We start from the raw sequence: 215,027 nt of genomic DNA, 5'->3' as shown, positions 1-215,027 counted from the left end.
GTGCAGTGGCGAGGGTGTCCAGATCGACGTGCACGTGGCCTCCATGGTCTCGTTGCTCAGCAACGTCGATCATGGAGACCCTCGTCTACTTTCACCGCCCCGGTATCCCTTGGAATAGACCGTCTAGGCCGCGGTCATGGTCGACGACTAAGGCCGCGGGAAGGCGCCGGCCGGAGGGCTAGACCGGCATGTGCCAGAGCGCACGGATGGTCTCGGTCACGCAGCGTTCGCGGGGGTGACCACACGTGCACCGGTGCTCATCCGGTGGCTCGCAGCGACGGTGTGTGACCTTTTCCGCAGCGTGCTTGGCGACCGCCGCGGAGAGCTCACGCGCCGGCTCGACAAGCGCGGTGTTCTGTGACATTTCACCCACCCCCCGATTCAGGGTGAGCGCTCCGGTGACACTTTTCACGACACTTTCGAACCTACTCTTGAGTAACGTACGAGAGGCGAACCTGTTCGCGACCAGGATGAGCCGTAACGTGGGGCGCAAGTCGGCCGCGATGGCGCGGTGACTGTCAAGCAGGAGGACCTCGGACCACGATGAAGATCGTCGTACTCGTCAAGCAGGTGCCGGACTCCGGCGCGGACCGCAACCTGCGCAGTGACGACAACACCGTCGACCGCGCGTCGGCCAGCAACGTGATCAACGAGATGGACGAATACGCCATCGAGGAGGCGCTGAGGCTCCAGGAGGCGCACGGCGGCGAGGTGGTCGTCCTGACCGTCGGCCCCGACCGTGCCACGGAGTCGATCCGCAAGGCCCTGTCGATGGGCCCGGACTCCGCCGTCCACGTCGTCGACGACGCGCTGCACGGCTCGTGTGCCGTCGCCACCTCGAAGGTGCTCGCCGCCGCCATCGCGCAGCAGCAGGCCGACCTGGTCATCTGCGGCGCCGAGTCGACCGACGGCCGCGTGCAGGTCATGCCGCACATGATCGCCGAGCGGCTCGGGATCGCGGCCTTGACCGGTGCCCGCAAGCTCACCGTCGAGAAGTCCTCGGTCACCATCGAGCGGCAGACCGACGAGGGCTACGAGGTCGTCACCGCTTCCACCCCCGCCCTGGTCAGCGTGTGGGACACGATCAACGACCCGCGCTACCCGTCGTTCAAGGGCATCATGGCGGCCAAGAAGAAGCCGCTGCAGACCCTGTCGCTGGGCGACCTGGGCATCGCCGCGGGCGAGGTCGGCTTCGAGGGCGCGACCAGCGCCGTCGTCGAGCACAGCAAGCGCCCGCCCCGCCAGGCCGGCAACAAGATCGACGCGGGTGACGACGGCGGCAGCAAGCTCGTCGAGTACCTGGCCTCCGAGAAGTTCGTCTAAGGGAGTTCGGAACCATGGCTGAAGTACTGGTCGTCGTCGAGGCCTCCCAGGGCGCCGTCAAGAAGGTCACCCTCGAGATGCTGACCCTGGCCCGGACCCTCGGCGACGTGTCCGCCGTCGTCCTCGGCGGCTCCGCCTCGGCGGTCGCCGACAAGCTCGGCGAGTTCGGCGCCTCGAAGATCTACGCCGCCGAGAGCGAGGACCTCGACGGTTACCTCGTGGCCGGCAAGGCCACCGTCCTCGCGTCGCTGATCCAGCGCGTGTCGCCCGCCGCGGTGCTCGTCGCCTCCAGCCAGGAGGGCAAGGAGATCGCCGGACGGGTCGCCGTCAAGCTCGACAACGGGCTGCTCACCGACGCCGTCGCCCTCGACGCCGAGGGTGTCGCCACGCAGGTCGTCTTCGCCGGCTCGACGATCGTGAAGTCGAAGGTCAGCAAGGGCCTGCCGATCGTCACGGTCCGGCCCAACTCGCTCACCCCCACCCCCTCGCCGGCCACCCCGTCGGTCGAGCAGGTCGAGGTCGCGCTGACCGACAAGGACAAGCTGGCGCAGGTCGTCGAGCGCAAGGTCGAGGCGAAGGGCGCCCGCCCGGAGCTCGCCGAGGCCTCGATCGTCGTCTCCGGCGGCCGCGGCGTCGGCAGCGCCGACAACTTCAAGCTCGTCGAGGAGTTGGCCGACCTGCTCGGCGCCGCCGTCGGCGCCTCCCGGGCGGCGGTCGACTCGGGTTTCTACCCGCACCAGTTCCAGGTCGGCCAGACCGGCAAGACGGTGTCGCCGCAGCTGTACGTGGCGCTCGGCATCTCCGGCGCGATCCAGCACCGGGCCGGCATGCAGACGTCGAAGACGATCGTCGCGGTCAACAAGGACCCCGAGGCGCCGATCTTCGAACTGGCCGACTTCGGCGTGGTCGGCGACCTGTTCAAGGTCGTCCCGCAGGCCGCCGAGGAGATCCGCAAGCGCAAGTAACCCCGCGCCGACGAATGCGCCGCCCGCCGTCTCCGGCGGGCGGCGCTTTTCGTGCTCCGGAGTACTGGAGCTACGGGAGCGTGCCGCGGAGCAGGCTCTTGCCGGAGTGGGTGGCGTCGCCGTCGTGCGGCTCGGCGGAGATGTCGACGATGTTGAACTTGCGCAGGTCGAGCGTGCCGGGCACGGTCAGCTGCTGGTCGGGCTTCGCGCCCATCACGCCGAGGGCCTGCATGCGCAGCGCGGGGGCGTCCAGGCTGGTCGAGTCGAGCAGCCAGGCCTCGTAGTCGCCGTCCGGCTGGTCCGGCATCCCCTCGGCGTGCACGAACAGCTTCCGTTCCCCGTCGACGCTGACCAGGCAGGCGTAGCCGCCCGCCCCGGCCGGCGCGCCCGGCAGCGCCTCCAGCGACACCCGGGGCGAGCCGGCCGGGCAGGAGGCGACGGCGGGGGCCGCGGGCCCGTCCCGCAGCACCAGCGCGGTCCCGGCCGCGGCGGCGGTCGCGGCCACGACGGCCGCCGCCGCCGCGACAGCGGCGGTGACCCGCCAGCCGTGCCGACGACGGACGGTGACGTCAGCAGGCAGTACCGCAGCCGCTGAAGCGACACGAGCACGTGTGGCGGTCGGGGGTGGGTCGGTGTGCAGCGTCACGGCGGGTGGGGGCGTGGCCCGGTCGGTCGCCGCCAGCTCCGCCCGGATCCGCTGCCAGACGTGCTCCGGCGGGGGCGGCAGGTCGCGCAGCCGCTGCGTCTGACGGCCGAGGCCGGCGACGTCGCGCAGCTCGTCCACCTCGGTGCGGCACCGCCCGCAGGTGTCGAGGTGGCCGGTCTCGTGCTGGTCGAGGGTCTCCTCACCGAGCGCCAGAAGCACCAGCCGCTCGGGCTCCAAATGTGACACCGTCCACCTCCCATCGACTGCGAAGTCTCGCCATCCCGCGCCGCAGGTGGCTCTTCACCGTGCCCAGCGGCAGGCCCGTCACCGCCGCGATCTGCGGGTGGGTCAGGTCGTCGTAGAACGCCAGCTCCAGCACCCGCCGCTGCTCGCCGGGCAGCTGGGCCATCTCGTCGGCGACGACCAGCCGGTCGACGACCCGGTCCGGCGGCGCCTCGACCTCGACGGCGGGCGCGAGCCGGCGGACCGAGTCGGCGATCCGGTCGTCGCGGGCCGCCGCCCGGATCTGGTCGACGACCTTGCGCCGGGCGATCCCGAGCAGCCAGCCGAGCATCGACCCGCGGGCGGGGTCGAAGCTCTCCCGGCCCAGCCACGCCGCCACGAACGTGGCCTGCGTGACGTCCTCGGCGTCCGTCGTGCTCGCCAGCCCACGGGCGGCGAGGTGGAACACGGCCGGCCCGAACCGCTCGTACGCCTGCCGCAGCGCGCGCTCGTCACCGGCGCGGAACAGCTCGGCGAAGCCGTCCTCGCCGTCCGCCGGGTGCCCGGCACTCACCGGGCTCGCCGTGGTTGTCGCCGTCGCACAGGCACGTCCTGAAGTTATCGCATCTCACAGGGGACTTCCGTCTACGTGTTCGGCGCGGGAGGGGGTGTTGGATGCAGTGCAGGGGCAAGAGCGCGTTTTTTCATACTGCGCGAATTGGCTCCGCGCGACCCGCTGACCGTCACCGGCAGTGACGGGACGCGACGGGTGCACGCCGTCGAGACCGCCGTCCCGCTGGAGCGATGCCCCGCGCGGGGCGGCGGCTCCTGATCACGTGCGGTGGCCCGGTCCGACGCGAAGACGCCACCGCCGGGACCCCGTGGTGATCACCGCGCAACCGGCGGCGCGGTAAGGAGCGGACGGCCGTTAGGCTTGGGTCCGATGTCGTACCTCGACCATGCCGCCACTACGCCGATGCTCCCGGAGGCGCTCGACGCCTTCGTCGTCGCGGCGCGTGCAGTCGGCAACGCCTCGTCGCTGCACGCTTCCGGCCGCCAGGCCCGCCGCCGGGTGGAGGAGTCGCGCGAGCAGATCGCCGCCGCGCTCGCCGCCAGGCCGTCCGAGGTGATCTTCACCGGGGGCGGCACCGAGAGCGACAACCTCGCCACCAAGGGCATCTTCTGGGCCCGGCGGGCCGCGGACCCGCGGCGCAACCGGATCGTGGCCAGCTCCGTCGAGCACCACGCGGTGCTCGACGCGGTCGCCTGGCTGGAGCGGCACGAGGGCGCGGCGGTCACGTGGCTGCCGGTCTCCTCGTCGGGCCGGGTCTCGGTCGACGACTTCGCGCAGGCCGTGTCCGGCGACGACGTGGCGGTCGCCACCGTGATGTGGGCCAACAACGAGGTCGGCACGATCCAGCCGGTCGCCGAGCTGGCGGCCCTCGCGGCCTCCGCGGGGGTGCCGTTCCACACCGACGCGGTGCAGGCCGTCGGGCAGGTCCCCGTCGACTTCGCCGCCAGCGGCGCCGCCGCGCTCACGGTCAGCGGGCACAAGCTCGGCGGCCCGATCGGCGTCGGCGCGCTCCTGCTCGGCCGCGAGGTCGCCTGCACGCCGCTGCTGCACGGCGGCGGCCAGGAGCGCGACGTGCGCTCCGGCACCCTGGACGTGCCCGGGATCGTCGCGCTCGCCGTCGCGGTCGAGCTGTCGGTCAAGACCCAGCGCGAGACCGCGGAGCGGATCGGGCGCCTGCGCGACGACCTCGTCGCCCGGGTCCGCGACGCCGTGCCCGGCGCGATCCTCAACGGCGACCCCGCGGACCGGCTGCCGGGCAACGCGCACTTCTCGTTCCCGGGCTGCGAGGGCGACGCGCTGCTGCTCCTGCTCGACGCGCAGGGCATCGCGTGCTCGACCGGCTCGGCCTGCTCCGCCGGTGTGGCGCAGCCGTCGCATGTACTGATCGCGATGGGCGCCGGTGACGCCGAGGCCCGCTCGTCGCTGCGGTTCACCCTCGGGCACACGTCGACCGAGGCCGACGTCGACGCGCTCGTCGCCGCGCTGCCCGCCGTCGTGGAGCGGGCGCGCCGGGCCGGCGCGGTCAAGTCGCGCCTCTAGGTAGGCTTTCGTTGTGAGAGTGCTCGCGGCGATGTCAGGTGGGGTCGACTCGGCGGTCGCGGCCGCGCGGGCGGCCGAGGCCGGTCACGACGTGACCGGGGTCCACCTCGCCCTGGCGCGCAACCCGCAGACGTATCGCAGCGGCGCCCGCGGCTGCTGCACCCTGGAGGACGCCCGCGACGCGCGGCGCGCCGCCGACGTGATCGGGATCCCGTTCTACGTGTGGGACATGGCCGAGCAGTTCCACGACTCGGTCGTGGACGACTTCGTCGCCGAGTACGCGGCCGGGCGGACGCCGAACCCGTGCCTGCGGTGCAACGAGAAGATCAAGTTCGAGGCGGTGCTGGACCGGGCCGTGGCGCTGGGGTTCGACGCGGTCGTCACCGGTCACCACGCGCGGCTCGGCGCCGACGGGCTGCTGCGGCGCAGCGTCGACTACGCGAAGGACCAGTCCTACGTGCTGGCGGTGCTGACGGCCGCGCAGCTGTCCCGGGCGATGTTCCCGCTGGGCGACTCCACGAAGGCCGCCGTCCGCGAGGAGGCCGCCGCGCGCGGCCTGGCCGTGGCGGACAAGCCGGACAGCCACGACATCTGCTTCATCGCCGACGGTGACACGCGGAAGTTCCTCGCCGACCGGCTGGGGTCGCAGCCCGGCGACATCGTGGAGGCCACCACCGGGGCGGTCGTCGGGCGGCACGAGGGGGCGTTCGCGTACACCGTGGGCCAGCGCCGCGGGCTCGACCTGCGGGTCTCGGCGCCCGACCGCAACCCTCGCTACGTGCTCTCGATCACGCCCGCCACCAACACGGTGACGGTGGGGCCGGCGTCCGCGCTCGAGGTGTCCACCGTGGTGGGTGCGCGGCCGGTGTGGCACGGATCGGCGTCGGCCCTGGACTGCTCCGTGCAGCTCCGGGCGCACGGGTCCGTGTTCCCCGCCTCGGTGGTGCTCGACGGTTCGTCCCTGACGGCCGCACTGCATTCGCCCGCCCGTGGCGTTGCCGCCGGGCAGGCGATCGTCTGCTACCAGCCATCTGACGAAGGCGACATCGTGCTCGGTTCGGCGACTATTTCGGAAACCTCATGACATTTCCCTGGCCGGTGGGGTCCGCCACCGGGATCGGCTCCATGCCGGGCACCGACATCGCCGAGGCGCAGAGGATCGTGCTCGGCGAGCTGCCGGACCTGCCCCACCTGCCGGAGCTGCCCGGCCGCGGCCCCGGCGCCGACATGATCGGCAGGGGCGGGGCGCTGCTGACGGAGCTGCCGATCGAGCTGTACGCGGGGCGCTGGCGCGTGGCCTCCCGGCCCGGCCACGACCTGCGGGTGGCCCTGGACTTCCTCGAGCGCGATCTCGACACGATGACCGAGCAGGCGTCCTCGTTCGCCGGCACGTTCAAGGTCCAGGTGCCCGGCCCGTGGACGCTCGCGGCGTCGCTGCAGCTGCCGATCGGCGGGGCGGTCCTGCGCGACCACGGTGCCGCGCGCGACCTCGCCGGGTCCCTCGCGGACGGCGTGGCCGCGCATGTCGCGTCGGTGCGGGCCCGGCTGCCGCACGCCACGATCCTGCTGCAGGTCGACGAGCCGTCCCTGCCCGCGGTGCTGGCCGGCCGGGTGCCCTCGGAGAGCGGGTACGGCACGCTGCGCGCCGTGGACGTCTCCGTCGCGCGGTCCGCGCTGTCGTCGGTGGTCTCGGCGGCCGGCGTGCCGGTGGTCGTGCACTGCTGCGCCCCCGGTGTCCCCTTCGCGCTCCTGCGCGAGGCCGGGGCGGTGGCGGTCGCCGTGGACCTGTCGCTGGTCGCCGACCTGGACGCGCTCGGCGAGCTCCTCGACGGCGGCGCGGGGCTCTTCGCCGGCGTGTCCGGGCCGTCGCCCGCTTCGACCGTGACGGATCTGTGGCGCAAGCTGGGCTTCCCGCTCAGCTCGCTGCCGGCGCAGGTCGTCGTCACGCCACCGTGCGGGATCTCGGCGCCGCCGGTGAAGGTGCTGCGGGCGCTGCGCGACGCCGGCCGGCGGCTCACGGATCATCTGTAGCCATTTTTTGTCGTACCCGGGCGGTAAGTTCGTGGCATGAACGACGCAGGGACCGAGCCCACCCTCGAAGCGCGCGAGCGGCACACCGAGCTGTCCCGCGAGCTGGACGAGCATCAGTATCGGTATTACATCCTGCAGTCGCCGGCCGTCGACGACTCGGTCTATGACACGCTGATGCGGGAGCTGGAGGCGATCGAGGCCGAGTTCCCGGCGCTCGTCACGCCCGACTCGCCCAGCCAGCGGGTCGGCGGCACCTTCTCCACCGACTTCGCGGCCGTGCAGCACGCCGAGCGCATGCTCAGCCTCGACAACGCGCTCAACGACGAGGCGCTCGCCGCCTGGGTCCAGCGCATCGAGCGCGACGCCGGCAGCGCTCCCCGCTACCTGTGCGAGCTGAAGATCGACGGCCTCGCCGTCAACCTCACGTATGAGCGCGGGCGCCTGGTGCGCGCCGCCACCCGCGGCGACGGCCGCACCGGCGAGGACATCACGCTCAACGTGCGGACCATCGCGGGCATCCCGGAGCACCTCACCGGCACCGACCTGCCCGACCTGCTGGAGGTCCGCGGCGAGGTGTTCTTCACCCTGGCCGGCTTCGAGGAGGTCAATGCGGCCCAGGTCGCCGCCGGTGAGCCGCCGTTCGCCAACCCGCGCAACGCGGCCAGCGGCAGCCTCCGCCAGAAGGATCCACGGATCACCGCGTCCCGCCCGATGCAGATGCTGGTCCACGGCTTCGGCGCCCGCGAGGGGTTCAATCCGGCCACCCAGTCCGAGGCCTATGAGCTGATGCACGCCTGGGGGCTGCCGACCTCACCCCGGTGGAAGGTCCTCGACGACCTCGACGGCGTCCGCGCCTATATCGCCGACTACGGCAAGCGCCGCCACACCATCGAGCACGAGATCGACGGTGTGGTCGTCAAGGTCGACCAGATGTCCATCCAGCGCCGCCTCGGCTCCACCAGCAAGGCGCCCCGCTGGGCGATCGCCTTCAAGTATCCGCCCGAGGAGGCGATGACCAAGCTGCTCGGCATCGAGGTCAACGTCGGGCGCACGGGGCGCGTCACCCCGTTCGCCGTGATGGAGCCCGTCGCCGTGGGCGGTGTCAAGGTCGCGCAGGCGACGTTGCACAACGCGCAGGAGGTCGTCCGCAAGGGCATCCTCATCGGCGACACCGTCGTCATCCGCCGCGCCGGCGACGTCATCCCCGAGGTCCTCGGCCCGGTCGCCGACCGCCGCGACGGATCCGAGGTCGCCTTCGTCATGCCGACGCACTGCCCGTCGTGCGGCACGGCCCTCGCTCCCGAGAAGGAGAGCGACAAGGACATCCGCTGCCCCAACTCGCGGGTCTGCCCGGGCCAGCTCCGCGAGCGCCTCTTCGCCCTCGCCAGCCGCAACGCCCTGGACATCGAGGCCCTCGGCTGGAAGTCCGCCGCCGCCCTCCTCGAGTCCGTCCTCACCAACGAGGCCGAGCTCTTCGACATCGACGCCGACATGCTCGCCAAGTCCCCGTTCTTCGTCAACAAGGACGGCTCGCTCAGCAGCACCGCCCAGCTGCTGCTGGTCAACCTCCAGGAGGTCAAGGAGCGCCCCCTCTGGCGCATCCTGGTCGCCCTCTCCATCCGCCACGTCGGCCCCACCGCCGCGCAGGCCCTGGCCAACTCCATCGGCTCCATGGAGACCATCGCCACCGCCACCCCGGTGGAGCTCGCCGCGGTCGAGGGCGTCGGCCCCACCATCGCCCGCGCCGTCCACGACTGGTTCGCCGTCGACTGGCACCGCGAGATCGTCGACCGCTGGGCCGCCGCCGGCGTCCGCATGGTCGAGGAGCAGGTGGCCTCCGGCCCCCGCCCCCTCGACGGCATCACGGTCGTCGTCACCGGCTCCCTCGACCGCTACTCCCGCGACCAGGCCGCCGAGGCCATCACCTCCCGCGGCGGCAAGGTCTCCGGCTCCGTCTCCAAGAAGACGCACTTCGTCGTCGTCGGCGAGTCGCCGGGCTCCAAGGCCGAGAAGGCCGCGACCCTGAAGGTCCCGATCCTCGACGAGGCCGCCTTCGAGGTCCTGCTCACCGAAGGCCCCGACGCCGCGCGGGCCCTTGCCCAGCTCGCGGACCCCGCTGCCGAGGACGCGGCTCCCGCGGTCGGCTGATGAGGGACGGCCCCGGCCGTCCCTCGCCTGAGTGGCTCACGGAACGTTCGGGTATCGCTACGCAGTAGTGATATTCGATGGGACGTGATCGCCCGGTCGGTGGAATGGCGGGGGTTTTGTGCATCGATTCAGCATCCTTTCCGGTTTGGGTGGCGGTTGAGGGTGCACGCTCGCAGGGCGTCTCGACGGAGTGGTCGATGGCACCCGAGCGGGGGAGTGGATGGAGCAGAGCGCGCTGCGTAACGTCGCGCCGCCCAGGCATGCTCATCGGTTCTTCGCCTACGTCGCGGTGGTGGTGGGGGCCGGCGCGATGCTGCTGGTGGGCAGCCTGCCCGGCGGGTTCCCGGCGAGTCTTCCGGCGGCGTTCTGGGTGCTGGCGGGGTGTGCGGTCGTCGCTGACACCAAGCCGTTCGTGCAGGTGGGCCGCGACGACGCGATGATGGCCTTCCCGTCGGTGTGCTTCACGTTCGCGATCATGCTGGCGTTCGGGTTCGCGCCGGCGGTGCTGGTGCAGCTGGCGGCGGTGGCGATCACGGCGGGATGGTTGCGGCACACGGTGTGGCGGGCGGCGTTCAACGCGGCCCAGTACTTCGTGTCGTTCGCGGTGGCGGATCTGATCCTGCGCGGGTCGCATCACGTCGGGTGGATCGTGGTGGCGGCGGTCGCGTGGTTCGTGGTCAACAACCTGCTGGTCTCGACGGCGGTGTGGTTGCGGTTCGGGCAGGGGTGGCGGGCGCGGTTCGCGCGGGCGGTCAAGACCGACGCGCTGGCGACCGGGGCCCTGCTGCTGTCGGCGCCGGGGCTGGTGGCGGCCGCCGGGGTGGACGTGCTGCTGATCCCGTTGGCGCTGGTCACGCTGTATGCGGTGCGCCGGATGACCTCCCTGTCGGCGCAGCGGGCGCTCGAGGCGCGGCGCGATCCACTGACCGGGCTGGCGAACCGGAAGGGGCTGGAGCGGGCGGTCGAGCAGCGGCTGGAGGAGCACGCGGAGCGGGCCGCGACCCGGCAGACGGCGCGGCGGCTGGCGCTGCTGCTGCTGGACCTGGACGGGTTCAAGCAGGTCAACGACTCGCTGGGGCACCGGGTAGGGGACCGGCTGCTGATCGAGGTGTCGCGGCGGCTGAGCGAGCGGGCCGACGCGGAGGTGGCGCGGCTCGGCGGCGACGAGTTCGCGATCGTGGTGCCGCACCTGAGCGACGTCGCCGAGGCCAGGGTGCACGCGGAGAAGATCATGGACGCGTTGCGGGAGCCGGTGCTGCTGGACGGGTTGCCGATCGACGTGGGCGGGTCGGTGGGGGTGGCGGTGTACCCGGAGCACGGCACGGGCTTCGAGGAGCTGATGCAGCACGCGGACGTGGCGATGTACGACGCGAAGGGACGCGGCGACAACCTCGCCGTCTACGCGCCGGAGGCCGACCACAACTCGCCGGAGCGGCTGAGCCTGCTCGCCGACCTGCGCAGGGCGCTGGAGACCCCCGGTGACCGGGGGATCGCGCTGTATTACCAGCCGCAGGTCGAGCTGGCGACCGGCGACGTGGTGGGGCTGGAGGCGCTGCTGCGGTGGCACCACCCGCAGCGGGGGCTCGTCGACCCGGAGGAGCTCATCAAGGTCGCGGAGCACAGCTCGGTGATGCGGCTGCTGACGTTCCGGCTGATCGACAACGCGATCGACCAGCTCGCGGCGTGGGGCGACCGGGCCGGGCGGGTACGGGTCGCGGTGAACGTGAGCGTCCGGGACCTGCACACCGGCGAGATCGCGGACCGGATCGAGGCGAAGCTGCGGCAGACGGGGATCGAGCCGGAGCGGCTGGAGCTGGAGATCACGGAGAGCGCGCTGATGGCCGACCCGCGGCGGGTCCTGGCGACGCTCGCCAGGCTGGAGCGGCTCGGGATCGCGATCGCGCTGGACGACTTCGGCACCGGGTACTCCTCGATGCTGCACCTGCGCCGGCTGCCGCTCAGGGAGGTGAAGATCGACCGGTCGTTCGTGCTCGGGGTGGCGACGGACCCCGACGACGCGGCGATCGTGCGGTCGATGATCGACCTGGCGCGGGCGCTCGGGCTGCGGATCGTGGCGGAGGGCGTCGAGGACGAACGGACCTGGCGGATGCTCGTCGAGGCGGGCTGCGACCTGGCGCAGGGCTGGTACTTCGCCCGGCCGATGCCGCCGGACGGCCTGCTCGACTGGCTGACCCGCCACCGCCGTTCCGCGGTCGCCCACAGCGCCTGAACGAAACTGTCACACCCCCCGAGTAGGTTCAGTGGCAGATCGAAGCGCGACGGCAGTGGCAGTTCGAAGATCGCGCGGGAAAGACTGTGGGGGGACACGGTGAAGGAATGCCGTCCGGGTGAGAGCGCCGCGGCGTTGGGTACACCCGCCGGAAACGCCATTGGACAACGGCGAGCGGACCGTCGCGCACGGCGACCGCGGGGGACGAAATAGACTGCGTCGAGCCGACTGTTGAAGGAGCATCGCACCCATGGCCACCATTTCCCGCGAAGAGGTGGCGCATCTCGCCCGCCTCGCGCGGCTTGCAGTCACCGATGACGAGCTCGACACATTCGCCGGGCAGCTCGACGTGATCCTGCAGGCCGTCGCCCAGGTGGGCGAGGTCGCCGCGGTTGACGTGCCGCCGACGTCGCACTCCGTGCCGCTGACCAACGTGTTCCGCGACGACGTCGTCGTGCCGGGGCTGACGCGCGAGGAGGCGCTGTCGGGCGCGCCCGACGCCGAGGAGAACCGCTTCCGCGTCCCGCGGATCCTGGACGAGGAGGCCTGAGCGATGTCTGACGTCACCAAGCTGACCGCGGCCGAGCTCGGCCGCAAGCTCGCCGCGAAGGAGCTGTCCGCGGTCGAGGTCGCCACCGCCCATCTGGAGCGGATCGAGGCGGTCGAGGGCAAGGTCCACGCGTTCCTGCACGTCGACCGCGACGGCGCGCTCGCGGAGGCGAAGAAGATCGACGACGCCCGCGCCAAGGGCGACGAGGTCCGCCCGCTCGCCGGCGTGCCGGTCGCCGTCAAGGACGTGATCACGACCAAGGGCGTGCCGACCACCGCGGGATCGAAGATTCTCGAGGGCTGGCGGCCGCCGTACGACGCGACGATCATGACGCGGATGCGCGAGGCCGGGCTCGTCATGCTCGGCAAGACCAACATGGACGAGTTCGCGATGGGCAGCTCGACCGAGTATTCGGCGTATGGGCCCACGTACAACCCCTGGGACACCGGCCGGATCCCCGGCGGCTCCGGCGGTGGCTCGGCCGCGGCGGTCGCGGCGTATGAGGCGCCCCTGGCCATCGGCACCGACACCGGCGGCTCGATCCGCCAGCCGGCCGCGGTCACCGGCACCGTCGGCGCGAAGCCGACCTATGGCGGCACGTCGCGCTACGGTCTCGTCGCCTTCTCCAGCTCGCTGGACACCCCGGGCCCGTGCGCGCGGACCGTCGAGGACGCGGCGCTGCTGCACGCGATCATCGGCGGCCACGACCCGCGCGACTCGACGTCGATCCCGCAGCCGATGCCCGACGTGGTCGGCGCGGCCCGGCTCGGCGCGACCGGTGACCTCAGCGGGGTCCGGCTCGGCCTGGTCAAGGAGTTCGCCGGGGAAGGTGCCGAGCCCGGCGTCGCCGCCGCGTATCGCGAGTCGGTCGACGCGCTGGTGAAGCTGGGCGCGGAGATCGTCGAGGTCTCGTGCCCCAACTTCAAGTTCGCGCTGCCGGCCTACTACCTGATCGCGCCGAGCGAGTGCTCGTCCAACCTGGCCAGGTTCGACGGCGTGCGGTTCGGGCTGCGCAGCGGCGACGACGGCAAGCGGTCGCTCGAAGAGGTCATGCAGCTGACCCGGGAGGAAGGCTTCGGCCCCGAGGTCAAGCGCCGGATCATCCTGGGCACCTATGCGCTGTCCGCCGGCTACTACGACGCCTACTACGGGCAGGCGCAGAAGGTGCGGACCCTGATCTCCAGGGACTTCGAGCAGGCCTTCGCCAAGGCGGACGTGCTGGTCGCGCCGACCACGCCGTTCGTGGCGTTCCCGCTCGGGTCACGCACGTCGGACCCCTACCAGATGTATCTGGCGGACCTCTACACGATCCCGTCGAACCTGTATGGCGGGCCCGCGATCTCCGTGCCGGCCGGTCTGTCCGAAGGGCTGCCGGTGGGGCTGCAGATCATGGCACCGACGATGGCCGACGACCGGATGTACCGGGTCGCCGCGGCCCTCGAGTCGGCGCTGCCGCCGCTGACCCCGCCCGCGCTGTAACCGTCGAAGGGCGGCCCTGTGAAGAGCCGCCCTTTCACCGGGGTTCAGCCGCGGCTGCCCTGGCGCCACGAGAAGGGGCCGGGGAGGTCGACGCGGTTCTTCTTGGTCCGCGAGTTCCACGACCAGGGGCCCAGCTTGAAGCTCCAGGAAGAGAACCCTTCCTGGGTGAAGTGGAAAATGAACGGGCCGAACTTCTTGCTCTTCCGAAACTGCACCGGCATGGCGTTCTCCTCTCCAGGTGAGCAGTTGGTACCCAATGCCGGGCATGGATACACCAGAGGCTGAAAGTAGGCGTTAGATGAGCACCGCGACCCAGCTGTCGTACGACGAGGCGGTGGCGCGCTTCGAGCCGGTCATCGGCCTGGAGACGCACGTCGAGCTCGGCACCAACACGAAGATGTTCTGCGGCTGCCCGACCGAGTTCGGCGCGGAGCCCAACACGCAGGTCTGCCCGGTCTGCCTCGGCCTGCCCGGCTCCCTGCCGGTCGCCAACCGCGCCGCGATCGAGGCGACGATCCGCATCGGGCTCGCGCTCAACTGCTCGATCGCGCCGTGGGGCCGCTTCGCCCGCAAGAACTACTTCTACCCGGACATGCCGAAGAACTTCCAGATCAGCCAGTACGACGAGCCGCTGTGCGTCGACGGCTTCCTTGAGGTCGAGGTCGACGGGGAGCTGGTCCGCATCGGCATCGAGCGGGTCCACCTGGAGGAGGACACGGGCAAGTCGCTGCACGTCGGCGGCTCGACCGGGCGTATCCACGGCGCCACCGAGTCCCTCGTGGACTACAACCGCGCCGGCATCCCCCTCGTCGAGATCGTGACCAAGCCCGTGCCGGGCACCGGGGCCCGGGCGCCGCAGATCGCGAAGGCCTATGTCACGGAGCTGCGCGACGTCATCCGTTCGCTGGGTGTCTCCGATGTGCGGATGGAGCAGGGCTCGATGCGCTGCGACGTGAACACGTCGCTGAACCGGCCCGGCGAGGAGTGGGGCACCCGCACCGAGACGAAGAACGTCAACTCGCTGCGCAGCGTCGAGCGGGCCGTCCGGTCCGAGATCATCCGGCAGTCCGGGGTCCTCACCGACGGCGGGACGATCATCCAGGAGACCCGGCACTTCCACGAGAACACCGGCGAGACCACGTCCGGCCGCAGCAAGGAGACGGCGACCGACTACCGGTACTTCCCGGAGCCGGACCTCGTGCCGCTCGCGCCGGCCGCGGAGTGGGTCGCGGAGCTCAAGGCCGCGCTGCCGGAGCTGCCGCGGGTCAGCCGCCAGCGCCAGCAGGCCGAGTGGGGCTTCTCCGACCTCGACATGCAGTCGGTGCTCAACGCCGGCGCGTGGGAGCTGATCGAGGCGACCGTCGCCGCCGGCACCAACGCGGCCGCCGCCCGCAAGTGGTGGCTGGGGGAGCTGGCCCGGCACGCCAACGAGACCGACAAGGAGCTCGACGCGCTCGGCGTCAGCCCGGAGGCGGTCGCGCAGCTGCAGGGCCTGGTCGACGCCGGCAAGATCAACGACAAGCTCGCCCGGGTGGTGCTGGAAGGCGTCATCGCCGGTGAGGGCACGCCCGCCGAGGTCGTCGCGGCCCGCGGGCTGGAGGTCGTCTCCGACGAGGGCGCGCTGACGAAGGCCGTCGACGAGGCGATCGCCGCCAACCCCGACATCGCCGCGAAGGTCCGCGACGGCAAGGTCGCCGCCGCTGGTGCGCTCGTCGGCGCGGTCATGAAGGCCACCGGCGGCAAGGCGGACGCGAAGACGGTCCGCGAGCTGGTCATCGCCCGCTTGTCGTAGGCGACGAGGCACGGACTAGGGCGGCGCCGGCACCCCGGAGGGTGCCGGCGCCGCTTTGTCGCTGCTCACGAAGTCGAGCTGGTCACCGCGTTCGGCGTCGGCACCGCTTGTCGGCGGTCACGAAGTCGATCTGGTCGTCGCGCTTGCCGTCGACGCCGGGTCACGGACGGCGTCGGCGCCGCTTTGTCGGCGACCGCGATGTCGATCTGGTCGTCACGCGCTTGGCGTCGGCGCCGCTTGTCGGTGGTCACGATGTCGAGCTGGTCGTCACCCCGATCGCCGTTGGCGACGGGGTCACGGACGCGGATGGCGTCGGCGATGGGGACGGTGGTGGCGCCGCCTTGTCGGGGGCCACGATGTGCCGCTGGAGCGACACCTCCGTCAAGCCCGTCCCGCCGACCTGGATGTCGTCGTACGCCGTCAGGTGGCGGTCCTTGTCGAAGTACAGGATGGACAGCGCGAGCGGCAGCGGCTTGGCGCTCTCCAGGCCGCGCAGCCCGGCGCCGCCGGTGGAGCCCTCGACCATCAGCAGGGTGCGCTCCGGCTGCGTGACCGCGGGCGACGCGCCGTCGGACGGCAGCACGACCGGAATGGTCGGGTCGAGTCGCGTGATCGAGCGGGCGTGCCGGTGCCCGGCCAGGACCAGCGGGCAGATCCCCGCGAGGGGCTGCGCGGCCACCGGGTCGTGGACCAGGGCGACGTCGACGGGCTTGGGGTTGGCCAGGATCTTGTCCGCGAGCAGCTGCCCGGAGGAGACGACCGCCGCGTGCTGCTCCTCGTTGGTCGCGTCGGTCGACTTGTCCGGGGTGAACCGGGGGTCGCCGATCCCGGCGAACGTCAGGCCCTTGACCGTGGTGATCGAGTTGTCGAGCACGGTCGCGTTGGGCTGCTTCGCGACCGCGGCGGCGGTGACCGCCGAGTCGTGGTTGCCGCGGATGTACAGGTACGGCACCCGTAGCTTGCTGATCTCCCCGACGTAGGAGGCCTCCGGCTCGCTGCCCCAGTCGTTGATGTCGCCGGTGTCGACGACGACGTCGACGCTGAACTGGTCGGCGACGGTGCGGACCACGCCCCACGCCGCCGGGTTGAGGTGCATGTCGGAGATGTGCAGGACCTTGGTCGCGCTGGTGTCGGGCTCGTACACGGGCAGCGCGGAGATCGTGCCGTACAGCTTGGAGACGTTGAGGACCAGCTTCTGCAGCTGCGCGCGGTACTCCTCGTAGCGGTCGGTGATCCGGCGGGCGTCACCGATGATCGCCGGCGCGTTCACCAGCAGGCCGCGGTAGGTCGGCTCCTGGATCGCGGCGGGCTTGAACGTCAGCGCGGTCGCGCCGCCGACCGAGGCGAGCACCGCCACGACCACCAGGCCGCCGATCGCCGTCTCGCGCCGGGCCCGGAACACCAGCCCGACGAGGATCAGCGCGCCGAGCAGCCCGGAGCCGGCGGTCTGCAGCGCCAGCCGGCGCACGCCCAGGTTGAGCTGGTCGACGGCGTCGTGGCTGACCTGCTCCAGGTTGCCGCCGCCGGCGACGACCGCCCTGGTCCGCGCCTCGTCGAGCGACTCCAGGCGGATCTCCAGGTGGGCCGGGCCGTCGTGGCTGTCCAGCTCCAGCGACCCCAGCGGCGGGATCTCCACCGACGTGTCGCCGTGCCACGACGGCGTCAGCGACAGCTGCGCCTGGAACGGCCCGATGTCCTGGGTCGTGTGCCCGCCGAGCTCGACGCCGATGAGCATGCCGACGATCGCGACGACCCCGAGCAGCGCGCCGTGCAGGATCCGCCGCCATACCGTCTGGCTGGTGCGGAACGTGCGGCGTTGCCGCCGGGCGGCCGCCATGATCGTCCGGCGCTGAATCCGGCGGGCGGCCAGCGCGGCCCGTCGGTGGAACGGTGAGGTCAACTCTTTCCGGCCCCGCCCACGTTGCTGATCACGATCCGCAGCAGCTTGTCATCGTCGGCCTTCGGCGTGCCGCGGCCGTCCTTGTTCGACGTCGAGACCCAGATGCTGTTGTCCGGCGCGGCGACCGCGGCGCGCAGCCGCCCGTGCGTGTCCTTGAGCAGCGCGCTCGGCTCGCCGAGGAGGCCGCCCTTGTCGGTGAGCTGCATCACGTACAGCCGCTCGCCCTTCAGGCACGAGGTGACGAGGAACCCTTCCATGGCCGCGAGCCCGGAGCACGACGCCTCGGACGTCTTCCACACCTGGATCGGGTCGACGAACTTCGGGTCGTTGCCCTTGCCCTCGTACGTCGGCCAGCCGTAGTTCTTGCCCGCCTCGATCACGTTGATCTCGTCCCATTCGCCGGCGCCGAACTCCACGGCATACAGCCGGTTGTTCTTGTCCCAGGCGAACCCTTGCACGTTGCGATGTCCGAAGCTGTACACGGCGGTTCCGAACGGGTTACCGGGGGCCGGCTTCCCGTCGGGCTGGATCCGCAGGATCTTGCCGCCGAGGCTGTTGAGGTTCGGCGCGTTCTCCGGCTTCGACGCGTCGCCGGTCGACACGTACAGGAACCCGTCGGGTCCGAAGTGGATCTGGCCGCCGTTGTGGATCCCCGCCTTCGGGATGCCGGTCAGGATCGGGGTCGGCGGCTCGCCGAGCGTGAGCTTGGCGACCCGGTTGTCGTCCTTGGCGGTGTAGTAGACGAACACCGTCTTGTCCGTGTCGTACTGCGGCGACACCGCGATGCCCATCAGGCCGCCCTCGCCGCCCGGCACGACTTCGTCGATGGTCTGCACGGTCGTCACGGTGAGCCCGTCGGACGTGGACTCCTTGCCGACCTTCAGGAGCTTCTTGCTGTCACGCTCGGTGACCAGCGCGGAACCGTCCGGAAGGAACGCGATGCCCCACGGCACCGCCAGGCCCTTGGCCAGCACGGTCGTCGCGACCTGCGTCTGGCCGCCCTCCTCCTCACCGCCGGACGTCGACGCGCTCGGATACGGCGACAGCTTCGGCGGGGAGCCCAGCTCATCAGGGGGCGGCGGGCCGAACGAGCAGCCGGCGAGGGCCAGCATGACCGTGGCGCTCGCCGCCAGGCACTTCGCGTACGTCCGGGCTTTCACCCGCCCAAGACTAGCGTTGCGATACATCTTCTTCCTTTCAACCTTTGTCCGCGGGTCGGCGTCTGCTGGTGTGACGGTGCGTTGCGACCTTGTGCAGAGGAGCCATATGGCGGCCGAGGAGTTCCAGGACTTCGTCGAGGTTCGATACGGCGACCTGCTGCGCACCGCGTTTCTGCTGACCGGCAGCCGGCACGCCGCCGAGGACCTGCTGCAGAGCAGCCTGCTGAAGGTCATGCGGCACTGGGACCGGGTCGACGAGCCGTTCGCCTACGTGCGGCGGGTCATGGTCAACCAGCGCACCAGCATCTGGCGGCGGCTGCGCAACGCCGAGGTGCTGACCGGCGATCCACCGGACCGGCCGGGTCCGATCAGGTCCTCGCCCGGCGGATGCTGCTGGAGGCGCTGGACGGGCTGCCGGCGCGGATGCGTGCCGTGCTGGTGCTGCGGTACTGGGAGGACCTGACCGAGACGGAGACCGCTTCGCTGCTGGGCATCTCGGTCGGATCGGTGAAGAGCAGCGGCCCTACCCGCCGCTGTCGACGTGGACGCGGGCGCTGCTCGACTCGCCGACCCGCGGCTCGCTCGCCGGCGACGCGGACCTGCTGCGCGCCGTCGAGTCCTCCTTCTCCGACGGCGTCAAGGTGCTGTTCCTCGGTGACGTGTCGGGGCGCCGGTTCCTCGTGTACGTGCGCTACGACGAGCGCTCGGCGACGCTGTACCACAGCGACATCCCCATCCAGGGCGCCGTGGAGGACCTCGTCGGCGGCGCTGTCGCGGGGCCGCTCGGGCCGCTGGTCACCGTCACCAGCACCGCCGTGCCGGTCACCATCGGGCTCGCCCCGGCGGCCTGCGCGATCGAACGGTCGATCGGCGCCTCCGCCAGCCCGGAGAACACCGTCGAGCACAAGTGGGCGGGCGCGCCGGACGGCAGCTGGACGGCCTGGGCGGCGCCCGACCCGCAGGAGCGCTGGCGGGTCGGCTGCGACGGCAAGATCCGCTCGGAGGCACCGGCCGTGCTCGACACCTCCTCCTACGAGCACCTGATCTCGTCCGCCGGCATCCAGCACGAGCCGCTGCGGCAGCGCTGGAGCGGTCCGATCGAGGGATCCCCCGGGACGTGGACGCTGTCGACCGCCCGCCTGCCCTCCGGCGCCGTCGCGGTGGTGCTCGCCGACGCCCCCGCCGCGGCGACCGTCGCGACCACGTTCACGGCGGCGCCCGGTCGCGGCGGCTCCGGAGTGGTGTCCACCTCCATCAGCGCCGACCCGGACGTGATCGTCATCCGGGTGCCGTCCCCTTCGGGCCAGCTCGGCGACCGGGTGCTGATCTTCACGGCGAAGCCGGGCGCGACCCAGGCCTACGTCCGGGCGGAGATCGGCGGCCTCGGCGCGGCGCTGACCGGCGGCGTCGCCGTGACGAACGCCCGGCCCGGGCCCGTCGCCGTCCGGGACGCCACCGGGGCGGAGCTCGGCTCGACGTGGCTGTTGGAGGAGGTGTCGCAGCTGTTCGGGGAGAGGCTCGTCTCGGACTGGGAGTCCTGATCGCTACTGTTCGCCGGTGAAGGTTTGCATCCCGCACGAGGACGGGCTGGCGCTGCTCGGCCCGCTGCCTGCCGCGGTCTCGGTCACCGTCTCCGTCACGCCCGACGACGTCGAGTTCTGGGTGCCGCCGTTCCTTGCCTCGCCGGACGTGGTCGAGCTGGCGGCGTCGCTGCCGCGGCTCGCGGTCGTGCAGCTCATGAGCGCCGGCGCCGACCGGTGGGCGGGCCGGCTGCGCCCCGGCGTGCAGCTGTGCGACGCCCGCGGGGTGCACGACTCGTCCACGTCGGAGTGGGTGGTGGCGGCGATCCTGGCCTATCTACGCGATTTCCCGCATTTCGTGCGGACGGGACGGGAGTGGTCGTACCGGCAGACCGACGAGCTCGCGGGCAAGCGGGTGCTCATCGTCGGTGCCGGCTCGATCGGCGCCGCGGTCGAGGCCCGGCTGGCGCCGTTCGAGGTGTCGGTGACCTCGGTCGCCCGGCGCGCGCGGGACGGCGTCCACGGCGTGGAGGAGCTGCCGTCGCTGCTGCCGTCCGCGGACGTGGTGGTGCTGCTGGTGCCGCTGACGCCCGAGACGACCGGACTGGTCTCGGCCTCGTTCCTGGCGGCGATGCCGGACGGGGCGCTGCTGGTCAACGCGGCCCGGGGACCCGTGGTCGACACCGGCGCGATCCTCGCCGAGACGGCGTCGGGGCGGCTCGGCTATGCGACGGACGTCACCGACCCGGAGCCGTTGCCGGCGTCACATCCGCTCTGGGACCTGCCGAACGTGCTGATCACTCCGCACGTCGCGGGTTCTGTACGAGGTCTGCTCCGCCGTGCCTATGCGCTGGCGGGAGATCAGGTGCGACGGTTCGCCGCCGGGCAGCCGCTCATCAACGTGGTGGTCGACGGCTACTGAGTCATCGCCGTGATGCGCTCGACGTCCTGCGGGCGGACCGCGTCGAGCTTCACGAAATGTCCGTTGGCGAGGCGGGCCTGGACGACCCCCTCCTGACTGACCAGGCCGTCGACCGCGGCCCACGGCACGCGGCGGCTGCCCAGCAGCGCCCGCACCGTGAAGCCGTCGTCGTCCACGTCGGTGCCGGCCCGCCACGCCCACACGGCGATCGCGATCGGCACCAGCAGGACGGGCAGGAACCAGAGGCTCTCGGCCAGCAGCGGGATGGCGCCGATGGTGGCGATGCCGGCCGCCACGGCGAGCGATGCGCTGCGCCGGAACCTGACCTTGGGACGCGTGGTTCGGGTGGTCACAAGGACAAGTCTCGCACCTTTCGTGGAACTGCTTCTTGTCGGTGGGTCGGGGCATACTGGCGCGGTGGGGGAGCAGGATCGGGACGGGCGGCTCTCGCCCGGCACAGCGCTCAGGGTTACGCTCGGTGCCGTGTTCGTCGAGATCGCGACAAGTCGGCGTGCCGGTGGTCGCGGCTGCTTGGAGGCCCGGATTTGACCGGCAACACGTGGCACTCCGGCGTCAAGAGCAGCCGCCGGGTCGGCGTGCGCCCCACCGGCGTGCTCGCGGGTGCGTTGATCGTCGCGGCGGCCCTGCTCGCCCTCGCCGTCGCCGGCTGGGGCGTCATGGAGCTCAGCATCATCTGGAGCGCCGCCGCGATCCTGGCGCTCATCGGTGTGCTCGTCCTCACGCTGCGTGGCTTCCCCATGTTCGCGATCCTCGCCGCGGTCACCGGCGCCGTCGCCTGGGGCGCGGCCACCCGCACCTGGCTGCCCGGCGGCTGGACCGACTTTCTCGGCATCATCAAGTTCATCGGCGTCAACCTCGGCTTCGACGTGCCGCTCATCGGCGCCTTCCTTGCCGCGCTGATGCTCGACGCGCGCCGGCTGTCCCGCGCCGCCATCGACGAGGCGGTCAGCGGCCGCCGCTGGTGGGGCAAGCCCGACGACCACCTGCCGCGGCTCAAGGAGCTCGAGGTGCTGCCGTCGGCCCGGTTCTTCGCCCTCGGCGAGGGCGGCTGCACCCATCTCGTCGTCGCCGGGCGGCGGGTCGCCCTGTTCCTGCCGACCGTCTGGCCACACGGCGAGTTCTCCATGGACGCCTCCGGCCAGGTCCTGCGCGGCGGCCGCCTCTTCGTCCCCGGCTCCGAGGACGTCGACGGCCTCGCCGCCGAGGTGCACACCTGGCGCGAGCAGCTCGGCAAGGTCGGCGGCGCCGTCCGCGGCTACCTCGTCGTCGCCCCCTCACGCGGCGACGTCAGCGAGGATCTCGTCATCTCCGTCGCCCCCGGCGAGCACCTCCACCTCGTGCACGCCCACGAGATGGTCGAGGCCGCGGGGCGCTGGCTCGCCGCCGAGCCCTACCGGGTCGAGCTCTCCGTCATGGAGCGCCTCCTGGTGATCGCCGCCGGCAACAAGCTGCCCGAGCCGTCGCCCCTGGCCCGCTCCTTCGCCCGTATGACCACCGGCTCGCACCCCACCGTCCCGGCGTCGCCCACCGTCGCGGACGCCGCCTTCGCTGCGGCCGCCGGCACGTCCACCGACGCGGAGCCCGCCTCCCTCCGCGACCGGCTCACCCGGGGCCGCTTCGGCCGCTCCGCCAGTTCGGCCAACCCCACTTCCCCGCCGGCTTCCCGCCGCGGCGACCATGACGAGGACGGCTCGGTGCGCGACCGCTTATCCGACGGCGACGGGTTCTCCTCCCGCCGCGGCGACTACGAGGAGGACGGCTCGGTCCGCAGCCGCTTCGGCCGCTCGTCGGACCTGTCTTCCTCTTCCTCCTCCGATCCTGAGTCGGCCGACCCGGCCAGCGACTCGTGGGAGTCCCGCACCACCCGGGAGCTGGTCGGCTCGTGGGACAGCGAGTCGGCCAACAAGCTGGCCGCGTGGGCGGCGGCGGGCTCCGACCCCCGTGCCGACGAGGACTCTGACGACCACGTGCCGCGTGAGGACTTCGGCAGCGAGCCGGCCGCTGACCGCCGCTGGTCCTCCTCTTCCCCGTCGTTGTCCGACAGCGACGGGGAAGCCCGGTTCTCGTGGTCGTCGGACCGGGCCGAGCCGGCCTTGGCGGAGTCGGATGCGCCCAGGGGCGTCGGCCGCCGCCGCGCTCCTGAGGAAGAGCCCTTCCCATCCCGGCCGTCGTCCCCGCCGCCCTCGACCTGGCCCGCCGCGTCGGCCCAGCCGCCGTCCCCCGCCGCGTCGAGGCTGCCGCCCGCACCTGAGTTCCGGCCCGCCCCTCCGGCGCCGGAGCCGTCGGCCGACCGGTTCGCGTCGCTGATGTCCGAGTTCGACCAGATCGCCAGCGACCCTGACCGGTTCGGGTTCGCCCTGGACACCCCCGCAGACCCGGACACCCCGCCCGCGACGTCGCCCAGCAGCTCCACAGACCGTGCCTGGTCCTCGCCCCGTGGTTCGTCGCCGGACCTGACCGATGGCTCATCGGACCGTGCCTGGTCCTCGTCCCGTGAGCCGTCGTCGTCTCGTGGGCCGGCGGCGGAGATCGGTGATTCGTCGGACCGTGGCTGGTCGTCGTCCCGTGGGTCGTCGGACCTGGCCAGTGGCTCGTCGGATCGCAGCTGGTCCTCGTCCCTTGAGTCGGCGGCGGAGCCGGTTGGCTGGTCCTCGTCGCGTGAGTCGGCGGCGGAGCCGGTTGGCTGGTCCTCGTCGCGTGAGTCGGCGGCGGATTCGATCGGTGATTCGTCGGATCGTGGTTGGTCTTCGTCCCATGGGTCGTCGTCGGATCTGGCTGGTGGCTCGTCGGATCGCGGCTGGTCTTCGTCCCGTGAGCCGTCGTCGGATCTGGCTGGTGGCTCGTCGGATCGCGGCTGGTCTTCGTCCCGTGAGCCGTCGTCGGATCTGGCCGGTGGCTCGTCGGACCGTGGTTGGTCGTCGTCTCGTGAGTCGGCGGCGGAGTCGGCTGGCAGGGCTTCGGACCGTGGTTGGTCGTCCGAGCCTGGGCCGGCGTCCGATCTCGGCGGCCGGACGTCGGATCGCGGTGGCTTCTCCGACCTGGACAGTCCGGGCCGGACTCCGGCAGACCCGGCGCGTTTCGGCACGCCGGCGAGTGACCGCCCGGCCCGGCGCCCCGTCGAGCGGCCGGCCGAGCGGCCGGCATGGACCGGCAGTCTGTTCGACGGCGAGAAGCCCGAGCTCGTCGCCGAGCCCCTTGAGCTCAGCCGCTCCTGGCAGGCCGACGCCGAGGCCCGCTCCCTCCGCCGGCGCGAGCGCCAGCAGCCCTCCGCCACCCACAACTCCGCCGACGACCCCGTGTCCAGCGCTCCGACATCGGGCGTTCCCACCTCCGGCATCCCGACGTCGGGCGGGCCCACCTCCCGCATCCCCACGTCAGGTGCCCCGGCCTTCGGCGGCCCCACATCGGATGCTCCGGCCTACGGTCGACCCACGTCAGGCGCTCCGGCCTACGGTGGACCCACGTCGGGTGCTCCGGCCTCCGGTTTCCCGGGGTCGGGCGGCTCGCGGTTCGACGGCTCCGCGTTCGGGAGCTCGTCGGACGGTCCCTCCGGTGCCTGGCCGGTGTCCTCGCCTGCCTCTGCCGGCCCGGCCGCCTCCGCCAGCCCTGTCGAGCGGCCTACCGTCCCGCCGTCGACGCCGTCCCGGGCGGACGCGTTGCCGGAACCTTCGTGGGGACGTGACTCTTGGTCGCAGGGCTCGTCCGCGGGGCCGGCACTGACGGAGCGATCGTCCGCGGCCTCCTCATGGTCGGACTCCGCGCGGCCGGCGCAGGGCCGTTCCGAGGATTCGTGGTCGGGCTCGTCCTGGTCTGACTCCTCGCAAACGGATCATCTCCGCTCTGATCGGAACTGGTCAGACGCTCCGAGCTCGGATCGTGCTGCTTCGGATGCGGCTGGTTCGGATCGCGCTTGGTCGGAGCCTTCACGTCTGGAGTCTTCGCGTCCAGAGTCTTCGCGCGCTGATTCTTGGCGGTCGGAGTCTGCGCGGTCGGAGCAGGACCGGTCGGATCGGGCGGGGTCGGACGAGGGGCAGGTGGGGGTTCCGAGGGCTGGGGCTTCGGCAGCCACGTGGTCGGAGCAGGGGCAGACCGGCGTATCGCGAGCGGGTGGACGAGACGACGACCGGGCCGGCGCGCAGCCGGGCACGAGGGCGGCGGGTGCCGCTGAGGACGGCGCTGACTGGTGGGACGCCGAGGCGGCGGCTGGCTCCCGGGCCGGTGTCGACGAGGCGCCGGTGGAGCAGCCTGCCAAGCGGTCGCGGTGGGGGTTCTCGAAGGCGGGGAAGGGCAAGAAAGGCCAAGCTGCTGCGGGCGATGCCCCGGCCGGGCGTCCCGGGTCCGGAGCGCCTGCGGCCGGGAGTGACTGGGCCGCAGGGACGGAGGCCGGGCAACGGGCCGGGGCGGCCGATCCCTCGACGCCCGCTGGACGGCCTTCCTGGGCGACCGACCCGACGACCGGTTGGGAGAGCGACCCGAGTGGGGAGTTCACGTCCGAGCGACGTGCCGGCTCCGCGTCGCGCACCACCGGCACCACCGGCACCGCCCGTCCCGACCACACCGGCGACTGGGCCGCCGGCTTGGACCGCGGAGACAACGGCCGGGGCGGCGACGACTGGGCCAGTGGTTCGGGGCGCGGTGCTGACAACGGTCGGGGTGGCGGTGACTGGGCCGGTTCGGACCGCGGCGGTTCGGATCGCGGTGGGGACTGGGCTGGTGGGGCGGACCGGGGCGGGCTGAGTGGGCGCGGTGAGGACCGGGGCGGGCTGAGTGGGCGCGGTGAGGACCGGGGCGGGCTCGGTGGGCGCGGTGAAGACCGCGGCGGGCTGAGCGGGCGCGGTGAAGACCGCGGCGGGCTGAGTGGGCGCGGTGAGGACCGGGGCGGGCTCGGCGGGCGCGGCGAGGACGTCGAGCGGGCCGGGGACCGTGGCCGGGGGGAGCGGGGTGGGTTTGGCGGGGGTGTGCCGGGGCAGCGGCAGCGCGCGCGGGACATGGTGTTCGACGACGATGTGGCGCCGTTGGAGCTCAACCTCGACGAGGAGCCCAAGAATCCCGACCAGAAGTCACGGCGGTTCCTGCGCCGCGGCAAGTAGCGACGAACGCCGCAAGTAGCGACGAACAACCACACGAGGGGCGGATCCGGTCACACGAACCGGAGCCGCCCCTCGCGTGTTGTGGGGTCAGTGCCAGCCGGGCATCGGGTACGCGGACAGCAGCTCGCGGACCTCGGCGGCGATCGTGTCCAAGGCGTCGTCGTCGGACTTGATGGCGGCGTCGACGGCGCGGGAGATCCAGTCGGCGACCTGGGGCATCTGGGTCTCGGTGAGGCCGCGGGTGGTGAGGGCGGGCGTGCCGATGCGCAGGCCGGAGGGGTCGAAGGGCTTGCGGGTGTCGTACGGGACGGTGTTGTAGTTCGTCTCGATGCCGGCGCGGTCGAGGGCGCGGGCGGCGGGCTTGCCGCCGATGTTCTTGCCGGTGAGGTCGATCAGGATGAGGTGGTTGTCGGTGCCGCCGGAGACCAGGTCGAAGCCGCGCTCCAGCAGGGCGGCGGCGAGGGCGCGGGCGTTGGCGACGATCTGGTGGGCGTAGGTGCGGAACGACGGCTGGGCCGCCTCGCGGAGCGCGACGGCGATGCCCGCGGTCGTGTGGTTGTGCGGGCCGCCCTGCAGGCCGGGGAAGACGGCCTTGTCGATCGCCTTGGCGTACTCCGCGGTGGAGAGCAGCATCGCGCCGCGCGGGCCGCGGAGGGTCTTGTGGGTGGTGGTCGTGATGACGGAGGCGTGGCCGACGGGGGAGGGGTGCGCGCCGCCGGCGATGAGGCCCGCGATGTGCGCGACGTCGGCGACGAGGACCGCGCCGACCTCGCGGGCGATCTCGGCGAAGCGCGGGAAGTCGATGGTGCGGGGGATGGCCGTGCCGCCGGAGAAGATCAGCTTCGGGCGTTCCCGCAGGGCGATGTCGCGGACCTCGTCGAAGTCGATGAGGCCGTCGGACCGGCGGACCGTGTACTGCACGGGGCGGAACCACGCGCCGGTCGCCGAGACGGACCAGCCGTGGGTGAGGTGGCCACCCATCGGCAGGGCCATGCCCATGACGGTGTCGCCGGGGGCGGCCAGGGCCATGTAGACGGCGAGGTTCGCGGGGGAGCCGGAGTAGGGCTGCACGTTGGCGTGCTCGACGCCGAAGACCGACTTGGCGCGGGCGATCGCCAGCTCCTCGATCGGGTCGATGAAGCGCTGGCCCTCGTAGTACCGCTTGCCGGGGTAGCCCTCGGAGTACTTGTTGGTGAGGACGGTGCCGGTCGCTTCGAGGACGGCCTGGGAGACGTAGTTCTCCGAGGCGATCATCCGCAGCGTGTCGTGCTGCCGGGCGGCCTCGCGCTGGATCAGGTCCGCGAGGTCGGGGTCGGCCGAGGTGATCGACGGCAGGGCGGGAACATGCATGGGGCTTCCTCCCATACGGGTGACCGTGGCACCCAGGCGCGCGGTGCCAGCGATGCAGGAAGCTCCCCGGTGGTCGGTTCCACCTTGATGTGCGCCAGTCGCAGTACCACCGATGCTAGTGCACGACCGGGCGGAAACCCCGGGCCGATCCGATCGAACTGGCCCGGGGTGACGACCGTTACGGCACCTTGCGGTAGGCGCCGTCGCTGGCCGCGGTGGCCATCGACGCGTACGCGCGCAGCGCCGCCGAGACGGGTCGCTGCCGGTCCAGCGGCGTGTACGGCCGCTCGCGCTTCTCCTGCGCGACGCGGCGCGCGGTCAGCACGTCCTCGTCGACGACGAGGCTGATCGAGCGGTGCGGGATGTCGATCTCGATCCGGTCGCCGTCCTCGACGAGGGCGATGAGCCCGCCGCCGGCCGCCTCGGGCGAGATGTGACCGATGGAGAGGCCGGAGGTGCCGCCGGAGAAGCGGCCGTCGGTGATGAGCGCGCAGGCGCGCCCCAGGCCCCGCCCCTTCAGGAACGACGTCGGGTAGAGCATCTCCTGCATGCCCGGCCCGCCCTTCGGGCCCTCGTACCGGATGACCACCACGTCACCGAGGACGACCTCCTTGGCGAGGATGCCGTCCACCGCGGACTCCTGCGACTCGAAGACCCGTGCCGTGCCGTGGAAGACGAGGTTCTCCTCGGGCACGCCGGCGGTCTTGACGACGCAGCCGTCGGGGGCGATGTTGCCGAACAGGATCGCGAGGCCGCCGTCGGCGCTGTAGGCGTGCTCCTTGGAGCGGATGCAGCCCTCGGCGGCGTCGGTGTCGAGCGTCGCCCAGCGGTTGGACGTGGAGAACGGCTCAACGGTGCGGACCCCGCCGGGCGCGGCGTGGAAGAGCTCGAGCGCGGTTTCGGAAGCGTTCCCGGAACGGATGTCCCATTCGGCCAGCCAGCTGGACAGGTCGGGCGAGTGGACGCTGCGGACCCCATCCCGAAGCAGGCCCGCGCGGTTGAGCTCGCCGAGGATGGCGGGGATGCCGCCGGCGCGGTGGACGTCCTCCATGTGGTACTTGGGGCTGTTGGGCGCGACCTTCGACAGGCACGGCACCCGGCGGGAGATGCCGTCGATGTCGGCGACGCTGAAGTCGACCTCGGCCTCGCGGGCGGCCGCGAGCAGGTGCAGGACGGTGTTGGTGGACCCGCCCATGGCGACATCGAGGGCGACCGCGTTCTCGAACGCCTCGCGGGTGGCGATCGCGCGCGGCAGTACCGACGCGTCATCACCCTCGTAGTACTGCTTGCACAGCTCGACGACGAGCGAGCCGGCCCGCTCGAAGAGGGCCTTGCGGGCGCTGTGGGTGGCGAGGGTGGAGCCGTTGCCGGGCAGGGCGAGGCCGATCGCCTCGGTGAGGCAGTTCATCGAGTTGGCGGTGAACATGCCGGAGCAGGAGCCGCAGGTCGGGCAGGCGGAGCGCTCGATCTGGCCCAGCTGCTCGTCGGTGACCGCCTCGTTGGCGGAGGCGATCATCGCGTCGATGAGGTCGAGCTTGGCGTGCACGACGCCCTCGATCGCGACGGTCTTTCCGGCTTCCATGGGGCCGCCGGAGACGAAGACGGTGGGGATGTTGAGGCGGAGCGCGGCGAGCAGCATGCCGGGCGTGATCTTGTCGCAGTTGGAGATGCACACGAGCGCGTCGGCGCAGTGCGCCTGCACCATGTACTCGACGGCGTCGGCGATGAGCTCGCGGCTGGGCAGCGAGTAGAGCATCCCGCCGTGGCCCATGGCGATGCCGTCGTCGACGGCGATGGTGTTGAACTCCTTGGCGACCCCACCGGCCTCGGCGACCGCGTCCGCGACGATGATCCCGAGGTTGCGCAGGTGGACATGGCCCGGCACGAACTGCGTGAAGCTGTTGGCGATGGCGACGATGGGCTTACCGAAATCTGCGTCGGTCATGCCGGTGGCGCGCCAGAGGGCGCGTGCGCCGGCCATGTTGCGACCAGAAGTGGAGGTTTTGGATCGCAGCTCGGGCATACTTGTGAGTCTGACACGTTCCAGATCGTGGGACCGGTTGACTCGGGCGGTGAGATGCGCAAGAGTGGGGGAATGTCGTCGAGGTCGCTGCGAGTACTTATCATCTAGCGCGCCGACGCCTGCCGTCAGCGCGCTAGCCCCTCGTGCATCGCACGGAGGGGTTTTTTCATGTCCAAGCCAGTCCTAGCCGCGACCAAGACACCATTCGAGCGAAAGTGCGAAATGCGATGACGAGACCCACGCCTGAAGTCCTCGCCCACCGAGCGCACCCGGCCGCACCCGCCGCTCCGGCGACGCCGCCGGGCTCCACCGCGCCGGCCGCCGCCGACCGGTCGGACAAGACGGCCGTAGAGAAGAAGCCGGAGCTTCTGACCGGCGCTCAGGTGCTGGTGCGGTCGCTCGAGGCGCTCGGCGCGGACGTCGTCTTCGGCATTCCCGGCGGCGCGATCCTCCCCGCGTACGACCCGCTGTTCGACTCCGAGTCCGTCCGGCACATCCTGGTCCGCCACGAGCAGGGCGCCGGGCACGCCGCGACCGGCTACGCGCAGGCCACCGGCAAGGTCGGCGTCTGCATGGCGACGTCCGGCCCGGGCGCGACCAACCTGGTCACGCCGATCGCCGACGCGTACATGGACTCCGTCGCGATGGTCGCGATCACCGGCCAGGTCGCCTCGGCCTCCATCGGCACCGACGCGTTCCAGGAAGCCGACATCGCCGGGATCACGCTGCCGATCACCAAGCACAACTACCTGGTCAAGACCGGCGAGGAGCTGCCGCGGATCCTGGCCGAGGCGTTCCACCTGGCCTCGACCGGCCGCCCCGGCCCGGTCCTCGTCGACATCCCCAAGGACGTGCTGGTCAAGCAGACGACGTTCAAGTGGCCGCCGACGCTGGACCTGCCCGGCTACCACCCGACGCTCCACCCGCACGGCAAGCAGATCCGCGAGGCGGCCCGGCTCATCGCCGCCGCGAAGCGGCCCGTGCTCTACGTCGGCGGCGGCGTCATCAAGGCGCACGCGTCGGAGGTGCTGCGCAAGCTCGCCGAGCTGACCGGCGCGCCGGTCGTCACGACGCTGATGGCCCGCGGCGCGTTCCCCGACTCGCACCCGCAGCACCTGGGCATGCCCGGCATGCACGGCAGCGTCGGCGCCGTCTACGCGCTGCAGAAGGCCGACCTGCTGATCACCCTCGGCGCCCGTTTCGACGACCGGGTCACCGGCGACCTGAGCACGTTCGCGCCGAACGCGCTGATCATCCACGCCGACATCGACCCCGCCGAGATCGGCAAGAACCGGGTGGCGGACGTGCCGATCGTCGGCGACGCCAAGCACGTCATCGAGGAGCTGATCGGCGCCGTCACCGCCGAGCACACCGCGGGGCACAAGGTCGCGCTCACCGACTGGTGGGCGACGCTGGACGACATCCGCGGCCGGTATCCCCTCGGATACGAGGAGCCGTCCGACGGCACCCTTGCCCCGCAGTACGTCATCGAACGCATCGGCGCGATCGTCGGTCCCGAGGCGATCTACACCGCCGGGGTCGGCCAGCACCAGATGTGGGCCGCGCAGTTCGTGAAGTACGAACACCCGGCGACCTGGCTCAACTCCGGCGGTCTCGGCACGATGGGCTACGCGGTGCCCGCCGCGATGGGCGCCAAGGTCGGCCGGCCCGACAAGGTCGTCTGGGCGATCGACGGCGACGGCTGCTTCCAGATGACCAACCAGGAACTCGCCACCTGTGCCCTGGAAGGCATCCCGATCAAGGTCGCCGTCATCAACAACGGCAACCTCGGCATGGTCCGGCAGTGGCAGACGCTCTTCTACGACCAGCGGTACTCCAACACCGAGCTGGGCACCCACAAGCACCGCATCCCCGACTTCGTGAAGCTCGCCGACGCGCTCGGCTGCGTCGGCCTGCGCTGCGAGAGCAAGCAGGACGTCGACGCCACGATCGAGGCGGCGATGAAGGTCACCGACCAGCCGGTCGTCATCGACTTCGTCGTCGGCAAGGACGCCATGGTGTGGCCGATGGTCGCCGCCGGCACCAGCAACGACGAGATCATGTTCGCCCGCGGGGTCGCGCCCAAGTTCGATAAGGACGACGTCTGAGATGACCACCCACACCCTGTCAGTCCTGGTGGAGAACAAGCCGGGCATCCTCGCGAGGGTCGCCGGCCTGTTCGCCCGCCGTGGCTTCAACATCGACTCCCTCGCGGTCGGTGAGACCGAGCACCCCGAGGTCTCCCGGATGACGATCGTCGTCAACGCCGAGGACAGCCCGCTCGAGCAGGTGACCAAGCAGCTCAACAAGCTGGTGCAGGTCCTGAAGATCGTCGAGCTCGACGGCAACGCCAGCGTCCAGCGCGAGCTGCTGCTGGTGAAGGTGCGCGCCGAGCGGCCGGTCCGCTCTCAGGTCCTGGAGACGGTGAACCTGTTCCGGGCCCGCGTGGTCGACGTCTCGCCGGACGCCCTCACGATCGAGGCCACCGGCACGTCGGAAAAACTGGACGCGCTGCTCCGGGACCTGGAGCCGTTCGGTATCAAGGAAATGGTCCAGTCCGGCGTCGTGGCCATCGGCCGTGGCTCCCGCTCCATCACCACGGGCCCGGCGCTGCGCGCCGCGTCCTGACAAATGTTGAAAGGAAACACAATGTCCGCCGAGGTGTTCTACGACGACGACGCCGACCTGTCGTTGATCCAGGGCCGCAAGGTCGCGGTCCTCGGTTACGGCAGCCAGGGCCACGCCCACGCGCTGTCCCTGCGTGACTCCGGTGTCGACGTCCGCGTCGGCCTTCCGGAGGGTTCCAAGAGCCGGGCGAAGGCGGAGGAGCAGGGCCTGCGGGTCCTCTCGCCGGCCGAGGCCTCCGCCGAGGCGGACGTCATCATGATCCTGGCGCCCGACACCGCGCAGCGCTCCCTCTACACCGAGTCGGTCGAGCCGCACTTGACCGCCGGCAAGGCGCTGTTCTTCGGTCACGGTCTCAACATCCGGTACGGGTTCATCACGCCCCCCGCCGACGTCGACGTCGCGATGGTCGCCCCGAAGGGCCCGGGCCACCTGGTCCGTCGCCAGTTCGTGGACGGCAAGGGCGTGCCGTGCCTCGTCGCGGTCGAGCAGGACGCGACCGGCAACGCGTTCGCCCTCGCCCTCGCGTACGCGGCCGGCATCGGCGGCACCCGCGCCGGCGCCATCAAGACCACGTTCAAGGAGGAGACCGAGACCGACCTGTTCGGCGAGCAGGCGGTCCTCTGCGGCGGCGCCTCGGCGCTCGTCCAGACCGGTTTCGAGGTGCTCACCGAGGCGGGCTACGCCCCGGAGATCGCCTACTTCGAGTGCCTCCACGAGCTCAAGCTGATCGTGGACCTCATGTACGAGGGCGGCATCGCCCGGATGCGTTACAGCGTGTCCGACACCGCCGAGTACGGCGACTACTCCCGCGGCCCGCGCGTCGTCGACGCCCGGACCAAGGAGGAGATGAAGAAGATCCTCGCCGAGATCCAGTCGGGCGAGTTCGCCCGCGAGTGGATCGCCGAGGACGACGCCGGCCGCCCCAACTTCACCAAGCTCCGCGAGCAGGGTGCGGCGCACCCGATCGAGGAGACCGGCCAGAAGCTGCGCTCGATGATGAGCTGGGTCGACCGGCCCATCACCGAGACGGCCTGACATCTGAGAAGGGGGGCCTCGGCCCCCCTTCTTCGTTACGCGCGCGCCGCGTTCGCGTGGATCGCGTCCCGGATGAACTGCGCCAGGCCCGGGTGGTCCGTGTCGTAGTTCGCCGTGAAGCGCGGGTCCGCGACGTACATGTCGCCGAGGCCGCGGTGGAGCTCGCTGCCGCAGTCGTAGAACCAGCGGCTGATGTGCTGCCGGTGCGCCTCGGCCAGATCCATCGCCGGCTCCCCCTGCGCCGGCTCGCCGTCGACGAACGCCCTGGTGAACGCCGCCGTGTTCGCGGCCGCCTCGGCCTTGATGCGTTCCCAGTCCTGCGGCGTGTACTTCGCGGTCCGCTCCGCCGACTGCCGGTAAGCCTCGGTCTGGCCCCACCGCTGCTCGGCCTCTTCCGCGTAGGGATTCTCCATCTTCGTCTCCTTTGCTGCGTCGGTACGACCAGCGTCAGGTCTCCAGTGGCGGGAGAGTCAAGCGGGCCCTTCGGGTGCGCCAGAGGTTCAGAAGGGGCAGGTCGGGTCGTTGCCGGCCGGTCACCCGAACGGGCAGCTGTGATCGCGCTCACGTCCGCGCGGGGACGGGCGGTCGCGGCCCCGGGCCTACCATCGGCGGAAGAGGCCGCCCCGCCCGGTCCCGTCGCCGTTCCAAGTGCGTGGCGTGCAGTGCCGCGCGCCTCGCATCGACGCCAGCCGAAGCCCGAGAGTCGAGGTCCGTATGACCCTCCCTCCTGAACGCCCGGTGGTGCTGATCGCCGAGGAGCTCGCTCCTTCCGCCCTAGAGGTGCTCGCCGACGACTACGAGGTCCGTCACATCGACGGCACCGACCGTCCGGCGCTGCTCAAGTCACTCGCCGACGCCAGCGCGATCATCGTGCGCAGCGCCACCCAGGTCGACGCCGAGGCCGTCGCCGCCGCGCCGAGGCTCAAGGTCGTCGCCCGTGCCGGCGTCGGCCTCGACAACGTCGACGTCCCCGCCGCCACCGCCCGCGGCGTCATGGTCGTCAACGCGCCGACGTCCAACATCGTCTCCGCCGCCGAGCAGGCCGTCGCGCTGCTGCTCGCCGTCGCCCGCAACACCGCCGCCGCCTCCGCCGCGCTGAAGGCGGGGGAGTGGAAGCGGTCCAAGTACACCGGCGTCGAGCTGTCCGGCAAGGTCGTCGGCGTCGTCGGCCTCGGCCGCATCGGCGTGCTGTTCGCCCAGCGGATGGCGGCGTTCGGGGTCCGGCTCGTCGCGTACGACCCCTACATCCAGCCGGCCCGTGCGGCCGCCCTCGGCGTGCGCCTGCTCGGCCTCGACGAGCTGCTGCGCGAGAGCGACTTCATCTCGATCCACCTGCCGAAGACCCCGGAGACCGTCGGCCTCATCGGCGCCCGTGAGCTGGGCATCGTCAAGCCGGGTGTGAGGATCATCAACGCGGCCCGCGGCGGCCTCGTCGACGAGCAGGCCCTCGCCGACGCGATCGCCGACGGCCGGGTCGCCGGCGCCGGCATCGACGTCTTCGCCAAGGAGCCATGCGTCGCTTCGCCACTGTTCGTGTTCGACAACGTGGTCGCCACCCCGCACCTGGGCGCGTCGACGGTCGAGGCGCAGGACAAGGCCGGGCTGGCCGTCGCCCGCAGCGTCAAGCTGGCGCTCGACGGCGAGTTCGTCCCCGACGCGGTCAACGTCCAGGTCGGCGGCGTCGTCGCCGAGGAGGTGCGGCCGCTGCTGCCGCTCGCGGAGAAGCTCGGCCGGGCCTTCACCGCGGTCGCCGGCGGGATCGCCTCGGCCGTCACCGTCGAGGTGCACGGCGAGGTGGCACATCACGACGTGTCGGTGCTGAAGCTCGCCGCGACGAAAGGCCTGTTCAGCAGCGTCGTCGCAGAGCAGGTCACCTATGTGAACGCACCGCATCTGGCGGCCGATCGGGGGGTCGAGGTGGCCCTCGCGGTGTTCACCGAGTCCGCCGATCAGACCAACCTGGTGACCGTGCGCGGTGTACTGCCCGACGGCAGGGTAGCCTCCGTGTCCGGCACGTATGTCGCGGGACCGCGAGAGGCCCTGAAGCTGACGGAGATCGACGGCTTCAGCCTCGAGCTCGCCGCGGAGGGCGTGCTGCTGTTCTTCCGATATGCCGACCGCCCCGGCGTCGTCGGATTGGTGGGGTCGATACTGGGGACTGCGGGGGTCAACATCGCGGCGATGCAGGTCGCCCGGCGCGAAGCCGGCGGCGAGGCGCTGATGACGCTGACCGTCGACCAGTCCGTGCACGCGGACCTGCTCAACGAGGCCCAGCAGGCCATCGGCGCCACGGCGGCGAGCACGGTCGACCTGTCGGGCGAGTAAGACGTTCCTCCTAGGGGGCGGGGAGAGTGGCGGCTCTCCCTGCCCCCGTCTTATTTCATCCGCTGTCCATTGTTTGAGATGCGCGTCCACGCTCTAGGACAAGCGCGTACCGTGGGCAGGTCCGAGGAAAGGGGCACAGTGGTGGCGAAGATCGCGGTCGTGGCCGGGGACGGCATCGGGACCGAAGTGGTGGCGCAGGCGCTCAAGGTCCTGCGGGTCATCCTTCCGGACGTCGAGACGACCGACTATGACCTCGGCGCCGCCCGCTACCACCGCACCGGCGAGGTGCTGCCCGACAGCGTCCTGGAGGAGCTGCGCGGCCACGACGCCATCCTGCTCGGCGCCGTCGGCGACCCGACCGTCCCGCCGGGCGTGCTGGAGCGCGGCCTGCTGCTGAAGCTGCGGTTCGACTTCGACCAGTACGTGAACCTGCGCCCGTCGCGCCTGTGGCCCGGCACCACCAGCCCGCTCGCCGGCGTGAAGCCCGGCGAGATCGACCTCGTGGTCGTCCGCGAGGGCACCGAGGGCCTGTACGTCGGGGCCGGCGGCAACCTGCACCCGGGCACGCCCGCCGAGGTCGCCACCGAGGAGAGCCTCAACACCCGCCACGGCGTCGAGCGGGTCATCCGCGACGCGTTCGCCCGGGCCGCGAAGCGTGAGCGGCGCAAGGTGACCCTGGTGCACAAGACCAACGTGCTCACCCACGCCGGCGGCCTGTGGGCCCGCACGTTCAACGCGGTGAAGGCCGAGTTCCCGGACATCGAGACCGAGTACCAGCACGTCGACGCCGCCGCCATGTTCCTGGTGAGCAACCCGCAGCGCTACGACGTCGTCGTCACCGACAACCTCTTCGGCGACATCCTCACCGACATCGCGGCCGCCGTCACGGGCGGTATCGGCCTCGCGGCCAGCGGCTCGATCAACCCCGAGCGCGCCTTCCCGTCGATGTTCGAGCCGGTCCACGGCTCCGCGCCGGACATCGCCGGCAAGGGCATCGCCGACCCGTCCGCCGCCGTGCTGTCCACGGCGCTGCTGCTGGACCACCTCGGCCACCCCGACGCGGCCGCCAAGGTCACGTCCGCGGTCGGCGCCGAGGTCGCCGCCCGGACGCCCGGCTCGGCGCTGTCCACGGACGCGATCGGCGACCGGCTGGCCGCCGCGGTCGCCTGACCCTCCGTGCAGTTGAACGACCGTTCGGGGTAAGTTGCAGACACGACGCGCAACTGGAGGCACGCCATGAACGGCGGGGAAACGCTCGACTTCGAGATCCGTCCCAACCCGGCGCCGGTCAGCGCCGCGGAGCGGTCCGCGCTGCTCACCAACCCCGGCTTCGGGCGGATCTTCACCGACCACATGGTCACGGTGCGCTATGCCGAGGGCAAGGGCTGGTATGACGCCCGCGTCGAGGCCCGCGCGCCGATCCCCATGGACCCGGCGACCGCCGTCCTGCACTACGCGCAGGAGATCTTCGAGGGGCTGAAGGCCTACCGCGCGGCCGACGGCGGCGTCACGCTCTTCCGCCCCGACGCCAACGCCGACCGCTTCCAGCAGTCGGCGGCCCGCATGGCCATGGCGCCCGTGCCGCAGCAGCTGTTCCTGGACGCGCTCAGCGAGCTGATCCGGGTCGACCGCGACTGGGTCCCCTCCGACCCCGAGGGCAGCCTCTACCTGCGTCCGTTCCAGTACGCGAGCGAGGTCTTCCTCGGCGTCAAGCCCTCCTCCGAGTACCTGTTCCTGGTCATCGCCTCCCCGGTCGGCAGCTACTTCAAGGGCGGCGTCAAGCCCGTCAGCGTCTGGGTCTCCCGCGACTACACGCGCGCCGCCCCGGGCGGCACCGGCGCGGCCAAGTGCGGCGGCAACTACGCCGCCAGCCTCGTCGCCCAGGCGGAGGCCATCGAGCACGGCTGCGACCAGGTCGTCTTCCTCGACGCCGTCGAGCAGCACTACGTCGACGAGCTCGGCGGCATGAACGTCTTCTATGTCTTCGACGACGGCAGCCTGCTCACGCCGCCGCTGACCGGCACGATCCTGCCCGGCATCACCCGCGAGTCCGTGCTGCGGCTCGCCGCCGATCAGGGCATGACCGTCCGCGAGGAGCCGTACTCGTATGAGCAGTGGCAGGCCGACGCGCGCAGCGGCCGCCTGCGGGAGGCCTTCGCCTGCGGGACCGCCGCCGTCATCACCCCGATCGGCGTCGTGCGTGACCGCGACGGCGAGTTCACGATCGCCGACGGCACCGCGGGCAAGGTCACGATGGACCTGCGGGAGAGCCTGGTCGGCATCCAGCGCGGCACCGCCGCGGACCCGCACGGCTGGGTGCACCGCGTCCTGTAGCACCCGCGTGTTACGGGCGTTCGTACTGTCGGGCTTCTGTCAGGCGCTCTTGGGCTTGCCGGCCGAGCTTCGTCACGCTGACCAGCGGCCCAGGTTGGACGTCCGCCCGTAGCTGGGGCGGACGCCGCGTGGGGTCGGCCGCTCGTACGCCAGCAGCAACGCCTCCTCGGCGAGCTGCGCGTCCGGGCACGGCCAGAACGCCTTGCATTCGCAGAAGTTGTCGGTCCGCGGCTTGTGCGCGTCGTGCAGCGCCCGCGCGACGCGCCACAGCATCGGATCAGCGCAGCCGAACGGAGGCTCGAGCGGCGGCTCACCCCCCGCCTCGCCACCGGACCCCGGCGGAACACCCTCGTCGATCATTTTCTGTCGCCCCCAGGCTCCATGTCCCACCGCCGCCGGCCCGCGTTCCGGCGACTGCTGCCGAAACGGTAACCGCCGATCCCGCCCCGGCGCAGACACGCTGTGCGCAACTTGCACGACCGGGCGACACCGTCCCCTTGCGCTACCGGGTCCGACCAGGACAAACACCCCACGGCCCGACCAAAACCCCACCCGAACCGGCAGCCCACAACAACCCGAAAAGTGTCATACCTCGGCGATAGGTTCGATGCCATCGGGGGCGCTCTCACGGTGGGGGACGCGGTGGTTGCTGTCCGCGTGCGGGTTCGCAACCAGTGCTGTCCCACTCTGATTGCCGACTCGCGCGTGTGGTCCTGGTACCCCGCGGGGCGATCGTGGCCGTGGTCGCCGTGATCGAAGTCGCGTGGTGGCTGTCCGGGCGGCGTGGGTCGTCCTTCGATCATGGTGATGATCGGCTCTTGCAGTCAACGTCGGTGCCGTGGTCGCGGTGATGCTTCCCGGCCGCCGTTCTCGCAGGGTCCTGCGTTGTTGGGGCGTCGTTCGGTGCTTCCACACCGTCGTTGGCGTTCACAACCGACCCACATCACACCGACCGGCGACGCCGCACCTGCTGTCATTGATGTGCGATCAGTGCGCTCAGCGTGGTCGCCGGAGCTGTGTGGCTGGTTGCCTGGGGCGAACCTGGGCGGAATGCAGAGTACGGGTGCCGGAGCCGCCACTCCGACACCCGTACAAGAGGAAAGCCCCTAGACGGAAGCTGCCTCTGCATCGAGGGTCACGGCCAACGCGTGAACTACCGCGGCGACGCGCAGACCCTCGTCGACCACTTCGCGGGACACCCCTGCACCGCGAAGTGATCTTTCGTGCGATTCCAGGCACACCCCGCACCCGGTGATCGCGGATACTGCTATGGACCACAGCTCGGTGTCGACCGTGCCGACGCCGGGCCAGGTGGTCACCTGGCGGCGCAACCGCGCCGGCAGGTGCTGGTACGCCTCGTCACCGATGAGGTGCTTGGCGCGGAAATATACGTTGTGGACGGCCATGCGCGCGGCGACCGCCTTGGCTGCTTCAACAGCCTCAGGCTTCAGATGATTCCCGGCCTCGGCGAGGATCGAGCGGAACACGAAGGCGCTCCGTGTGGTCATCGCGCAGGAGAGCGCGGTGCCCCACAGCTGCTGCTTGGTGAGCAGCGTGCCGGCGAGGGCGGCGTCGAGGTTCAGCTCGACGTCCTTCGCATACGACGGCAGCGCGGCCTTCAGTGCCTCGATCGACATCAGACCGACGGCCTACCCGGACGGGCCTCACCAACGGTGAGCACGGGAACCTCCTTGGTGCGTTCGCTTGACTGGCTCCAACCTTGACCGACGCTCGTTACGGGGACATGACGAACAGGGTGAATCGTGAAGCAGATCACCTGGGTTCTCAGAATTCGGAATCACATGCCACGGATCGCGCGGTCGTGGCAAGCTACCCAACGTGACTCGGCTCATTATTGGCCCTTAGCGCGACCAGCATCCCCTCGCTGGCCGCGCAGACCTCTCGCATTCGCGAGGGGTCTTTTTGTTGGTCCACCCGCCGGTAGCCGCCAGGGCCGCCCAGAGCCGCCCAGAAGCCAGATCCCCAAGCCCAAAGCCAGGAGAAGACCATGCAGGTGTACGACACCACGCTGCGCGACGGGGCCCAGCGCGAGGCGATCAGCTACTCAGTCGTCGACAAGCTGGCGGTCGCCCGGCTGCTCGACGAGTTCGGCGTCGGGTTCATCGAGGGCGGCTGGCCGGGAGCGATGCCGAAGGACACGGAGTTCTTCCGGAGAGCCAGGACCGAGCTGGACCTCAAGCACGCGGTGTTCGTCGCGTTCGGGGCCACCCGCAAGGCCGGCGTCCGGGTGCAGGACGACCAGCAGGTGCGGGCGCTGCTCGACGCGGAGACGCCGGCCGTGACCCTGGTCGCCAAGTCCGACCTGCGGCACGTGGAGCGGGCCCTGCGCACCACGGCGGAAGAGAACCTGGCGATGGTCCACGACACCGTCGCGTACCTGGTGGCCGAGGGGCGGCGGGTGTTCCTGGACCTGGAGCACTTCTTCGACGGGTACACCTTCGACCCGGAGTACACCGCGAAGGTCGCCGCGACCGCGCTCGCCGCCGGCGCGGAGAAGGCGGTCATGTGCGACACGAACGGCGGGATGCTGCCGTCGCTGATCACCAGGGCGATCGGCGAGGTCAAGGGCAGGCTCTCGGTCGCGCTCGGGATCTCCGAGGCCGAGGCGGTCGACCGGCTCGGCATCCACTGCCAGAACGACACCTCGTGCGCGGTCGCCAACACGGTCGCCGCCGTCGAGGCGGGCGTCCCGCACTTCCAGTGCACCGCGAACGGCTACGGCGAGCGGCCCGGCAACGCCGACCTCTTCGCCGTCGTCGGCAACCTCCAGCTGAAGCTCGGCATGCCGGTCCTACCGGACGGGTGCGTCGAGCAGATGGTGCGCGTCTCGCACGCCATCGCAGAGATCGCAAACATCGCACCCGACACCCACCAGGCTTATGTCGGGTCGTCAGCGTTCGCTCACAAGGCGGGCCTGCACGCGAGCGCGATCAAAGTGGATCCCGTGCTCTACAACCACATCGACCCGGTCGTCGTGGGCAATGACATGCGGATCCTTGTCACCGAGATGGCCGGACGGGCCAGCATCGAGCTCAAGGCACGCGAGCTCGGCGTCGACCTGTCCGGTCATCCGGAGGCGCTGTCGCGGGTCACGACCCGCGTGAAGGACCTGGAGGCGCGGGGCTGGTCGTTCGAGGCCGCCGACGCGTCGTTCGAGCTGCTGGCCCGCGCCGAGCTCGCCGACGGTGCGGTGCCGAAGCCGTTCGCGCTGGAGTCGTACCGCGTCATCGTCGAGCACCGCGAGGACGGCGCCGTGGTGTCGGAGGCGACGGTGAAGGTCCGCGTCCGGGGTGAGCGGATCATCGCGACGGCGGAGGGCAACGGCCCGGTCAACGCCCTCGACGAGGCGCTGCGGGTGGCGCTGACCCGGCACTACCCCGAGCTGTCGCGCTTCGAGCTGGCCGACTACAAGGTCCGCATCCTCGAGGGCAGCCACGGCACGGGTGCCGTCACGCGGGTGCTGGTCGAGACACGCTCGACGGGGGAGGACTGGACGACCGTCGGCGTCCACGAGAACGTCGTGGAGGCGAGCTGGACCGCGCTGGTCGACGCCCTGAGCTACGGCCTGTCCCGCCAGGTGCGGGTGTAGCTGACCCGAAGGGTGGGGCCGTCAGCGGCCCCACCCGTCACGGGCACTTGTTCTGCCGGAAGGCGGTCAGTGATGCTGCGTCCGGCTCGAACTTCCACTGGCCGTTCTGATACTTGATGGTGTTGGTGCCGCTCGCCGCGGCCCCGCTCGCCGGCGTCCGCGTCCACTTGACCGTGGCGGTGGACTCGTCGACCGGTGTCACGCCGGTGACCAGGTAGTCGCCCTGCAGCCCGGTGCAGGTCGAGACCAGGTCGACGTAGGCGTCCTTGTTGATGGCCGACTGCGCGGTGTCGGTCCAGAGCTCCCAGGCTCCGGCCCAGTCGCCGGATGACAGGTTTTCGAACACCTGCTCCGCCGTGACCTGCGCGGTCTGTTGGTCCTGCGGCTGTGCGGTCACCTCTACCGTCGGACGGTCGGCGGACGGTGACTCGCCCGAGTCATCCTTCTTGTCCGAGCAGCCCGCAAGGACGCTCGTCAGCACAACCGGCGCAATGACGGCGAGCGCGATGCCGCGGAAGGTTCGTGTCACCCATCTGCTCCAACGTGGTTCTGTCGGGGCGTTCCGCCCGATCCGTACGTGAAGGTACTCCCGGCCAACGAACCGCGTATAGCCGGAGGTACGCGCGAGTGATCTTTCGGGCGCCATTCGGCATGATCGGACAGGTCAGGCGTCGGCCTTTGGGAGCACCAGCTCGGCGAAGACGGCCTTGTGGTCGGTCCCCGCGATCTTGTGGATCACGACCTTCCGCACCCCGACGCGCTCATCGGTCAGCACGTGGTCGAGCGTCACGCCCGGGATGAACCACCGATCGTCGTAGGGCCACGACGTGTCGAGCCCGGCGCCGACGACGTCCGCGGCGTCGTGGTAGCCCTTCTCGAGCACATCGCGGAACGCCTCGTGGTCGAGCGTCGCGTTGAAGTCGCCGATGAGCAGGTTGACCGGTCCCGTCGGTGTCGCGGCCGGCTGCGCGGCCAGATCCGACACCCAGCAGGAGTCCCGGGAGCCGTCCGACGGGGCGCACGGGTGCACCGACTCGACGTGCAGCTCGAGGGCGCCCGGGACCCGTACACCCGCCTGCGCCTGACCGAAGTCGGACGTGAACCGCCGGTATCCCTTGTCGGTGAGCGGGAAGCGGCTGTAGACGGCCGAGCCGCTCACGCCGGGGCGCGGGTAGGACACCGCGTTGGGCAGCAGCTGCTCCAGGCCGGCCCGGCGCAGCGCGGTGCGCGCCTCGTCGGTGTACTCCTGCACGGCGAGCAGGTCGACGGAGCCCGCGCGCACGAGGCCGACGATGCGGTCGGGGTCGGCGCGGCCGATGAGCATGTTGACGCTCATGACCCGCAGCGTCGGCCCCTCGGTCGTGCCCGCGTCGCCGTCGGAGATCCAGCGGGGCAGCACGCACGCCGCGAACGCGACGGTCACCACCGCCGCCGCGACCGCCGGCCAGATCCGCTTCGTCAGCAGGGCGATCGCCAGCGGTACCAGCGAAACAACCGCGACATAAGGGGTGAACGCGATCAGCTGGACCGTCGGGAAGCCACTTTCCAGGCCGAACACCCGTGCCGTCGCCCACGCCGCGAAGGGCGCGATGAGCAGCCACAGCAGCACGGTCAGCCACGGCCGCCGCCGCCGGGAGATCTCGGCGGCGGGCGCGAACTCCTCGGTGCTGACCATTCCGCCAGGGTAGGCGAGGCGCGCCAGCCGGCCCGGTCCCTGCTGAGAATCTTCACAGAACCCGCCGGCGGCCTACTACGCTGCGCAGGTGTATCCGGTCATCGTGCGGCTCGGCCCGGTCGCGATCCTGACCCACGACGTGTGCGTGGCGGCCGGCATCGCGGTCGCGGCGCTGGTCTTCCTGTGGGAGGTCCGCCGCCGCCGGGCGCAGGACGACCGGCTCTGGTACGTGCTGGCCGGCGCCCTCGTCGGCGGCGCGCTCTTCGCCCGGCTCGGCACATGGGCGCAGCACCTCGACCCGCGGGACAACGCGTCGCTGCTGGAGCAGTGGGCGTACGGCAACCGCAGCATCCTGTCCGGCCTCGTCGGCGCGTACGTCGGCGCGATCGTGGCCAAGAAGGTGTCCGGCTACCCGTGGCGGACCGGCGACCTCTTCGCCCCCGCCGTCGCGGCCGGGATGGCGGTCGGCCGCGTCGGCTGCCTGCTCGCCGAGCCGCCCGGCACCCCGACCGGCCTGCCGTGGGGCATCACGCTCGACGCGGCGCAGGCCGAGGCGATGCACACGCCCGCCGGCGTGCCGCTGCACCCGTCCTTCGCGTACGAGATCCTCTTCCACGCCGTCGCGTTCGGCGCGCTGCTCGCGCTGCGCCGGAAGGTGACCGCGCCGGGCGCGCTGTTCAAAATCTATCTGGCCGCTTACGCCGCGTTCCGTTTCATGGTGGAGTTCGTGCGGGGCAACGAGGTGGTGTGGGCCGGCCTGACCCGGCCGCAGCTGTTCCTCCTGGCCTGCCTGCCGCTCATCGTGGCGGGCATCATCAAGGATCTGGTGCGACAGAAGGAAACGGTGGCCGCATGAATCCGAACTGGACGGTGCCGACGCCGCCACCGGACGGGGAACGCCCGATCCGCGGCAGGAAGGTCGCCGCGGGGCTCGGCATCGCCGCCGCCGCGCAGGTCCTCGTCATCATCATCGGCGTGGTCGTGACGATCGCCTTCGGCGCGTCGGACAACAGCCAGAACGCGCTGCTCGGCGTCTACCTGGAGATGCTGCTGCAGGTGGTGCTGTTCGTCGCGTGCCTGGTGGTCGGCATCGTCTGGATCGTGCGCCGCGACCGGGGCCTCGGCATCGGCATCCTCATCGGCTGGGCGGTCAGCGTCATCGTCTTCCCCATCGCGGGGATCGGCGTCTGCCTCGCCATCGTCTCCGCGAACTCGGGGACAGCATGAGCGCCGGCATGCAGCTTCGGGGGGACCGGATCCACCGGTACGTCAACGCCTTCTGCCCGCAGTGCCACGACGAGCGCCCCGACCGTCCACTGGAGACGGTGCAGCGGCTGTCGGGCTGGCTCGCCGAGCGCGACGGCCGGATCTGGCTGGAGCGCGGCTGCCCCTCGCACGGTCTCGTCCGCACGCTGTACGACGAGTCGCCGGAGATCCTCCGGTACCTGGAGCAGTGGACCGCCCCGACGAAGTCGCACGTGCCGGACCTCGCCGGGAACTTCGCGCCAGTGCCGTCGGCGTACCTCGCCGGCCTGCCGGAGATGCAGACCCAGCACACCTGCATCCTGCTCGCCGACCTCACCGACAGCTGCAACCTGCGCTGCCCCACCTGCTTCACCGACTCCTCCCCGGCGATCGAGGGCGTCGTGCCGCTCGCCGAGGTCCTGGCCAGCGTCGACACGAAGCTGTCCCGGGAAAACGGGCGCATCGACGTGCTCATGCTGTCCGGCGGCGAGCCCACGCTGTACCCGCAGCTGGCCGAGCTGCTGCGGGAGGTGTCCGCCCGCAACGTCGTGCGGATCCTCATCAACTCCAACGGCGTGAAGATCGCCCGCGACGACGCGCTGCTGGACCTGCTCACCGAGCACCGCGAGCGGGTCGAGGTCTATCTCCAGTACGACGGCGTCTCCGAGCGCGCCGCCCGCCACCACCGCGGCGCCGACCTGCGCCGCCTCAAGGACCAGGCGGTCGACCGGCTCTCCTCCCGTGGCATCTTCACCACCCTCACCATGACGTGCGCCCTCGGCGTCAACGACGACGAGATCGGCGCCGTCGTGAAGCGCGCGCTCGACACCCCGTACGTCGGCGGCGTCTCCCTGCAGCCGCAGTTCGGGTCCGGTCGTTCGGGTGCGATCGACCCCCTCGACCGTCTCACCCACACCGGCGTCCTGGCCCGCCTCGGCCCGCAGACCGGCGACCAGGTCACCTGGCGCGACCTGACCGCCCTGCCCTGCTCGCACCCGCACTGCTGCTCCGTGGGGTACCTGCTGCGCGACGACGCGGGGGAGTGGCAGTCGATGACCAAGCTCATCGGCCACGACCGCCTCCTGACGTTCCTGGACCTCTCCCCGGACCTCGTCGCCAACCGCATCGCCGACGTCCAGCTCCCGCTGGCGCTGCGGACCGCCGTCAAGGACTCGCTGCTGGGCCTGCTGTCCGAGCAGTCCTCGCTGTCCCACCCCGACGTCGGCTCGCTCTGGCGCGACATCTGCGAGAACTGCGACCTCGGCATCTCGACCCTCACCACGCTGGTCTCCTCGTCCCTGCCCGGCGGCCGCAACCGCCTGCGCAAGATGCTCGGCGAACGCGTCAAACGCATCACGGTCAAGCCCTTCATGGACATGCACACGATGATCGAGGAGCGCCTCCTGCAGTGCTGCGTGCACGTCGCCACCGTCGCCGCCGCCGCTGACGGCTCCCCGGCCCACCAGTGCGCCCCGTTCTGCGCCGTCCAGGCCTGGCCTGCCCTCTCCGCCCAACGCCTGCCCAGGGCGCTGTGACGACCCCGCCCGCGCAGCCCTACGATCCGCTGCGCCTCTGCGTCTACGCGACGATCGCCGCCCTCGCGTGGCTCCTGGGCCCGGTCGCGCTGCTCGGCTTCGCCCTGCTCGGCTTCTTCGGCTACCTCCGCGCCCGCCGCCAGGGCCTGACCCGCTCCAAGTGCGTCCTGCGCGACACCCGCCTGGTCCTGACCTACCTGGCCGCCCTGACCCTGGCCGCCACCGCCGGCATCACCTGGAACGTCTACACCTGGCTCACCTGACCCCACGCTGCGCCGAGGTCGACGCCATACCGCTTGTAGACCTTCGTGGTGTTCTCGCTCGTGAGCTGCGACGCCGCGTACCCCAGGAGGGCGGCGACGCGGCGCACCTCCTCCGGTGAGTCGGCCTCGATCTCCAGGTACGGCGGGATCATGGGCCACTCGTCGATCTCCAGCCGGGCGCCTTCGAGGGTGAAGCTCGTCCGGCGGTTCTCCTGGTAGGACTTCGGGCGGAAGCCTAGGAAGCCCAGGAGCTCGTTGGCGGCGTCGAGGTCGTCCACGGTGACCTCGACCTCGTACGTGCCGTCGATGCCGTCGTGGGAGATCTCCTTGACGGCCAGGGTGGTCTTCGTGCCGTTGTCGCGCAGCCGGATCCACTTGCTCTCGTCACCCGCGACGATGTCGTAGACGTAGCGACGCTGGAGGGTCGGAAGGCTGACCTGGCTGCCACCTCTGGAGAGAATCAGGTCCGCCATCGCGGCCGGGTCGATGTCGAGCACCTTCGCCTCAAACTCCGCGGGCACGTCGAGTCCTTTCACAACAAGCGGCTGCCGGACGCACCGGCCTGTGACACCGCCGGCATCACCTGGATCATCTACAAGAGGCGCATCTGACCGCAAACGCCAAGCGGCCTTCAACCGCGAGCGAACTGGCGGGCCTCTTGAATGGCATCGGTGATCTGGGTCGCCAGTAGTGCGGCCTGCTCAAGGGTGAGGTCGTGGGCCGGCTCTGGCCCGAACCGGGTCACGAACGTGATGCCGATCAGGGACCGTTCTCCGCGCAGCAGACGCTCGAGGATCACGCCGCAACCAGCTCGGTCGTCGAACGGCACGTCGAGCCCCGTCGGGCCCCAGCGTTCCGGGTCAGTCGACTTCATCTGCCCACCTCCACGGCGTTCGGGCGACTGAACGCACAGTGGTCGATCGGCCAGCTGTCCTGCCAGGTGTCATCGCTGGGACAAAGGGTTGTCACCGGTTCATGTCGCAGGGCAGGCGGATACTCGATGCATGGCCTTGAAGGACGGCGATGCGTCCGATCTCCCCACGCGGGCCCGCCGGCTCCGTGCGGAGCGCGCCGCGCGGGGTGGTCGCAGCTGCAAGCGGTCGAGGCGCTGCGCGCCCACGCCGGTGAGGACGTCCACCTGGCCGAGACGGTCAGCCTTCTGCGCAACTGGAAGCGTTGGGAGGCCGGCAACACAGAGCCCGACGCCTTCTACAAGCCGCTGCTCGCCGAGACGTTCGGGACGGTGACCGCCGCCATGTTCCCGGCGCCCCGCCCTGAGCACCCGGCGGTGCTCGGAAACACGGGCATGGACACCCTCGAACTCATCTCCAGGCTGCGCGCCTCTGACGTCTCTCCCGCGGTGCTCGAAGGCATGCACGTCGCCGTCGAGCAGCTGAACAACGACTACTCGCACATGGAGCCTGCCGCTCTGGTCGAGGAGGGCCAGCGATGGCTCAACCGGCTGATCGCGCTCCACGACGGCAGGCTGTCCCTTGAACAGCACCGCGAGGTGCTCTCGCTGGCGGGCCAGGTCGCGCGCCTGGTCGGCTGCGTCGAGTACGACATGGGCCGCAAGGCCGCCGCCGAGGCCACCCGCCGTGCGGCTCTCACCCTCGGTAAGGAGTCCGGCAATAGCGACGTCGTGGGCTGGGCGCACGAGATGCGCAGCTGGTATTCGCTGACAGAGGGCAACTATCAGGCCGCGATTGCGGCTGCGCGCGCGGGTCTGGAAACGGTCGGCCCGGGGCACAGCGTCACCGTGCAGCTCTGGGCGCATCAAGCGAAGGCATGGGCACGCATCGGCGACCGCCGCCAGGTCGAGGTCGCGCTCGACAACGGCCGCGCGGTCCTCGAAGCACTGCCGTATCCCGACAACCCCGGCAACCACTTCGTCATCGATCCGTCAAAGTGGGACTTTTACACAATGGACTGCTACCGCCATGTCGGGGAGGACCGTCTCGCCGCGACCTATGCAGAGGAAGTCATTCGTACGGGCACCACACCGGATGGTGTTGTGCGTCGGCCAATGAGGGTGGCGGAGGCGCACATCACGCTCGGAATTGTCGCTGCACGTCACAGCGAACTGGAGGCAGCGCTAACCGCCGGGCGGACAGCGCTGACCCTCGACCGGAAATCCTTGCCGTCTTTGGTTATGCATTCGCGTGAGCTTGCGGCTGAATTGAATCAGCGATTTTCCAATGACCCACGCGTTGTCGAATATCTCGACCAGCTTCGCACCATTGCTGGTTGAGATTAACAAATAGGACCCGAGATTGTCGATACCGTCGATCAAGGCAACAACATCACTGATCGCTGCGGTTAGTGCGCGAACGCCCGTTGCGCCAGCATTAAGAAACTCCCAGAAGCGAATCACGCCCGCCTTGAACCACCCTCGCTTAGTTTCGTCCGCAACGGCAGTCGGCATCACCGGCGTCTGCGGCGCTCTCGGCAACATGGTCACCTACGCCATCAAGGCGAAGGTCGAGGGCAAGGGCAACTTCTCCTGGGGCGGCATGCTCGGCGCCGGCACGGGAGATGTCAACAAGGGACGCGGAATTTTCCGCAGCGAGGACGGCCTTCGCGGGTTCCGTATCGACCCCGATTCTCTCGCCGGGAAGCACTGGCCGAATGTGCCGTACGCGCACTTCGACATATTCGATGACGCCGAAAAGTATCTTGCCAACAATCATGTTCCATTGACGGAGCCTTGATGCTGGAAATTCGATTTCAACAAGATGGACTCATCGAGAGCGGCCTGCATGAAGGATATTACGTCAAGTTCCACGACGATACTGACGTGACCGGCGGGTACTACATTCTCCTGGTAAATCACTTGGAGAAGCCCACGGACGGCGGCGATTATTGGATGCTAGACCTGCAGGAGCTCGAGTCGTTCGCCGAGGCGGCGCGATGGAAGATTCGCTGGCTCGTGTGCGGTACATGACGGCCTACGGTCGTCCCGTAGATCGCCGCCGAGCACGGCCGTCATGGCGTTCGGAGCGAGCCATCGCGGCAATTCAGGTCCGTACCAGTCAGCGTTCAGTCAGCGAAACCGCTGACAACGCCTGCCACAAGCTGGCGCTGGTTGGTGAATCACTGTCCTGCTGGCAGGGCCTACACGCCATGATCTCTACGTCGAAGAGCGGACGTCACCGCGCTCTCAAGGCGGTAGCGCCGGTTCGAATCCGGTCGGGGCTACAGTCCAATGGGTCCACCCTGTTCACGGGGTGGGCCCGTTCCCGTTTGGTGGACTTTCGCGTCCCCCGCGCAGCGGCTGCGCCGCCGCTCCCCAGTGGGGGATTCTCACCCCACACCCCCAATGCTCCGCTTCGCGTCGCACCGCTCGCTGCGCATCGCGGGGGCGGGGCTTGCTTCGCATCGCCCCGCTCTGGGCGCCCGCCCGCCGGAACACCCCCTCCCGCCCGATCGAACCCCCACGCCGCCACCCTGTCCGCGTTCTTTGGTCATCGCGTTGGCCGGGCCGTCCGGCACCGTCACGGTCGGCGCACCAGCCGGCATGGGACACGTCAGCGGCCTACACCGCACGGGGCAGCACGCCGCACAGGCCGGCCCGCACCAACACGGCGAACCCATCCGACATGGACATCACGCCGGACAGCACGCCCTGCACCACATAATTCGCCCGGTCCACCCGCACGAGCCATCACGCCGTCCGGTCAACCCCGCATGGGGTCACTGCGCCGCACGGGGCGCTGTGCCGGATCGTTCGGCACCTGACCGCCACGGCGCTGGCCCACGCCGCACGGGCCGGCAATCCGCCCGGCCCGCCCGCATGGGTCACCGCGCCGCTCGGCGCTTCGGGGCGAAGATCGCACCGTCACACCAGCACCGCACGGGCGCCACCGCGAAGTCCAAGACCTGACCACTACAGCGCTGGCCCACGTACAGCGCTGGCCCACGCCGAACGGGCGAGCATGCCGCACAGCCCACCTCGCACCATCACGGCCGGCCTGTCCCGCACGGGCCAGCACGCCGCGCGGCCAACCCTGCACCATCACGCCGACCGGCCCATCCCTCACGGGTCACCAGGCCGCCCAGCGGATTCGGGGGTGGCGATCGCACCACCGCATCAGCACCGTTTGGGCGTCGTGCCGCGCCGAGCAGCAGCTGACCACCACGGCGTCACCCACGCCGCACAAGCCATCGCGCAGCCCGGTCCACCCACATGAGTCACCGCGCCGCCTCGACCTCACCGTGCCGCACGGGGCGCCGCGACGGATCGTCCAACACTTGGCCACCGCCGCACCGTCCCGCGCCGCACGGGCCAGCACGCCGCCCTGCCCACGCCCACACGGGCCACCGAGCCGCACGGGCTACACGGCGTACAGCCCACCCCGAACCATCGCGCCGCCCGGTCCGCCCCACGTGAGCCATCGCGCAGCCCGACCCACCTCGCATGAGTCACCGCGCCGCACAGCAGATTCGGGGGTGCAGAGCGCATCGCCATCTCAGCACCGCACGGGGCGCGCGCCGCTCGCACGCCCAGCGCGGCGCCCGCACGCCGCCATGGCCCCCGCATGGGGCTGTCGGGCCGACATGGTCGAGCACCTCAGCGTCAACGGCCGGGGGCTGCTCCCTGTCCAGCGCGCGCAGTTGTGCTGGCGGCTGCGCCGGCCGGATCGTCGGATGAATCCTGTGGTCCCGCAGCGCACCCGAGCCGGTCCGCACGGCCTGGTTGTGATCGTGCGGGCGCCTCGCGTTGCGGGCTTCCCTGCCGTGCCACACCGCTGGGCCTCGCGAGCCACTGCCTGGCGGCGGTCCGCCGTTCCTCGGTCCGCTCGCGCTTCGCCAGCCGGTCCTTCGCGGAGCGCCGCAACGCCGCAGCGGTCCACGGGCGCGGCACGACCAGCACGGTGGAGACGAACTGGTACCAGCCGGAGGCGAGCAGGAGCGCGCCGTCCTTGGAGTGCATGACGAACCCCGGCGTGCGTTCCCCGTGCCCGAGGACGAGCTCCTCCACGCCACGGCCGAACAGGTCCCACTCGGGCGCGAGCCGGACCTCGAACCACTGTGGATCCTCGAAGTCTCCGGGCCCGGTCCGGACCGACAGCAGGAACGTCCCGTCCGCGTCGAACAGGCCGAACTCACGTGCCATCGAGTGCCACATCTCGTTGCCGCGCACCACGTAGTCGGGATCGTCGTTGTCCACGGTCCGATCGACCCGGGTAGTCGTCGCATCGCAGCCGAACGCCTCCCACGCGACGTCCGGCGGCGTCACCGCGCCGTCGGACAACGGCCACGCACGGAGCACCTGGATGCCGGCATGTGCCAGCCGGGTGATCCGCTGCTCCAGGCTTACAGCTGGACTCGGCACGGGCTACTGGTCCACGGTGTGGGGCAGGGCGGTGTCGCAGTGGGTGATGAGGGCGGCGCGTAGGGGGGTGGCGCGGTCGGACAGGTCGCGTTGGCGGCGGGTGTACTCGGCGCGGCCCTCGGGGGTTTCGATCGGGACCGGGGGGTAGCCGAGGGCGGCCAGGTCGTACGGGCTGGCCTGCATGTCGAGGGTGCGGATGTCGGCGGCCAGCTCGAAGCAGTCGGCGATCAGTTCGCCGGGGGTCAGCGGGCTGAGCTTGTAGGACCACTTGTACAGGTCCATGTTGGCGTGCAGGCAGCCTGGCTGCTCGTTGGCGAGCTGGGTTTCGCGGGTCGGTTGCAGGAGGTTCAGCGACCGGGCGGGGGCGGTGTAGAAGCGGAAGGCGTCGAAGTGGCTGCAGCGGATGCGGCTCGCCTCGACGACGGCGTCGGTGCCGGTGGGGCCGAGGCGCAGCGGCCAGGCGTTGTGGCGGAGCTCGTCCTGCGTCTGGCGGTAGACCATCGCCCACTCGTGCAGGCCGAAGCAGCCCAGGTGCGGGGGTCTGGCCGCGGTCGCCACGAGCAGGTCCCGGACCCAGGCGACGGTCTCCGGCCGGCGGTGCGGGGCGCCGCCCGGACGCCACTGGCGCAGCTGCGCGGGCCGGAACGAGTAGTACGTGAACAGGAAGTCGAGCACCGGGTGCTTCTCGCCGCGGCGGCGGCGCTCCAGGTGCGGCACGATCCACTGGTCGACCCGTGCCTCGTGGGCGGCCCTGCGGGCGTCGTCTGAGAGCACGCGACAAGCTTAGGTTGTACCGTCACACGCATGCGCAAGCTCGGTGCACTGCTCGTCGCGACCACGGCCTGCACATTGCTGCTCGCGGGGTGTGGTGGCGAGCCGAAGGAGCGGGGCGAGCCGGCGGCGCCGAGCTCGTCCACGGCGGGAAGCGCCTCCACGGGGGCGCCGGCGCTGGCGCTCGGGAAGCCGACGAGCGTCAAGGTCGCCGTGGGCGCGGGGGTGAACGGGGCGCCGTTCGACGTGGCGCGCAACGTGACGATGCCGGCGGGGTGGAGCGCGTCGGTCTACGCGCGGGTCGAGAAGGCCAGGTTCCTGGCGGTCACGCCGAGCGGTGACCTGCTGGTGTCCCAGCCCGCGCAGGGCAAGGTCCGCGTGGTGCGGGGCGGGAAGGTCACCGAGTTCGCGTCCGGGCTCAACCGGCCGCACGACATGGTGTTCGCCGAGGTCGGCGGGGCGACGTGGCTGTTCGTGGCCGAGGCGGACCAGATCGTGCGCTACCCGTACCAGAGCGGGGACCTCAAGGCGCACGACGGCCAGGTGGTCGTCGACGGGCTGCCCGACACCAGCACACCGGAGCTGCGCGGCAACTACGCGCACGTGCTGAAGAACATCGCGGTGAAGGACGGCAAGCTGTACGTGTCGATCGCCTCCACCTGCAACGCGTGCGTCGAGGACACCGTCAGCGACCCGCAGCGCGCCGCGATCTACACGTTCGACGCCGCGGGGAAGAACGCGGGCAAGCACCTGCTGGCGCGCGGCATCCGCAACGCCGAGGGGCTGGCGTTCCGGCCCGGCACCGACGAGCTGTGGGCCGTGGTCAACAACCGCGACAACACGCTCGTCCCCGACGACCGTGACGTCGACGGCGACGGCAAGTCCGACAAGGGCAAGCGGATGAGCCAGTTCGTCGACCAGTACCCGGTCGAGGAGCTCATCAAGGTCCGCGACGGCGGCTTCTACGGCTGGCCGTTCTGCAACCCCAACAGCGACAACGGCACCCACAACCTGCCGTTCCACCGCGACTACGAGCTCAACCGCGACGGCCAGAAGGCCGACTGCGCCAAGGCCGATCCGATCGACCTCGGCCTGCCCGCGCACACCGCGCCGCTGGGCCTGACCTTCGTGCCGGCCCTCGAGGGCGCCGTCGTGCCGCTGCACGGCTCGTGGAACAGCACGAAGCCCGTCGGCTACAAGGTCGTCTTCGTCCCGTGGACCACCGGCGGCCCCGGCGACCCGGTCGACCTCCTCAGCGGCCTCGTCGACACGAAGGCCGGCAAGCCCTGGCTCCGCCCCGTGGACGCCGCCCTCGACGCCGACGGCTCCATCCTCGTCAGCGACGATTTCGCCGGTACGATCCTGCGCCTCACCCCGCCGAAGTAGACCCGATCTTCGCGGGGGTGCCGTCGGCGAGCAGGAACGCGACGCCGACGGGTCCATTGTGGACCGTGACGGCGCCGTCGGCGGAGACGGAGACGTCCAGCAGGCCGTCGGCGACCTTCAGGCCCCGGACGCGGAACGCGCCGACCGGCGACGGGGTGAGCGGGTCGAACGTGACGCGGCCGGCGGGGATGTCGACGTCCAGGCCCAGCAGCGCCACCAGCAGCGCGGGCCCCGCGGCGGCGGCCCAGGCCTGCGGGCGGCACGCCGCCGGGTACGGCGTCGCGGCGTCGTCACCGCCGTACAACTCGGGCAGCCGGGAATCGAAGCGCCCGGCGGCGTCGAGGAGGGCGCCCACCAGCGCCGCCGCCTCCTTGCGGTGGCCGTCGCGGGCCAGGCCGAGCAGCGCGATCGCGGTGTCGTGCGGCCAGACCGAGCCGGCGTGGTAGGAGCCGGGGTCGTAGCCGGCCGAGGACTGGGCGAGGGTCCGCAGCCCGAACGGGGAGCGCAGGCGGGTCAGCCAGCCGGCGACCGCGGCGCTCTCGGCGGGTGACAGCAGGCCGGTGCCGAGCAGGTGGCCCATGTTCGACGCCACCGCGTCGACCTGCTCGCCGGTGCCGGTGACGGCGAGCGCCGGATAACCGCCCGGGCACCAGAACGCGGCCCGGAACCGGTCCGCGAGGTCGGCCGCCGCCGAGCGCCACCGCTCGGCGCCCGGGCGGCCGAAGGCGTCGAGCAGGCCGGCGCCTTCGCGGAACGCCTGGTACGCGTACGCCTGGACCTCGCACAACGCCAAGGTCCCGCTCGCGACGCGCCCGTCGGCGAACTGGATGCCGTCCGCGGAGTCCTTCCAGCCCTGGTGGGTGAGGCCGGCGCCGGTGGTGCGGTAGGTGACGAGGCCACCGTGCCCGGCGAGCCACGCGAGGGCGGCCTCCGCGGCGGGCAGCAGGGCCTCCACGGCGTCGGGGCGCATGCCCCAGCGGTACGCGTCGGCGAGGGTGCAGACGAAGAGCGCGGTCGCGTCGACGGTGCCGTAATAGACCGGCGGCAGTCTGTGCGCGGCGTCCTCGCGCCGGATCTCGTGCGGGATCCGGCCGGGCTCTTCTTCGGTTTCGCCGGTGTACAAGGTGTCGTGGCGACTCGAAGAGCCTTGCTGCGCCGAGGTGTCCTGCCGGCCCGAGGTGCCTTGCTGCGCCGAGGTGTCCTGCCGGCCCGAGGTGCCTTGTTGCGCCGAATCGTCGTGGGGGGTCGCGGTGCCTTGGCGGGCGGCGAGGGTCCGTAGTGTGCCGGCGGCGACGTCGGTCCCCAGCGGCAGTGCGAGCCGCGCCGACCAGAGCGCGTCCCGGCCGAACAGCGTCAGGTACCACGGGCTGCCGGCGCTGTAGTACAGGTCGCCGCGGCGCAGTGCGTCGAGGTCCTGGACGCCGGTGCGCACCAGCGCGTCGAGCCGGGCGTCGCCGGCCGCGACCCGCAGCGTGCTGAACCGCTTGGCCCGCGGGATCGGCGGGACGTCGGTGCGGGTGAAGCGCAGCTCGACCGTCCACTGTGCCCCGGGCGCCAGCGTGACGGTCCATCGCAACGCGTCGCCGGCCTCATCGGGCGCCGGCGTGGCGTCGAGGCGGACCGACATGCCGTCCCCGGACCGCACCTCGGCGAGCAGCGGCACGATGTCCACTGTGGAGCCGTCGCGGACCGCACCGGTGGTGGCGAAGTCCGTCGCGGCCGCCACCGCCAGCGTGACCACCCGCGGCTCGCCGGCCTTGTTGGCCAACGAGATGGTCTCGGTGCCACCCAGCGGCTCGGCCAGCCGGTTACGTGCGATGGCGAGGTTTCCCCGTACATCCGCGAAAACCGCTGAAGCAGCACCGGTGCGACGCACGTCCCGCGCCGCCACGGCCACGCCGTCGACCGTGACCTCCAGCCGGGCGAGCACCCGGCGGTCCTCGACGTAGAGCCCGTCGGCGCCGCCGGTGAGCTGACCGGACGGCCCTGACAACCACGTCGCCGGAGCGGCCACACAGGTCACGTGTGCGTGCAGGTCGTGATTCGCCACACGTCGCACGGTACGTTAGCCGCGTGAGCAGCGATGCGAGACCGGGTTGGCTGCGGCGCACCGAGGCCGAGCAGCGGTGGCCCGCCGCGCTCGCGATCGCCGTCGCGGTGGCCGTGCACCTGCTGCTGCCGGCCGACCTGGCGCCCCGCCGCGCTGGCTGCTGCCGGGCCTGGAGGCGGCCCTGCTGATCAGCGTCGTCGTGGTCAACCCGCTGCGGATCAACCGTGAGACCCGCATCCTGCGGCCGCTGAGCATCGGCCTGGCCGCGTTGCTCGGCGTCGCGACCGCGTGGTCGGCGGCGCTGCTCGTGCGGGCGCTGTTCGGGCAGGGGCACATCGCGCCGTCGCACCTGCTGCTGTGGGCCGCCGCGATCTGGCTGACGAACGTCATCGTGTTCGCCCTCTGGTTCTGGGAAGGCGACCGCGGCGGCCCGGCGGCGCGCGCCGAGGGGAGCAACCCGCACCCCGACTTCCTCTTCGCCCAGATGACCGCCGGCGACCTCGTGCCCCGCGACTGGGAGCCGGGGTTCTTCGACTACTTCTACCTGTCGTTCACCAACGCCACCGCGTTCAGCCCGACCGACACCCTGCCGATGTCCACCTGGGCCAAGGCCGGCATGCTCGTCGAGTCCGCCGTCTCGCTCGCCACCGTCCTGCTCGTCGTGGCCCGCGCGGTGAACGTGATCGGCTGAGGCCCGTCTCAGGCCCGTCTCAGGTCTTCGTGGTCGGCTGAGGCCCGTCTCAGGTCCTCTCACCCTCGCCACAGCAACACTCGAATACCTTCCGCTGCAGCTACAACGGGAGGCACACCATGATCGAGGCTGTCGGCCTCACCAAACGCTACGGCGACCGCGTCGCCGTCGACCAGCTGTCGTTCACCGTGCGGCCGGGCCAGGTCACCGGGTTCCTCGGCCCGAACGGCGCAGGCAAGTCCACCACCATGCGGATGATCCTCGGGCTCGACGCCCCCACCAGCGGCCGGGTCACCATCGACGGCCGCCCGTTCGGCCGCCTCAACAACCCGATGCTCGAGGTCGGCGCGCTGCTGGACGCCAAGGCGATCCACGGTGGGCGCAGCGCGTACCACCACCTCCTCTGCCTCGCGCAGACCAACAACATCCCACGCCGCCGCGTCGACGAGGTCCTGGAGATCGTCGGGCTCACCGCCGTCGCGCGGAAGCGGTCGAAGGGCTTCTCGCTCGGCATGGGCCAGCGGCTCGGCATCGCCACGGCCCTGCTCGGCGACCCGCGCATCCTCATGTTCGACGAGCCCGTGAACGGCCTGGACCCCGAGGGCATCCTCTGGATCCGCAACCTCATGAAGTCCCTCGCCGCCGAGGGCCGCACCGTCTTCGTCTCGTCGCACCTGATGAGCGAGATGTCGCTGACCGCCGACCACCTGCTCGTCATCGGCCGCGGCAGGCTGATCGCCGACTGCACGGTCCAGGAGTTCATCGAGCAGAACTCGGTCCTGGCCACCCGCGTGCGCACGCCCGACGTGTCGACGTTGGCGGCGTTGGTACGAGCGGCCGGCGCCACCGCCGTCGCCGAGCCCGACGGTTCGCTGCTCGTCACGGAGCTGCCGATGCGCGACATCGGCGACCTGGCTTTCGCGCACGGCCTGCGGCTGCACGAGCTGGCGCCCCTGCAGGCGTCGCTGGAGCAGGCGTTCATGGAGCTCACCAAGGACAGCGTCGAATACCGGGGGACCCGATGACGACTTTGACGGCCCGCCGCGCCGGCTTCGACGGCCTGCTGCGCTCCGAGTGGACGAAGCTGCGCACCGTCCGCTCCACCACCTGGTCCCTGGTGGCGATGGCCGCCATCTCCGTCGGCCTGATGTCGCTCATCGCCTGGCTCCTCATGCGCCAGTGGCCGCAGTTCTCGCCGCAGGACCAGGCCGCCCTGGCCGCCGAACCCCTCCAGATCATCATCGACCAGCCCGTCTTCATCTCCCAGCTCATCGTCGCCGTCCTGGGCGTCATGGTCGTCTCCGCCGAGTACACCACCGGCATGATCCGCTCCACCCTCCAGTCCCAGCCCCGCCGCCTGCTGGTCCTGTCCGCGAAGGTCCTGGTCTTCGCGCTCCTCATGTTCGCCGTCGGCGAGCTCCTGAGCTTCGCCGCCTTCTTCACCGGCCGCTGGATCATGTCCGACCACATCCCGGTCGCCCTCTCCGACCCGGGCATCACCAGATCCGTCTTCGGCGCCGGCCTCTACCTGACGGTGCTGGGCCTCTTCGCCCTCGCCTTCGGCGCCATCATCCGCCACACCGCGGGCGCCATCACCGGCGTGCTCGGCCTGATCCTCGTCGTCTCCAACCTGACCGCCCTGCTCCCCGGCACGTGGGGCGCCCACATCCACGCCTGGATGCCCACCAACGCGGGCCAGCTCATCTACAAGCCGACCCTGCCCCCGGACCCGCTGCTGACCCAGTGGCAGGGCCTGGCCGTCTTCGCCGGCTGGACCGCCCTGCTCCTGCTCGTCGCCGCCTACCTGTTCAAGAAGCGCGACGCCTGACCCCACCCACCAACACCAGCCAGATGCCGCCCGCCCCCTCCGGTATCGGACCGGCCGGGGCGGGCCCCTCGGTTGAGCGGACCAGTCGGGCTCTACGGTGTTGGCCCCAGCAGCGCGCAGCGGCCATACTTCCCAGGCGAGTGCGACGCCCCCGCCGGCGCGGTGCGGTGTGGTGCAGCGTTGGCTGGCGACGGCATGGTGGGGTTGATTCCCCCGGCCCACAGCGGCCTCAGCCAGGCCGTACGCCGTCACGGACGGCCTGGCTCATGTCACCGCCCTCAAACGCCGCCAGACGGCGCGCCAGGCGATCTGAGCGACTGCGCGCCACGCGACCCGGCACGCCGTGATCGTCGCTCCCGGACGCTCCAGGGCAACACAGTCGCCGGTCCTGCACCCGCTGAGCGGCGTGGCCGGCCATGCGGGGATGGATCACGCCGGACGGAGCGCCGTCACAACGGCCCGTCTGGACTTGGGCAAGCGCTCCCACGCTCTGCGCTGCGCCGCCCTACACCGCGAGGCCCGCCGCCGTGCCACCCTGCGCGGCGACGCTCCGCGCCGTGATGGTTCGTGCGGCGTGGTGTTCAGGTTCTGCCCGGCGCGGCGTGCGGTGTTGGGTGCGGCGGCGTGACCGTTCGGCCTGAAACCGCTCAGCGGCGCGATGACCCATGCAGAGCCGGCCAGGCGACGCGGTGACCCGTGTGGAGTGGGCCCGGCGTGGATGGATCACGTTGGACGCAGGACGGCACGACAGCCAACCTGGATTGAGCGGACGATTCCATGATGCTCGGCGCGGCGATGCGCTGTGCTGATCTGCGCTGTGCTGGCCCGCGCCGTGGTGGTTCGTGCGGTGAGGGCCGATTCCGTGGTAGTCCGATGTTGCCCACGCGGCATGACGCCCCCGTGCGGTGCTGATGCAGCGGTGCGATCGTCGCCCCTGAAGCCAGCAAAGCGGCCCGGTGACCCGTGCGGGATGGGTCAGCCGGCGTGCTGGCCCGTGTGGAGTGGGCTGGGTGGCGTGTCCGATACCGGGTGGCGAGCCGGCCGTGATGGTGCGGGGCGGTGGCCTGGCCGTGATGGTGCGGAGCGGCCTGCGCGGCGTGCTGCCCCCTGCGGTGTGGGCTGGGTGGCGTGTCCCATCCCGGGCGGGCCAGCCGCGACGGTGCCAGACGGCCCGGCCAACGCGATGACCAAAGAACGCGGACAGGGTGGCGACGTGGGGAAGACCGGACGGGAGGGGGCGTTCCGGCTGGGCGGGCGCCCAAAGCGGGGCGATGCGAAGCAAGCCCCGCCCCCGCGATGCGCAGCGAGCGGTGCGACGCGAAGCGGAGCATTGGGGGCGTGGGGTGAGAATCCCCCACTGGGGAGCGGCGGCGCAGCCGCTGCGCGGGGGACGCGAAAGTCCACCAAACGGGAACGGGCCCACCCCGTGAACAGGGTGGACCCATTGGACTGTAGCCCCGACCGGATTCGAACCGGCGCTACCGCCTTGAGAGCGCGGTAGCAGGAATCTCGGTGGGCAGAAAACCGCTGTAAAGACCTGCCAAAGCGTGGGGGCGCTGTCGTCTGTTGCGGTTCGTTGTCAGCGGGCTGCAAGGGGTTGGCTGACTCTCTGCTGACTGGTGCCCGCTACTGCTACGTGACCGGTTCATCGCTGAAGAGGGACATTGTTTGCCGAGGTTACGTCGATACGCGGACCACGGGATTTGCGCAGACGACCGCTGGCCACAGCGCCGCATGCCTCACCGACGTCTCCGACTACTCCGAATCACATCACTTAGATCTACGCCTGAAGCTGCTCCATACCTCTTAGCCCAGTCCTTAACGGCTTCACGAAAGAGGTAAGGGCGCTCAGGTTCCCAGGATATGTTCCGTTCCCCCTCGCATTCAAGAAGATCCATCGCCTTGCGCTCAATAGTGGAATCATCGGCAATCCGCCCAAGTGCAATTGCCTTAACTAGACGCGACGGTCGAGCGCCCGGCGGAAGAAATGCCCATACATCGCCCCGGTAAATATTTGCCTCAGCGAGAAGTAAATCGGCAAGATCGCGCCGGCCGGAAGCGAAGGAAATGGCGCTTGGTGCGTACTCTTTTACATCGGAGATCAGATCGCTAACCGAAGGAGCCTCGCCGCCACTCGACCATGAGTACCGATACCCGGTAGGCGTTCTGATGCCCGCCACTTCGGCAGATCGGTCCGGCCGCCAGATTTCCACGCGTACACCGCCGAACCGCGAAAAGATGGGGTCAGCAACTTCATCAAAAGCGAACACGGTCCAGCCCAGTAAGTTGGGACCGTGTTTGTCGTAGGAAACCTCAAGGGCATGCTTTACTGGCCCCTCGCCGAAGATAAGCGTATCGTCATGGAATTGGAAACCCTTGAGATCTGCTTCACTGGCGATAGTCTGGAGAATTTGCCGCTTGGTGGTCTTTGCCATGGATGCAATCCTTATGAACGGTCGACGCAGGTTCGGCGTCGAGTCGAACCCACCCTGGTATTCCGTTCCACTCCGCCGCATTCCTCCGGAGTCGATGTGCGACCTGAGGCCCAGCTACCGCAGGCTCTGAAGCTCATCGACATATTCTGCGACACGGGCGTTGCCGGGAAAGCGAGCCGTCAACTCGGCGGCAAGCTCCCTGGAGTGCATAACGAGCGAGGGAAGAGATTGGCGATTGCCAGCCAGTGCTGCGCGACCTTCGGCAAGCGCTGCCTCCAGGTCGTTTTCACGCGCAGCGACAACACCCAACGTGATTCGGGCTTCTGCGACCCTCATGGGCTTCCTGATGATGCCGTCAGGTGTCGTCGAGGTCCGAATGACTTCCTCAGCATATGTGGATGCCAAGCGATCCTCGCCTACATGGCGGTAGCAATCCATCGTGTAAAAGTCCCACTTCTCCGGGTCGATGACGAAGTGGTTGCCCGGGTTTTCCGGATACGGCAAGGCTTCCAGCACGGCACGACCACTGTCGAGGGCTACCTCGACCTGGCGGCGGTCGCCGATGCGAGCCCATGCCTTCGCTTGGTGCGCCCAAAGCTGCACAGTGACGCTGTGCCCTGGGCCGACAGCTTCCAGACCTGCTCGTGCGGCAGCGATGGCGGCGCGGTAGTTGCCTTCGGTCAGCGAGTACCAGCTGCGCATCTCGTGCGCCCAGCCCACAACGTCGCTGTCGCCGGATTCCTTGCCGAGGGTGAGAGCCGCGCGGCGGGTGGCCTCGGCGGCGGCCTTGCGCCCCATGTCATATTCGACGCAGCCGACCAGGCGCGCGACCTGGCCTGCCAGCGAGAGCACCTCGCGGTGCTGCTCAAGGGACAGCCTGCCGTCGTGCAGGGCGATCAGCCGGTTGAGCCACCGCTGACCCTCCTCGACCAGAACGGCCGGCTCCATGTGCGAGTAGTCGTTGTTCAGCTGCTCCACGGCGGCGTGCATGCCTTCGAGCACCGCAGGCGAGACGTCCGAGACGCGCAGCCTCGAAATGATCTCCAGGGTGTCCATGCCGGTGTTGCCGAGGATGGCGGTCGGTTCGGGGCGCGATGCGGGGAAGAACGCGGCAGTGACGGTGCCGAAAGTCTCGGCTACCAAGGGCTTGTAGAAGGCGTCAGGCTCTGCATCGCCTGCCTCCCAACGCTTCCAGTTCCGCAGAAGGCTCGACTTCTCGGCTAGGCGGGCGTTCTCGCCAGCGTGGGCGCGTAGCGCCTCTACGGCCTGGTTCTGCGACCATCCCCGGGCCGCCCGTTCTGCACGGATTCGGCGGGACCATCCGGGTGTATCTGCGGCGTCGCCATGCTCGTCGGCCATGCGATCAAGTATCCCCGTCTACCCGGTGACATCAACTGGTGACAATCAGGTGTCACTACGGTGACACCTGTCGATCGGCCTGGTTGTCGGGTTTTCTCGTCTTATGACATCCAGTGCTCAGCGCAGGCCGCGAATGACGGTCTTCACGGTTGCTTGCGAGACGCCAGCGGCATCGGCGATCTCGGGCACGGTGTGCGTCGTGGACTGGCGGACGTCGCGGATCAGCTTGTCGCGGTCGGCCCGCGCGACGTCAAGGGCTTCAGTGGCTGCGCGGACGCTGTCGGCGGCGGCCCGCAGACGATCGAGGTCGGTCATGTCGACAAGCGTACCGGTTGGACGGCTACCGTAGATACGGGTAGACGGCTAGCGGCTAGCCGTGTAGCGTCTAGCTCAGCAAGACGGCCCCGGCAGGGCGGCAACCCTACCGAGGCCAGCGCATCAGTCTCCCCTTGGAAGGACACGAAGATGCTGGTCAAGCCTATCTCTGCCCCGCCGGTCCAGGACAGCGCCGATCGAGTGCTCGTGCCGTTCGGCCCGTACTCGGCGGCCCACGCGGTGGTGAAGCCGATGCGGCTGAACAACGCGAACGTCTGCATCTACTGCATGACGCGGTGGTGCACCTCCGAGCAGTGCGTCGCCATGCACCGGGCGTCGCTGTGGATCGTGTGCGAGACCTGCAACGGCTTCGACGTCGGGTGCCACTGCATGGGCGGCGTCGTTGAGGCGACCCAGGCCCTCGTCGCCGAGCAGGAGCACCGCTCGCTGCCGCTGACCGCCCCCGTCAACGACGACGGCGAGTTCGCCTACTACGTGGCCTGACGCGCCGCTGAGCTTCCGGCGCGCGGCCCTCTGGGCTAGGAACCAAGGCCGCGCGCCGGTCACCTCCGCTCGATCCCGCCCTGCAAGCAGCCGCGCACCCCGCGCGGCGGGTTGCTGCTGCCCTGGGGCGGGCCATGCAGACCGATCTGTGAGGAGCAAGAACAGATATGGCGCTACGCGCTGACCTGCAAGCGTTGCTCCGCAACGCCGCTGAGACGTACGCCCTGGCGGGCGTGCCCGTCCTTCCCCTGTACGAGGTTCGCGACGGCCGGTGCGCGTGCGGCCGTTCGGACTGCGACCGGCCCGGCAAGCACCCCCGCACGCCGAACGGCGTCCACGGCGCCAGCACCGATCTGGCCGTCGTGGCGCGGTGGTGGCGGTGGTGGCCGACCGCGAACGTCGGCGCCGCGACCGGCCACCGGTTCGACGTCTGGGACATCGACGTGCCGGACGCCGGACCGCTGCTGGACAGGTACCTCGCCGGACGGGCCGCGATTTGGCCGGCCGCGCGCACCGGGTCCGGCGGGACGCACGTGTTCGTGGCGCCGACCGGACACGGCAACCGGACCAAGTTCGTGCCGGGCTGCGACTGGCGCGGCACGGCGGGGTACGTGGTCCTGCCGCCGTCCGTGCACACCTCGGGTGAGCAGTACGCGTGGCTGAACGAACCGTTCTGGTGTCTCCCGACGCTCGTGCCGCCTGCGCCGGTCGGGTTGCTGGAGGCGCTCGCACCGCAGGCTCCGCGTGCCACCCCCGCGCGGGCGTGGCACGCCAACCGTGTCGACCCGTACGCCGATGCGGCCCTACGGCGCGAGTGCGACGCGGTCGCGGCCATGCCGCCGGACTCCGGCCGGAACAACGCGCTGAACCGGGCCGCGTTCAGCCTCGGGCAGCTCGTCGGGGCGGGCGTGCTGTCTGTCGACAGCGTGTCGACAGCGTTGCAGCGCGCGGCGGCCTCGGCCGGACTCAGTGAGCGCGAGGCGGCCCGCACGATCCGGTCGGGTCTGACCGCCGGTCAACGCTCGCCGCGTAGCCGCCGAGGTCCGACGTGAACGCGCCGCCCACGGGTGCCGGACACCCGGGCACGGCGCCGTCGCTCGCCGACCTGGCGCGATGGTCCGGCGGCCACAAGCACACGTCGGCGTGCTCGACCTGGCCGACGCCCAAGGCGGCCGACGCGGGTCGGGGCGCCATGAAGGCCGAGACGATCGCCCAGCGTCGGGAGTACCGCAAGAACGGGCTCAACCTGCCCGACGTCATCGGCGGCCGGCCGAACCCCGAGTGGGTCGAGTGGCTGATGGGCTTCCCGCCCGGCTGGACCGACCTCACCACCGCGCAACCGACAACGAAAGCAGGTGAGCCCGTGAGCCAACTCGACCAGACCGGCATGCCGGTCGACGGGGCGGCGGTGCTGGACGAGGTGGCCGCGTTCATCGCCCGATACGTCGCCTTTCCCACCGAGCACGCCCTCACCGCGGTGACGTTGTGGGCCGCGCACACCCACGCGGCTGGATGCTTCTACGTCACGCCGCGCCTGGTGCTCGACTCGGCCGAACCGGGGTCCGGCAAGACGCGGGTGTTGGAGTTGCTGAACCTGCTCTGCCGCAACCCTGAGATGACCATCTCGGCGTCGACGGCGGCGCTGTTCCGGCTGATCAACGAGAAGCCGCACACGATCCTCTTCGATGAGGTCGATGCGATCTTCAACCCGAAGAACGGCGGCAACTACGAGGATCTCCGCGCGATGCTCAACGCCGGGTACAAGCGCGGCGCGACCATCGCCCGGTGCGTCGGGGACGCCAAAGCCATGGCGGTGCAACGGTTCCCGGTGTTCTCGCCGGTCGCCCTGGCCGGTCTGGCGGGGAACATGCCCTCGACCATCACCACCCGGTCGGTGACCATCCACATGCGGCGCCGGGCGTCGGGGGAGACGGTCCAGCCGTTCCGGGAGAAGTTCGCCGAGCGCGACGCTGCGCCCCTGCGGGAGCGCCTCGGGACGTGGGTCGCCGACGTCGCCCAGGTCCTCGCCGACGCCGAGCCGAAGATGCCGCCCGGCGTGGTCGACCGGCCCGCCGAGGTCTGGGAGGCACTCCTCGCGGTCGCCGACGCGGCGGGCGGGCAATGGCCGGACACCGGACGCGGCGCGTGTGAGTACTTCGTCCTGGCGACCGCCAGCGCGCCGACGTTCGGCACGCGACTCCTCGCGGACATGCGGACGCTCTACAACGGGCGTGACCGGATGCCGACCGTGGAGCTGCTCGAAGCGCTCACGGGCCTTGAGGAAGCGCCATGGGCCGACCTTGGCGGCAAGCCGCTCGACGCGCGGCGCCTGGCGCGCGAGCTCGGCCGCTACGGCGTCGGCCCGACACCGATTCGCGACACGGACGGACGACCGTCGAAGGGTTACACGACCTACCCGACGACCGGCAATGTCGGCCTGGCCGACGCGTGGGACCGGTACCTGCCCACCGTGTCCGGTGACAGCGGTGACAGCGGTTACGCCGCAGGTCATGGCGGTAACCGGGCCGATCAGCCGTCGGTTACTGCGGTTACGGCGAAGGGCCACGTAACCGATGCGGCGGTTACGCCGCTCACTGCGGTTACCGGTCTGACCAGGCATGTAACCGAGGTAACCGCAGTCACCGACTACAGCGGCCATGCTCGGCCGCGCGCCGGCGAAGGAGCCGCAGCATGAACGCCCGCACCCTGCACCCCGTCGCCCTGGCCGACCAGCTCGGCGCCGCGACCGCGCACGCGCGGCACGTCCTCACCAGCGCAGCGACCCACGGCCGCGCGGTCCTCGACGCCAACCCGCCCACCGAGTGGCTCGCATCCCAAGCCACCGCGATCCGCGCGGCGATCGTCAACCGCACTGCCCGCTGCTGCCCCCACATCGGTGCCGCGCCGCAGCTGCTGCATGCCGCCGCGTGGCACCCCGGGCTGCTCGTCTGCCTCGACTGCCTGCCCGCCCTCGACCCCGGTCCCGACGACAGCACCTGCGACCGATGCCACCGACCCGCAGCCCTGCTCACCGGTAGCGTCGCCGCGTTCGGCCCCGTCCTGCTCGCCTACGCCCTCTGCGACGACTGCATCCCCGAACCGAGGTAACGGCACGGGTAACGGCAGCGGGACCGGTAACGCCCGCGTTACCGCTGCCGTTACCCGCCGATCCGCCATCCGACCAGCGCCGACGTCGCCGAGGCAGGCGGTAACGGCACCCCCGAAACAGGCCCTGAAACGGCGTCGGAGCGGCATTCAGACGCCACCCCCGCGCCGCTACCCGGTAGCGGCGACGCTACCCGCGCCGCTACCGCCCTGATCAGGACGAACGGCCCGAGGTAGCGGGTAGCGCCGACGCTGCCCGCACCCCGAAAACCCGACCTCCACGGCACTTCCGGCCCACCGGCCGCCGCTACCGCTACCCACGAGGGAGATCCACCCCATGTCCAGCAACGTCCTGCCCTTCACCCCGCGCGGCAACGCCACCGACGCCCCCGAGCGGGCTACCCCCGCGACCGTTACCCGCGCGGTCTACACCGTCGCCGAGGTCGCCGAACTGCTCTCGCTCTCGACCGGCAGCACGTACGCCCTCGTCCGCAAGGGCGACATACCCGCCATCAAGCTCGGCGGCCGATGGGTCATCCCGGTGCGCCGCTTTGAGACGTGGCTCAACGACCTGCCCACCGCCAGCACCGACGACCTCGGCCGCGAACTGGCGGCCCTCGACCGCGCGGCCGGCCGAGAGCGCACCCGTCACGGCGCGTAGCCGACAAGCATCCACGGAACGCCCGGCGATCGGTGCTAGCGCTAGCACCCCTCCCCGCTAGCGCTAGCACCTCCGCTAGCACCAAATTCCGTACCCCATCAGGCGCTTAGCACCTAGCAGCCCACCAGCGAAAACAGCCCGAATCGCGCCAGGACGCCGAATCTGACCCCCTGGCTGCTGCTAGCGACGCTCCGCGATCCCTTGCGCCCTAAAACACGCTCAGTCACGACACCTGAGGAGTGCTCGACACCATGGGACACGTATCCCCGACCCCGTCCGGGAAGTTCCGCGCCAACTGGCGCGACCCCGCCAACAACCAGAAGGCCAAGACATTCAAGACCCAGAAGGAAGCCAAAGCGTTCCTCGCCGAGATCGAGAGCAGCAAGAACCACGGCACCTACATCGACCCGCAGGTGGGCAAGCTGCTCTTCGCCAAGCACGCTGAGGGGTGGCTCGCGGGCCGTCATGTCGAGGTGCGCACTCACGAGCGGACGCTGTCGGTGATGCGGATCCACGTGCTGCCACAGTGGGGCAGCTGGCCGCTGGCGAACATCGACCACCGCGCCGTGCAGGAGTGGGTGAACGCCCTCAGCCGCAAGCTCGCACCGGCCTCGGTCGCCAAGTGCTTCGGCGTGCTGTCGATGGTCATGGACTCCGCGATCTACGCCCGGCTGATCGGGATCAACCCCTGCAAGGGTGTGAACCTCCCGAGCACCCACAAGCCGCGCCGCCCCGCACAGGCGCTCAGCCGCGCCGACTTCTTCGAGCGGCTGCTACCCGCCACGGCCCCGAACTACCGCGCGCTCGTGGCGCTGGCGGCGGGCACCGGGTTGCGCTGGGGCGAGGCGGCCGGGCTGGCGTGGGGCGCCGTCGACCTCGACGCCGGTCGCGTGCGCGTGGTCCAGGTCGTCATCGAGTCCGGGGGAGTGCGCAGCATCAAGCCCTACCCGAAGTCCCGCGCGGGCGTGCGCTCGATCCCGCTGCCCGCGTTCCTAATGACCGAGCTGGCGCAGCTACGTGCGGCGGCCGGCCAACCGAGGCCGACCGCGCTGTTGTTCACCAGCCGTTCCGGTCAACCGCTGTTGCGCTCGACGTTCCGGCGGCAGGTATGGCGGCCTGCTCTCGTGCGCGCCGGACTGCTCGGCGGGGTGACGGAGCCCCGCCCCGGCGCGTGGCTCGCTTCCTGGCCTGACACGGAGGGGATCGAGCACGCGAAGGAGTTCGGCGCCGAGCGGGAAGCGGTCGAGCACGTCGTCATGAACGCGGCCGGGGGACTCCACTTCCACGACCTTCGGCACTCGTACGCGACGTGGCTGGTGTCCGACAACGTGCCGGTGAACATCGTCAGGGCGGTGATGGGGCACGAGAGCACCTCGACCACGCTGAACCTCTACACCCACGCGCCCAGCGAGTACCACGGCCGCGTGACGGGGGTGTTCGATGACCCCCGCTGACGATCCGCTGACTGCGGCCGTCTGACCGAACCGCAAACGAAAGCGGCTGGCCGGAGGTAACATCCCTCTGACCAGCCGCTTTGCGGACTGTAGCCCCGACCGGATTCGAACCGGCGCTACCGCCTTGAGAGGGCGGCGTCCTGGGCCGCTAGACGACGGGGCCCCAGGTCTTGCTCTTTGTTGCTGTGTCGTGCGGTGGAACAATACAGCACCGCGATCTTGCTGCGGTGCTGGGGTACCAGGACTCGAACCTAGACTAACTGAACCAGAATCAGTTGGGCTGCCAATTACCCCATACCCCATCGGCGCTGTTGGCGCCGGTTGAGAACTTTACCGGAGCGAACGCACCAGGCCAAATCGGTTGTCGCAAAAACGCCTATTCCAAGGTCAGGACCTTGTTGGTGAGCGCGCCGACGCCCTCGATCGTGACGGTCACCTCGTCGCCGGCCACCATGCGGGAGACTCCGGCGGGGGTGCCGGTGAGGATCACGTCGCCAGGGAGGAGGGTCATGACGTGTGAGACATATGACACAAGGGTCGGCACGTCGAAGACCATGTCCTTGGTGCGGCCGAGCTGGCGGACCTCGTCGTTGACCTCGCAGCGGACCTCGACGTCGCTGACGTCCAGGCCGGTGACGATCCAGGGGCCGATGGGGCAGAACGAGTCGAAGCCCTTCCCGCGCGTGAACTGCACGTCCTTGCGCTGCAGGTCGCGGGCGGTGACGTCGTTGGCGGCGGTGTAGCCGAAGATGGCCGCGGCGGCGCCGGCCCGGTCGACGCGGCGGGCGCCTGTGACACCGATCACGACGGCCAGCTCGGCCTCGTGCTCGACCTGCTGCGACTGCGGCGGGATCCGGATGGCGTCGTTGGGGCCGATGACCGACGTGGAGGGCTTCAGGAAGAGCAGCGGCTCCTTCGGCACGTCGTTGCCGAGCTCCGCGGCGTGGTCGGCGTAGTTGCGCCCGACGCACACCACCTTGCTGGGCAGGATCGGCGAGAGCAGCCGCACGTCGGCGACGGCCCAGCGCTGACCGGTGAACCGGAGCTCCCCGAACGGGTGACCCTCGATCTCCGCGACGGTGAGCCCGGCGAGCCCGGCCGAGGGCTCGCCCTCGACGACTCCGAACGACATGCCACTGCTGTGGGCGAAACGAGCGATACGCACGCCGTGAAATCTACTCCGCCGCCACATGCCGCTCCACGAACGCATTGCTGAACTTGCGGTCCGGGTCGAGCCGGTCACGCAACGCGAGGAAGTCGGCGAGGCGCGACGGGCGCGCCGCGTGGTGGAACACCTTGCCCCAGTGCGGCCGGGGCGACAGCGGCGCCAGCGCCTCCTCCAGGGCCGCGACGACCGGCTCGACCCGCGCGGCGTCCTTGATCCAGGTGAAGTGCAGCGCCACGCTGTCCCGCCCGTACGTCGGGCTCAGCCACAGATCGTCGGCCGCCACGACCCTGATCTCGGAGATCTGCAGCACGGGCGTCACGAGGTGCCGCAGCCGCTCGACCGCGGCGAACGCCTCCACCGCGTCCTGCCGCGCCACGAAGAACTCGCTCTGCAGCTCCTCGCCGCTGCTCGGCGTGAACTCCAGCTTGAAGTGCGGCAGCCGCCGGTGCCACGGCCCGGGCACGCCGCCCTGCTCGGTGCAGCTGACCGCGGGCATCGCGGCGATCGGGTGCATCGGCCGCGTCGCCGGCACCGCGCCGAACCCGTCGGGCTCCTCCCCGTCGGCGAGCTTGAGCCACAGCTGATCGACCGTGTCGCCCGCCCAGGTGGTGAACAGGCTCACCGAATAGGCCGCGGTCGCGATCTCGTCCCAGCGGGCGTCGAGGACCTTCCGCGGCAGGTGCTCGAAGATGTGTTGGCGGATGGTGTACGACTGCCGCACCTCCAACGTCACACCCACCACCACGCCGAGGGCGCCCAGCGCCACGACGCTGCCCGCGAAGTCGGGGTCGCCCCGCTCCAGCCGCACCAGCTCCCCGCCGGCCGTGACCAGCTCGACCCCTGCCACGGCCGTCGCCAGGCTGCCCAGGGCCGCGCCGGACCCGTGCGTGCCGGTGGCGACCGCCCCCGCCACCGAGATGTGCGGCAGCGACCCGAGGTTGTGCAGGGCGAGACCCTCGGCGTCCAGGAACGTGGCCAGCTCGCCATACCGCACCCCGCCGGCCACGGTGACCGTCCCCGCCGTCGCGTCGATCCGCGGCTCGGCCGGCAGCCCCGCCACGCTCACGAGATCCGACGGCGTGTCGGCGATGTCGTTGAACGAGTGCCCCGACCCGAGCACCCGCACCCGCTCCGCCCCCGCCACGATCTCCCGCACCGCGTCCACCGTGGACGGACGATGCACCCGGGCGGCGCCGAACGTCAGATTCCCCGCCCAGTTGGTCATGCTCATGTGCCCGAGTCTATGCACGCCCCGCCGTTCGCGGCCGCGATCAGCCGTCGATCTCACCAGACGCGTCCGTTCGGCTACTGTCCGCCAGATGGCGCCGGCGGCAGACTTCGCGAGGTGACTCAACCGCCGATCAACCAGCGGGGCCGGCGCTCCGGCCGGGCCCCGACCATCGCGATGGTCGCCTTCGTGGTGTTCGTCGTCGGTATCTGCGGCATCGCCGCGATCGGCGCGGGCGCCGAGCGCCCGGAAGACACCCGCGACGTGGCCCGCACGGGCGCACTCGCGCTGCCGCAGACGTCCGCGGCCGAAGCCACGCCCACCACAACGAGCGCCCCGGCGACGACACCACCCGTTACAAGCCCGGCCACCACGAACCCGGCGAGCAACCCCGTCACCGAGGCGCCCACCACCACGAACCCGGCAACAAAAGCGCCGACCAAGGCGCCCACCACGAAGGCGACCACGAAGCCCGCCGGAAACTGCAACCCGAACTACACCCCGTGCGTGCCGAACGACCCGGTCGACGTCGACTGCAAGGGCGGCAGCGGCAACGGCCCGTCATACGTCCAGGGCCCCGTCCGCGTCATCGGCGACGACGTCTACGACCTCGACCGCGACGGCGACGGCATCGGCTGCGACTAGGGCGGGAGCGGTCAGCCGGTCCGGATCGGCGAGCCGGTGGCGCCGTCCACGACGGTGCGGCGGTCGAGCGGGGCCTTCAGGGGGACCGGGGTGGACGTCGTCGTGGTCGGGACGGTGCCGCAGGAGCCCGGGGCCCTGGAGCGCAGGTGGGCGGTGAGGGTGACGGTCCGGGCGTCCTCGGCGACGTCGATGTGGTCGAGCGCGTCGCAGCTGGAGTACGTGAGCGACACCTCCAGCTCAGGGCTGTTGCCGGAGGCGGTGGCGACGGACGCGATCGGCGTCGTGGTCGTGGCGGGGCCGCGGGTCAGCCACCGGACCCCGAGCCCGGCGGCCAGGCCGATCACCGCGACCGCCGTCGCGACCAGCCACACCTTGCTTCGTGTCAGCATTGCAGACCCCCGTCCGCCGAAGCCGTCGTCGACACCCAAGGTAATGGGCGTCGATACGCGGCGGGGTCCCGGGAGTGTTACGGGGATTCCAGATAGCGCAGCATCTGCTGGATCTCGGCGGTGCGGGAGTCGGTGATGCGCTTGGCCAGGTCGAGGGCGCCGGGGTTGACGCCGGAGCCGGTCTCCATGCGGGCGATCTCGACCGCGTTGTGCTGGTGGGCGACCAGCATGTTGAGGAAGCGCTGCTCGAACGCGGTGCCGTCGAAGGTGGCGAGGGCGGCGATGTCGTCGGCGTTCGTGCCGTGGGCGCCGCCGTGGCCCGCGTGGGAGTCGGGGGCGGCGGTCGGGGGCTGGCTCCACGACTGGAGCCAGACCTGCATCGTCTTGGTCTCGTCGGCCTCGGTGACGTCGATCGCGGCGGCCAGGGTCCGCACGTCCTCGCGGACCGCCTTGGTGCGCGCCAGGCGCACCATCGCGAGCGCCTGCGCCTGATGGGCGACCATCATCTGGGCGAACATGACGTCGGTGTCGTTGAAGACCCGGGACGAGGCTGTGGCCCCGGCGGCACCGGCGGCGCCGGGAGGGGCCGGCTGCGCCGGGGCGGCGGCACAGCCGGCGAGGAGCAACGCCGAGACCAGTACTAGGAATCGCATCCGTTCCTCCTCCAGGAACCGGGGGTGCCCGGCGGACGGGCACCCCCGCGAGCATCGAGCTAGACGCGCTGCCAGAGCGCCGGGACGTTGGGCGGCTCCCAACCGGCGATGGCGGTGTGTGCCTGGCGGCACTGGTAGGTGGCGCCGCCGTACGTGACGCGGTCACCGGCCTTGTACGCGGTCCCGGCCGCCCACGTGCCACCCGCGGGCGGCGTGGTCGGGGTCGGGGTGGGGTTCACGGTCGGCGTGGGGGAGGGCTGGGTGGGCGTCGGGGTGGGGTTCCCGCCACCGCCGCCGACCTGCAGGTCCACGCAGGAGTAGAAGGCGTTGGGTGTGTCGGCGATGTTCCACCGGGCCAGGACCATGATCCGGCCGGTGCGCCCGCCGAGGCTCACCGTGTGGGAGACGGTCGCGCCGGGCTGGCGGCCGCCGTCGTCGATGACCGCGATGCGCGTGCCGCCGACGAAGTACTCCCAGGTGCTGGTGGAGTGCCGGGCGGTGAGCACCCAGTTGAACGTGACCGAGTTGCCGACGGCGGTCGCCGGCCAGCCCTTGTTGGGGTCGTCGAGCTGGGAGAACCGGCTGTTGCCGCCGCTGCAGCTCATCAGGCCCTTCGGGCCCTCGACGCTCTGCGGCTCGTAGACGATCTCGCCGCAGTTGGCGACCCGGCCCTGGGCACACATCGCCTGGCGGCTGGCAGGGGAAGAAACGTAACCGTGAGCGGCCGCCGGCTGAGCGGACGCGAGCAGTGACGTGGCGATGGCGCCGAGCGCCAGTGGAACCAGCGCGATCGTTCTTCGCATCGATCGCTCCCTTCGTGCAGTGGGGGTGATGCGGCCAATGTAAAGGAAGGATTGTTAACAGTAAATAACCTTTATGGAGATCGGTCGATAGAGCGCTCTCACTTAAGGTAGGGTCCAGCCGGCCTTAAGGCGACAGGAGCGCGACCAGGGCGCGGACCGCCGGATTCTTGCTGGAAGCGGCCCACGCCAGGCCGATGTCGACGGTCGGCGGCGCCCCGGTGAACCGGCGCAGGACCACGCCGGGCACCCGCAGCGCCGTCGCGCGCCCCGAAGGCACCGCCGCGATCACACCGCCCGCCGCCACGGAGCGCAGCAGCTGCTCGTCGTCCGGCTCGTGCCGGGCGAGCACGAAGCCGCCACCGGGCCAGACCTGCGCGACGATCCGGTCGTACATGCCGGGGCCGTTGTCGCGCGGCCACATCACCGCCGGCTCGCCGCGCAGCAGCTCCCGCGGCACCCGGCGGCGCGCGGCCAGGGGGTGCCCGGTGGGCAGCGCGAGCAGCAGCTCCTCGGTGCCGATCGGCAGCCACCGGATGCCTGGGTCGTCGACCGGTGGCCGCACGAACGCCGCGTCGTAGCGCCCCGCGAGCAGGCCGGCGACGTTGGGCGCGGTCCAGCCCGTCTCCGGCACGACCTCCACGAGGGGGTGCGCGGCGCGGAACCGCTCGACGAGCTCGTCGACGCTGCCGCCGCGGGCCGATCGCGTGTACGCCAACCGCAGCCGCCCGCCCTGCCCGCGCACCGCCGCGGCGATCCGCTCCTCGGCGGCGGCGACCTCCGCCAGCAGCGTGACCGCCTCCGCCGCGACGACCGCGCCGACCGGGGTGAGCGCGCAGCCGCCGCGGCCCCGCTCGACCAGCCGGGCACCGATCTCCCGCTCCAGGACGCGGATCTGCTGGCTGAGCGCCGGCTGGGCGATGCGCAGCCGGGCCGCCGCCCGCGTGAAGTGCAGCTCCTCGGCGAGGACCATGAAGTACCGCAGCCGCCGCAGTTCCATAAGCCAGGCTTATCAGACGGCAGCGAACCGGTCTTGGACGCCGCGGCGGGGAGGAGCACACAGTGAAGGCATGAGCGACGTGACAGTTCTCGGCGCCGGGATCATCGGGCTCACCTGCGCCGTCCGCCTGCAGGAGCACGGGCACACCGTGACGGTCGTGACCGCCGACGAGCCGGGGCACACCGTGTCGAGCCTGGCCGCCGCGGTCTGGTACCCCACCCGTACCGACGGCGACCCCCGCGTCCTGAGCTGGGCCGGCCGCACCTTCGACGAGCTGACCGCTCAGGCGGCGCGGGGCGTGCCCGGCGTCGTGCCCCGGCCCACCCGCATGATCCTGCGCCGCCCGCACGAGACGCCCTGGTGGGCCCCGGCCGTCCCGGACTTCGCGGAGGGGCCGGGCGAGTGGCGTTTCACCGTCCCTTCCGTGGAGATGCCGGTGTACCTGCGGAGCCTGCTGGACCGGTTCGGCACGGCCGGCGGGCGGCTCGTGCGGCACCGGGTCGAGCGCCTCGCCGACGTGCCGCGGCTCGTGGCCGGCGCGCGGGTCGTGGTCAACGCGACCGGGCTCGCCGCGCGCGACCTCGCGGGCGACCCCGCCGTGCACCCGGCCCGCGGCCAGATCGTCGGCGTCGCCAATCCGGGCCTCGTCACCTCGGTGCGTGACGAGGAACACCCGGCGGGCATGACGTACATCCATCCCCGTAGCCGGGACGTGGTCCTCGGCGGCACGTTCCAGCCCGGCGAGTGGGACACCGCCGTCGACCCGGCGACCACGGCGGCGATCCTGGCCCGCTGCGCCGAGCTGGTCCCCGAGCTGGCCGGGGCGCCGGTGCTGTGGCAGGCGGCGGGGCTGCGGCCCGCTCGGCACGGCGGCGCCAGGGTCGAGGCCGACCCGGTGGGGCTGCCCGGCGGCGTCCGCCTCGTGCACGCGTACGGCCACGGCGGCGCCGGCGTCACCCTCTCCTGGGGCTGCGCCGACGACGTCGTCACCCTCGCCGGTGGCGCGGCAGGCGCATGATCGAAGCATGATTCGCTTCGTGCTGAACGTGCTGTGGCTGATCTTCGGCGGCGGCTTCCTGTTGTTCGTGGGCTATGCCTTCGCCGCGGCGATCTGCTTCGTGCTCATCGTGACGATCCCGTTCGCGGTGGCGTCATGGCGGCTCGCCCTGTATTCGCTCTGGCCGTTCGGTCGGACGGTGCAGGCCAAGCCCGACGCCGGGGTGGCGACGGGCCTGGCCAACATCCTGTGGGTCGTGCTCGCCGGCTGGTGGCTGGCGCTCAGCCACGTGACGGCCGGGGTGGCGCTGTGCCTGTCGATCATCGGGATCCCGTTCGGGATCGCCCACTTCAAGCTCGTGCCGGTCGCCTTCTGGCCGCTCGGGCGCGAGGTGGTGGAGGTCTAGCCGATCAGGACCCGGGCCATGACGACGGTGTCGGTGCCGTCGTGGCCGACGGTCACGCCGATCCCCTTGGCCGGGGCGGTGCCGCCGCGCTCGCCGTCGACGTAGAACGCCGCGGTGGCGCCGGGGACCCCGCCCGCGGTCGCGGCGCGGAAGCGCTCGCTGTCGGCGAGTTTTCCGCCGGTACCGGCAGCGAACGTCTTCGTCCGCAGGACCACGTGCTCCTCGTGGACCTCGCACACCGTCCCGCCGGCCTTCAGCAGCGCGGCGAGGTCGGCCTGCAGCTGCTTGGCCGCGGCGGCGTCGGCGAGCCGCAGGTCGACCTGCAGCGGCTCGCCCAGCTCGTGCTCCTTGGGCTCCGGCCCGGCCACGGCGAACGTCACCGACGTCGCGGCGGCCATCGCCTTGTCCAGCGCCTGGATGGCCTTCTGGACCTCCTCCGAGCTGGGCTGGGTCGTCGTGAACGACCGCACCACGGTGCCGTCGCCCAGCTCCGGGTGCTCCCGGAAGTACTTCTCGATCGCCGCCGGGTCGGTGAGGTCGACGCCCGGCGGGAGCGTGATCACCTTATTGGGATCGACGCCCGGCGGCGGGGGGAGGTCGGCCAGGTCGATGTCGTCGGCGAGGCCGCCGAACCGGGCGAGCGGGAACAGGGTCGAGGACAGGATCACGCCGGCGCCGCCGAGGAGCGACAGGTCGCCGAGCGGGCCGCCGGCCGCGCCGGCCGCGGTCGCGTCCGCCGGCAGCGCGCCCAGGAGGGCGAGCGCGTCGGTGCCGGTGGAGGTGGCGGTGAGCGGCAGGCCCGAGCCGCCCGACACGCGGGCCCGCAGCTCCAGACCGTCGTCACCGGCCTGGACGCCGACGACGACCGTGCCCTTCAGCTCCGGCAGCGCGACCGGGGGGCCGGCGGCCTCGGCGTCGGTCTCTTCGCCTTCGACGTCGCCGTCGACGCCGAACGCGAGGAACTCCTGCGCCAGGTCGTCGGCGCGGGCCAGGTCGGCCCACGCGAGGCCGGGCTGGCCGGCGGGGAGCTTCGCCACAGCGGCGGTGAACGCGGGATCCTTCGACAGCGGAGCCTTCGCCGCCGCGGCGGCCGCCGCGGCCGCGGCCCGCTGGAGGTCCTTGCCGTCGAACGCGAGCAGCACGTGCCCGTCGCCGACGACGAAGCCGAGGTCGTCGGTGCCGGCCTTCTGCTGGGCGGCGGTGAGCGCCTTGCGGGCCTTGGCGTCGTCGCGGGAGGAGGCGACGACGAGGGTGACGGCCTTGGCGCCCGGCTCCGGGGCGGCCCACATGGCGACGCCGATCCGGTCGTCGAACCAGGAGGCCACGTCGTCGTAGCCGATGGGCGCCTCGAGGTCGGCGAAGATGTCGCGCTTCGTGTCGTCCAGGGTCTTCGGGCCGTTGCCGCCGGCCTTGCGCAGCAGCGCCTCGACCTTGACCCGCTGGCCGATGCCGGGGGAGAGGTCGATGCGGGCGAACGCGGCGACAGAGGCGGGCACGAGGTCCTCCGGCAGGGTGCCGGTCGGGCCGTTCCACATCCTGGCGAGCGCGAAGGCGCCGCCACCGAGCAGCACGGCGACCGCGACCGCCGCGGCGCTCAGGACCACGGCGAGCCGCCGCCGCGGCCGGACCGGCACCTCGGTGAGGTCGTCACCGGCCGCGAACGCCGGGGCGTCACCGTCGAGCGCGACGGTGTCAGGGTCCGCCTGGGAAGCGTCGACGGCGTCAGCGTCAGCCTGGGACGCGTCGACGGTCTCAGCGTCCGCCTGGGACGCGTCGACGGCGATGTCCGTCCCGGTGTCCGCCGTGGGCAAGGGGTCCTGGGGCAGCAGGGAATCGTCGGGCGATCGGGTGCTCTCGGACATGTGGCGTTCCTCCCCGTGGATGTCGTCGCGCATCGTAGCGGGAGGGCGGCGCCCGGGAGCACCCGATAAACCGGCTAGAACTGGGCGGCGATGCCCAGCAGCGCGGCGACCAGGACGATCAGGCCGAGCATGGCGGTCATGCAGCCGCCCCGCCCGCCGCTGCCGCCGCTCGGAGCCGGTGGCGCCGGCGCGGTCGGTGCGGTGGGGGTGTCGGGGCGCTGCGGGCCGTCCGGGGTCGGTGAGCCCGGCGCGTGCGACGGCCGGTCCGGGGCACCCGAGGGGGCCTGGCCGACGCCGGACCCCTCACCTTCCGGGGTGTCGGGTGCCTCGGAGAGGCCGTCGTCGATGGGCTCCGGGCTGGCGGGGGTGGACTCAGGCACGGGGGGCTCCTCAGTCAGACGGGCTCGATGTGCCGCACGCTACAGGCCCCCGATGTGCCGCACGTTACAGGCCGGAGAGGCGCTGCCCGGCCCGCACCACGGCCATCGCGTGGCGGTCGCCGGGGCGCCGGCCGAGCCGCTCGATCGGGCCCGACACGCTGATCGCGGCGATGACCCGGCCGGTCCGGTCGCGGATCGGCGCGGAGACGCTGGCCACGCCGGCCTCGCGCTCGGCGACGCTCTGCGCCCAGCCGCGGCGGCGGACCTCGGCGAGGGTGCGGCCGGTGAACTTGCAGCGCGGCAGCAGCGGCATCACCGCCTCCGGCGGCTCCCACGCGAGGAGCACCTGGGCGGCGGAGCCGGCGGTCATCGGCAGCACCGAGCCGATCGGCACCGTGTCGCGCAGCCCGCTGGCGCGCTCGGCGGCGGCCACGCAGAGCCGCTCGTCGGCGCGGCGGAGGTAGAGCTGCGCGCTTTCGCCGGTCGCGTCGCGCAGTGCGGTGAGCATCGGCTCGGCCGCGGTCAGGAGAACGTCCGGTGCCGCGTTGGCGAGTTCGCCCAGACGCGGGCCCGGCCGCCAGCGTCCTTGCGCGTCACGAACAAGCAATCGGTGGATTTCCAGGGCCTGTGCGAGCCGGTGCGCCGTTGCCCGGGGAAGCTTGGTCCGGTCCACCAGTTCGGCAAGGCTGGCGCCGTCGACACAGGCGGCCAGAATGACCACCGCCTTGTCGAGCACGCCGACACCGCTCATACTGTGTCCCACAGACCGAAACATACCTCCCAAACTTTAGGATGTCCAGATGGTGGGAGAAGCACGACCGCGGACGCTCGCAGAGAAGGTGTGGGACGCACACGTCGTCCGTTCCGCCGCAGGCGAGCCGGATCTGCTGTACATCGACCTGCACCTGGTCCACGAGGTCACCAGCCCGCAGGCGTTCGACGGCCTGCGGATGGGCGGGCGGCAGGTGCGCCGGCCCGACCTGACGATCGCGACCGAGGACCACAACACGCCGACCGACAACCTGCTGACGATCAGCGACCCGGTGTCGCGCACCCAGATCGAGACGCTGCGGCGCAACTGCGACGAGTTCGGCGTGCGCCGGCACTCGCTCGGTGACGCGCAGCAGGGCGTGGTCCACGTCATGGGACCGCAGCTGGGCCTGACCCAGCCGGGCATGACGATCGTGTGCGGGGACTCGCACACCTCCACCCACGGCGCGTTCGGCTCGATCGCGTTCGGCATCGGCACCAGCGAGGTCGAGCACGTCCTGGCGACCCAGACGCTGCCGCAGCCGCACCTCAAGACGATGGCGGTCAACGTCGTCGGCGAGCTCGCCCCCGGCGTCACGGCGAAGGACCTGGTGCTGGCGCTCATCACCCAGGTCGGCACCGGCGGCGGCCGCGGCCACGTGGTGGAGTACCGCGGGCCCGCGATCGAGAAGATGTCGATGGAGGGCCGGATGACGGTCTCCAACATGTCCATCGAGTGGGGCGCCAAGGCCGGCATGATCGCGCCGGACGAGACCACGTTCGCCTACGTCGAGGGCCGCGAGTACGCGCCGAAGGGCGAGGCGTGGGACCGCGCGAAGGCGTACTGGCAGACGCTGCGCACCGACGAGGGCGCGAAGTTCGACACCGAGGTGACGCTCGACATCACCCACCTCACCCCGTTCGTCACCTGGGGCACCAACCCGGGCCAGGGGGCGCCGCTGGGCGCGAGCGTGCCGGACCCGGCCGACTTCGCCGAGGACGCCGACCGCGTCGCGGCGCAGAAGGCGCTGGAGTACATGGACCTGACGCCGGGCACGCCGCTGCGCGACGTCGCGGTGGACGTGGTCTTCCTCGGCTCGTGCACCAACGGCCGGCTCGAGGACCTGCGTGCCGCCGCCGACGTGCTGCGCGGGCGCAAGGTCGCCGACAGCGTGCGCATGCTCGTCGTGCCGGGCTCCGCGTCGGTCCGCGCCGCGGCCGAGGAGGAAGGGCTCAACGAGGTCTTCACCGCGGCCGGCGCCGAGTGGCGCTTCGCGGGCTGCTCGATGTGCCTGGGCATGAACCCGGACACGCTGAAGCCGGGCGAGCGCTCCGCCTCGACCTCCAACCGCAACTTCGAGGGCCGGCAGGGCCGTGGTGGGCGCACCCACCTGGTGTCGCCGCAGGTCGCCGCCGCAACCGCCGTCGTCGGCCGCCTGGCGGCCCCCGCGGACCTGAACTGACCGAGAAGACAGGCAGGAATCCGACATGGAGAAGTTCACCGTCCACACCGGCACGGCCGTCCCGCTGCGCCGGTCCAACGTGGACACCGACCAGATCATCCCCGCCGTCTACCTCAAGCGCGTCACCCGAACCGGGTTCGAAGACGGGTTGTTCAACGCGTGGCGCTCGGATCCCGCATTCGTGCTCAACAATCCCGCGTACACGGGCGCCTCGATCCTTGTCGCCGGGCCCGACTTCGGCACCGGATCGTCGCGCGAGCACGCCGTCTGGGCGCTGCAGAACTACGGCTTCAAGGCGGTCGTCGCGCCGCGTTTCGGCGACATCTTCCGGGGCAACGCGCTCAAGGCCGGTCTCCTGCCCGTCGAGCTGGACCTCAAACTCGTCGAGGAGCTGTGGGCCGCGATCGAAGCGGATCCGCAGTTGGCGGTAACGGTCGATCTGCAGGATCGGCAGTTGCGTGCGGGGGACCGTGAATGGGCCTTCCCGATCGACGATTTCAGCCGTTGGCGCCTGCTGGAAGGCCTGGACGACATCGGTCTGACGCTGCGCCACGAGGATGCCATCACCGCCTTCGAACAAGGCCGTCCGGAGTGGACACCCGTCGTTCACTAGGCCCCGCCTGGGCGTCTCGATGAGCCACCGGCCGAATCCGTTGCTCCACAACGATTTCTTTTCCGTCTAATGTTTGTATTCTGTGAGCGTTGGGATACCTTGCCCACAGGGACTTCATTTCTGGTACGGGAGGAAACAACGTGAACAAGGCCGAGCTCATCGAGGCGCTCAGCGCTCGCCTGGGCGACAAGAAGTCGGCAAACGCGGCGCTGGACGCGGTGCTCGCCGAGATTCAGGCCGCCGTGACCAAGGGCGACAAGGTCGCCATCACCGGTTTCGGTGTCTTCGAGAAGCGCGTGCGTGGTGCGAGAACCGCGCGTAACCCGCGCACCGGTGAGGCCGTGAAGGTGAAGAAGACGTCGGTTCCCGCCTTCCGGGCCGGCGCCAGCTTCCGCGAGATGGTCGCCGCCGGCAAGGTGCCGAAGGCCGCGCCGGCCAAGAAGGCAGCCGCCGCCACGAAGACCGCCGCCGCGAAGGCGACGACCGCCAAGGCGACGACCGCCAAGGCCACCACGGCGAAGGCCACCACGGCGAAGGCCGCCCCGGCCAAGGCCGCCACCAAGGCGACCGCGACCAAGGCGGCGGCGAAGGCCGCTCCGGCCAAGGCCGCCGCGACCAAGGCCGCCCCCGCCAAGAAGGCCGCCGCGAAGACCACGCGCGCCGCCGCGTCGACGACCGCGCGCAAGACGGCCACCGCCGCCACCACGACGGCCGCCAAGAAGGCGCCGGCCAAGAAGGCCGCCGCCAAGTGAGGTAAGGCAACGGAAAAGGGGCGGCGCCGCGAGTTCGCGGCCCCGCCCCTTCCGTTTTTGTGCGTCAGACCCGCAGCGGGCGCACCGGATCCCAGCCGAGGAGCCGGTCACCGCTGAAGGTGAGCATCCAGCCGGCGCCCTTGCGGGTGTGGAAGTCCACATTGGTGCGTCCGGTCAATGCGGTCAGCAGCGGCGGCATCAGCTTGCCCTGGCTGCACACGACGCTCGCCCCGCCCCGCGCCGCGAGGGCCCGCAGCGCGGCCGCGGCCGCCTCGGGGGACCGCCCCTCGTCGAACGCGCCGTCCAGGTCGAACGGCAGCCCCAGCGGCTCCACCGTCTGCCGGCACCGCAAGGGGGTGGCCGACACCACCCACTCGGGCCGCAGGAGCCGCAGGAGGGCGCTCAGCGCCGCCGCGTGGCCCACGCCGGCCGTGTCCAGCGGGCGCTCCGCGTCCGGGCCGGCCCACTCCTTGCGCTTGCCGGCGTGCGCGTGGCGGACCAGGGCGACCACCGCCGTCACGGGCGGCAGGTCCAGGAACGCCTTCACCACACCCCGGTCGTGCGCGTAGCTCAGCAGCGCGGGCGCCTGCGCGACCGGCACCCAGCGCGCCTCCTCGATCTCGTCGTCCGCCGGCCGGTCCTGCCACAGCAGCGCCCGCATCGACCAGTAGTCGACGACCTTCTCCACGCCCGGCTCGCTGGTCAGGTAGCGGATCGAGGGCAGCCGGGCCTGCGGCACGCCCCGCACCAGCGTCTCCTCGTGGACCTCCCGCACCGCGGCGGCCAGCTCGTGCTCGCCGGGGTCGACCTTGCCCTTGGGCAGGGACCAGTCGTCGTACCGCGGGCGGTGCACCAGCACGATCTCGACACCGTCCCGCGCCGGGCGCCACACCACGCCACCCGCCGCGCGGACGACCGTGTTCACTTCAGCCATGCTGTGGTGTTCTCCTCGCAGACCGCGGCCCACACCGCCGGGAACGCGGCGCGTGCCCGGGTGACCGCGGCCCGCTCCCGCTCGAACAGTCTGCCCGCCGTGACGGCGAGACGGTGGTCGCCACGGTCGAGGAACCGCGCCACGAAGAGCCACGTGTCGGCCGCGGTCGCCGCGTCCTGGTGCTCGCCGAGCACCTTCTGCGCCTTCGCGACCCGCTTGGCGAGCACCGCGGCCTCGGGGCCGGGCACCCAGGAGAACGCGTACCGGGCCCGCTTGGCCAGCTTGCGCACCTCGTGCCAGTCGTCGTCGGGCAGCTCGGGGGTCAGCGCGTCAGCGCCGGCCACCAGCTGCCGCCACGGCTTGCGGACCAGACCCGGCAGCACCCGCCCGGCGGGTGCCCCGTGCCGGCCGACGAGCCTGGGCGGGCGGGTCAGCGCGTCGAGGAGCTGGACGTAGCGCGGCGAGCGCAGCGCCTCGTCCAGCGCCGACAGCGCCGTCTCCTGCCGCCCGGCGAGCGCGGCGTCGATCCGGCCCACCGACTCGGCGTCCACCGCCACGAGCGGGTCGGCGGCGGCGGTCACGTGCAGCCGGGCCCGCATCACCTCGATGTCGCGGGCGCCGCCGAGCGCGCCGGCCAGCCGGCCCAGCTCCGCCCGCAGCGGCCGGCTCCAGGCCGGGTCGAGCAGCGCCTGGAACGTCTGCAGGTCGCTGCGCAGCCGCCGGGTGCCGACCCGCATCTGGTGCACGGGGGTGTCGCCGTTGGGCATCGTCTCGCGCAGCCGGGCGAACGCGTCGTGCCGCAGGATCCGCCCGACGCCGTCGCGCAGCGCCTCGGTGAGGACCGCGCCGGCGCTGTCGTCGGGCTCCGGCGGGGGCGCGGCGCCGTCCGGGTCGGGCACCGCGCCGGCCGCGGTCAGCGCGCCCGCGATGCGGGCCAGGTCCTCGGGCGTGCCGTCGACCGGCAGCACCTCGACCCGCCGGGGGCGGCGGCCCGTCCCGCGCTCGGACAGGAGGCGGACCTCGGCCAGTACACCACCCGCCGCCGACGACACGTGCACGGCTGAGCGGACCGTCCTCACGGCGCCGAGGTCCGCGCCGCGGCGGAAGGCGGTCACCGCGTCGAGCAGGTCCGGCGGGACGACGCCGGCGCCCGCGGCCTGGCTGTGCAGCTCCCGGCCCCGCCGCGGCAGCAGCAGCGTCCACGTGCCGTCGCGGTGCTGGCGCAGCGACACCCCGGCGCGGGCGAGGGCGCCGTCCGGGGTGTCGTGGAAGGTGGCGTCGACGTCGCGGCCGTCCAGGTCGGGCAGCGTGAACCCGTCCCCGACAACAAACCTCACGCCGCCGCCTCCGCTGCGCTCCGGCGACGACGTGAGACAGCCGCTGTGTTCATGGTTCGCACGCCTCCGCTGCGCTGCGGCGCGCTCACGCCGCTGCCTCCGCCGCGACCGCGCCTGTGGTTCGCGGGCCTCCGCTGTGCTCTGGCTCGCTCACGCCGGCTCCACGCGGTCGACGATGCGGCGCAGCAGGGCCTCCTGCGGGTTCTTGCCCTGCCGGCGGTGCCAGGTGCCGTCCCCGGCCAGCTCGAACGCGCCGGTGTCGTCGCTCATCATCAGCTTCAGCACCCGGTCGAGCTCGCCGGCCGCGACCGGGTCGGTGACCTTGACCAGCGCCTCGACCCGGCGGTCGAGGTTGCGGTGCATGAGGTCGGCGGAGCCGATCCAGTACTCGGCGGAGGCGTCGCGGCCGAACCGGAACACCCGCGAGTGCTCCAGGAACCGGCCGAGCACCGACCGGACCCGGATGTTGTCCGACAGGCCCGGCACGCCCGGCCGCAGCGCGCAGATGCCGCGCACGATCAGGTCGACGCTCACCCCGGCCTGGCCGGCGCGGTAGAGCGAGTCGATGATCTCCTCGTCGACCAGCGAGTTGACCTTCAGCTGGATCAGGCCCTGCTCGCCGAGGGAGATCTCCCGGTCGATCCGGTCGATGATGCCGCGCCGGACGCCGTGCGGCGCGACCAGCAGGCGGCGGTAGGAGGTCTGGCGGCTGTACCCGGTGAGCACGTTGAACAGGTCGGTGAGGTCGGCGCCGACCTCCGGGTCCGCGGTGAGCAGCCCGTAGTCCTCGTAGAGCCGGGCCGTCTTCGGGTGGTAGTTGCCGGTGCCGACGTGGCAGTACCGCCGGATGTGGTTGCCCTCCTGGCGCACCACGAGGGCCGTCTTCGTGTGGGTCTTGAGCCCGACGAGGCCGTAGACGACGTGGCAGCCGGCCCGCTCCAGCGTCCTCGCCCAGCCGATGTTGGCCTTCTCGTCGAACCTGGCCTTCACCTCGACCAGCACCACGACCTGCTTGCCGGCCTCGGCCGCGTCCACGAGCGCGTCCACGATCGGGGAGTCGCCGCTGGTCCGGTACAGCGTCAGCTTGATCGCCAGCACGTTGGGGTCGGCGGCGGCCTGCTCGACGAAGCGCTGCACGCTGGTCGAGAACGAGTGGTACGGGTGGTGCACCAGGATGTCGTGGTCGCGCAGCCGGGCGAAGACGCTGCGCGGGGTCTCGCCCTCGGCGAAGTGCGGGTGGGTCGCCGGCACGAACGGCTGGTCCTTCAGCGACGGCCGGTCCACGCCGTTGTAGATCTCCCACAGCGCGGTCAGGTCGAGCAGGCCCGGCACCCGAAGCACGTCGTGGGAGTCCATGTCGAGCTCGCGGACCAGCAGCTCCAGCACGTGGTCGGAGATCGACGCGGCGACCTCCAGGCGCACCGGCGGGCCGAAGCGGCGCCGCGCCAGCTCCCGCTCCAGGGCCTGCAGCAGGTCCTCGTCACGGTCCTCGTCCAGCTCGACCTCGGCGTTGCGGGTCACCCGGAACAGGTGGTGCTCGACCACCTGCATCCCCGAGAACAGCTGCCCGAGGTGTGCGGCGATCAGCTCCTCCACCGGCAGGAACCGCACCGTGCGCACGCCGTCGCGGGTGGTCCGGTCCAGCGCGTAGAAGCGCGGCACGTTGTTGGGCACCTTGATCCGGGCGAACAGCTCGGGGCCGCCGTCATGCTCCCGCACCACGACCGCCAGGTTGAGCGACAGGCCGGAGATATAGGGGAACGGGTGCGCCGGGTCGACGGCCAGCGGCGTCAGCACCGGGAAGATCTGCTCGCGGAACGACGTGCGCATCCGCTCCCGCTCGGCCGGGTCGAGGTCGCTCCACGGCACGATGTGGATGCGCTCCTCGGCCATCGCCGGGGCGATCTCCTCGGCGAAGACCCGCGACTGGCGCGCGACCAGCGCGGTGGTGCGCTCGGCGATCTGCTCCAGCTGCTCCGTCGGCGGCAGGAAACCGGGGCGGCGCACCGGGATGCCGGTCTGCAGCCGCCGCTTCAGGCCCGCGACCCGGACCATGTAGAACTCGTCGAGGTTGCTGGCGAAGATGGCGAGGAACTTCGCGCGCTCCAGCAGCGGGGTCGCGGGGTCCTCGGCCAGGGTCAGCACCCGGGCGTTGAAGTCCAGCCACGAGAGCTCCCGGTTGAGATACCGGTCCTCGGGCAGCGGTTTCTCGGATGGTACGACCAGCGCGTCGGACTCGGCGTGTGTCTCACCGGGGGACTTCTGGGTGGGGACCAGCGGGGGCTGCTCCGTCACCGTCTCGCTCATGGTGACCTCCTCGGGCTCGGCCTGATTCGCCTGCACGTCTTCACCGGGTGCTGGTGCCGCGGCCTTCGTCGCCCGCCGGACCCGTGGCGCGGTGCCGCCCGCCGGAGGGGCCGCCCGTCGCGGTGCCGCCTTGCGCGGGGCGGCCTTGGGAGGCGCGCTCTGCGGGTCGGAGCGTTGCGCTGCGTTACGGGGGCGGCTGCGACCGGTCGGCGTCTCGTCCACCGGATCATCATGGCCCGTTTGTGCCGATCTGAACATGAACTTCCCGCTGCTTGGCCACTACGGGAAGGTGGGCAGCGTGACCTTGACGACGGCCCCGGCGGCGTCCCGGTCGATGCGGACCCGCTGCCCCAGGCGGAGGTGACGCAGGCCCGACGCGTCGAAGGCAGCAGCGGGGAATCGCAGCTCAGCACCGTCGTCGAGCAGCACCGTGCCGGTGCGGGTGTCGTCGTCGAACGTCGCCACGGTCCCCTGCATCAGTCCACGCTACCGCGCATCGATTTCCGGCGCGTGTCTCGCGTCACCGCGGCGCCGCCGCTGCCACCCGCGGCCGTCCTGCTCGATGGCACCGGGGTGCTCTTCGTCACTCACCGGTGCCGGCCGTCCTGCGCGGGGCGGCGCAGGGGTGGTCGTCAGGCGGGCGTGTCGTCAGGCGGGCGTGCAGAGGATCTCGCCGGTGTGGGGGCCGAGGCCGAGGCCGGTGGCGGCGTCGAGGTCGGCGGCGGTGTCGACGTCGCGGCGCAGGCTGGGCCAGTCGCCGTCGAGCCGGACCGCGCCCGAGCGCAGGTGCGCCGCCGCCGAGCCGGGCCCGAAGTGCGGGTCCAGGGCCACCCCGGCGGGCGCGGCGAGCAGCACGGTGCCGCTGCCCTCCAGGTCCGGCACGAACGCGCGGCGGCCCAGCGCCTCCGCCGCGGCCAGGGCGACCGCCAGGTCGGCGGGGCGCATCGCCGGCAGGTCGGCGGTCAGCGCGACCACGGGCGCGCCGCCCGCGGCCCGCGCCCCGAAGGTCAGCGCCGCGTTGAGTCCGGCGGCCGGGGTGTCGGGCAGGCAGGTGGCGCCGTCGGCGACGAGCTCCGCCCGCACCAGCGGGTCGTCGCAGACCGCGACGACCCCGGCCACCGACGGGCAGGCGAGCGCCGCCGCGACCGTGTCACGGGCCATGGCCAGCACCAGGCCGGGATGCGCGGGCCGCGGGACGGCGCCGCGCAGCCGTGTCTTCGCCGCACCGAGCGGCTTGACAGGCACGACCGCCACCCAGGTGCTGAGCATGACCCATCCTGACACGGCGCCACGGCGCCCGGCAGTGGCATGATTCGCAGCAGAACCGTGAGGGGAGGGTGAGATGAAGCGCCGGAGGCTCGGCTTCTGGCGGCGTTTCGCCGTCATGACCGTGAAGCCCACGATCCAGATGCTGACCCGCCGGACCTGGACGGGCATGGAGCACATCCCCGCCGATGGTGGGGTGATCATGGTCGTCAACCACATCTCCCATGCCGACCCGCTCGCCGTCGCGCACTACATCTACGACGCCGGCCGATGGCCGTCGTTCCTGGCCAAGGCCAGCCTGTTCAAGGTGCCGGTGCTGGGCTACCTGCTGCGGGCCAACCACCAGATCCCGGTCCACCGCGGCACCACCGACGCCGTGAAGGCCCTGGAGGCCGCCCGGGCGGGCGTCCGCGGCGGCGAGGCCGTGGTGATCTACCCCGAGGGCACCACGACCCGCGAGCCCGACCTGTGGCCGATGCGGGGCAAGACCGGCGCCGCCCGCCTCTGGCTGGACACCCACGCGCCGATGGTCCCGATCGTCATGTGGGGCCCCGAGCGGATCTACGACCCGCGCACCAGCAAGCTGAAGCTGCTGCCCCGCGCCGACGTGACGATCATCGCCGGCGCCCCGATCGACCTGTCCGCCTGGGACGAGGCGCAGCCGACCGCCCAGACGCTCAACGAGATCACCGACCACATCATGCTGCACCTCCGCGACATGCTCGGGGAGATCCGGGGCGGCACCCCGCCGCCGCTGTGGACACCGCGCAAGACGCTCGCATGAGCGCGCCCGAGCGCAGCGCAGGACCGTACATGAGCATGACGGAGGGCATATGAGCATTCGACGGGCCGCGGTGCTCGGGGCCGGGTCGTGGGGCACGGTGTTCGCCAAGCTGCTCGCCGACGCCGGCACCCCGGACGTCACCGTCTGGGCCCGCCGGCCCGCCGTGGCCGAGGCGATCCGCGAGCGGCACATGAACCCGGACTACCTGCCCGGCACGTGGCTGCCCGGCGCGATCACCGCGACCGACGACGCCGCCGAGGCCGTCGACGGCGCCGACCTGGTCGTGCTCGCCGTGCCGTCGCAGACGCTGCGCCACAACCTGGGCTCCTGGGCGGGCACGATCCGCTCCGACGCCACGCTCGTCAGCCTGATGAAGGGCATCGAGCTGGGCACGCTCAAGCGGATGAGCGAGGTGATCGTCGACTCCGCGGGCGTCGAGCCCGACCGCATCGCCGTCGTCACCGGGCCCAACCTCGCCCCCGAGATCGCCGCCGAGCAGCCCGCGGCCACCGTGGTGGCGTGCACCGACTTCCGGCGCGCCGAGCTCGTCCAGCGCGCGATCAGCACGCGCTACCTCCGGCCGTACACCAACGACGACGTCATCGGGTGCGAGCTCGGCGGCGCCGTCAAGAACGCGATCGCGCTCGCCTACGGCATGGCCTCCGCGCTCGGCTTCGGCGACAACACCCGGGCGACGCTGATCACCCGCGGGCTCGCCGAGACCACCCGCCTCGGCGGGGCGCTCGGCGCCAACCTGATGACGTTCGCCGGGCTCGCCGGCCTCGGCGACCTCGTGGCGACCTGCTCCTCGCCGCTGTCGCGCAACCGCACGTTTGGCGAGCACCTCGGCCGCGGCGAGACCCTGGAGCAGGCGCAGGCCGCCACCCGGCAGACCGCCGAGGGTGTCAAGAGCTGCCTGTCGATCCGCGATCTGGCGCACAGCGTCGGCGTGGAGATGCCGATCACCGAGCAGGTCGAGCTGGTCTGCCACGAGGGCGTCGACCCGCTCAGGGCGCTCGCCGCGCTGATGTCCCGCGAGACCAAGCCGGAGCGGCCCGGCGTCCCGTCGACGGCGGAGCATCAGTAGGGTTTTCCGCATGACCGGCCCGCAGCGCGGCGGGGAGGCCGGGCATCGGGGGCGCTGGTTCCGACTCAGGGCGGCGCCGGAGCGCAGCGGAGGCGACGCCATGACTGGTGACGGCACGCGGGTCGTGCACGCCGGGGTGCCCGAGGCCGTGCCCGGCCGGCCCTTCCTGCCCGGTCCGGCCTTCGGCGCGCCGTACCACCTTGAGCCGGTGCTGGGGCCGCAGCCGGGCGTCGACGGTTACGGGCGCACCGACAACCCGACCTGGCGCGCGCTGGAAGGCGCGATCGGCGAGCTCGAGGGCGGCGAGTGTGTGACCTTCGCCTCGGGCATGGCCGCCATCAGCGCCGTGCTGCTGAGCGTGCTGCGCCCCGGCGACACCGTCGTCGTGCCCGCCGACGGCTACTACAAGACCAGGGCGTTCGCGGCGTCGTACCTCGGCGAACGCGGCGTCACCGTCGTCGAGGCGCCGACCGCGGGCCCCTACCCGGCCCTGGGGACCGTCCGGCTGCTGCTGGTGGAGACCCCCGCCAACCCGGGCCTCGACGTGTGCGACATCGCCGAGCTGGCCGCGCGCGTGCACGCCGGCGGCGGGCTGGTCGCCGTCGACAACACCGCGGCCACCCCGCTCGGGCAGCGCCCCCTCGACCTGGGCGCCGACATCTCCGTCGCGTCCGGCACCAAGGCCCTGACCGGCCATTCCGACATCCTGCTCGGCTACGCGTGCACCCGCGACCCGCAGCTCGCCGCGGCCCTCACCGGCTGGCGCGGCGCCACGGGCGCGGTGCCCGGCCCGTTCGAGGCGTGGCTCGCGCACCGCTCGATCGGCACCCTCGACCTGCGCCTGGCCCGCCAGACCGCCAACGCGGCCGCCGTCGCCGAGGTGCTCGCCGCGCACCCGGCGGTCGTCTCGGTGCGCTGGCCCGGCCGGCCCGAGGACCCCGCCCACGAGGTCGCGTCCCGGCAGATGCGCCGCGTCCCGGGCGTGGTCACGTTCACGCTCGCCGGCAAGGCCGCCGCCGACCAGTTCCTGCAGGCCGCGACCCTGGTGTTCGCCGCCACCTCGTTCGGCGGGCTGCACACCTCCGCCGACCGGCGGGCGCAGTGGGGCGACGACACCCCCGAGGGCCTGATCCGCCTCTCGTGCGGCGTCGAGGACACCGATGACCTGGTCGCCGATGTACGGAAGGCACTCGACGCGATCGGCGCCTGACGCAGCGTGGGATGCTGACCAGCCGACAGCGCGAGCTTGACCTTGCGGTTAGGGTCGGCGCGTGGAAACGCCAGAGAAGACCCGGGTCGCCGTCGTGTTCGGCGGCGGCAGCACCGAGCACGCCATGTCCAGCGTCGGCGCCGCCGACCTCCTCGACGCCCTCGACACCGACGAGTTCGAGATCGTGCCGATCGGGGTGACCCAGGAGGGTCGCTGGGTGCTCGGCGCCGCGGCGGCGGGCTCCTCGCCGGTGTCCACGGATCTGGTGCCGGCCGGCGCCGCCGTCACCGTGGTCGACGCTCGCGACGGGGTGGCCCGGCTCGGCGGCGTCGACGTGGTGTTCCCCGTCCTACAGGGCGCCTTCGGCGAGGAGGGCACGATCCAGGGCCTCCTCGAGATGGCGGACCTGCCCTACGTCGGCTCCGGCGTGCTCGCCGCGTCGGTGGCGATGGACCACGACTTCCTGCGCAAGCTGGCCGTGGCGTCGGGGCTGCCCGTCGCGCCCTACGTAGTGCTCAGGGACTCCTCGGACGTCGCCGGTGCCGACCGGGAGCGGCTCGGGCTGCCCGTCGTCGTCCGGCCCGCCCGCGGCGCCGGTGGCATGACCGAGATCACCGACTGGGCCGAGCTGCCCGCCGCGGTCGCCGCGGCCCGCGCCGTCGACGCGAAGGTGGTCGTCGTCGCCGCCCCCGCCGGCCGCAGGGTCACCGTCGGCGTCCTCGACACCTCGGGGCAGCCCGAGTCCAGCGTGCCCGGCGAGATCGTCGACGGCCGGGTGACCGCGCCGGCCGACCTCGACCGTGCCGTCGAGCGCCGCGCCCGCGACCTCGCCGTGAAGGCGTTCGTCACCCTCGACTGCGCCGGGCTGGCCATGGTCGAGTGCACGGTCACCTCCGGCGGCGAGGTCCTGTTCGACCGGATCGACACCATGCCCGGCTTCGACCCCGGAGCGGCGTTTCCCGTGGTGTGGCAGGCCAGCGGCGTCGCGTACACCACCCTGATCACGCAACTGGTCAAGGCGGCGGTGCGGCGGGGGACGGGCCTGCACTGACCTGTGTCAGGCGCTCCGCGTGGCGTTCAGCAGTGCGTCGTGCCCGGGTCCTCGTAGGGCACCGTCTCGGTGATCGGCGCCGACAGGTGCGACAGCCAAGAGCCGTCGGCCTTCTTCGGCACCACGACCCGCAGCGGGACCTGGCGGTCGATCGTGGTCCAGACGGTCTCCTGCTTGTGCTCCTCCGGATACCAGCAGACGCCGGAGACGCCCAGCAGCTGGGCGTCGCGCGGGACCGCCCGCTTACCGACCGTGCCGCAGGACAGCACGATCGCCGGGTCGCCGAAGGCCACGTGCTGCTCGGTGCCGGCGCTGACCGGACGCCGGTGCAGCCCGCCGAGGGTCTCTGGCATGCGTGCCACCAGTGCACGGCAGACCACCGTCGTGGCCTCGTCCATGGCCACGGCGTCGGTGCGGACGGTGCCGGTGGCCTCCGCCTTGGGGAAGCCGCCGAGCAGCCAGAACGCCAGGACGCCGACCAGCAGCGCGACGGGGATCGCGGCGACGGTGGCGATCCTGGCGGGGCTCTTCGCCGTCATCTATAAGTGCACCACCGAGCACGTCAGCGTGCGGGTGATGCCGGGCACCAGCTGCACGTTGCTGACGATCAGTTTGCCCAGCTCGTCGACGCTGCGCGCCTCCGTGAGCACCACCACGTCATACGGCCCCGTGACCGCGTCCACCCGGACGACCCCGGTCAACTCCTGGATGGCGGTCGCCACATCGCGTGCCTTGCCGACCTCTGTTTGGATCAGGATGTATGCCTGTACCACGACACGACTCCTTCCTGCGCCGCGCGAGCGCTGATCAGCGCTGAACCTACCGCACCATGGGATACAGCGGACCAGCAGCCGTGCGTGATCGTGCCACAACACGCTGCGTTACCCGCAACATCGCGCATTCAATGTTCAGTTTTCTGTTTGCTTTGGAGGACGGGTGACCGTTGCAACCGCCGGGGAGTTCGGGCTCATCTCACGGGTGACGGCCCGGCTCGGGGCGCCCTCGCCCGTGGTCCTGCTGGGGCCCGGCGACGACGCGGCCCTGGTCGCAGCGCCTGACGGCCGGGTCCTGGCCAGCACCGACGTGCTCGTGGACGGCCGGCACTTCCGCCGCGACTGGTCCTCCGCCCGCGACATCGGCCACCGCGCCGCCGCCGCCAACCTCGCCGACATCGCCGCCATGGGGGCCCGGCCGACGGCGCTGCTCGTCGCGCTCTGTACCCCTGCGAACCTCGAGATCACCTGGGCGGAGGAGCTCGCGGACGGTCTCGCCGCGGAGGCGGGCAAGGTCGGCGCGGTCGTCGTCGGCGGCGACATGTCCGCGAGCCCGACCCTGACCATCGCGGTGACGGCCCTGGGCCACCTGGAGGGCCGCGAGCCCCTGGTGCGCACCGGCGCCCGCCCCGGCGACGTGGTCGCGATATGCGGCCGGATCGGCTACGCGGCAGCCGGGTACACCATCCTCTCCCGCGGCTTCCGCTCCCCGAAGCTGCTGGTGGAGGCGCACCGCCGGCCGCAGGTGCCCTACGCTGCCGGGCCGTCGGGCGCCCTCCTCGGCGCCACCTCCATGATCGACGTCTCTGACGGGCTGCTCGCCGACCTGGGCCACATCGCGACCGCCAGCGGCGTCGGGATCGACCTGCGCCGGTCCGCGTTCGTCGTGCCCGAGCAGATGCGTGACGCGGCGACGGCGCTCGGCGTCGACCCGTACGGCTGGATCCTCGCCGGCGGGGACGACCACGCGCTCGCCGCCACCTTCCCGCCGTCCGTGGAGCTGCCCGACGACTGGCGCGTCATCGGCGAGGTCCTACCGGCCAGCCTGTTCACCGCCGGTGACGGCGTGACCGTCGACGGTAGGCGGTACACCGGAGGAGCCCCAGGCTGGGACCACTTCCGGTAACGAGTGGTCGCTTCTATACCCTTTACGCGTGACTGAGCTCGACATTCGACTGACCCGCTACGGCTCGCGGGTCGCCACCGAACTCATCAGCGCCACGCTCGCCGACCTGAGCGTGCGCTACGGCGGATCGGGGGACACCACCCCCATCGAGCCCGGTGACTTCGACCCGCCGCTGGGCGGCTTCTTCGTCGCGTACATCGACCACGCGCCGGCGGGGTGCTGCGGCTGGCGGACCTTCGCCGAGGACGAGAGCACCGCGGAGCTCAAGCGGCTCTACGTGGACCCGGCGTTCCGCGGGCTCGGCCTGGCCCGGCGGCTGATCGCGGCGGTCGAGGACTCGGCCCGCGCGGCCGGGCGGAAGCGGGTCTGGCTGGAGACCGGGACGGCGCAGCCGGAGGCGATGGCCCTGTACGAGTCGGCCGGCTACGCGCTGATCCCCGACTTCGGGCACTACAAGGGTTATCCGAGCGTGCGGTCGTTCGGGCGGTCGCTGTAGCGCGTTGAAAAAGGCCCCGCCGATGGCGGGGCCTTTTTGCTGCTGGTGCTTTGCTTGTGGTGCTTTGCTGCTGGTGCAGGCGATCAGCCGCGAACGACCTTGCCGGCCTTGAGGCAGGAGGTGCATGCCTGCACCTTCCGCGTGGTGCCGCCACCGGCCGGGGTGCGCACCGTCTGAATGTTGGGGTTCCAACGGCGGTTGGTCCGCCGGTGCGAGTGGGACACGTTGTGGCCGAAGCCCGGTCCCTTGCCGCAGACGTCGCACACGCTAGCCACGGGGATCTCCTGGGATTGATTGCGTCTCGGGCTGGACCCCTCCACCGGCCGGGCCGGGGGCGGACTCCAGGTGTCGCCGACCGGTCGACCGGCGGGCAACCCCGCAAGGTTACCTGATGAGCCCCGCTGACTCCCAATCGGGCCTTGCCGGGGTCGCTTTCCTGGGGCTCGGGTGGCGAGCGGGGAAATTGTCGGTGGTCGCCGATAGGCTCGGCGCGTGCCAGTGAATGTCGATGCTGCTGCTGTTCGCCGGTGGTGTGCCGCCGGCCTCGACGCGCTGCGCCGGCACCGGTCCGAGATCGACGCCCTCAACGTCTATCCCGTGCCTGACGGCGACACGGGGACCAATCTGGCGTTGACCATGTCCGCCGCCACGGCCGCCGTGGAGGCCGCGCCTGGCTCCTCCAGCGCCGGGGAGCTGCTCGCGGTCGCGGCAAGGGGCGCGCTGCTGGGCGCCCGGGGCAATTCGGGCATCATTCTGGCCCAGCTGCTCAAGGGCCTCGCCACGTCCCTGGCCTCGACGCGGGCGATCGGGCCGGCCGAGCTGGCGGCGGCGCTGGAGCGGGCCGCGGCGTCGGCGTATGCGGCGGTGGCGGCTCCCGTGGAGGGCACGGTCCTGTCGGTGGCGTCGGCCGCGGCCCGGGCGGCTGCCGGCGCGTCGTCGCGGGTCTCGGCCGGCGGGTCGAGCGGTCCCGGCGGTGGGCCGTCTGCGGCGGGTGGGTCGTCACCTGGGGTCGGCGGCGGGTCGCCGGGGGGCGGGGACGGGTCGCGGGGTTCCGGGGGGTCGTTGCGGGGTTCCGGGGGTGAGCTGGTGGGGTCCGGCGGGTCGTCGGCGGGGTTTGGCGGTGAGTCGGGAAACTTTGGCGGGTTGTCGGCGGGCTCCGGTGGGTCGTTGCCGGGGGACGGTGGTGAGGCGGCGGGTTCCGGTGGGTCGTCGGCGGGCTCCGCGGCCGGGGCGGCGTCGGTTGGTGCTGGCGGGGCGTTGTGGGAGCTCGGGGGCGGGGCGGGTTGGGGCGGAGTGGTGGAGGTGGCGCGGGCGGCGGCGGAAGGTGCCCGGGTGGCTCTCGCGCGCACGCCTGAGCAGCTGCCGGCGCTGGCCAGGGCGGGGGTGGTCGACGCCGGGGGGCGCGGGCTGGTGGTGCTGCTGGAGGCGTTCGTGACCTCGCTGACGGGGGAGACGCCGCCGGTGCCGGTCGACGTGCCGGCCCGGGTCGCCGATCCGGGTGGGGTGATGGAGCGTGAGGCGGGGTCGGTCGAGTTCGGATATGAGGTGCAGTTCCTGCTGGACGCCCCGGCCGCCGCGATCGAGCCGCTGCGGGAGGCGCTGAGCGCCCTCGGTGACTCGCTGGTCGTCGTCGGGGACGAGCCGACCTGGCACGTGCACGTCCACGTCAACGACGTCGGGGCGGCGATCGAGGCAGGGATCGTGGCGGGGCGGCCCAGCAGGATCACAGTGACGCGGTTCGCCGAGCAGATCGCCGAGCGGCGGGCGGCCGACGCGGCAGCGCCGTCCGGTCCAGTGGGCGCGATCGGGTCTGAGGGCACTGTTCGTACGCCGGCCGCGACCGAAAACGAGAGTGCCAGCTCGGGGATCGTCGTCGTGTGCACGGGGCGGGGGCTCGCTGAGCTGCTCGCGGCCGAGGGGGCCACGGTCGTGACCGGGACGCCGTCGATGGCGGAGGTGCTCGCGGCGATCCGGGCGACGGGCGCGGGCAGGGTGGTCGTCCTGCCCAACGACGCCAACGTGCTCGCCGTCGCCACTGCGGCGGCGGCCGAGGCAAGGACGGCCGGGATCCGGGCGGGTGTCGTGCCGACCCGGTCGCCGGTGCAGGCGCTGGCGGCGATGGCGGTGCGGGACACCGGGCGCAGGTTCGAGGACGACGTGATCGCGATGGCGGAGGCCGCGGCCCGGTGCAGGTCGGCGGAGCTGACGGTGGCGGCCCGGGAGGCGCTCACCGTCGCCGGGCGGTGCCAGCTCGGTGACGTGCTCGCCGTCGTCGACGGGGAGGTCAACCTCATCGGGCAGGACCTGGAGCGCACCGCGTGCCTGCTGCTCGACCGGATGCTGCTGGCCGGCGGGGAGCTGGTCACCCTCATCGCGGGGCAGGGGGCGCCGCCGGGGCTGGGGGAGACGCTGCGGCGGCATGTCGCGGGGGCGTGGCCGTTCGTCGAGGTGCAGTGCTATGAGGGAGACCAGCCGCACTATCCGCTGCTGGTCGGGGTGGAGTGAGACCGGTGACCGAGATCGACCTGACCACGCCGCTGCAGAAGGTGATCGGCAACGGCGCGAAGCTGCTCGCCGACAGCCTCAACCTGCACACTGTGGGTGACCTCGTGTATCACTTCCCGCGGCGGTACGAGGAACGCGGCGAGCACACCGACATCCGCTCCCTGGAGATGGACACCGAGGTCACGGTGTTCGGGCAGGTGAAGCGGGTGTCGTCGCGGACGTTCGTGCAGCAGCGGGGCAAGACCGCGGGCAAGCGCGGGTCGCTGCTGGAGGTGGTCGTCGGCGACGACAGCGGCGGCGAGCTGAGCGTGACGTTCTTCAACCAGCCGTGGCGGGAGTCGCAGCTGCGGCCCGGGCGGTGGGGGCTGTTCTCCGGCAAGGTCGGCCGGTTCCAGAGCAAGCTGCAGCTCAACCAGCCCGACTACATCCTGCTCGACGGCGCCGAGGGGGAGGAGAGCGTCGAGGAGTTCGCGGGCGCGATCATCCCGGTGTATCCGGCGACGGCGAAGGTGCCGACGTGGCGGATCGCGGCCGCAGTGCGCACCGTGCTGGACGTGCTGCCGCCCACGCCGGACCCCGTGCCGGCGACGGTGCGCGCCAAGCGGAAGCTCTCCTCCCTCGACAAGGCCCTCCGCGAGATCCACCGGCCGGAGTCCCGCGAGTCGCTGCACTTCGCCAGGCGGCGGCTGAAGTGGGACGAGGCGTTCGCGCTCCAGCTGACCCTGGTGCAGCGCAAGCACCGCGCCGCCGACTGGCCCGCCCGGGCCCGGCCGCTGCGCGAGGACGGGCTGCTGGCGACGTTCGACGGGCTGTTGCCGTATGAGCTGACCCGCGGCCAGCGTGACGTCGGCGACGAGATCGCGGCCGACCTGGCCCGCCCCCACCCGATGCACCGGCTCCTGCAGGGTGAGGTCGGCTCCGGCAAGACCGTCTGCGCCCTGCGGGCCATGCTGCAGGTCGTCGACGCCGGCGGGCAGGCCGCGATGCTCGCCCCGACCGAGGTCCTCGCCGCCCAGCACCACCGCAACGTGATCAACCTGCTCGGCGGCATGGCCCGCGCCGGCGAGCTCGACGCCGCCCCCGACGCGACCCGGGTCGCGCTGCTGACCGGCTCGCTCGGCGCCGCCGCCAAGCGCAAGGTCCTGGAGGAGATCGGCTCCGGCGCCGCGGGCATCATCGTCGGCACGCACGCGCTGCTGTACGAGGGGGTCGCGTTCAAGGACCTGGGCCTCATCGTCGTCGACGAGCAGCACCGCTTCGGCGTCGAGCAGCGCGACGCGTTGCGCGCCAAGGCCGACCAGCCGCCGCACGTGCTGGTCATGACGGCGACGCCGATCCCGCGCACCGTGGCGATGACGGTCTTCGGCGACCTGGAGACCTCGGTGCTCAGCCAGTTGCCCAACGGCCGCTCCCCGATCGCCTCGCACGTCGTGCCGGCCACGGACAAGCCCGCGTTCCTGGACCGGGCGTGGCGCCGCATCCGCGAGGAGGTGGCGGCCGGCCACCAGGCGTACATCGTCTGCCCCCGCATCGGCGACGCCAAGTCCGACGGCGAGGACCTGGCCCTCGCACCCGGCGACGACGACCGCCGGGCGCCGCTGGCCGTGCTCGACGTCGCGCCGCAGCTGGCGGAGGGCCCGCTGCACGGCCTGCGGATCGGCATCCTGCACGGCCGCCTGCCCGCCGACGAGAAGGACGCGGTCATGCGCTCGTTCGCCGCCGGCGACCTGGACGTGCTGGTCGCCACCACGGTCATCGAGGTCGGCGTCGACGTCCCCAACTCGACCGTCATGATGATCCTCGACGCGGACCGCTTCGGCGTCTCCCAGCTGCACCAGCTCCGCGGCCGGGTCGGCCGGGGCAGCGCCGCCGGCCTGTGCCTCCTCGTCACCGAGTCCGTCGAGGGCACCCCGGCCCGCACCCGCCTGGACGCGGTGGCCTCCACGACCGACGGCTTCAAGCTCGCCGAGCTCGACCTCGAGCAACGCCGCGAGGGCGACGTCCTGGGCGCCACCCAGTCCGGCCGTCGCTCCCACCTGAAGCTCCTGTCTCTGCTCCGCGACGCCGAACTGATCGGCGACGCCCGCGCCGAGGCGTTCGAGCTGCTGGAGGACGACCGCGAGCTGACCCGCCACCCCGGCCTCGCCGCCACCGTCACCCAACTCGTCGACGAGGAGCGCGCCGAGTACCTCGAGAAGGGCTGACCCGCCCTCTGCTGGCTCCCACCGGAGTGGGGGTGATCGGCCAGCCCGGCCCGCGCCGCCCAGACGGCCGGCCCGCGCCGCACCAGCCGACCACGCCGGCGGGGGCCTTCGGTGTCCGTGGTGGCGACCCGGTGCTGTTGCCTTTTCAGCGGGAATCCACACAATCGTCCGGTCCTTGGACTCAAGTAGCTGCCGTGGACCTGCCGGTCGGATCTGCGTGGTCGGGGTGGCTGTAGACGTTGGTCAATGCCCGGATCTGTGGCTTTTGGGAAATTGGCGCTGCGCGATCCACCCACAGAATGATCTTCAAAGTGGGGGCGGATCGCGCAGTGTCAATGGAAGCAATGGGGTGTTTCGGGGTGTTGATCGATGTTTTGTGGGGCGGGTCAGGCGGCGTGGCGGCCGCGGTGGGGGCGGCGGCTGAGGAGGATCAGGCCGCCGCCGAACGCGATCATGAAGATGGCGGCGCCGCCGAGGACGGTGGCGTTGGAGCCGGTGACCGGGAGGCTGCTCGAGGTGGCGGGGGCGGGCGTGGTCGGGGTCACGGTGTTGCCGTTGCCGTTGCCGTTGCCGTTGGTGGGGGTGATCTCGGTGACGGTCTCGACCGGGTTGTTCGTCTGCGGGGCTGAGGCGGACGGGGATGCGGTCGGGGAGGTGGAGGTCGTCGCGGTGGGGGACGGCGTGGCCGGTGAGGTGGGCGGAGTGGTGGTGGTCTGGGACTCCGACGGTGAGGTGGGGGTCGACATCGACGCGGAGGGTGTGGCGGTGGCCGGATCCGACGCGGTCGCCGACGGGGCGGCGGATGTCGACGGGGAAGTGGGGATGGAAGCGGACGTCGACGGGGAGACGGACTCTGAGGTGGAAGGCGAGGCGGTGGTCGACTCGGAGGTGGACGGAGAGGCCGACGGAGAGGCGGACGGGGAAGCGGAGGGGGAGGCGGACGGCGAGGCGGACGGCGGGGCGGAGGGGGTGTCGCAGGAGGACGGGGCGGTCCAGGTGGCGGTCACCGTCTTGAACGTGTTGTCGCGGACCGTCACCTGCTTGGCGGCCACCGGCACGTCGCGGGTCGTGCCCGGGGCGACCCGGACGAGGCCGCCGGGGAGGTCGAAGACGGCGTCCACGTTGGCGGCGGGGGAGTTGGCGAGGTGGGCGGTCAGGGTGCCGTCGCAGTCGCCGGTGAAGGTCGCGGCCGGCTGGGGGGCGCAGGTCGTGGTGCCGCCGTTGTACCAGGCGCGCACGCCCGCCGAGCGGCTGCCGGGAGCGGCGGTGTCGCCGAGCTTGGTCGTGCCGTAGCGGGGGCCGCCGTCGACGATGGGGTTGATCACATTGGTGCCGAAGACGGTGTCGACCTGGGTGTAGCAGCCGGGGACGTCGACGCGGAGGGTGATCGACGGCGTGGTGGCGGTGATCGCGGCGGTGTCGGTGGCGTAGACGAACTGCGGGTTGCCGAAGGACTTCGACGGGGCGGTGTAGGAGACGAGCGTGAAGGCCTGCCGTTCGCCGGAGCACAGGGCAGCGGTCGAGGTGATCGTCGCGGTGCCGGCCGGGCCGTCGAACGTGTGCCGGTAGGTGGCCGAGGACGCCGGGGTGCAGGACGTGCCGGAGATGGCCGACGAGGCGAACGCGGTGCCGGCGAAGGCGCCGCCGAACAGCAGCGTGCTACCGAAAACGAGCAGGGTATTACGCAAGACGTGCCCCCGACATCGCAAGTCTGGGGGCGGTCTCACCACTGACTCCCCGGGCCGCAAAGCGGTGACCCGATTGTGCTCGGCCCGGATCTACGTCTCCCCAATTCATGGGTAGTCGTAACGGTTTGTCGCGACTGCAAACAGCGTAAGACCAGCTACGCAACGCTGAAAAGACCTACTGGACGGCACGCTACTCTCCGTAATCAAGCACGCAGAGTAGTCATGCCGGATTGAATCGCAGTACACAATGAAAAATCGGAAAAGTCCGAATTGGGAGTGGCGCGGGTCACGTCGACGGCGAGCCTAGGCTGGACGGCGTGACACGCATCGTGGCCGGCGCGCTCGGCGGCCGGCGCCTGACGGTCCCCGCGGGACAGGGGACCCGGCCGACCTCCGACCGGGTCCGGGAGGCCCTCTTCAGCAGCCTGGAGGCCATGGTCGACCTCGATGGGTCCCGGTTCGCCGACCTGTACGCGGGATCCGGTGCCGTCGGGTTCGAGGCGTGCTCGCGCGGCGCCGCCCACGTGCTGCTGGCCGAGAGTGACGCCAAGGCTGCCAGGATCGTGCGGGCCAACATCGCCACCCTCGGCGTCGGCGGCACCGTGAAGCTGGTCGCGGACAAGGTCGAGCGGCTGCTCCAGCAGGAGCCCGACGAGCGCTACGACGTGGTGTTCGTCGACCCGCCGTACGCCGTGACCGACGAGAAGGTGGGTGCGGTCCTGGACGCGCTGGTCGCGCGCTGGCTCGCCGCCGGCGCCGTCGTGGTGGTCGAGCGCAGCAGCCGCGGCGCCCCGATGCGCTGGCCCGAGGGCCTGCGGCAGCGCGCCGAGCGGCGCTACGGGGAGACGACGCTGTGGTATGCGGAACGCGAGCCGGGCACGTGAAGCGGGCGGCCGAGCGGCTTTGGTACGGTCCCCGCTCATGAGGCTTGGGCTGGTGCAATGAGGCGCGCGGTGTGTCCGGGTTCGTTCGATCCGGTGACCAACGGACATCTGGACATCGTCGGACGCGCGTCGAAGATGTTCGATGAGGTCGTCGTCGCCGTGCTGATCAATACGAGCAAGGCGGGGCTGTTCACGGTCGAGGAGCGGCAGGAGATGCTCGCGGAGGTGACGGCGCCGTACACGAACGTGCGGGTCGACGTCTTCCAGGGGCTGCTGGTCGACTTCTGCCGGGCCAACGACGTCAGCGCGATCGTCAAGGGCGTGCGGGTCGCCGGCGACTTCGACTACGAGCTGCAGATGGCCCAGATGAACTACGGGCTCGGCGCCATCGAGACGCTCTTCATGCCGACCAACCCGAAGTACTCATTCGTCTCGTCGAGCCTCATCAAAGAGGTCGCGAAATGGGGCGGCGACGTTTCGCCGCATGTGCCCGACCTTGTGGCAAACCGGCTGCGCGAGCGGCTCGCGAAACCCGGAAACTGAAAGCTTTCCGTGTGGCGATGGAGCGGCATCATGGTTTGGGCCGCATGATGGTGTCGTTGTTTGCCGTGGGGACAGGGAGTGACCGCAAGTGGATCCGCTCGAGAGCATCGACCAGATCATCGCGCTGGTCGAGGGTGCACGGTCGGCACCGATGTCGCGGAGCAACTTCGTGGCCGACCGCGCCGAGATGATCAACCTGCTCGACCAGCTGCGCGCCGACCTGCCGGGTGAGCTTCGGCGTGCCACCGCGCTGCTCGACGAGCGGGACAAGATCGTCGACGCGGGGCGCCGCGAGGCCGAGCGGATCATCACCGAGGCGGAGCAGGAGCACAACCGGCTCGTGTCGATCAACGAGATCGTCGTCTCCGCCGAGCACGAGGCGTCTCGCATGATCAACGAGGCGCGGGCCGAGACCCAGCGGCTCCGCGACGAGGTCGACGACTATGTCGACACGGCCCTCGCCAACTTCGAGCAGTTCCTCACCCGATCGCTCGCCTCGATCGAGCGTGGCCGCGACAAGATGCATGCGCTGCGCGAGATAGGCTCTTTCACACCGTCCGGCGACGACGACCGGCCGCTGCCTTTCTGACCCGACGGGCAGGGGCGATTCGACGGGAGATCTGCCGCTCGGGTAGCCTTGTCCGTCGGCCCTGCCTGGCCGGAGTCTGAAGATGCCACATCAACCGCACCCGCAGCTGGATCCCCGGAAGCCGCTGGTCCTCGAGACGAGAGACCTGCCGCGACGACCGGGCGCTCTTCATGCGGTGTCGCGCCAAGTGCCGGCACCCGAGGACCTCGGTCTGGAGCTGATCGGCGTGCCTGCGGGCGCCGAGCTCGACCTCCAGCTGCGGATGGAGTCGGTGTCAGAAGGCGTTCTCGTCTCCGGCACCGTCACCGGCCCGCTGGTGGGCGAGTGCGGACGCTGCCTGCGCCCGATCAGCGACACGTTGGAAGTCCCGATCCAAGAGTTCTATGCCTATGAGCACAGCACCACGGACGAGACGACCGACGAGGACGAGGTCGGAAGGCTGCAGGGCGACCTGATCGACCTGGAGCCGGCACTGCGGGACGCGGTGGTGCTCTCCCTGACCGCCAATCCCGTGTGCCGTGAAGACTGCCCAGGGCTGTGCCCCGACTGCGGGGTGCCGCTGGATGAGTTGCCCGCCGGCCACGGCCACGGGCAGCTCGACCCGCGCTGGGCCGCCCTGACCCAGATCCAGCACTCAGAGGAGTAAGACCCGTGGCCGTTCCCAAGCGGAAGATGTCGCGCAGCAACACCCGGTCGCGCCGGAGCCAGTGGAAAGCCGTCGCGGTGCAGACGCAGCCGTGCCCGCAGTGCCGCTCTCCGAAGCTGCCCCACGCTGCGTGCTCGGTCTGCGGCACGTACAACGGCCGTCAGGTCATCGAGGTCTGATTTCCGGATCCGGGTGACGCGATCCGACAGGTCGCCGCACGGCGGGCAGCCCCCGTCCGGCACCGCGCGGATCGCCGTCGACCTCCTCGGCGGGGACAGTGCTCCCGCCGTCGTGGTTGACGGCGCTCTGCGCGCGTGCAGCGCCGATCCAGACCTGCATCTGCTCCTCGTAGGGCCGCGCGAGTCGGCCGACGAGGTCATCGGCGCGCTCGCGGTCCATGACCGCGAGCGCGTCAGCGTCAGCGTGGTCGACCGCACCGTCGGCATGGGCGACGCCCCGATGCGCCACGTCAGGCGGGAGTCCACCGTGCGCGCCGCGGCGGAGGCCGTCTACGCCGGCCGCGCCGACGCGATGGTCTCCGCCGGATCCAGCGGCGCCGCCGTCGCCGCGTCGGCCCACGTGCTGGGGCGGCTCCGCGGTGTACGACGCCCCGGCCTCGCCGCGCACGTGCCCACCCCGCACGGCCCGGTGCTGCTGCTCGACGTGGGCGTGACGATCGACGGCACGATGCTGGAGCTCGTCCAGCACGCGGTCCTCGGCGCCGCCTACGCCAAGGTGGCCCTCGGCGTGACCGACCCGCGCGTCGGGCTGCTGTCCATCGGCAGCGAGCCCGGCAAGGGCGACCGGCTCCGCCGGGCCGTCGCCGTCGCGCTGTCCGACACCGTCCTGCCCGCCGGCGGGCGCTACATCGGCCTCGTCGAGGGCCACGACGTGCCCCGCGGAGGCCCGGCCGACGTGATCGTCACCGACGGTTTCACCGGCAACATCCTGCTCAAGGGCATCGAAGGTGCGACGGCCGTCAGTACAGTCGCCGCACACCGCACAGAAGCGGTCGAAGCGCCACATGTGGTGGCCGCCAGCAAAGGCGCCGCACTGCTCGGCGTCGCCGGCGCCGTCGTGGTCTGCCACGGCTCCGCCGACGGTCCCGACATCGCCTCCGGCATCGCCCTCGCCGCGCGCCTGCACCGCGAGCGGATCATCCCCGCGGTCGCCGGGCTCGCCGACGAACTGCTGACCGAACTCTCCTCGGCCGGCGGCCTCACCATCCGTGACGCATTGGGAGAGCGCTCGTGAAAAACCCGACCCCACTCGAGTCCGCCTTCGAGGTGGAGTTCGACCCCGACATGCTCCGCAGGGCGCTGACGCACCGCTCGTACGCCTACGAGAACGGCGGCCTGCCCACCAACGAGCGGCTCGAGTTCCTCGGCGACGCCGTGCTCGGCGTGGTGATCACCACCGCGCTGTTCAAGAACCACCCCGACCTCGCCGAGGGCCAGCTGGCGAAGCTGCGCGCGAGCGTGGTCAACATGCGCGCCCTCGCCGACGTCGCCCGCCGGCTCGGCCCCGAGGGCATCGGGCCGTTCCTGCTGCTCGGCAAGGGCGAGGAGGCGACCGGCGGGCGCAACAAGGCCAGCATCCTCGCCGACACGCTCGAGGCGCTCATCGGCGCGGTCTACCTCCAGTACGGCCTGGACACCGCCGCCACGGTGATCCACAAGCTGTTCGACGAGCTGATGGCCGAGGCCGCGCTGCGCGGCGCCGGTCTCGACTGGAAGACCAGCCTCCAGGAGCTCACCGCCGGTCGCGGCCTCGGCGTCCCCGAGTACCGCATCGACGAGGAGGGCCCCGACCACGCCAAGCGGTTCACCGCCTGGGTGATCGTCGCCAAGCGCCGCTACGGCGGCGCGCAGGGCGGCAGCAAGAAGGAAGCTGAGCAGCGGGCCGCCGAGGCAGCCTGGCGGGAGCTGTCGGCGCGGCCCCCGGAGCCCCCCGGGGCGCTGAAGGGTGACGATGACCGCGGTGACTGAGGTGGCGCGGCGGCCGAGAACACAGTTCCTGTGGGCTCTGCCGCTGGCGGTGTACGCGCTGAGCCGTCTTATCCAGCTGCTGCTGGTCTGGTGGATGGCCGACAACGGCGAGGTCCGCAGCCGGTTGCTCGCGTGGGACGGCGGGCACTTCGTCCGGCTCGCCGAGGAGGGGTACCCGACCGGGTACAGCTACACCGCCGATGGCCAGCTCACGGGCAACGGCCTGGCGTTCTTCCCCGGCTACCCGATGCTGGTCCGCATCGTGCACCTGGCGACCGGCCTCGAGGTCGGCACCGCCGCGATCACGGTCGCGTGGATCGCCGGCGCGTTCGCCGCGATCCTCGTGTGCGCGCTGGGCACCCGCCTCTACGACGAGCGGGTCGGCGTGGCCCTGACCGCGCTCTTCTGCACCCAGCCGATGTCGATGGCGCTGTCCATGGCGTACTCGGAAGCGCTGTTCGTCGCGATGGTCGCCGGCATGTTCCTGTTCGCGCACCGCGGCGACTGGCTCTTCGCCGGCCTCTTCGGCCTCGGTGCTGCACTGTCCCGGCCGACCGGCGCCGCCGCCGCACTCGGCCTGGCGGTCGCCGCCGCGATGGCCGTGTACAGAATCCACAAGTCGGACAAATCGGATTCTTCGGATAGCCCGCCGATCTGGCATCCGATTCTCGCGGCTGCCGTCGCGCTCGCGGGGGTGCCCGGCTACCTGCTGTGGGTCGGCATGCGGGTCGGCGACCTCGGCGCGTGGTTCGACATCCAGACCGCCGGCTGGGGCACCACGTTCGACTACGGCACGTCCACGTTCAACTTCGTGCGCGACGCGTTGCGTACCGGCGAGGGCTGGATCCAGGTGAGCATCGCCTGGATGGTCATCGGGGTCGTCGCGCTGGCCGCCATCGCGGTGGCGCAGAGGGTGTGGCCGCCGCTGCTCGTGTACGGCCTGATCGCGCTCGTCCTGGTCCTCGGTCAGGGCGGCTACTACCACTCGAAGCCGCGGCTGCTGGTCCCCGTGCTGGTGATCCTGGTCCCGCCGGCGATCGCACTCGGACGGGCGAAGCCGCGGACGGCGGCGCTAGTGTTGTCGGGCTGCGCGGCGTTCGGGCTGTGGTACGGGTCCTACCTGATCACCGTCTGGCACTACGCCATCTGATCCCTCTCGTCGCCCTTTGGGGTTTTCGTCGCATTGGAGCCTGATGCCCGAGTTGCCCGAGGTTGAGACCGTCCGCCGCGGCCTCGACAAGTGGGTCTCCGGCCGGCGCATCGCCACCGTCGAGGTGCTGCACCCGCGCGCGATCCGCCGCCACCTGCCCGGCGCCGTCCACTTCGCCGACGTCCTCGCCGGCCGCCGCGTCGGCGCGGTCCAGCGCCGCGGCAAGTACCTCTGGCTGCCGCTCGACGACGAGGACGCGCTCGTCGGCCACCTCGGCATGTCGGGCCAGCTGCTCATGCAGCCGGTCGAGGCGCCCGCCGAGGTGCACCTGAGGGTCCGGTTCACGTTCGACGACGACGGCCCCGAGCTGCGCTTCGTCGACCAGCGCACCTTCGGCGGCCTCGCGGTCTCCGCCGGCGGCGCGGTGCTGCCCGTGGAGCTCGTTCACATCGCGCTCGACCCGGTCGACCCGTCGTTCTCCGACGAGGCGTTCGTGGAGAACCTGCGCCGCCGCCGTACCGACGTCAAGCGCGCACTGCTCGACCAGACCCTGATCTCCGGCGTCGGCAACATCTACGCCGACGAGGCGCTCTGGCGCGCGAAGCTGCACGGCGCCCGCCCGACGGACCAGATCTCCCGCCCCGCCGTACGCCGCCTGCTCGGCCACGTCCGCGACGTCCTCAATGAGGCGATCGTCCAGGGCGGCACCAGCTTCGACGCGCTCTACGTCAACGTCAACGGTGAGAGCGGCTACTTCGACCGCTCCCTCAACGCCTACGGCCGCGAGGGCCTGCCCTGCCCCCGCTGCGGCACCCCGATCCGCCGCGAGTCGTTCATGAACCGCTCGTCCTTCTCCTGCCCCCGCTGCCAGCCCCGGCCCCGTGCCGCCACGCAGCGCTCGCCGCGCTGACCCCGCGTCCGCGCTCACCCCGCTGACTTCTCCTGCCCCGCTGCCAGCCCCGGCTCCGTGCCGCCACACGCAGCGCTCGCCCCGCTGACCCCGCGTCAGCGCCCACCCCGCTGACTTCTCCTGCCCTGCTGCCAGCCCCGCCTCCGTGCCGCCACGCAGCGCTCACCCCCGCTGACCCCGCGTCAGCGTTCACTCCGCTGACCCCGTGTCAGATCTTGGTCCCTGGCTGGAACCGGCGGCCCGGGTTGCGGCGCTGGCCTGACCGCGTTCGTCGGTTGCCGTGCCGCGTCGGACGGCGACCAGCGGTTACCGCGCGCCGCGGCGGGTGGGCGGCGGTCGCGGGCGCGCGAAGGGCTTGATCAATTCCGTCGACGAGGCCGGGGAGGGGCCGGTCGCTGGTGGAAGGCAGCGGGGGAGGCCTGTGCCGTGCCTGGCAGTTCTCACTGCACCTTACATCGGGCGATCTAATTGACCATGGAACTATCGCTCTGCGTAGCCTAACCCGTGCGGCCTGTTCTGGCGGCCGCGGTGGTGGCGGTGGTGGCAGTGGCGGTGTTGGTGAGGCGGTGCGGGCGAGGGCGGCGGGGGAGAGGGGTCGGCGGGTTGAGGTCGGCGAGGCCGGGGACCTGGCCGCACCAGGCGGGCAGGTCGGAGTACGGGTCCGGGGAGCCCAGGTCGGTCACCATGCCGAAGCCGGCCCCGCGGGCGACCTGCAGGCGGGCGGCCTCGTCGAGCTCCCACGGCGGAACCGCGTGGACGAGGTGGCCGTCGCCGGGGAGGGCGCCGGCGCCGTTCCAGCGGCGGTAGTCGCGCCAGCTGCCGTCGAAGACGCAGATGGGCAGGCCGAGGTCGCGGTAGGTCTGGTCGGGCGGGCCGCCCGGGTTGAGGACCACGTCGGGCAGGTCGGCGCGCTGGGCGAACCGGGCGGCGATGGCGACAGGGCCGATCGAGTGCGGGCTGACCGGCACCCTGTCGAGGAAGACGCCGCGGACCGGGTAACCGGCCCAGCGGTACACGTCGGCGCGGATCTGTTCGATCGGCCTGGTGGACAGGTCGACGTCGACGTAGCCGAGCAGCCGGACGCCGGCCGCGGCGAGCCTGCTCATGGCGGCCGTGTACACGGGGTCGCGCCCGCTGCCGGGGCCGCCCGCCACGTCGACGACGACGGTGAACGCGGAACCGTGTCCCGCGACGATCTCCCATGCGTGTGGCCGGGCGAGGGGATGCGCCCGCAGTGGCAGGAGCGTCGGAACCCGGTCCACGACCGGACTAACGATGCTGGGCCCCCTCAAGCACGGCCGGTGTCCACGGTCCAGTAGGGCGTCTTGCCGCGCATGGCGGCGCCGACGCCGATCGACTTCGTGGCACAGTCCAGCAGGATCTCGCGGTCGCTCTTGTCGCGCAGCCAGCCCTTGACGACGTCACCGGGGTCGCCGCCCTTGGCGACCAGCTCGCCGGCGAAGGCGCTGTAGCCGGCCTGGCGGGCGCGGTCGGCCGGGGAGCTGCCGTCGCTGCCCTGTGACCGGCTGAAGTCGTGGGTGAACATGTCGGCGCTGTGTGCCCTGGCCGCGGTACGCAGCTGCGGGTGCATCCGCAGCGCCTCACACCTGGCCTTGCGGCGCTCGCCGTTGACGAGTTGCACGACCCGGTCCTCGTAGCCGCTGTTGAAGCTGGCGTTGAGGGTCGGGGTGGCCTTCGCCGAGGTGGGGGCGGCGGAGGTCGGGGCGGTGCTGGTGGCGGCGTCCTCGGGTGAGGAGGTGTCCGCCGCGGGGGCGGGGGGCGCGGGCTGGGCGGCCGCGGCGGCGGCCGAGGGCTCGCTCCCGCCGTCGGTCAGCGCGGGCACGATCATCGCGCCGATGCCGAAGAGGATCAGGACGGCCGTGACGGCCGCGGCGATGCCGGTGGGTCCGAGCCGGGCCAGCAAGCCAGGCTGCGGCGCGGTCATCGGGGATCTCCTTCAGGTGGGGGGCCGAGCAGTGCGAAGCGCCGGACGCGGGTGAGGCGGAGCGAGTGATCTGAAACGGGTGAGGCGGAATTTCTTCGACACGACGCTACTTTGCAGTGGCGCTTGCGGGCAACTGGTGGCACACTGCCACGATCGGCTTCAGGGGTGTGATCACGCACCCGGGTGAGTGAGAACACCCTGGCCAGGACGTTTGGCGTGCCGGTTGGCTTGACGAAGTCGCCGACCGGGGGCGAACATAGAGGTGTCGCCAGTCGCGCCCAATCATGCCCTAGTGCTTCGGTCGCGGGTGCTGGGCGCGCGTTTGCCGGAATCCGACCGGCTGCGCTTATCAAGGAGACGATATGGCTAAGGCCCTCTTCGGCCACGTGGGCGGCGCGCCCGATCGGCGCCTCGTAGACGAGGTCACCCAGCTGCGTGCCAAGGTTCGGGCGCTCGAGTTCGAGGTTGTCCGGCTGCGCGCCGAGAATGACCGGCTCGCAGCGGCGGCCGCAGAGACGGACCACCTGGTCCGGCTCGTCGAGCCGGCGATGGCCTGACCCAAGGCCTTCGCAACCACGTAAGGAACGCCGGAGAAATCCGGCGCTCTGCACTGGAACCTACGCAGAACTGAACAGTAAACCCGCGCGCCGATCATCCTCTGGGTATCGGCGCGCAGTCATGTCATTACGCACCGCAAAGCAACGCCAAGAAAGCAGCAACATCAAGAAAGCGCCGTGCAGTCGTGTAACGACGCAGCGTCGACAATGGTTGCGAATGACTTCCGGGTGACATTTTCGCGGGTGCGCAGCAGCGCATTATGGTGTGCGGCACTGCCGGATTGGGTATCCTGCCGGGCGATAGTCTGCCCAGTACAAAGCCCGAGACAAGCCCGAGGCAAGCCCGAGACAAGCCCGAGCGACGAACCCCGGGCGACGCCCAACCCAAACCCGTGGAGATCCGTGCATCTCAAGAGCCTGACGGTCAAGGGCTTCAAGTCCTTCGCGTCCGCGACCACGCTGCGTCTCGAGCCGGGCATCACCTGCGTCGTCGGCCCCAACGGGTCGGGCAAGTCCAACGTGGTGGACGCGATCTCCTGGGTTCTGGGCGAGCAGGGCGCCAAGGCACTGCGCGGCGGCAAGATGGAAGACGTGATCTTCGCCGGGACGGCCGGCCGGGCGCCGCTGGGCCGGGCCGAGGTCACGCTCACGATCGACAACACCGACGGCGCGTTGCCGATCGACTACACCGAGGTCTCGATCACCCGCCGGATGTTCCGCTCCGGTGAGAGCGAGTACGAGATCAACGGCAACCAGTGCCGGCTGCTCGACATCCAGGAGCTGCTGTCGGACTCCGGCATCGGCCGCGAGATGCACGTGATCGTCGGCCAGGGCCGGCTCGACGGCGTGCTGCACGCCCGACCGGAGGACCGCAGGTCCTTCATCGAGGAGGCGGCCGGTGTACTGAAGCACCGCAAGCGCAAAGAGAAGGCGATCCGCAAGCTCGACGCGATGGCCGCCAACCTCAACCGCCTCGGTGACCTCACCACCGAGCTGCGCCGCCAGCTCAAGCCGCTCGGCCGGCAGGCCGAGGTCGCCCGCCGGGCCGCCGGCATCCAGGCCGACCTGCGCGACGCCCGGCTGCGCCTGCTCGCCGACGACCTCGCCACGCTGCGCACGACCCTCGACAAGGAGATCGCGGACGAGACCGCGCTGCGGTCCCGCCGCGAGGAGGTCGAGGCCGAGGTCGAGTCGATCAACGAGCGGCTGGCGACCCTGGAGGCCGAGCACGCCGCCGACGCGCCGGTGCTCGCCGAGGCGCAGGAGACCTGGTTCCAGCTGTCGACGCTGCAGGAGCGGTACCGCTCGCTGCACCAGCTGGCCTCGGAGCGGCACCGCAACCTGTCCGCCGCCCCCGTCGACGAGCGGCCCGGCCGCGACCCCGACCAGCTGACGGCCGAGGCGGAGAAGGTACGGGAGCAGGAGGACGAGCTGCGGGCGGCCCTGGAGGCCAGCCAGGAGCGGCTCGCCGAGGCCGTCGACCGGCGGCAGGACCTGGAGCGGCGGCTCGCGTTCGCGGAGAGGGCGATTGTCGCCGCGCACAAGGCCATCGCCGACCGCCGTGAGGGCCTGGCGAAGCTCGCCGGCCAGGTCGAGTCCGCGCGCAGCCGCGCGACCGCCGCCGCCGACGAGATCGAGCGGCTGTCGGTGCAGCTCGCCGAGGCCGAGACGCGCTCCGAGCACGCCCACGCGCTGTACGAGGAGGCGAGCGCCGGCGCGAGCGTCGCCGACCACGCCAACGCCGACCTGGAGATCCGTCACCAGGAGGCGACCCGCGAGCTCGATGCGATCAACAACGAGGTCAAGCAGCACAGCGACGCCGAGCGGGCGGCCGAGAAGGACGCCGCGCAGTGGAAGGCCCGCGAGGAGGCCCTGGCGACCGGCCTGCGCCGCAAGGACGGTGCCGGCACGCTGCTCGCCCGCGCCGACCGGATCCCGGGCATGCTCGGCAGCGTCGCCGCGCTGCTGTCGGTGCAGGCCGGGCACGAGGCGGCCCTCGCCGCCGCGCTCGGTGCGCTCGCCGACGCCGTCGCGGTCGCCAACATCGACGGCGCCACCGCGTCCGTGGAGATGCTCAAGCAGGATGACGCGGGCCGGGCCGCGCTGCTGATCGCGTCCGCGCCGACGCACAGCGCGCCGCCGGTCGAGCGGGTCCCGCTGCCGCCCGGCGCCGCCTGGGCCCTGGACCTGGTCCGCGCGCCCGACGAGCTGCGCCCAGCCCTCGAACGGGCGATCGGCGACGTGGTCTTCGCGCCGGACCTCACGGTCGCGAAGCGGATCGTGTCGTACGCGCCCAACCTGCGCGCCGTCACACCCGAGGGTGACGTCCTCGGCGCGTACGCGGCCGCCGGCGGGTCGGGCAAGCAGCACAGCTACATCGAGGTCCAGGCCGCCGTCGAGGAGGCCCGCCAGCAGAAGGTCGACGCGGAGCGTCGCGTCGCCGAGGCGCGCGAGCTGCTCGCCCTGGCCCGGCACGCCGCGACCGGCGCCAAGCAGCAGGTCGCGGAGGCCGCCGCGGCGAAGAAGGAGGCCGACAGCGCGCGGAACGCCGCCGCCCGCCGCCTCGCCGAGTTCGGCGCCGCCGCCAAGTCCGCGAAGGCCGAGGTCGAGCGGCACGCCGCCGCCCGCGCGAAGGCGGAGACGGCCCGCGAGTCCGGCGTGACCAGCCTCGCCGAGCTGGAGGAGCGGTTCGCCCTCGCCGAGGAGACGCCGATCGACGAGGACCCCTCGACGATGGAGCGCGACGACCTCGCCGCCGAGGTGCCCGTCGCCCGCCAGCAGGAGATGGAGGTCCGGCTCGCCGTCCGCACCGCCGAGGAGCGGGTCGGCGCCCTCGCCGGCCGGGCCGACGCGCTGCTGCGCCAGGCCGCCCAGGAGCGGGCCGCCCGCGAGCGGGCCGCCGCCCGCAAGGCCACCCGCGCCCGCGGCGCCAGGGTCGCCGAGACCGTGGTCGGCGCCGCCCAGCTGGCGCTGGACAATCTCGCCGAGTCGATCGCCGAGGCGCAGGAGACCCGCGACGCGCTCGCCGAGACCCGCGCCGAGCGCGAGTCGACGCTGACCGAGGTCCGGGGCCGCGCGAAGCAGTTCACCGCCGAGCTGGACCGGCTCACCAACGCCGTGCACCGCGACGAGGTCGCCCGGGCCGAGCAGCGGATGCGCATCGAGCAGCTGGAGGCGCGCTCCGCCGAGGAGTTCGGCCTCGACGCCGACACGCTCGTCGCCGAGTACGGCCCGCACCTGGAGGTGCCGCCCACCGCGCCCGAGGTCGCCGCCGCGGAGGCCGAGGGCAAGCCGGCGCCCTCGCCGGTGCCCTTCGACCGGGCCACGCAGGAGAAGCGCGCCGCGAAGGCCGAGCGCGAGCTCAACCTGCTGGGCAAGGTCAACCCCCTCGCCCTGGAGGAGTTCGCGGCGATGGAGGAGCGTTTCAAGTTCCTCTCCGACCAGCTCGAGGACCTCAAGGCGACCCGCCGTGACCTGCTCACCGTCGTGAAGGACGTCGACGACCGCATCCTCGAGGTCTTCACCAGCGCATACCACGACACGGCGCGCGAGTTCGAGCAGGTCTTCTCGGTGCTGTTCCCCGGCGGCGAGGGCCGCCTGGTGCTCACCGACCCCGAGGACATGCTCACCACCGGCATCGAGGTCGAGGCCCGCCCGCCGGGCAAGAAGATCAAGCGGCTGTCGCTGCTGTCGGGTGGCGAGCGGTCGCTGACCGCGGTCGCGCTGCTGTGCGCGATCTTCCGGGCCCGCCCCTCGCCGTTCTACATCATGGACGAGGTCGAGGCGGCCCTCGACGACGTCAACCTCGGCCGCCTGATCACGCTCTTCGAGCAGCTCCGCGAGAAGAGCCAGCTGATCATCATCACGCACCAGAAGCGCACGATGGAGGTCGCCGACGCCCTCTACGGCGTCACCATGCGCCAGGGTGTGACCGAAGTCATCTCTCAGCGCCTCCGCACGGAAGAAGCCGCATGACGACTCGCCCCACCGCTCTGTTGATCGATTTCGACGGTGTACTGCGCCGCCACGACCCGGCGATCGCCGAGCTGGTCGAGCTGCGGCACGGCATGGAGCCCGGGGCCATCCTCGCCGCCGGGCTCGAATGGGACCGGCAGCTGCCGGCGATCACCGGGCAGATCAAGCGCGACGAGTGGCTCGAGAGCATCGCCGAGGCCCTGGGCGTCGACGGGTCCGTCGTGCAGGAGTGGGACGCGTACAAGGGCGAGATCGTGCCCGAGGTGCTGCGCTTCGTGAAGGACGTCAGGGCCGCGGGCATGAAGGTCGGCCTGGCGACCAACGCCATGGACGACCTCGGCGACATCCTCGCGCTGCACGGGCTCACCAAGCAGTTCGACGCGGTCGCCAACTCCTCGGAGATCAGCGTGCACAAGCCGGCGCCGGGCTTCTTCCGCGCCGCGTGCGCGCTGATCGGCGCGCACCCGAAGCAGTGCCTGTTCATCGACGACACCGACCGCAACATCCGCGCGGCGCGAGCGGCAGGCCTCTCGGCCTACCGCTACACGCCCGGCGACGACCTGAGCTACGCGAGGAAGGCTCTGGGGATCTAGAGCGAGGCCTCGATCGCCTTCACGACCTCATCGGACTTGGGCGTGTCCCGCGGCGAGAAGCGGGCCGCGACCGTGCCGTCGGGGCGATCAGGAACTTCTCGAAGTTCCACCGGATGTCCCCGGTGTAGCCCTCGGCGTCCGGGACGTCGACCAGGTGCTGGTAGAGCGGGTGCCGGCCGTCGCCGTTCACCTCGACCTTCTCCGTCATCGGGAAGGTCACGCCGTAGGTCGTGCTGCAGAACTCGGCGATCTCCTCCGTGGTGCCCGGCTCCTGCCCGCCGAACTGGTTGCACGGCACGCCGAGCACGGTGAACCCGCGGTCGCCGTACTCCTTCTGCAGCGCCTCCAGCTCGGTGTACTGCGGCGTGAGTCCGCACTTCGAGGCGACATTGACGACCAGCACGGGGTGCCCGCGGAACTGGCCGAGGTCCAGCGGATCGCCCTGCAGCCCGGCGATCTCGACGTCGTAGATGCTCATGGGGTGATCGTATGCCGACCTTGACTTCGGGGGTTCGTTCGGTACATTAACAAAGACCGATCCCGGTGAGCCCACCCTCACTCACCGCGGTCTCGCCCGTGATCCTCGCCGGACGGCGCCGGTGGACCTGCCCTTTCGCGCATTGCGTGAGAGGCACGCCCGCGACCGCCGTACCCCCGAGGAGGGCCCAGCCATCATGGCCGTTGTCACCGTGCGCAATCCCGGCACCGGCGAAGTGCTGGGGGAGGTGCCCGAGACCGGCGCGGCGCAGGTCGCCGCGACCGTCGAGCGGGCCGGTAAAGCCCAGCGGGCGATGGCCGCCACCCCCGCGCACGAGCGCGCCGCGCTGCTGCGCCGCGTCGCCGACCTGATCGAGGCCGAGTTCGAAGGCCTCGCCCGGCTCCTCGCCGCCGAGAACGGCAAGCCGATCCAGCAGACCCGCGGCGAGGTCGAGGCCGCGATCCGCATCTTCCGCGCGACCGCGGGGGAGGCGACCAGGCTCTTCGGCCGGCAGATCCCGCTGGACGCCGTGCCGGGCCTGGAGCGGCACCTCGCAGTCACCATCCGCGAGCCGCTCGGCGTCGTCGCCGCGCTCGTGCCGTTCAACTACCCGGTCGAGCTGTACGCGCACAAGGCCGCCGCGGCCCTCGCCGCCGGCAACGCGGTCGTCGTGCAGCCCCCCGCCCGCTGCCCCCTGGCGGTGCTGCGGATCGCCGAGCTGGTGGAGCAGGCGGGAGCGCCCCGCGACGCGCACCAGGTCGTCATCGGCGGCGCCGAGGTCAGCCGGCAGCTCGCCGAGATGAGCGGGATCGCCGCCGTCACCCTGACCGGCAGCACCGCCGCCGGCCGCGAGATCGCCCGCCTGGCCGCGGGCACGCTCAAGCAGGTCCACCTGGAGCTCGGCGGCAACGACGCGCTGATCGTCTGCGCCGACGCCGACGTCGAGGAGGCCGCCCGCGCCGTCGTGCTGGGCCGGCTCGCCCGGGGCAACGGGCAGATCTGCTGCGCGGTCAAGCGGGTGTACGTCCAGACGGCGGTCCACGACGCGTTCGTCGACGCCCTGGTCGCGCAGACCGCGAAGCTGACGGTCGGCGACCAGCTGCTGGAGTCCACGGACGTCGGCCCGCTCATCGCCGAGGAGGCCGCCGGGCGGGTGCTCGACGCCGTCCGGACGCTCGTCGGCGACGGCGCCCGGCTCGTCGCCGGCGGGGTCCGCACGCGGGCCTTCATGGACCCGACCGTGCTGGTCGACGTGCCCGCCGCCAGCCCGGCGTTCGCCGAGGAGATCTTCGGGCCGGTGGCGCCCGTGGCCCGCTTCGACGACCCGGCGGAGGCGGTCCGGCTCGCCAACGACTCCCCGTACGGCCTGCACGCCGCCGTCTTCACCCGGGACATCTCCCGCGCGCTGAGCATCGCCAGGCAGCTGGACGTCGGCGGCGTCGTCGTCAACGGCTCGACCGCGCTGCGGGCGGAGAACCTGCCGTTCGGCGGCACCAAGGACACCGGCGGCTACCGCGAGGGCGTCCACGACACGGTCCTCGACCTGACCCGGCAGAAGACGGTCGTCGTCATGGACGCCTTCCGATGACGCTGCGGCTGCGCGACGTCCACAAGTCCTACGCCGGCGTCGAGGTCCTGCACGGGGTGACGCTGCACGGCGAGCCCGGCGAGGTCCTCGCGATCGTGGGCGCCAACGGCGCCGGCAAGTCCACCCTGATCAAGGTGCTCGCCGGAGTCGTACCGATGAGCTCCGGCACCCTCTCGTGGGACGACGCCGAGCTGACCCTGCGCACCCCGCACGACGCGCACGCCGCCGGCATCCGCACCGTGCACCAGGAGCTCTCCCTGGTGCCCGAGCTGTCGGTCACGGAGAACCTGCTGATGGGCGACTTCCCGCGCCGGTTCGGCCTGATCGACTGGCCGGCCGCGCACCGGCGGGCCGGTCGGCTGCTGGAGGAGATCGGCTTCGGCGGCATCGACCCGCGGCTGAAGGCGGCCACGCTGTCCGTGGCCCGGCAGCAGATGGTCGAGATCGCCAAGGCCCTCGTCAGCGAACCCCGCGTCCTCGTCCTCGACGAGCCGTCCGCGGTCCTCGCCGGCGCGGATCTCGACGCGTTGTTCGCGGTGATCCGGCGGCTGCAGGAGCGAGGGGTGCTGGTGGTGTACGTGTCGCACCGCCTCGCCGAGGTCCTGGAGCTGGCCACCCGAATCGTCGTGGTCAAGGACGGCCACGTCGTGGCGACCACCACGCCGGACGCCACCAACGAGGGGACCCTCATCCGGCTCATGGCGGGCCGGACCGTGGACCGGATCTACCCGGAGCGCCGGCCCGCCCTCGGAGCGCTGCCGGGGGAGCCGCTGCTGACCGTCGACGGGCTCGGCAGGACGGGGGAGTTCGACGGCGTGTCGTTCACGCTGCGGGCCGGCGAGATCGTGGGGCTCTTCGGCCTCGTCGGGTCGGGCCGCAGCGAACTGGCCGCGTGCCTGTTCGGAGCCGCCCGCCCGACCGCGGGCGCGGCGTTCCGCAGCCCGAAGGAGGCGATCCGGGCGGGCGTCGCGATGGTGACGGAGGACCGGGCCGGCAGCGGCCTGGTGCTCGGCATGACCGTCCGGGACAACATCGGCCTCACCACCTGGCGGTCGACCGCCCGCGGCCCGTTCATCGACCGCACCCGGCAGCAGGCTTCCGTGCACGGCATGATCGAGCGGCTCGGCATCCGCCCCGACCGGTGCGCGGGCATGCCGGTCGTACACCTGAGCGGCGGCAACCAGCAGAAGGTCGTGCTCGCCAAGTGGCTGCTCACCGGCCCCCGCGTGCTGATCCTCGACGAGCCGACCCGCGGGGTCGACATGGCCACCCGGGTCGAGATCTACCGCACCGTGGACGGGCTCGCCCGCGAGGGAATGGGCGTGCTGCTCATCTCCTCCGACCTGACCGAGGTGCTCGGCGCCACCGACCGGGTCCTCGTCATGCGGCAGGGCCGGCTCGCCGGTGAGCTGCCGTCCGAAGGCACCACCGAGGAACAGGTCCTGGAGAGGGCGATCGCGTGACAACGTTGGCGCTTCGGTTCCGAAACCGGGATGTGACCGTCGAGGTGGCCTTCACGCTGCTGATCGCGGCGCTGATCGTCGTCGCGGCCACCACGTCGGACAGCTTTCTCAGCGGCACCAACATCACCAACCTCCTCAAGCAGATGGTCACCACGGGGCTGCTCGCCTTCGGCATGCTCGTCGTGATCCTCACCGGCGGGATCGACCTGTCCGTCGGGTCGGTCGTGGCGTTCGCCGGGATCGTGACCGCGGGCCTGGCCGCCGACCTGCCGATCCCGTTGGCGATGGCGGCCGGCGTCCTGTGCGGGCTCGCGTTCGGCGCGGTCAACGGCATCCTGGTGGCCCGGTTCGAGCTCGCGCCGTTCGTGGTCACCCTCGCGGCGCTCACCACGGTCCGCGGGCTCGCGTTCGTCTACTCGGAGGTGCCGATCGCACCGGCCGACCCCGCGTTCCTCACGCTGGGCTCGGCCATGGTCGGCCCCGTCCCCCTGATCACGCTGATCATGCTGGCCGTCTTCGCGATCGGTGGCGTGTTCCTGGCCCGGACGCCACCCGGGCGCTCGATCATCGCCATCGGCGGCAACGCGGAGACGGTCCGCCTGGCGGGCATCGACGTGCGACGGCACATCGTGCTCGCCTACTGCGTCAGCGGCTTCTGTGCCGGACTCGCCGGGGTCATCCTGACCAGCCGGGTCGGCATCGCACAACCCAGCGTCGGGGTCGCCTTCGAGCTCGACGCGATCGCGGCCTGCGTCATCGGCGGCGCGAGCCTGTCCGGAGGCCGGGGTTCGGCGAAGGGTGCCTTCGGCGGGGTGCTCGTCCTGGTCCTGATCAACAACCTGCTGAACCTGTACGGCGTGCAGTCGTTCTGGCAGCAGGTGCTCAAGGGACTGATCATCATCGCGGTCATCCTCGTGCAGCGCTCGAGGCGGCCGCGCTCCGTCGCGAAGGGACGCGCATGAGAAGAGCCTTATCCCTGCTTCTGGTGGCGGCACTGGGCCTCACCGCCTGCTCCGACGACCCTGCGGGGAAGGACGGGTACACCGTCGGCGTCGCGAACTTCCTGCTCAGCGGGCCGTACTTCAGCGGCATGGACGCCGCGATCGCCGCGCAGGCCAAGACCAAGGGCAACGTGAAGATCGTCAGCACCGACGCCGGGGGCGACGCCGCCAAGCTCGCCGCCAACGTCGAGGACCTGCTCAGCAAGAACGTCGACGCGATCATCATCTCGGGCGGCCCGCTCGAGTCGGCGCCGGCCGCCCTGAACGCGATCAAGGCGGCGGGCAAGCCCGTCGTGCTGGTCGACCGGAAGTTCGCCACCGGCGAGTACACCAGCTGGATCGGGCCAGACAACGAAGCCATCGGCAAGCAGGACGGCGAGTTCCTGGCGGGCCGCGTCAAGGGCAAGGTCGCGATCATCAAGGGCGGGCCGGCGGACAACTCGATCGGTCTGGCCCGCACCAACGGGTTGAAGTCGGTGCTCGGTACCAAGGCCGACATCACCCTCATCGAGGCCCCCGACTTCGGCAACTGGGGCTCCGACGGCGGGCTCACCGTCATGGAGGGGCTGCTCGCCAAGCACCCCGACCTCGTCGCCGTCTTCTGCGAGAACGACGCGATGTGCCTCGGCGCGCAGCGGGCGGTCGCCGCCGCAGGCAAGGCCGGGCAGATCGTGCTCGCCGGCGTCGACGGGCAGGCCGAGGCGCTCAAGGCGATCCTCGACGGCACCAACTACGTCGTCACCGGCCTCAACAGCCCGAAGGTGATCGGCTCGCTCGCCCTGGACCGCACGGTCGAGGTCCTCGGCGGCGCCAAGGTCGAGAAGGACACCGTCGTGCCCTCGCCGCAGATCACCAAGGACAACGCGTCCCAATACCTCTAGGAGCGTCCACATGAGACGACTGCTCGTAGGTGCCCTGGTCGCCGGTTCGCTGGTCGCGATCCCGGCCGCCCCCGCCGCGGCGGCACCGACCTGGCGGCTGCTCTACTCCGAGAACTTCGCCCAGCCCATCAACACAGGCAACGCGCCGTGGGTCCGCGAGACCTACGCCAACCCGTTCGACACCATCACCGACGACGCCGGGCAGTGGTACCGCAACGACTACGGGCCCACCTGGACGACGCAGTTCAACTCGTTCGACACCTACCGCAAGGAGTTCACCGTCGGGCAGAACGGCTGGCTCACCGCCTCGCTGTCGGCCCGCGACTTCAACAAGGACGGCGTGCTGGAGGCGCCGCCGTCGATCACCACCGCCACGGTCGGCGGGTCCAGCGCCGCGGTCCTCAACGTGCCCGAGAGCACCGGTGGGGCGATCTTCCGCCCGACGCAGGCGCTGCCCGACCAGTACCGCATCGAGTACAAGCTCAAGACGATCGACTTCGGCGGCAAGCGCAACGGCACCATCAACTACAACGGCCGGGTCAACGGCTACTCGACCGCGGGCTGCAAGACCCAGCACCCGTGGGGCGAGGGCTCCAACAGCCCCGGCTGGAGCGGCGACGCGTCGGTGCCCTACTGCGAGTGGCAGGACGTGCGGGCCGGACCCTACGGGTACAACGGCTTCCACTTCCTGTCGATCGTCGACTTCGCCAACCCCGCGCCGCGCAACAACCACTTCTGGCACTACCACCGCAAGGTGCTGATGGACTCGTTCTCCCAGCACCCCGACCGGGTCGGGTCCGGCACCGGCGGCCGGGTCTGCAACGCCGCGAACAACACGTACTACAACTACCGCGACGGCAACTTCAACACCGTCAACATGTGGATCTCCGGCATGCCCAACTGGAACCCGGGTGCCGGCGGCCTGCCCGGCAACTCCCAGTGGTTCATGACCAGCTGCTCCGGCGGCGCCGCGGAGAACCAGCTGTCCAGCGCCGCGGAGCTGCAGCCGGAGCTCATGCCCAACGAGTACTACACGTTCGCGATCGAGCGCGACGCGACCGGCTACACGCTCGAGGCGAGCGGCAACTTCGCCCGCTCCGGGCAGCGGACGCTGCGCTTCCACCGCGACTTCGTCGTCAACAACGTGCCGATCTGGCACTACAACACCACGGCCGCCGGGTACAACGGCCAGTTCAACGGCAACCTGGTGCAGAACGACGACTTCGGCAGCACCACGTGGCCCAACCAGTGGCCCTCCGGCTCCGCCTACCCTGACTCGTTCGTGATCGGTGACCTCTACACCAACGTGTACGAGGGCTCCGCCAGCCTCACCGACATCAAGCTCTTCGTGCCCGACACCGCGCCCGCGCCCAACCTGGCCCTGAACAAGGCGGCCACGGCGTCGTCGCAGTGCGCGGCGGCCGAGGCACCGGCGAAGGCGGTCAACGGCACCTGGACCGGCGGCCTGTCGGACAAGTGGTGCGCGCTCGGCGCGAACAAGTGGCTGCGCGTCGACCTGGGCTCCAACCAGCAGGTCGGCAAGATCGTCCTGCGGCACTCGGGGGCGGGCGGCGAGAAGGCCAGCTGGAACACGAAGGACTTCGACCTGCAGACCAGCCTGGACGGCAACACCTGGACGACCGTCGCCCAGGTGCGGGGCAACACCGCGAACACCACCACGCACACGTTCACCCCGCGGACGGCACGACATCTCCGCCTGAACGTGATCACCCCGACGAACGACAGCGACACCGCCGCCCGGATCTTCGAGCTGGAGGCGTACGCGGCCTAGCCGGGAACCCGGTCGAGGACCCTGGGCAGGGTCAGCTGAGCTGCAGCGACGCGACCTTGCCCAGGGTCTTGTCCGGGCGGGTGCCCTCGACCGTGACGTGCGCGGAGCGGCCGTCGAGCAGGAGCACGCCGACGGCGTTGCCGAAGTACGGGTCGGCGGTCTTGTCCCAGCGGACCGGCGGCGGGGGCAGGCCCACGGAGCGGGCGAGGGCCCGCATCAGCTTCGCGGCGGGCGGGTTCCAGCCGAACTTCATCGCCGGGCGGATGTACCTCGGCATGTCGTTGTGGACCGGCGAGCAGGTCAGCTGGTGCACCGGGCTGACCACGGAGCTGTCGAGGTCCGCCCGGGCGGCGTAGGAGTGGTGAACGTCACCCGACAGCACGCTGATCGATGCCGGGGGCGGCGAGACGCCGCCCTGGCCCGCGCCGACCTTGCTCAGCAGCTCGGTGAGGCCGTCGAACGACCGCGAGAAGGCCGCCCAGTGCTCCAGGTCGACCGCCTGGCGGAGCTTCTCGCCGAACTTCGACACCCAGTCGCGCGGCGACTCGGCGATCCGCTCGGTGGCGGCCTCCAGGTGGTGGATCGCCGGCGGCAGCAGCCACGGCAGCGAGGAGCCGATCAGCAGGTGGTCGTAGTCGCCGGGGATCCGCTCGGTGAGCCACTGCCATTCCGACTCCCGGAGCATCGCCCGGTGGCCGCGCTCCAGCACGCGGGCGGCGCGGTTGTCGACCACGATCAGCCGGGTGCGGTCGATGTCGATGGTGTAGCTCCACCGGTACGCGGTGGGCTCGTGGTCCGCGCGGGTGCCGAAGGCGTCCAGGACCTCGGTGGCGTCGCCGCCGGCCCGCATGACCGCGGCATAGACGAAGTCGTCGTCGAGGGCGCTGGGCGCGATGTTGCCCAGGTGCTGGTAGACCCAGTAGGAGGAGAGGCCGGCCTGGATGCGCTGCTCCCACCAGGACAGGTCGGCCATCTTGGCGCGCCACCGGTCGGAGGTGTTCCAGTCGTCGATGATCTCGTGGTCGTCGAAGATCATCACGCTCGGGACGGTGGACAGCAGCCAGCGGATCTCCGGGTCGCCCCACGAGTCGAGGTAGAGCTTCGTGTATTCGTGGTAGTCCACCACCTGCTTCTTCGGCGCGTCGGCGCGGCGCTTGCGGCGGCGGAGCCACTTCTGGATCTTCTCGGGGGTCTCGTCCGCGTACACCTGGTCGCCGAGCAGCACGAGCATGTCGGGCCACTCGGTGGGCGCGTCGGCGTTGATCGACTCGATGAGCCGCCCCGCGTAGGCGTCCAGCGCGTCGGGTGGGAACCGGGTCACGCTCAGTGGGCTCGACTCGCGGCAGGAGCCGAAGATCAGCCGGACCGGCGCGCCCGAGGGCCGCGTGCGGATCGCCGAGGGCGGTGCGTCGCTGTCCGGCGGCGGCCAGACCACCGTGCCGTCGATGCTCACCCTGTACGGCGTGACCGCGTCCTCCGGCAGTCCGGACACCACGACCAGGGCGTAGTGGTGCCCGTGGACGGTGAAGGTGCGGGCGGAGCCGCCGGCGGGTGCGGCGTCGACCTCGACGGTCGCCGGGTGTGACGTCTCCACCCAGATCGTGGCGCGGTCGCCCTCGACGCGGCGGAGCACGGGTCCCAGCAGCAGCGGGCCGTAGTCCTGGTCGAGCGACTGGGAGGGGTCGTCGTCCGGCATGTCTGTTGACCTCCAGGACGCCGCTGGGGCGCTTCGGGGCAGGGGCGAACCGTACGGGGGGTGCTACGGGTGATGCTTCGGGTGGTGCTTCGGTGGTGCACTGAAGATGATCCTGCGTGGGCCGACCTGGCGCCACTGCAGGCCCCGGAGCGCGTCGTCTGGGAGGATTCCTGCCATGGAGTCGTACATCGTCTTCGGCCTGGTGCTGCTCGTCGTGGTGATCGGGGCGACCCTCGCGCTGGTAGCGCCCCGTTTCCGCAAGCCACCGACCCTCCCACCGGCGCAGAAGCCGACCGTCACACCTCCCACCAAGCAGGTGCCGCCCGCCCCGCCGAAGGCGCCGCCGGTGAAGACCGTGCCGCCGCCGGTGAAGGCCCCGCCGCCCGTCGTGCAGGCGCCGCCGCCGACCGTGGAGGCGCCGCCGCCGGTGGTCGAGGCGCCGCCGCCCGTCGAGGTCCCGCCGGTCGAGGTGCCCGAGCCGACCGCCGGGCGGCTGGTGCGGCTGCGGGCCAGGCTGTCGCGCTCGCAGAACGTGTTCGGCAAGGGGCTGCTCGCGCTGCTGTCGCGGGACAAGCTCGACGACGACACCTGGGACGAGGTCGAGGAGACCCTGATCGGCGCCGACGTCGGCGTCGCCGCGACCACGGAGATCGTCGGGAAGCTGCGCGAGCGGGCCCGGGTGCACGGCACCGCGACCGCCTCGGAGCTGCGCGGGATGCTCGCCGACGAGCTGGTCGCCGCACTGCAGCCGGACCTGGACCGCAGCCTCGCCGCCACCGCCCGCGACGGGCGCCCGGCGGTGCTGCTCGTCGTCGGCGTCAACGGCGCCGGCAAGACCACCACCTGCGGCAAGATCGCGCGGGTGCTGATCGCCGACGGTCACACGGTGCTGCTGGGCGCGGCCGACACGTTCCGCGCCGCCGCCACCGAGCAGCTCGCGACCTGGGGCAGCCGGGTGGGCGCCGAGGTGGTCCGGGGCACGGAGGGTGCGGATCCGGCGTCGGTGGCGTTCGACGCGGTCAAACGGGGTATCGATACGAGTGTGGACACCGTGCTGATCGACACCGCCGGCCGGCTGCAGAACAAGGTCGGCCTGATGGACGAGCTGGGCAAGGTCAAGCGCGTCGTGGAGAAGCACGGGCCGGTCGACGAGACCCTGCTGATCCTCGACGCCACCACCGGGCAGAACGGGCTGGAGCAGGCGCGGGTGTTCACCGAGGTGGTCGACGTCACGGGCGTGGTGCTCACCAAGCTCGACGGCACCGCCAAGGGCGGGATCGTCATCGCCGTCCAGCGCAAACTGGGCATCCCGGTGAAGCTGGTCGGCCTCGGCGAGGGCCCCGACGATCTGGCGCCCTTCGATGCCCGGCAGTTCGTCGACGCACTCGTTGGCACGGACGCGTAACCTCGACGGAAGCACAGTCGGAAAGCACGGCAAGGCGAAGCTCGATCGGGACGCGAAGGACGACACGTGACGCAGCAGGAGATCCCCCTCCACGGCGGAAACACCTCCGTCGTGGTGCGCTCGGGAGACACCGTGCGCCGCAACGCCGGACCCTGGACGCCGGCGGTGCATGCGCTGCTGCGGCACCTGGAGTATGTCGGGTTCACCGGCGCGCCTCGGGCGTTCGGCATCGACGAGCGGGGCCGCGAGGTCCTGTCCTACCTGGAGGGCGAGCCGGGTAGCTATCCGCTCGCCCCGCACTGGGTGACCGACGAGGCGATGGTCACCGTGGCGACCATGCTGCGGATGTTCCACGACGCGCAGGCCGGGTTCCGCCCGGCGCCCAACGCGGTGTGGCGCTCCTTCGGCCCGCCGCCGCCGGACACCGAGGTCATCTGCCACCACGACGCGGCGCCGCACAACGTGATCTGGCGGCCCGACGGGACGCTGTCGCTGATCGACTTCGACCTCGCCTCGCCGGGCGCCAGGATCTACGACGTCGCCTATGCCGCGTGGACCTGGGTGCCGCTCTTCTCCGACCGCGACTCCTACACGCTCGGCTGGAAGCGGCCGAACCGGCCGCGGCGGCTGCGCATGTTCGCCGACGCGTATGGGCTGACCCCGCGTGACCGGCACCGCCTCGTGCGCGTCATCCGGAAACGGATTGTCGATCACATCGAGGGAATTCGACGCATGGCGGCCGCGGGAGACCCCGCTTTCGTGCGGATCGTGCACAAGGGACATCTCCGTCGTCCGGTCCGTGACCTGCGGCTCATCGACTATGAACGGCACACGCTCGAATACGCCCTTCGATAGGGCTATTTGTGTGTGTGAGCGTTTCTTCACACGCTGGAAACATGACGTGACGCCTTAGAAATCGCTCAGCGCCGGTGCGCGAAACGTGAGCCCTGGAAGCTCTCGCGCAACCGGCTGGAAGGGCGACGCTGCTTTTCAGGTCGGGAGGGAGGATCTCGACTACTAGGAGGCCAGCGTGCCTGAAGCGACCATCGATACCGGCAACACCGCTTGGTTGCTGGTTTCGACAGCGCTTGTGCTGCTCATGACGCCGGGTCTGGCACTGTTCTACGGTGGCCTGAACCGTTCCAAGGGCGTCCTCAACATGATGATGATGAGCTTCTCGACCATCGGGCTCGTCAGCATCCTCTGGCTGTTCTACGGCTTCTCGGCCTCGTTCGGCACGGACAGCCTGGGTGGCTTCATCGGTAACCTCGGCGACTACATGGGCTCCAAGACCTACACGGACCTGTTCTGGGGCGCCACGGACGAGAACCCGTCCGGCATCGGCATCCCGACCTACGTCTTCATGGTCTTCCAGATGACGTTCGCCGTCATCACGGTCGCCCTGATCAGCGGCGCGATCGCCGACCGGGCCAAGTTCGCCGGCTGGCTGCTGTTCGCGTTCGGCTGGGCCACGCTCGTCTACTTCCCCGTCGCCCACAACGTGTGGGGCGGCGGCTGGATCTTCCAGAAGCTGCACCCGCTCGACTTCGCCGGTGGCACCGCCGTCCACATCAACGCCGGTGCGGCAGCGCTCGGCGTGGCGCTGGTCCTCGGCAAGCGCATCGGCTGGCCGCGGGAGAGCATGAAGCCGCACAACGTGCCGTTCGTCGCCCTCGGCGCCGGTCTGCTGTGGTTCGGCTGGTTCGGCTTCAACGCGGGCTCCGAGCTCACGGTCGACGGCGTGACCGGCCTCGCGTTCGTCAACACCCAGGTCGCGACCGCCGCAGCGGTGCTCGGCTGGGTCATCGTCGAGTGGATCCGTGACCGGAAGCCGACCCTGGTCGGTGCCTCGTCCGGCGCCATCGCCGGTCTGGTCGCGATCACCCCCGCCTGTGGCTTCATCGACTCGTGGGCCGCGGTCCTGCTCGGCCTGGCCGCCGGTATCGTCTGCGCCCTCGCGGTGAGCCTCAAGTACCGCTTCGGCTTCGACGACTCGCTCGACGTCGTGGGCGTCCACTTCGTCGGCGGCTGGCTCGGCTCCCTGGCGCTGGGCTTCTTCGCCAACTCGGACATCAACTCGGCGATCACCGACGTCGTCGGCGCCAAGGACGGTCTGTTCTTCGGCGGCGGCGCGGCCCAGCTGGGCGCGCAGGCCGGTGCGAGCGCCATCGTGACGGTCTACTCCTTCGCGATCGCCTTCGTCCTCGCCTTCATCATCGAGAAGACGATCGGGTTCCGGGTCAGCGCGGAGGCCGAGGTCGAGGGCATCGACATCTCGGAGCACGCGGAGAGTGGTTACGATCTCCACAACCCGGGTGGTGGCGGCGGCTCGACCAGCGCCTTCGCCATGGCGGGGATCGGTGGAGGCGCAAGTGCACCGGCGGCACCGGCGGCGCCGGCCCCGGTGGAAAAAGTTGTCGGTTAGCGTCGAGGGATGACGGAGGGAATGGGCATGAAGCTGGTGACCGCGGTCATCAAGCCGTATCAGCTCGACGCGGTGAAAGAGGCCCTGCACGCGCTTGGCGTGGCCGGCCTGACCGTGAGCGAGGTTCAGGGATACGGGCGTCAGAAGGGCCACACCGAGGTCTACCGCGGTGCGGAGTACACGGTGGAGTTCGTCCCGAAGATCCGCGTCGAGATCGTCACCGACGAGCTGGACTTCGAGAAGGTCGTGGACGCCATCGTCACCGCCGCCCGCACCGGCAAGATCGGTGACGGCAAGGTCTGGGTCACCTCGGTCGACGAGGTCATCCGGGTCCGCACCGGCGAGCGCGGCCTCGACGCGCTGTAGCCGGCACACGTGACGCAACTTCCGGCGCCCGCCCCGGTTCTTTCCACCGGGGCGGGCGCCGCCGCGCGAGCCTCGCGCTCGGCGGCCCTCGACTCCTGGCTCGCGGATGTCTATACGTCGGCGGGCGGTGCCGCTGAGGGCGCCGCGCTGGTCGCCGTCGGCGGCCTCGGCCGCCGCGAATGCGCCCCGCGCAGCGACCTCGATCTCGTCCTGCTCCACTCCGCCGGGGCCGCCGGGGCCGCGGACGAGGTCGGCACGCGGATGTGGTATCAGATCTGGGACGCCAAGTTCGCGCTCGACCACTCCACCCGGACCCCCGAGCAGGCCCTGGAGCTGGCCCAGAAAGACCTGAAGGTGGCGCTCGGGCTGCTCGACGCCCGGCTCGTCGCCGGCGACGGCCGCCTGCTGGACCGCCTGCACGCCGACGCCGTCGCGCAGTGGCGGCGCGAGGCCCGGCACCTGCTGCCCGCGCTGCGCGCGCTCACCCAGGCCCGCTGGGACGCCCACGGCGAGCTGGCCTTCCTGCTCGAAGGCGACGTCAAGGAGTCCCGGGGCGGCCTGCGCGACGTGGGCGTGCTGCGCGGCATCGGCTTCGCCGGCGTCGCCGACGGTCCCCGGCCGGCGGTTCGCGGCGCGTACCGCACCCTCCTCGACGTCCGCGACGCGCTGCACGCCGTGCGGGGGCGCCGCGTCGACCGGCTGCTCGCCCAGGACCGCGACGAGGTCGCCGAGCTGCTCGACCTCGGCGACCGTGACGAGGTGCTGCGGCGCATCGCGGAGGCGGCCCGCACCATCGCCTACGCCAGCGACGACGCCTGGCGCGCGGTCGAGCGCTGGTCCTCGCCGGCAACCCGCGGCCACGCCGGGCGCCGTCCCCTCGCCCGAGACGTCGTCGAGCAGCACGGCGAGGTCGTCCTCGCGCGGGCGGCCGTGACGCCGCGGCCCGACCCGTCGCTGCCGCTGCGCGTCGCCGCCGCCGCGGCCCGCGCCGACCTGCCGATCGCGCACGCGACGCTGGAGTGGCTCGGCCAGTTCGCCGCGCCGATGCCGCAGCCGTGGCCGGCGCCGGCCCGCGACGCCCTGCTCACGCTCCTGGGCAGCGGCCCGTCGATGATCTCGATCTGGGAGGCGTGCGACCGGTACGGGCTGGTCGTGAACTGGCTGCCCGAGTGGGCCCGGATCCGCAGCCTGCCCCAGCACAACCCGGTGCACCTGTTCACCGTCGACCGGCACCTGGTCGAGACCGCCCGGCACGCCGCGAAGCTGTCCCGCGACGTCGACCGCCCCGACCTGCTGGTGCTCTGCGGCCTGCTGCACGACATCGGCAAGGGCCTGCCCGGCGACCACAGCACCGTCGGCGCGCCGATCGCCGCCGACATCGCCGCCCGCCTCGGCCTGCCGCCCATCGACGTCGACCTGGTCGAGAGGGTCGTCCGGCTGCACCTGCTGCTGCCGGACACGGCGACCCGCCGCGACCTCAGCGACCCGCGGACGATCGCCGGGGTCGCCGGGGCCGTCGGCGACCACTCGACCCTGGCCGTGCTGCACTCGCTCGCCCGCGCCGACGCCGCCGCGACCGGGCCCGCCGCCTGGTCCGACTGGAAGGGCCGGCTCATCACCGAGCTGGTCCGGCACGTCGAGCGGGCCCTGGACACCGGGGTGGTCGCGGCGCCGCCGTCGCCGGCCGCCGCGCTGCCCGTCGCCGGGAAGCTGCCCGCGGTGCACGTCGACACCGACGTCGTGTCGGTGACCGCGCAGGACCGGCGCGGGCTGCTCGCCGCGGTGGCCGGCTGCCTGTCGCTGCACCGCCTCGACGTGGTGGCCGCCGACACGGTCAGCACGGGTGACCTGGCCAGGATGGTCTGCGCCGTCCAGCCGCGGTACGGCGGGGAGGTCGACCGGGAGGCGGTCGCCAGCGACCTGCGCCGCGCCGTGCTGGGCGAGCTGCCCGTCGCCGAGCGGCTCGCGGCCCGGGAGCGCTCCGCCAGGCAGCGCAACACCGTCCCGCCGCGCGTGGTGTGGCAGCCGGCGAGCGCCGCCACCGCCGCCACCGTCCTGGAGCTGCGCGCATCCGACACGCCGGGGCTGCTCTTCCGGGTCGCGCACGCCCTGGAGGACGTCGGCGCCGACGTGCGCTCGGCCCGCATCTCGACCCTCGGCGGCGAGGTCGTCGACGCCTTCTACCTGGCCGGGGAGCTGTCCGCGGACGACCGCGCCCGGGTGGCGGACGCGGTGCTGCAGGCGGCGACGCCCGGGTAGCGTCGGTTACCCTTTGCAGCAGCGCCTACCTCGAGGACGGATTCGTCGTGTTTGACACCCTGAGTGATCGGCTCTCCGGCATCTTCACGAAGCTGAAGGGCAAGGGTCGGCTCACCGAGGCGGATGTCGACGCCACCGCGCGGGAGATCCGCCTCGCGCTGCTCGAGGCCGACGTCGCGCTGCCGGTGGTGAAGGACTTCATCGCCCGGCTCAAGGAGCGCGCCCGCGGCGCCGAGGTGTCCAAGGCCCTCAACCCGGCCCAGCAGGTCATCAAGATCGTCCACGAGGAGCTGGTCGCGACGCTCGGCGGCGAGGCGCGCCGGCTGCAGTTCGCCAAGACCGCGCCGACCGTGATCATGCTCGCCGGCCTCCAGGGCTCCGGCAAGACCACCCTGGCGGGCAAGCTCGCCCGCTGGCTCAAGGCGCAGGGCCACCAGCCGCTGCTCGTCGCCTGTGACCTCCAGCGCCCCAATGCCGTCAACCAGCTGCAGGTCCTCGGTGGCCGGGCCGGCGTCGAGGTCTACGCGCCGCAGCCGGGCAACGGCGTCGGCGACCCGGTCAGCGTCGCCCGCGAGTCGATCGAGCACGCCCGCCGCCAGATGCGCGACATCGTGATCGTCGACACCGCCGGCCGGCTCGGCATCGACGCCGAGATGATGCAGCAGGCCGCCGACATCCGCGACGCCGTCGACCCCGACGAGGTCATCTTCGTCATCGACGCGATGATCGGTCAGGACGCGGTCACCACCGCCCAGGCCTTCCGCGACGGCGTCGGCATCACCGGAGTCGTGCTGTCCAAGCTCGACGGCGACGCCCGCGGTGGTGCGGCGCTCTCCGTCCGCCACGTCACCGGCCAGCCGATCATGTTCGCGTCGACCGGTGAGAAGCTCGAGGACTTCGACGTCTTCCACCCCGACCGGATGGCCTCGCGCATCCTCGGCATGGGTGACGTGCTCACGCTCATCGAGCAGGCCGAGGCCGCCTTCGAGGACGACCAGAAGGAGCGGATGGCCGCCAAGCTCATGGGCGGCGAGACGTTCACCCTGGAGGACTTCCTCGAGCAGCTGCAGGCCGTGCGGCGGATGGGCCCGATCGCCAACGTGCTGGCCATGATGCCGGGCATGGGGCAGATGAAGGACCAGATCGCCGAGATCGACGACAAGCACTTCGACAAGGTGACGGCGATCATCCGCTCGATGACCCCCGGCGAGCGCACCAACCCCAAGATCCTCAACGCGTCGCGCCGGGTGCGCATCGCCAACGGCTCCGGCGTCACCGTCACCGACGTCAACCAGCTGCTCAACCGCTTCGCCGACGCGCAGAAGATGATGAAGCAGATGAGCGGCATGATGGGCATGCCCGGCACGCGCCGCAAGGCCACCAAGTCGCCTAAGAACAAGCGCAAGGGCGGCAAGAGCGGCGGTGGCGGCGCCCGCCAGCCCCGGCTCGGCGGCGGCGTGCCGCAGCTGCCGCCCGGCTTCGACCCGGCGGCCATGGACCCGAATGCGGCGGGGCTGCCGGCCGGCTTCAAGCTGCCGAAGCTCGACTTCTCGAAGCTGCAGAAGCGTGACGGACAGTCCTGAGGCGCTGCACGTCCGGGGCGTTCTCCTCCCGGACGACACGCAGACCGACATCTGGCTCGTCGGCGACCGGGTGACGCTGTCACCCGTGCCGGGTGCCGTGACCGTCGCCGACGGCGGCTTCGTCCTGCCGGGGCTCGTCGACGCGCACTGCCACCTGGGCATCGCGCCGGGCGGGCACCCGTCCGCCGGCGTCGCCGCCGCCCGGGAGCTGGCGCTGGTCGACCGTGCCGCGGGCGTGCTCGCGATCCGTGACGCGGGGTCGCCCATCCCGTACCCGATGCTCGACGACGACCCGGAGATGCCCCGGCTGGCCAGGGCGGGCCGGCACGTGGCGCCGCCGAAGCGCTACCTGCGCGACATCGGCGTCGAGGTCGGCGCAGCGTCGCTCGCCGAGGAGGTCACCCGGCAGGCCGGGCTCGGCAATGGCTGGGTGAAGCTCGTCGGCGACTGGATCGACCGGGGCGTCGGCGACCTCGCCCCAGCCTGGGACCTGGACGCGATGGCCGGCGCGGTCGCCGCCGCGCACGCCGCCGGTGCCCGCGTGGCCGTCCACACGTTCGCCGAGGAGTCCGTCGCGGCGCTGGTCCGCGCGGGCGTCGACTCCGTCGAGCACGGCACCGGCCTGTCGCTCGACGACATCGATCTCATGGCTCGGCAGCGGACCGCGCTCGTTCCGACGATGATCAACATCGAGACGTTCGACGGGATCGCCGCGACGGCTTCGGGCAAGTTCCCGGCGTACGCGCGGCACATGCTGGCGCTGAAGGACCGCTTCCCGTCGGTGGTGCGGGCGGCGCACGAGGCGGGAGTGCCGATCTACGTCGGCAGTGACGCCGGTGGCGGCATCGCCCACGGGCTCGCCGCCCAGGAGATGCTGCTGCTGCACCGCGAGGCCGGCATGCCGTCGCTCGACGTGCTGCGGGCCGGCTCCTGGGGTGCCCGCGAGTGGCTGGGCTTCCCGGGCCTCGTCGAGGGCGGCCTCGCCGACCTGGTGGTCTACGACGGCGACCCGCGCGCCGACCTCACGGAGCTGCTCCGGCCCCGCCGGATCGTCCTCAAGGGCCGGGTCGTCAGGTGACGCTGAGCCCCGGACGGGCCGTGCTGCACCGGCATTTCGCCCGTGACACGCTCGTCTGGGCGCCGCTGGCCAGGATCGTCGCCGACGACGAGCTCGGGCTGCGCCTGTGGATGGCGACCGGCAGCCCGCTCATCCGCGAGGTCACCACCGACGGCCGGGGGCCGCGGGACATGCCCTTCGCCGAGTGGGTGCTCGCGCCGAAGAAGATCATCCAGGATGTGTACCGGGGGCCGAGCACGCTCAAGTTCAACCCGCGTGGCGCCGCGTACTCGGTGTGGTGGCTGTTCGACCCCGCCGGTCGCTTCCGGGCCTGGTACGTCAACCTGGAGGAGCCGTCCGTCACGTGGGACGACGGCGCCGTGGCCGGCATCGACCTGACCGACCAGGACCTGGACATCTGGGTCTGGCCCGACCGGCGCTGGGACTGGAAGGACGAGGACGAGCTCAACGAGCGCCTCGCCTTCCCCGAGCACTACTGGGTGGGCGACGCCGAGGCGGTCTGGGAGCAGGGACGGCAGGTCGTGCCGGCGATCGAGGCCGGCGCGTGGCCCTTCGACGGCACCTGGACCGACTTCCGGCCGCCGGCCGGCTGGAGCATCCCCCCGCCCGTCGCTGAGGGCTGGGACCGACCGAGGGAGCGTCGTTGAGCGTTCAGCGGGGGCCGACCGACGCAGCGCCGTCGAGCGTCAGGTTCACGCCCGGGCAGGTCATCGTGCACCGCAACGTGCGCCTGGGCCGGATCGGCTGGGTCCGGCCGGCCCGGGTCGTCTCCGACGACGAGCGCGGCCTGCTGCTGTGGGTCGCCCGGGGCACCCCGGTGGTCAACGAGGTCTCCGGCGACGGCTTCGGCATGCGCACGATGCCCTTCGCCGAGTTCGTGACCCGGGGCACGGCGCTGAAGCACGGCACCTGGGACGGGCCCGGCGTGCTCAAGCTGCACCGGCCCGGCGACCCGGCGCACTCGGTCTGGTGGTTCCACGACGAGCGGGACCGCTTCAAGAACTGGTACGTCAACCTGGAGCGCCCGGCGGTCCGCTGGAGCGACGAGGGCGGCGCGTCCGGCGTCGACGTCACCGACTGGGACCTCGACATCGTGGCGGCTCCGGACCGGATCTGGCACTGGAAGGACGAGGAGGAGTTCCTGGAGCGCCTCGCCCTGCCGGAGCACTACTGGGTGCCCGACGAGGCCTTCGTGCGGGCCGAGGGTGAGCGGGTCGTGAAGGAGATCGAGGCGGGCGAGTTCCCGTTCGACGGCACGTGGACCGACTTCACCCCGCCGGCGAACTGGACGGTCCCGGATCTTCCGCAGGGTTGGGACCGCGGTTTTTGCGGTGGGTAGCGGGTCTGGCACAATGGATTGCTGGTATCAGGTTTCGCGTCGAGCCCTCTAACCCGGCGTCGGGTCCTTTCCATCAGAGCAGCCGAAGGCGCCAATCCCCACGGTGTCCGGACGTTCGCTCGGCTTCCACACAGATCCAGGAGCGAGCAACCAAGTGGCCGTCAAGATCCGGCTCCTGCGGATGGGCAAGATCCGCAACCCGCAGTACCGCATCGTCATCGCCGACTCGCGCACCAAGCGTGACGGTCGGGCGATCGAGTTCGTCGGGCTCTACCACCCGAAGGAGGAGCCCTCGCGCATCGAGGTCAACTCCGAGCGCGTCCAGCACTGGCTGTCGGTCGGCGCGCAGCCGAGCGAGGCCGTGCGGGCGATCCTCTCCAAGACCGGTGACTGGCAGAAGTTCAAGGGTCTGCCCGCGCCGGCCGAGCCGCTGAAGGTCAAGGCCGCCGCGCCGGACCGCCGCGCCACCTACGAGGCCGAGGCGCAGGTCGCCGCCGGTCTCGCCGAGGCGCCGAAGGCGAAGAAGGCCGAGCCGAAGAAGAAGTCCGAGGCTCCGGCGGCCGAGGCCCCGGCCGAGGCCCCGGCCGCGCAGGCTGAGGAGCAGACCGGTGCCGGCGCCGGCGCGGAGGCCTGACGTGTTGCGCCCCGCGCTGGAGCACCTGGTCAAGGGCATCGTCGACAACCCTGACGATGTCCGCGTCCGCATGGTCGACTCCCGTCGCGGTCAGCGCCTCGAGGTCCGGGTCAACCCGGAGGACCTCGGCACGGTGATCGGTCGCGGTGGTCGCACCGCGAAGGCGCTGCGCCAGGTGATCACGTCGATCGGTGGTCGCGGCGTCCGCGTCGAGATCGTCGACGCGTACTGATCCATGTTCCTCGTCGTCGGTCAGATATTCCGTGCGCACGGCGTCCGCGGCGAGGTCGTCGTGGACATCCGCACGGATGATCCGGCAGATCGTTTCGCCGTCGGGTCGGTCCTGGTGACCGACTCGACGGCGGTCCGGCATCTGCAGAAGGTCCCGGCCGGTGCCTGGCGCCCGCCGGCGACCCTCACCGTCGAGTCGGTCCGCCCGCACCAGGGCCGGCTGCTCGTCGTGTTCGAGGGCATCTACGACCGCAACCTCGCCGAGGACATGCGCGGCGTGCTGCTCTGCGTCGACAGCGCCGACATCCCCGCCCCGACGGACCCCGACGAGTTCAACGACCACGACCTCGTCGGTCTCTCGATCGTCGACGCGGCGGGGGAGAAGGTCGGCGAGCTGCTGCGCATCGACCACGCCCCGGCGCACGACCTGCTCGTCGTGCGGCTGGTCGACGGGCGGACCGGCCTCGTGCCGTTCGTCCGCGAGATCGTGCCCGAGGTCGACGTGCCGGGTGGGCGGATCGTCATCACCCCGCCGGAAGGCCTCTTCGACCTATGAGGGTCGACGTCGTCACGATCTTCCCGGAGTATCTCGCCCCGCTCGACCTGTCGCTCATCGGCAAGGCCCGCCGCACCGGGATCCTCGAGCTCGCCGTGCACGACCTGCGGACCTGGACGCACGACGTGCACCGCACCGTCGACGACACGCCGTATGGCGGAGGTCCGGGCATGGTGATGCGGCCCGAGCCGTGGGGGCAGTGCTTCGACGACCTCGCGTCGCCTTCCACGCATCTCGTCGTTCCCACGCCCGCCGGTGCGCCGTTCACACAGGACCTCGCACGCGCGTTTTCTTCGGACCCGCACCTTCTGTTTGCCTGTGGGCGATATGAGGGGATCGACCAGCGGGTGATCGACCACGCGGCCACCCGGATGCGGGTGAGCGAGGTCTCGCTCGGCGACTACGTCCTGTTCGGCGGCGAGGTCGCCGTGCTGGTCGTCATGGAGGCGGTGACCCGGCTGCTGCCGGGCGTGCTCGGCAACGCCGACTCCCTGGTGGAGGAGTCACACTCCGCCGGTGTACTGGAAGCGCCCATGTACACGAAGCCGCCGACCTGGCGGGGGCTGGACGTGCCCGAGGTGCTGCGCTCCGGCGACCATGGCAAGATCGCCCGCTGGCGGCGCGAGGAGGGGCTGCGGCGCACCGCCGCGCAGCGTCCGGACCTGCTCTCGCATCTTGAGGGGACCGGATTTCAGATTCCGGGTGTCGATGTGGCAAAGTAGTGGGGTTGCTGCGGGCCGACGGCTGCGCACCTCCTGATCATCTTTACGTTCGCGCGCCATGGATTCGGGCGTGCCTTGAGTGACGAGGAACTGCCGCGATGAACACGCTGGACGCGCTCGACGCAATGTCGCAGCGGACCGATCTCCCGAGCTTCCGCGCCGGTGACACCGTCAAGGTGCACGCGCGGGTCGTCGAGGGCAACCGGTCCCGGGTCCAGGTCTTCCAGGGCGTCGTGATCCGTCGCCAGGGCGACGGCCTGCGCGAGACCTTCTCGGTCCGGAAGGTGAGCTTCGGCGTCGGCGTCGAGCGCACCTACCCGGTCAACAGCCCCGCCGTCGACCGGATCGAGGTCGTCACCCGCGGTGACGTGCGCCGGGCCAAGCTCTACTACCTGCGCGACCTCCGTGGCAAGAAGGCCAAGATCAAGGAGAAGCGCGAGACCAAGGTCGGCTGAGCCGCACCCTGATCGACTTCCGACGAGGAGGACCCGTCCACGGGCCCTCCTCGTCGTCGTTCGCCTGAAGCTCGCTTTCCGGTCAACCGGCGCCGGGCTCCCCATTTTGGTCTTGTGCCTCTAGGCTGACGCCGATGGCAAGCGACTACGGCCGCGATGGTTACGACGATCGCGGCGATGACATACACCCACGCCGCCGCCCCCTGGATCAGGAGGGCGGGGAGCGTGGGCGTCCTGGTTTCGGCGGCAACACCTACCCGGAGCACGACTACTGGGGCCAGACGCAGGCGGGGCAGTCCCAGCAGGCGTTCGACGCCTGGGGGCGGCACCGTGGTGGTGACCCGGACCGGGATGATCAGCGCGGCGGTGACTGGAACCGGCCCGCCCGGTCCTGGGACGACGACCCGCACGGCGACCGCGGTCGCGACTCCGGCCGGGGCCGGTGGGACCGCGACGAGCCGCCGGTCGTGCGCGACCGCGCGTTCGAGGACCGGGGCTACGCCGACCAGGGCTACGGCGACCGTGGGCGCGACGGCGGGGGCTATGACGACCGCGGCTATGACCAGCGGGGCCGCGACGACCGCGGCCATGACGCGCAGGGTTACGACACGCGCGGCTACAACCGCCGCGGCTACGACGACCGTGGCTATGACGACCGTGGGTACGACGACCGCGACGGCTACGACGACCGCCGCTCCGGCGAGCAGGGCTCGTACCGGGGCCGGGGCGCGTCCGCCGGCCGCCGCGGCGCCTACGACGACGACAGCTCCGCCGCCTCGTGGAGCAGCAAGGTCCGCAAGAAGCGCAAGAACATGCCGCTGTGGCAGGAGTTGCCGCTGCTGCTGATCGTCGCGTTCTGCCTGGCGGTGCTCATCCGCACGTTCCTCGTGCAGGCGTTCTTCATCCCGTCCGGCTCGATGGAGAACACCCTCCTCGTCGGCGACCGGGTGCTGGTCAACAAGGTGCTCTACGACGTCCGCGAGCCTCAGCGCGGCGAGGTCGTCGTGTTCGAGGGCCCGGCCAACTGGGCGCCGGAGAACCAGGTCGACAAGGACGCCGGCTTCTTCGCCGAGCTCGGCCGCACGGTCGGCGACCTGGTCGGCTTCAGCCAGCCCGGCGAGAAGGACTTCATCAAACGGGTCATCGGCCTGCCCGGCGACACCGTCTCCTGCTGCGACGTGCAGGGCCGCGTCTTCGTCAACGGCTACCCGCTGGACGAGTCCGCGTATGTCTACGAGGACTCACCCCTGGACGCCACCCCCAACCCGAAGCAGTGCACGGCGCGCCGCTTCGGCCCGATCAAGGTCGAGCCGGGGCAGATGTTCGTGATGGGCGACCACCGCGGCGTCTCGCAGGACTCCCGCTGCCAGGGGCAGGTGCCGATCGACAACGTCATCGGCCGGGCCTTCGTCATCCTGTGGCCGAGCGGGCGGTGGGCCTGGCTGCCGGTGCCGGACACATTCAAGAACGTGCCGAAGAGCGCTTCGGCCTCGGTCGGCCCGCGGGTCACCAGAACGCCTGATTTACCTTTGGTGCCCGATATGGTGCTTGCACCACTCGCGGTAACTCTCACGGTTTCGACCCGTTCGGCGCGTCAGGAGCGGTTGAGACGTCGCCAATGGTGACGAGCACGTACCCTTCAGGGCGTGATTGACGAGCAGACCAAGCGCCCCAACACGTTTTGGCGCGAGTTGCCAGTGCTGCTGGGCGTGGCGATCATCGTCGCCGTCGTGGTGCGGGCATTCGTCCTTCAGACGTTCTACATCCCGTCCGAGTCGATGGAGAACACCCTCCTCATCCGCGACCGCGTGCTCGTCAACAAGCTCGTCTACGACTTCCGCTCCCCGCACCGGGGTGAGGTGATCGTCTTCGAGGCGCCCGCGTCGTGGCGCAACGACCCGTCCGAGGAGGACTTCATCAAGCGGGTCATCGCGACCGGCGGCGACCACGTCGTGTGCTGCGACGACAAGCAGCGGATCACCATCAACGGCAAGGCCCTCGACGAGACCTACATCTACGCCGACGAGAACGGGCTGCAGGATCTCCCCAGCGAGGAGCAGTTCGACGTCACGGTGCCGGCCGGGCGGCTGTGGGTGATGGGCGACCACCGGTCGAGATCGGGCGACTCGCGGTACAACTTCGTCCGGTACAAGGACCCCGTCCAGGCGACGATCCCCGAGGACAACGTCGTGGGCAGGGCGTTCGTGGTGTTCTGGCCCTTCTCCAGGGCGAAATGGCTCAGCGTGCCGGAGACCTTCGACAAGGTGCCGGCGCCGACTGCGAAGTGAGACGTCGTAATCTCGTCGTATGACCCACGACGGGGGACGCATCGACCGCCGGGCCGCGCGGGTGCTCCTGCTCGACCCGGACGGCCGCGTGCTCATGCTGCACGGGTGGGACCCCGCGCGCCCGTCTCACACGTACTGGTTCACCGTGGGCGGCGGCGTGGAGCCGGGCGAGACGCTGCTGGACGCCGCCGTGCGGGAACTGTTCGAGGAGACCGGGCTGCTGTTCGCGGCGGCGGACCTGGTCGGCCCGGTGCGCAGCGACACGGTGTCGTTCCCGTTCGACGGTTCGTGGTTCTCGCAGGAGCAGTCGTTCTTCGTGGCCCGTGCTGTTTCCACGGCGGTCGACCTGTCCCGGCTCAACGAGGTGGAGCAGGGCTGCATCGACGAGGCCCGATGGTGGTCCGTCGACGCGCTGTCCAGCTCGGGCGAGCGCTTCTACCCGCCGGACCTGCCGTCCCTGCTGCGGGAGGTGGCGTGATGCTGGCGCCTCCCCGCACCGTCGTGCACCGAGCCGCCGGGCTGTGGGCCCTGGAGCGGGCGCTGCAGCGGCGCGGCTTCGAGCGGGTCGCCGGCGCCGACGAGGCCGGCCGGGGCGCCTGCGCCGGGCCGCTCGTGGTGGCCGCGGTCATCCTCCCGCAGGGCCGCCGCGGCGAGATCGACGAGCTCAACGACTCGAAGCTGCTCACCGCCGCCGCCCGGGAGCGGATCTACGACGAGGTCGTCGCCCGGGCCCTCGCCTGGTCCGTGGTGATCATCCCGCCGGGTGAGATCGACCGCCGGGGGCTGCACGTGTCCAACCTTGCCGGCATGCGGCGCGCCTTGGCCGGCCTCGCCGAGCGCCCCGACTACGCCCTCACCGACGGCTTCCGGGTCGACGGGCTCGGCACGCCCGGCCTCGCCGTGTGGAAGGGTGACCAGGTCGCCGCCTGTGTGGCGGCGGCGAGCGTGGTGGCGAAGGTCACCCGGGACCGGATCATGCGGGGGCTGCACGCCACGCACCCTGAATACGGCTTCGACGAGCACAAAGGATATTGCACGCCGGTGCACCAGGCGGCGCTCGTTGCGCACGGGCCGTGCACCGAGCATCGTTTCTCCTACGCGAACGTGGCGGCGGTGGGGCAGCGGAGGCAAAGGCGCGGTAACGTCGGCGTGGCGCCCGGCGAGGCCGCGACGGTGCCGGCGCAAGTGGGCGACAATGTGGCTATGGAAGGCGGACCGCGATGAGCGCCGAGGATCTCGAGAAGTACGAAACCGAGATGGAGCTCCAGCTCTACCGGGAGTATCGCGACATCGTCCGCCAGTTCTCGTACGTGGTGGAGACCGAGCGCCGGTTCTACCTGGCCAACCAGGTCGATCTGCACGTGCGCAACTCCGACGGCGAGGTCTACTTCGAGGTCGAGATGCACGACGCGTGGGTCTGGGACATGTATCGTCCTGCCCGGTTCGTGAAGAACGTCCGGGTGATGACCTTCAAGGACGTCAACGTCGAGGAGCTGGAGAAGCCCGACATCTCGCTGCCCGACAACGGCTTCGGAGGCTGACGCTGCCCGCCCGCTTGTCCACAAGGCCTCTGTTGTCCACAGGTCGGTGGGCCGGCGGGTGAGGGGGCGGGTGGGATCGGCATAGCTTCGTCGCATGCCGTTCCGCTTCTTGGCGCTGGTACTGGTAGCGCTGTCGTTCGCTGTTCCCGCTGTCGCCCCTGGCGCTCCCGCGCGTGCCGCACCGGCGGTGCCCGACGGTGGCCCGGGGGCGTTTCGCTGGCCGCTGGGGCCGCCGGTGGCGGTGGTCCGCCGGTTCGAGCCGCCACCCGGACCGTATGGTGCCGGACATCGCGGCGTGGATCTGCGCGGCTCCCCGGACGCCGTGGTGCACAGCGCGGGCCCCGGGGTGGTCGCGTTCGCCGGGATGGTCGCCGGGCGGCCGGTGGTGAGCGTGTCGCACCCGGGCGGGCTGCGCACGACCTACGAGCCCGTGGACCCCTCCGTGAAGGCCGGCACCGTCGTCTCCGCCGGCACCCCGCTCGGCACGCTGCGGCCCGGCCACGCCGGTTGCCCGGCGGCCGCCTGCCTGCACTGGGGGCTGCGCTCCGGGGAGGTGTATCTCGACCCGCTGACGCTGCTGCGCCGCGGCCGGGTCCGGCTTCTGCCGCGCTAGCGGCGCAGCAGCTTGGGCAGGCCCTCCACGAGGCGCTGGAAGTCGTCCTCGCGGTTGTAGACCTGCGCCGACAGTCGCAGGTAGCCGCAGCCGCGCCAGGCGGCGAGCCCGACCTCGGTGGCGAGCTCGTCGGAGATCCTGCGGCGCAGGGCGGTGGCCGCCGCCGGCTCCGTCACCGCGCCCTGCGGCAGCGGCACGACGGTCATCGGCAGCCCGGTCCGCGGCGGCACGGCCTCGCCGAGGGCCTCGGCGAGCAGTGCCTGGCCGTGCTCGGCGAGCGCGGTGTTGTGCCGGTGCACCGCGTCGAGGCCGAGGGAGCGCAGCACGAAGAGGCCCGTCGGCGCGGCGAGCCACGGCGTGTAGTCGCGCGCGCCCAGCCACTCCAGGCTGTCGGGGAAGCCGGCGTCCTGGTTCCAGGACACGACCAGCGACTGGAGCCGCTCCCGCCAGCGCGGCGCCACCGACAGCAGTGCCGTGCCGCGGGGTGCGTAGGCCCACTTGTGCAGGTTGCCGACCCAGAAGTCAGCGCCGATGCCGGCGACCGGGTCGGGCAGGATGCCGGGCGCGTGCGCCGCGTCGACCAGGACCGCGGCCCGCTCGCCGGCGCGGCCGCGGACCGCCTCGACGATCCTGCGGACCGGCAGGACCCGCGCGGTCGCCGCGGTGATGTGGTCGACGACCACCAGCCGCGTCCTGCCGGTGACGGCGTCGAGGACCGCCTCGACCGCGGCGTCGTCGTCGGGGGCGAGCGGCATGCGGGCCACCCTCCGGCTCGCGCCGGTCCGGCGGCAGAAGGCGTCCACGGCGAGGTCGACGGCGCCGTAGCCGTGGTCGGTGGTGACGATCTCGTCGCCACTGCCGAGGCTCCCGCCATCGCCGCCATCGCCGCCGCCGAGCGCGGCGAGGACCGTGGACGTGCCGGTCGTGGCGTTGTCGACGAGGGCCGTCAGGTCGGGGTCGGCGCCGACGAACGCGGCGAGGTGCCGGCGCACGTGCGCGATGCGCTCCTCCAGGCCGACGCTGAAGAACCGTGGCGGGTTGGCCTCGACCTCGTCGCGCAGCCGCTGCTGGGCCCGCTGCACCGGGATCGGCACCAGGCCGAAGGAGCCGTGGTTGAGCTGCGCGACCGCCGCGTCGTTGGAGAACAGCAGGCGTGCGCCGGGAATCGGCTCCGGAGCGGACATATCCACGATCTTAAGGTCCTGCGCCGCACTTCCGGGTCGCGTTGCCGGAGTCAGGCGCGGGGGTGGGCCTGCTCGTACGCGGACCGGAGCCGCTCGATCGACACGTGGGTGTAGATCTGGGTGCTGGCCAGCGAGGCGTGCCCCAGCAGCTCCTGCACCGAGCGCAGGTCGGCGCCGCCCTCGAGCAGGTGGGTCGCGGCGGAGTGGCGCAGGTCGTGCGGGGAGGTGTGCGGCAGGCCGGTCGCCCTGGCGTGCCCGTCGACGAGGCGCCGGGCGGCCGCGGGCTGCAGGCGGCCGCCACGCGCGCCGAGGAGCAGCGCCGCGCCGCTCGCGGGGCCGGCGAGGGCCGGGCGGCCGCTGCGCAGCCACTCGGTCAGCGCCTGCTCGGCGGGCAGCCCGTAGGGCACCGCGCGCTCCTTGTCACCCTTGCCGATGACCCGCACGACGCGGCGCATCCGGTCGACGTCGCCGACGTCCAGGCCGCACAGCTCGCTGACCCGGATGCCGGTGGCGTACAGCAGCTCCAGCACCAGCCGGTCGCGCAGCCCCACGGCGTCGTCGCGGCCCGCGGGGGCGGTCACGAGCGTCTCGGCCTGGTCGGCGCGCAGCACGGTCGGCAGGTCGCGGTGCGCCTTCGGGCTGGCGAGGCGCTGGCCCGGGTCGGTGGCGAGCAGGCCCTCGCGGTGGGCCCAGGCGGTGAACGTCCGCGCGGCGGCGGCGTGCCTGGCCAGGCTGGCACGGGCGGCGCCGGCCGCGCGCCGGCGGGCGAGCCAGCCGCGCAGCACCGCCAGCGTCAGCTCGCCCGGGGCGGTCGCGCCGGCGCGGGAGGCGTGGTCGAGCAGGGAGACGACGTCGCCGACGTACGCGCGGACGGTGTGCTCGGAGCGGTTGCGCTCGGCGGCGAGGTGGCGGGCGAAGTCGTCGACCGCGGTGCGCATGCCGTCCGGCAGCGCTTCGTGCTGCTCCGCGACGCCGGTCGTCTGCGGCGGAGCTGGTCTTCTCGTCATTTGCGACGGAGTTGGTCTTCGAGGAACCGCTCGATCAAGCCCCGGACCACCGCCGCCATCGTGAAACCGTGCTCGGCGCACCAGGCGCGCAGCTCGGCGTGCCGCTCGGTCGGCAGGCGAAACGTGACGAGCTGGCTCTCCTCGCCCGCCGGCAGAGCGCCGCCGAGGGCGTTGTTCAGCACGCCGGCGCGCATCTCGACGGCTGCGGCGAGCAGGTTGCCGCCGCCGACCTGGGCCGGCGTGCCACGGTCGAGGAGCCAGACGGTGATCTCCTGGCGGGTTGGGGCGGGGAGCGTCTCGAGCAGCTCCACGAGCTTGTCGGCAGGGGCAGTCATGCCACCAACGATAGTGCCCGCTATCGCTGTGCGATATCGCCTTGAGTTCTTTGACTCCGTCAGGAAAATCGTTGACTATGTCAAGTATGACTGTCGCGGCCGTACGGGAGTTCAACCGCTACTACACGAACCTCATCGGGGTGCTGCGGGCCGGCCTGCACGACTCCGCCTACTCGCTGGCCGAGGTGCGGGTGCTGTACGAGCTGGCCATGGACAGCGCGCACGACACGGCCGAGCTGCGGCGGCTGCTCGACATCGACGCCGGGTACCTGAGCCGGATCCTCGGCAGGCTGGAGGCCGACGGGCTCGTCGCGCGGTCCCGGTCCACATCGGACGCGCGCCGCCGCCGCATCGAGCTGACGCCGGCCGGGCGGGAGGCGTTCGCGGCGCTGGACGCGCGCTCCGAGGAGCAGATCGCCGGGCTGCTCGCCTCCGTCGGCGAGGTCGACCGGCGGCGGCTGGTCGGCGCGATGGACACGATCCGGTCGGTGTTCGAGGGCGTCCTGCCGCCGCGCGCCGTGGTCCTGCGGCCGCCGCTGCCCGGCGACCTGGGCTGGGTCGTGCAGCGCCACGGCGCGCTCTACGCCGCGGAGTACGGGCTGGACGCCACCTTCGAGGCGCTGGTGGCCCGCATCGTCGCCGACTACGCGGCCTCGCACGACCCGCGGACCGAGGCGGGGTGGATCGCCGAGGTCGACGGCGCTCCCGTCGGGTCGATCTTCTGCGTACGGGCGGACGAGGGCGTGGCGAAGCTCCGGCTCCTGTTCGTGGAGCCGGCGGCGCGGGGGATGGGCGTCGGCGGCACGCTGGTGGACGAGTGCGTGCGGTTCGCGCGCCGGGCCGGGTACCGGGAGATGGTGCTCTACACGCAGGACGTGCTGCTCGCCGCCCGGCGCATCTACCAGCGGGCCGGGTTCGTGCTGGAGAGCGCCACCCCGGCGTTCGTGTACGGCGTGGACGTCGCCGAGGAGCAGTGGCGCCTGTCGCTGTGACGTTCACGTTTTCCACAAGCGGCCCGTTGTCCACAGGTTGCCCGCTCGCGTCGCGCCCCGTTTCGCGAAACGCGGCAGGCTCCCCACATGACCAACACCAACCAGATCGTGGGCCGCTTCGGCGAGCGCCTGGCCGTGCGGCACCTCATCGCCCGTGGCCTCGTCCCCCTCGACCGCAACTGGCGCTGCCCGTCCGGTGAGATCGACGTGGTCGCCCGCGACGGGCCGGTGTTGGTGTTCGTCGAGGTGAAGACCCGCCGGGGCGCCAAGTTCGGGGCGCCGGCGGAGGCGGTCAGCGCGGACAAGGCCCGCCGCGTGCGCCGGCTCGCCGCCCGCTGGCTGGCCACGCACGGCGCCGGCGACCGGCGGCAGGTCCGCTTCGACGTGGTGGCCGTCCTGCTCGGCGCCGACACCGTCGGCGTGCGGCACCTCCGCGGGGTCTTCTGATGGGCTACGCGAAGATCCGCTCCGTCGCCCTGCAAGGGGTGGCCGGGCAGGTGATCGTGGTCGAGGCCGACGTCGCGCCCGGGCTGCCGAGCCTCGTCGTGTCGGGCCTGCCCGACGCCGCGCTCACCGAGGCCCGCGACCGCATCCGGGCCGCCGTGCACAACTCCGGGGCCACCTGGCCGCAGCAGCGCATCACGGTCAACCTGCTGCCCGCCCACGTGCGCAAGCACGGCTCCGGGTTCGACACCGCCATGGCGCTCGCCGTGCTCGCCGCCGGCGCCGACCTGCCGACGCGCCTGCTGGTCGACGCGGTCATCCTCGGCGAGCTCGGCCTCGACGGCACCCTCCGGCCCGTCCGCGGGGTGCTGCCCGCCGTGCTCGCCGCCAGCCGCGCCGGCGCCGGCCTCGTCGTCGTCCCACCCGGCAACGTCGACGAGGCGCGGCTCGTGCCCGACGTGCGGGTCCGCGCCGCCGACTGCCTCGGCCGCATCATCGGCTTCGTCCACGGCACCGAGACGCTGCTCGACCCGCCCACGCAGCCGCCACCGGCGCAGCGCCCGCCGGCCGACCTCGCCGACGTCCTCGGCCAGGAGCGCGGCCGCCGAGCCATCGAGCTGGCCGCCGCCGGCCGGCACCACCTGGCGATGTTCGGCCCGCCCGGCGCAGGCAAGACGCTGCTCGCCCAGCGGCTGCCCGGCATCCTGCCCGAGCTCACCGAGCGGGAGTCCATCGAGGTCACGGCGCTGCACTCGGTCGCCGGCGAGCTGTCTGCCGGCGCCGGCCTGATCCGCCGGGCGCCGCTGCAGGCGCCGCACCACACGTCCTCGATCGCGGCGCTCGTCGGCGGCGGCTCCGGCATCGCCAAGCCCGGCGCGATCAGCCTCGCCCATCACGGGGTGCTGTTCCTCGACGAGTGCGCCGAGTTCCAGGCCAGCGCCCTCAATGCCCTGCGTGAGCCTCTGGAGCACGGTGAGGTGCGGCTGCGTCGGGTCCACGGCGAGACGGTCTATCCCGCCAGGGCCCAGCTGGTCCTCGCCGCCAACCCGTGCCCGTGCGCGAGGCCCGGCGGCGACGCCATGTGCCAGTGCCCGCCGGGGGTGCGCGTCCGGTATCGGTCCAGGCTCTCCGGCCCGCTGCTGGACCGGGTCGACCTCCAGGTCGACGTGGTGGCGGTGCGCGCGGCGGCGCTCTTCGGCACCGAGCCGGCCGAGTCGTCCGCGACCGTCGCGGCGCGGGTCGTGCGGGCGCGGCAGGCGGCGGCGAGCCGGTGGGCGCCGCACGCCCGGTCCAACGGGGAGGTCCCCGCCGCCGTCCTGCGCGACCGGCGCTTCCGGCTGCCGCGCGCCGTGCTGCACCCGCTGGCCACCGCGATGGACCGCGGCCAGCTGTCGGCCCGGGGCATGGACCGCGCGACCCGCGTCGCGTGGACCGTCGCCGACCTCGACGGCCGCGACCGCCCCACCATCGGCGATGTCCACGAAGCCCTCGAGATGCGGTCAAGGAGAGGCCGATGAGCACCATCGACCGGGCGGCGCGGCTGGCGCTGGCCCATCTGGTGGAGCCCGGCAGCCGGGAGCTCGGGATGCTGGTGCGGGCTGTCGGGGCGCCGGAGGCGCTGGTCATGGTGCTGCACGGGCACGGCGTCACCGAGGCGCTCGCCGGCGCGGTCCACGCCCGCCTCGACGCCACCCTGCTCGACGCGCGCACCGGCTCCGCCGACGCGTGGGCCGAGCGGGTCGCGCTCACCCTGGCCGGCGAGATGACCGAGCGGGCGGGCCGGCTCGGCGCTCGCATGGTCACCGCCGTCGACGAGGAGTGGCTCACCGCGCTCGACGACCTCACCCGGGTCAGCCGCGACGGCGCCGACGCGCTCCGCCGCGACACCGACCCGCCGCTGTGCCTGTGGCTGCGCGGGCCCGTCCGGCTGGAGGAGGCGCTGGAGCGGTCGGTGTCCGTGGTCGGTGCCCGGGCCATCACCCACTATGGCGAGTTCGTCGCGTCGGAGCTCGCCTTCGGCCTGGCGGAGCGCGGCTGGGCGGTGGTCTCCGGCGGCGCGCTCGGCGTCGACGTCACCGCCCACCGGGGCGCCCTCGCCGCCGGCGGGGTGACCTGCGCGGTGCTCGCCTGCGGCATCGACCAGGTCTACCCGGTCTCCAACGCGGCCGTGTTCGAGCGCATCACCGAGGAGGGGCTCCTGCTGACCGAGTGGCCACCGGGCACCCGGCCGCACAAGACCAGGTTCCTGACCCGCAACCGGGTCATCGCCGCCGCCACCCGCGGCACCGTGATGGTCGAGGCCGGCTCCCGCAGCGGCGCGCGCAACACGCTGTCCTATGCCCGCCGCCTGGAGCGCTCCGCCATGGTCGTCCCCGGCCCGATCACCTCGGCGATGTCGGTCGGCTGCCACGTCGAGCTCCGCACCCCCGGCACCGTCCTCGTCACCCGCGTCGACGAGATCGTCGAGGAGGTCGGCCGGCTCGGGGAGCTCGCCGACCCCATCCACGGCGACGAGCGCCCCGAGGACGCCCTGGACGCCACCCAGGCCAGGGTCCTCGACGCGGTGGCCCCTCGCGCCGCCCGCTCGGCGGAGGAGATCGCCGCCATCGCGGGCGTCGCCACCCGCGCCGCCCGCCGGACGCTTCCCGTTCTGGAGCAGCACGGCTTCGTCGTCAGCACCGAAGCCGGCTACCGCCTCGCCCCGAAGGCCCGCTCGTGACAGCATCCCCGACCCGGCACGCCGTCAGCCGGCCGTCCTTGCCACCGCGCACGCCGGCCGCGTCCGCACTGGTGCGCCCCCGAGCAGTGGCCAGACCGCCCCCGCGGAAGGAGCGCCGGGCCGCCCGGGATGCCCTGCCTGGGTTGCGGACGCCTGGCCCGCAGCCCTGGCCCGCAGCCCTCGCCCCCGGCCGTCGCCGATTCGCCCCGCGCCTCCGGGCGACGTCACGTCCGGGCGGCGTTGCGTCCGGGCGGCGTCACGTTCGGGCGGCGTCACGTTCGGGCGGCGTCACGTTCGGGCGGCGTCACGTTCGGGCGGCGTCACGTTCGGGCGGCGTTGCGGCTGGGCGGCGTTGCCCCCGGGCGGCGTTGCGGTTGGGCGGCGTCGCGTCCTGCGGGGTCGGGTCTGGGCGGGGGTCGTGTCCGGGGTTGTCGTGTCCGGGTTGTCGTGTCAGGCGGGGGCGGGTCTGGGTCGGGTTGCGTCTGGGCGGCTCGTGTCCGGGGGGCATCGTGTCTGGCGGCGTCGGCAGTCAGATGTGTTCTCTGATCAGTCGGGTCGGCCGGGTTCGTGGATGTTCAGCGCTCTGGGCGTGGTGCTGTGCCGCTTGTCGAACGGCTGCTGTGGCCGCCCACACCCACGATCATGTGACGGGGGCGGGGGTCAGAGGCGGCGGAGGCGGGTGCTGGCTTCCTCGATGACCTCGTCGCGCTTGCAGAAGGCGAACCGGATGATGTGGCGGCCGGCGGCGGCGTCGTCGTAGAAGACCTGGGTGGGCACGGCGACGACGCCGCAGCGGTCGGGCAGGGCGAGGCAGAAGTCGACGCCGTCGGTGCCGCCGAGGGGGGTGATGTCGGCGGTGACGAAGTAGGTGCCCTCCGAGCGGAGGACGGCGAAGCCGGCGGCGGTCAGGCCCTCGCAGAGGCGGTCGCGCTTGCGCTGGAGGTCGTCGCGGAACTGCTCGTAGTAGGAGGGCGGGGAGTTCAGGGCCACGGCGATCGCGGGCTGGAGGGGGCCGGCGTTGACGAAGGTGAGGAACTGCTTGACGCGCAGGGCGGCGGAGACCAGGTCGCGGGGGCCGCAGATCCAGCCGATCTTCCAGCCGGTGCAGGAGAAGGTCTTGCCGGCGGAGGAGATCTGCAGCGTGCGGGCGCGCATGCCGGGCAAGGACGCGATCGGCACGTGGGGGGCGTCGGCGTCGGTGAAGACCAGGTGCTCGTAGACCTCGTCGGTGACGGCGACCGCGTCGAACTCCTCGCAGAGGGCGGCGATCTGCGCCAGCTCGTCGGGGGTGAAGACCTTGCCGGTCGGGTTGTGGGGGGAGTTGAGCAGGACGAGCCGGGTGCGGGGGCCGAAGGCGGCGCGCAGCTCCGCCGGGTCGAAGGCGTAGCCGCCGTCGTGGGCGCGCAGGGTCACCGGGCGGCGGACCGCGCCGGCGAGGGCGATGGAGGCGGCGTAGGAGTCGTAGTAGGGCTCGAAGCAGACGACCTCGTCGCCGGGCTCGCAGAGGGCGAGGATGGTGGCGGCGATCCCCTCGGTCGCGCCGGCCGTGACGATGATCTCTCCGTCGGGGTCGTAGTCCAGGCCCCAGAACGCCTTCTGGTGGGCCGAGATCGCCGCGCGGAGCTCGGGGACGCCGGGGCCCGGCGGGTACTGGTTGCGGCCGGAGCGGAGGGCCTCGGCGGCGGCGTCGAGCATGGCGGCGGGGCCGTCGGTGTCGGGAAAGCCCTGGCCGAGGTTGACCGCGCCGGTGCGGACCGCGAGTGCCGACATCTCGGCGAAGATGGTCGTGCCGAAGGGGCGCATCCGGGCGACGAGTTGATCACGCGAGGCGTCAGTCACCCACCGAGTATGCGACGCCGGTCACTGCTGGAGTTGCCCAGGACCGTCACCGGCGGATATCCGGCAGTGCACCGGAGTGGCGGGGATCATCCGGACCGCCTACCGTGACGGACCGTGGATGGACGCCGGAACTACTCCCCGGACCCGGATGCGGAGCCCCGCTGGTACCCGGACGACCGTGGATACGACGAGCCTGGCCGCGGCGAGCGCCGCGACGACCGCCGGGAAGACCGGTCGCGCGACGACCGGGGCTACGGGGACGACCGCGGCTACACGCCGACGCGGTACGCCGACGAGCGCGAGTACGACGACGGCTACCGGGTCCCGGAGCCGCGCAGCGCGTCCCGCGGTTACGGCGCCGACTCCCTGCCGTACGGCGACAGCCCGAGCGGGCAGTTCAGCGCCCCGCTCCCGCCGGCTCCCGAGCACCCCGACGCCGCCGAGTCGGTCTCCAGGTCGCGGCGCTCCGAGGCGATCGACCGCAGCGCGCTGCAGCGGCCGGTGTCAGGCGGTGCGCCGAGCGCGCCCGTGAGTGCTCTGTCGTCGCCCGTGGTGACGGTGCCCACGGTGCCGGCGCCTCCGGCGGCGCCGCAGGGCGGGTACGGCCAGCAGGCTCAGCAGAGCCAGCAGGACGCGTTCGCGGCGCCGACGACCCTGACCGCGGCGATCCCGCCGCCGTCGGCAGCACCCGCGGCCGCTGCCGCGGAGCCGGGCGGTGCGGTGTACCGGTCGAAGCGGCCGGGGCTGGCCGTCGTGCTGGTGCTGCTCACGATCGTCTTCGAGGTGCCGGTGCTGCGGTTGTTCCTGACCGCGATGACCGCCGACAAGATCGAGGCCACCGGCACGCTTGCGAGCATCTTCATGATCCTTGGGCTGCCGATGTTCGCCCTCGGCCTGTACGGGCTGATCGGTGGCGCCGCGGCCGCCGCCTCGGGGGCGCGGGCCTGGCTGCGCACGCCGCTGGCGTACCTGCCGATCGCGGTGCTGCTGTTCATCGCCGCGGCCCTGTCCACCTGACCGGCCGCGCCGTTCCCGCGTGACGAGCCGCGGCCGGTCCAAGTGACCAGCCGCGGCCTGTCCACCGGACGAGTCGCAGCTCTGTCCACATGACGAGCCGCGGCCGGTCCGCGTGACCAGCCGCGGCCTGTCCACCGGACGCGCCGCGGCTTGCGCACGTGACCAGCCTCGGCTTGTCCAGCCCGACGGGCTGCGGCCCTGCCCACGTGACGAGCCGACGACCGGCTGACCGGCGAGCGCTGAACCGGCGACCGAGGCCCTCCGCCGCGGTGGGCGGACGAGGCCCTGCCGGGTGACGGATCGGCCTGGTCGGCGCGGCAGCCGGGGGCGGATTCGTGGGTCGGCGGCGACTGCGCGTACACTTCCGGACGGCGACCGTGCACGCACGGTCGACCTCGCGCGCCCTCCCGCAGCCCGCCGCTTTCTCGCGCCGGGCCAGAAACCAGGGCGGCGGCCGCCCTGGTCCCGATCCGCAGCCACGCGCTGGGTCGGGTGAGACGGCCGACGACCGGGCGCCAGGACGGCGGACCGACCGGACCGTCGTGGAAACCAGGATCGAAAGGATCCCACGAACATGGCTGTGACCATGCGTCAGCTGCTGGAAAGCGGCGTGCACTTCGGACACCAGACCCGCCGTTGGAACCCGAAGATGAAGCGCTTCATCTTCACGGAGCGCAACGGTATCTACATCATCGACCTGCGCCAGACGCTGGACTACATCGACAAGGCCTACGACTACATCCGCAACACCGTCGCCGAGGGTGGCTCGGTGCTGTTCGTGGGCACGAAGAAGCAGGCGCAGGAGGCGATCGCCGAGCAGGCGACGCGTGTCGGTCAGCCGTACGTCAACCACCGCTGGCTGGGTGGCATGCTGACCAACTTCCAGACCGTCTACAAGCGGCTGCAGCGGATGAAGGAGCTCGAGTCCCTCGACCTCACCGGCACCGCGCAGGGCTACACGAAGAAGGAGACCCTGCAGCTGTCGCGCGAGCAGACCAAGCTGAGCCGCACGCTCGGTGGTCTGCGCGACATGCAGAAGCTCCCGTCGGCGATCTGGGTCATCGACACCAAGAAGGAGCACATCGCGGTTGACGAGGCCCGCAAGCTGGGTATCCCGGTCATCGCCGTGCTCGACACCAACTGCGACCCCGACGAGGTCGACTTCCCGATCCCGGGCAACGACGACGCCATCCGCTCCGCCGCCCTGCTGACCCGCGTGGTCGCGGACGCGGTCGCGGACGGTCTCATCGCCCGGTCGGGCCGCGCCACCCGTGCCGACCAGAAGCCCGAGCCGGGCGTCGTGGCCGGCGACGAGCCGCTCGCTGAGTGGGAGCGTGAGCTGCTCGAGGGTGCCAAGCCCGACGACGCCGCTCCCGCCGCCGAACCCACCCAGGCCTGACACGAGCCGTCAAGGCGAACTCAAGCGAGAGAGAGTCATGTCCAACTTCACCGCCGCGGATGTCAAGCGACTCCGCGATCTGACCGGCTCCGGCATGATGGACTGCAAGAAGGCGCTCGAGGAGGCCGAGGGCGACTTCGACAAGGCCGTCGAGCTGCTGCGTATCAAGGGTGCGAAGGACGTCGGCAAGCGCGCCGGCCGCACCACGGCCAACGGCCTGGTCGCCCACGTCGGCTCGGGTCTGGTCGAGATCAACTGTGAGACCGACTTCGTCGCCAAGAACGAGGCGTTCGTCGAGCTCGGCCAGAAGCTGGCCAAGCACATCGACGAGACCAAGCCGGCCGACGTCGAGGCCCTGCTGGGCTCGAAGCTCGGCGACAGCACGGTGGCCGAGCTGATCCAGACCGAGTCGGCGCGCATCGGCGAGAAGCTCGTCATCAACCGCCTCGCGGTCCTGGGCTCGCCGGTCGCGATCTACATGCACCGCAAGAGCCCGGACCTGCCCCCGCAGGTCGGCGTCGCGGTCGAGTTCACCGGCAAGGACGACGAGGCTGCCCTCGCCGACGCGCGTGGCGTCGCGATGCAGATCGCGGCCATGCGGCCGAAGTACCTGACCCGCGAGGACGTCCCGGCCGACACGGTCGAGTCCGAGCGCCGCATCGCCGAGCAGACCGCTCGCGAGGAGGGCAAGCCGGAAGGCGCCCTGCCGAAGATCATCGAGGGCCGGGTCAACGGCTTCTTCAAGGACTTCGTCCTCATCGAGCAGGCGTCGGTCAGCGACAACAAGAAGACCGTCAAGCAGGTGCTGGCCGAAGCCGGCATCGAGGTGACACGGTTCGTCCACTTCGAGGTCGGCCAGGCCTGATAGCAGGGCGCGGAGGGGGTCACGGAATCCACACTGGATGCCGGGACCCCCTCGTCATATCCCCTTCCAGCGGCAGAACGGACACGGAGAGGTTGCCCAGATGACGCACACCGCTGTGGAAGCGGCAAGGCAGGCATTGACGCCGGCCCCGATCGGGGTGCGACGCGTCGTGCTGAAGCTCTCCGGCGAGGTGTTCGGCGGTGGCGCCGTCGGCGTCGACCCGAACGTGGTGCGGCACATGGCCCGCCAGATCGCGGCCGTGGTCCGCCGCGGTGTCCAGGTGGCCGTCGTCGTCGGTGGCGGCAACTTCTTCCGGGGCGCCGAGCTGTCCCGGGCCGGCATGGACCGGTCCCGCGCGGACTACATGGGCATGCTCGGCACCGTCATGAACTGCCTCGCGCTGCAGGACTTCCTGGAGAAGGAAGGCATCGACACGCGGGTGCAGAGCGCGATCAGCATGGCGCAGGTCGCGGAGCCGTACATCCCGCGCCGCGCGATCCGGCACATGGAGAAGGGGCGGGTCGTGATCTTCGGCGCCGGCGCCGGCATGCCGTACTTCTCGACCGACACCGTCGCCGTGCAGCGCGCCCTGGAGATCCACGCGCACACGGTCCTGATGAGCAAGAACGGCGTCGACGGTGTGTACACGGCCGACCCCCGTACCGACCCGACGGCCCGCAAACTCGACAGCCTGACGTTCGCCGATGCCCTGCTGCAGGGCCTGCGGGTCGTCGACCAGACCGCGTTCAGCCTCTGCCAGGAAAACGCGCTGCCGATGCTCGTGTTCGGCGCCGAGGGGGAGGACAGCGTGGCTCGCGCGTTGAGTGGTGAGAGGATCGGCACGCTCATCACCGCTGAGCCCATCCCGGACCGAGGAGGAAAGACCACGTGATCGAAGAAGCTCTCTTCGAGGCCGAAGAGAAGATGGAGCGCGCGATCGAGCACGCCAAGGAGGAGTTCGCGGTCATCAGGACCGGCCGAGCGACCCCGGCGATGTTCGGCAAGGTGATGGTCGACTACTACGGCACGCCCACCCCGCTGCCGCAGATGTCGTCGATCGCCATCCCGGAGCCTCGTATGGCGATCATCAAGCCGTACGACGCCTCGGTGATCGGTGCGATGGAGAAGGCGATCCGCGACTCGGACCTCGGGGTCAACCCCAACAACGAGGGCACGCAGATCCGGATCAACCTCCCACAGATGACCGAGGAGCGGCGCCGCGAGATGATCAAGATCGCGCGGCACAAGGCCGAGGACGCCCGGGTCGCCGTGCGCAACGTGCGCCGCAAGGCGAAGGAAGAGCTCGACCGCATCGTCAAGGACGGCGAGGCGGGCGAGGACGACGGGCGCCGCGGCGAGAAGGAGCTCGACGACCTGACGCACAGGTTCGTCGCCCAGATCGACGAGCTGCTCAAGCACAAGGAATCAGAGCTCCTCGAGGTCTGATGACGCCCCCCGGTAACCCTTCGACCAGGGCGCGGCACGTTGATGCCGCGCCCGAGGCGTCTATGCCAAACGAACAAGTGCCGGCCGGCGAGAAACCCAAGCGCCGTGCCGGCCGCAACCTTCCCGCCGCGATCGGTGTCGGCGTGGGCCTGGGCGGCGCGGTCATCGCCTCGCTCTTCGTGTGGATCCCGGCGTTCCTCGGTCTGGTGGTGCTCGCCGTCCTGGTCGGCATCTGGGAGATGGTCCGGGCCGTCAGCGTCAACAAGGCGAGGCCGCCGCTCGCACCGCTGCTCGTCGGCGGGTCGGCCATGGTGGTGCTCGCCTGGTTCGGCGGCGCCGAGGTCCTGCCGGTCGGCCTGCTCCTGACGCTGCTGGCGGTGTTCGTGTGGCGGTTCGCCGGCGGTCCCCGCGACTACCAGCGGGACGTCACGGCCGGTGCCCTGATCGCGGTGTACGTGCCGTTCCTCGGCGCCTTCGCGGCGCTGCTCGCGCACCCCGGCAAGGACGTCTCCGACGGCGCGGTGCGGGTCCTGGTGACGATCGTCGCCGTGGTGCTGTCCGACACGGGTGGATATGTGACCGGTGTCTTCCTCGGCAAGCACCCGATGGCACCTTCCGTCAGCCCGGCGAAGTCGTGGGAGGGCTTCGCGGGGTCGGTCGTGTGGACCGGTGCCGGCAGCGCGGTGGCGATTCCGCTGCTCCTGTCCGACGCCGTCTGGTGGCACGGGGTCGTCTTCGGGGTCGCGGTCGCGGCCGCGTCGGTGCTCGGTGACCTCGGCGAGTCGCTGATCAAGCGCGACCTGGGCGTCAAGGACATGAGCAACCTGCTACCGGGTCACGGTGGGCTCATGGACCGGCTGGACTCGATCCTGCTCGCCCTGCCGACCGCGTACGCCGTTCTGGCGTTCCTGGTGCCCCCGTCCTAGTGCCCTTGGCCAGCGGTACTGAAGATCACGCGACTCGGCATGGGACACTTGAAGACGTCATGACACAGCTTCCCGTTCTGAACCTCGAATCCACCGCGACCGGCACGACGAGTGACGGCCGCCGGGCGACCATGCCACCGCGTCACCTGGCCGACCTCGATCTCGCCGGGCGCCGGGCCGCCGTCGCCGAGCTGGGGGAGCAGGCGTTCCGCGCGGGGCAGGTGTCGGCGCACTACTTCGGCCGGCTGGTCCGCGACCCCGCCGACATGACGGACCTTCCCGCCAGGAGCAGGGACGCGATCGCGGAAGCGCTGCTGCCGCGCCTGCTGCACCCCGTACATGAGAAAGCCACCGACGACGGGGCGACCCGCAAGACGTTGTGGCGGCTTCACGACGGCTCCCTCGTCGAGAGCGTCCTCATGGGATATCCAGACCGCGTGACGGTGTGCGTGTCGAGCCAGGCGGGCTGCGGGATGGCGTGCCCGTTCTGCGCCACCGGCCAGGCCGGGCTCACCCGCAACCTCTCCACCGCGGAGATCGTCGACCAGGTCGTCTGGTTCGCCGGGATGGCCGCCCGCGGGGTCCTGCCCGGCAGCCCGGACCGGCTGTCGCGGGTCGTGTTCATGGGCATGGGCGAGCCCCTCGCCAACTACAACCGGGTCGTCGCGGCGGTCCGCAGGCTCACCGACCCCGCCCCGGAAGGGCTCGGGCTCTCCCAGCGGCACATCACCGTGTCCACCGTCGGGCTGGTCCCGGCGATGCGCCGGTTGACGCAGGAGGGGCTGTCGGTGACGCTTGCGCTGTCGCTGCACGCACCCGATGATGATCTGCGCGACACGCTCGTGCCGGTCAACCAACGTTGGAAGGTCGCCGAAGTGCTTGATGCCGCGTGGGAGTATGCGGCTCGCACTGGTCGGCGCGTGTCCATTGAATACGCAATGATCCGGGATGTGAACGACCACCCGTGGCGGGCGGATTTGCTCGGCCGGCTCTTGTCCGGCCGTCTCGCGCATGTCAATCTCATCCCGCTCAATCCGACACCCGGGAGTAAGTGGGACGCTAGTCCCAAGCCGGTGGAGCGAGAGTTCGTCCGGCGCCTCCGGGCGGCAGGGGTCGCGACCACGGTGCGCGACACCCGCGGCCGGGAGATCGACGGGGCCTGCGGGCAGCTTGCCGCCTCAAACGGTGGCAAGGTGGGAGAGCGTGAAACAGGCTTGCTAGCACGGCGAGCGAACGAGGAGACACAGTGAGTCAGGGTCAACGGTTCCGGCGCCGTGCGCTGCGGCGGGGATACAAGGTCGACGAGGTCGACTCGTTCCTCGACCGGGTCGAGGCCACCCTCTCCGGTGACCCGATGGGCGCGCCGGTGAGCGCTCAGGAGGTCCACGATGTGGTCTTCCGGGTGCGCTTCGGCGGATATGACGAGTGGCAGGTGGACCTGCACCTCGACCGGGTCGAGCGCCAGCTGGCCGAGCTGGAGGAGCGCGGCGGCGGTGGCTTCGGCCGCGCCCTCGACTCCCGCGGCGGCGAGATGCGCAGCGGCGAGATGCGCATGGCCCCCGAGCGGATGCCCGAGCGCATGCAGCCCGAGCGGATGGGCCCGCCCCCGATGGAGCGGATGCAGCCCGAGCGGATGGGCCCCCCGCCCATGGAGCGCATGCAGCCGGAGCGGATGGGTCCGCCCCCGATGGAGCGGATGCAGCCCGAGCGGATGGGCCCCCCGCCGATGGCGCCGCCGCCGCCCCTGCCGCCGCGGCCGGCCCCCGCTCCCGCCGGCCCGCCCCGCGACCCGAACTACGGCCGTTACGACGAGCCCACGTACGGTGGCGCCTTCGACGACGACCGGGGCTACGAGGCGCCGCGCCAGCCGCGCGCGGACATGACCGCCGAGATCCGCATGGACCGCGACCGGCCCGAGCCGGCGACCTACGGCGGCGCGCCCGACCGTGACCGCGACCCGTATGGCGGCGGCCCCGACCGCGACCCGTACGGCGAGCCCTACGGCGGCCCGCCCCAGGGCGCGCCGGTGCAGCACCAGTCGACCGAGGTGGCCCGCATCGACCAGCTGCGCCGCACGTTCCAGCTGCGCCGCTTCGGCAGCGGCTACGACCGCGCGCAGGTCGACCGGCTGTTCGAGGGCGTCATGGCGTCGCTGTCCGGCCGTGGCGGCCCGCTCACCGACGGTGACCTCGACCCGTCGCACTTCAACCTGGTGCCCGGCGGCTACTTCGAGGCGGAGGTCGACGCCGCCCTCAAGGAGGTCCGTGACCTCGTGATGCGCCGCCGCTGAGCGCAGACGCGAAAAGGCGCACCGGTGCTTCCGGTGCGCCTTTGCCGCATGTACGACCAGCGACTACCGAAGGCCGTTCCGGCGCAGCACCCAGTCTCCGACGAGGGCGAGCACCAGTACACCGGCGGTCGCGATCAACCAGATGTCCTCGACCCGGCCCTTGTGGTTGCCGACCAGCATCCCGAGGATGAGCAGCACGGTGACGGCAGCACCGAAGCGGGCGGCCCGCGGGTGTCCCGGCTTGTGCTGGTCGGGAGAGGTCACAGGCTCGTGCTCGGCCACGACGCGTCCTTTCGCTGCAGGTGTGCTTCGCGACAAAGTCTGGCATGCGGCACCCGGACCGACGGTTGCGGGTCGGTCGGGTAGCGTCGGAGCGGCATGCCAGTTGTAGTTCGAGGGAGGAACGCGGTGCGGATCACCGGGACGGGACACGCCAGCCTGCGCATCGACACCGATGCCGGCAGCATCCTCTGTGACCCGTGGGTCAACCCGGCGTACTTCGCGTCGTGGTTCCCGTTCCCCGACAACTCCCTGCTCGACTGGGAGACGCTCGGCGACTGCGACTACCTCTACGTGTCCCACCTGCACCGGGACCACTTCGACGCGGAGCACCTGAAGCGCTTCGTGTCGAAGAAGGCGACGGTGCTGCTGCCCGAGTTCCCCACGTCGGAGATGCGCGACGAGCTCGAGGCGCTCGGCTTCACCAGGTTCCTGGAGACCAAGAGCGACCACGTCCACGAGCTCGACGGCGGCCTGAAGATCATGATCCAGGCGCTCACCTCGCCGACCGACGGGCCGATCGGTGACTCCTCGCTGTGGGTCGAGCACAACGGCGTCCGCATCCTCAACCAGAACGACGCCCGCCCGACCGACCTCACCACGTATGCCGAGCTCGGCCATGTGCACGCGCACCTGCTCCAGTTCTCCGGCGCCATCTGGTACCCGATGGTCTACGACCTGCCGCAGGCCGCGAAGACCGCGTTCGGCAAGCAGAAGCGTGACCGGCAGTTCGACCGGACCTTCCGGTACATCGACGACCTCAAGGCCTCGCACGTGGTGCCCATCGCGGGGCCGCCGTGCTTCCTCGACGACGAGCTCTGGCAGTTCAACGACATCTTCGGTGACGAGGGCAACATCTTCCCCGACCAGTGGGTGTTCCAGCAGGAGTACGCCAAGCACGGCGGCACCAACTCCACGGTGCTGCTGCCCGGGTCGGTGATGACGGTGACCCCCGACTCGGTCTCCACCGTGCACCCGGTCGACGTGGAGGAGTTCTTCGCGCACAAGCGGGAGCACCTGGAGGAGATGCGTGACCGGAAGCGGCCGATCATCGAGGCCGCGAAGGCGTCCTGGCGGCACCCCGAGGTCGACGTGCTCAAGGAGATGAAGCGGCGCATCGAGCCGCTGCTCGACGAGTCCGTCTACCTCGCGAAGGGCGTCGGCGGCCCGGTCCGCTTCGACCTGGTGGGGTATGACGGCACCTCCGTCGAGTCGATCGTCGTGGACTTCCCGGGCAAGCAGGTCCGCCAGTACGCCGACGAGAAGGTCCGCTACCGCTTCCGCACCGAGCGCGCCCTCATCGAGCACCTCCTCTTCATCGAGGAGGTCGACTGGGTCAACTCGCTCTTCCTGTCCTGCCGCTTCACCGCCACCCGCATCGGCCAGTACAACGAGTTCGTCTACTCGTTCTTCAAGTGCCTGTCGGAGGAGCGCCTGCAGTACGCGGAGGGCTGGTTCGCCGAGCAGAAGCCCGACGCCGAGGACATCAAGCTGGGCGACTGGATCGTGCAGCGCCGGTGCCCGCACCTGAAGGCCGACCTGACCCGCTTCGGCATCGTCGACGGCAACACGCTCACCTGCCAGCTGCACGGCTGGAAGTTCGACCTGCCCAGCGGGCGCTGCCTGACGAGCGTGGGGCACGAGCTGCGCTCCCGTGCTGCCGGTGCTTCGGCGCCGGCTTCTGCTCCTGCTCCTGCTTCCGGGGACGGCGCTGCGGCGGAATTGTCGTAGGTCGGCGGTAGCCTCTGTTCGTGTTGGAGAAGGTTCGGAAGCTGCTCGCCAAGGCCGAGGATCCCGCGTGCACGCGGGAAGAGGCCGAGGCGCTGACCGCCAAGGCCGCCGAGCTCATCGGCAAGTACGGCATCGATCAGGCACTGCTCGCCGCCACCGACGGCCTGCGCCCGCAGACCGTCGGCAACCGGCTGGTCGAGCTGCACCCGCCGTATCTGCGCGAGAAGGCCCATCTCCTGCACGTGGTCGCCACCTCCCTGCGCTGCCGCTCGGTCCGCCTGCAGCACCGCACCCGCGACGGCCTGCGCATCTCCATGCACCTGTTCGGCTTCGAGTCCGACGTCGCCGGCGTCGAGCTGCTGTTCGCATCCCTGCTCGTCCAGGCGGCCCGCGGCGTCCTCACCGAGCCCGTCCCGCCCGGCGAGCAGGTCGCCGCCTGGCGCCGCTCCTGGCTCATCGGCTTCGGCTCGGCGGTCGCCCACCGCTTCGCCGAGGCCGACGAGCGCAGCCGCGCCGCCACCCCCGACCAGCCGGGCATGGCCCTCGTCCTGGCCGACCGGGGCCGCGCCGTCGACGTGGCGGTCGACGAGCAGTATCCGGACCTGCGTACCGCCCGCCCCCGCCGCTTGACGGGCGGCGGCTTCGACGCGGGCAGCGCCGCCGGCCACCGCGCCGACCTCGGCAACCCCCGCGTTCCCACCGCCGCCCGCCAGCCCTTACCAGGCTGACCGCCCCACCCGGGACTCACCCGGGATCTCACCCCCACCGCCTGACCCGGCTCCGGCGTTCCCGCTCGGCGTGCTCGGCGTGCTTGGGGTGCTCGGCGTGCTTGGGGTGCTGGCTGGGCGTGCTGGCTGGGCTCCTGGCCGCCAGCTGGGCGACTGGATCATGCAATGCCGGTGCCCGCACCTGAAGGCGGACTTGACCCGCTCCTGACCGCTCCCCGGCTGTCGCGGGGGTCGGCGGCGGCGTTCCCGTGTTCCGGTCGCTGTCTGTGGGTGTTCGCCTGACTTGCCCCGCGCCGGTCTGGGCTTGTCCACGGGTTGGCCGTCGCGGGTGGCAGGGAGGGGTCGTCTGCGCTGGGCCGTTGGCTGCGGTGGTGTGTTCGGCTGCCTGCGGGGTCGTCGGTGGAGACCTTCCCGTGTTCTGGCTGGTGTCCGTCGGTGTTGCCTGATCCGTCCCGCACCAGCCTGGGCCTGCCCACGGGGCTGAACGCCGCGGACGCCGAGGGGGGTTCGTCTGTGCGGCACCGTTGGCTGCGGTGTTGTCGTCGGCTGGTCGCAGAGCTGCCGGTGGCGGCAACCCCTGTGTCCCAGCTGGTGGCTGCCAGCCGCTCGCCTGGTTGGTCGCGTCAGCTTGGGCTTGTCCCGGGAGCGTCCGAGTCGGGGTATCCGTCGTGGCACGGCTGCTGGCTGCTCTCGGGTTCTCGGACTCCGGTCCGACCGCCGGGGGTGTCGTCGTTGGCTGGCCGGGGCTGATCCTGGCTGGGGTCCGCGGTCATCGGGGAAGCGGCGTTGCTGCGCTGGTCTCGGCCGGGCTACGGCGACCAAGCTATTACCGGTCGGCTCGTAGTCCCGCTTCCGCAGCGGTGTCGAGGTGGCTCGTCTCGTGATCCCCGGATGGTTGTGGTGGTTCTGGCTGCCGGAATCGCTTGGGAGCAGGGGAGTCAGCGGGTGGGGGTGTTGAGCTGGTTGTGGGCGAAGGCCTGGGGGTCGGTGTCGGGGTCGCGGTCGAGTTGTTCGTCGACGGGGACCCACTGGTCCTCGACGACGGGTTCGGGGACGCCGACGCGCAGGGCCTCCAGCTGGGCGCCGAAGGCGATCCCCAGGAACAGGGCGATCCCCGTCAGGTTCGCCCACAGGAGGAGGGCCATGATGCCGGTGAGGGCGCCGTAGGTGGCGCCGAAGGCGTCGCTGCTGCTGACGTAGAACGCCAGGAGGGCGCTGATGAGCCACCAGAAGGCGGTGGAGAGGGCGGCGCCGAAGAGGAGCCAGGAGAAGGCGGGCTGGCGGCGGCGCGGGGCGAAGCGGAAGATGGCGGCGACCGCGGTGACGACGAGGGCGACGCTGAAGGGCCAGCGCAGGAACTGCCAGACGGCGTCGACGGGGGCGCCCCAGGAGGGGTAGTGGGCGCGGACGGAGCGGCCGAGGTCGCCGCCGGCCACCAGCATGAGGAAGCCGGCCAGGGCGGGGATGCCGGCGCCGGCGGCGAGCAGGACCGCGCGGCCGTACTTGAGGTGGGCGGGACGGTCGCGTTCGACGCCGTAGATGCGGTTGGCGCCACGCTCGATCTGGGCCATCGCGGTGGTGAGGGCGACCATCCCGGTGAGCAGACCGGCGGTGAGGGCGAACTCGCCGATGTCCTCGGCGCGCTCGGAGTCGGCGAGCAGGTCGTGGACGAGCTGGTCGCTGGCGCCGGGGGTGAGGGCGAGGACGGTGTCCGCGACGACCTCGCCGCCCTCGGCGACGCCGAGCTTGCTGACAAGACCGGTGAGGGCGATCAGGAACGGCACGATCGCGAGGCAGAACTGCAGCCCGAGGGCGCGCGCGTGGCTGAAGCCGTCGCCGTACCGGAAGCGCAGGAAGGCGTCGCGCAGCAGGCACCAGCCGCCGTGTCGCCGCAGCGTGTGCCAGGCGTCGTCGGCGGAGAGGTCGTCGCGGGACATCAGGCGCGTTTCGGGGACCTGCCGGGTGCTGCTCACGCGGGTTGATTTCCCGTCGCGGCGGAACCGAAAACTTGCCTATGATCGATGGGTACGGCGATGAGGCGGACGCATCCGCGCCTGACGAACGCATGGTGGTGCTACCGCTGAGCCGTTGCATCGAGGTCACGGCGGCATGCCGTGGCGAAGGTGTGGTGGCACCGCGACCGGCCCCATCGCCCACACCTCCGGGGAGCGGAGTCTCTCGGGAGGTGTCATGCATCGCATCCTGTCCAGCCAGCTTCCTCAGTACATCGGCGAAACGGTGAACGTCGCTGGCTGGGTCCATCGGCGGCGGCTGCTCGCCAAGGTCGCGTTCGTGGTCCTGCGCGACCGCGAAGGCCTGCTGCAGATCGTGTGCAAGGAGTCGGCGGTGCCGGCGGAGGAGCAGGTCGTCGCGGTGACGGGGCGGGTCGTCGCCAACGAGGCGGCGCCCGGCGGGGTGGAGCTGGTCGAGCCGGTGTTCACCGTGCTGGGGGAGGCCGAGCCGCCGCCCGTGGAGCTGTTCCGGCCGGAGCTCAACGCGTCGCTGCCGATGCTGCTGGACCACGCCGCCGTGACGTTGCGGCACCCGCAGCGCAAGAAGGTGTTCGCGGCGTCGGCGAAGGCGGTCGGCGCGTTCCGCCGGGCGCTGGACGAGCGGGGCTTCACCGAGGTGTTCACGCCGAAGATCGTCGGCAGCGCCACGGAGAGCGGCGCCAACGTGTTCGAGATCGACTACTTCGGCGCGAAGGCGTACCTGGCGCAGTCGCCGCAGTTCTACAAGCAGACCATGGTCGGTGTCTTCGAGCGGGTGTACGAGGTCGGCCCCGTCTTCCGGGCGGAGCCGCACGACACGTCCCGCCACCTGGCGACGTACACGTCCCTCGACGCCGAGCTGGGGTTCATCGAGAACCACCGCGACGTCATGGCCGTGCTCACCGAGGTGATCCGGGCGATGGTCGGCGCTGTGGAGGAGTTCGGGTTCCAGGCGGCGGTGCCGGCGCAGATCCCGGTGCTGCACTTCCAGGAGGCGCTCAAGATCGCGGGGGCACCGGAGGACGAGCCCGACCTCGCCCCGGAGCACGAGCGCGCGCTGGGGGAGTGGGCCGCGCGGGAGCACGGTTCGGACTTCCTCTACGTGGAGGGGTACCCGATGCGCAAGCGGCCCTTCTACACCCACCCCCAGCCGGGTGAGCCGCGCTGGTCCAACTCCTTCGACCTGCTGTTCCGGGGCCTTGAGCTGGTCACGGGCGGTCAACGGCTGCACCGGCACGAGGACTACCTGGCGGCCCTGAACCACGACACGGGGTCGCTGGAGACGTACCTCGAGGCGTTCCGTCACGGCATGCCGCCGCACGGCGGGTTCGCGATCGGGTTGGAGCGGTTCATGGCCCGTCTGACCGGCGCTTCGAACGTCCGCGAGACCACGCTCTTCCCGCGTGACCTGCACCGAGTGGCTCCGTAATTCGATTGCTCGGTGGCAAGTGATGATCTATAATTGGTACATGTGTACTAACGGGGACGGCATCTGGGATTCACCGCGATGACGGTCGGTCGCGGGGGCGCACCACTGTGTGCCCCCGCGGCATCGGCACCCGGTCGGCCACCTCGACACGTGCACGCCTGAGACAATGGACGGGTGATCCCCCGCGAGATCGTCCTGCTGGGCTCGACCGGCTCGATCGGCACCCAAGCGATCGACATCGTCCGTCGTAATCCCGACAAGTTCCGAGTGGTCGCGATCGGTGCCGGCGGTGGCAACGTCCGCCTGCTCGCCGAGCAGGCGCTGGAGCTCGGCGTCGACGCGGTCGGCGTGGCGAAGGCCACCGCCGCGCAGGACCTGCAGCTCGCGTTCTACACCGAGGCCGCCCGCCGCGGCTGGGCGACCGGCGACTTCCGGCTGCCGAAGATCCTTGCCGGCCCCGACGCGATGACCGAGCTGGCGCAGTGGCCGTGCGACATGGTCCTCAACGGGGTCGTCGGCTCGCTGGGCCTGGCCCCGACGCTCGCCGCCCTGCGCGCCGGGCGCATCCTGGCCCTGGCCAACAAGGAGTCCCTGGTTGCCGGTGGTCCGCTCGTACGAGCCGCCGCCCGGCCGGGCCAGATCGTCCCGGTCGACTCGGAGCACTCGGCCCTCGCGCAGGGGCTGCGGGGCGGCGCGGCCAAGGAGGTCCGGCGCCTGATCCTGACCGCGTCGGGCGGCGCGTTCCGCGGCTGGACCCGCGAGCAGCTCGTCGGGGTCACCCCGCAGGAGGCGCTCGCCCACCCGACCTGGGACATGGGGCCGGTCGTCACGATCAACAGCGCCACGCTCGTCAACAAGGGCCTCGAGGTGATCGAGACTCACGAGCTGTTCGGGGTGCCGTACCGCGACATCCACGTCATGGTCCACCCGCAGTCGGTGATCCACTCGCTGGTCGAGTTCCACGACGGCTCGACGCTCGCCCAGTGCAGCCCGCCCGACATGCGCCTGCCGATCGCGCTCGCCCTCGGCTGGCCCGACCGGGTCGCCGACGCCGCGCCGGGCGTGGACTGGACCAAGGCCCATACGTGGGAGCTGCGCCCGCTCGACGAGGAGGCGTTCCCCGCGGTCGCCCTCGCCAAGGCGGCCGGGGAGGCGGGCCGGTGCCGGCCGGCGATCTACAACGCCGCCAACGAGGAATGTGTTGCCGCGTTCACAGCGGGTGAGCTTCCATTCCTCGGAATTGTGGAGACTTTGGAGCAGACCCTTACGGACGCACCGGACTTTGCCGAACCAGGTACCGTCGATGACGTGCTCGCCGCCGAATCCTGGGCGCGGGCCTATGCGCGCGAGCGGATCGCGGGCGGGGAAGGGGCCTGATGGCGTTCACGGTGGGGATCGTCCTCTTCGCGGTGGGGATCCTGTTCGCGGTGTGTCTGCACGAAGCGGGGCACATGCTGACCGCCAAATGGTTCGGCATGCGGGTGACCAAGTACTTCGCCGGGTTCGGCCCGACGATCTGGTCGTTCAAGCGCGGCGAGACCGAGTACGGCATCAAGGCGCTGCCGTTCGGCGGCTTCGTGAAGATCGTCGGGATGACCCCCCAGGAGGACGACGTCGACCCGGTGACCGGCGTCGCCGGCGCTGACGACCCACGGGCCATGTGGCGCTTCCCGGTGTGGAAGCGGACCATCGTGATGAGCGCGGGCTCCATCACCCACTTCGCGATCACCCTCATCACGCTGTGGGTGCTCTTCTCGTTCGTCGGCATCCCCGACCCGGAGACCAAGCAGGACTCCTGGCCGGTCCGCGTCGGCCCGGTCGCCGAGTGCATCAGCACCAAGTGGGAGTACGACCCCGCCACCAAGGCGCCCAAGGCCTGCGACCTGGCCAAGGGGGACCCGAAGAGCCCGGCGGCGCAGCTCGGCCTGCAGTCCGGCGACCTGATCACGTCCATCGACGGCGTCGCGACCCCGAGCTCCAGCGTGCTGCGCGAGGAGCTCAAGAAGGCCACCAACAAGAGCGTCGCGGTGACGTGGACCCGCGACGGCAAGACGCTCAGCGGCACCGCCGCCATCCCCGAGGCACAGCGGATCAAGGCCGACGTCGTCAAGCCCGCCGACAAGATCACCGCGGACGACCTGGAGCAGGGCGGCCTGCTGGGCATCAGCATCGCCCCGCGGACCTCGGACATCCCGCACGTCTCGTACGGTCCGGTCGAGGGCGTCGACAAGACGTTCACCATCACCTGGTCGCTGATCGACCGCACGTTCGCCTCGTTCAAGGACATCCCGGAGAAGGTGCCCAACCTGTTCAAGGCGATCTTCGGCGAGAAGCGCGACCCGGAGACCCCGGTCAGCGTCGTCGGCGCCAGCCGGATCGGCGGCGAGCTGTTCGAGATCGGCGACTGGGCCTCGCTGCTGCTGCTCTTCGCCAGCCTGAACCTGTTCTTCGGCATCTTCAACCTGTTCCCGCTGCTGCCGATGGACGGCGGTCACATCGCGATCGCCTGGTTCGAGCGCGTGCGGTCCTGGTTCGCGGCCAAGCTGGGCAAACCCGACCCAGGTCGGGTGGACTACTACAAGCTGGCGCCCATCACGCTGGGCGTGATAGGCATCCTCGGCGTCTTCGTCCTGCTGACGGTGACCGCCGACTTCGTGAACCCGATCAGCCTCAAGTAGACGATCACAAGACCTGAAACAGGTGGCGCATTCCATGACCGCTGTCAGCCTCGGCCTGCCGGCCGTCCCCCCGCCGGCGCTCGCACCGCGCCGCAAGTCACGCCAGATCATGGTCGGCTCCGTGCCGGTCGGTGGCGGCGCGCCGGTGTCCGTGCAGTCCATGGCGACCACGCTCACCGCCGACGTCAACAGCACGCTCCAGCAGATCGCCGAGCTCACCGCCTCGGGCTGCCAGATCGTGCGGGTCGCCGTGCCCAGCCAGGACGACGTCGAGGCGCTGCCGGCGATCGCGAAGAAGTCGCAGATCCCGGTCATCGCCGACATCCACTTCCAGCCGAAGTACGTGTTCGCGGCGATCGACGCCGGCTGTGCGGCCGTCCGGGTCAACCCGGGCAACATCCGCCAGTTCGACGACAAGGTCAAGGAGATCGCGAAGGCGGCCTCCGACGCGGGCATCCCGATCCGCATCGGCGTCAACGCCGGCTCCCTCGACAAGCGCCTGCTGGAGAAGTACGGCAAGGCGACCGCCGAGGCGCTGGTCGAGTCGGCGCTGTGGGAGTGCTCGCTGTTCGAGGAGCACGGCTTCCGCGACATCAAGATCTCGGTCAAGCACAACGACCCCGTCGTGATGATCCGCGCGTACCGGCAGCTCGCCGAGCAGTGCGACTACCCGCTGCACCTGGGCGTCACCGAGGCCGGCCCGGCGTTCCAGGGCACGATCAAGTCGTCCGTCGCGTTCGGCGCGCTGCTCGCCGAGGGCATCGGCGACACGATCCGCGTCTCCCTGTCGGCGCCGCCGGTCGAGGAGATCAAGGTCGGCAACGCGATCCTCGAGGCGCTCGGCCTGCGCGAGCGCGGCCTGGAGATCGTCTCGTGCCCGTCCTGCGGCCGCGCCCAGGTCGACGTCTACACCCTGGCGGAGCAGGTCACCGCCGCGCTTGACGGGTTCCCGGCGCCGCTGCGGGTCGCGGTCATGGGCTGCGTCGTCAACGGTCCGGGTGAGGCGCGCGAGGCGGACCTCGGCGTCGCGTCCGGCAACGGCAAGGGGCAGATCTTCGTCCAGGGCAAGGTCATCAAGACGGTGCCCGAGTCGCAGATCGTGGAGACCCTGGTCGAGGAGGCGCTGCGCCTCGCCGAGGAGATGGGCGTCGATCTGCCCGAGGAGCTGCGCGGCCTCGGACCCTCGGTCACGGTCCACTAGTGCCTGACACGGGGACGGCGGCGGCGGGTATGTGCGGCTGTCCCCGGGTGAATCTGGCAGGCTTGTACGCATGCTAACGGTGGCGGCGAGGCTCCTCGGCGACGCCGAGCGCGGCGCGGTCGAGCGGCTGCTCGACGGCGACCCGTTCGGCGGCGCCCAGGTCGCCGAGCGGATCTCGATGGCCGGGCTCGCGTGGTGGCGACAGGACGCCCGGATCTTCGGTTACGGTTCGCGCCGCCACCTGGAGTCGCTGTGCTGGCTCGGCGCCAACCTGATCCCCGTCAACGCCTCGGCGCCGGCCGTCGCGGCGTTCGCGGACATGGTCGCGGGTGAGCCGCGCGGCTGTTCGTCGATCGTCGGGTCCGCCGACGCGGTCCTCGGCCTGTGGAGCCGGCTGGCACCCTCGTGGGGGCCGGCGCGTGACGTACGGCCGAACCAGCCGCTGATGGCGACCTCGTCGCCGGCGCCGGTGCCCGCCGACCCCGGGGTGCGCCTCGTCCGGCCCGACGAGATCGACCTGCTCTTCCCGGCCGCGGTCGCGATGTACACCGAGGAGGTCGGCGTCTCACCGACCGCCGACGGCGGCGAGCGCTCCTACCGGGAGCGGGTCGGCGAGCTCGTCCGGGCCCGCCGGGCCTACGCGCGGGTGATCAACGGCAAGGTCGTGTTCAAGGCCGAGCTGGCGGTGGTCACCAAGCACACCGCGCAGATCCAGGGCGTCTGGACCGCGCCGGAGTGGCGCGGCCGGGGGCTGGCCCGGGGCGGGATCGCCGCGATCGTGCGCGACGCCCTGCGGCGGGTGGCGCCATCGGTCAGCCTGTATGTCAACGACTACAACACCCCTGCCCGCGCGGTGTACGAACGGTGCGGGTTCCAGCAGGTGGGCACCTTCGCGACCGTACTGTTCTAAACCGCCATTTCTCCGCAAACTGCCCCCGCGTGCAGGATGATCAAGAGGCCACCCGGCTGAACAAGGGAAGCTTCGCATGGGCCACATCATCCGGCAGCTGACGCCCAACACCACGCGTTACTACTGGTACCCGGGGGACAAGAAGGAGTGGCTGCGCGCCCTCGTCGCCTGCGGGGCCGGCGGGGCGGTGTTCGGGCTGACGGTCCTGCTGACCAGGAGCGTCGTCGCCGCGACGGTGCTCGGCGTCTCCACGAGCGTCGGGTGTGCCTGCTTCAACCTCGGCCGCCGCGACACCAGGGCGCTCGACGGCCTGGACACCGCCACGATCACCCGCCGCGAGGCGGTCGCCGCCTCGGGCCGGGGCGCCTGGCGCGGCATGGTCGAGGGGGTCGCGGTCGCGCTCGCCGTGCTGCTCGTCGCATACCTGCCGGCCCGTGGCCTCCTGGCCGACTGGCTGCTGCCGCTGGTGCCGGCGCTCGCCGCGGGGATCGCCCGCCAGGGCGGCCTGCTCAGCGCCCGCCTCACCCACGAGTCGGCGAAGGCCTCGACCCTGGGCCCCGGCTTCCGCAACCAGATCGCCCAGGCCGCCCGCCACTGACGGCGGGTCAGCCCGCGTACGCGGGGCGCTGGCGCAGCGAGCACAGCACCCACGCGCTGTGCGAGCCCGCCTCGGCGGTGTAGAAGATCACCTTCTGGCCGGCGTCGGCGAGGTCGAGGACCTCGCAGTCGAAGACCAGCTCGCCGTGGACAGGGTGCTCGAAGCGCTTCGTCGTGACGCGGCGGACGCACACCTGGTGCTCGTCCCAGCGGCGGGTGAAGTCCGGGCTGGTCGAGCGGAGGCGTGCGATCAGCGACTGGATGCCGGGGTCGCCGGGGTACCGGACGGAGGCGGCCCGCAGGTCCGCGACGCACTCGTCGGCGAACCGGGACGCTTCCTGCGACGTCAGGCCGGTCGGGCCGGTGAACAGGTTCCAGATCATGTTGCGTGAGCCTGTCGCGGTGGGGTCGCCCATCAGCGCGACGGCCATCGGGTTCCAGGCGAGGAGGTCGTACTTCGCGTCGATCACGAACGCGGGAGTGTCGTCGAGGCGGTCCAGCAGGTGCAGGATGCCCGGCGACACGTGCGGCGACGGCCCCGCGGGGAGGGCGGGCTGCTCGCCGGCGACCTGGAAGAGGTAGGTGCGCTCGTCGTCGTGGAGGCGCAGCGCCCGGGCGAGCGCGCCCAGCACCTGCCGGGACGGGCGGGGGCCGCGGGCCTGCTCCAGGCGGGCGTAGTAGTCGACCGAGATGCCCGCGAGCCGGGCCACCTCCTCGCGGCGCAGGCCGGGGGTGCGCCGGCGGGCGCCGCCGTCGATGCCGACGTCGGCCGGGAGGACCTTCGCCCGACGGCTGCGGAGAAACGCGGCGAGCTGTTCCCGGTCCATGCGCTCCATGCTGCCGGACCGCGCGGCGGCAGGCCAGGCGCCAACCAGGGACCGCCGATCCGATGTTCGGCACGGCTCTGCCGCGATCGCCGCCCGGCGGGCAGCGTGGCGGGCATGGACGAACCACGCGTCGCCCTCGTCACGGGCGCGAACAAAGGCATCGGATTCGAGATCGCGAAGCTGCTCGGCACCAGGCACGGCATGAAGGTCCTGGTCGGCGCTCGGGACGCGGTGCGCGGCAAGGAGGCGGCCGCGGCGCTCGGCCCGTTCGCGACGGCGATCACCCTGGACGTGACCGACGAGGACAGCGTCGGCCGGCTGGCGGCCCTGGAGCGGCTCGACGTGCTGGTCAACAACGCCGGCGTGCTGCTGGAGCGGGGCGCGCCGCCCAGCGGGACCCCGGTCGACCTGCTGCGGAACACGTTCGCGACGAACGTGTTCGGCGTCGTCGCGGTCACCAACGCGGCGCTGCCCGCGCTGCGGCGCTCCGACGCGGGGCGGATCGTCAACCTCAGCAGCGGGCTGGGGTCCCTCGCGTTCACCACGGAGCCGTCGCACGTGTACGCGCAGAACCCGCTGCTGGCGTACAACGCGTCCAAGAGCGCGCTGAACGCGGTCACCGTCTCCTACGCCAACGAGCTGCGCGCGACGGCGATCAAGGTCAACGCCGCCGACCCCGGCTACTGCGCGACCGACATGAACGGCCACGCCGGCCCGCGGACCCCGGCGCAGGGTGCGATCGCGGCGGTCCGCCTGGCCACCCTCCCGGCGGACGGCCCGACCGGGGGCTTCTACGACGAGGACGGTCCGGTGCCCTGGTAATCAGGCCCCGTGATCAGGCCCCGTGATCAGGCCCCGTGGGACGGGAAGCGGGCGAGGAACGCCGCGGCGGCGGCCGAGCGGGGGCCGGTGCGGCGCCACGCGAGGCCGAGCCGGCCGCTCAGCGCGGGGCGCGTGATCCGCAGCGCGTGCAGCCCGTCGAAGCCGCGGGCGATCGACGCCGGCAGGATCGCCACGCCCAGCCCGCGCGCGGCCAGCCGGGCCACCACCTGCGGCGTTCCCGCCTCGAACGCCACCCGCGGTGCGAACCCGGCGGCCGCGCACGCCGACTCGAGGATGCCGCGGATGCCGGTGCCGCCGGGGAGGCAGACGAGGGGCCGGTCCCGCAGGTCCGCGATCCGCACCGCCGACCGCCGGGCCCAGGCGTGACCGGTGGCGACCGCGGCGTCGATCGCCTCGTCGGTGAGCATGCGCACGTCGAGGTCGGGCGGCGGGGTGTCGTACGCGATGACCGCCGCGTCCAGACGCCCGGAGAGCAGCCCTTCGACGAGCCGGTCGGTGGTGTCCTCGGTGAGGGTGATCTCGACCCCCGGGTGCGCGGCGTGGAAGTCCGCGAGCACCCCGGGCAGGTCGACGTCGTGCGAGGTCACGGTGCCGATCGCGAGCCGGCCGCGGGCCAGCCCGGCGAGCTCCGCGGCGGTCTGCCGGGCACCCTCGACGGCCGCGAGGGCCGCCCGGGCGTAGGGCAGGACCGCCGCGCCGGCCGCGGTCAGCCGGACCTCCCGGCCGGACCGGTCCAGCAGCTCCTGCCCCAGCTCCCGCTCCAGCTTCCTGACCTGCGCGCTCACCCCCGGCTGCGCCACCCGCAGCCGGGCCGCCGCGCGGGTGAAGCTCGCCTCCTCGGCGACGGTCACCAGGTACACCAGCTGATGCAGCTCCATAAGCACCGATGCTAGAAGTCAGCAGGAACAGGTCTTGGAGTTATACGTCGAACGGGCGCACGGTGGAGGCATGACTGCGACAGCGAAGACACCCGAGGACCTGACCCGACTCTTCGTCGAGCGTGCCAACGCCGGCGACGCGGAGGGGCTCGCCGCGCTGTACGAGCCGGACGCCGTCCTGGCCTACCCGCCGGGCGAGACCACCGTCGGTCGCGACGCCATCCGGAAGGTCTGCGAGGCGATGATCGAGCACGTGCCGCACTTCGCGCTGGAGCCGCTCACGCCGACCGTCCTCAACGGCGACCTGGCACTGACCGGGACCCGGTCCGCCGACGGCAAGGGCGGCCGCGTCCAGGTCGTGCGCCGCCAGCCCGACGGCTCCTGGCTGCGCGTCATCGACAGGCCCGAGCAGCCCTGACCGCACCCGCACCCGCACCCGCACCCGCACCCGCACCCGCGTCCGCGAAGCAGGATCAGGCGCGCACCCGGAGCATCTTCGGGTCGTAGAGGGGCTCGGCGCGCACGACGGCGGGGGACCAGCGGTCGAAGACGGAGATCTCGACGGGGGTGCCGATCGGCGTCGCTGCCGGCAGGTACGCGTAGGCGATCGACGCCCCGACCCGGTAGCCGAACCCGCCGGACGTGACCCGTCCGCACGGCACGCCGTCGACGCGGACCGGCTCGCCGCCGAGGCAGACGGTGGCGGGATCGTCCAGCACGAGGCAGCGCAGCACCCGGTCGGGGGCGTCGGGAAGGGCGTCCCGGCCGATGAAGTCCTTGGACCGCGCGACGAACGGGCCGAGGCCGGCGGAGATCGGGTCGGTGTCGGTGGTGAGGTCGGCGCCCCAGACGCGGTACCCCTTCTCCAGGCGCATCGAGTCGATCGCCCGGTAGCCGCCCGGCCGCAGCCCGAGCGGGGCGCCGGCCTCCATCAGCAGGTCCCACAGCGTCAGCGTGTACTCGGCCGGCGCGTACAGCTCCCAGCCGAGCTCGCCGACGAAGGTGACCCGCTGGGCGAGGACCGGCACCGGGCCGACCGTCAGCCGTGCGGCACGCATGAACGGGAAGTCCGCGTTGGCCAGCGACGCGTCGGTGAGCGGCTGGAGGATGTCGCGGGCCGCCGGCCCCCACAGGCACAGGCAGCCGTGCGCCGACGTGACGTCGTCCACCAGCACGTCCGGCCCCGCGAACCGGCGGATCCAGGCCGCGTCCCGCACCCCGCTGGCCGTGCTGGTGACGATCCGGAAGTGTGCCTCGCCGAGTCGCGTCACGGTCAGGTCCGCCTCGACCCCTCCGCGGGCGTTGAGCATCGAGGTGTACGTGAGCCCGCCCGCCGGACGGTCGACGTCGTTGGCGCACAGCCGTTGCAGCAGCCGCAGCGCGCCCGGGCCGCGCACGTCGAGCTTCGCGAACGACGACTGGTCGAACAGCCCGGCGGCGGTGGCGGTCGCGGCGACCTCGGCGGCGATCGCCGGCGACCAGTGCCGCCCGGCCCATCCGCGCGGCGCGGTGACGCCGGGCACGGCGAGCGCCGCGTTGACGCCGAACCAGTTCGCCCGCTCCCACCCGGCCTTCTCGCCGAGCGCGGCGTCGAGCGGGGCCAGGCGCGGCCACACGGGGGAGCGCCGCAGCGGGCGGCCGGCGGTCCACTCCTGCCCGGGGTACACCACGTCGTAGTAGCGGGAGTAGCCGTCGAGCGCCTTCGCCGCCGCCCAGGTGCGGCTCGCCGCGTGGGCGCCGAAGCGGCGGACGTCCATCGTGGACACGTCCCACTCCGGGGCGCCGCCGACGATCCACTCGGAGATCACCTTGCCGACGCCGCCGGCCGCGGCGAGCCCGTGCACGCAGAACCCGGCGGCGACCCAGAAGCCGGCGACCGAGGTCTCGCCGAGCAGGAACTCCCCGTCCGGGGTGAACGCCTCCGGCCCGTGCACGATCCGGTCCATGCCGACCGTGCGCAGCGCCGGGACGCGGTGCCGCGCGTTGCCCCACGACTCGGCGAACGTGTCCAGGTCGGGCTCGAACAGGGTCCGCGCCGCCGACAGCGGGTCGGGGTCGTCCCACAGCGCCGGCTGCCGCACGTAGCCGCCGACGAGCAGGCCGCCGACCGGCGCGGGGGCGCCGCGGAAGTACACGATCCGGTCGGGGTCCCGGACCGTAGGGATGTCCACTGTGGAGCCGGCGCCGTCCAGCGCGCCGGTGACGACGTACTGGTGCTTGATCGGCACGATCGGGATGTCGACGCCGGCGAGCCGCCCGACGTGCCCCGCGGCGGCGCCGGCGGCGTTGACGACGACCTCGGTGGCGATCCGGCTGGCGCTCGTCGTGACCGCGGCGACTCGGCCGGAGACCGTCTCGACGCCGGTGACGCGGACCCCGGTGACGATCCGGACGCCGAGCGCGGTCGCGCCCGCGGCGAGCGCGGCGGCCAGCTGCGCGGGCTCCAGCCAGCCGTCGCCGGGCAGCCAGCCGGCCGCGAGGACGTCGCCGACGTCGAGTAGCGGCAGCCGCTCCTTCGCCTGCGCGGCGGTCAGCAGGTCGAGCTCCAGGCCGTACGTGGTCGCCGAGCTGACCTGCCGGCGCAGCTCCTCGACGCGCGAAGGGGTGGTCGCCAGGCGCAGCCCGCCGACGCCCCGCCAGCCGGGGTCCAGCCCGGTGAGGGTGCGCAGCTCGGCGTACAGGCCGGACGAATACATGATCATCCGGGTCTGGCTGATCGTGGAGCGCAGTTGCCCCACGAAGCCGGCCGAATGCCAGGTCGTGCCGTCGGTGAGCTCGTGCTGTTCGAGCAGCACGACGTCGGTCCAGCCGAGTCGCGCCAGGTGATACGCCACGCTGCAACCGGCGACGCCGCCGCCGACGACCACCGCGCGGGCGGCTGCTGGAAGGTCCGACATTGCATGATTGTGATCCCGCGTGCCGGGCTTGTAAAAGGTCTGAAGCGATACCGGTAAACGCGAAGATCCCTCTTGACGACCGGCCGTGGCAGGCGTTAACTGTGCCCCACTATGACGTCGGTCACTACAGTCCCCGGGGTGTAAAAGGTCTGTAACCGGCGTGGACCGCGCGGCGAAGGGGCCGGGTGCCATGACTGCGGTGCCGTCCATCGCGGACCTGCTGGAGCGGGTCCCGTCGTGGGTGGGCCGCGCGGTCGAATGGCAGCGGCTGCAGGGCGGGCTGTCCCATCACATCTACCGGGTCGACGTCGACCGGGTGCCCTACGTGCTGCGGGTGCTGGAGCCCGCGGTGTCCGCCGCCGGCCTCGGCGTCCCGCCGGAGCAGGAGATCGCCAACACCGTGCTCGCGGCGCGGACCGTCGGCGCGCAGGTCTACGAGGTCCTGCCGGACGTCCCGGCGGTCGTCATCGAGTACCTCCCGGGCCGGACCCTCGGCGCCGCCGACGTGCGCCGCCCCGAGATCGTCCCGTCCATCGCGACCGCCTGCCGCCGGCTGCACGCCGGCCCGGCGTTCGGCAACGAATTCGACATCTTCGCCAAGCGGGCCGAGCTGCTCGGCGTCTGCGCGCGGCACGACCTGCCGCTGCCGGACGGCTACCTGGACCGCTCGTCCACAGTGGATGCCCTGGAAAGGGCACTGGCGGCGCGGCCGCTGCCGCGCGTGCCGTGCCACAACGACCTGCTCGCCGAGAACTTCATCGCCACCGGCGACGGTGTGCGGATCATCGACTACCAGCTGTCCGGCAACAACGACCCCGCATTCGAGCTCGGCGACATCGCCGCGGAGGCCGACTACGACCCGGATCTGGTCGGCCTGCTGGCGGGGGAGTACTTCGCCGAAGCCGACGAGGCCCTCCGCGCGAGGGTCCGGCTGTATCAAGTCGCGTCCAACGTCACCTGGACGCTGTGGTTCACCGTCCACCATGGACTGTTCAAGTCCGCCGCGTTCGACTACGCGGCGGAGGCGGCCGAGAAGTGGGGCCAGGCCAAGGATGCCTTGGACGACGACCCCGGCCTCGGCAGGCTCCTGGCGGCGGCCAACGGAAGGAACCCCCACCCCTAAAAACCGAGGAGGTGCCCATGGCATCACCGACCGTCGACGCAGACGAACAGCGGCTCGCCGAGCTGGGCTACAAGCAGGAGCTGCGCCGCAAGTGGAGCGGCTTCTCCAACTTCGCCATCTCGTTCTCCATCATCTCGATCCTTGCGGGCTGCTTCACCACGTTCGGCCAGGCGTGGATGAACGGCGGCCCGGTCGCCATCTCCTGGGGCTGGCCGCTCATCTCGATCTTCATCCTGATCATCGGCTTCTGCATGTCGGAGCTGGTGTCGGCGTACCCGACGGCCGGCGGCATCTACTGGTGGGCCGCCAAGATGGGCAAGCCGATCCACGGCTGGTTCACCGGCTGGCTCAACCTGATCGGCCTGATCGCCGTGACCGCGTCGGTCGACTACGGCTGCGCGACGTTCCTGAGCCTGGTGCTCGACGCGTACACCTCGTGGGACAGCGGCAACCTGTACCTGACGTTCCTGCTGTTCGTGGTGATCCTCGTGCTGCACGCGGCGATCAACATCTTCGGGCACAACGTCATCGACGTGCTGCAGAACGTCTCGGTGTGGTGGCACGTGTTCGGTGCCGCCGCGGTCGTGCTGATCCTGGTGATCGTGCCGGAGAAGCACCAGAGCCTGCAGTTCGTCTTCACCGAGCGCTTCAACCACTCCGGCTACTCCGACGGGCTGTACTGGTTCCTGGTGCTGCCGTTCGGCTTCCTGCTCACCCAGTACACGATCACCGGCTTCGACGCGTGCGCGCACGTGTCGGAGGAGACGAAGGGCGCGTCCACGGCCGCCGCGAAGGGCCTGTGGCAGTCCATCTTCTACTCGGCGATCGGCGGCTGGATCCTGCTGCTGTCGTTCCTGTTCGCGGCGACCGACGTCGACGCGATCACCGAGGCCGCCGGCTTCTCCGGCGCGATCTTCGAGACGTCGCTGAGCTCCGGCTTCTTCAAGGCGGTCATCCTCATCTCCACCATCGGGCAGTTCTTCTGCGGCATGAGCTGCGTGACGAGCATGTCCCGGATGACCTATGCGTTCAGTCGTGACCGGGCCGTGCCGGGCTGGCAGCTGTGGTCCAAGGTGGACCGCAACGGCACCCCGGTGAACGCGATCCTGGGTGCTACCGCGGCCGGGCTCGTGCTCACCCTGCCCGCGCTGTACAAGAGCCCGACGGGCGCGCCCACCGCCTTCTACGCGGTGGTCTCGGTCGCGGTCATCGGCCTGTACCTGGCCTTCCTGATCCCGATCTACCTGCGCCTGCGGATGGGCGACAGGTTCGTGCCCGGCCCGTGGACGCTCGGCTCGAAGTACAAGGTGCTGGGCTGGATCGCGGTCATCGAGATCGCCGTCATCTCGGTCTACTTCGTGCTGCCGCTGTCGCCGGCCGCGATCCCCGGCAACAAGGACTTCTCCTGGCTCAACGTCAACTACGCGCCGCTGGCGATCCTGCTGGTCATCGGCGGCGCCGCGCTGTGGTGGACGCTGTCGGCGAAGCACTGGTTCAAGGGCCCGATCCGCACGATCGACGAGGCGATCGCGGAGGACACCGCAGCGTCCGTCGACTAGGGAATGATGTGGTCCGGGCGGCGCGCGAACGCCGTCCGGACCCATCGAGGCGAGGAGGGCGGATGCCGGTGGCCACTGAGCCCCTGTCGGGTGTGCCGATGTGGCGGCCGGTCCGGGGCGGCAACGCCTTCGAGATCACCGTGGCACGCCTGGCCCAGGCGATCCGGCTGGGTCTCGTGCCGGTCGGCGAGCGGCTCCCGCCGGAGCGCGAGCTGGCGGAGCGCCTGCAGGTGAGCCGGGTGACGCTGCGCGAGGCGATCGCCGCCCTGCGGGAGGCCGGCTTCCTCGAGTCGCGGCGCGGGCGCTCCGGCGGCACGTTCGTGGTGCGCTCCACCGGCGACTCGCACCCCGACGCCGCCGAGCAGGACGCCGCCGCCCTCGCCCGCGAGATGGGCGACGCGCTGCACGACGCGCTGGACTTCCGGCGGGTCCTGGAGCCGGGCGCGGCCGCGCTCGCCGCGACGAGGTCGCTGTCCGCCGCGGACCGGGCGCACCTGGTCGCCTGCCTGGCCGCGGCCCGCACCCGCGACCCGCGGACCCGGCGGGTCAACGACTCCCGGCTGCACCTCGCGATCGCCTCGGCGAGCGGCTCCACGTCGGTGGCCGCCTCCATCGCCGACGTGCAGCTGCGCCTGGACCGGCTGCTCGCCGCGATCCCGGTGCTGCGCCGCAACCTCGACCACTCCGACGCCCAGCACGAGCGGGTCGTCGAGGCGATCCTCGGCGGCGACCCGGTCGTCGCCCGCACCGAGATGGAAGAGCACTGCGACGCGACCGCCGCCCTGTTGCGCGGTCTGCTCGGTTGAGTTTATGGTTTGTTTCTAGACCTTTAGGGGATGGGCGATGCTGACGATCGAGCAGCTGCGCGTTGCGGTGAGCGAGGGTGAGATCGACACGGTCGTCGTGGCGGTCACCGACATGCAGGGCCGGTTGCAGGGCAAGCGGTTCTACGCCCAGCACTTCCTCGACGAGGTCGTCGCCCACGGCACCGAGGGCTGCAACTACCTGCTCGCGGTCGACGTCGACATGAACACCGTCGAGGGCTATGCGATGTCGTCCTGGTCCTCCGGCTACGGCGACTTCGCGATGATCCCCGACTTCGCCACCCTGCGCCGCATCCCGTGGCAGCCCGGCACCGCCCTGGTCCTCGCCGACCTGCGCTGGCTGGACGGCGAGTCGCCGGTGGCCGCCTCGCCCCGGCAGATCCTGCGCGCGCAGCTGGCCGGGCTCGCCGACGCCGGCCTCACCGCCTACACCGGCACGGAGCTGGAGTTCATCGCCTACCGGGACAGCTACGAGGAGGCGTACGCCAAGGGGTACCGCGACCTCACCCCGGCCAACGTCTTCAACGCCGACTATTCGCTGCTGCAGACCGCCCGGATCGAGCCGCTGCTGCGCCGCATCCGCAACGACATGGCAGGCGCCGGCCTGGTCCCGGAGAGCGCCAAGGGCGAGTGCAACCTCGGCCAGCACGAGATCGCGTTCCGCTACGACGAGGCGCTGCGCAACGCCGACGGGCACGTGCTCTACAAGAACGGCGCCAAGGAGATCGCGGCCCAGGAGGGCGTGTCGATCACCTTCATGGCCAAGCCCAACGCGCGCGAGGGCAACTCCTGCCACATCCACTTCTCCCTGAGAAGAGACGGGCAGCGGGTCGACGAACCGACCTTCCACCACGCCATGGCCGGCCTGCTGGCGACCATGCGCGAGTTCACCCTCATGTACGCGCCGAACATCAACTCCTACAAGCGCTACCAGGCGGGCTCGTTCGCGCCGACCGCGGTGCGCTGGGGCAACGACAACCGCACCTGCGCGCTGCGCGTCGTCGGCCACGGCCCGTCGCTGCGGGTCGAGAACCGGGTGCCCGGCGCCGACGTCAACCCCTACCTGGCGATCGCCGCGATGGCCGCCGGCGCGCTGCACGGCATCCGCAACGAGCTGCCCCTCGAGGACATCTACACCGGCAACGCATACCAGGACGACACCGCGCCCCGGGTGCCCGCGACGCTGCGCGAGGCGCTCACCCTGTGGGAGGGCAGCGACCTGGCCCGCGCGGCATTCGGTGAGGACGTCGTCGCCCATTACGCCAACAACGCCCGGGTCGAGCTGGCAGCGTTTGACGCGGCGGTCACCGACTGGGAACTCCAGCGCGGCTTCGAAAGGCTCTGAACACGCATGCATGACGTCATTTCGCCGGTGACCGAGGAAGTGGTCGCCACGGTGCCATCCCTGGGCGTCGAGGAGACCGACGCCGCGATCGAGAAGGCCCACCAGGCGTTCCAGGCATGGCGGGCCGTGGCGCCGGGCGACCGGGCCCGGCTGCTGCGCCGCTTCGCCGCGCTCGTCGACGAGCACAACGAGGAGCTCGCGCAGCTGGAGGTCCGCAACTCCGGGCACACCATCGGCAACGCCCGCTGGGAGGCCGGCAACGTCCGGGACGTGCTCAACTACTACGCCGGGGCGCCCGAGCGGCTGAGCGGGCGGCAGATCCCGGTCGCCGGCGGCATGGACGTCACGTTCTACGAGCCCCTGGGCGTCGTCGGGGTCATCGTGCCGTGGAACTTCCCGATGCCGATCGCCGGCTGGGGCTTCGCCCCCGCGCTCGCCGCCGGCAACACCGTCGTGCTCAAGCCCGCCGAGCTCACCCCGCTGACCGCCCTCCGCCTGGGCGAGCTGGCCCTGGCGGCCGGCCTGCCCGAGGGCGTGTTCACGGTGCTGCCGGGCAAGGGCTCGGTCGTCGGGGAGCGGTTCGTCACCCACCCGCTCGTGCGCAAGGTCTGCTTCACCGGCTCCACCGAGGTCGGCAAGCGCATCATGGCCGGCTGCGCGCAGCAGGTGAAGCGGGTGACCCTGGAGCTGGGCGGCAAGAGCGCCAACATCGTCTTCGCCGACGCGGACCTCGCGAAGGCGGCCGCCGGTGCGCCGGGCGCGGTCTTCGACAACGCGGGCCAGGACTGCTGCGCCCGGTCCCGCCTGCTCGTCCAGGCCAGCGTGTACGACGAGTTCATGGGCCTGCTGGAGCAGTCGGTGACGGCATTCCGGTGCGAGGACCCCGCCCTGGAGACCGCGCAGATGGGGCCGCTGATCTCCGCGGGGCAGCTGGCATCGGTGCGGTCCTATGTGGACAACGCGCTGATCACGGGCACCGCGCCCGGCGGACCCGGCTACTGGATGGCGCCGACCGTGCTCGCCGCGGAGTCGACGCAGGACCGGCACTGGCGCGAGGAGATCTTCGGCCCGGTCCTGTCGGTGCTGCGCTTCGACGACGAGGCCGACGCGATCCGTCTCGCCAACGACACCGAGTATGGCCTGTCCGGCTCCATCTGGACCGGCGACCTGGGCCGCGGGATCCGCGTCGCCCGCGGCGTCGAGGCCGGCAACCTCAGCGTCAACTCCAACTCCTCGGTGCGGTACTGGACGCCGTTCGGCGGCGTGAAGCAGTCCGGCCTCGGCCGTGAGCTCGGCCCGGACGCGGTCGCCGCGTTCAGCGAAGTCAAGAACGTCTTCTTCAGCACGGAGGTCTAAGTGCAGGCTCGTCTCCAGGACCGGGTCGCGGTCATCACCGGCGCCGGCAGCGGCATCGGGCTCGCCACGGCGCGCCGGTTCGCGTCCGAGGGCGCCAAGGTCGTCGTCGTGGACCTCAACCCCGACGCCGGCAAGGCCGCCGCCGAGGAGGTGGGCGGCGAGTTCGTGGCCGCCGACGTCTCCGACGAGGAGCAGGTCAGGGCGCTCTTCGACGGCGTCGCCGAGCGGCACGGGCGGCTCGACATCGCCTTCAACAACGCCGGCATCTCCCCGCCGGACGACGACTCGATCCTCGACACCGGCCTTGAGGCGTGGGAGCGGGTGCTGAAGGTCAACACCACCAGCGTCTACTTCTGCTGCAAGTACGCCATCCCGCACATGCGCGCCCAGGGCAAGGGCTCGATCATCAACACCGCGAGCTTCGTCGCGCTGCTCGGCGCCGCCACCTCGCAGATCGCCTACACCGCGAGCAAGGGCGCGGTGCTGTCGATGACCCGCGAGCTCGGCGTGCAGTTCGCCCGCGAAGGCATCCGGGTGAACGCGCTGTGCCCCGGCCCGATCGCCACCCCGCTGCTCATGGAGCTCTTCGCCAAGGACCCCGAGCGGGCCGCGCGGCGCCTCGTGCACGTGCCGATGGGCCGCTTCGGCGCCCCGGAGGAGATCGCCGGCGCGGTCGCGTTCCTCGCCAGCGACGACGCGTCGTTCATCACCGCCTCCACGTTCCTCGTCGACGGCGGCATCACCGGCGCGTACGTGACGCCGCTGTGACCGCACTGGTCGGGATCACCGCGTACGTCGAGCCGGCCCGCTGGGGCGTGTGGGACACGCGGGCGGTGCTCGTCCCCGAGGGGTACGTGCGGATGGTGCGGGCGGCCGGCGCCCGGCCGGTCATCCTGCCCCCGTCGGCGGACGACGCCGCCGACCTGGTCCGCCGCCTCGACGGCCTCGTCCTGGCCGGCGGTGCCGACATCGAGCCGGCGCACTACGGCGCGCCGGCCCACCCGTCGACGAAGACCCGCCCGGACCGCGACAGCGGCGAGCTGGCCGTGCTCGCCGCGGCGCTAGACGCCGACCTGCCGGTGCTGGGGGTCTGCCGCGGCATGGAGCTGCTCGCCGTCGCCTGCGGCGGCACGCTCACCCAGCACCTGCCCGACGTCCTGGGCAACGAGCGGCACCAGCCGAGCCCCGGCGTCTACGGGGCGCACCCGGCCCGCTTCGCGCCCGGCTCCCGGGCCGAGGCGATCTTCGGCGGGACGGCGGAGGTCAACTCCTACCACCACCAGGCCGTCGACGACGCGGGCGCGCTCACCGTCACCGGATGGGCCGACGACGACGTGATCGAGGCCGTGGAGCACCCGGAGCGCCGCTTCGTCCTCGGTGTCCAGTGGCACCCCGAGGAGGCCCTGGACGTCCGCCCGTTTGCCGCCCTCGTGCGGGCGATTCCTGGGTAGGTTGGGAGCCATGCGCATCGGGTGCGGACTGCCGGTGTCCGGGTCGTGGGCCACGCCGGAGATCCTTGCGGAGATCGCCACCGAGGCGGAGCGGCTCGGCTACGACTCGCTGTGGACCTTCCAGCGGCTGCTGTCGGCGGACGGTCCGATGTACCGCAGCGTCCTCGACCCGATCGTCGCGCTGACCTTCGCCGCCGCCCGGACCAGCCGGATCCGCCTCGGCGTGGCCGTGATCAACCTGCCGTTCGTGTCGCCGGTCGTGCTCGCCAAGCAGGTCGCCACCCTCGACGTGCTCAGCGGCGGCCGGGTCGATCTCGGGCTCGGCGCCGGCTGGTCGTCCGACGAGTTCACCGCGACCGGCGCCTCGATGGCGCGGCGGGCGGCGCGGACCCGCGAATACGTCGCGGTGCTGCGGGCGCTGTGGTCGGGCGCCGCCTCGTTCGACGGCGAGTTCTACACCGTGCCGGACGGCCGCATGGAGCCCCGTCCGGTGCAGCGCCCCGGCGTGCCGATCCTCCTCGGCGGCGCCGTCGAGGCCGCGATCCGCCGGGCGGGTGAGATCGGCGACGGCTGGGTCAGCCGCTCCGCCACCGACCTGTCCGACATCGCGTCGGATGTCGCTCTTGTACTGGAGGGCGCCAGGTCCTCCGGTCGCGCTTCGCCGAGGATCGTCTGCCGCGGTGTGGTCAAGCTCACCGAGACCGAGTTGGACTCCGACGGCCGGCCGCCGCTGTCCGGCAGCTACGAGCAGGTCCGCGAGGGCGCCGCGTGGCTCGGCACGCAGGGCGTCACCGAGGTCTTCTACGACCTGAACTGGGACCCGCTCATCACCCTCGCCCCGGAGGCCGCCCGCGACAGGGCACTCGAGATCCTCCACAACCTCGCCCCGGTGGGATTAAGTTGATGGGCATGTCGCGACCGGTGATCGGACTGACCACCTACGCCGAGGAGACCCGCTTCGGGCTCAACGACACCTTCTCGGCCGTGCTTCCACTGTCCTACGTGCACGCGGTGCACTCCTCCGGCGGCCGGGCGGTCCTCGTGACCCCCGACGACCCCGACATCGACGTCCTGGACGGCCTCGACGGGATCATGTTCACCGGCGGCTCCGACGTGAACCCGGACCTCTACGGCGAGCCGCCCCACGCCACCACGAAGGTCAAGCCCGAGCGTGACACCGCCGAGCTGCTGCTCATGCGCGCCGCGCTCGCCCTGGATCTGCCGCTGCTGGGCATCTGCCGCGGCATGCAGCTGATGTGCGTCGCGTATGGCGGCCGCCTCCACCAGCACCTGCCCGACGTCCTGGGCCACAACGACCACCGCCCCGTCAGCGGCCCCAAGTTCGGCGAGCACCCCGTCGTCCTGACCGGTGGCACCCTCGCCGCCAAGATCCTGGGCGACTCGGTGATGGTCAACTCGTTCCACCACCAGGGCTGCGCCGATCCCGGCACGCTGACCCCGACCGGCTGGTGCCCCGACGACAACCTCATCGAGGTCGTCGAGGACCCGTCGAAGCCCTTCGCCGTCGGCGTCCAGTGGCACCCTGAGGACACCACCGACTTCCGCGTCTTCGCCGCCTTCATCGAAGCCGCCCGCGCCTACCGCGCCTCGGCGTACGCGCGGCCGTGAGCCGGCTCGGCTACTCGCCGGTGGCGGCGGCCTCGTCTCCGGTGGCGGCGGCCTCGTCCGAGGTGCGGTGGTCGATGCGCAGGTCGGGGGCGGTCTCGCGGTAGTGCTCGCGGTCCTCGGAGTCGGCGAGGAGGGCCTCGGCCTGGGCCTTCGGGTCGTCGCTGCCGGCGGCGAGCTCTTCGGGCAGGAGGTCCTCGGCGCGCTGGGAGACGCGGTCGTCGTCGATCATGCTCAGGGGGTTACCCAGACCATGTCGTGTTGATGCGCGTTAGGCTTTTCGGCATGACCGTCCGCGCACCGCTCGCCCCCGGCACGCAAACACCCTGGCGTCAGGTTCCGGCCTCGATCGCGCGCCCCGAGTATGTGGGGAAGCGCGGGCCGAGCAAGCAGCGCGGGTCGGACGTGCAGACCCCGGAGATCATCGAGCGGATGCGGGTGGCGAGCCGGCTCGCCGCGCAGGCGACGGTGCTGGCGGGGGAGCACGCCAAGCCGGGGGTGACGACCGACGAGATCGACCGGGTGGTGCACGAGTTCCTCTGCGACCACGGGGCGTATCCGTCGACGCTGGGCTACAAGGGGTTCCCGAAGTCGTGCTGCACCTCGCTCAACGAGGTGATCTGCCACGGCATCCCCGACTCGACGGTGATCGAGGACGGCGACATCCTCAACGTGGACGTGACGGCGTTCATCGGCGGGGTGCACGGCGACACCAACCAGACGTTCTGCGTCGGTGACGTCACCGAGGAGGCCCGGCTGCTGGTCGAGCGGACCCGCGAGGCGATGATGCGGGGCATCCGGGCCGTCGCGCCCGGCCGGCCGATCAACGCGATCGGGCGGGTCATCGAGGCGTATGCGAAGCGCTTCGGCTATGGCGTGGTGCGCGACTTCACCGGCCACGGCATCAACGAGGTGTTCCACACGGGCCTCTACGTGCCGCACTACGACAACCCGCGGCTCACCACGGTGATGGAGCCCGGGATGACGTTCACGATCGAGCCGATGATCACGCTCGGCACGCACGACTACAACATCTGGAAGGACGGCTGGACGGTCGTCACCAAGGACCGCAGGTGGACCGCCCAGTTCGAGCACACCATCGTGGTGACGGACGACGGCTTCGAGATCCTGACCCTGCCGTGACGAGTCCTGCGGGGCATCCGGCGGGGCACCCCGCGGCGCATCCTGCAGCGCTGGACGCGCATCACCATGCCGACGTCTCGGGTGGGTGGTTGCGGGCCGCGGTGTTCGGGGCGATGGACGGGCTGGTCACCAACATCGCGCTGATCGCCGGTGTCGGCGGTGGCGGGATCGCGCCGCGGACGATCGTGCTGACCGGGGCGGCGGGCCTGGTCGCCGGGGCGATCTCGATGGGGCTGGGCGAGTTCACCAGCGTCCGCGCGCAGAACGAGCAGGTCGCCGCGGAGGTGGCGAAGGAACGGCGGGAGCTGACCCGCTTCCCCCAGGAGGAGGCCGAGGAGCTCGCCAGGATCTGGGAGCGCCGGGGGCTGCCGCCGGACCTGGCGCTGGAGGTCGCCTCGACGCTGGGGCGGGACATCGACGAAGCGGTCCGGGTCCACGCGCAGGAGGAGCTCGGGGTCGACCCGGACGAGGCACCCAGCCCGTGGGTGGCCGCCGGGTCGTCGTTCGTGTGCTTCTCGATCGGCGCGCTGGTGCCGCTGCTGCCGTATCTGCTCGGCGCCACCAGCCTGTGGCCGGCGCTGGCCGCGGGCGGTGGCGGGCTGTTCGTCGCCGGGGCGTTGATCGCCCGGTACACCCGCCGGCGCTGGTGGGCGTCGGGTGTCCGGCAGCTGCTGCTCGGTGCGGCGGCGGCCGGTGCGACGTATCTGGTCGGGAGGGTCATCGGAGTGTGAGACCTGATCGTCCGGGAAGGCGCAGGTGGTGCTCTTCCCGGACGGCAGGGCTCACGAGACGGTGTGTTTAACGACGCGGCTGCATCGTCGGACCGGCCCAAGCGGTGCGGCGCATGTCGGTCTCCTCTCGTTCGGACGCTCGTGGCGTGATGCAACGATCGTCGCGGAGCGGACACGTCCGTGGGGTCCTGCGCCCTTGCGATGGCACGCTTTCGGGAGTACCGGAGGTTTCAGATCTCGCGAGGCCGGATCGCCCTGTTTGTCGGGTTTCTAGGCCTTGCCGGGGAACGCGCTGGTCAGCGGCGTCGTGCCGGCCGCCTGGCGCAGGGCGGCGCCCCGGGTGGCGCAGTCGACGAGCGCGTCGACGGCGAGCTTGCGCACCTCGCCGGAGGTCGGCGGCAGCGCCAGCCGCCACTGTGCGGCCGTGCGGTCCTCCACCATGGCGAGGAGCTTCAGTGCCGACGCGCGGTCGGTGACCGGGAACGGCAGCGCATACGCGGGCGCCGCGGGCGGTGGCGTGACCCCGGCGCCGGACAGCCGGACCACGAGGTCGTCGCGGCGGGCGCGGTGGGCCGACTCGGCGTTGCGGGCCAGGCCGACCGTCCCGCCGTCGAGCTTGGCGCCGGCGGTGCCGTAGGCGTAGATGGCGGCGTGCTCGGCCTGCAGCGCCGCCACGAGCCGCTCGTCGGCGGGCGTCGTCATGTCAGGATCTCCACGTGTGCGGCGCGGCAGGCGGCGATGGAGCCGAGCAGGGCCGCCCGGTAGGACGGAGCGGCCAGGCAGGCGCCGGTCGCGTCGTCCTGGCCGGTCTTCTCCAGCCCGACGAGCTCCTTGATCGCGGCCGCCTGGTCCTGCACGACCGGCCCGGCGGACGCGCTCGCCACCGGCATCGGGCCGTGCTCGTCGATGCCGATCTCGCGGGCCAACGCGACGACGTGCGCGGCGTGGTCGTCCTTGAGCGGGCCGAGCCGGTCCTGCAGGGCGGGGAACGCGGTGAGCACCTCGGCGTAGCGGTCCCGCAGCGCCACCGTGCGGGTGAGCAGCGGCAACAGCACATCGGGCGCCGGGTGCCAGGTCGCCGCGGACCGCTTCGGGACGTCGCAGGCGGCGAGGGTCGCCACCACCCCGGCTGCGGCGGCGAGGACGGCTCTGCGGGAGGACACGCGCACAGTGAACACCATTCAGCGCGATTTGGGGGAACACGACCCGCGGTCGTGGCCTCCGGCGCGACACGGGTGAGACCTCGGGTGGAGACACGGTGGGGACACGGTGGGACCCGGGTGGGGACACGGTGGGAGCGCCGCCGGAACGCCGGAGGTCACGTCGCGTTACGCTCTGCGGGGAGCCGCCCGTGGGTACCGACGCGGGCGGCGTGAGGCCGTGCCAGAGCTGCCGGGTGGGCGTGACGCGCCCATGGCGGTGCAGAGAGAAGGTGTCGATCATGGCTCAGCAGCGGGATCGCCGCAGCGGCGGTTCGCGGGATGCTGGGGCCCGTGACGCCGGCGCGCACCGCGAGCGTCTGCGGAAGGTCGTCGAGCCGGTCGTCGTGGCGGCGGGCTTCGACCTGGAGGAGCTCGAGGTCAGCCGGGTCGGGCGGCGGCACCTGCTGAGGGTCGCGGTCGACAGCGACCGGGGTGTCGACCTGGACGCCGTCGCCGAGGTGTCGCGGGCCGTGTCGGCCGCGCTGGACGAGGCCGAGGCGGGCGGCGACGAGCTGATCGCGGGGGAGTACGAGCTGGAGGTCGGCTCCCGCGGGGTCGACCGGCCGCTGACCGAGCCGCGGCACTGGCGGCGCAACCGGACCCGCCTGGTGCAGGTCGACGCGGCCGGCGTGCCCGTCACCGGCCGGGTGACGGCGGTGAGCGACACCGGGGTGACCCTGGACGTGGAGGGCGCCGCGCGGACGGTCGCCTTCGAGGACCTCGGCCCCGGCCGGGTGCAGGTAGAGATGAAGCGTCTGGCCGAGCTGCCAGATGACGAAGACGACGACTTCGCGGATGACGAAGACGATGACGACGACGAGGAAGGGGAGGACGAGGCGTGAACATCGACCTGGCGGCGCTCCGCGCGCTGGAGCGTGAGCGGGAGATCCCGTTCGAGACCATCCTCGCGGCGATCGAGACCGCGCTGCTGACCGCGTACCGGCACACCGAGGGGGCCAACCCGCACGCCCGCGTCGAGATCGACCGCAGGAGCGGCGCGGCGTCAGTGCTGGCGCAGGACCTCGACGAGGACGGCACGATCGTCCGCGAGTACGAGGACACCCCGCACGACTTCGGCCGGATCGCGGCGATGACCGCCAAGCAGGTCATCCTGCAGCGGCTGCGCGAGGCGACCGACGAGGTGCACTTCGGCGAGTACGTCGGCCGCGACGGCGACCTGGTCACCGGCGTGATCCAGGCGCACGACGCGCGCGCCGAGAAGGGCATCGTCTCCATCGACCTCGGCAAGATCGAGGGGCTGCTGCCCGCGGCGGAGCAGGTGCCGGGCGAGCGGTATGAGCACGGCCAGCGCATCAAGTGCATCGTGGTCCACGTGGTGAAGGGCTTCCGCGGGCCGCAGGTGACGCTGTCGCGGTCCCACCCCAACCTGGTGAAGCGGCTCTTCGCCCTGGAGGTCCCGGAGATCGCCGACGGGACCGTCGAGATCGCCGCGATCGCACGTGAGGCAGGTCACCGTACGAAGATCGCGGTGCGCACCACGGTCGCCGGGGTCAACGCCAAGGGTGCCTGCATCGGCCCGATGGGTCAGCGGGTCCGGGCCGTCATGAGCGAGCTGCACGGCGAGAAGATCGACATCATCGACTGGTCGGACGACCCCGCCCAGTTCGTCGGCAACGCGCTGTCGCCGGCCAAGGCGCTCAACGTGGAGGTCGTCGACGCGGGTAACCGGGCCGCCCGGGTGACCGTCCCGGACTTCCAGCTTTCCCTGGCCATCGGCCGTGAGGGCCAGAACGCGCGGCTCGCCGCGAGGCTCACCGGCTGGCGCATCGACATCCGCCCGGACAATGCCACGGACGGCGCCGCCGACAACGGTTCGGCCGGCAACGTCGATCACGTCACGGGACCGGGCGCGGCACAAGCCGAAAGCGCAGGGTAGACTTCTTGACGGTTCGTCGCACGCCCCCGGTCCGCACCTGTGTTGGTTGCCGGTTGCGTGCGTCATCCTCCGAGTTACTGCGGTTTGTCGCGATCGAGTCCGGCCCTGACCAGTTCATGGCCGTCCCCGATCCGGCCCGCAGACGGCCGGGTCGGGGAGCGCACCTGCATCCTGATCCGGCTTGCCTGGCGCTAGCGGAGCGTCGGCGCGCCTTCGGGCGGGCCTTGCGTATCGCCGGAGTCCTCGACACCGGCCCGCTGGCCGAAGCCGTCACCCTGGCGGCAGCGGAGCAATCGCAGTGATCGGAACCGCCGATGGTGGGCGCGAGATGCCCCACCCGGACACGCAAGGTAGGACGACGGACATGAGCACACGATGAAGTCCCTGAGATGACCAGGCTTCAAGTGCACGAGTGAGGTCGGCGCGGACCCATGCCGCCCGGCCTCGAGGTGAGGAGTGTAGTGGCAGGCAAGGCCCGCGTACACGAGCTGGCAAAAGAGCTCGGGGTCGAGAGCAAGACCGTGCTCGCAAAGCTGCAGGAGCTTGGCGAGTACGTGAAGTCCGCATCCAGCACGGTCGAGGCGCCAGTGGCGCGCCGGCTGCGAGCGAGCTTCGAATCCGGAGGGGCCGCACCGGCACCCTCGGCTCCTCCTGCGCCGGCATCGTCGGCTCCCTCGGCCGCGCCAGTGCCCACGGCACCGCGTCCGGGCCCGGCAGTCCCGGCAGCCAAGCCCTTCGCGCCCCCGAAGCGGCCGCAGCCGCCCGCGGGTGGCGGACCCGGTGGCGGGCGTGGCCCGATCCCCGGCCCGCCGCGCCCCGCGGCTCCCGCGGTCAAGCCGACGAGCGCGCACGACATCGAGGTGGCGGCCGCCGAGCAGCGCGCCGCCGCGCTGAAGGCGGACCAGGACGCGGCCCTGAAGGCCGCGAAGGAGGCCCGCCAGCGGGAGACCACCAGGCGTGAGAGCACGCCGCCGCCCAGCGGTGGTGCGCCGACGCCCGGCCCGCGTCCCGGTCCGGCGACGCCGGCGCCCCAGCCGGGTGCCGCGCCGACCCCGGGTGCCCCACGTCCAGGCCAGGGGCCTCGTCCCGGCGGCGCCCGCCCGCCGGCGCGCTCCCCGGGCAACAACCCGTTCGGTGTCTCCGGCGGCGCTCCGGCGCGGCCCGCACCGGGTGGCGGCAACATCCCGCGGCCCAACCCGGCCGCGATGCCTCCGCGGCCCAACCCGGCCTCGATGGGCGGCCCCCGGCCCAACCCGTCGCAGATGCCGAGCCAGCGTCCGGGTCGCCCGGCCGGTGGGCCCGGTGACCGTCCCGGTCGTCCGGGTGGCGGTCCCGGCGGTGGCGGCGGTGGCTTCCGCTCCGGCGGTGGCGGCGGTCGTCCCGGCGGTCCCGGTGGCGGCGGCGGTGGCGGTTTCCGTCCCGGTGGCGGCGGCGGTGCCGGTGGCGGTTTCCGTCCCGGTGGCGGCGGCGGCGGTGCCGGAGCCGGTGGTGGCTACCGTCCCGGTGGCGGCGGCGGCGCGCCCGGCGCGGGCGTCGGCGGTGCCGGTCGTCCCGGCGGCGGCGGTGCCGGTGGCCGTGGTCGCGGCGGCGGTGCCGCGGGTGCCTTCGGGCGTCCCGGTGGCCGGCCGACCCGTGGCCGCAAGTCCAAGAAGCAGCGCAGACAAGAGTTTGACAACCTGTCCGCGCCGACGATGGGTTCGGGCGCTCCCCGGGGTCAGGGTCAGTCGATCCGGCTCCCGCAGGGTGCCTCCCTGTCCGACTTCGCGGACCGGATCAACGCCAACCCGGGCTCGCTCGTCCAGGAGATGTTCAACCTGGGTGAGATGGTGACGGCGACCCAGTCGTGCACCAACGAGACCCTGCTGCTGCTCGGTGAGCACCTGGGCTTCAACGTCGAGATCGTCAGCCCCGAGGACGAGGACCGCGAGCTGCTCGCGCGCTTCGACATCGACATCGATGCCGACGTCGACGAGGAGCGCCTGGTCATCCGGCCGCCGGTCGTGACCGTCATGGGTCACGTCGACCACGGTAAGACGAAGCTGCTCGACGCGATCCGCTCCACCAACGTCGTGGCCGGCGAGGCCGGTGGCATCACCCAGCACATCGGTGCCTACCAGGTGCACGTGCCGCACGGCGAGGACGGCGAGGACCGCGCGATCACCTTCATCGACACCCCGGGTCACGAGGCGTTCACCGCCATGCGTGCCCGTGGTGCGCAGGCCACGGACATCGTGGTCCTGGTGGTCGCGGCCGACGACGGCGTCATGCCCCAGACGATCGAGGCGTTGAACCACGCCCAGGCGGCCGAGGTGCCGATCGTGGTCGCGGTCAACAAGATCGACAAGGAGAACGCCAACCCGGCCAAGGTGCGTCAGGAGCTGACGCAGTACGGCCTGGTCGCCGAGGAGTACGGCGGCGAGACCATGTTCGTCGACATCTCCGCGAAGAGCCGCATCAACATCGAGGGTCTCCTCGAGGCCGTGCTGCTCACCGCCGACGCCGCGCTCGACCTGCGCGCGCCGATCGACGGTCCGGCGCAGGGCATCGCGATCGAGTCGCACCTCGACCGTGGCCGTGGTCCCGTCGCCACCGTGCTGGTGGAGAAGGGCACGCTCAACGTCGGTGACTCGATCGTCGCCGGCCGTGCCTACGGCCGCGTCCGGGCGATGCTCGACGAGAACGGCACGCCCGTGCCGTCCGCGGGGCCGGCCCGTCCGGTCCTGGTGCTCGGTCTGACCTCGGTGCCCGGCGCCGGTGACACGTTCCTCGCCACCGACGACGACCGCACCGCGCGCCAGATCGCCGAGCAGCGGCAGGCCCGCCGCCGCGCGGCCGAGATGGCCTCGCGCACCGGCCGGGTCACCCTGGAGAACCTGTTCGACCAGCTCAAGGAGGGCGAGAAGACCACGCTCAACCTCATCCTCAAGGGTGACGGTTCGGGTTCGGTCGAGGCGCTCGAGGACGCACTGGTCAAGATCGTCGTCGCCGACGAGGTCCAGCTCCGGATCATCCACCGGGGCGTGGGCGCCGTCACCCAGGACGACGTCAACCTGGCGAGCGCGTCCGACGCGATCGTCATCGGGTTCAACGTGCGGGCCGAGGGTCGCATCCGCGAGCTGGCCGACCGCGAGGGCGTGGAGATCCGGTACTACACGGTCATCTACCAGGCCATCGAGGAGATCGAGACCGCGCTCAAGGGCATGCTCAAGCCCATCTACGAGGAGGTCGAGCTCGGCACGGCGGAGATCCGCGAGGTCTTCCGCTCGTCGCGCTTCGGCAACATCGCGGGCTGCATCGTCCGCACCGGGCTCATCCGGCGCAACAGCAAGGCGCGCCTGCTCCGCGACGGGGCTGTCATCTCCGACAACCTCACCATCGCGGGCCTGCGCCGCTTCAAGGACGACGCCACCGAGGTCCGCGAGGGCTTCGAGTGCGGTATCACGCTCGGCAACTTCAACGACATCCAGCTCGGTGACGTCATCGAGACCTGGGAGCTGCGGGAGAAGCCGCGCGGCTGATGCCGTCCAGCTGAGAGGGGCCGCCGCGGGTTCGCGGCGGCCCTTTCTTTGATGTTGGTTTCGGGCGTACCGTCGATGCGTCATGAACCTCGTCTGGTGGTCGATCGAGGTCCGCGACGGGGCTACCCCGGCGCGGCAGTGGCGGGACGCCTGGTCGCGGTCGCTGCTCGAGGCCGCTGTGACGCACGGGGCGCATGACTTCATCTGGCAGGCCGAGCCGTTCGGGGTCGTGCTGGAGCTCGGCTTCGCCGAGACCGGCGACTGGGACCGCTTCCGGAGCCTTCCGGCCGTGACCGCCGCCGTCGACGCGGTCGACCCGACGTCGATCTACGTGTACCCGGGCCGCGGCGGCGGCGCCGGCGCCGGGCTGCCCCGGCGCAGCCCGCGCCCGATCGTCGAGGACGCCGCACCACTCCCGGTCTCACCTGCTTTTATCTTGGTGGCCAGACTTCCGTAGAGTCGTTAGGATCTTGGGCCGTGTATACCGGAACCGCGGTCTTCGACATGCTTCTGCCCGGTGACTCCCGTTCACTGAAGGCCAAGCGCGCCTACGTGCGGCCGCTGGTGGCCTACCTGCGCAAGTTCGAGGTGTCGGTCGCCGAGGTCGGCGCCCTCGACCTGCACGGACGCGCCGAGGTCGGCGTCGCGGTGGTCGCCGCCGAGGCCGGGCACGTGCGGGAGGTCCTGGACACCATCGAGCGGGCGGTCGCGGGCCGCCCCGAGATCGAGTTGCTCTCCGTGCGCCGCCGGCTGCACGGTGACGATGACGAGTAAACCCGCGCCTGGTCCGGGGCGCTGGACGCGGCCTCCAGGTCGCGGCGCGGGTAGTGTCAGAGCGTTGGTCAGATCGTTTTGGCTGCGGAGGTGTTCGAGATGACGGATCCGGCAAAGGTGCGCCGGCACGCCGAGCGGGTGAAAGAGCTCGTCGCATCGGTGGTGCGGACGCAGGTCAAGGACCCTCGGCTGGGGATGATCACGATCACCGACGCGCGGATCACCGCTGATCTGCGTGAGGCGACCGTGTTCTACACGGTGCTCGGTGACGCGACGGCACAGTCGGGCACCGCGGCGGCGCTGGAGAGCGCCAAGGGGCTGCTGCGTTCGACCGTCGGCAAGGCACTGGGGCTGCGCCACTCGCCGAGCCTCACCTTCGTGCACGACGACGTGACGGAGCACGTGAAGCACATCGACGACCTGCTGGCGACCGCGCGCAACGCCGACGCGGAGGTCCAGCGACGGGCCGCCGGGGCGCACTATGCGGGCGACGCCCAGCCCTACAAGGTCGACGACGAGGCGGGGGCCGAAGGCGCCGACGACGAGGTCGTCGTCGGCCAGGACCGTCGGTGACCGCACCGCAACCGTCGCCCGGGGAGTGGGCCGCAGCTGTCTCAGCGCTGCGCGGCCTGCCCCCGGGCGCTCGCGTGCTGCTCGCCTGCCACGTCAACCCCGACGGTGACGCCCTCGGCAGCATGCTCGGCTTCGCGCTGGGGCTGCGCCGCTTCGCCCCGTCGCTGGTCGTCGAGGCGACCTTCCCCGGCCCGCTGACCGTGCCCGCGCCCTTCGACGAGCTGCCGGGCGTGTCCATGCTGGTCCCGGCGGCCGCCGTCACGCCGCCCGCGCCCACGCCCGACGCGATGCTGGTCTTCGACGCCGCCAGCGTCGAGCGGCTCGGCGACCTCGCCGGCGTGCTGGCCGCCGCCCCGGTCGGCATCGTGCTCGACCATCACGCGTCCAACCCCGGCTTCGGGGCGGTCAACCTCATCGACCCGTCCGCCGCCGCGACGTCGGTCGTCGCCGAGGGGCTGCTCGGCCGGCTCGGCGTGGCCCTGGACGCCGAGATCGCCGAGTGCCTGTACGTGGCGCTCGCCACCGACACGGGCTCTTTCAAGCACGGCTCGACCACGCCGGCGGTGCACGAGCTCGCGGCCCGGCTCATCGCCACCGGCATCCCCGTCGGCGACGTCTCCCGCCGCCTGTTCGACACCCGGCCCCACCGCGCGGTCCGGCTCTTCGGCGTGGCCCTGGCCCGCACCGCGTTCGAGCCCGCCGGCGGGCTCGGCCTCGCGTGGACCTACGTGACGCTGGACGACCTCGCCGAGTTCGGCCAGCCCGCGGGCGCGGTGGAGGCGCTCATCGACTCCGTGCGCTGCGTCGCGGAGGCCGACGTCGCCTGCGTGGTGAAGCCCATCGGGCCGCACGAGTGGTCGGTCTCGCTGCGCAGCAAGGGCGCCGTCGACGTCAGCCGGGTCGCCGTCGGTCTCGGCGGCGGCGGGCACCGCTTCGCGGCCGGGTTCAGCGCGACCGGCACGGTCGACGAGGTGATCGCCGCGATCCGCACCGCGCTCACGGAATCGGTCGTCCTGGCAGATCAGGGTTAAACGGGGGCTGACATCGCTGGCACACCGGGTGTCGCGCCGGTGACAATCGATGGATGGACCGACCTGAGCTGGTTGCGGAGGTCGACCGGGGCTGGGCCCGCCCGGTTGTGCTCGCCCCGGTCTTCGCCCTGATCGCCCTGGTGGGCGGGGCGCTGCCGTCGTTCTCCCTGCGGGCCAACCTGCTCGTCCTCGGCGCCGGGGGAGCGCTGCTGTGGCTCGGCATGTCCGCCACCGTGCCGAAGCGTCCCGCGCCGGCGCGACTGCCCCGGGCGGCGGCGTGGTGGCTGCTGCCGGTCGGGCTCTTCGCGGTCATCGAGGGCGTCACGTTCCTGATCGGGTCGCGGGCCTATCCGACGCTGTCCCGCCTCGCCGACCCCTTGCTGGAGCACTACCTGGCCCGCGCCGCCGCCTACTTCGGCTGGCTGTGGGCCTTCTGGGCGATGGTGCGGCGATGACGGTCGCGCGGGCGGGGAAGGCAGCGATGGCGGGGGTGCGGCGATGACGGTTGCGCAGGTGGGCATCGCGGCCGCGTTCGCCGTGTCGCTGGGGCTCTTCGCGGTGGTCGAGATCGCCGCCCGGCGGGAGGGCTCGAAGGTGCCGACGCTCGGCGAGGTCTGCGGCGTCGTCATGCGCTACCGGGTCGGCCCGCTGCCGGTCGGCCGGATCGCGATGTTCGGCTTCTGGTGGTGGCTCGGCTGGCACTTCCTGGCGCGTTGACGAGCGTCCTGCCGTACGCCCCGACGAACGCCCTGACGGACTTCCGACAGGTGAACCCGCCGGTAACTGCGTCCAGATCGCGGGATGACGTCGCACATCGTGGAACTGAACGATAGCTTAGGAATATGCGCATCGTACGAATTCTTCGCTGCCCGTCCCGGGGCTGACCGCTTCCAGCGGAACCCGGCGGCGGGCGTCTCACGGCCCAGGAAACACCACAGCCGCCAAGCGAGGAACAGATGCGCCAGACCCACCGATCCACGTTGCAGGCCGACACCACCCACAGTCGGTCTCCTCGTCGTGTGTTGGCGTGGCCGCCGGTGACCCCGGCGCCCCTGCGATCGGACCGTCGATACTCCAACCGCGTCACCGAGTCAGGAGACCGTCATGCCTGAGCAGCCGAAGTCCCAGCCCAAGCCGCAGGAGCCCACCACCGAGACGCGTGAGCGCGCCCGTGCCGCCCTGCAGATGTCGATGGACCGCCGGGGCTGATCACCCTGTAAGTAGCGTGTAGGGAGGCTTCTCCTTACGCTGTCGCGGTGACCCCGATGCGTCGTGTCGCCGCCCTCGCCCTGCCCGCGCTCGTGGTGCTCGCCGCCGAGCCGCTCTACGTCCTCGTCGACACGGCGGTCGTCGGGCACCTCGGCCGCGAGGAGCTGGGTTCGCTCGCCATCGGCGGGCAGATCATGGCGCTCGCCGTCTGGCTGGGCAACGTGCTCGCCTACGGCACCACCGGCCGCGCCGCGCGCCGCTTCGGCGCCGGGCAGCGCGGTGCCGCGGTCGCCGAGGGCGTCCAGGCGTCCTGGCTGGCCTTCGCCGGCGGGGTCGTCATCATGGTGGTCCTCGAGGTGTTCGCCGGGCCGCTGACCCGTGCCGTCGCGGGGTCGCCCGGCCCGGTCGCCGACGGCGCCGCCGACTGGCTGCGCATCGCCGCCCTGGGCGCGCCCGGCCTGCTGCTCGGCACCGCGGGCAACGGGTGGATGCGCGGCGTGCAGGACACCCGCCGCCCGCTCTACTACGTGCTCGGCGCCAACGCGCTGTCGGCCGTGCTCTGCCCCCTGCTCGTGCACCCGCTGGGGTTCGGCCTGGCCGGCTCCGCGATCGCGAACGTCGTCGCGCAGACGGCGGCCGGCCTGCTGTTCGTCCGGGCGCTGCTGACCGAGCGGGTCCCGCTGCGGCCGCACCTGGACGTGATCCGCCACCAGCTGGTGCTCGGCCGCGACCTGCTGCTGCGCGGTGCGGCGTTCCAGGCGTGCTTCCTGTCCGCGTCGGCGGTCGCGGCCCGCTTCGGCACCGCCAGCCTCGCTGCGCACCTCATCGCGATCCAGCTGTTCTTCTTCACCGCGCTCGCCCTGGACGCCGTCGCGATCGCCGCGCAGTCCCTCGTCGGCGCCGCGCTCGGCGGCGAGCAGGTCGACGAGGCACGCCTGCTCGCCCGCCGCATCACCGCCGCCGGGCTGGTCTCCGGCGCCGTGTTCGCGGTCCTGGTCGCGGCCGCCCTCGCCACCGTCCGGCCCTGGTTCGGCGCCGATGATCAGGTGTACGCCCAGGCGAAGACCGCCTGGTGGTGGTTCGTCGCGATGATGCCGGCCGCCGGCGTGGTCTTCGCGCTCGACGGGGTCTTCCTCGGCGCCGGCGACGTGCGGTACCTGCGCAACCTCACGTTCGTCTCGGCGCTCGGCGGCTTCCTGCCCGGCATCTGGCTGGCGTACCTGCTCGACGCCGGCCTGCGCGGGGTGTGGGTCGCACTGTGCCTGTTCATCGCGCTGCGCCTGGGCGGCCTGCTGTGGCGCCTCACCGGCGACAAATGGGCGGTGGCCGGCGCGGTCCGCTGACATACTGCGCGCCGTGGACGCACAGCTCACGGCCGCGCAGCTGGAGGCGCTCGGGCACGTGCGGGCGGCGGCCGGCCCGCGCACCGACCCGGTCGACGCCGTCGTGACGATCAACTTCCATCCCGACCGCATCGACGCCGGCGGCCGCACCGTGATCGCGGGGCTGCTCGCCGACGGCCGGTTCCGCAGCCAGTTCGAGACCGGAATCTCCAACGGCGGCCTCACGGCGCACCCGGGCGGCGACCGCGACCGCTGGGAGGAGCGCATGTTCGGCGGCGCCTACCAGCGGCCCGGCGTCGTGCCCGCCGACCGGCCCAAGTACGGCGCCCTCGACCTGCGCCGCCACCCGGCCGGCGCCGCCCGCCGCTTCGGCTCCGCCCACCTGCGCCTGCGCCCAGAGGTCAACACGCGCGCCACGTTCACCCTGGGGGACAGCTTCCACGAGCCCCGGGAGGCGGGCGTGTTCGACGCGTTGGCGCCGGTACTGGCGGGCCTCGCCGACCACGTCGCCGCGGCCGGACCGCTCGACGACTACGTCGAGGCGCAGGTCCACGGCCCCGTCGACCTCGCCCGGGACGTGGCGGCGCTCGTCCTCGACGACAGCTTCGCCGGCCACCTGCCCGCCGCGGAGACGCTCGCGGACCGGTACGGCATCAAGCTCGAATGGCGGGCGGGGCCGCGCCTGAGCCCGGACGAGATCGACGACGAGTTCCGGGGTCCCGAGGTGCGCCCCCTGGCGGTGCTGCTGTGTGAGCGCTGGTCGCGGCCCTTCGTCGACGCCGAGCTGATCGGCCGCGCCGCCCGCGCCGCCCACGCCGATCCCGAGCGGCTACAGCTGTTGAAGTACCTGTGGCACACCCTCACTGTGCACGGCGGTTAGGCTGACCCGTCGTGGCGCAGAAGGCAGCAACGCAGGGCGGGCTCGTCGTCGTCGACAAGCCCGGCGGGATGACCTCGCACGACGTGGTGTCGCGGATGCGGCGGCTGGCGAAGACCCGCAGGGTCGGGCACGGCGGCACCCTCGACCCGATGGCGACCGGGGTGCTCATCATCGGCGTGGAGAAGGCGACCCGGCTGCTCACGTACGTCATCGGCAGCACCAAGGAGTACCGCGGCACGATCCGGCTCGGGCAGGCGACCGTCACCGACGACGCCGAGGGCGAGATCGTGTCCACTGTGGACGCGAGCGGGGTCACCGACGGCGACGTGCACGCCGGGCTCGCCCCGCTGCGCGGGGAGATCCTGCAGGTGCCCAGCGCCGTGTCGGCGATCAAGGTGAACGGGGTCCGCTCCTACCACCGGGTCCGCTCCGGCGAGGAGGTCGCGCTGCAGGCCCGGCCGGTCACCGTCGCCCGCCTCGAGGTGCTCGGCATCAACCGCTCGGACACGTGGGTCGACGTCGACGTCGACGTCGCGTGCTCGTCCGGGACGTACATCCGCGCGCTCGCCCGGGACCTCGGCGCGGCGCTCGGCGTCGGCGGGCACCTGACCGCGCTGCGCCGCACGGCCGTCGGCGCGTTCACCCTCGCCGAGGCGGCGACCCTGGACGAGCTGGCCGAGCGGGACGACCCGGTCACGATGCCGCTGCCGGCCGCCGCCGCACGGTCCTTCCCCCGCCGCGACGCCGACGAGGTCGAGGCGAAGACGCTCTCGCACGGCGGGTCGCTCGCCCCGATCGGGGTCGCCGAGCCGTACGCGGTCTTCGCGCCGGACGGCAGCGTGCTCGCCATCGTCCGGGAGAAGGACGGCCGGGCGCGGCCGGAGATCGTGCTCGTGCCCTGACACCACCGGTACACCCGCCGCGACCGCCACACGAGCGCCCGCTGCGACCCGTACACCCGCCGCAAACGTCACACGAGCGCCCGTCGCGACCCGTACACCTGCCGCAAAGGTCACACGAGCGGCTGTCGCCACCCGTACACCTGCCGGAAACGCCACAAGAGTTAGGCTCGCAACCATGCAGCGGTGGCGGGGAACGCAGGCAGCGCCGGGTGGATGGGGGCGCGCGGTCACCACGATCGGCGTCTTCGACGGCGTGCACCGGGGGCACCAGCAGGTGATCGGGCACGTCGTGAAGCGGGCCGGCGAGCTGGGCGTGCGGTCGGTCGTGCTGACCTTCGACCCTCACCCGTCGGAGGTGGTCCGGCCCGGGTCGCACCCGGCGGTGCTGAGCGAGCCGTCCCGCAAGGCGGAGCTGATCGAGGCGCTCGGCGTCGACGTGCTGTGCGTCATCCCGTTCACTGTCGAGTATTCGCACCTGTCGCCGGAGGCGTTCGTCCACGACGCGCTGGTCGAGCACCTGCACACCGCGCTGGTCGTGGTGGGGGAGAACTTCCGGTTCGGCCACAAGGCCGCCGGTGACCTGCAGCTGCTGCACCGGCTCGGGCGCACGTTCGGCTTCGGGGTGGAGGGCGCGCCGCTGGTGGCCGACGAGGGCACCGTGTTCTCCTCGACCTACATCCGGGCCTGCGTCGACGCGGGTGACGTGGTCGCCGCCGCCCGCGCGCTGGGCCGCCCGCACCGCGTCGAGGGCGTCGTCGTGCGGGGCGACCAGCGCGGCCGTGAGCTGGGCTTCCCCACGGCCAACCTGCTGACCGCGCCGAACGCCGCGGTCCCCGCCGACGGCATCTACGCCGCCTGGGTGACCCGCGACCGGGACGGCGAGCCGCACCGCGCGGCGGTCTCCATCGGCACCAACCCGACGTTCTCCGGCAAGGAGCGGCGGGTCGAGTCCTTCCTGCTCGACTTCGCCGGCGACCTCTACGGCGAGCGGATCGCCGTCGACTTCGTCGAACGCCTCCGTGAGCAGCGGGTGTACACCGGCGTCGAGCCGCTGGTCGAGCAGATCCACGACGACGTCGCACAGGCCAGACGAGTGCTGGACCGTCCCGTCTGTTAGCCTTGTGTCGACGCCGGGTGACCGGCGGGGGTCAGGCTGCCTGCACGACGCCGCGGGGCTGGCCCGTTCAGATCCAACCTTTAAGGGAGAACATGGCGCTCGACTCTGCGCAGAAGACCGAGATCATGGGCAAGTACGCGACCGGCGAAGGGGACACCGGCTCGCCGGAGGTCCAGGTCGCGATGCTGACCAAGCGGATCGCGGACCTCACCGAACACCTCAAGAAGCACAAGCACGACCACCACAGCCGGCGCGGCCTGCTGCTGCTGGTCGGCCGTCGCCGCCGCCTGCTCAACTACCTGCAGCGCAGCGACATCGCCCGCTACCGCTCGTTGATCGAGCGGCTCGGCCTGCGGCGATAACGACTCGCACGGTGGGGAGCGGCGTCCATGCGTCGCTCCCCTTCGTGTAGTGACACACTGGTATGGAGCAGTCGCCCCGCCGAGCGTGTCGGCGCACCGGTCCTCGGTAGTGGCTTCCGGGCAGATCAGCCCCGTGAGCTTCGATCGAAGACCGGCCGCAGACAGCTCCGCCTGGGCGCACCACAACCCGAAGGAGCACCACAACACATGACCGAGCAGAGCAATCTCGGTACGCACTCCAGCACCGCGGTCATCGACAACGGCGCGTTCGGCACCCGGGAGATCACGTTCTCCACGGGCCGCCTCGCCCGTCAGGCCGCCGGTTCCGCGCTCGCCCAGCTGGGTGAGACGGTCGTGCTGTCGGCGACGACGGCCGGCAAGTCACCGAAGGACCAGTTCGACTTCTTCCCGCTGACGGTCGACGTCGAGGAGCGGATGTACGCCGCGGGCCGGATCCCCGGCTCGTTCTTCCGCCGCGAGGGCCGTCCCAGCGAGGACGCGATCCTCACCTGCCGCCTGATCGACCGGCCGCTGCGCCCCAGCTTCGTCAAGGGCCTGCGCAACGAGGTCCAGGTGGTCGAGACGATCCTCGCCCTCGACCCGGCCCACCCCTACGACGTCGTGGCGATCAACGCCGCCTCGATGTCCACCAAGCTGTCCGGTCTGCCGTTCTCCGGCCCGATCGGCGCCACCCGCATGGCCCACGTCGACGGCCAGTGGATCGCGTTCCCGACGCTCGAGGAGCTCGGCCGCGCCACGTTCGACATGGTCGTCGCCGGCCGCACCCTGCCCGACGGCGACGTCGCGATCATGATGGTCGAGGCCGAGGCGACGGAGCACACCGTGGCCCTCGTCGCCGGCGGCGCGCCCGCGCCGACCGAGGAGGTCGTGGCCGGTGGCCTCGAGGCCGCCAAGCCCGCCATCCGCGAGCTGTGCCGGGCCCAGTCCGAGCTGGCGGCCGTCGCCGCGAAGCCGGTCCAGGAGTTCCCGACCTTCCTCGACTACCAGCCCGACGCCTACGAGGCCGTCGCCGGCGCGGTCAAGGACGAGGTCTCCGAGGCGCTGCGCATCTCCTCCAAGGCGGAGCGCGAGGAGGCCCTCGACCGGATCAAGGAGGCCGCCTTCCAGCGCCTCGCCGAGGGCTTCGAGGGTCGCGAGAAGGAGATCGGCGCCGCGCTGCGGTCGCTGACCAAGAACGAGGTCCGCGCCCGTGTCCTGCGCGAGCAGGTCCGCATCGACGGCCGCGGCCCGCGCGACATCCGTCCGCTGACCGCCGAGGTCCAGGTGCTCCCGCGGGTGCACGGCTCGGCCCTCTTCGAGCGCGGCGAGACCCAGATCCTGGGCGTCACCACGCTCAACATGCTGCGCATGGAGCAGACGCTGGACACCCTGGCGCCGGAGAAGTCCAAGCGCTACATGCACAACTACAACTTCCCGCCGTACTCGACCGGTGAGACCGGCCGGGTGGGCTCGCCGAAGCGGCGCGAGATCGGCCACGGCGCGCTCGCCGAGCGGGCCCTGATCCCGGTGCTGCCGGCCCGCGAGGAGTTCCCCTACGCGATCCGTCAGGTCTCCGAGGCGCTCGGCTCCAACGGCTCCACCTCGATGGGCTCCGTCTGCGCCTCGACGATGGCGCTGCTGTCCGCCGGTGTGCCGCTGAAGGCGCCGGTCGCGGGCATCGCGATGGGCCTCATCTCCGACGAGGTCGACGGCAAGACCGAGTACGTGACGCTCACCGACATCCTCGGTGCCGAGGACGCGTTCGGCGACATGGACTTCAAGGTCGCCGGCACCCGTGACTTCGTGACGGCCCTGCAGCTGGACACGAAGCTCGACGGCATCCCGTCGGACGTCCTCGCGGGCGCCCTGCAGCAGGCCCACGACGCGCGGCACGTCATCCTCGACGTGATGGCCGAGGCGATCGAGTCGCCGGCCGGCATGAGCCAGTACGCGCCCCGCGTGACCACGGTCAAGATCCCCGTCGACAAGATCGGCATGGTGATCGGACCCAAGGGCCAGACCATCAACGCGATCCAGGACGAGACCGGCGCCGAGATCAGCATCGAGGACGACGGCACGATCTACGTCGGCGCGACCAACGGCCCGTCGGCCGAGGCCGCGGTCGAGCGGATCAACGCCATCGCCAACCCGACGATGCCGAAGGTCGGCGACAAGTTCCTCGGCACCGTGGTGAAGACGGCCGCGTTCGGCGCGTTCATCTCGCTGCTGCCGGGGCGCGACGGCCTGCTGCACATCTCGAAGGTGGGCAACGGCAAGCGCGTCGACCGGGTCGAGGACTTCCTCAACGTCGGCGACAAGGTCGAGGTGCAGATCGCGGACATCGACAACCGCGGCAAGATCTACCTGGACAAGGTGCTGTCCGAGGCGGAGGCCGCCGCGGCGGCCGAGGCCGCGGCGGCGGGTGGCGGTGCCCCCGCGGGCGGCGACCGGCCGGCCGGCCGGGACCGTGGTGACCGTGGCCCCCGCTCGCGTGAGCGCGGCGACCGTGGTGACCGCGGCGACCGCGGCCCCCGTCAGTCGTCGGCGCCTTCCTCGTCGGAGGGCGGCTCGGACGAGGGTGGCTCCGCCGAGGGCGGCTCCGCCGAGGGTGGCGAGGACGGTGGCGAGTTCCGTCGTCGGCGGAACCGGCACAGCTGAGACATGGTGAGTCGACCGCTGACCCAGACGTTGGCAGATGACCCGCTGGGTGGCACGGTGCGCCGCACCGTGCTGCCCAACGGGCTGCGCATCCTGACCGAGGCAATTCCGTCGATGCGAAGCGTGTCGTTCGGCGTCTGGGTCGGCATCGGCTCACGGGACGAGACCCCGGCACTGTCCGGGGTGTCCCACTTCCTGGAGCACCTGCTCTTCAAGGGCACCAAGCGGCGCAGCGCGCTGGAGATCTCCTCGCAGATCGAGGCGGTCGGCGGGGAGACCAACGCGTTCACCGCCAAGGAGTACACGTGCTACTACGCGCGCGTGCTCGACGCCGACCTGCCGCTCGCCATCGACGTGGTGTGTGACCTGGTCATCGACTCGGTGCTGACCGACGCGGACGTCGAGACCGAGCGTGGCGTGATCCTCGAGGAGATCGCCATGCACGACGACGAGCCCGGCGACGAGGTGCACGACGTCTTCACCGAGGCGATCTTCGGCAACCACCCGCTGGGCCGGCAGATCTCCGGCACCGTGTCGAGCATCTCGGCGCTGACCCGCAAGCAGATCGACGGCTTCTACCGCCGGCGGTACCAGCCGTCGCAGATGGTCGTGGCCGCCGCCGGCAACCTCGACCACGCGAAGGTCGTCAAGGCGGTCCGGGCGGCGTTCTCGGGCCTGTCGGACGCCACGGACCCGGCGCCGCGGCGCTCCCGCACCACGAGGGTGCCGTCCCGGTCCGGGCAGATCGTGGTCCGCGCCAAGGACACCGAGCAGGCGCACGTGGTGCTCGGCTGCGTGGGGTACCCGCGCCAGCACGACAACCGCTTCGCCCTCGGCGCGCTCAACAACGTGCTCGGCGGCGGCATGTCGAGCCGGCTGTTCCAGCAGATCCGCGAGCAGCGCGGGCTGGCCTACTCGGTCTACTCCTTCACGTCGCAGTACAGCGACGCCGGGCTCTTCGGGGTCTACGCCGGCTGCGCGCCCGGCAAGGTCGAGGAGGTCCTCGCCATCACCCGGGACGAGCTGGCCAGGGTCGCGGAGGAGGGCGTCACCGACGTGGAGGTCGAGCGCGGCAAGGGCATGCTCAAGGGCGCCGTCGTGCTGGGCCTGGAGGACACCGGGTCCCGGATGAGCCGTCTCGGCAAGGGTGAGCTGCTGTATGACGAGCTGCTCTCCGTCGACGAGGTGCTGCGCCGGGTCGACCTCGTCACGCCCGAGATGGTCCGTCAGGTGGCCGGCGAGCTGCTGTCGCGCCCGATGTCCCTCGCGGTGATCGGGGAGTTCGACGACAACGCCTTCGCGGGAGCTTTGGGATAAATTATCCCGCGTGACTTCGCAGATCAGGGTCGGCGTGCTGGGCGCGCGCGGCCGTATGGGCACTGAGGCCTGCCAGGCCGTCTCCGCCGCTTCGGATCTCTCGCTCGTGGCGTCGCTGGACGTCGGTGACGCCTTGGCGCCCGATTTCGACGTGCTCGTCGACTTCACCACGCCGGACGCGGTGATGGACACGCTGCGGTGGTGCGTCTCGCATGGCGTGCACGCGGTGGTGGGCACCTCCGGCTTCACCACCGAGCGGCTGGACGAGGTGCGGTCCCTGCTGGCGTCCGCGCCGGGCGTCGGCATCGTCGTCGCGCCGAACTTCGCCGTCGGCGCGGTGCTGATGATGGAGTTCTCGGCGCGCGCCGCCCGCTACTTCGAGTCGGTCGAGGTGGTCGAGATGCACCACCCGCAGAAGATCGACGCGCCCAGCGGCACGGCGCTGCGCACCGCCCAGCTCATCGCTTCGGCGCGGGCCTCCGCGGGGCTCGGGCCAGTGCCCGACGCCACCACTGAGGAGATGGCGGGGGCCCGCGGCACCGACGTCGAAGGCATCCCGGTGCACTCGCTGCGGGCCCGCGGGCTCGTCGCGCACCAGGAGGTGCTCTTCGGCGCCGCAGGGGAGACGCTCACCATCCGGCACGACTCGTTCGACCGGAAGTCCTTCATGCCGGGGGTACTGCTCGCCGTCCGCGCCGTCGTCACCCGGCCGGGACTGACCGTCGGGCTCGGCCCGCTGCTCGACTAGCGTCACGTTGCGTAACCGATTCGCGTTTCGTCTGATGATTCCAGATACTGGGATCCGGAAGCCCCAATTCGGGCGCAACAGGGTCACATCGAGGTAACGACTGGGTCTTCCTGGGCCTCGAGCGACGTGTGCCAACGGACCTGCGGGACGAGCAGATCATCAACATCGAGTGACCGGCTGACCCCGTCCGGGGCCCAGCCGGAACTCTCCAGAAATCGACGCGTAACACGGTCTTCAGCGAATGTCCAGGCAAGCGCTGTCGTGAATCCGTCAGTACGCCACAAATCCACACTAGCCGCCAGCAATCGGCTGCCGTGGCCGCGCCGTCCCCACCTCGGTTCAACCAGGACATCGGTGATCGCGGCGGCCTTCGTCAAGACGGTGTGATCTTCCTCCGGAGCCAGTGCGGTGTCGTCTGCCGGACCTGACGCGGCAAAACCCACGACGTATGCTGAGGTCGGTCCGGCGCTGGGCGACTCCTGTTGCTCCACCGCGACCAGGACCCGGTGCTCGGGGGTCGGCGGCTCCGTGATTGCGTCCCGCCACCTGCGGGTAATCCAGTCCTCGTCCAGTTGGTCGAGGATGTGTTGGGGCAGGAGTCGCCGATAGGCGACCCGCCAGGTCGTGAGTTGGATTCGCGTGATCTCGACGACGTCGTCGAGTCGCGCCGGTCGGACGAACCCGTGCGTCATGACGCAGCAGCCTACGGATGTGTGTTCCGCGCCACGGAGTGGCTACGGAATTTGTGTGAAGAGCCACGTGGCTGGGTAGCGGCGGCTCGTCACAGTTGGACCCGAGCAACCGTTGAGTCAGGCAGCAGGTAGCCAGCAACGAGCGAGTGGAGGGCAGCACAAGTGGCGGAGCGAGGACGAGTCGCCGTGTTGACGGCCGTCCGGCCCAAGCTTCGGCCCCGGGTCAAGCAGGTGCTCATCGTGGCGGCCGTGTGGGCCGTCGTGTGGGCCTTCTTGTACGTGGCCGCGGCGAGAAACGGGTATTTCGACCTCAAGGTCTACTACGGCGCCATGGACTACTGGGTGAACAAGGGTGGCGACATCTACGACTACCTGGTGCCCGGCACGCCGTACGGCTTCACCTACCCACCGTTCGCCGCCGCGCTGATGTCGCCGATGGCGCTGATCGGGTGGCACACCGCGATCGCGATCAGCGTGACGATGAACGTCGTCGCCCTCGGCTGCATCGTCACCTGGCTCATCGGCCCGGTCATCAAGCGTCAGGGCTGGCAGTTCTGGTTCTCCCTCGCCATCGCGATGGGCATCGTCGCCGCCTTCGAGCCGGTGCGCGAGACCGTCAACTTCGGCCAGGTCAACATCCTGCTGCTCTTCATGGTCGTCGGTGACCTGCTGCTGCTGGTCCGCGGGGGCTCGCGCCTCGGCGGCATCGGCGTCGGCCTGGCCACCGCGATCAAGCTCACGCCGGGTGTGTTCATCCTGTACCTCGTGGTGACCCGCCGCTGGCGCGCCGCCGCCGTCTCCACGGCCACCGCGGCCGCCGCGACCTGGGCCGCGGCGACCTTCGCGCCGGACGCCTCGCGGGTCTTCTGGACCGACGCGATGTGGAACACCGACCGCGTCGGCTCCGCGACGTTCGTGTCCAACCAGGCGCTCAGCGGCCTCGTCGCCCGCCTGTTCAACCCGGACCCGATGAAGCCGCTGTGGGCGCTGCTCGTGCTCGGTGCGCTCGCCGTCTGGGCGTGGCGGGTCCGCAAGGCGGTCAAGGCCGGCGACGAGCTCGCCGGGCTGGCGCTGACCGGTCTCGTCGGCTGCATGATCAGCCCGATCAGCTGGATCCACCACCTCGTGTGGGTCCTGCCCTCGATGGCGGTCCTGCTCGACCACGCGACCGACCGCAGCACCGAAGCCCGCCGCCGGCGCCACATCATGATCTTCGGGATCTTCTCGTACCTGCTGCTGTGCAGCCGCACGCCGTGGGCCTTCCACATGAAGTTCGACGGCCTCGGCCTGATCGGCGGCAACGCGTACATCCTGCTCATGATCGCCCTGCTGATCACCCTGCCGATCCGGGAGCCCGCCTCGGAGAGCTCCGGCCCGGCGCGCCGGGCCAACCCGGCCACCTCCACCGGCCCGGTCGTCGAGGACGTGCCCGACCCGGACCTCGTCGAGATCGACCGGCGGGTGAGCGCCGCCTTCGACGCGAAGGACGCCGGGGAGCCTTCCCGGCCGCTCGTCGGCGCATAGATCGTTCGTTCCAGGGGGCGGCCTTCGGGCCGCCCCTTTTTTGTCATACCCCGGGGTTAGCCTCGCGGGGTGCTGACACTTACGCAGGCGCGGAGGATCGCTCTCGCCGCCCAGGGCTTCGCCGACAGGGTCCCCACCGGCGTCCCCGAGCGGCGCCACCTGAAGCGGGTCCTCGGCCGCACAGGTCTGCTGCAGATCGACTCGGTGAATGTCGTCCAGCGCGCGCACTACCTGCCCGCCTACAGCCGCCTGGGCCCCTACCCGACCGAGCTGCTCGACAGGATGGCCTACCGGCGCCCCCGCGAGCTGTTCGAATACTGGGCCCACGAGGCGTCGCTCGTCCCGGTCCACCTGCACCCGGCGCTGCGCTGGCGCATGCAGTCCGGCGCCGCGTGGGGGCGGATGGTCCGCCTGGCCCGCGAGCAGCCCGACCTGATCCGCCGGGTCCTCGAAGAGATCCGCGCGAAGGGCCCCATGACCGCCAACGAGGTCGAGGGTGACCTGGCCAAGCCCCGCAGCAAGGACCACTGGGGGTGGAACTGGTCGGACACCAAGACCGCGATCGAGTGGCTCTTCTACACCGGCGAGGTCAGCGTCGCCAGTCGCAACTCGTCCTTCGCCCGCGTCTATGACGTCCCCGAGCGCATCTTCCCCGCCGCGGTCCTCGCCGCCCCCACCCCCGACCCGGCCGACGCCTACCGCGACCTGGTCCGCGTCGCGGCCCGCTCCCTCGGCATCGCCGCGGAGGCCGAGCTGCGCGACTACTTCCGCCTGCCCCTGGCCGGCGCCCGCACCGCGATCGCCGAGCTGGTCGAGTCCGGCGAGCTCATCCCCACCGAGGTGGAGGGCTGGCAGCCCCGCGCCTACCTGCACCACGAGGCCCCCACTCCCCGCCGCATCGGCGCCGCCACCCTCGTCAGCCCCTTCGACCCGCTGATGTGGGAGCGGGCCCGCGTGGCGCGGCTGTTCGGCTTCACCTACCGCATCGAGATCTACGTGCCGCCGCTCCAGCGCCTCTACGGCTACTACGTCCTGCCGTTCCTCCTGGGTGACCGCCTGGTGGCCCGCGTCGACCTCAAGGCCGACCGGCGCTCCTCGACCCTGCTGGTGCCGGCGGTGTGGGTGGAGCCCCTGACCGGGCGCGGCGCCCCTTCCCGCCCCGAGGTGGCTTCGGCGCTGTGGGCGGAGCTGCGGCGGTTCGCGGGGTGGTTGGGGCTGGAGCGGGTGGAATTACCGGTTGCGGGTGACTTCGCGGTGGACCTGGCCAAGGCGATGACCGCCTGACCGCCCGGCCTGACGACTGCGCTGCCGCCGCATGATCGTGGGCGTGCTCGGTGGCGGGGATGGTGGCTGGGACGGTGTAGCGTGAAGAGCGTGACGTCACCCCTTCAGGCCGTGCCCGCCAGTGACGGGATGGCCGCGCACCTTCTGCCCGGTGGGTCCGCCGCGGACGTGGTCCAGCCTGGCGCGGGTGGTCACGAGGTGCCGCCGTATGGCTACCAGTATGCCTACGTGACACCGCCGAAGGGGCGGCTCGCGAGGCTGGCGGAGCGGACGCCGAGGTGGGTGTCGCCGCTCGGCCTGACCGCGCTGGTGTCCGGCGGGGTGGCTTATACGCTGCTCATGCGGCCGACGCAGGCGGGTGCGACCGACGCGCCGACGTGCGTGATGAAGCTGTTCACCGGGTTCGACTGCCCGGGGTGCGGCGGCACGCGCGCGGCCTGGTATCTGCTGCACGGTGACATCCCGGCCGCGGCGCACCACCACGCGATGCTGGTGTTCGCCGCGCCGTTCCTCGCGTACATGTACGCGAGCTGGACCATCAACCGGCTGGCGAACCGTAAGGTGCTGCCGATGATGCAGCTGTCCAGCGGCACGCTGATCGGATTCCTCGTGGCGTGGCTCATATTCTCAGTGGTCAGGAACCTGCCGTGGGCGCCATTCGACTGGCTGTTCGTTTAGTAGGCTCCTGAAATGCTCGAAGCCAAAGCCATCGCCTGGACCCATTTCGAACCGCCCGCGGACGTGCCGTGGGACACGGACGCGGATGGCGGTCAGGCGCTGGCGGAGTTCGCGGGCCGGGCGTGCTACCAGTCGTGGAAGAAGCCCAACCCGGCGACCGCGACCAATGAGGGCTACCTGCGGCACATTCTCGAGGTCGGGCACCTGTCGGTGCTGGAGCACGGCACCGTCACGTTCTACCTGACCGGGGTGTCCCGGTCGTTCACGCACGAGCTGGTCCGGCACCGGCACTTCTCCTTCTCGCAGCTGTCGCAGCGGTATGTGCCGGGTCGCGAGGCCCAGATGGTCGAGCCGGACGTGATCGCCGAGGACCCGGCGCTGCACAAGGTGTTCGTCGAGGCCTCCGAGGCGGCGCTGCGCGCGTACAACGAGCTGCTGGAGGGCCTGGAGGCCAGGTTCAGCGAGGTCGAGAACGGCACCAGCCGGCGCAAGCAGGCCCGGCAGGCGGCGCGGTCGGTGCTGCCCAACGCGGCCGAGACGAAGATCGTCGTGACCGGCAACTACCGGGCGTGGCGGCACTTCGTGACGATGCGGGCGACGGAGGCGGCGGACGTCGAGATCCGTGAGGTGGCGATCGCGTGCCTCAAGGAGCTGCAGCGCGTGGCGCCGAACGTATTCGCGGATTTCACCATCAGTACGCTGGCTGACGGCACCGAGGTCGCCGCCGCTCAGTACAGCTGGGAATCTTGAGCTGAGCGACCGGAAGGCGTCCGCTAGGTTGTGCGTATGACACGCACCGGTTCCGACCCCGGCCGGCCGTTCGGCCGGCTGCTCAGCGCGATGGTCACGCCATTCCGCGCTGACGGTTCGCTCGACGTCGACGGTGCGGCGCGGCTGGCCGCTCACCTGGTCGACAACCAGGACCATGACGGCCTGGTGGTCAACGGGACCACCGGCGAGTCGGCGACCACCAGCGACGCCGAGAAGGACCAGGTGCTGCGGGCCGTCATCGAGGCCGTCGGCGATCGGGCCACGGTGATCGCCGGCGTCGGCACCAACGACACGCACCACACGATCGAGCTGGCCCGCGCCGCGGAGAAGGCGGGCGCCGACGGCCTGCTCGTCGTCACCCCGTACTACAACAAACCCCCGCAGGCGGGCATCCTCCAGCACTTCCGGTCGATCGGCGACGCCTCCGGGCTGCCGGTGATGGTGTATGACATCCCCGGCCGGACCGGTGTGGCGATCGAGACCGACACCATGTGCCGGATCGCCGAGCACGACCGGGTCGTCGCGGTGAAGGACGCCAAGGGCGACCTCGGCGAGAGCGCCTGGGTGATCAAGCGCACCGATCTGGCGTATTACTCGGGTGAAGACAAGCTGACCCTGCCGCTGCTGTCGGTCGGCGCCGTGGGCGTGGTCGGCGTGCCGACGCACGTGTTCGGGCCGGAGACGAAGCGGATGATCCTGGCGCACGAGGAGGGCGACGTCGCCCGCGCCCGTGCGCTCCACCTGCAGTTGCTCCCCGCGTTCTGCGGGTTCTTCCGCACGCAGGGAGTCATCCTCACCAAGGCCGCCCTGACGCTGCTGGGCCTGCCCGCCGGGCCGGTGCGCCCGCCGCTGGTGCCGGCGAACGCGGCGGAGCTCGGCCGGCTGCGGGAGGATTGCGCTGAGGCGGGCCGCACGATTGGCACCGCAGACCAGATGGCACATCACAACGACCTCGGAGTGGCCCTATGACGGTGGCACACATCGAGCTCGAACCACCGCCGCCCCTCACTCCAGGAGCCCTGCGGGTCACGCCGCTGGGCGGGCTGGGCGCCATCGGGCGCAACATGACGGTGTTCGAACTCGACGGCAAGCTGCTCATCATCGACTGCGGGGTGCTCTTCCCCGACGTGGAGCAGCCCGGTGTCGACCTGATCCTGCCCGACTTCTCGTCGATCCTCGACCGGCTCGACCAGGTGCAGGCGATCGTGCTCACCCACGGCCACGAGGACCACATCGGTGCCGTGCCGTATCTGCTCGCCCACAAGCCCGACATCCCGCTCGTCGGGTCGAAGTTCACCCTCGCGCTGGTCGAGGCGAAGCTCGCCGAGCGCCGCATCGAGCCGTACACGCTGACGGTCAAGGAAGGCCAGGTCGAGCGGCTCGGGCCGTTCGAGTGCGAGTTCTTCGCGGTCAACCACTCCATCCCGGACGCGCTCGCGGTGGCCGTGACGACGACGGCCGGCACCGTGCTGCACACCGGTGACTTCAAGATGGACCAGCTGCCGCTCGACGGCCGGATCACCGACCTGGCCGGGTTCGCCCGGATCGGCGCCAAGGGCGTCGACCTGCTGCTGTCCGACTCGACCAACGCGGAGATCCCCGGGTTCGTCACCCCGGAGCGGGAGATCGGCCCGGTCCTGGAGCGGACCTTCGGCCGGGCCAAGGGGCGGATCATCGTCGCGTCGTTCGCGTCGCACGTGCACCGGGTCCAGCAGGTGTTCGACGCCGCGCACCTGCACGGCCGCAAGGTCGCGCTGATCGGCCGGTCCATGGTGCGCAACATGGGCATCGCCCGCGACCTGGGGCTGCTGCGGATCCCCGCGGGGCTGCTGGTGCCGATCGACGAGGCGATGGGGCTGCCCGAGGACCGGGTCGTGCTGATGTCGACCGGCTCGCAGGGTGAGCCGATGAGCGCCCTCGGCCGGATGGCCAACGGCGATCACCGGCACGTGCAGATCGGCGAGGGCGACACGATCGTGCTCGCGTCGTCGCTGGTGCCGGGCAACGAGACCGCGGTGTACCGCGTGATCAACCAGCTGTCCCGGGCCGGCGCGCTCGTCGTGCACAAGGACGTCGCCAAGGTCCACGTGTCCGGGCACGCACCCGCCGGTGAGCTGCTCTACCTGCTCAACGTGGTGCAGCCGCGCAACTTCATGCCGGTCCACGGCGAGTGGCGGCACCTGCGGGCGCACGCCCAGCTCGCCCGCGACGCCGGCGTCCCCGACGACCGGGTCGTGCTCTGCGAGGACGGCGACGTCGTCGACCTCGTCGACGGCAAGGCCTCCCTCGTCGGTCACATCCGGTCGCGGTACGTGTACGTCGACGGCCTCGCCATCGGCGACGTCGGCGAGTCGCTGCTCACCGAGCGCCGGATCCTCGGCGACGGCGGGTTCATCGCGGCGACCGTGGTCATCGACTCGGTGACCGGCAAGGTCGTCGCCGGCCCGACCGTGTCGGCGAAGGGCTTCTCCGACGACCCGGCGGTGTTCGCCGCGGTGCTGCCGCTGGTCACTGATGCGCTCAACAAGGCCGCGACCGAGGGCATCACCGATCCGCACCAGCTGCAGCAGATCGTGCGGCGCACCGTCGGACGCTGGGTCAACGAGGCGTACCGGCGCCGGCCGATGATCGTCCCGACGGTGGTGGAGGTCTAGCGAGATGTACGAGGTGCTGGCGTCCACCGTGCTCGTCGTGCACTTCGGCTATCTCGCGTACGTGGTGCTGGGCGGGTTCCTCGCCTGGCGCTGGCCCAGGGCGTTGTGGCCGCATCTCGCGGCCGCCGCCTGGGGCCTCGCCGTGGTGAGCATCCCGCTCACCTGCCCGTTGACGCTGGTCGAGCACTGGGCCCGCCGCAAGGCCGGCGAGACCGGCGTCGGGCGCGGCTTCATCGACCAGTACATCGAAGGCGTCCTCTATCCGGAGCGCTACACCCATCTGTTGCAGGTGTTGGTGGGTGTACTGGTGGCGGTGTCCTACGTCGGGATCTACGTGCGCTACAGAAAGCGCCGGAACACGACCCGCCGCTCCGAAGAAATGTCGGAGCCTACCGCTACGGTGTGACCATGGCGGGCCGCACCTCTCAGGCCGGCCGCGGTGGCACCCCCAGCGCCCGCGGCGGGTCGAGCACGCCGTCCAAACGGACGACTCCGGCGAAGCGGACGGCTGTGGCCTCGACCGGCCGCTCGACCTCGGCTTCGACCTCCCGGGCCGCCGCCAAGCGGGCTCCGGCGGCGCGCCGCACGGTGACGCCACGGGCGCGCCGGCGCGGCGGCGCCGTGGTCGCCACGCCGCTCGGACTGCTCGGGCGGGGCATGATCGCGGTCTGGATGGGTGTCGCACACGGCGTCGGCTGGGCCGCGCGGGCCGTGGGCCGCCAGGCGGCCAGCGCGCGCGGGCTCGACCCCGAGCACCGCCGCGACGGCGCCGGCCTGGGCCTCATCGGCCTCGCCGTGCTGCTCACCGCCGCGCTGTGGTTCCAGTCCGCCGGGCCCGTCGGGCACTGGCTCGCCGGCATCTGCCACACGTTCATCGGCGGCGCCGCGGCGATCCTGCCGGTGCTGCTGGTCGTCGGCGGCATCCGGGTCATGCGCTCCGACCCCGAGGAGGACCACCGCGGCCGCGGCCTCGTCGGCTGGAGCGCGCTTTTCCTGGGCGGCACCGGCCTCATGCACCTCGCGGCAGGCAGCCCCGAGGCCCCCCAGCTCATGGACAAGGCCGGCGGGCTGCTCGGCCGCGCCGCCGGCGGCCTGCTGGAGAAGGCCGTGACCTCCTGGGTCGCGGTCCCGCTGCTGCTCCTGCTCGCCGGGTTCGGCCTGCTGGTCGTCACCGCCACCCCGATCAGCCGCATCCCGCAGCGCTGGCGGCAGCTGCGCGACCTCGCGCTCGGGCGCGTCGAGGACCCGACCCTCGACGTCGACGAGGAGTTCGAGGAGCTCTACGAGGAGCCGGAGCCGCGCCCGGCGCGCCGCGCACCGGCCCGCCGCCGGCAGGCCGCGCTGCCGCACCCGCTCGACGACGAGGAGGGCCCGCTCGGCTACGACGCCTCGGCGCCCGACCGAGGCCCCGACCGAGGCCCCGGCGGGGGCTTCGGCGACGACGCGATCGTGCACGACACCGTCGTGCTGCCACGGCCCGCGGCCGCCTCGCGCAAGAAGGCCAAGGAGAAAGAGAAGGAGAAGGACCCGCCGGAGCACTCGCCGCTGCCGACCCGCGCCGAGCAGCTCGCGCTCACCGACACCGACTACAAGCTGCCGCCGCCGGACCTGCTCGGCACCGGCGACGCCCCGCGCGGCCGCACCCGGGCCAACGACGAGGTGACCGCGGCGCTGCAGAGCGTGTTCGAGCAGTTCGGCGTCGACGCGCTCGTCACCGGCTTCACCCGCGGCCCGACGGTCACGCGCTATGAGGTCGAGGTCGGCCACGGCGTCAAGGTCGAGCGGATCACCGCCCTGTCGCGCAACATCGCCTATGCGGTGAAGTCGCCCGACGTGCGCATCCAGAGCCCGATCCCCGGCAAGAGCGCCGTCGGCGTCGAGATCCCCAACCCCGACCGCGAGAATGTCGCGCTCGGCGACGTGCTGCGTTCGCGCGTCGCGGCCGGCGACCATCACCCGCTGATCGTGGCCCTCGGCAAGGACATCGAGGGTGGCTATGTGTTGGCCAACCTGGCGAAGATGCCGCACATCCTGATCGCCGGCGCGACCGGCGCGGGCAAGTCGAGCTGCCTCAACTCGCTGCTCGTGTCGCTGCTGACCCGGGCGACGCCCGACGAGGTGCGGCTGCTGCTGGTCGACCCGAAGCGGGTCGAGCTGACCAGCTATGAAGGCATCCCGCACCTGGTCACGCCGATCGTCACCAACCCGAAGCGGGCCGCCGACGCGCTCGACTGGGTCGTGCGCGAGATGGACATGCGCTATGACGACCTGGCCGCCGCCGGCGTCCGCCACATCGACGACTACAACCGCAAGGTCCGCGCCGGGCAGATCACGGCGCCGCCGGGCAGCGAGCGGGTGATCCGCCCTTACCCGTATCTGCTGGTCGTCGTCGACGAGCTCGCCGACCTCATGATGGTCGCGCCGCGCGACGTCGAGGACTCGGTGGTGCGCATCACGCAGCTGGCCCGCGCGGCCGGCATCCACCTGGTCCTCGCCACGCAGCGCCCCAGCGTCGACGTCGTCACCGGTCTCATCAAGGCGAATGTGCCGTCGCGGCTGGCGTTCGCGACGTCGTCGCTCGCCGACTCCCGCGTCATCCTCGACCAGCCGGGCGCCGAGAAGCTCATCGGCCGCGGCGACGGCCTCTTCCTGCCGATGGGCGCCTCGAAGCCCATCCGCATCCAGGGCGCCTGGGTCAGCGAGACCGAGATCAACGACATCGTCAAGTTCTGCAAGGAGCAGCGCGAGCCCGAGTTCCGCGACGGCGTCACCACCAAGCCCGAGGACACCAAGAAGAAGGTCGACGAGGAGATCGGCGACGACCTCGACCTCCTGCTCCAGGCCATCGAGCTCGTCGTCACCAGCCAGTTCGGCTCCACCTCCATGCTGCAGCGCAAGCTGCGCGTCGGCTTCGCCAAGGCCGGCCGCCTCATGGACCTGATGGAGACCCGCGGCATCGTCGGCCCCTCCGAGGGCTCCAAGGCCCGCGACGTCCTCATCAAGCCTGACGAGCTCCCCGAGGTCCTCACCGCTCTGAAGGACTCAGAAGACGACGCCTGACCCCGCTTGCCACGCAGAGGCTGCCACTCCCGCGGCGGGGCCCTGCAAGCTGCGCGCCGGCCTCGTCAAGCCCGGCCGGCCATGGGGCTTGGTGAAGACCTGCGGCGTGGCCTTTCCGGGGGCTCCAAGGCCCGCGACGTCCTCAT

The 215,027-nt window shown here is 71.7% G+C and carries 203 protein-coding genes, 3 tRNA genes, 3 pseudogenes and 1 riboswitch; of the genes and pseudogenes, 150 read left to right on the top strand and 59 right to left on the bottom strand.

Annotated elements, in window-relative coordinates; all coding sequences use genetic code 11:
• Positions 1-543 precede the first annotated feature (543 nt).
• Positions 544-1,323, top strand: a complete 780-nt coding sequence (locus tag ABD332_RS38645) for an electron transfer flavoprotein subunit beta/FixA family protein (RefSeq protein WP_344508161.1) — start codon at positions 544-546, stop codon at positions 1,321-1,323.
• A gap of 14 nt (positions 1,324-1,337) precedes the next feature.
• The gene (locus tag ABD332_RS38640) at positions 1,338-2,288 is read left to right on the top strand and encodes an electron transfer flavoprotein subunit alpha/FixB family protein (RefSeq protein WP_344508160.1); all 951 of its coding nucleotides are present in this window, start codon (positions 1,338-1,340) and stop codon (positions 2,286-2,288) included.
• Between the two features lie 70 nt (positions 2,289-2,358).
• Here ABD332_RS38640 and ABD332_RS38635 read toward each other — a convergent pair whose 3' ends face one another.
• Together ABD332_RS38635 and ABD332_RS38630 are read right to left on the bottom strand one after the other, a co-directional pair.
• Positions 2,359-3,180 (bottom strand): anti-sigma factor, encoded by an 822-nt coding sequence (locus ABD332_RS38635; RefSeq protein WP_344508158.1) that lies wholly within the window; start codon positions 3,178-3,180, stop codon positions 2,359-2,361.
• The gene (locus tag ABD332_RS38630; protein ID WP_344508156.1) at positions 3,134-3,730 is read right to left on the bottom strand and encodes an RNA polymerase sigma factor; all 597 of its coding nucleotides are present in this window, start codon (positions 3,728-3,730) and stop codon (positions 3,134-3,136) included. The genes ABD332_RS38635 and ABD332_RS38630 overlap by 47 nt, the downstream gene beginning before the upstream one ends.
• 369 nt (positions 3,731-4,099) lie before the next feature.
• Between ABD332_RS38630 and ABD332_RS38625 the strand changes: the two genes are divergently transcribed.
• From ABD332_RS38625 to gatA, 7 genes are all read left to right on the top strand, one after another.
• On the top strand, positions 4,100-5,269 hold the full coding sequence (locus ABD332_RS38625) for a cysteine desulfurase family protein (RefSeq protein WP_344508154.1): 1,170 nt from the start codon (positions 4,100-4,102) through the stop codon (positions 5,267-5,269).
• A 13-nt stretch (positions 5,270-5,282) separates the two neighbouring features.
• Positions 5,283-6,353 (top strand): tRNA 2-thiouridine(34) synthase MnmA, encoded by a 1,071-nt coding sequence (mnmA, locus tag ABD332_RS38620; RefSeq protein ID WP_344508152.1) that lies wholly within the window; start codon positions 5,283-5,285, stop codon positions 6,351-6,353.
• Positions 6,350-7,300: a uroporphyrinogen decarboxylase/cobalamine-independent methonine synthase family protein gene (locus ABD332_RS38615; protein ID WP_344508150.1), complete on the top strand. Its 951-nt coding sequence runs from the start codon at positions 6,350-6,352 to the stop codon at positions 7,298-7,300. Before mnmA ends, ABD332_RS38615 begins: the two co-directional genes overlap by 4 nt.
• 36 nt (positions 7,301-7,336) lie before the next feature.
• Positions 7,337-9,448, top strand: coding sequence for an NAD-dependent DNA ligase LigA (gene ligA / locus ABD332_RS38610; protein WP_344508148.1), 2,112 nt, complete (start codon positions 7,337-7,339; stop codon positions 9,446-9,448).
• Between the two features lie 220 nt (positions 9,449-9,668).
• The gene (locus tag ABD332_RS38605; RefSeq protein WP_344508146.1) at positions 9,669-11,678 is read left to right on the top strand and encodes a putative bifunctional diguanylate cyclase/phosphodiesterase; all 2,010 of its coding nucleotides are present in this window, start codon (positions 9,669-9,671) and stop codon (positions 11,676-11,678) included.
• A gap of 250 nt (positions 11,679-11,928) precedes the next feature.
• Positions 11,929-12,228 (top strand): Asp-tRNA(Asn)/Glu-tRNA(Gln) amidotransferase subunit GatC, encoded by a 300-nt coding sequence (gene gatC, locus ABD332_RS38600; protein WP_344508144.1) that lies wholly within the window; start codon positions 11,929-11,931, stop codon positions 12,226-12,228.
• A 3-nt stretch (positions 12,229-12,231) separates the two neighbouring features.
• The gene (gatA, locus tag ABD332_RS38595) at positions 12,232-13,707 is read left to right on the top strand and encodes an Asp-tRNA(Asn)/Glu-tRNA(Gln) amidotransferase subunit GatA (RefSeq protein WP_344508142.1); all 1,476 of its coding nucleotides are present in this window, start codon (positions 12,232-12,234) and stop codon (positions 13,705-13,707) included.
• Between the two features lie 44 nt (positions 13,708-13,751).
• On the opposite strand, the gene ABD332_RS38590 is transcribed toward gatA, so the two are convergent.
• On the bottom strand, positions 13,752-13,928 hold the full coding sequence (locus ABD332_RS38590) for a DUF4236 domain-containing protein (RefSeq protein WP_344508140.1): 177 nt from the start codon (positions 13,926-13,928) through the stop codon (positions 13,752-13,754).
• 77 nt (positions 13,929-14,005) lie between these two features.
• On the opposite strand from ABD332_RS38590, the gene gatB reads away from it, so the two are divergent.
• Positions 14,006-15,499 carry an Asp-tRNA(Asn)/Glu-tRNA(Gln) amidotransferase subunit GatB gene (gene gatB, locus ABD332_RS38585; protein WP_344508138.1) on the top strand — a complete coding sequence of 498 codons (1,494 nt, stop codon included), beginning with the start codon at positions 14,006-14,008 and terminating at the stop codon, positions 15,497-15,499.
• Between the two features lie 247 nt (positions 15,500-15,746).
• Here gatB and ABD332_RS38580 read toward each other — a convergent pair whose 3' ends face one another.
• Both ABD332_RS38580 and ABD332_RS38575 read right to left on the bottom strand, forming a co-directional pair.
• On the bottom strand, positions 15,747-17,399 hold the full coding sequence (locus ABD332_RS38580; RefSeq protein ID WP_344508136.1) for a metallophosphoesterase family protein: 1,653 nt from the start codon (positions 17,397-17,399) through the stop codon (positions 15,747-15,749).
• Complete coding sequence (locus ABD332_RS38575; protein ID WP_425552355.1) at positions 17,396-18,586, bottom strand: PQQ-dependent sugar dehydrogenase; 1,191 nt, start codon at positions 18,584-18,586, stop codon at positions 17,396-17,398. Before ABD332_RS38575 ends, ABD332_RS38580 begins: the two co-directional genes overlap by 4 nt.
• Here ABD332_RS38575 and ABD332_RS38570 point away from each other — a divergent pair.
• The 4 genes and pseudogenes from ABD332_RS38570 to ABD332_RS38555 form a co-directional block, all read left to right on the top strand.
• Positions 18,510-18,821: pseudogene (locus ABD332_RS38570) on the top strand (sigma factor); the annotation flags it as partial. The gene ABD332_RS38575 and the pseudogene ABD332_RS38570 sit on opposite strands and share 77 nt — an antisense overlap.
• 125 nt (positions 18,822-18,946) lie before the next feature.
• Positions 18,947-19,021, top strand: a pseudogene (locus tag ABD332_RS38565) (sigma factor-like helix-turn-helix DNA-binding protein); the annotation flags it as partial.
• Between the two features lie 179 nt (positions 19,022-19,200).
• Positions 19,201-20,100 carry a hypothetical protein gene (locus ABD332_RS38560; protein WP_344508134.1) on the top strand — a complete coding sequence of 300 codons (900 nt, stop codon included), beginning with the start codon at positions 19,201-19,203 and terminating at the stop codon, positions 20,098-20,100.
• Positions 20,101-20,116: 16 nt separating this feature from the next.
• Entirely contained in the window at positions 20,117-21,001 is an 885-nt protein-coding gene (locus tag ABD332_RS38555; protein ID WP_344508132.1) for a 2-hydroxyacid dehydrogenase, read from the top strand.
• On the opposite strand, the gene ABD332_RS38550 is transcribed toward ABD332_RS38555, so the two are convergent.
• A complete protein-coding gene (locus tag ABD332_RS38550) occupies positions 20,995-21,354 on the bottom strand; it encodes a PH domain-containing protein (RefSeq protein ID WP_344508130.1) in 360 nt (119 codons plus the stop codon). The genes ABD332_RS38555 and ABD332_RS38550 overlap by 7 nt on opposite strands.
• 192 nt (positions 21,355-21,546) lie before the next feature.
• Here ABD332_RS38550 and ABD332_RS38545 point away from each other — a divergent pair, with 192 nt between their 5' ends.
• Positions 21,547-26,112, top strand: a complete 4,566-nt coding sequence (locus tag ABD332_RS38545) for a hypothetical protein (RefSeq protein WP_344508128.1) — start codon at positions 21,547-21,549, stop codon at positions 26,110-26,112.
• Positions 26,113-26,199: 87 nt separating this feature from the next.
• Here the strand turns inward: ABD332_RS38545 and ABD332_RS38540 are convergent, their stop codons facing one another.
• Positions 26,200-27,462, bottom strand: a complete 1,263-nt coding sequence (locus ABD332_RS38540) for a serine hydroxymethyltransferase (RefSeq protein WP_344508126.1) — start codon at positions 27,460-27,462, stop codon at positions 26,200-26,202.
• Positions 27,463-27,485: 23 nt separating this feature from the next.
• Positions 27,486-27,574, bottom strand: a riboswitch (ZMP/ZTP riboswitch).
• A 66-nt stretch (positions 27,575-27,640) separates the two neighbouring features.
• A complete protein-coding gene (gene ilvD / locus ABD332_RS38535; RefSeq protein WP_344508124.1) occupies positions 27,641-29,485 on the bottom strand; it encodes a dihydroxy-acid dehydratase in 1,845 nt (614 codons plus the stop codon).
• 227 nt (positions 29,486-29,712) lie between these two features.
• Here ilvD and ABD332_RS38530 point away from each other — a divergent pair, with 227 nt between their 5' ends.
• From ABD332_RS38530 to ilvC, 3 genes are read left to right on the top strand one after another with little or no spacing between them, the layout of a single operon-like run.
• On the top strand, positions 29,713-31,593 hold the full coding sequence (locus ABD332_RS38530; RefSeq protein ID WP_344508122.1) for an acetolactate synthase large subunit: 1,881 nt from the start codon (positions 29,713-29,715) through the stop codon (positions 31,591-31,593).
• A 1-nt stretch (position 31,594) separates the two neighbouring features.
• The gene (gene ilvN, locus ABD332_RS38525) at positions 31,595-32,113 is read left to right on the top strand and encodes an acetolactate synthase small subunit (RefSeq protein ID WP_344508120.1); all 519 of its coding nucleotides are present in this window, start codon (positions 31,595-31,597) and stop codon (positions 32,111-32,113) included.
• Positions 32,114-32,134: 21 nt separating this feature from the next.
• On the top strand, positions 32,135-33,148 hold the full coding sequence (gene ilvC, locus ABD332_RS38520) for a ketol-acid reductoisomerase (RefSeq protein WP_344508119.1): 1,014 nt from the start codon (positions 32,135-32,137) through the stop codon (positions 33,146-33,148).
• Between the two features lie 35 nt (positions 33,149-33,183).
• On the opposite strand, the gene ABD332_RS38515 is transcribed toward ilvC, so the two are convergent.
• The gene (locus ABD332_RS38515) at positions 33,184-33,561 is read right to left on the bottom strand and encodes a TipAS antibiotic-recognition domain-containing protein (RefSeq protein WP_344508117.1); all 378 of its coding nucleotides are present in this window, start codon (positions 33,559-33,561) and stop codon (positions 33,184-33,186) included.
• Between the two features lie 301 nt (positions 33,562-33,862).
• On the opposite strand from ABD332_RS38515, the gene serA reads away from it, so the two are divergent.
• The 3 genes from serA to ABD332_RS38500 all read left to right on the top strand — a co-directional run bounded on the left by serA (position 33,863) and on the right by ABD332_RS38500 (position 37,807).
• Positions 33,863-35,473: a phosphoglycerate dehydrogenase gene (gene serA / locus ABD332_RS38510; RefSeq protein ID WP_344508115.1), complete on the top strand. Its 1,611-nt coding sequence runs from the start codon at positions 33,863-33,865 to the stop codon at positions 35,471-35,473.
• A 141-nt stretch (positions 35,474-35,614) separates the two neighbouring features.
• Positions 35,615-36,643 carry a 3-isopropylmalate dehydrogenase gene (locus tag ABD332_RS38505; protein ID WP_344508113.1) on the top strand — a complete coding sequence of 343 codons (1,029 nt, stop codon included), beginning with the start codon at positions 35,615-35,617 and terminating at the stop codon, positions 36,641-36,643.
• A gap of 66 nt (positions 36,644-36,709) precedes the next feature.
• Positions 36,710-37,807, top strand: a complete 1,098-nt coding sequence (locus tag ABD332_RS38500; RefSeq protein ID WP_344508111.1) for a branched-chain amino acid aminotransferase — start codon at positions 36,710-36,712, stop codon at positions 37,805-37,807.
• A 72-nt stretch (positions 37,808-37,879) separates the two neighbouring features.
• Here the strand turns inward: ABD332_RS38500 and ABD332_RS38495 are convergent, their stop codons facing one another.
• Together ABD332_RS38495 and ahpD are read right to left on the bottom strand one after the other, a co-directional pair.
• A complete protein-coding gene (locus tag ABD332_RS38495; RefSeq protein ID WP_344508109.1) occupies positions 37,880-38,080 on the bottom strand; it encodes a hypothetical protein in 201 nt (66 codons plus the stop codon).
• An 833-nt stretch (positions 38,081-38,913) separates the two neighbouring features.
• Positions 38,914-39,444: an alkylhydroperoxidase, AhpD family gene (gene ahpD, locus ABD332_RS38490; protein WP_344508107.1), complete on the bottom strand. Its 531-nt coding sequence runs from the start codon at positions 39,442-39,444 to the stop codon at positions 38,914-38,916.
• A gap of 371 nt (positions 39,445-39,815) precedes the next feature.
• Between ahpD and cimA the strand changes: the two genes are divergently transcribed.
• Positions 39,816-41,417 (top strand): citramalate synthase, encoded by a 1,602-nt coding sequence (gene cimA / locus ABD332_RS38485; protein WP_344508105.1) that lies wholly within the window; start codon positions 39,816-39,818, stop codon positions 41,415-41,417.
• 37 nt (positions 41,418-41,454) lie between these two features.
• Here cimA and ABD332_RS38480 read toward each other — a convergent pair whose 3' ends face one another.
• Positions 41,455-41,946, bottom strand: a complete 492-nt coding sequence (locus ABD332_RS38480) for a hypothetical protein (protein WP_344508103.1) — start codon at positions 41,944-41,946, stop codon at positions 41,455-41,457.
• Between the two features lie 135 nt (positions 41,947-42,081).
• Positions 42,082-43,092: an endonuclease/exonuclease/phosphatase family protein gene (locus ABD332_RS38475; protein WP_344508101.1), complete on the bottom strand. Its 1,011-nt coding sequence runs from the start codon at positions 43,090-43,092 to the stop codon at positions 42,082-42,084.
• 88 nt (positions 43,093-43,180) lie between these two features.
• Here ABD332_RS38475 and ABD332_RS38470 point away from each other — a divergent pair, with 88 nt between their 5' ends.
• Genes ABD332_RS38470 through ABD332_RS38455 form a run of 4 tightly spaced genes read left to right on the top strand, consistent with a single transcriptional unit; the run spans position 43,181 to position 46,135 of the window.
• Positions 43,181-43,948: a prolipoprotein diacylglyceryl transferase gene (locus ABD332_RS38470; RefSeq protein ID WP_344508099.1), complete on the top strand. Its 768-nt coding sequence runs from the start codon at positions 43,181-43,183 to the stop codon at positions 43,946-43,948.
• On the top strand, positions 43,945-44,319 hold the full coding sequence (locus ABD332_RS38465) for a hypothetical protein (protein WP_344508098.1): 375 nt from the start codon (positions 43,945-43,947) through the stop codon (positions 44,317-44,319). The genes ABD332_RS38470 and ABD332_RS38465 overlap by 4 nt, the downstream gene beginning before the upstream one ends.
• Before the next feature lie 8 nt (positions 44,320-44,327).
• The gene (locus ABD332_RS38460; protein ID WP_344508096.1) at positions 44,328-45,872 is read left to right on the top strand and encodes a radical SAM protein; all 1,545 of its coding nucleotides are present in this window, start codon (positions 44,328-44,330) and stop codon (positions 45,870-45,872) included.
• Entirely contained in the window at positions 45,869-46,135 is a 267-nt protein-coding gene (locus ABD332_RS38455; RefSeq protein WP_344508095.1) for a hypothetical protein, read from the top strand. Before ABD332_RS38460 ends, ABD332_RS38455 begins: the two co-directional genes overlap by 4 nt.
• Here ABD332_RS38455 and ABD332_RS38450 read toward each other — a convergent pair.
• Together ABD332_RS38450 and ABD332_RS38445 are read right to left on the bottom strand one after the other, a co-directional pair.
• On the bottom strand, positions 46,117-46,656 hold the full coding sequence (locus ABD332_RS38450; protein ID WP_344508093.1) for a class IV adenylate cyclase: 540 nt from the start codon (positions 46,654-46,656) through the stop codon (positions 46,117-46,119). The two genes, ABD332_RS38455 and ABD332_RS38450, sit on opposite strands and share 19 nt — an antisense overlap.
• A 110-nt stretch (positions 46,657-46,766) precedes the next feature.
• Positions 46,767-47,009 carry a hypothetical protein gene (locus ABD332_RS38445; RefSeq protein ID WP_344508091.1) on the bottom strand — a complete coding sequence of 81 codons (243 nt, stop codon included), beginning with the start codon at positions 47,007-47,009 and terminating at the stop codon, positions 46,767-46,769.
• A 126-nt stretch (positions 47,010-47,135) separates the two neighbouring features.
• On the opposite strand from ABD332_RS38445, the gene ABD332_RS38440 reads away from it, so the two are divergent.
• The 3 genes from ABD332_RS38440 (at position 47,136) to ABD332_RS38430 (ending at position 49,079) form a co-directional block, all read left to right on the top strand.
• A complete protein-coding gene (locus ABD332_RS38440) occupies positions 47,136-48,386 on the top strand; it encodes an NsdA family TPR-like regulatory protein (RefSeq protein WP_344508089.1) in 1,251 nt (416 codons plus the stop codon).
• A gap of 202 nt (positions 48,387-48,588) precedes the next feature.
• A complete protein-coding gene (locus tag ABD332_RS38435) occupies positions 48,589-48,846 on the top strand; it encodes a hypothetical protein (RefSeq protein ID WP_344508087.1) in 258 nt (85 codons plus the stop codon).
• The gene (locus ABD332_RS38430; RefSeq protein WP_344508085.1) at positions 48,846-49,079 is read left to right on the top strand and encodes a hypothetical protein; all 234 of its coding nucleotides are present in this window, start codon (positions 48,846-48,848) and stop codon (positions 49,077-49,079) included. Before ABD332_RS38435 ends, ABD332_RS38430 begins: the two co-directional genes overlap by 1 nt.
• Positions 49,080-50,711: 1,632 nt before the next feature.
• Here the strand turns inward: ABD332_RS38430 and ABD332_RS38425 are convergent.
• Together ABD332_RS38425 and ABD332_RS38420 are read right to left on the bottom strand one after the other, a co-directional pair.
• Positions 50,712-51,470, bottom strand: a complete 759-nt coding sequence (locus ABD332_RS38425) for a hypothetical protein (protein WP_344508083.1) — start codon at positions 51,468-51,470, stop codon at positions 50,712-50,714.
• 3 nt (positions 51,471-51,473) lie between these two features.
• Positions 51,474-52,244 (bottom strand): 3-methyladenine DNA glycosylase, encoded by a 771-nt coding sequence (locus ABD332_RS38420; protein WP_344508081.1) that lies wholly within the window; start codon positions 52,242-52,244, stop codon positions 51,474-51,476.
• 30 nt (positions 52,245-52,274) lie between these two features.
• Between ABD332_RS38420 and ABD332_RS38415 the strand changes: the two genes are divergently transcribed.
• Positions 52,275-53,627 (top strand): PQQ-dependent sugar dehydrogenase, encoded by a 1,353-nt coding sequence (locus ABD332_RS38415; RefSeq protein WP_344508079.1) that lies wholly within the window; start codon positions 52,275-52,277, stop codon positions 53,625-53,627.
• On the opposite strand, the gene ABD332_RS38410 is transcribed toward ABD332_RS38415, so the two are convergent.
• Positions 53,611-55,677, bottom strand: coding sequence for a glycogen debranching N-terminal domain-containing protein (locus ABD332_RS38410; RefSeq protein ID WP_344508077.1), 2,067 nt, complete (start codon positions 55,675-55,677; stop codon positions 53,611-53,613). The genes ABD332_RS38415 and ABD332_RS38410 overlap by 17 nt on opposite strands.
• Before the next feature lie 23 nt (positions 55,678-55,700).
• Here ABD332_RS38410 and ABD332_RS38405 point away from each other — a divergent pair, with 23 nt between their 5' ends.
• The 4 genes from ABD332_RS38405 (at position 55,701) to ABD332_RS38390 (ending at position 58,196) form a co-directional block, all read left to right on the top strand.
• Positions 55,701-55,865: a hypothetical protein gene (locus ABD332_RS38405; RefSeq protein ID WP_344508075.1), complete on the top strand. Its 165-nt coding sequence runs from the start codon at positions 55,701-55,703 to the stop codon at positions 55,863-55,865.
• Between the two features lie 11 nt (positions 55,866-55,876).
• Positions 55,877-56,368 (top strand): hypothetical protein, encoded by a 492-nt coding sequence (locus ABD332_RS38400; RefSeq protein ID WP_344508073.1) that lies wholly within the window; start codon positions 55,877-55,879, stop codon positions 56,366-56,368.
• 119 nt (positions 56,369-56,487) lie between these two features.
• On the top strand, positions 56,488-57,393 hold the full coding sequence (locus tag ABD332_RS38395; protein WP_344508071.1) for an ATP-binding cassette domain-containing protein: 906 nt from the start codon (positions 56,488-56,490) through the stop codon (positions 57,391-57,393).
• Positions 57,390-58,196 carry an ABC transporter permease gene (locus ABD332_RS38390; RefSeq protein WP_344508069.1) on the top strand — a complete coding sequence of 269 codons (807 nt, stop codon included), beginning with the start codon at positions 57,390-57,392 and terminating at the stop codon, positions 58,194-58,196. Before ABD332_RS38395 ends, ABD332_RS38390 begins: the two co-directional genes overlap by 4 nt.
• 1,452 nt (positions 58,197-59,648) lie before the next feature.
• On the opposite strand, the gene ABD332_RS38385 is transcribed toward ABD332_RS38390, so the two are convergent.
• From ABD332_RS38385 to ABD332_RS38370, 4 genes are all read right to left on the bottom strand, one after another.
• Positions 59,649-59,738: transfer RNA gene (locus tag ABD332_RS38385), tRNA-Glu, on the bottom strand.
• 197 nt (positions 59,739-59,935) lie between these two features.
• A complete protein-coding gene (locus ABD332_RS38380) occupies positions 59,936-60,631 on the bottom strand; it encodes a hypothetical protein (protein ID WP_344508067.1) in 696 nt (231 codons plus the stop codon).
• Positions 60,632-60,745: 114 nt separating this feature from the next.
• Entirely contained in the window at positions 60,746-61,990 is a 1,245-nt protein-coding gene (locus ABD332_RS38375) for an NsdA family TPR-like regulatory protein (protein ID WP_344508066.1), read from the bottom strand.
• A gap of 117 nt (positions 61,991-62,107) precedes the next feature.
• Positions 62,108-62,305, bottom strand: a complete 198-nt coding sequence (locus ABD332_RS38370) for a hypothetical protein (RefSeq protein ID WP_344508064.1) — start codon at positions 62,303-62,305, stop codon at positions 62,108-62,110.
• Between the two features lie 150 nt (positions 62,306-62,455).
• Between ABD332_RS38370 and ABD332_RS38365 the strand changes: the two genes are divergently transcribed.
• The 6 genes from ABD332_RS38365 to ABD332_RS38340 all read left to right on the top strand — a co-directional run bounded on the left by ABD332_RS38365 (position 62,456) and on the right by ABD332_RS38340 (position 68,029).
• A complete protein-coding gene (locus ABD332_RS38365; RefSeq protein WP_344508062.1) occupies positions 62,456-62,809 on the top strand; it encodes a hypothetical protein in 354 nt (117 codons plus the stop codon).
• Positions 62,810-62,976: 167 nt separating this feature from the next.
• Positions 62,977-63,861: a bifunctional DNA primase/polymerase gene (locus ABD332_RS38360; RefSeq protein ID WP_344508060.1), complete on the top strand. Its 885-nt coding sequence runs from the start codon at positions 62,977-62,979 to the stop codon at positions 63,859-63,861.
• Between the two features lie 140 nt (positions 63,862-64,001).
• Positions 64,002-65,504 carry a DUF3631 domain-containing protein gene (locus ABD332_RS38355; RefSeq protein ID WP_344508058.1) on the top strand — a complete coding sequence of 501 codons (1,503 nt, stop codon included), beginning with the start codon at positions 64,002-64,004 and terminating at the stop codon, positions 65,502-65,504.
• The gene (locus ABD332_RS38350) at positions 65,501-65,917 is read left to right on the top strand and encodes a hypothetical protein (protein WP_344508056.1); all 417 of its coding nucleotides are present in this window, start codon (positions 65,501-65,503) and stop codon (positions 65,915-65,917) included. The genes ABD332_RS38355 and ABD332_RS38350 overlap by 4 nt, the downstream gene beginning before the upstream one ends.
• Before the next feature lie 334 nt (positions 65,918-66,251).
• The gene (locus ABD332_RS38345) at positions 66,252-66,575 is read left to right on the top strand and encodes a helix-turn-helix domain-containing protein (RefSeq protein WP_344508054.1); all 324 of its coding nucleotides are present in this window, start codon (positions 66,252-66,254) and stop codon (positions 66,573-66,575) included.
• Positions 66,576-66,826: 251 nt separating this feature from the next.
• On the top strand, positions 66,827-68,029 hold the full coding sequence (locus ABD332_RS38340; RefSeq protein WP_344508052.1) for a tyrosine-type recombinase/integrase: 1,203 nt from the start codon (positions 66,827-66,829) through the stop codon (positions 68,027-68,029).
• Positions 68,030-68,119: 90 nt separating this feature from the next.
• On the opposite strand, the gene ABD332_RS38335 is transcribed toward ABD332_RS38340, so the two are convergent.
• From ABD332_RS38335 to ABD332_RS38320, 4 genes are all read right to left on the bottom strand, one after another.
• Positions 68,120-68,192 (bottom strand) — tRNA-Glu (locus ABD332_RS38335).
• Between the two features lie 67 nt (positions 68,193-68,259).
• Positions 68,260-68,331 (bottom strand) — tRNA-Gln (locus ABD332_RS38330).
• 74 nt (positions 68,332-68,405) lie between these two features.
• The gene (locus tag ABD332_RS38325; RefSeq protein WP_344508050.1) at positions 68,406-69,194 is read right to left on the bottom strand and encodes a fumarylacetoacetate hydrolase family protein; all 789 of its coding nucleotides are present in this window, start codon (positions 69,192-69,194) and stop codon (positions 68,406-68,408) included.
• A gap of 10 nt (positions 69,195-69,204) precedes the next feature.
• Positions 69,205-70,428, bottom strand: a complete 1,224-nt coding sequence (locus ABD332_RS38320) for an FAD-binding protein (RefSeq protein WP_344508048.1) — start codon at positions 70,426-70,428, stop codon at positions 69,205-69,207.
• A gap of 114 nt (positions 70,429-70,542) precedes the next feature.
• Between ABD332_RS38320 and ABD332_RS38315 the strand changes: the two genes are divergently transcribed.
• Positions 70,543-71,070, top strand: coding sequence for a hypothetical protein (locus tag ABD332_RS38315; RefSeq protein WP_344508046.1), 528 nt, complete (start codon positions 70,543-70,545; stop codon positions 71,068-71,070).
• A gap of 11 nt (positions 71,071-71,081) precedes the next feature.
• On the opposite strand, the gene ABD332_RS38310 is transcribed toward ABD332_RS38315, so the two are convergent.
• The 4 genes from ABD332_RS38310 to ABD332_RS38295 form a co-directional block, all read right to left on the bottom strand.
• Positions 71,082-71,459 carry a hypothetical protein gene (locus tag ABD332_RS38310; protein WP_344508044.1) on the bottom strand — a complete coding sequence of 126 codons (378 nt, stop codon included), beginning with the start codon at positions 71,457-71,459 and terminating at the stop codon, positions 71,082-71,084.
• A gap of 77 nt (positions 71,460-71,536) precedes the next feature.
• A complete protein-coding gene (locus ABD332_RS38305) occupies positions 71,537-72,112 on the bottom strand; it encodes a DUF305 domain-containing protein (protein ID WP_344508042.1) in 576 nt (191 codons plus the stop codon).
• A gap of 59 nt (positions 72,113-72,171) precedes the next feature.
• Entirely contained in the window at positions 72,172-72,915 is a 744-nt protein-coding gene (locus ABD332_RS38300) for a lytic polysaccharide monooxygenase (RefSeq protein WP_344508040.1), read from the bottom strand.
• A gap of 124 nt (positions 72,916-73,039) precedes the next feature.
• Complete coding sequence (locus ABD332_RS38295) at positions 73,040-73,912, bottom strand: LysR family transcriptional regulator (RefSeq protein ID WP_344508038.1); 873 nt, start codon at positions 73,910-73,912, stop codon at positions 73,040-73,042.
• A 70-nt stretch (positions 73,913-73,982) separates the two neighbouring features.
• On the opposite strand from ABD332_RS38295, the gene ABD332_RS38290 reads away from it, so the two are divergent.
• Both ABD332_RS38290 and ABD332_RS38285 read left to right on the top strand, forming a co-directional pair.
• Complete coding sequence (locus ABD332_RS38290) at positions 73,983-74,930, top strand: FAD-dependent oxidoreductase (RefSeq protein ID WP_344508036.1); 948 nt, start codon at positions 73,983-73,985, stop codon at positions 74,928-74,930.
• 7 nt (positions 74,931-74,937) lie between these two features.
• Positions 74,938-75,315 carry a YccF domain-containing protein gene (locus tag ABD332_RS38285; protein ID WP_344508034.1) on the top strand — a complete coding sequence of 126 codons (378 nt, stop codon included), beginning with the start codon at positions 74,938-74,940 and terminating at the stop codon, positions 75,313-75,315.
• Here ABD332_RS38285 and ABD332_RS38280 read toward each other — a convergent pair.
• The 3 genes from ABD332_RS38280 to ABD332_RS38270 form a co-directional block, all read right to left on the bottom strand.
• A complete protein-coding gene (locus ABD332_RS38280; protein WP_344508033.1) occupies positions 75,312-77,177 on the bottom strand; it encodes a hypothetical protein in 1,866 nt (621 codons plus the stop codon). The genes ABD332_RS38285 and ABD332_RS38280 overlap by 4 nt on opposite strands.
• A gap of 74 nt (positions 77,178-77,251) precedes the next feature.
• Positions 77,252-77,557 (bottom strand): hypothetical protein, encoded by a 306-nt coding sequence (locus ABD332_RS38275; RefSeq protein ID WP_344508032.1) that lies wholly within the window; start codon positions 77,555-77,557, stop codon positions 77,252-77,254.
• Between the two features lie 64 nt (positions 77,558-77,621).
• Positions 77,622-78,308 carry an IclR family transcriptional regulator gene (locus tag ABD332_RS38270; RefSeq protein WP_033357786.1) on the bottom strand — a complete coding sequence of 229 codons (687 nt, stop codon included), beginning with the start codon at positions 78,306-78,308 and terminating at the stop codon, positions 77,622-77,624.
• A gap of 49 nt (positions 78,309-78,357) precedes the next feature.
• Here ABD332_RS38270 and leuC point away from each other — a divergent pair, with 49 nt between their 5' ends.
• The 3 genes from leuC to ABD332_RS38255 all read left to right on the top strand — a co-directional run bounded on the left by leuC (position 78,358) and on the right by ABD332_RS38255 (position 81,135).
• Positions 78,358-79,770, top strand: coding sequence for a 3-isopropylmalate dehydratase large subunit (leuC, locus tag ABD332_RS38265; RefSeq protein ID WP_344508030.1), 1,413 nt, complete (start codon positions 78,358-78,360; stop codon positions 79,768-79,770).
• Between the two features lie 25 nt (positions 79,771-79,795).
• Complete coding sequence (gene leuD, locus ABD332_RS38260) at positions 79,796-80,383, top strand: 3-isopropylmalate dehydratase small subunit (RefSeq protein WP_344508028.1); 588 nt, start codon at positions 79,796-79,798, stop codon at positions 80,381-80,383.
• 140 nt (positions 80,384-80,523) lie between these two features.
• Positions 80,524-81,135 carry an HU family DNA-binding protein gene (locus tag ABD332_RS38255; protein ID WP_344508026.1) on the top strand — a complete coding sequence of 204 codons (612 nt, stop codon included), beginning with the start codon at positions 80,524-80,526 and terminating at the stop codon, positions 81,133-81,135.
• A gap of 64 nt (positions 81,136-81,199) precedes the next feature.
• Here the strand turns inward: ABD332_RS38255 and ABD332_RS38250 are convergent, their stop codons facing one another.
• From ABD332_RS38250 to cofC, 5 genes are all read right to left on the bottom strand, one after another.
• On the bottom strand, positions 81,200-82,069 hold the full coding sequence (locus tag ABD332_RS38250) for an NUDIX domain-containing protein (RefSeq protein WP_344508024.1): 870 nt from the start codon (positions 82,067-82,069) through the stop codon (positions 81,200-81,202).
• The gene (locus ABD332_RS38245; RefSeq protein ID WP_344508023.1) at positions 82,057-83,406 is read right to left on the bottom strand and encodes a CYTH and CHAD domain-containing protein; all 1,350 of its coding nucleotides are present in this window, start codon (positions 83,404-83,406) and stop codon (positions 82,057-82,059) included. The genes ABD332_RS38250 and ABD332_RS38245 overlap by 13 nt, the downstream gene beginning before the upstream one ends.
• 150 nt (positions 83,407-83,556) lie before the next feature.
• Entirely contained in the window at positions 83,557-85,935 is a 2,379-nt protein-coding gene (locus ABD332_RS38240; RefSeq protein WP_425552354.1) for an RNA degradosome polyphosphate kinase, read from the bottom strand.
• 57 nt (positions 85,936-85,992) lie between these two features.
• Positions 85,993-86,190, bottom strand: a complete 198-nt coding sequence (locus ABD332_RS38235) for a cold-shock protein (protein ID WP_344508022.1) — start codon at positions 86,188-86,190, stop codon at positions 85,993-85,995.
• A gap of 171 nt (positions 86,191-86,361) precedes the next feature.
• The gene (gene cofC / locus ABD332_RS38230) at positions 86,362-86,982 is read right to left on the bottom strand and encodes a 2-phospho-L-lactate guanylyltransferase (RefSeq protein ID WP_344508020.1); all 621 of its coding nucleotides are present in this window, start codon (positions 86,980-86,982) and stop codon (positions 86,362-86,364) included.
• A gap of 73 nt (positions 86,983-87,055) precedes the next feature.
• Between cofC and ABD332_RS38225 the strand changes: the two genes are divergently transcribed.
• The 4 genes from ABD332_RS38225 to ABD332_RS38210 all read left to right on the top strand — a co-directional run bounded on the left by ABD332_RS38225 (position 87,056) and on the right by ABD332_RS38210 (position 91,111).
• Positions 87,056-87,763: a lysophospholipid acyltransferase family protein gene (locus tag ABD332_RS38225; protein WP_344508018.1), complete on the top strand. Its 708-nt coding sequence runs from the start codon at positions 87,056-87,058 to the stop codon at positions 87,761-87,763.
• Positions 87,764-87,812: 49 nt separating this feature from the next.
• Complete coding sequence (locus ABD332_RS38220) at positions 87,813-88,850, top strand: NAD(P)H-dependent glycerol-3-phosphate dehydrogenase (RefSeq protein ID WP_344508016.1); 1,038 nt, start codon at positions 87,813-87,815, stop codon at positions 88,848-88,850.
• Positions 88,851-88,950: 100 nt separating this feature from the next.
• Positions 88,951-90,060 (top strand): cystathionine gamma-lyase, encoded by a 1,110-nt coding sequence (locus ABD332_RS38215; protein ID WP_344508188.1) that lies wholly within the window; start codon positions 88,951-88,953, stop codon positions 90,058-90,060.
• Positions 90,061-90,121: 61 nt separating this feature from the next.
• Entirely contained in the window at positions 90,122-91,111 is a 990-nt protein-coding gene (locus ABD332_RS38210) for a D-alanine--D-alanine ligase (protein WP_344508014.1), read from the top strand.
• A gap of 26 nt (positions 91,112-91,137) precedes the next feature.
• On the opposite strand, the gene ABD332_RS38205 is transcribed toward ABD332_RS38210, so the two are convergent.
• Positions 91,138-91,650, bottom strand: coding sequence for a DUF3515 domain-containing protein (locus ABD332_RS38205; RefSeq protein WP_344508012.1), 513 nt, complete (start codon positions 91,648-91,650; stop codon positions 91,138-91,140).
• The gene (locus ABD332_RS38200) at positions 91,651-91,884 is read right to left on the bottom strand and encodes an Lrp/AsnC ligand binding domain-containing protein (protein ID WP_203846267.1); all 234 of its coding nucleotides are present in this window, start codon (positions 91,882-91,884) and stop codon (positions 91,651-91,653) included. It abuts the gene before it with no gap.
• Between the two features lie 163 nt (positions 91,885-92,047).
• Between ABD332_RS38200 and ABD332_RS38195 the strand changes: the two genes are divergently transcribed.
• On the top strand, positions 92,048-93,010 hold the full coding sequence (locus ABD332_RS38195; RefSeq protein WP_344508007.1) for a thiamine-phosphate kinase: 963 nt from the start codon (positions 92,048-92,050) through the stop codon (positions 93,008-93,010).
• 28 nt (positions 93,011-93,038) lie between these two features.
• Entirely contained in the window at positions 93,039-93,506 is a 468-nt protein-coding gene (locus ABD332_RS38190; protein ID WP_344508005.1) for a GNAT family N-acetyltransferase, read from the top strand.
• Between the two features lie 83 nt (positions 93,507-93,589).
• Here the strand turns inward: ABD332_RS38190 and rpmB are convergent, their stop codons facing one another.
• A complete protein-coding gene (rpmB, locus tag ABD332_RS38185; protein ID WP_033357799.1) occupies positions 93,590-93,781 on the bottom strand; it encodes a 50S ribosomal protein L28 in 192 nt (63 codons plus the stop codon).
• Between the two features lie 217 nt (positions 93,782-93,998).
• Here rpmB and ABD332_RS38180 point away from each other — a divergent pair, with 217 nt between their 5' ends.
• Positions 93,999-96,011: a DAK2 domain-containing protein gene (locus ABD332_RS38180; protein ID WP_344508002.1), complete on the top strand. Its 2,013-nt coding sequence runs from the start codon at positions 93,999-94,001 to the stop codon at positions 96,009-96,011.
• 5 nt (positions 96,012-96,016) lie between these two features.
• Complete coding sequence (gene recG, locus ABD332_RS38175; protein WP_344508000.1) at positions 96,017-98,215, top strand: ATP-dependent DNA helicase RecG; 2,199 nt, start codon at positions 96,017-96,019, stop codon at positions 98,213-98,215.
• Positions 98,216-98,601: 386 nt separating this feature from the next.
• On the opposite strand, the gene ABD332_RS38170 is transcribed toward recG, so the two are convergent.
• Entirely contained in the window at positions 98,602-99,903 is a 1,302-nt protein-coding gene (locus tag ABD332_RS38170) for a hypothetical protein (protein ID WP_344507998.1), read from the bottom strand.
• A gap of 317 nt (positions 99,904-100,220) precedes the next feature.
• Between ABD332_RS38170 and rsmD the strand changes: the two genes are divergently transcribed.
• The 9 genes from rsmD (at position 100,221) to mutM (ending at position 106,613) form a co-directional block, all read left to right on the top strand.
• The gene (gene rsmD, locus ABD332_RS38165; protein ID WP_344507996.1) at positions 100,221-100,787 is read left to right on the top strand and encodes a 16S rRNA (guanine(966)-N(2))-methyltransferase RsmD; all 567 of its coding nucleotides are present in this window, start codon (positions 100,221-100,223) and stop codon (positions 100,785-100,787) included.
• Positions 100,788-100,844: 57 nt separating this feature from the next.
• On the top strand, positions 100,845-101,330 hold the full coding sequence (coaD, locus tag ABD332_RS38160; protein WP_344507994.1) for a pantetheine-phosphate adenylyltransferase: 486 nt from the start codon (positions 100,845-100,847) through the stop codon (positions 101,328-101,330).
• Between the two features lie 88 nt (positions 101,331-101,418).
• Positions 101,419-101,919 (top strand): ATP synthase subunit B family protein, encoded by a 501-nt coding sequence (locus ABD332_RS38155; protein WP_344507992.1) that lies wholly within the window; start codon positions 101,419-101,421, stop codon positions 101,917-101,919.
• An 82-nt stretch (positions 101,920-102,001) separates the two neighbouring features.
• The gene (locus ABD332_RS38150) at positions 102,002-102,565 is read left to right on the top strand and encodes a YceD family protein (protein WP_344507990.1); all 564 of its coding nucleotides are present in this window, start codon (positions 102,002-102,004) and stop codon (positions 102,563-102,565) included.
• Positions 102,566-102,570: 5 nt separating this feature from the next.
• Positions 102,571-102,744, top strand: a complete 174-nt coding sequence (gene rpmF / locus ABD332_RS38145) for a 50S ribosomal protein L32 (RefSeq protein WP_033357807.1) — start codon at positions 102,571-102,573, stop codon at positions 102,742-102,744.
• Positions 102,745-102,757: 13 nt separating this feature from the next.
• Positions 102,758-103,819 carry a phosphate acyltransferase PlsX gene (locus ABD332_RS38140; protein WP_344507987.1) on the top strand — a complete coding sequence of 354 codons (1,062 nt, stop codon included), beginning with the start codon at positions 102,758-102,760 and terminating at the stop codon, positions 103,817-103,819.
• 50 nt (positions 103,820-103,869) lie between these two features.
• A complete protein-coding gene (gene rnc / locus ABD332_RS38135) occupies positions 103,870-104,553 on the top strand; it encodes a ribonuclease III (protein WP_344508186.1) in 684 nt (227 codons plus the stop codon).
• Complete coding sequence (locus tag ABD332_RS38130; protein WP_425552353.1) at positions 104,537-105,703, top strand: mannosyltransferase family protein; 1,167 nt, start codon at positions 104,537-104,539, stop codon at positions 105,701-105,703. The genes rnc and ABD332_RS38130 overlap by 17 nt, the downstream gene beginning before the upstream one ends.
• 43 nt (positions 105,704-105,746) lie before the next feature.
• Positions 105,747-106,613 (top strand): bifunctional DNA-formamidopyrimidine glycosylase/DNA-(apurinic or apyrimidinic site) lyase, encoded by an 867-nt coding sequence (mutM, locus tag ABD332_RS38125; RefSeq protein WP_344507982.1) that lies wholly within the window; start codon positions 105,747-105,749, stop codon positions 106,611-106,613.
• Positions 106,614-107,110: 497 nt separating this feature from the next.
• Here the strand turns inward: mutM and ABD332_RS38120 are convergent, their stop codons facing one another.
• Positions 107,111-107,875, bottom strand: a complete 765-nt coding sequence (locus ABD332_RS38120) for a spherulation-specific family 4 protein (protein ID WP_344507980.1) — start codon at positions 107,873-107,875, stop codon at positions 107,111-107,113.
• Positions 107,876-107,901: 26 nt separating this feature from the next.
• The gene (locus ABD332_RS38115; protein WP_344507978.1) at positions 107,902-108,558 is read right to left on the bottom strand and encodes a CAP domain-containing protein; all 657 of its coding nucleotides are present in this window, start codon (positions 108,556-108,558) and stop codon (positions 107,902-107,904) included.
• A gap of 362 nt (positions 108,559-108,920) precedes the next feature.
• Between ABD332_RS38115 and ABD332_RS38110 the strand changes: the two genes are divergently transcribed.
• The 3 genes from ABD332_RS38110 to ABD332_RS38100 all read left to right on the top strand — a co-directional run bounded on the left by ABD332_RS38110 (position 108,921) and on the right by ABD332_RS38100 (position 113,683).
• On the top strand, positions 108,921-109,115 hold the full coding sequence (locus ABD332_RS38110; protein ID WP_033357811.1) for a hypothetical protein: 195 nt from the start codon (positions 108,921-108,923) through the stop codon (positions 109,113-109,115).
• 402 nt (positions 109,116-109,517) lie between these two features.
• The gene (smc, locus tag ABD332_RS38105) at positions 109,518-113,090 is read left to right on the top strand and encodes a chromosome segregation protein SMC (RefSeq protein WP_344507975.1); all 3,573 of its coding nucleotides are present in this window, start codon (positions 109,518-109,520) and stop codon (positions 113,088-113,090) included.
• A complete protein-coding gene (locus tag ABD332_RS38100) occupies positions 113,087-113,683 on the top strand; it encodes an HAD-IA family hydrolase (RefSeq protein WP_344507973.1) in 597 nt (198 codons plus the stop codon). The genes smc and ABD332_RS38100 overlap by 4 nt, the downstream gene beginning before the upstream one ends.
• Here the strand turns inward: ABD332_RS38100 and ABD332_RS38095 are convergent.
• A pseudogene (locus ABD332_RS38095) lies at positions 113,680-114,161 on the bottom strand (glutathione peroxidase). The gene ABD332_RS38100 and the pseudogene ABD332_RS38095 sit on opposite strands and share 4 nt — an antisense overlap.
• 196 nt (positions 114,162-114,357) lie before the next feature.
• Between ABD332_RS38095 and ABD332_RS38090 the strand changes: the two are divergent.
• The 5 genes from ABD332_RS38090 to ABD332_RS38070 are packed head-to-tail and all read left to right on the top strand — an operon-like array spanning position 114,358 to position 120,886.
• Positions 114,358-115,749, top strand: a complete 1,392-nt coding sequence (locus ABD332_RS38090) for an aldehyde dehydrogenase family protein (protein ID WP_344507971.1) — start codon at positions 114,358-114,360, stop codon at positions 115,747-115,749.
• Complete coding sequence (locus ABD332_RS38085) at positions 115,746-117,212, top strand: sugar ABC transporter ATP-binding protein (protein WP_344507969.1); 1,467 nt, start codon at positions 115,746-115,748, stop codon at positions 117,210-117,212. The genes ABD332_RS38090 and ABD332_RS38085 overlap by 4 nt, the downstream gene beginning before the upstream one ends.
• A gap of 32 nt (positions 117,213-117,244) precedes the next feature.
• Positions 117,245-118,174 carry an ABC transporter permease gene (locus tag ABD332_RS38080; protein ID WP_344507967.1) on the top strand — a complete coding sequence of 310 codons (930 nt, stop codon included), beginning with the start codon at positions 117,245-117,247 and terminating at the stop codon, positions 118,172-118,174.
• Complete coding sequence (locus tag ABD332_RS38075; protein ID WP_344507965.1) at positions 118,171-119,094, top strand: substrate-binding domain-containing protein; 924 nt, start codon at positions 118,171-118,173, stop codon at positions 119,092-119,094. Before ABD332_RS38080 ends, ABD332_RS38075 begins: the two co-directional genes overlap by 4 nt.
• A gap of 10 nt (positions 119,095-119,104) precedes the next feature.
• Positions 119,105-120,886: a discoidin domain-containing protein gene (locus ABD332_RS38070; RefSeq protein ID WP_344507963.1), complete on the top strand. Its 1,782-nt coding sequence runs from the start codon at positions 119,105-119,107 to the stop codon at positions 120,884-120,886.
• A gap of 31 nt (positions 120,887-120,917) precedes the next feature.
• Here the strand turns inward: ABD332_RS38070 and ABD332_RS38065 are convergent, their stop codons facing one another.
• Complete coding sequence (locus tag ABD332_RS38065; RefSeq protein WP_344507961.1) at positions 120,918-122,582, bottom strand: alkaline phosphatase D family protein; 1,665 nt, start codon at positions 122,580-122,582, stop codon at positions 120,918-120,920.
• Between the two features lie 175 nt (positions 122,583-122,757).
• Here ABD332_RS38065 and ftsY point away from each other — a divergent pair, with 175 nt between their 5' ends.
• The 20 genes from ftsY (at position 122,758) to ABD332_RS37965 (ending at position 140,077) form a co-directional block, all read left to right on the top strand.
• A complete protein-coding gene (ftsY, locus tag ABD332_RS38060) occupies positions 122,758-123,987 on the top strand; it encodes a signal recognition particle-docking protein FtsY (RefSeq protein WP_344507959.1) in 1,230 nt (409 codons plus the stop codon).
• Between the two features lie 66 nt (positions 123,988-124,053).
• Positions 124,054-124,842: a phosphotransferase gene (locus ABD332_RS38055; RefSeq protein ID WP_344507958.1), complete on the top strand. Its 789-nt coding sequence runs from the start codon at positions 124,054-124,056 to the stop codon at positions 124,840-124,842.
• A 175-nt stretch (positions 124,843-125,017) separates the two neighbouring features.
• Entirely contained in the window at positions 125,018-126,412 is a 1,395-nt protein-coding gene (locus ABD332_RS38050; RefSeq protein ID WP_344507956.1) for an ammonium transporter, read from the top strand.
• Positions 126,413-126,439: 27 nt separating this feature from the next.
• Positions 126,440-126,778: a P-II family nitrogen regulator gene (locus ABD332_RS38045; protein ID WP_033358035.1), complete on the top strand. Its 339-nt coding sequence runs from the start codon at positions 126,440-126,442 to the stop codon at positions 126,776-126,778.
• A gap of 9 nt (positions 126,779-126,787) precedes the next feature.
• Complete coding sequence (locus tag ABD332_RS38040) at positions 126,788-129,037, top strand: [protein-PII] uridylyltransferase (protein ID WP_344507954.1); 2,250 nt, start codon at positions 126,788-126,790, stop codon at positions 129,035-129,037.
• Between the two features lie 47 nt (positions 129,038-129,084).
• On the top strand, positions 129,085-130,620 hold the full coding sequence (gene ffh / locus ABD332_RS38035; protein WP_344507952.1) for a signal recognition particle protein: 1,536 nt from the start codon (positions 129,085-129,087) through the stop codon (positions 130,618-130,620).
• Positions 130,604-131,698: an amidohydrolase family protein gene (locus tag ABD332_RS38030; RefSeq protein WP_344507951.1), complete on the top strand. Its 1,095-nt coding sequence runs from the start codon at positions 130,604-130,606 to the stop codon at positions 131,696-131,698. The genes ffh and ABD332_RS38030 overlap by 17 nt, the downstream gene beginning before the upstream one ends.
• The gene (locus ABD332_RS38025; RefSeq protein WP_344507950.1) at positions 131,695-132,345 is read left to right on the top strand and encodes a ribonuclease FAU-1 family protein; all 651 of its coding nucleotides are present in this window, start codon (positions 131,695-131,697) and stop codon (positions 132,343-132,345) included. The genes ABD332_RS38030 and ABD332_RS38025 overlap by 4 nt, the downstream gene beginning before the upstream one ends.
• On the top strand, positions 132,342-133,037 hold the full coding sequence (locus ABD332_RS38020) for a ribonuclease FAU-1 family protein (protein ID WP_344507949.1): 696 nt from the start codon (positions 132,342-132,344) through the stop codon (positions 133,035-133,037). Before ABD332_RS38025 ends, ABD332_RS38020 begins: the two co-directional genes overlap by 4 nt.
• Positions 133,038-133,191: 154 nt before the next feature.
• Positions 133,192-133,671: a 30S ribosomal protein S16 gene (rpsP, locus tag ABD332_RS38015; RefSeq protein WP_344507947.1), complete on the top strand. Its 480-nt coding sequence runs from the start codon at positions 133,192-133,194 to the stop codon at positions 133,669-133,671.
• On the top strand, positions 133,646-133,903 hold the full coding sequence (locus ABD332_RS38010) for an RNA-binding protein (protein ID WP_033357826.1): 258 nt from the start codon (positions 133,646-133,648) through the stop codon (positions 133,901-133,903). The genes rpsP and ABD332_RS38010 overlap by 26 nt, the downstream gene beginning before the upstream one ends.
• A 3-nt stretch (positions 133,904-133,906) precedes the next feature.
• Positions 133,907-134,458, top strand: a complete 552-nt coding sequence (rimM, locus tag ABD332_RS38005; RefSeq protein ID WP_344507945.1) for a ribosome maturation factor RimM — start codon at positions 133,907-133,909, stop codon at positions 134,456-134,458.
• Complete coding sequence (gene trmD, locus ABD332_RS38000; protein ID WP_344507943.1) at positions 134,455-135,180, top strand: tRNA (guanosine(37)-N1)-methyltransferase TrmD; 726 nt, start codon at positions 134,455-134,457, stop codon at positions 135,178-135,180. Before rimM ends, trmD begins: the two co-directional genes overlap by 4 nt.
• Before the next feature lie 98 nt (positions 135,181-135,278).
• Positions 135,279-135,635 carry a 50S ribosomal protein L19 gene (rplS, locus tag ABD332_RS37995; protein ID WP_344507941.1) on the top strand — a complete coding sequence of 119 codons (357 nt, stop codon included), beginning with the start codon at positions 135,279-135,281 and terminating at the stop codon, positions 135,633-135,635.
• Positions 135,636-136,447: 812 nt separating this feature from the next.
• Positions 136,448-137,260, top strand: a complete 813-nt coding sequence (gene lepB / locus ABD332_RS37990; protein WP_344508182.1) for a signal peptidase I — start codon at positions 136,448-136,450, stop codon at positions 137,258-137,260.
• Positions 137,261-137,281: 21 nt separating this feature from the next.
• Positions 137,282-137,923, top strand: a complete 642-nt coding sequence (lepB, locus tag ABD332_RS37985; protein WP_344507940.1) for a signal peptidase I — start codon at positions 137,282-137,284, stop codon at positions 137,921-137,923.
• Between the two features lie 19 nt (positions 137,924-137,942).
• Positions 137,943-138,401, top strand: a complete 459-nt coding sequence (locus tag ABD332_RS37980; RefSeq protein WP_344507939.1) for an NUDIX hydrolase — start codon at positions 137,943-137,945, stop codon at positions 138,399-138,401.
• The gene (locus ABD332_RS37975; RefSeq protein WP_344507938.1) at positions 138,401-139,147 is read left to right on the top strand and encodes a ribonuclease HII; all 747 of its coding nucleotides are present in this window, start codon (positions 138,401-138,403) and stop codon (positions 139,145-139,147) included. The genes ABD332_RS37980 and ABD332_RS37975 overlap by 1 nt, the downstream gene beginning before the upstream one ends.
• Positions 139,144-139,464 (top strand): DUF2469 domain-containing protein, encoded by a 321-nt coding sequence (locus tag ABD332_RS37970; protein WP_033357832.1) that lies wholly within the window; start codon positions 139,144-139,146, stop codon positions 139,462-139,464. Before ABD332_RS37975 ends, ABD332_RS37970 begins: the two co-directional genes overlap by 4 nt.
• A 94-nt stretch (positions 139,465-139,558) precedes the next feature.
• Positions 139,559-140,077, top strand: coding sequence for a murein hydrolase activator EnvC family protein (locus tag ABD332_RS37965; protein ID WP_344507935.1), 519 nt, complete (start codon positions 139,559-139,561; stop codon positions 140,075-140,077).
• On the opposite strand, the gene ABD332_RS37960 is transcribed toward ABD332_RS37965, so the two are convergent.
• Genes ABD332_RS37960 through ABD332_RS37950 form a run of 3 tightly spaced genes read right to left on the bottom strand, consistent with a single transcriptional unit; the run spans position 140,074 to position 142,603 of the window.
• Positions 140,074-141,261: an aminotransferase class V-fold PLP-dependent enzyme gene (locus ABD332_RS37960; RefSeq protein WP_344507933.1), complete on the bottom strand. Its 1,188-nt coding sequence runs from the start codon at positions 141,259-141,261 to the stop codon at positions 140,074-140,076. The genes ABD332_RS37965 and ABD332_RS37960 overlap by 4 nt on opposite strands.
• Positions 141,262-141,311: 50 nt before the next feature.
• Positions 141,312-142,268 carry a tyrosine recombinase XerC gene (locus tag ABD332_RS37955; protein WP_344507931.1) on the bottom strand — a complete coding sequence of 319 codons (957 nt, stop codon included), beginning with the start codon at positions 142,266-142,268 and terminating at the stop codon, positions 141,312-141,314.
• Positions 142,265-142,603, bottom strand: coding sequence for a hypothetical protein (locus ABD332_RS37950; RefSeq protein ID WP_344507929.1), 339 nt, complete (start codon positions 142,601-142,603; stop codon positions 142,265-142,267). The genes ABD332_RS37955 and ABD332_RS37950 overlap by 4 nt, the downstream gene beginning before the upstream one ends.
• A gap of 86 nt (positions 142,604-142,689) precedes the next feature.
• Here ABD332_RS37950 and ABD332_RS60220 point away from each other — a divergent pair, with 86 nt between their 5' ends.
• The 4 genes from ABD332_RS60220 (at position 142,690) to dprA (ending at position 146,758) form a co-directional block, all read left to right on the top strand.
• On the top strand, positions 142,690-143,595 hold the full coding sequence (locus ABD332_RS60220; protein ID WP_425552352.1) for a bifunctional helix-turn-helix transcriptional regulator/GNAT family N-acetyltransferase: 906 nt from the start codon (positions 142,690-142,692) through the stop codon (positions 143,593-143,595).
• 87 nt (positions 143,596-143,682) lie between these two features.
• Entirely contained in the window at positions 143,683-144,042 is a 360-nt protein-coding gene (locus tag ABD332_RS37935) for a YraN family protein (RefSeq protein ID WP_344507927.1), read from the top strand.
• Complete coding sequence (locus tag ABD332_RS37930) at positions 144,042-145,556, top strand: YifB family Mg chelatase-like AAA ATPase (RefSeq protein WP_344507925.1); 1,515 nt, start codon at positions 144,042-144,044, stop codon at positions 145,554-145,556. Before ABD332_RS37935 ends, ABD332_RS37930 begins: the two co-directional genes overlap by 1 nt.
• Positions 145,553-146,758, top strand: a complete 1,206-nt coding sequence (dprA, locus tag ABD332_RS37925; protein ID WP_344507923.1) for a DNA-processing protein DprA — start codon at positions 145,553-145,555, stop codon at positions 146,756-146,758. The genes ABD332_RS37930 and dprA overlap by 4 nt, the downstream gene beginning before the upstream one ends.
• Positions 146,759-147,418: 660 nt before the next feature.
• Here the strand turns inward: dprA and ABD332_RS37920 are convergent.
• On the bottom strand, positions 147,419-148,597 hold the full coding sequence (locus ABD332_RS37920; RefSeq protein WP_344507921.1) for a pyridoxal phosphate-dependent aminotransferase: 1,179 nt from the start codon (positions 148,595-148,597) through the stop codon (positions 147,419-147,421).
• Positions 148,598-148,711: 114 nt separating this feature from the next.
• Here ABD332_RS37920 and ABD332_RS37915 point away from each other — a divergent pair, with 114 nt between their 5' ends.
• The 8 genes from ABD332_RS37915 to ABD332_RS37880 all read left to right on the top strand — a co-directional run bounded on the left by ABD332_RS37915 (position 148,712) and on the right by ABD332_RS37880 (position 156,540).
• Positions 148,712-149,614 (top strand): hypothetical protein, encoded by a 903-nt coding sequence (locus tag ABD332_RS37915; protein WP_344507920.1) that lies wholly within the window; start codon positions 148,712-148,714, stop codon positions 149,612-149,614.
• 574 nt (positions 149,615-150,188) lie between these two features.
• A complete protein-coding gene (gene rpsB, locus ABD332_RS37910) occupies positions 150,189-151,013 on the top strand; it encodes a 30S ribosomal protein S2 (RefSeq protein ID WP_344507918.1) in 825 nt (274 codons plus the stop codon).
• A gap of 37 nt (positions 151,014-151,050) precedes the next feature.
• On the top strand, positions 151,051-151,878 hold the full coding sequence (gene tsf, locus ABD332_RS37905) for a translation elongation factor Ts (RefSeq protein ID WP_344507916.1): 828 nt from the start codon (positions 151,051-151,053) through the stop codon (positions 151,876-151,878).
• Between the two features lie 100 nt (positions 151,879-151,978).
• Entirely contained in the window at positions 151,979-152,770 is a 792-nt protein-coding gene (gene pyrH, locus ABD332_RS37900) for a UMP kinase (protein WP_344507914.1), read from the top strand.
• Positions 152,767-153,324: a ribosome recycling factor gene (frr, locus tag ABD332_RS37895; RefSeq protein WP_344507912.1), complete on the top strand. Its 558-nt coding sequence runs from the start codon at positions 152,767-152,769 to the stop codon at positions 153,322-153,324. The genes pyrH and frr overlap by 4 nt, the downstream gene beginning before the upstream one ends.
• Before the next feature lie 62 nt (positions 153,325-153,386).
• Positions 153,387-154,250 carry a phosphatidate cytidylyltransferase gene (locus ABD332_RS37890; RefSeq protein WP_425552351.1) on the top strand — a complete coding sequence of 288 codons (864 nt, stop codon included), beginning with the start codon at positions 153,387-153,389 and terminating at the stop codon, positions 154,248-154,250.
• 59 nt (positions 154,251-154,309) lie between these two features.
• The gene (gene rlmN / locus ABD332_RS37885) at positions 154,310-155,500 is read left to right on the top strand and encodes a dual-specificity RNA methyltransferase RlmN (RefSeq protein WP_344508179.1); all 1,191 of its coding nucleotides are present in this window, start codon (positions 154,310-154,312) and stop codon (positions 155,498-155,500) included.
• Complete coding sequence (locus ABD332_RS37880; RefSeq protein WP_344507910.1) at positions 155,497-156,540, top strand: DivIVA domain-containing protein; 1,044 nt, start codon at positions 155,497-155,499, stop codon at positions 156,538-156,540. The genes rlmN and ABD332_RS37880 overlap by 4 nt, the downstream gene beginning before the upstream one ends.
• Positions 156,541-156,603: 63 nt before the next feature.
• On the opposite strand, the gene ABD332_RS37875 is transcribed toward ABD332_RS37880, so the two are convergent.
• Entirely contained in the window at positions 156,604-156,822 is a 219-nt protein-coding gene (locus ABD332_RS37875; RefSeq protein ID WP_344507908.1) for a DUF2631 domain-containing protein, read from the bottom strand.
• Between the two features lie 132 nt (positions 156,823-156,954).
• Here ABD332_RS37875 and ABD332_RS37870 point away from each other — a divergent pair, with 132 nt between their 5' ends.
• Entirely contained in the window at positions 156,955-158,550 is a 1,596-nt protein-coding gene (locus tag ABD332_RS37870) for a Rieske 2Fe-2S domain-containing protein (RefSeq protein WP_344508177.1), read from the top strand.
• 20 nt (positions 158,551-158,570) lie between these two features.
• Positions 158,571-159,278, top strand: a complete 708-nt coding sequence (locus ABD332_RS37865) for a DUF2786 domain-containing protein (RefSeq protein WP_344507906.1) — start codon at positions 158,571-158,573, stop codon at positions 159,276-159,278.
• 938 nt (positions 159,279-160,216) lie between these two features.
• Here ABD332_RS37865 and ABD332_RS37860 read toward each other — a convergent pair.
• A complete protein-coding gene (locus ABD332_RS37860; RefSeq protein WP_344507904.1) occupies positions 160,217-161,251 on the bottom strand; it encodes a YihY/virulence factor BrkB family protein in 1,035 nt (344 codons plus the stop codon).
• Positions 161,252-161,468: 217 nt separating this feature from the next.
• Here ABD332_RS37860 and aspS point away from each other — a divergent pair, with 217 nt between their 5' ends.
• From aspS to ABD332_RS37830, 6 genes are all read left to right on the top strand, one after another.
• A complete protein-coding gene (gene aspS, locus ABD332_RS37855) occupies positions 161,469-162,698 on the top strand; it encodes an aspartate--tRNA(Asn) ligase (protein WP_344507902.1) in 1,230 nt (409 codons plus the stop codon).
• A gap of 189 nt (positions 162,699-162,887) precedes the next feature.
• Positions 162,888-164,075 (top strand): 1-deoxy-D-xylulose-5-phosphate reductoisomerase, encoded by a 1,188-nt coding sequence (gene dxr, locus ABD332_RS37850; protein WP_344508175.1) that lies wholly within the window; start codon positions 162,888-162,890, stop codon positions 164,073-164,075.
• The gene (locus tag ABD332_RS37845) at positions 164,075-165,376 is read left to right on the top strand and encodes a M50 family metallopeptidase (RefSeq protein WP_344507900.1); all 1,302 of its coding nucleotides are present in this window, start codon (positions 164,075-164,077) and stop codon (positions 165,374-165,376) included. Before dxr ends, ABD332_RS37845 begins: the two co-directional genes overlap by 1 nt.
• 34 nt (positions 165,377-165,410) lie before the next feature.
• Complete coding sequence (gene ispG / locus ABD332_RS37840) at positions 165,411-166,577, top strand: flavodoxin-dependent (E)-4-hydroxy-3-methylbut-2-enyl-diphosphate synthase (protein WP_344507898.1); 1,167 nt, start codon at positions 165,411-165,413, stop codon at positions 166,575-166,577.
• A gap of 70 nt (positions 166,578-166,647) precedes the next feature.
• Positions 166,648-167,487, top strand: coding sequence for a GNAT family N-acetyltransferase (locus ABD332_RS37835; protein WP_344507896.1), 840 nt, complete (start codon positions 166,648-166,650; stop codon positions 167,485-167,487).
• A 76-nt stretch (positions 167,488-167,563) separates the two neighbouring features.
• Complete coding sequence (locus ABD332_RS37830; protein ID WP_344507895.1) at positions 167,564-168,085, top strand: hypothetical protein; 522 nt, start codon at positions 167,564-167,566, stop codon at positions 168,083-168,085.
• 7 nt (positions 168,086-168,092) lie between these two features.
• Here ABD332_RS37830 and ABD332_RS37825 read toward each other — a convergent pair whose 3' ends face one another.
• Positions 168,093-168,911, bottom strand: coding sequence for a helix-turn-helix transcriptional regulator (locus tag ABD332_RS37825; RefSeq protein ID WP_344507893.1), 819 nt, complete (start codon positions 168,909-168,911; stop codon positions 168,093-168,095).
• Between the two features lie 114 nt (positions 168,912-169,025).
• Here ABD332_RS37825 and ABD332_RS37820 point away from each other — a divergent pair, with 114 nt between their 5' ends.
• Positions 169,026-169,733: an SDR family oxidoreductase gene (locus ABD332_RS37820; protein ID WP_344507891.1), complete on the top strand. Its 708-nt coding sequence runs from the start codon at positions 169,026-169,028 to the stop codon at positions 169,731-169,733.
• 26 nt (positions 169,734-169,759) lie between these two features.
• Here ABD332_RS37820 and ABD332_RS37815 read toward each other — a convergent pair whose 3' ends face one another.
• The gene (locus ABD332_RS37815; RefSeq protein ID WP_344507889.1) at positions 169,760-170,632 is read right to left on the bottom strand and encodes a LysR substrate-binding domain-containing protein; all 873 of its coding nucleotides are present in this window, start codon (positions 170,630-170,632) and stop codon (positions 169,760-169,762) included.
• Positions 170,633-170,702: 70 nt separating this feature from the next.
• On the opposite strand from ABD332_RS37815, the gene ABD332_RS37810 reads away from it, so the two are divergent.
• The gene (locus tag ABD332_RS37810; RefSeq protein WP_344507887.1) at positions 170,703-171,050 is read left to right on the top strand and encodes a YybH family protein; all 348 of its coding nucleotides are present in this window, start codon (positions 170,703-170,705) and stop codon (positions 171,048-171,050) included.
• Between the two features lie 55 nt (positions 171,051-171,105).
• On the opposite strand, the gene ABD332_RS37805 is transcribed toward ABD332_RS37810, so the two are convergent.
• Positions 171,106-173,529 (bottom strand): GcvT family protein, encoded by a 2,424-nt coding sequence (locus ABD332_RS37805; protein WP_344507885.1) that lies wholly within the window; start codon positions 173,527-173,529, stop codon positions 171,106-171,108.
• 199 nt (positions 173,530-173,728) lie between these two features.
• On the opposite strand from ABD332_RS37805, the gene ABD332_RS37800 reads away from it, so the two are divergent.
• From ABD332_RS37800 to ABD332_RS37760, 9 genes are all read left to right on the top strand, one after another.
• On the top strand, positions 173,729-174,652 hold the full coding sequence (locus tag ABD332_RS37800; RefSeq protein WP_344507883.1) for a phosphotransferase: 924 nt from the start codon (positions 173,729-173,731) through the stop codon (positions 174,650-174,652).
• 17 nt (positions 174,653-174,669) lie between these two features.
• On the top strand, positions 174,670-176,211 hold the full coding sequence (locus ABD332_RS37795) for an amino acid permease (protein WP_344507881.1): 1,542 nt from the start codon (positions 174,670-174,672) through the stop codon (positions 176,209-176,211).
• Between the two features lie 62 nt (positions 176,212-176,273).
• Positions 176,274-177,017, top strand: a complete 744-nt coding sequence (locus tag ABD332_RS37790; protein ID WP_344507879.1) for a FadR/GntR family transcriptional regulator — start codon at positions 176,274-176,276, stop codon at positions 177,015-177,017.
• A 37-nt stretch (positions 177,018-177,054) separates the two neighbouring features.
• Positions 177,055-178,380, top strand: coding sequence for a glutamine synthetase family protein (locus ABD332_RS37785; protein WP_344507877.1), 1,326 nt, complete (start codon positions 177,055-177,057; stop codon positions 178,378-178,380).
• 6 nt (positions 178,381-178,386) lie between these two features.
• Entirely contained in the window at positions 178,387-179,736 is a 1,350-nt protein-coding gene (locus ABD332_RS37780; protein ID WP_344507875.1) for an aldehyde dehydrogenase family protein, read from the top strand.
• Positions 179,737-180,504: a 3-oxoacyl-ACP reductase gene (locus tag ABD332_RS37775; RefSeq protein ID WP_344507873.1), complete on the top strand. Its 768-nt coding sequence runs from the start codon at positions 179,737-179,739 to the stop codon at positions 180,502-180,504. It abuts the gene before it with no gap.
• A complete protein-coding gene (locus tag ABD332_RS37770) occupies positions 180,501-181,187 on the top strand; it encodes a gamma-glutamyl-gamma-aminobutyrate hydrolase family protein (protein WP_344507871.1) in 687 nt (228 codons plus the stop codon). The genes ABD332_RS37775 and ABD332_RS37770 overlap by 4 nt, the downstream gene beginning before the upstream one ends.
• A gap of 10 nt (positions 181,188-181,197) precedes the next feature.
• On the top strand, positions 181,198-182,091 hold the full coding sequence (locus ABD332_RS37765) for an LLM class flavin-dependent oxidoreductase (protein ID WP_344507868.1): 894 nt from the start codon (positions 181,198-181,200) through the stop codon (positions 182,089-182,091).
• A 5-nt stretch (positions 182,092-182,096) separates the two neighbouring features.
• Positions 182,097-182,816 (top strand): gamma-glutamyl-gamma-aminobutyrate hydrolase family protein, encoded by a 720-nt coding sequence (locus tag ABD332_RS37760; RefSeq protein ID WP_344507866.1) that lies wholly within the window; start codon positions 182,097-182,099, stop codon positions 182,814-182,816.
• Positions 182,817-182,826: 10 nt separating this feature from the next.
• Here ABD332_RS37760 and ABD332_RS37755 read toward each other — a convergent pair whose 3' ends face one another.
• Entirely contained in the window at positions 182,827-183,045 is a 219-nt protein-coding gene (locus ABD332_RS37755) for a hypothetical protein (protein ID WP_344507864.1), read from the bottom strand.
• A gap of 53 nt (positions 183,046-183,098) precedes the next feature.
• On the opposite strand from ABD332_RS37755, the gene map reads away from it, so the two are divergent.
• Together map and ABD332_RS37745 are read left to right on the top strand one after the other, a co-directional pair.
• The gene (map, locus tag ABD332_RS37750; protein WP_344507862.1) at positions 183,099-183,956 is read left to right on the top strand and encodes a type I methionyl aminopeptidase; all 858 of its coding nucleotides are present in this window, start codon (positions 183,099-183,101) and stop codon (positions 183,954-183,956) included.
• Positions 183,953-184,687: a VIT1/CCC1 transporter family protein gene (locus ABD332_RS37745; protein WP_344507860.1), complete on the top strand. Its 735-nt coding sequence runs from the start codon at positions 183,953-183,955 to the stop codon at positions 184,685-184,687. Before map ends, ABD332_RS37745 begins: the two co-directional genes overlap by 4 nt.
• A 270-nt stretch (positions 184,688-184,957) precedes the next feature.
• Here ABD332_RS37745 and ABD332_RS37740 read toward each other — a convergent pair whose 3' ends face one another.
• Positions 184,958-185,389: a ferritin-like domain-containing protein gene (locus ABD332_RS37740; RefSeq protein WP_344507858.1), complete on the bottom strand. Its 432-nt coding sequence runs from the start codon at positions 185,387-185,389 to the stop codon at positions 184,958-184,960.
• Positions 185,386-185,850 carry a hypothetical protein gene (locus ABD332_RS37735; protein ID WP_344507856.1) on the bottom strand — a complete coding sequence of 155 codons (465 nt, stop codon included), beginning with the start codon at positions 185,848-185,850 and terminating at the stop codon, positions 185,386-185,388. The genes ABD332_RS37740 and ABD332_RS37735 overlap by 4 nt, the downstream gene beginning before the upstream one ends.
• A gap of 278 nt (positions 185,851-186,128) precedes the next feature.
• Here ABD332_RS37735 and rimP point away from each other — a divergent pair, with 278 nt between their 5' ends.
• The 18 genes from rimP to dapB all read left to right on the top strand — a co-directional run bounded on the left by rimP (position 186,129) and on the right by dapB (position 204,218).
• Positions 186,129-186,731: a ribosome maturation factor RimP gene (rimP, locus tag ABD332_RS37730; protein WP_344507854.1), complete on the top strand. Its 603-nt coding sequence runs from the start codon at positions 186,129-186,131 to the stop codon at positions 186,729-186,731.
• Positions 186,728-187,786 carry a transcription termination factor NusA gene (gene nusA, locus ABD332_RS37725; protein ID WP_344507852.1) on the top strand — a complete coding sequence of 353 codons (1,059 nt, stop codon included), beginning with the start codon at positions 186,728-186,730 and terminating at the stop codon, positions 187,784-187,786. The genes rimP and nusA overlap by 4 nt, the downstream gene beginning before the upstream one ends.
• Before the next feature lie 5 nt (positions 187,787-187,791).
• A complete protein-coding gene (locus ABD332_RS37720) occupies positions 187,792-188,088 on the top strand; it encodes a YlxR family protein (protein WP_344507850.1) in 297 nt (98 codons plus the stop codon).
• A gap of 159 nt (positions 188,089-188,247) precedes the next feature.
• Positions 188,248-191,304, top strand: a complete 3,057-nt coding sequence (gene infB / locus ABD332_RS37715) for a translation initiation factor IF-2 (protein WP_344507848.1) — start codon at positions 188,248-188,250, stop codon at positions 191,302-191,304.
• An 82-nt stretch (positions 191,305-191,386) separates the two neighbouring features.
• The gene (locus ABD332_RS37710) at positions 191,387-191,761 is read left to right on the top strand and encodes a hypothetical protein (RefSeq protein WP_344507846.1); all 375 of its coding nucleotides are present in this window, start codon (positions 191,387-191,389) and stop codon (positions 191,759-191,761) included.
• 20 nt (positions 191,762-191,781) lie between these two features.
• Positions 191,782-192,078 carry a DUF503 domain-containing protein gene (locus ABD332_RS37705; RefSeq protein WP_344507844.1) on the top strand — a complete coding sequence of 99 codons (297 nt, stop codon included), beginning with the start codon at positions 191,782-191,784 and terminating at the stop codon, positions 192,076-192,078.
• A 99-nt stretch (positions 192,079-192,177) separates the two neighbouring features.
• Entirely contained in the window at positions 192,178-192,651 is a 474-nt protein-coding gene (rbfA, locus tag ABD332_RS37700; protein ID WP_344507843.1) for a 30S ribosome-binding factor RbfA, read from the top strand.
• On the top strand, positions 192,648-193,682 hold the full coding sequence (locus ABD332_RS37695; RefSeq protein WP_344507841.1) for a DHH family phosphoesterase: 1,035 nt from the start codon (positions 192,648-192,650) through the stop codon (positions 193,680-193,682). Before rbfA ends, ABD332_RS37695 begins: the two co-directional genes overlap by 4 nt.
• A gap of 53 nt (positions 193,683-193,735) precedes the next feature.
• Positions 193,736-194,137, top strand: coding sequence for a hypothetical protein (locus ABD332_RS37690; RefSeq protein ID WP_344507839.1), 402 nt, complete (start codon positions 193,736-193,738; stop codon positions 194,135-194,137).
• 43 nt (positions 194,138-194,180) lie between these two features.
• Positions 194,181-194,399 (top strand): DUF6186 family protein, encoded by a 219-nt coding sequence (locus tag ABD332_RS37685; RefSeq protein WP_344507837.1) that lies wholly within the window; start codon positions 194,181-194,183, stop codon positions 194,397-194,399.
• 548 nt (positions 194,400-194,947) lie between these two features.
• Positions 194,948-196,234 carry an MATE family efflux transporter gene (locus tag ABD332_RS37680; RefSeq protein ID WP_344508173.1) on the top strand — a complete coding sequence of 429 codons (1,287 nt, stop codon included), beginning with the start codon at positions 194,948-194,950 and terminating at the stop codon, positions 196,232-196,234.
• Positions 196,235-196,247: 13 nt separating this feature from the next.
• Positions 196,248-197,114, top strand: a complete 867-nt coding sequence (locus ABD332_RS37675) for a DUF3626 domain-containing protein (protein WP_344507835.1) — start codon at positions 196,248-196,250, stop codon at positions 197,112-197,114.
• Between the two features lie 11 nt (positions 197,115-197,125).
• Positions 197,126-198,016, top strand: a complete 891-nt coding sequence (gene truB, locus ABD332_RS37670) for a tRNA pseudouridine(55) synthase TruB (protein WP_344507833.1) — start codon at positions 197,126-197,128, stop codon at positions 198,014-198,016.
• A gap of 175 nt (positions 198,017-198,191) precedes the next feature.
• Positions 198,192-199,133 (top strand): bifunctional riboflavin kinase/FAD synthetase, encoded by a 942-nt coding sequence (locus ABD332_RS37665; protein WP_344507831.1) that lies wholly within the window; start codon positions 198,192-198,194, stop codon positions 199,131-199,133.
• A 92-nt stretch (positions 199,134-199,225) separates the two neighbouring features.
• The gene (gene rpsO, locus ABD332_RS37660) at positions 199,226-199,495 is read left to right on the top strand and encodes a 30S ribosomal protein S15 (RefSeq protein ID WP_344507829.1); all 270 of its coding nucleotides are present in this window, start codon (positions 199,226-199,228) and stop codon (positions 199,493-199,495) included.
• 207 nt (positions 199,496-199,702) lie between these two features.
• Positions 199,703-202,153: a polyribonucleotide nucleotidyltransferase gene (locus ABD332_RS37655; RefSeq protein WP_344507827.1), complete on the top strand. Its 2,451-nt coding sequence runs from the start codon at positions 199,703-199,705 to the stop codon at positions 202,151-202,153.
• Positions 202,154-202,156: 3 nt separating this feature from the next.
• Positions 202,157-203,470, top strand: coding sequence for a M16 family metallopeptidase (locus tag ABD332_RS37650; protein ID WP_344507825.1), 1,314 nt, complete (start codon positions 202,157-202,159; stop codon positions 203,468-203,470).
• Positions 203,471-203,480: 10 nt separating this feature from the next.
• Positions 203,481-204,218 (top strand): 4-hydroxy-tetrahydrodipicolinate reductase, encoded by a 738-nt coding sequence (dapB, locus tag ABD332_RS37645; protein ID WP_344507824.1) that lies wholly within the window; start codon positions 203,481-203,483, stop codon positions 204,216-204,218.
• 83 nt (positions 204,219-204,301) lie between these two features.
• Here the strand turns inward: dapB and ABD332_RS37640 are convergent, their stop codons facing one another.
• Positions 204,302-204,910, bottom strand: coding sequence for a GNAT family N-acetyltransferase (locus ABD332_RS37640; protein ID WP_344507823.1), 609 nt, complete (start codon positions 204,908-204,910; stop codon positions 204,302-204,304).
• A gap of 186 nt (positions 204,911-205,096) precedes the next feature.
• On the opposite strand from ABD332_RS37640, the gene ABD332_RS37635 reads away from it, so the two are divergent.
• The 8 genes from ABD332_RS37635 (at position 205,097) to ABD332_RS37600 (ending at position 214,881) form a co-directional block, all read left to right on the top strand.
• Entirely contained in the window at positions 205,097-206,434 is a 1,338-nt protein-coding gene (locus ABD332_RS37635) for a glycosyltransferase 87 family protein (RefSeq protein ID WP_344507821.1), read from the top strand.
• Between the two features lie 69 nt (positions 206,435-206,503).
• The gene (locus tag ABD332_RS37630; RefSeq protein WP_344507819.1) at positions 206,504-207,718 is read left to right on the top strand and encodes a winged helix-turn-helix domain-containing protein; all 1,215 of its coding nucleotides are present in this window, start codon (positions 206,504-206,506) and stop codon (positions 207,716-207,718) included.
• A 90-nt stretch (positions 207,719-207,808) separates the two neighbouring features.
• Positions 207,809-208,396, top strand: coding sequence for a DUF2752 domain-containing protein (locus ABD332_RS37625; protein WP_425552350.1), 588 nt, complete (start codon positions 207,809-207,811; stop codon positions 208,394-208,396).
• Between the two features lie 12 nt (positions 208,397-208,408).
• Positions 208,409-209,146, top strand: a complete 738-nt coding sequence (gene thyX, locus ABD332_RS37620; RefSeq protein ID WP_344507818.1) for an FAD-dependent thymidylate synthase — start codon at positions 208,409-208,411, stop codon at positions 209,144-209,146.
• Between the two features lie 36 nt (positions 209,147-209,182).
• Positions 209,183-210,136 carry a 4-hydroxy-tetrahydrodipicolinate synthase gene (gene dapA, locus ABD332_RS37615; RefSeq protein WP_344507815.1) on the top strand — a complete coding sequence of 318 codons (954 nt, stop codon included), beginning with the start codon at positions 209,183-209,185 and terminating at the stop codon, positions 210,134-210,136.
• Positions 210,133-211,821: a ribonuclease J gene (locus ABD332_RS37610; RefSeq protein ID WP_344507813.1), complete on the top strand. Its 1,689-nt coding sequence runs from the start codon at positions 210,133-210,135 to the stop codon at positions 211,819-211,821. The genes dapA and ABD332_RS37610 overlap by 4 nt, the downstream gene beginning before the upstream one ends.
• A gap of 4 nt (positions 211,822-211,825) precedes the next feature.
• Positions 211,826-212,227, top strand: coding sequence for a DUF2784 domain-containing protein (locus ABD332_RS37605; protein ID WP_344507811.1), 402 nt, complete (start codon positions 211,826-211,828; stop codon positions 212,225-212,227).
• Positions 212,228-212,229: 2 nt separating this feature from the next.
• Complete coding sequence (locus tag ABD332_RS37600; RefSeq protein WP_344507809.1) at positions 212,230-214,881, top strand: FtsK/SpoIIIE family DNA translocase; 2,652 nt, start codon at positions 212,230-212,232, stop codon at positions 214,879-214,881.
• Positions 214,882-215,027: the final 146 nt, after the last annotated feature.

This window comes from Dactylosporangium maewongense, assembly GCF_039531485.1.
Lineage (GTDB): Bacteria > Actinomycetota > Actinomycetes > Mycobacteriales > Micromonosporaceae > Dactylosporangium > Dactylosporangium maewongense.
This window is presented reverse-complemented; position numbering and strand designations above follow the sequence as displayed.

Excerpts from the sequence above, each read along its gene's own strand:
- ABD332_RS38645 (WP_344508161.1), top strand. The coding sequence starts at position 544 with ATGAAGATCGTCGTACTCGTCAAGCAGGTGCCGGACTCCGGCGCGGAC.
- ABD332_RS38640 (WP_344508160.1), top strand. The coding sequence starts at position 1,338 with ATGGCTGAAGTACTGGTCGTCGTCGAGGCCTCCCAGGGCGCCGTCAAG.
- ABD332_RS38625 (WP_344508154.1), top strand. The coding sequence starts at position 4,100 with ATGTCGTACCTCGACCATGCCGCCACTACGCCGATGCTCCCGGAGGCG.
- ABD332_RS38615 (WP_344508150.1), top strand. The coding sequence starts at position 6,350 with ATGACATTTCCCTGGCCGGTGGGGTCCGCCACCGGGATCGGCTCCATG.
- ligA (WP_344508148.1), top strand. The coding sequence starts at position 7,337 with ATGAACGACGCAGGGACCGAGCCCACCCTCGAAGCGCGCGAGCGGCAC.
- ABD332_RS38605 (WP_344508146.1), top strand. The coding sequence starts at position 9,669 with ATGGAGCAGAGCGCGCTGCGTAACGTCGCGCCGCCCAGGCATGCTCAT.
- gatC (WP_344508144.1), top strand. The coding sequence starts at position 11,929 with ATGGCCACCATTTCCCGCGAAGAGGTGGCGCATCTCGCCCGCCTCGCG.
- gatA (WP_344508142.1), top strand. The coding sequence starts at position 12,232 with ATGTCTGACGTCACCAAGCTGACCGCGGCCGAGCTCGGCCGCAAGCTC.
- ABD332_RS38590 (WP_344508140.1), bottom strand. The coding sequence starts at position 13,928 with ATGCCGGTGCAGTTTCGGAAGAGCAAGAAGTTCGGCCCGTTCATTTTC.
- gatB (WP_344508138.1), top strand. The coding sequence starts at position 14,006 with ATGAGCACCGCGACCCAGCTGTCGTACGACGAGGCGGTGGCGCGCTTC.
- ABD332_RS38575 (WP_425552355.1), bottom strand. The coding sequence starts at position 18,586 with ATGTATCGCAACGCTAGTCTTGGGCGGGTGAAAGCCCGGACGTACGCG.
- ABD332_RS38540 (WP_344508126.1), bottom strand. The coding sequence starts at position 27,462 with ATGCATGTTCCCGCCCTGCCGTCGATCACCTCGGCCGACCCCGACCTC.
- ilvD (WP_344508124.1), bottom strand. The coding sequence starts at position 29,485 with ATGCCCGAGCTGCGATCCAAAACCTCCACTTCTGGTCGCAACATGGCC.
- ABD332_RS38530 (WP_344508122.1), top strand. The coding sequence starts at position 29,713 with ATGACGAGACCCACGCCTGAAGTCCTCGCCCACCGAGCGCACCCGGCC.
- ilvN (WP_344508120.1), top strand. The coding sequence starts at position 31,595 with ATGACCACCCACACCCTGTCAGTCCTGGTGGAGAACAAGCCGGGCATC.
- ilvC (WP_344508119.1), top strand. The coding sequence starts at position 32,135 with ATGTCCGCCGAGGTGTTCTACGACGACGACGCCGACCTGTCGTTGATC.
- ABD332_RS38515 (WP_344508117.1), bottom strand. The coding sequence starts at position 33,561 with ATGGAGAATCCCTACGCGGAAGAGGCCGAGCAGCGGTGGGGCCAGACC.
- serA (WP_344508115.1), top strand. The coding sequence starts at position 33,863 with ATGACCCTCCCTCCTGAACGCCCGGTGGTGCTGATCGCCGAGGAGCTC.
- ABD332_RS38500 (WP_344508111.1), top strand. The coding sequence starts at position 36,710 with ATGAACGGCGGGGAAACGCTCGACTTCGAGATCCGTCCCAACCCGGCG.
- ABD332_RS38495 (WP_344508109.1), bottom strand. The coding sequence starts at position 38,080 with ATGCTGTGGCGCGTCGCGCGGGCGCTGCACGACGCGCACAAGCCGCGG.
- ahpD (WP_344508107.1), bottom strand. The coding sequence starts at position 39,444 with ATGTCGATCGAGGCACTGAAGGCCGCGCTGCCGTCGTATGCGAAGGAC.
- cimA (WP_344508105.1), top strand. The coding sequence starts at position 39,816 with ATGCAGGTGTACGACACCACGCTGCGCGACGGGGCCCAGCGCGAGGCG.
- ABD332_RS38475 (WP_344508101.1), bottom strand. The coding sequence starts at position 43,092 with ATGGTCAGCACCGAGGAGTTCGCGCCCGCCGCCGAGATCTCCCGGCGG.
- ABD332_RS38465 (WP_344508098.1), top strand. The coding sequence starts at position 43,945 with ATGAATCCGAACTGGACGGTGCCGACGCCGCCACCGGACGGGGAACGC.
- ABD332_RS38460 (WP_344508096.1), top strand. The coding sequence starts at position 44,328 with ATGCAGCTTCGGGGGGACCGGATCCACCGGTACGTCAACGCCTTCTGC.
- ABD332_RS38445 (WP_344508091.1), bottom strand. The coding sequence starts at position 47,009 with ATGAAGTCGACTGACCCGGAACGCTGGGGCCCGACGGGGCTCGACGTG.
- ABD332_RS38440 (WP_344508089.1), top strand. The coding sequence starts at position 47,136 with ATGCATGGCCTTGAAGGACGGCGATGCGTCCGATCTCCCCACGCGGGC.
- ABD332_RS38435 (WP_344508087.1), top strand. The coding sequence starts at position 48,589 with ATGGTCACCTACGCCATCAAGGCGAAGGTCGAGGGCAAGGGCAACTTC.
- ABD332_RS38430 (WP_344508085.1), top strand. The coding sequence starts at position 48,846 with ATGCTGGAAATTCGATTTCAACAAGATGGACTCATCGAGAGCGGCCTG.
- ABD332_RS38415 (WP_344508079.1), top strand. The coding sequence starts at position 52,275 with ATGCGCAAGCTCGGTGCACTGCTCGTCGCGACCACGGCCTGCACATTG.
- ABD332_RS38395 (WP_344508071.1), top strand. The coding sequence starts at position 56,488 with ATGATCGAGGCTGTCGGCCTCACCAAACGCTACGGCGACCGCGTCGCC.
- ABD332_RS38390 (WP_344508069.1), top strand. The coding sequence starts at position 57,390 with ATGACGACTTTGACGGCCCGCCGCGCCGGCTTCGACGGCCTGCTGCGC.
- ABD332_RS38380 (WP_344508067.1), bottom strand. The coding sequence starts at position 60,631 with ATGGCAAAGACCACCAAGCGGCAAATTCTCCAGACTATCGCCAGTGAA.
- ABD332_RS38375 (WP_344508066.1), bottom strand. The coding sequence starts at position 61,990 with ATGGCCGACGAGCATGGCGACGCCGCAGATACACCCGGATGGTCCCGC.
- ABD332_RS38370 (WP_344508064.1), bottom strand. The coding sequence starts at position 62,305 with ATGACCGACCTCGATCGTCTGCGGGCCGCCGCCGACAGCGTCCGCGCA.
- ABD332_RS38365 (WP_344508062.1), top strand. The coding sequence starts at position 62,456 with ATGCTGGTCAAGCCTATCTCTGCCCCGCCGGTCCAGGACAGCGCCGAT.
- ABD332_RS38360 (WP_344508060.1), top strand. The coding sequence starts at position 62,977 with ATGGCGCTACGCGCTGACCTGCAAGCGTTGCTCCGCAACGCCGCTGAG.
- ABD332_RS38355 (WP_344508058.1), top strand. The coding sequence starts at position 64,002 with ATGAAGGCCGAGACGATCGCCCAGCGTCGGGAGTACCGCAAGAACGGG.
- ABD332_RS38350 (WP_344508056.1), top strand. The coding sequence starts at position 65,501 with ATGAACGCCCGCACCCTGCACCCCGTCGCCCTGGCCGACCAGCTCGGC.
- ABD332_RS38345 (WP_344508054.1), top strand. The coding sequence starts at position 66,252 with ATGTCCAGCAACGTCCTGCCCTTCACCCCGCGCGGCAACGCCACCGAC.
- ABD332_RS38340 (WP_344508052.1), top strand. The coding sequence starts at position 66,827 with ATGGGACACGTATCCCCGACCCCGTCCGGGAAGTTCCGCGCCAACTGG.
- ABD332_RS38320 (WP_344508048.1), bottom strand. The coding sequence starts at position 70,428 with ATGAGCATGACCAACTGGGCGGGGAATCTGACGTTCGGCGCCGCCCGG.
- ABD332_RS38310 (WP_344508044.1), bottom strand. The coding sequence starts at position 71,459 with ATGCTGACACGAAGCAAGGTGTGGCTGGTCGCGACGGCGGTCGCGGTG.
- ABD332_RS38305 (WP_344508042.1), bottom strand. The coding sequence starts at position 72,112 with ATGCGATTCCTAGTACTGGTCTCGGCGTTGCTCCTCGCCGGCTGTGCC.
- ABD332_RS38300 (WP_344508040.1), bottom strand. The coding sequence starts at position 72,915 with ATGCGAAGAACGATCGCGCTGGTTCCACTGGCGCTCGGCGCCATCGCC.
- ABD332_RS38295 (WP_344508038.1), bottom strand. The coding sequence starts at position 73,912 with ATGGAACTGCGGCGGCTGCGGTACTTCATGGTCCTCGCCGAGGAGCTG.
- ABD332_RS38290 (WP_344508036.1), top strand. The coding sequence starts at position 73,983 with ATGAGCGACGTGACAGTTCTCGGCGCCGGGATCATCGGGCTCACCTGC.
- ABD332_RS38285 (WP_344508034.1), top strand. The coding sequence starts at position 74,938 with ATGATTCGCTTCGTGCTGAACGTGCTGTGGCTGATCTTCGGCGGCGGC.
- ABD332_RS38280 (WP_344508033.1), bottom strand. The coding sequence starts at position 77,177 with ATGTCCGAGAGCACCCGATCGCCCGACGATTCCCTGCTGCCCCAGGAC.
- ABD332_RS38270 (WP_033357786.1), bottom strand. The coding sequence starts at position 78,308 with ATGAGCGGTGTCGGCGTGCTCGACAAGGCGGTGGTCATTCTGGCCGCC.
- leuC (WP_344508030.1), top strand. The coding sequence starts at position 78,358 with ATGGTGGGAGAAGCACGACCGCGGACGCTCGCAGAGAAGGTGTGGGAC.
- leuD (WP_344508028.1), top strand. The coding sequence starts at position 79,796 with ATGGAGAAGTTCACCGTCCACACCGGCACGGCCGTCCCGCTGCGCCGG.
- ABD332_RS38250 (WP_344508024.1), bottom strand. The coding sequence starts at position 82,069 with ATGGCTGAAGTGAACACGGTCGTCCGCGCGGCGGGTGGCGTGGTGTGG.
- ABD332_RS38235 (WP_344508022.1), bottom strand. The coding sequence starts at position 86,190 with ATGCAGGGGACCGTGGCGACGTTCGACGACGACACCCGCACCGGCACG.
- cofC (WP_344508020.1), bottom strand. The coding sequence starts at position 86,982 with ATGCTCAGCACCTGGGTGGCGGTCGTGCCTGTCAAGCCGCTCGGTGCG.
- ABD332_RS38225 (WP_344508018.1), top strand. The coding sequence starts at position 87,056 with ATGAAGCGCCGGAGGCTCGGCTTCTGGCGGCGTTTCGCCGTCATGACC.
- ABD332_RS38220 (WP_344508016.1), top strand. The coding sequence starts at position 87,813 with ATGAGCATTCGACGGGCCGCGGTGCTCGGGGCCGGGTCGTGGGGCACG.
- ABD332_RS38215 (WP_344508188.1), top strand. The coding sequence starts at position 88,951 with ATGACTGGTGACGGCACGCGGGTCGTGCACGCCGGGGTGCCCGAGGCC.
- ABD332_RS38205 (WP_344508012.1), bottom strand. The coding sequence starts at position 91,650 with ATGACGGCGAAGAGCCCCGCCAGGATCGCCACCGTCGCCGCGATCCCC.
- coaD (WP_344507994.1), top strand. The coding sequence starts at position 100,845 with ATGAGGCGCGCGGTGTGTCCGGGTTCGTTCGATCCGGTGACCAACGGA.
- ABD332_RS38150 (WP_344507990.1), top strand. The coding sequence starts at position 102,002 with ATGCCACATCAACCGCACCCGCAGCTGGATCCCCGGAAGCCGCTGGTC.
- rnc (WP_344508186.1), top strand. The coding sequence starts at position 103,870 with ATGCTCCGCAGGGCGCTGACGCACCGCTCGTACGCCTACGAGAACGGC.
- ABD332_RS38130 (WP_425552353.1), top strand. The coding sequence starts at position 104,537 with ATGACCGCGGTGACTGAGGTGGCGCGGCGGCCGAGAACACAGTTCCTG.
- mutM (WP_344507982.1), top strand. The coding sequence starts at position 105,747 with ATGCCCGAGTTGCCCGAGGTTGAGACCGTCCGCCGCGGCCTCGACAAG.
- ABD332_RS38115 (WP_344507978.1), bottom strand. The coding sequence starts at position 108,558 with ATGACCGCGCCGCAGCCTGGCTTGCTGGCCCGGCTCGGACCCACCGGC.
- ABD332_RS38110 (WP_033357811.1), top strand. The coding sequence starts at position 108,921 with ATGGCTAAGGCCCTCTTCGGCCACGTGGGCGGCGCGCCCGATCGGCGC.
- ABD332_RS38100 (WP_344507973.1), top strand. The coding sequence starts at position 113,087 with ATGACGACTCGCCCCACCGCTCTGTTGATCGATTTCGACGGTGTACTG.
- ABD332_RS38090 (WP_344507971.1), top strand. The coding sequence starts at position 114,358 with ATGGCCGTTGTCACCGTGCGCAATCCCGGCACCGGCGAAGTGCTGGGG.
- ABD332_RS38085 (WP_344507969.1), top strand. The coding sequence starts at position 115,746 with ATGACGCTGCGGCTGCGCGACGTCCACAAGTCCTACGCCGGCGTCGAG.
- ABD332_RS38075 (WP_344507965.1), top strand. The coding sequence starts at position 118,171 with ATGAGAAGAGCCTTATCCCTGCTTCTGGTGGCGGCACTGGGCCTCACC.
- ABD332_RS38070 (WP_344507963.1), top strand. The coding sequence starts at position 119,105 with ATGAGACGACTGCTCGTAGGTGCCCTGGTCGCCGGTTCGCTGGTCGCG.
- ABD332_RS38065 (WP_344507961.1), bottom strand. The coding sequence starts at position 122,582 with ATGCCGGACGACGACCCCTCCCAGTCGCTCGACCAGGACTACGGCCCG.
- ftsY (WP_344507959.1), top strand. The coding sequence starts at position 122,758 with ATGGAGTCGTACATCGTCTTCGGCCTGGTGCTGCTCGTCGTGGTGATC.
- ABD332_RS38045 (WP_033358035.1), top strand. The coding sequence starts at position 126,440 with ATGAAGCTGGTGACCGCGGTCATCAAGCCGTATCAGCTCGACGCGGTG.
- rimM (WP_344507945.1), top strand. The coding sequence starts at position 133,907 with ATGTTCCTCGTCGTCGGTCAGATATTCCGTGCGCACGGCGTCCGCGGC.
- trmD (WP_344507943.1), top strand. The coding sequence starts at position 134,455 with ATGAGGGTCGACGTCGTCACGATCTTCCCGGAGTATCTCGCCCCGCTC.
- rplS (WP_344507941.1), top strand. The coding sequence starts at position 135,279 with ATGAACACGCTGGACGCGCTCGACGCAATGTCGCAGCGGACCGATCTC.
- lepB (WP_344508182.1), top strand. The coding sequence starts at position 136,448 with ATGCCGCTGTGGCAGGAGTTGCCGCTGCTGCTGATCGTCGCGTTCTGC.
- ABD332_RS37980 (WP_344507939.1), top strand. The coding sequence starts at position 137,943 with ATGACCCACGACGGGGGACGCATCGACCGCCGGGCCGCGCGGGTGCTC.
- ABD332_RS37975 (WP_344507938.1), top strand. The coding sequence starts at position 138,401 with ATGCTGGCGCCTCCCCGCACCGTCGTGCACCGAGCCGCCGGGCTGTGG.
- ABD332_RS37970 (WP_033357832.1), top strand. The coding sequence starts at position 139,144 with ATGAGCGCCGAGGATCTCGAGAAGTACGAAACCGAGATGGAGCTCCAG.
- ABD332_RS37965 (WP_344507935.1), top strand. The coding sequence starts at position 139,559 with ATGCCGTTCCGCTTCTTGGCGCTGGTACTGGTAGCGCTGTCGTTCGCT.
- ABD332_RS37960 (WP_344507933.1), bottom strand. The coding sequence starts at position 141,261 with ATGTCCGCTCCGGAGCCGATTCCCGGCGCACGCCTGCTGTTCTCCAAC.
- ABD332_RS37955 (WP_344507931.1), bottom strand. The coding sequence starts at position 142,268 with ATGACGAGAAGACCAGCTCCGCCGCAGACGACCGGCGTCGCGGAGCAG.
- ABD332_RS37950 (WP_344507929.1), bottom strand. The coding sequence starts at position 142,603 with ATGACTGCCCCTGCCGACAAGCTCGTGGAGCTGCTCGAGACGCTCCCC.
- ABD332_RS60220 (WP_425552352.1), top strand. The coding sequence starts at position 142,690 with ATGACTGTCGCGGCCGTACGGGAGTTCAACCGCTACTACACGAACCTC.
- ABD332_RS37935 (WP_344507927.1), top strand. The coding sequence starts at position 143,683 with ATGACCAACACCAACCAGATCGTGGGCCGCTTCGGCGAGCGCCTGGCC.
- ABD332_RS37930 (WP_344507925.1), top strand. The coding sequence starts at position 144,042 with ATGGGCTACGCGAAGATCCGCTCCGTCGCCCTGCAAGGGGTGGCCGGG.
- dprA (WP_344507923.1), top strand. The coding sequence starts at position 145,553 with ATGAGCACCATCGACCGGGCGGCGCGGCTGGCGCTGGCCCATCTGGTG.
- rpsB (WP_344507918.1), top strand. The coding sequence starts at position 150,189 with ATGGCTGTGACCATGCGTCAGCTGCTGGAAAGCGGCGTGCACTTCGGA.
- tsf (WP_344507916.1), top strand. The coding sequence starts at position 151,051 with ATGTCCAACTTCACCGCCGCGGATGTCAAGCGACTCCGCGATCTGACC.
- pyrH (WP_344507914.1), top strand. The coding sequence starts at position 151,979 with ATGACGCACACCGCTGTGGAAGCGGCAAGGCAGGCATTGACGCCGGCC.
- ABD332_RS37890 (WP_425552351.1), top strand. The coding sequence starts at position 153,387 with ATGCCAAACGAACAAGTGCCGGCCGGCGAGAAACCCAAGCGCCGTGCC.
- rlmN (WP_344508179.1), top strand. The coding sequence starts at position 154,310 with ATGACACAGCTTCCCGTTCTGAACCTCGAATCCACCGCGACCGGCACG.
- aspS (WP_344507902.1), top strand. The coding sequence starts at position 161,469 with ATGCATCGCATCCTGTCCAGCCAGCTTCCTCAGTACATCGGCGAAACG.
- ABD332_RS37845 (WP_344507900.1), top strand. The coding sequence starts at position 164,075 with ATGGCGTTCACGGTGGGGATCGTCCTCTTCGCGGTGGGGATCCTGTTC.
- ispG (WP_344507898.1), top strand. The coding sequence starts at position 165,411 with ATGACCGCTGTCAGCCTCGGCCTGCCGGCCGTCCCCCCGCCGGCGCTC.
- ABD332_RS37835 (WP_344507896.1), top strand. The coding sequence starts at position 166,648 with ATGCTAACGGTGGCGGCGAGGCTCCTCGGCGACGCCGAGCGCGGCGCG.
- ABD332_RS37830 (WP_344507895.1), top strand. The coding sequence starts at position 167,564 with ATGGGCCACATCATCCGGCAGCTGACGCCCAACACCACGCGTTACTAC.
- ABD332_RS37825 (WP_344507893.1), bottom strand. The coding sequence starts at position 168,911 with ATGGACCGGGAACAGCTCGCCGCGTTTCTCCGCAGCCGTCGGGCGAAG.
- ABD332_RS37820 (WP_344507891.1), top strand. The coding sequence starts at position 169,026 with ATGGACGAACCACGCGTCGCCCTCGTCACGGGCGCGAACAAAGGCATC.
- ABD332_RS37815 (WP_344507889.1), bottom strand. The coding sequence starts at position 170,632 with ATGGAGCTGCATCAGCTGGTGTACCTGGTGACCGTCGCCGAGGAGGCG.
- ABD332_RS37810 (WP_344507887.1), top strand. The coding sequence starts at position 170,703 with ATGACTGCGACAGCGAAGACACCCGAGGACCTGACCCGACTCTTCGTC.
- ABD332_RS37805 (WP_344507885.1), bottom strand. The coding sequence starts at position 173,529 with ATGTCGGACCTTCCAGCAGCCGCCCGCGCGGTGGTCGTCGGCGGCGGC.
- ABD332_RS37795 (WP_344507881.1), top strand. The coding sequence starts at position 174,670 with ATGGCATCACCGACCGTCGACGCAGACGAACAGCGGCTCGCCGAGCTG.
- ABD332_RS37790 (WP_344507879.1), top strand. The coding sequence starts at position 176,274 with ATGCCGGTGGCCACTGAGCCCCTGTCGGGTGTGCCGATGTGGCGGCCG.
- ABD332_RS37785 (WP_344507877.1), top strand. The coding sequence starts at position 177,055 with ATGCTGACGATCGAGCAGCTGCGCGTTGCGGTGAGCGAGGGTGAGATC.
- ABD332_RS37780 (WP_344507875.1), top strand. The coding sequence starts at position 178,387 with ATGCATGACGTCATTTCGCCGGTGACCGAGGAAGTGGTCGCCACGGTG.
- ABD332_RS37765 (WP_344507868.1), top strand. The coding sequence starts at position 181,198 with ATGCGCATCGGGTGCGGACTGCCGGTGTCCGGGTCGTGGGCCACGCCG.
- ABD332_RS37760 (WP_344507866.1), top strand. The coding sequence starts at position 182,097 with ATGTCGCGACCGGTGATCGGACTGACCACCTACGCCGAGGAGACCCGC.
- ABD332_RS37755 (WP_344507864.1), bottom strand. The coding sequence starts at position 183,045 with ATGATCGACGACGACCGCGTCTCCCAGCGCGCCGAGGACCTCCTGCCC.
- map (WP_344507862.1), top strand. The coding sequence starts at position 183,099 with ATGACCGTCCGCGCACCGCTCGCCCCCGGCACGCAAACACCCTGGCGT.
- ABD332_RS37740 (WP_344507858.1), bottom strand. The coding sequence starts at position 185,389 with ATGACGACGCCCGCCGACGAGCGGCTCGTGGCGGCGCTGCAGGCCGAG.
- rimP (WP_344507854.1), top strand. The coding sequence starts at position 186,129 with ATGGCTCAGCAGCGGGATCGCCGCAGCGGCGGTTCGCGGGATGCTGGG.
- ABD332_RS37710 (WP_344507846.1), top strand. The coding sequence starts at position 191,387 with ATGAACCTCGTCTGGTGGTCGATCGAGGTCCGCGACGGGGCTACCCCG.
- rbfA (WP_344507843.1), top strand. The coding sequence starts at position 192,178 with ATGACGGATCCGGCAAAGGTGCGCCGGCACGCCGAGCGGGTGAAAGAG.
- ABD332_RS37690 (WP_344507839.1), top strand. The coding sequence starts at position 193,736 with ATGGACCGACCTGAGCTGGTTGCGGAGGTCGACCGGGGCTGGGCCCGC.
- ABD332_RS37685 (WP_344507837.1), top strand. The coding sequence starts at position 194,181 with ATGACGGTTGCGCAGGTGGGCATCGCGGCCGCGTTCGCCGTGTCGCTG.
- ABD332_RS37680 (WP_344508173.1), top strand. The coding sequence starts at position 194,948 with ATGCGTCGTGTCGCCGCCCTCGCCCTGCCCGCGCTCGTGGTGCTCGCC.
- ABD332_RS37665 (WP_344507831.1), top strand. The coding sequence starts at position 198,192 with ATGCAGCGGTGGCGGGGAACGCAGGCAGCGCCGGGTGGATGGGGGCGC.
- rpsO (WP_344507829.1), top strand. The coding sequence starts at position 199,226 with ATGGCGCTCGACTCTGCGCAGAAGACCGAGATCATGGGCAAGTACGCG.
- ABD332_RS37655 (WP_344507827.1), top strand. The coding sequence starts at position 199,703 with ATGACCGAGCAGAGCAATCTCGGTACGCACTCCAGCACCGCGGTCATC.
- ABD332_RS37650 (WP_344507825.1), top strand. The coding sequence starts at position 202,157 with ATGGTGAGTCGACCGCTGACCCAGACGTTGGCAGATGACCCGCTGGGT.
- ABD332_RS37640 (WP_344507823.1), bottom strand. The coding sequence starts at position 204,910 with ATGACGCACGGGTTCGTCCGACCGGCGCGACTCGACGACGTCGTCGAG.
- thyX (WP_344507818.1), top strand. The coding sequence starts at position 208,409 with ATGCTCGAAGCCAAAGCCATCGCCTGGACCCATTTCGAACCGCCCGCG.
- dapA (WP_344507815.1), top strand. The coding sequence starts at position 209,183 with ATGACACGCACCGGTTCCGACCCCGGCCGGCCGTTCGGCCGGCTGCTC.
- ABD332_RS37610 (WP_344507813.1), top strand. The coding sequence starts at position 210,133 with ATGACGGTGGCACACATCGAGCTCGAACCACCGCCGCCCCTCACTCCA.
- ABD332_RS37605 (WP_344507811.1), top strand. The coding sequence starts at position 211,826 with ATGTACGAGGTGCTGGCGTCCACCGTGCTCGTCGTGCACTTCGGCTAT.
- ABD332_RS37600 (WP_344507809.1), top strand. The coding sequence starts at position 212,230 with ATGGCGGGCCGCACCTCTCAGGCCGGCCGCGGTGGCACCCCCAGCGCC.